Raw genomic sequence first — 180,773 nt, forward strand, 5'->3', positions numbered from 1 at the left:
GCGCGGCTGCAGGCGGGTATCGCTGCCTACAGGACGAAGGACTACCCGCGCGCCATCGAGGAGTTTTCCGGTCTCACCGGCGCCGACGCCCAGTACAACCTCGGCAACGCCCTGGCCCAGGCCGGGCGCTACGACGAAGCGCTGGCGGCCTACGACCGCGCGCTGCGCCAGCGGCCGGACATGGCCGATGCCCGTTACAACCGCGCGCAGGTGGAAGCAGCGCGGCGTCAACAGCAACAGCAGCAGCAACAGCAGCAGAATCAGCAACAGCAACAGCAACAGCAACAGCAACAGGACCAACAGAAACAGCAACAGGACCAACAGAAACAGCAGCAGCCGCAGCAGCCGCAGCAGCAAGATCAAGCGCAGCAGCAGAACGGACAGCAAAGCGCAGAGCAGCCAGCATCGCCCGGCGGACGGCAGGAGCAGCAACCCGGGCAGCAGGACGCGCAGCAATCGGCGGGCGGACAGCCGCCGCCCGATGCGCAGCAGGATGGGCGCGAGCAGGCGCAGGCCGATGCGGCGCAGCGCCAGCGCATGCAGGAGGCGTTGCACAAGCGGCAGGGCCAACGCGGGCAGCCACAGGGCGAAGTCTCCGGATCGGTGCGGGAAACGCCGGAACAGCGCGAGCGTCGGCTGGCCAATGAGGCGTGGCTGCAGCGGGTGCCGGATGATCCCGGCGCGCTGCTGCGCGCGCGCTTCCAGCTGGAAGCGCGGCGCCGGAGAGAAGGCGGCGGGCCATGAGGCGCGTGTTCGCCCGCGTCCTGCTGCTTCTGCTGGTGCTGGTTGCGCTGCCGGTGTCGGCGCAGACGCGGGCGTGGCTGGACCGCGCTGAAATCACCTATGGCGAAACCGTGGCGCTGAACATCAGCACCGACCAATCAGTGGCGGAAATCGACTACGCCCCGCTGCGCGCGCAGTTCGAGATCGGCGGGCAGAGCGTGCGGCGCAGCTACACGTTGGCTAACGGGCAGGCGCGGCGCATGTCGGTGTTCTCGGTCGGCCTGCGTCCGCGCGCGCCCGGCCTGGCCAGCGTGCCGGCACTGCGGGTCGGCAACGCCAGCACCGCGCCGCTGCGGCTGGTGGTACTGGAGCCGGCGGTGCAGCCGGCCAGCGCCGATGCCGATGTGTTCGTGGAAACCAGCGTCGATGCGCTGCAGCCCTATGTGCAGCAGGCGGTGGGCGTGACCGTGCGGCTGAATTACGCGGTCCCGCTGCTGTCCGGCCAGTTGGAGCTGGAGCCGCCGGCGCGCGCCAGCCTGCAGCGGGTGGGCGAGGACATCACCTACGAGCGGTTGCTGGGCGGGCGCCGCTACAGCGTGGTGGAACGGCGCTTCCTGCTGATCCCCGAGCGCAGCGGGCCGCTGCTGCTGGCGGGAGCGCGCCTGAACGGCATTACCGGCGGCGGCTTCAGCGGGCCGATGTTCGATGACGACCGCCGGCCGCTGTCGGCGGCCGCGCCCGACACGCACCTGCAGGTGCGGCCGATTCCCGCCAGTGCGCCGCAGCCGTGGTTGCCGCTGCACCAGCTGACGCTGCGCTATCTGCAGGCGCCGACGCAGGCGTTCGCCGGGCAGGCGGCAGCGATCGAACTGGAGCTGGTGGCCGACGGCGCCAGCGCTGCGCAGATGCCTGCGCTGGAGCTTGGCGCGGTGGCGGATGCGCAGGTGTTCGCGGACCCGCCGCGGGTGGAGGAGCAGTTCGTCGACGGCCGTCCGCGCACCACCGTGCGGCGGCGGTTTTCGCTGGTGTCGTCAACGCCGGGCATGTTGTCGGTGCCAGGGCCACGGATCCGCTGGTGGGATGCTGGCAGCAGCGTCGCGCGCATCGCCACGCTGCCGCCGCTGCAGCTGCGGGTGGCCGCCGGTGCCAACGCTGCCGGAAAGGAAGTGTCTCCCGCGCGTGCGCAGGACGAGGCAACTGCGGATGCGCCGAATGCTGCGGCGCCCCGCTCTGCAGTCGCGTCGCCGGGTTCGCCGGACTGGAAGCGGGCTTTGGCCTGGTTGTTGCCGCTGCTGATGGTGCTGATGGTGTTTGCGGTCATTGCAGTTCGGCGTCGGCATGCGCGCGTCGATGCGGGCACTTCGCATCAACCCGATGCGCCCGCCGCCGCAACGACGCCGTCCCTGGATGCCGCGCTGCGTTCGGGCGACTTCGGCGACATCCGCCGCGCGCTGGCCGCGCAAGCGGGGCTGCGGGTTGATGATTTCGACGCATTGCTGGCGCGGCTGGACGATCCCGCGCAAGTGCAGGCATTGCGGCGGATGCAGGCCGCGCGCTGGGGCGGCGGCCACCTGCAGGACGCATTGCAGGCGTTGCGCGCCGCGTTTGCGGGTGGCGCGCGCTGGCGGCCGACGAAGCAGGGCGCGCCATCCCTGCTTCCGCCGCTGTATCCGGACTGAGCCGGCGCGTTTGCTAAGCTCGCCCCCTCGATGGGGGACGACACGATGGCGAAAGCGGCGACCGGCAAACTGCAGCTGCACTGGAAGATGCTGATCGGCTTCATCGCCGGCCTGTCGCTGGGGCTGGTGGCGCACTACACCTCGGGTGCGGATGCGGGCTGGGTGCAGTGGCTGACCGCCAACATCACCCAGCCGGCCGGCACGCTGTTCCTGCGGCTGATCTTCATGCTGATCATCCCGCTGCTGTTCTCGGCGCTGATCATGGGCGTTGCCGAAATGGGCGACGTGCGCTCGCTGGGGCGGGTGGGCTGGAAGACGCTGGGCTACACCGTGATCGCCTCCGGCCTGGCGGTGGTGCTGGGCCTGGTGCTGGTCAACTGGCTGCAGCCGGGCGCCGGCATCGACCGCGCCGCGGCGGACGCGATGCTGGCGCAGGGCGCCGACCGCGCGCAGGCCATCGTCGGCGGCGTGGGCACGCAGGCGAAGGGCGTGGACCTGTTGCTGGGCATCGTCCCGGACAACGTGGTCAAGGCCGCGGCGGAAAACACCATCCTCGCGGTGATGTTCTTCGCGCTGATGCTGGGCATCGGCCTGGTGCTGACCCGCAGCAAGGCCACCGAGGTGCTGCTGCAGGGCATCCAGGGCCTGTTCGAAGTGTCGATGACGCTGATCGGGCTGGTCATCCGGCTGGCGCCGTACGCGGTGTTCTGCTTCATGTTCAACCTGGCCGCGCTGTTCGGCTGGGACCTGCTGCGCTCGCTCGGCGCCTATGTCGGCGTGGTGGTGTTGGCGCTGACGCTGCACATGGTGGTGGTGTATTCGCTGATGCTGAAGTTCCTCGGCGGCTGGTCGCCGATGAAGTTCTTCAAGGGATCGCAGGAAGCGATGGTGATGGCGTTCTCCACCGCTTCCAGCAACGCCACCCTGCCGGTGGCGCTGCAGGTGGCGGAAGAGAAGCTGCACCTGCCGCGCAAGGTGTCGCGCTTCGTGCTGACCGTGGGCGCCACCGCCAACCAGAACGGAACCGCCCTGTTCGAAGGCGTGACCGTGCTGTTCCTGGCGCAGTTCTTCGGCGTCGACCTCAGCCTGCAGCAGCAGGTGACGGTGATGTTCGTCTGCATCCTCGGCGGCATCGGCACCGCCGGCGTGCCGGCCGGCTCGCTGCCGGTGGTGGCGCTGATCTGCGGGATGGTGGGCGTGCCTCCGGAAGGCATCGGCCTGATCCTCGGTGTGGACCGCTTCCTCGACATGTGCCGCACCACCCTGAACGTCACCGGCGACCTGATGCTGGCGGCGGTGGTATCGAAGGGCGAAGCCGCGGAGAGCCCCGCCAACCCGATGGACTGAAGCGGTCGCGGGGGCGCGATTTCCGTTTCCGGGCGGCGGGATGGGACAATAGGCGTTCCCTCCGCCTCGCCCCACGCCATGACTGCGCCCAGCCGCCGCGACCTTGCCAACGCCATCCGTTTCCTCGCCATCGACGCGGTGCAGGCCGCCAACTCGGGCCATCCGGGCATGCCGATGGGCATGGCCGACATCGCCGAAGTGGTCTGGAACGACTACCTCAAGTGCAACCCGGCCAATCCCGGATGGGCCGACCGCGACCGCTTCGTGCTGTCCAACGGCCATGGCTCGATGCTGCAGTACGCGCTGCTGCACCTGACCGGTTATGACCTGCCGATCGACGAGCTGAAGCGCTTCCGCCAGCTCGGCAGCCGCACCCCCGGACACCCGGAAAACCACGTCACCCCGGGCATCGAGACCACCACCGGCCCGCTGGGGCAGGGGCTGGCCAACGCGGTGGGTTTCGCGCTGGCGGAAAAGCTGCTGGCGCAGCGCTTCAACCGCGACGGCCACGCCATCGTCGACCACCGCACTTGGGTGTTCCTGGGCGACGGCTGCCTGATGGAAGGCATCAGCCACGAGGCCGCCTCGCTGGCCGGCACCTGGGGCCTGGGCAAGCTGGTCGCGTTCTGGGACGACAACCACATCAGCATCGACGGCAATACCGACGGCTGGTTCACCGACGACACGCCGAAGCGGTTCGAGGCCTATGGCTGGAACGTGATCCGCGGCGTCGACGGACATGACGCGGTGGAGATCAAGACCGCGATCGAGACCGCGCTGAAGTCGTCGGACAAGCCGACCCTGATCTGCTGCCGCACCACGATTGGTTTTGGCTCGCCCGCGAAGGCCGGCAAGGAGTCCAGCCACGGCGCACCGCTGGGCAAGGACGAGGTGCAGGCCACCCGCGACGCGCTGGGCTGGCCGCACGCGCCGTTCGAGATTCCGCAGGACATCTACGCCGGCTGGCGCGGGCGCGACCGCGCTGGCGCCGAGGCCGAGTGGAACACCCGTTTCGCCGCCTACAAGGCCGCGCATCCGGAAGCCGCCGCCGAGTTCGAGCGCCGCCTGTCCGGCGTGCTGCCGGCCGGTTTCGAGGCCGCGGCCGATGCCTTCATTGCACGGCTGCAGCAGGACGGCCCGGTGATCGCCAGCCGCAAGGCCTCGCAGAACGCCATCGAAGCGTTTGCGCCGCTGCTGCCGGAACTGGTGGGCGGCTCGGCCGACCTCGCCCATTCCAACCTGACCCTGTGGAAGGGCAGCAAGTCGGTGGCCGGCAATGATCCGGACGCCAACTACGTCTACTACGGCGTGCGCGAGTTCGGCATGACCGCCATCGGCAATGGCCTGGCCCTGCACGGCGGCTTCATTCCCTACGACGCCACCTTCCTGGTGTTCAGCGACTACGCCCGCAACGCGGTGCGCATGAGCGCGCTGATGGACGTGCGCGCGATCCACGTCTACACCCACGACTCCATCGGCCTCGGCGAGGACGGCCCCACCCACCAGCCGGTGGAGCACATGGCCTCGCTGCGCCAGATCCCCAACAACGACGTCTGGCGTCCCTGCGACGCGGTCGAGTCGGCGGTGGCGTGGAAGGCGGCGATCGCCCGCGCCAATGGCCCGTCCTGCCTGGTGTTCAGTCGCCAGAACCTGGCCCACCAGGCGCGCACCGATGCGCAGCTGGCCGACATCGCGCGCGGCGGTTACGTGCTGAAGGACAGCGTGGGCGCGCCGGAGCTCATCCTGATCGCCACCGGCAGCGAGGTCGGGCTGGCCATGCAGGCGGCGGAGAGGCTGGGCGACAAGGTGCGCGTGGTGTCGATGCCGTCGACCGACGTGTTCGACCGCCAGGACGCGGCCTATCGCGAAGCGGTGCTGCCGAAGGCCTGCCGCAAGCGGGTGGCGGTGGAGGCCGGCGTGACCGGCTTCTGGCGCCAGTACGTGGGCCTGGACGGCGCGGTGGTGGGCATCGACAGCTTCGGCGCCAGTGCCCCGGCCGATGCGCTGTTCCCGCACTTCGGGATTACCGTCGAGCGTTTGATCGAAGTCAGCAACGCGCTCTGAAACCGGGCGTAGCCTTGCCCTTGCGATGATCCTGCGTTCCCGCCACTTCCGGCACTGGATGGCCCGCCTTGCACTGGCGGCCATCCTGCTGGTGTCGCTGATGCCGACCGTCAGCCGCTGGCTGGAAAGCAACGCGCAGCGGTTGCCGGACGTGGTGCTGGCGATGTGCACCAGCGACGGCATGGCGTGGGCGAAGCCGAGCCTGCTGGCCGATAGCGGCACCACGCCGGCACCGATGCCGGCCGGCGGCATGCCCGACGCCTACTGCGGCTACTGCCCGCTGCTGTCCGCGCTGGCGCCGGTGTTGCTGGCGCTGGCGCTGTTCCTGCCGCCGCTGCGGCGTCGCCTGCTGCCGGCGTCGCTGTTGCCCACCCCGCATGCGCCACCGCTGCTGCGCGGCCTGGGCGCACGAGGGCCGCCGATCCTGCTCTGAACCACAAGCGTTCCACCGGCGGATTCCGCCATCCCCACTTGTGCTTTGGAGCCAACATGAATCCCCTTCGTTCCGCGACGGCCGCGCCGTCGCACCGCGTGCTTGCCTGCGCGCTTGCGCTCGCCCTGTTCCCCGTCTCCGTCCTCGCCGCCGACGGCGAGGAAGCGGCAAAAACCCTCGACCGCGTGGTGGTCATCGGCATGCAGACCCAGCCGCTGACCTTCGAGACCGACCCGAAGTTGCCGCGCCAGCCGGTGCCGGCCAGCGATGGCGCCGACTACCTCAAGACCATCCCCGGCTTCACCGCGCTGCGCAACGGCGGCACCAACGGCGACCCGGTGCTGCGCGGCATGTTCGGTTCGCGCCTGAACCTGCTGACCAACGCCGGCAGCATGCATGGCGCCTGTCCGTCGCGGATGGACAATGCGATGTCCTACGTCGCCCCCGAAACCTTCGATTCCCTGGTGGTGGTGAAAGGCCCGCAGACCGTGCGGTGGGGGCCGGTGGGCTCGGCCGGCACGGTCCGCTTCGAGCGCGACACGCCGCGCTTCGAGCAGCGCGAGCTGCGCGCGACCGGCAGCCTGCTCGGCGGCAGCTTCGGCCGCAACGACCAGGTGCTGGAGCTGCTGGCCGGCGCCCCGCGCGGCTACGTGCGGCTGGATGCCAACCGTTCGGAAGCGCGCGACTACGACGATGGTGACGGCGCGCGCGTGCCGTCGGCCTGGCACAAGTGGAATGCCGACCTGGCGCTGGGCTGGACGCCCGATGCCGACACCCTGCTGGAGCTCTCCGTCGGCGCCGGTGACGCGTGGGCGCGCTATGCCGGCCGCGGCATGGACGGCTCGCAGTTCCGCCGCGACAGCCTCGGCCTGCGCTTCGAAAAGACCTTCGCCGGCACCCTGCGCAAGGTGGAGGCCAACGCCTACCGCAACGCCGCCGACCACGTGATGGACAACTACAGCCTGCGCACGCCCAACCCGATGGGCAGCATGCCGATGCCGATGGGCTCCAACGTCGAGCGCACCACCGCCGGCGGCCGGGTCGCGCTGGAATGGGGCTGGCAGGCGTTCTCGCTGGTCGCGGGCCTTGATGCCCAGCGCAGCGAACATCGCCGCCGCAACGCCAAGGGGCGCGATGCCTGGCGCGCGCAGCCGTGGAGCAGCGATGCCGACTTCCGCCAGCGGGGGCTGTTCGCGGAAGGCACATGGTCGCTGGCCGACGCGCGGCGGGTGGTGGCGGGTGCGCGCGTGGATCGCGCCGAAGCGACCGACCGCCGTGCCACCGTCGGCACCCCGGCCATGGCCAATCCCAGCTTCGGCCAGACCCGCAGCGAAACCCTGCCGGCCGGCTTCTTCCGCTACGAGCAGGATATCGTCGGCAGCGGTCTGGGCTGGTTCGCGGGCGTGGGCCACACCCAACGCATGCCCGATTACTGGGAACTGTTCTCGCCCAACCGCGGGCCGATGGGCAGCGTCAATGCCTTCGTCGGCGTGCAGCCGGAAAAGATCACCCAGCTCGATGCCGGCCTGCAGTGGCGCGGCGCGCGCGGCAACGCGTGGGTGTCCGGCTACGTCGGCCGGGTCGAGGACTTCATCCTGTTCCGCTACATGAGCGGCGGCATGATGGGCAGCGCCTCGATGGCGACCAATGTCGATGCGCGCATCCACGGTGCCGAAGCCGGCGGCGAGTTCCGCCCGGCCAAGGACTGGACGCTGGGTGCCAGCGTGGCATGGGCCTGGGGCGCGAACGCCGATGCCGGCACCGCGCTGCCGCAGATGACGCCGCTGGAGGGGCGTTTCACCGCGGCCTGGGACAACGGCCGCTGGAACGCCGGCGTGCTCCTGCGCGCGGTCTCGGCGCAGACCCGCGTGGCGGCAAACCAGGGCAATGTCACCGGCCGCGACCTCGGCCCCAGCAAGGGCTTCGCCACGCTCGCGTTCAATGGCGGCTATCGTGTCAGCGAGCGGGTGCAGCTGTCCGCCGGCGTCGACAACCTGTTCGACCGCCGTTACAGCGAGCATCTGAACCTGGCCGGCAACGCCGACTTCGGCTACCCGGCGATGCCGGTGCGGATCAACGAGCCGGGGCGCAACCTCTGGCTGAAACTCAACTTCTCGCTGTGACGCACGGATGATGCCGTTCGTGGTGGACTTGTCCCGCCGCGGGCGGCATCGGATCAAACCGACATCGAGGTGCAGGCAATGAAGCAATGGATGGGATGGGTCGTGGCGCTGTGCCTGCTGGCGGGCGGCGCGATGGCCGGCAAGGCCGATGTGCGCGTGCTGGAGGCGTGGACGCGCGCGGTGCCGGCGGTGGCGCCGGTGGCGGGCGGGTTCCTGACCGTGGTCAACAAGGGCGACGCGGACGATCGCCTGCTGCGGGTGGAAAGCGATATCGCCCAGCGGGTGGAACTCCACCAGATGCGCAACGACGGCGGGGTGATGCGGATGCGCGCGCTGCCCGAAGGCGTGGTCGTGCCCGCGCACGGCAAACTCGTGCTCAAGCCCGGCGGCTACCACCTGATGCTGATCAAGCCGCGGCGTGCGCTGGTGGCGGGTGGCCATTTCGAGGCCACGCTGGTATTCCAGCGCGCCGGGCGGGTGCCGGTCAGGTTCGAAGTGCGGGCGATGGGCGCGGGCGGGAACTGACCGCGGAAGGCGTCCCATTCGGACGCCTTTCCGGCCGCAGGCCCCGTCCGTTCGCGGGTGCGGGCGGTGCCGGCAGACTGGGTGCGCGTGTTTTCGCACCCGCTTGACACGAGCATTTACATCTGTAATCTGCAATAAAGATTACGGATGTAAACGATGCAGATCAGCGAGGCCGAATCGGTGGTGATGGACGTGCTCTGGGCGCGCAGCCCGTTGGGCGCGGACGAGGTGGCGCAGGCGCTGGCCGGCCGGCAGGACTGGCAGGACGCCACCATCAAGACCCTACTCAACCGCCTGCTCAACAAGGGTGCGATTCGGGCCGAGAAAGACGGTCGCCGCTACCTGTACTCGCCGATGGTCAAGCGCGAAGACTGGGTGTTGGCGGAAAGCCGCGGCCTGCTGGAGCGGCTGTTCGATGGCCGGGTGGCGCCGCTGGTGGCGCACTTTTCCGCGCATCGGAAACTGAGCGAGAAAGACGTGGCCGAGCTGCGCAAGCTGCTGGAGGAGATCGACGATGGCAAGCAATGAACTGCTGCAGGGATTGATCGAGGCGACCCTGGCCGGCAGTGCCGCCGCGTTGCTGGTGTTGGCGCTGCGCCGGCCGATGCGTGCCGCGTTCGGGGCGCAGGTCGCCTACGCACTGTGGCTGCTGCCGGCGCTGGCGATGCTGGCAACGCTGCTTCCGGCGGCGACGATCGCGGTTGAACGACTGCCGGCGACGCCGGCGCTGGTGCTGTCGGCGGACATCGCGGTGACAGCTGCTGCCGTGCAGCCCGGCCTCGACATCGCCGCGCTGCTGCTGGTGCTGTGGCTGTGCGGCGCATTGTTGGCGGCCGGCTGGCTGTGGCGTGCGCAGGCCGCCTTCCGCCGCGGGCTGGGTCAGCTGTTGCCGCATGGCGATGCGCTGCGCGCGCAGGCCGCGAGCGCGGGCCTGCCGGCCACGCTGGGCCTGTGGCGTCCGCGGATCGTGCTGCCGTCCGATTTCGAGGAACGTTTCGATCCGGCGCAGCGCGCGCTGGTGCTGGCACACGAGCGCCGCCACGTCGCCCGCCTTGATCCCTGGGCCAATGCCGCCACCGCGCTGCTGCGCTGCCTGTGCTGGTTCAACCCGCTGTTCCACCTGGCCGCCGCGCGCATGCGCCACGACCAGGAACTGGCCTGTGACGCCGACGTGCTCGCGGCCCATCCGCAGCAGCGCCGCCGCTACGGCGACGCCCTGCTCAACGTCCAGCTTGCGCTGCAGACCGCACCGCTGGGCTGTCACTTCGGCTTCGGCCACCCGCTCAAGGAGAGGATCATGCTGCTGAATCGTGAACGGCCCGCGCTGCGGATGCGGCGGGCGGGAATGGCGCTGCTGGGGCTGGCCGCGGGTGCCACCGCATGGAGCGTGTGGGCCGCGCAGCCGCCGCGGACGCAGGTGCTGCCGGCAACGGGGGATTTCACCGCCGAGATCGAATACAGCGCCGATGCGGGCGCGCCTGCACGGTCGGTGCTGAGCAAGCGGTTCGGTGAATCGTTCACCCTGCCCGGCGGTGCGGGTGGCAACGACATGGCGATCACCGCCCGCGTGCAGCCGGTTCGCATGCAGGGCAAGTTGGCTTACGACATCGCGATGCGGGTCGAACAAGACGGCAAGCAGATCGCCTCGCCGCGAATGGTGGTGCGCGATGGCCAGCCGGCCAGCCTGCGCCAGGGCGAGGACGTGGCCGGGCGCTTTCGCGGCATTGACCTGCGCATGCAAGTCGCCGCGCGCGATCCGCAGGCCGCGCTGAAAGGTGCGCGCACGTTGCCGCCGCCTCCGCCGCCCGCCGCGCCGACGGCGCCGCCCGTGCCCCCGGCACCGCCGCGAATGGCCGCGCCGCCGCCACCCGCCGCCCCGGCGCCGCCCCCGCCCAGGCCGGTGATCGCAGCGCTGCAATCCGGCAGCGTGGACCAGGCGTCGCGGGCGCTGCACCCGCCGCGCTATCCGGCGGAGGCGCTGAAGGAAGGCAGCACCGGAGTCACCGTGCTGGTAGTGGACATCGACGCCCACGGCGGCGTCACCGGCACCCGCGTCGAGCGCTCCTCCGGCGATGCGCGGCTGGATCTGGCGGCGCAGGAAGCGGCGGCAAAGTGGCGGTTCACCCCGGCGATGAAGAAAGGCCGGGCGGTGGCGGGCAAGGTGCGGGTGCCGGTGGAGTTCGCGCTGGACAAACCGACGCAGCAGGCGGGATGAGCATGTCTGCCGGTGCGCGGATCGCGGTGTTCGCAAGTGCCGTGGCGCTGTTTTGCGGGGTTGTCGGCTGCGCCTCGCGGCCGCCCGCGTCGCAGCCGCGCGAAGGTTACGCCGCCGACGGCGCGGTCAGCGCCGAGATCGCCGATAGCGCCGACGCGGACGCGCGCTATCAGCCGATGCCGGGCAGCAGCTACCTCGATCCTTTGCCGCTGCGCGATAACGCCAAACCAGAATATCCGCCCGCATTGCTCGCCCAAAAACTGCCGCCGGCGACGGTGGTGGTGCGGCTGATCGTGGATGGTGCCGGCAAGGTGGCCGATGCGCGCATCATCGGAAACGCCGGCGCCGAGCCGGAGTTCGCGGAGGCGGTGCTGGCGGCGGTGCGCGGCTGGACGTTCCATCCGCTGAAGCGGGTGACCGGCAGGATGGTGGAGCCGCTGCCGTTCACCCAGCACTACCGCTTCGTGTTCCGCCAGCTCAACGGCCGCGCGGTGGTCGAGCTGGGCGGCTGAGAAACCGCGCGATCAGTGCGAAGGCGCCTGCGCGCCCAGCGCCTGATTCAGCAGTTGCGCCAGCCGCTTGCCGGCCAGCTGCACCCGCGCTTCCGCCAGCGGGCGGAACTTGTCCAGGTAGACGTGATCCATCTTGTGCTGGTCATCGCCCGGATACACGCCGTGCGCGTCGATCAGCCGGCAGGAGCCCGCGGCCCATTCCAGCAGCACGCCGGCATCGGGGCGCGGGGCGAAGGGCGTGGCCGCGCTGGTGTCCAGCGCATCCGCATAGTCGCCCAGCACCAGCCCGCGGCTGGCGAGGATGTAGTAGTCCCACACCGAATGCAGGTTGGTGGCCATCACCCCGTCGACGTAGCTCTTGCGCGCATACGCCTCGGGCTGCAGCGGCGTGCGCAGGCTGACCTGGAAGCGGTTGCCGCCGCTGTCGGTGCGGTTGCCGGCGTGCATCGGCTGGTGTTCGTCGCCGACCAGGTGGACCACGAACTTCAGCGCGTCGCGGCGGGCTTCGAGCGGCTGCTTGCGGTCGGCGAGGATCGTCAGCTGCCGGTCCAGCGCGCCGGTCACGCAGTCGCCGTCCGGGCAGTCGCGGGCCAAGTCGAAATCGCAGCCGCCACCCTTGGCGTTGACGTAGTGCCAGCGCGAGGTGGCCTTGAAGCGTTCGGGATCGGTATTGCGCAGGTCGTCGGCCCAGGACGCCACCCCGGCCAGGGTGGGCGTGGGTTCGCCGGCCAGCAGAATGGCGACTTCCGCCCGCGCCTTCGAGTCGAGGTGGCGCTGCGCCAGTTCACCAACCAAGGCATGGCCCAGCGGGGCCCAGGCGAGGGCGGCGGAGGTGGCGCCCAGGCAAAGCAGGGCGGCGATCAGGGGCCGGAAACAGGTGCGGATGCTCATGCCGCGAAGGATACCGCGGCATGGTTGCGCGGGCATGACGTCATGCCGCGGCGCAGTGGGCCGGCGTTGACCGTGGTCAACCGCGATGGCCGGGTGCCGCGGGCGGATTGGGTAGAATGGCGGTCTGCCCAATCCCTGTCAGGAGTCTGCTTTCATGGCCATCAAGGTCGGCATCAACGGTTTCGGTCGCATCGGACGCTGCGTGTTTCGCGCGGCGGTGCAGAACTTCGGCGACGACATCGAGATCGTCGGCATCAATGACCTGCTGGAGCCGGACTACCTGGCCTACATGCTCCGCTACGACTCCGTGCACGGCCGCTTCGACGGCGACGTGCAGGTCGAGAACGGCCAGCTGGTGGTGAACGGCAGGACCATCCGCCTGACCGCCGAGCGCGATCCGGCCAACCTGAAGTGGGATGCAGTTGGCGCCGACGTGGTGATCGAGTCCACCGGTCTGTTCCTGACCGACGAAACCGCGCGCAAGCACGTTGCCGCCGGCGCCAAGAAGGTGCTGATGTCGGCGCCATCGAAGGACGCCACGCCGATGTTCGTGTACGGCGTCAACCACGCCAAGTACGCCGACGAACAGATCATCTCGAATGCCTCGTGCACCACCAACTGCCTGGCGCCGGTGGCCAAGGTGCTGAACGACAAGTGGGGCATCAAGCGCGGCCTGATGACCACCGTGCACGCCGCCACCGCTACCCAGAAGACCGTCGATGGCCCGTCCAACAAGGACTGGCGCGGCGGCCGCGGCATCCTCGAGAACATCATCCCGTCGTCCACCGGCGCGGCCAAGGCGGTTGGCGTGGTGATCCCGGAGCTCAACAAGAAGCTCACCGGCATGTCGTTCCGGGTGCCGACCTCCGACGTGTCGGTGGTCGACCTGACCGTGGAGCTGGAGAAGCCGGCGACCTATGCGGAGATTTGCGCGGAGATGAAGGCGCAGTCGGAAGGCCCGCTGAAGGGCATCCTCGGCTACACCGAGGACAAGGTGGTCGCCACCGACTTCCGCGGCGACGCCCGCACCAGCATCTTCGACGCCGAGGCCGGCATCGCCATGGACGACACCTTCGTCAAGCTGGTGAGCTGGTACGACAACGAATGGGGCTACTCGAACAAGTGCCTCGAGATGGTCAAGGTGATGGCCGGCAAGTAAGCCGCCACCGCCTGCGCCGGAGAGCCCCGCCTCGCGCGGGGCTTTTCCTTTTTACTCGCCGGTTGCGGAGCGGATCAGCAGCTTGAGCTTGTCCGGGATGCCGTCCCACTTGTTGGCTTCCGGCAGCGCCGGCTTCTTCACCGCCAGCACCGGCCACTGCGTCGCCAGTTCGGCGTTGATGGCGAGGAAGGGTTCCTGTCCCGCCGGCACGTCGTCCTCGGCGTAGATGGCGCCGACCGGGCATTCGTCCACGCACAGGGTGCAGTCGATGCAGCTTTCCGGGTCGATGACGAGGAAGTTCGGGCCTTCGTGGAAACAGTCGACCGGGCACACTTCGACGCAGTCGGTGTGCTTGCAGTTGATGCAGTTTTCGGTGACGACGTGGGTCATGAGCGCGACGCGGGTCTTCCATTGTGACGCGCGCATCGAAGCGCGGGCCATGACCCTGGTCAAGACGCGGCGGGCAGACGGCACGATAATCGACAATCCCACCCACGAAATATTCCCGCCATGCCGCATTCGGCCGCCGCGCCCGCCCCGGATCAGGCGATCCCCGGTTTCGAGCAGATCGAGGCGCTGGTGGATCGCTTCTACGACCGCATCCGGATCCATCCCGAGCTGGGCCCGGTATTCAACGCCGCGGTCCACGACTGGCCCGAGCACAAACGCCTGCTGACCTCGTTCTGGACTTCGGTGATCCTGCGCGCCGGCACCTATCGCGGCAACCCGATGGCGGCCCACCACGGTCACCCCATCACCACCGCCCACTTCGTGCAATGGCTGGCGCTGTGGCGCGACACCGCGGACGAGCTGCTGGCGCCGGCGCAAGCCGAACTGGTGCACGAATACGCCAATCGCATCGGTCGCAGCCTGCGCTACGGGCTGGGCCTGCCGGAACCCGGCCACGAGCCCGTTGCGCTGGGGCCGCGCGCACCGCTGTTGCGCGGCGGCTGAACGTGGCGAGCGCCTGCCGGCGCTGCATGGCGCGCGCCCGGTCAAGCCTCTGACGCGGCCGCCGCAGCGGCTGTGGTAGAAAGCGGTCGATGAGCGACTCCCCACCGCCAGCGGCCTGGAGCCTGCGCAAGCGTCTGACCAAGGGCCTGGTGCTGACCGCCCTGCTGCCGATGGTGCTGTTCGCGACCAGCCTGTTGCTGGGTGAATGGCAGCGCAGCCGCCACGAGTTGCTGTTGCGGCTGGACGCCAACGCCACGCTCAGCGCCAGCGTGATCGACGATTTCCTCGAAGGCCAGCTGGCCGGCGTGCGCCTGCTGGCCGACCAGATGGGCGACGACCCGGCCCTGCAGGGCGAGGAGTTGGCGCGCCTGCTGCACATTTATCCATCGATGCTGCGCATCCAGCAGGTCAACGCACGCGGCGACGTGGTCGCGGTGCGCGACGCTCGCGATCGCGAGGTGCCGCTGCTGCCGGGCGTGGCCGCGGACGAGGAATGGTTCGTGGCCGCGCGCAGCCAGTATCGCGCCTTCGTGTCCGGCGTCACCCGGCGCCCTGCCTATGGCAACGAAGCGGTGGTCGGCGTGTCCGCCCCGCTGCTGCACGACGGTCGTTTCGCCGGCGCGCTGCAGGCGGACGTGCCGGTGCAGGCGTTCGTCCGCTTGAACGCCGAAAGCCTGGCGCGGCGCAAGCTGGAACTGCTGCTGCTCGATCGCGGCAACAACGTGGTCCACGCCGGCAAGGCGCTGCGCTGGAAGGCGCTGGATGCGGCGGGTGCGCGCGGGCAGGAAATCAGGCGCATCGCCACGCAGGCGGGCCGCGCGACCCGGGTGGTGTCGATGGGCGGCCTGCTGCGCGAAGGCGGCGTCGCCTATGTCGAAGCGGTGGTCATGCGCAACGGCTGGACCCTGGCGCTGGTGACGCCGCACAGCCAGCTGCTGGCACCGCTGCTGCCGCGCCTGCTGCTGCTGGCCGCGCTGTCGGCGGTCAGCCTGATGGGCGTGGCGTGGGCGCTGTGGCTGCAGCGTCGCCTGCTGGAGAAAAGCATCGGCTACCTGCTGGGCAGCCTGCACGGGTATGCGTTGGGCGGCAGGATGGTGCCGGCGCGGACCGATGCGATCCCGGTGGAGCTGCGTCCGCTGGCCGATGGCATCGGCGAGCTGGGCACGCGCATGAATGCCGCCTTCGATGAGGTGCAGGCGGTGCTGGAAGCGCGCGAACACGAGATAGCCGAGCGCACCGCCTCGCTGCGCGAAGCGGTATCCGAACTGGACCGGCTCAGCCGCACCGACGCGATGACCGGCTGCCTGAACTACCGCGGCTTCGCCGAGGCCGGTGAGCGGCTGTTCCGCGAGGCACGTGCCAGCGGCACGCCGCTGTCCGTGCTTGCCCTCGATATCGACCATTTCAAGCGCTACAACGACCTGTACGGCCACGCCGAGGGCGACGGCGCGCTGCGCCGCTTCGCCGGCGCCGTGCGCAGCGCGCTGCTGCATGCCGATGACGTGCTGGCGCGGCCGGGCGGCGAGGAGTTCACCGTGTTCCTGCCGGCCACAGATCACGCGCAGGCGCTGCAGGTGGGCGGGCGCGTCTGCCAGCGGGTGCGCGATGCTGACATCGCGCACATGGGTTCGCCCAAGGGGCGGCTGACGGCCAGCATCGGGGTGGCGACCCTGCAGCCGGGCGACACCGATCCGGAGGACATGCTGCGCCGCGCCGATGCCGCGCTGTACCGGGTCAAGGCGGCGGGCCGCGACGGCGCGGGCGCCTGAGCAAACGGGTAGCGGGGTGATGTGAGGGGCCGACGCTGCCGGTATCCTGCCGGCGGGGCCAGCGGCATTGGCAATGGAATCGGGGACAGGGATGGAAGGTCTGATCGGGTTGCTGGTGCTCGCGATCCTCGCGGTGCCGGTGTTGTTGGTCGTTGCGCTGGTGTCCATCTCCGGGCTGAAGCAGCGGATGGCGGAGCTGGAAACGGAAGTGGCGCAGCTGCGCCGGCGGACTGGGGAGGCTCCGCGGCAGACAGCATCAGTCGAGCCCACGCCGGGCGACTGGATGCAGCAATCCGCGCCGCCGCCGAAAGCGCCATTTGCGCCGCAGGCGCCAGGCGCCGCCGCGCCTGCGGCTTCGGTGTCCGCTACGCCGGCGACGCCACCGGCAGCTGCGTCGACAACGGCGCGCCCGCCCGAAGCCGTGGCGTCGCCGCCATCGCCATCGCCATCGCCGCGCCCGGCGCCGTCGCCGCGCCCGGCTCCGCCCGCGCCGACGCGCCCGGACTTCGTCACCGTCGGCATCCGCGCGGTGAAACGCTGGTTCAGCGTCGGCAACGTACCGGTGAAGATCGGCATGCTGGTGCTGCTGGCGGGCGTGGCGGCATTGCTGAAGTACGCCGCCGACCAGGGCTGGATGGTGATGCCGCCGGAGCTGAAGTTGGCCGGCGTGGCCGCGGCCGCGCTGGCTGCGCTGGTGTTCGCCTGGCGCAAGCGCGAGAGCAACCGCGTGTTTGCGCTCAGCCTGCAGGGCGGCGCCATCGGCGTGCTGCTGCTGGTGGTGTTCGCGGCGTTCAAGGGCTTCGGGTTGCTGCCGGCAGGCGCGGCGTTCGCGCTCAGCGTGGTGCTGGTGGCGGGTGCGGGGGCGCTGGCGGTGCTGCAGGACGCGAAAGCGCTGGCGGTGTTCGCGCTGCTGGCCGGGTTCCTTGCGCCGATCTGGCTGTCCACCGGCAGCGGCAACCACGTCGCGCTGTTCTCCTACTACGCGATCATCAACGCGGCGATCGTCGGGATCGCCTGGTATCGCGCCTGGCGGGTGCTCAACCTGCTGGGCTTCGCGTTCACCTTCGGCATCGGCACCGTCTGGGGCGTGCTGGACTACGCGCCGCACAAATACGCCAGCACCCAGCCGTTCCTGCTGCTGTTCTTCCTGTTCTATCTGGCGATCCCGCTGCTGTTCGTGCGGCGGCGCCCGCCCGGCCGCCGCGACCTGATCGATGGCTGCCTGCTGTTCGGCGTGCCGCTGGTGGCGTTCTCGCTGCAGGCCGGGTTGATGGCGGGCCGGCCGATGGCGCTGGCGTTCTGCGCGCTGGGACTGGGCGCGCTGTACGCGGCGCTGGCGTGGTGGCTGCGGCAGCGGCGTGGCTTCGAGCTGCTGCTGCCGGTCTACGCGATGCTGGCGGTGGGGTTTGCCACCCTGGCGGTGCCGCTTGCGCTGTCGGCGCAGGCCACCGCCAGCGTGTTCGCGCTGGAGGGCGCCGCGCTGGTGTGGCTGGGGCTGCGCCAGCGGCGCCGGCTGCCGCAGTTCGCCGGTGCCGGCCTGCAGCTGGCGGCTGCCGTCGCCTTCGCCGTCGCCCAGAGCAAGGGCGTGGACAGCAGCGTGATGGTGCTCAACGGCAGCTTCATGAGTGCGCTGCTGATCGCGCTGGCCGGGTTCGCCAGTGCCCGCGCCTATCGCGCCGCGGGCAACGACACGCCGGCGCTGGCGTACTACGCGTGGGGCCTGGCCTGGTGGGTGCTCAATGGCATCCACGAAATCGACGTGTACCTGCTGAATCGCAGCGCGCCCGACGCGCTGCTGGCGTTCGCCGCCCTGACCGGCTGGCTGGCGGCGGAAGTGCATCGCCGCCGTCCCGCCGGTGCGCTGGCCGGTACCGCGCTGGCCGCGCTGGTTGCGGCGGCACCGCTGGCGCTGTGGCAAAGCGCGGCGCATTCGCAGCCGTTCGCCGGTCACGGCCTGTGGGCATGGCTGGCGTTCGCGCTGCTAGGCGTGCGCAGCCTGCTGTGCCTGCGCGACAGCGGCCATCGCGCCGCGGCGGTCGCGCAGTTCGCCTGGTGGCTGGTGTGGGCGCTGGTGGCCAGCCTGCTGCTGGATTGGCTGGGCGGCCAGGTCGCCATGCCGGGCGAAGGCTGGCGGCAGGCGCTGGTGGTGCTGCCGTGGCTGGCGCTGGCAACGCTGGCGCTGTATCGCTGGCGCTGGTTGTCGATGCCGCTGGGCGAACGCTTCGACGGCTGGCGCCAGCGCCTGCTGACGGTGGTGTTCGCGGTGCTGGGCCTGTGGTGGGTTGCCGCGCTGTTCCGGGCCGGCGGCGCCGCGCCGTTGCCGTGGTTGCCGCTGCTCAATCCGCTGGAACTGGCGCAGCTGGCCGCGCTGATGCTGGCGCTGCGCTGGCAGCTGGGCGATGCGCGCCGGCTGCCGCCGCCGCTGGGCATCCTGTTCGCGCTGCTGGGGTTTGCCTGGCTGACCGCGCTGGTGCTGCGCGCCGTGCATCACTGGGGCGGCGAGCCGTGGTCGGACGCGCTGCTCTCCACCAGCCTGGCGCAGACCAGCCTGACCGTGGTCTGGAGCGTGCTGGGCATGCTCGGCTGGGTGGCGGGGTCGAAGCGCGGCCTGCGCACGCTGTGGCTGGCGGGCGCGGTGCTGATGGGCGTGGTGCTGGTGAAGCTGGTGCTGGTGGACCGCCAGCATCTGGGCAACCTGCTCGGGATTGGTTCGTTCATCGCCTATGGCCTGCTGTGCACCGCCGTGGGCTACTTTGCGCCAGCGCCGCCGAAGCACGGCGAGCTTGAAACCGTGGAGCAGTCGGCATGAAAAAGTTTGCGTGGTTGCTGGTCCTGCCGCTGGTGGCGGTGGCTGCCGTCGCCGACGACTACGCCGCGCGCTGGCCGCTGGCGCTGGAGCGTCCCGACGGCGGTGCCTACCGGGTGGTGCTGGCGCCGGATGTGTATCGGCAGCTGCAGTCGTCCGATCTGCGCGACCTGGTGGTGACCAACGCCGCGGGACAGCCGGTGGCCACCGCGGTATTCCCGCCCGATGCGCCGCTGGCGCAGGCCGGCGACAGCGTCGCGCTGGCGTGGTTCCCGCTGCCTGGCGATGCTGGCGCGACGGCACTCGATATCGCCGCGATCAGCGAGGTCGCCAGCGACGGCAGCCTGCGCCGGGTCGAACTGCGCGGCGCCAATCCCGATGCGGCCGGCGACAGCGGCTTCGTCATCGACGCCAGCCGCCTGCGCGAGCCGGTGGTGGCGCTGCGCTTCAGCTGGTCGGACTCGCAGGCGTTCGACCGCGGCTACCGCGTCAGCGCCTCCGACGACCTGCGGCAGTGGCGCGAGATCGAACCGGATGGCCGGTTGGTGCAGCTGCGCAACGGCGACCGCCGGGTGATCGAAGACCGCATCGCGCTGCCGGGCGTGCGTGCGAAGTACCTGCGCCTGCAGCCGAACACGCGCCAGCCGGCGTCGCTGGCGCTGACCAGCGTGCGCGCCGAGCTGGCCGGCCAGGTCGCCGCATCGGCGCTGCAATGGGAACAGCTGCAGGGACGCCGGGTCGAAGACCGCGACGGCGTGCATTTCGAATATGCGCTGGCGGGACGTTTTCCGGTCGAGGCCGCCGACGTGGTGGCGGCCGGCAACAGCACCCGCGGCTGGCTGTTGCAGAGCCGCGATGGCGACGATGCTGCGTGGCAGACGGCGGCCGCGCCTTGGGTCGCGTACCGATTGGACAGCAGCGAGGGCTCCACCCGCTCGCCGCCGCAGCCGTTGGATCGGCTGGTGCGCGACCGCCAGTGGCGGCTGCAGGCACGCAGCGACGGCGCGCAGGATGCGCCGGTGCTGCGGCTGGGCTACCGTCCGGAAGTGGTGCTGTTCCTCGCCGAGGGCCAGCCGCCGTTCGCGCTGCTGGCCGGCAGCGCGCGCGCCGCGCGCCCGGCCACGCCGCTGCCGCAGTTGATCGATACCCTGCGCGCGGCGCGCGGCAGGGATTGGCAACCGGCGGTGGCGACCCTGGGTCAACGCGAGGAGCTGGCCGGTGCTGCCGCGTTGCGGCCTGGCACGCCCATCGACTGGAAGCGCTGGCTGCTGTGGGCGCTGCTGCTGGGCGGGGCGCTGCTGGTGGCGGGGTTTGCCGCCAGCCTGCTGCGCAAGCGCCCGCCGGGCGGGTGATGCACCGCGCTGACACCGTGACATGGCTGATTGTTTGCCGCGCCCGCGCGGGGGCTGGACAATAGGCGCAACTCGTCACGGGAACACCGCACCATGTCCATCGTCCGCATGACCGACCTCGACCTTGACGGCAAGCGCGTGCTGATCCGGCAGGATCTCAACGTGCCGATCGACGACGCCGGTCACATCACCTCCGAACAACGCATCCTGGCGTCCCTGCCCACCCTCCGGCTGGCGCTGCAGAAGGGGGCCGCGGTGATGGTGACCTCGCACCTGGGCCGGCCGAAGGAAGGCGCGTGGAGCGCCGCCGATTCGCTGGCGCCGGTGGCCACGAGGCTGTCCGAACTGCTGGGCGTCGAAGTGCCGCTGGTGAAGGACTGGGTGGATGGCGTGAAGGTGGCGCCCGGCCAGCTGTTGCTGCTGGAAAACTGCCGCATGAACGTCGGCGAGAAGGCCGACGACGAGGCGCTGTCGAAGCAGTACGCCGCGCTCTGCGACGTGTTCGTGATGGATGCGTTCGGCACCGCCCATCGTGCGCAGGCCTCCACCCACGGCGCGATCCGTTTCGCCCCGGTGGCCTGCGGCGGCCCGCTGCTGATGGCCGAGCTCGACGCGCTGGACAAGGCGCTGGCCAATCCGGCCCGGCCGCTGCTGGCCATCGTCGCCGGCAGCAAGGTGTCCACCAAACTCGAACTGCTGGGCAGCCTGGTCGGCAAGGTCGACCAGCTGATCGTAGGTGGCGGCATCGCCAACACCTTCATCGCCGCGCTCGGTCACGGCGTCGGCAAGTCGTTGGTGGAAATGGATCTGCTCGACACCGCCAAGAAGATCATGGCCGACGCGCATGCACGCGGTGCAGACATCCCGCTGCCGGTGGACGTGGTGGTGGCACCGGCCTTCGCCGCCGACGCGCCGGCCACGGTCAAGCCGGTGGACGCGGTGGGTGCGGACGACATGATCCTGGACATCGGCCCGGCCACCGCGGCCCGCTATGCCGAGATCATCGCCAAGGCCGGCACCGTGGTCTGGAACGGCCCGGTCGGCGTGTTTGAATTCGACGCCTTCGCCGCCGGCACCGAGGCGGTGGCACGCGCGATCGCATCGTCGAAGGCGTTCTCCATCGCCGGCGGTGGCGACACCCTGGCGGCGGTGGACAAGTTCGGCATCGCCGATCAGGTGTCCTACATCTCCACCGGCGGCGGCGCCTTCCTCGAGTTCCTCGAAGGCAAGACCCTGCCGGCGGTGGCGGCGCTGGAGGCGCGCGCAGGCTGAAGTCGTTTGCAGCGGCCGGCCTCGTTCGCGTGACGAATTGCCGTGATAGCGTGGGGTCAACGCCAGAAGGTCGACCCCGCGCCACCATGACTGCTCCCGTACTGCCCGAACAGCGCCGCCACACCCGCATCGTCGCCACCCTCGGTCCCGCCACCGATCCGCCCGGGGTGCTGGAGGCGATCCTGCGTGCCGGCGTGGACGTGGTGCGGCTGAATTTCTCGCATGGCGACCCGTCGGCGCAGGTAGCGCGCGGCGAAGCGGTGCGCGAGATGGCTTCGAGGATCGGCCGCGAAGTCGGCATCCTTGCCGACCTGCCGGGGCCGAAGATCCGCGTCGAGACCTTCGCCGAGGGCAAGGTGTCGCTGAAGGCCGGCCACCGCTTCGACCTGGTGGCCAGCCTCGATGCGCCGCCCGGCGATGCCAGCCAGGTCGGCGTCAGCTATCTGGAATTGCCCGGCGACGTGGCACCCGGCGACGTGCTGCTGCTGGACGACGGCATCGTGCAGCTGCAGGTGGCCACGGTGGAAGGCGAGCGCATCGTCACCACCGTGCTCAACGACTGCGTGCTGTCCAACCGCAAGGGCCTGAACAAGCAGGGCGGCGGGCTGTCGCTGGGCGCGATCACCGAGCGCGACCGCGAGCTGATCGCCATCGCCGCCGGCATGCAGGTGGACTTCATCGCGGTCTCGTTCTGCCGCAATGCCGATGACATGCAGGAGGCGCGCCGGGTGGCGCGCGCGCACGGCAGCGGCGCCGCGCTGGTGGCCAAGATCGAGCGCACCGAGGCGATCGAGAACCTGGCCGAAATTGTTGATGCCAGCGACGTGGTGATGGTGGCGCGCGGCGATCTTGGCGTGGAGATCGGCGACGCCGAATTGCCCGGCCTGCAGAAGAAGATCATCCGCGAGGCGGTGGCGCGCGAGAAGGTGGTGATCACCGCGACGCAGATGCTGCAGTCGATGGTCGACAGTCCGATGCCGACCCGCGCCGAGGTGCTGGACGTCGCCAATGCGGTGATCGACGGCACCGACGCGGTGATGCTCTCGCAGGAGTCCGCCGCCGGCAGCTGGCCGGTGCGCGCGGTGGAGACGATGGCGCGGATCTGCCTGGGCGCCGAGCGCCAGTTCGCCGTCGATATCGATTTCGAGAAGGCGCGGCGCGGGCTGGAGCGCGCCGACCAGGCCATCGCGATGGCCACGATGTTCCTGTCCGAACACATCGGTGTGCGCGCGGTGGTGGCGATGACCGAATCCGGCGGCACCGCGCGCTACCTGTCCCGGTTCCGTTCATCGGTGCCGATCTACGCGTTCTCCCACCACGCCAACGCGCGCCGGCGGATGGCCTTGATGCGCGACGTGTTCCCGATGGACTACGACAGCCGCGGCCAGACCCCGCGCGAAGCCGCCCGCGGCAGCATCCGCCTGCTGGTGGAAGCCGGCCTGCTGACCTCCGGTGACCGGGTGGTGTTCACCAGCGGCGAGCACATGGAAACCAAGGGCGCCACCAACACCTTGCGCCTGCTGGAAATCGGCGCGGACGGGCACGCTACCGGGTTGGGCGAGCTGTAGCGCCGTTCGCGGATGGCTGGGCCAAGGCGGTGCCTGCCCGACGGCGGTTGGTGCGGGAAAGGCGGTTGGCTGGCCGGCTATAATTGGTGATTCTTCCGCCAGCCGAGCCGCACGCCATGAGTATCGAACAACTCGCCGAAACTGCCCGCGCCATGGTGGCCCCGGGCAAGGGCATCATCGCGATCGACGAATCCTCCGCCACCTGCAAGAAGCGCTTCGACGGCGTCGGCATCGACTGCACCGAGGAAAGCCGCCGCGCCTACCGCGAGCTGCTGCTGACCGCGCCGAATGCCAACCAGTACCTGTCCGGCGCGATCCTGTTCGACGAAACCCTGCGCCAGTCCACCAAGGACGGCGTGCCGTTCGCCAAGTACATGCTCGACAACGGCATGATCCCGGGCATCAAGGTGGACAAGGGTACGGTGCCGCTGGCCGGCTTCCCCGGCGAGCTGGTGACCGAAGGCCTGGACGGCCTGCGCGACCGCCTCAAGGAGTACTACAAGCTTGGCGCCCGTTTCGCCAAGTGGCGCGCGGTCATCACCATCGGCGACGACATTCCTTCCGGCACCTGCATCGAGGCCAACAGCCACGCGCTGGCGCGTTATGCCGCGCTGTGCCAGGAGCAGGGCCTGGTGCCGATGGTCGAGCCGGAAGTGCTGATGGACGGCGACCACGACATCGGCACCTGCTATGAAGTCACCGAGGTGGTGCTGCGCTCGCTGTTCGACGCGCTGTACAACCAGAGCGTGATGCTGGAAGGCACCATCCTGAAGGCCTCGATGGTCGTTCCCGGCAAGGGCTGCGCCGAGCAGGCAACGGTCGAGGAAGTGGCCGAGTCCACCCTGATGTGCCTGAAGTCGGCGGTGCCGGCGATCCTGCCGGGCATCGTGTTCCTGTCCGGCGGCCAGAGCGACGAGGACGCCACCGCGCACCTCGACGCGATGAACAGGATGGGCCCGAACCCGTGGCCGCTGTCGTTCTCTTACGGCCGCGCCATGCAGCAGGCCGCGCTTAAGCTGTGGGCCGCCGACATGACCGGCAACTACGCCAAGGCCCAGCAGACCGTGTTCGAGCGCGCCAAGGCCAATGGTCTGGCGGCGCTGGGGCAGTGGGGTGAGTGACCGCGCCTAGCTGTTGCCATCAGGCAACGGCTGCGGGCACGAACGCCCGTACATGGATGTACGGGCCGGGGTGTGCGAAGGCGGTTGCGTTCCGCCATGGATGGCAAAGCTGAAGCCGCCAAGTGCGTGGTCATCCCAGCCACATGAAAACGCCGGCCCCGTGCCGGCGTTTTCCATTTTGCCTTCCTGCTGCGATTGCGTCGTATGCTTCCGGCATCAACGCGGGGACAATGATGGCGAACGAGGATCTCGCGAAACAGGTGATGCAGGCGTTGGCGGGCGGCGACCGCACGCGCGCGGCTGGCCTGCTGCGGGCGGCGGGGATGCCGGCGATGCGGCAGGCGCTGGACCAGTTCAAGGCCCAGGCCGAGAACGAACGTCGCGCGCTGAAGGCATTGGGCAGTTCTACCCGCGAGGCCGCCGGTAACATCGAGACACAGGGCGCCCGGGTGCATGCACAGACGCAGGCTGCGCTGCAGGCGCTGCGCACGCACAAGCACCCGCCCACCGTGGAAATGGGCGAGAAGCCCGGCAGCCTGCGCTGGGTGATGATCGTGCTGGGGCTGCTGGCGCTGGCCGCCTGGCTGGCATTCGGCGGGCTCTGACGGCCGCTCGGCAACGCACCAGCGGGCGCGGCGTTGACAGCGACGTGCCAAGCCGATGGCACAGGAGTGTTGTCATCGGCAAAGGCTAGAATCGCGAGCCCCCCGCCTGAGCCGCGCCATGCCTTTGATCCGCCGCCATTTCCTGCTGTTCGCCGCGATCGCGGCGTTTGCCCTTTCCGCCTGCGGCAAACAGGACGGCCCCGCCGCAGGTGGCCCCGGCGGCGGTCGTGGCAACCAGCCGGTGCCGGTGGAAGTGGCGGTGGTGCGCGAACAGGACTGGAACGATGCGCTGCGTGCGCTGGGCACGGTCAAGGCGCACGAGGCGGTGACGGTGACCGCCAAGGTCAGCGAAACCGTGCAGCAGGTGCATTTCGAAAGTGGCCAGGAGGTCGCGCGCGGCGCCGCGCTGGTGACTTTGAGCGGCCAGCAGCAGCAGGCGCTGCTGGCCTCGGCGGAAGCACAGGTGCGCGAAGCCGAGCAGCAGTTCCAGCGCCAACAACAACTGGTGGGTCAACAGCTGGTGGCGCGTTCTGCCTTCGATACCGCCCGCGCCGCCCGCGATGCCGCCCGCGCACAGGCCGCGCAGATCCGCGCCAACCTGTCCGACCGGGTGATCCGCGCACCGTTCGCCGGCGTGCTGGGTATCCGCCAGGTCAGCCCCGGTGCGCTGGTCACGCCGGGCACGGCGATCGCCACCCTCGACGCCATCGACCGCGTGTACGTGGATTTCCCGGTGCCGGAAACCGAACTGGCCGGGGTCGCGCCCGGACAGGCGTTGAGCGGCCGAGCCGGCGCTTACCCCGGACGCAGCTTCGACGGCAGCGTCAGCACCGTGTCGGCGCGGCTGGACGCGGGCACCCGCGCCGCCACCGTGCGCGGCGACTTCCCCAATCCCGAACGCCTGCTCAAGCCGGGCATGCTGATCGACGTGGCGCTGGTGCGCGGCACCCGCCCGGCCATCGTGGTGCCGGAACTGGCGGTGCAGCAGATCGGCAGCGAAACCTTCGTCTGGCGGGTCAAGGACGACGGCACGGTGGAAAAGGCCGACGTGGTGGTGGGCGGCCGCATCCCCGGCAGGGTGATGCTGAAGGACGGCATCCGCGCCGGCGAGAAGATCGTGGTAGAGGGCACCGGCAAGCTGCAGCCGGGCGCGAAAGTGGCGCCGGGCGGCGCTGCGCCCGCGGCCGACGGCGCGAAGAAGTAAGCCATGAAGCTGTCCGATCTTTCGATCAAGCGGCCGGTGCTGGCCGTGGTGATGAGCCTGCTGCTGATCGTGCTGGGCACGATGTCGTTCCTGCGCCTGACCCTGCGCGAGCTGCCGGCGATCGACCCGCCCATCGTCTCGGTGCAGGTGAGCTATCCCGGCGCGTCGGCGGGCGTGGTCGAGACCCGCATCACCAAGCCGCTGGAGGACGCGCTGGCCGGCATCGAGGGCATCAACACCATCGATTCCAACAGCCAGAACGGCAGCTCGCGGATCAGCATCGAGTTCTACGCCAGCCGCGATATCGAGGCCGCCGCCAACGACGTGCGCAACGCGGTAAGCCGCGTCGCCGACCGCATGCCGGAAGAGGCCGACGCGCCGGAGATCAGCAAGGTCGAGGCCGATTCCGACGCCATCCTGTGGCTCAACCTGCGGTCCACCACGATGGACCAGATGCAGATGTCGGACTACGCCCAGCGCTATCTGGTCGACCGCTTCTCCAGCCTGCAGGGCGTGGCCCGCGTGTTCCTCGGCGGCAGCCAGCGCTACGCGATGCGGATCTGGCTGGACGGCAACGCACTGGCCGCGCGCGGTCTGACGCCCGCCGACGTGGAAAGCGCGCTGCGGGCCGAGAACGTCGAACTGGGCGCGGGCCGGCTGGAATCCAGCCAGCGCGACTTCATCCTGCGGGTGGCGCGCGACTACACCACCCCGGAGGCGTTCGCGCAGATGCCGCTGGGCAAGGGCAGCGACGGCTACGTGGTGAAGCTGGGCGACGTGGCGCGGGTGGCGCTGGAATCCACCGAGCGGCGCGCCTACTACCACAGCAATGGCGAGCCGGCGATGGGCATCGGCATCGTCAAGACTTCCACCGCCAACAGCCTGGAAGTGGCCGAGGAAGCCAAGGCGCAGGCCGAACGCATCCGCCCGACCCTGCCGAAGGGCACCGACATCTACGTGGCCTACGACAGCACCACCTTCATCTCGGCAGCCGTGGAGCGGGTGTACGAGACGCTGCTGGAAGCCGTGGTGCTGGTGCTGATCGTGATCTGGCTGTTCCTCGGCAGCGCGCGTGCGGCGCTGATCCCGGCGGTGACCGTGCCGGTGTGCGTGATCGCCTCGTTCATCGCGCTGTACGCGTTCGGCTTCTCGATCAACCTGCTGACCCTGCTGGCGCTGGTGCTGTGCATCGGGCTGGTGGTCGACGACGCGATCGTGGTGGTGGAAAACATCCAGCGCCGCGTCGATCTCGGCGAGCCGGCGCTGGTGGCCGCGCGCCGCGGCACCAGGCAGGTGGCGTTCGCGGTGCTGGCCACCACCGCGGTGCTGGTGGCAGTGTTCTTGCCGGTGGGTTTCCTGCAGGGCAATACCGGCCGGCTGTTCCGCGAGCTGTCGGTGGCGCTGGCGGCGGCGGTGGCCATCTCCGCTTTCGTCGCGCTGACCCTGACCCCGATGATGGCCAGCAAGCTGCTGCGTCCGCATTCCGGCCCGCACGCGGTGCACGGCAATCGTGCCAGCGAATGGATCAACGCGCGCTTCCAGCGCCTGGCCGGCGGCTACCGCGGCGTGCTGGACCGGCATATCCACCGGGTCTGGCTGTTCGGCGGGCTGATGGCGGCGGCGGTGGTCGCGCTGGTGCTGCTGTTCAAGCTGCTGCCCAGCGAACTGGCGCCGACCGAGGATCGCGGCTCGTTCCAGCTGATGATGGAGGGCCCGGAGGGCGCCGGTTTCGACTACACCGTGGCGCAGATGAAGAAGGTCGAGGCGATCCTGGCGAAGGAAACCGGCCCCGACCAGCCGATCCTGCGCGCCAACCCGCGCGTGCCCGGCAGCTTCGGTGCCAGCGAGGAGATGCACACCGGCCGCGCGATGATCTTCCTGCAGCCGTGGGACCAGCGCGAGAAGAGCACGGTGGAGCTGGCCAGCGAGCTGGAGAAGAAGTTCTCCGGGCTCACCGGCGTGCGCGTGCGCACGATGGCCGGCGGCGGGCTGGTGCGCACCCGCGGCCAGCCGTTCCAGCTGGTGCTGGGCGGGCCGGACTACAAGGAGCTCGCGCAGTGGCGCGACATCATGCTGGCGAAGATGGCGGACAACCCCGGCTTCGTCGGCCCGGATTCCGATTACAAGGAAACCCGCCCGCAGATGCGGGTGGTGATCGACCGCGCGCGCGCAGCCGACCTCGGCGTGTCGGCCACCGATATCGGCCGCGCGCTGGAAACGATGATGGGCGGCCGCCGCGTCACCACCTTCGTCGACAACGGCGAGGAATATGACGTCAAGATCCAGGCCGACCGCGACGGCCGCGATTCGGTGGCGGCGCTGGATGCGCTGCAGGTGCGCGGACGCGGCGGCATGCTGGTGCCGCTGTCCAACCTGGTCACGCTGCGCGAAGTGGCCGAGCCGGGCACGCTCAACCGCTTCAACCGGTTGCGTTCGATCACCCTGAGCGCGCGCCTGGCGCCCGGCTATCCCCTCGGCGATGCGGTGACGTGGGCGCAGGACACCGCGCGTGCGTCGCTGCCCGACTACGCGCAGATCAGCTGGAAGGGCGAGTCGCGTGAGTTGCAGCAGTCCGGCGGCGAGGTGCTGGTGACCTTCGCGCTGGCGCTGCTGATCGTGTACCTGGCGCTGGCCGCGCAGTTCGAGAGCTTCCTGCACCCGCTGGTGATCATGCTGACGGTGCCGCTGGGCGTGCTCGGCGCGCTGTTGGGCCTGTGGATCACCGGCGGCACGGTCAATCTGTTCTCGCAGATCGGCATCGTGATGCTGGTGGGGCTGGCGGCGAAGAACGGCATCCTGATCGTGGAGTTCGCCAACCAGCTGCGCGACGAGGGCCGTGCCATCCACGACGCCATCGTCGAGGCCGCCGCGGTGCGCCTGCGGCCGATCCTGATGACCTCCATCGCCACCGTGATGGGCGCGGTGCCGCTGGTGATCTTCGGCGGGCCGGGCTCGGCCAGCCGCGCCACCATCGGCGTGGTGGTGATCTTCGGCGTGGCCTTCTCCACCCTGCTGTCGCTGTTCGTGGTGCCGGCGTTCTACGCGGTGCTGGCGAAATACACGCATTCGCCGGAAGAGCTGGCGCAGCGGTTGGAACAACTGGAAGCGGAAACCCCGCAGGTGGGCGGACATGCATGATCGCGACGGTGGTTCCCCGTGGAAACCGCGTGGCCCGCGCCCGCCGCGCGACGGCGCGCCGCGCCGCGAATCCTCGCCGCAGGAAAAGATCCGGCGCGAACCGGCCCGGCACGAGCCTTCTTCGCATGCCGTCGGCGCGGAAGGCGCGCCGCATCCGGCGCGCGAGCGTCGCGATGCGGAGCTGCGCATCCACGGGTTGAACGCGGTGCGGGCGGTGTTCGCGCACCGGCCGCAGGCGATCCGCAAGCTCTACCTGCTGGAAGCGCGCATCCCGCAGCTGCAGCCGCTGCTGAAGTGGTGCGTGGCCAACCGCGTGGGCTACAGGGTGGTGGACGACGCCGACCTGCAGAAGCTCGCGGCCAGCGCCCACCACGAAGGTGTCGTCGCGGAGGTGCTGCGCGAGGAACCGCTGCCGCTGTCGAGCTGGCTGCGCGACCTGCCGGCCGGGCCGCAGTGCGCGCTGTGGCTGGACGGCGTGGGCAATCCGCACAACCTCGGCGCGATCCTGCGCAGCGCCGCGCACTTCGGTGTGTCCGCGATCCTGCTGCCCAAGCACGCCACGCTGGCGCTGTCAGGCGCCGCCGCGCGGGTGGCGGAAGGCGGCGCCGAAGCGGTGCCGCTGGTGCGGCTGGGCCGCGAGGACAACAGCATCGCGCAGCTGCGCAGCGCCGGTTTCGGGCTGGCCGCCACCGTGGTGCGCGGCGGCAGCGACCTGTTCCAGGCAAGCCTGCCGCGCCGGCTGGTCTACGTGCTGGGCGCGGAAGGCGAGGGCATGTCGCCGGCGCTGGCCGCTGCCTGCGACCTGCGCCTGTCGATTCCAGGCAGCGGCGCGGTGGAAAGCCTCAACGTGGCCGCGGCCACCGCCGTGCTGCTGGCGGCCTGGGCGCGCGGCTGACCGGCATCACCAGCCGCTGGCGCCCTGTTCCTCGATGGCGCTGAAATTGGAGCGGGCACCGCTGGAATCATTCGCCACGCCGGTGGCGAAATAGGCCACGCCGGTGCCGGCCTTGCGGTCGATCCACAGCCCCGACAGCAGACCGTAGGCATTGCCGCTATGGCCGATGCGGGCGCGGCCATCGCCGAACAGATCGTCGCGGCAGCGCTTGCCGTCGCCCTGCGCCAGCTGCTGCGTGGCCAGGCCGTAGGCGCAGAAGAAGCCGCCGCGGTTGGGCTCGTCTTCTTCGCCGATCACGCCGTTGCTGCCGTCGAAGCGCCACACCGGCGTGTCCAGCAGTGCCACCGAGGCTGGCGTAAGCAGGCGCACGCCGTCCAGCTCGCCATCGTTGAGCAGCATCCGGCCGATCCGGGCCAGGCCACGCGCCGAGACGCGCAGCCCGCCCTGCGGCGAGAACAGCGTGCCGTTCCGGCCGGGTTGCCAGCGCGACAGATCGCAGCTGCCATCGGCCGCCGCGATCACCATGCAGGCCGGGCGCTGGCCGTGCAGTTCATCCTTCTGCGGCTGGCGCTGGTCGTCGTACAGCACCACCGCGCGGGCCAGCGCGGCCTCGCTGCTGCCGGACCAGTTGAAGCCGGCGTCGATGTCCAGCGGGAACAGCACCAGCCGCCGCATCAGCCGGTCGAAGCGCTCGCCGGTGGCGTGCTCCATCGCCTGCGCCACCAGCGGGAAGTTGAGGTTGGTGTAGCGGAAGAACGTGCCCGGCGCGTGCTGCGTGTCCCAGGCCTGCGGCTTGCCGGTGATGATGCCGATGTCCTGGCCCAGCGGCACGTTCCAGTAGCCGGCGGCGTCGGTCAGGCTGGAGGTATGAGACAGCAGCATGCGCAGGGTGATCGGCACGTCCGGGAAGGCCGGGTTGCGCAGTGGGGAACCCAGCGCGGTGGAAATGTCCGCATCCAGCTCAAGCTTGCCGGCCTCGACCAGCCGCAGCACGCCGATCGTGGTCACCAGCTTGCTCACCGACGCCACCCGCGCCGGGTCGTCGGCGGACAGGGCGCGCGCGCTGCCGATGTCGGCCAGACCCTCGGCGCGAACCGCGGTTTCGCCTGCGCGGTCGAAGGCGACGCGGACGCGGCCCACCGGTTCGCTGGCGCTGGCGCAGGCGGCGGCCAGCAGCAGGGAAAGCGCGGCCAGTCGGCGGATCGGGGTCATGCGGGGCTCCGGTCGGGACCGGCGGACTGCCGGCGCGCCCTGCAGGTTAGCTGAACCGATCCGGTACGGACCGCCATGCATGACTTCCTGCCCATGTGTAATGATGATTCGGTGTATTACATTACCAGCACACCAATTCAGGAGGCCGTCATGTTCACCAACACCACCCGCATCCCCCGCAGCCCCGCTTTCGTCGAGCGCCGCAAGGCCGAACGCAGTGCCAACGATAGCGACTTCCAGCCGCGCAGCCGCGGCGAGCGCGAGTTCGGCATCGGCTATGGCCGCAGCAGTGGCTATGTCCGCAACCGCAGCTACGTGGCCAGCCAGCCGGCCCTGTTCCGCTGCCGTTGAGCCCGACGGACGCTCAGCCAGCGTCCCGCAATGCCCCGGCGGCCGCGATCAGGTCGGGGAAAAACGTTTCGAAGGTGGCCTGCGCCGCACCTTCGTTGGCGTGCAGCACCTCCAGGCAGGCCAGCAGCCGGTCGCCGTTGCGCGAGAGCCGTGTCGAGATGCCGCGCACGGCGGCGTCCACGCTCTCGCGCCGGGCATAGGAGCCCAGCCAGTCATGCGCGGCCATGCGCGGCGCGATCGCCGCCAGCCGCGGCGGCAGGTGGACGCGGCGTTCGTCCAGGATGCGATAGATGCGCGCGGTGAACGCCGCCAGCGGCGCCTCGTTCCAGCGCGCCCAGCCCTGCGCCAGGCAGTGGTCGAAATACACGTCCAGCACGATCCCGGCATAGCGCCGCAGCGGCCCGAACCCGATGCGCATGGCGGTGACCGCGGGATGGTCATCGGTATAGCGGTCGATGCGGCGGTGGCGCACGATCTCCGCGCGCACCGGCTGCGGCCAGTCCGCCAGTGCGCTCTGCCCGAACACGAAATCGCCGAGCAGTGCGCCGAGGATGGCGTCGTCGGAATGCCGCGCCAGCCAGGCGTGGGCGAGATAGTTCATGCGCCGATGGTAGCGGCGCGGCAGCCTTCAGTCGGCGCCGCCGGCAGCGGCCGGATGGCAATCCGCGCCCGGCAGCACATCGTCCAGCCGCACGCAGGGCCGGAACCCGACCATCCCGGTCAGCTGGCGGCTGTCGCCGCTGGCGACGCTGAAGCGCTGCAGCGGCGCCAGCCGGCAGGCGGCATCGCCGCCGCAGGCGTCCGGGTACAGGGTGTAGTGGCAGGCGCCGCTGCTGCTGCGCACGCAATCGAACCGGGCCACGCCGTCCTGCACGCTGGCCTTGCTGTGCAGCGCCACCGGCCCGGCGTCCACCCGGCTGGTCCAGGTGGTGCCGCCCGGCGAGCAGCCGGCCAGGGCCAGCAGGAACTGCAGCAGCGCGACGAGCTTGGTCATGCCGAGGTTGAACATGGGTTGCCTCACATGTGCTTGAACAGGGCCATGAACGGCTGGCTGACCAGCAGCGTTTCCGGGCGGTGCTTGAGCCGCACCGTGCCGCGCCCGCTGTCGTCGCGGACGATGCCGGCGATGGCCTTCAGGTTGACGATGGTGCCGCGGTGGATCTGCTTGAACAGGTTGCCGTCCAGCCGTGGCAGCAGTTCGCGCAGCGAGCTGCGCAGCAGTGCCTCGCCGTCCGCGGTGACCACCGTGGTGTATTTCTGGTCGGCGCGGAAATAAGCCACGTCGTCGACCAGGATCAAGCGTGTTTCGCGGCCGGCGCTGGCGGTCAGCCACGTCAATGGCTCCACCGCGCCGGCCTGCTTGGGCAACGCGCCCAGCCGATCCAGCAGCGCCGCCAGCGCGGCCGAGTCAGGCAGCGCATCGCGCGCCTGCAGGCGTTCGATGGTGGCATCCAGCCGCTCGCGCTTGACCGGCTTGAGCAGGTAATCGACGGCGCCGTGTTCGAAGGCGTCGATGGCGTACTGGTCGTAGGCGGTGACGAACACGATCCGCGTGCGCGGGCTGGCGTCGGTGGCGATCCGCGCCACTTCCAGGCCGGTCAGGCCGGGCATGCGGATGTCGAGGAAGGCGACGTCGGGCTGGTGTTCGGCCAGCGATTCCACCGCGCTGGCGCCGTCCTCGCATTCGGCCACTACCTGCAGGCCGGGCCAGGCGCGCCGGAGTTCGGCCACCAGCGCCTGCCGCAGCAGCGCTTCGTCCTCGGCGACCACGCAGGTCCAGGGCTTGCTCTGGCTGATCTCATTCATGGCCGGCTCCGTTCGAGGGCACGGCCGCCGGAACAGTGATGGTTGCCGCCACGCCGCTGGGGAAGTTGGCGATCACAGACAGGTTGGCGCTGCCGGCGTAGCGCAGTCGCAGCCGCTCGCGCACGTTCTTCAGGCCGATGCCGGTGCCGCTGGTCTTGCTGTTGAAGCCTTCGCCGTCGTCGGCCACCGTCACCGCCACGCCGCCATCGTCCGGGCGCGCGCGGATCCATACGGTGCCGCCGCCGGTGCGCGGCTCCAACCCGTGCTTGATCGCGTTCTCCACCAGCGTCTGCAGCATCATCGCCGGCAGAGTCGTGGCCCGCAGCGCCTGCGGCACGTCCACCTGCACGGCCAGGCGGTCGCCCATGCGGATCTTCAGGATTTCCAGGTACGCCAGTGCGCGCTCCAGCTCCACCCCCAGGGTGGACATGTCGTCCTTGGCGTCGGGCAGCGAGCGGCGCAGGTACTGGATCAGGTGGCCCAGCATCGCTTCGGCGCGGGCCGGGTCGCTGCGGGTCAGCAGCTGCGCGCTGGCCAGCGTGTTGTAGAGGAAATGCGGCTCGACCTGCGCATGCAGCAGGTGCAGCTTGGCTTCGGTGAGTTCCTTCTCGGTGGCGGTCTGCGCGGCGCTGGCGCGCTCACCGCGGCGGCGTTCGCCGATGCGGCGGGTGATCGCGCGGGCGATGGCTTCGGCGTTCTCGAAGTTGGTGCCGTCGTCGACCAGAAACCAGTCGCTCCAGGCCGGGCTTTCCGGCTCGCAGATCAGGGTGACTCGGCCGCTGTCGCCCGCCGGGGTGACCGTGGCCTGCAGCTGGTTGTGGTCGGGTGCGAACCACAGCAGGGGGTTCCAGCGCTGCAGCGGCGGCTCGCCGTACAGGTGCGGGCGGGCGATCTTCGCGCGCACCTGCAGGCTGTCGCGCGCGCTGCGTACGCCTTCGGCGCCGGGCAGCTCGCGGATCGCGGCATCGACGAGGTCGAAGGCCTCGCCGGCTTCCAGCGGGATTTCGATGACGCGCTTCTGGCGGTTGTCCAGCGTCTCGTCCGCCACGCGCCCGGCGATCAGCCGCACCCGGTGCAGATGCGAGAACGCGCCCGCGATCACCAGTCCCATGGTGCCGAAGGCGAACAGGATCGCCGGTGCCTGGAACTGGCCGATCAGCGGCAGTCCGGAATACAGCGCGACCACCAGCATGGTCGCAATCCCCCAGGCGATGCCGATGCGCAGGATGAAGAAAACACTTTTGAACATGGGGATGCGGCAGGCGGGAAGTTGCCGCGAGGATAGCCGTGTGCAGCGCCATTGGAAGCCGGACTGCGACGAAACCACGCCGGGGGCGACGAAGCCGGCGCGGTCCGCCGCGAGCGCCGCGGTCAGTCGCGCGTGCGCACGCGCAGGTAGCGGGCGAAGCGTGGCGTGCCTTTCGCGGTCAGGCCGTTGTAGCGATAGGTGACCCATTGGCCTGGACGCGGCGGCTGCCGGCGCTCGGCGTCGGACAGACCGCTGCCCAGCGCGAAGCGGCGCCCGTGCGCGTCTTCCACCAGCAGCGCGCCGACCTGTCCGGCGTATTTGCCCTGGCCGGGGCGATAGCCGATGACCCGCGCTTCGGCATCGGCGACCGGCTTGTACTTCAACAGGCCGTCGCTGCGCCCGCCCACATATCGGCCATCCGTGCGATGCAGCATCAATCCTTCGCCGCCCGCGGCCACCACCGCGCGCAGCTGCGCATCGAGCGCGGCGCGGTTGGCGACGCGGGTCTGCGCGATGGCGCGCAGCGTTGGCGCATTCGTTGCGGCGACCAGAAGCCGCAGGCGCTGTGCGCGCTGCGCGAATACGCCGGCGTCGCCGGGCAGGTCGAACGCCATGAAGCGCATCTGCCGCCAGCCCGCTTCGTCCGGGCGCAGCGCCCGCACCAGATCGCTGGCGCGCTGGAACCGGCCGCGCGCGATCCACAGTTCCCCCTCGATGGCCTGTGCCGGCCAGCCGGCGGTGAACCAGCCGGGGGCATCGATGGGGTCGCCGTTGCGGGTCAGCAGCCGGCGGCCGTCCCAGCGGGCGCGCACGCCGTCGAGCTTTTCGCTGACCAGCCAGCCGGCGACATCGCCGACCTGGTGGAAGCGCGTCGCCAGCATCGGCGCCGGCAGTGGCGTTGCGGCGAGGGTGGGCGACGGCGACAGCAGGGCGGCCGACAGCAGCAGGGCAAGCAGGGCGGTGCGCGGTTCCATGGCGGCGCTCGATGTGGCGAGGGGCCAGCATCGTGCGCGGGCAGCGGCGGCGCCGTCGGCGCGCGGCGCGGTTTCCGGTCAGGCTTTGCCGCGGTTCAGGCGGAGCCGACGCGCTCGCGCACAGCCTGCATGTCGCGCACCGGGCGCACCTCGATGCTGCCGAAGCGCGCCCACGGGAACTGGCGGGCGATCTCCATGGCCTCGTCCATCGAGCCGGCTTCGATCAGGTTGAAGCCGGCCAGGAACTCGCGGGTTTCGGCGAACGGGCCATCGGTGATTCGCGCCAGGCCTTCGCGCACGCGCAGGGTGCGCGCGGTGTCCGGTTCCAGCAGCTGCTGCGAGCCGTGCAGGTGGCCGGCCTCGCGCAGGGCATCAGCCTTCTCGAAGCAGCCGCGCATCAGCCGGTCGTACTCGTCCTGCGGCAGTTCGGCCAGCAATGCCGGGTCGATGTGGATCAGGGTCAGGTATTGCATCGGGCGATCCGCGGTGGGAGCCGCCCGATGATGCCGAGGTCAGCGACCGCGCACAAACTGAATGCGGCAGCGGATTTTTTTTCACGCGGCGTGTCGATTCCGTCTGCTGCCATCCGTCGTGTTGCATGCAAGCGGGAAATCCCACGCCCGCGCGGAGACCGACATGAAAGTCATTGTGATGGTGAAGGCCACCGCCGATTCCGAAATCGGCGCAATGCCGAGCACGGAGCTGCTGGAGGCGATGGGCAGGTTCAACGAGGAGCTGGTGAACGCCGGCGTGATGCTGGCCGGCGAAGGGCTGCATCCCAGTTCGCGCGGCGTGCGCGTTGCTTTCGAGGGTCCGCAGCGGCGGGTAATCGACGGGCCCTTCGCCGAGACCCGCGAGCTGGTCGCCGGTTTCTGGCTGTGGCAGGTGCGTTCGCTGGACGAGGCGATCGAATGGGCCAAGCGCTGCCCCAACCCGATGCCCGGCCCGTCCGAACTGGAGATCCGCCCGATCTTCGAGGCCGAGGACTTCGGCGCTGAATTCACCGCCGAGCTGCGTGCGCAGGAAGACCGCCTGCGCGAGCGCCTCGGGCACTGATGACAATCGATTCGAGTACAGGAGAGCGCGTCATGAAAATCGTCACCAGCCTGAGCTTCCAGGGCCAATGCCGCGAAGCGTTCGAGTTCTATGCCGAGGTCCTGGGCGGCAGGATCACCGCCGCCATGCCGTATGCCGACGCGCCGCCGGACATGCCGATCACCGACGACAAGTACAAGACCTGGCTGATGCACTGCTGGCTGGAAGTCGGTGACCAGGCGTTGATGGGCGCCGACATGGACACCGCCTGGGCGCCCAACGTGGACAAGCCCAAGAACGGATTCGACGTCACCCTGCACACCGAAGATGCGAGCGAGGCCCGGTGCTGGTTCGATCGCCTGTCCGCGGGCGGCAAGACGGGAATGGCATTCGGCGAGACGTTCTGGTCGCCCGGCTTCGGTTCGCTGGTGGACCGGTTCGGCGTGCCGTGGATGATCAATGTCATTCCCGCCCCCGGCTGGAAGCCCGCGCAGGGCTGACCGCACATCCCGCCACCCACAGGAAAGGACCACCATGCCCCGCAATCTCTACGTCACCCTGCCGGTGAAGGACCTCGATCGCAGCGTCGATTTCTTCGAAGCGCTGGGGTTTTCGTTCAACCCCGACTTCACCAGCGAAAACGGCGCCGCGCTGGTCATCAACGACCGGACCAGCGTGATGCTGGTTGGCGAATCGTTCTTTTCCACCCTGTCCAAGGTGCCGATCACCGACCCGCGCAAAGCCACCGAGGCGCTATTCTCGCTGTCGCTGGACAGCCGCGAGCAGGTCGATGCGCTGGTGCGCAAGGCGATCGCCGCGGGTGCGACCGAAGGCCACGCGCCGGAAGACCTGGGCTTCATGTACTCGTGGGCCTTCGTCGACCTCGACGGCCACCAGTGGGGCGTGTTCCATATGGACATGTCGCAGATGCCGGCCCAGTAAGCGGGTGCTTGCGTGGCGGGGGCTGGCGATGGTGTCATCGGCGGGATGAAAGCCGATGACCTCCATCGCCGCCTCGATGCCCTGTGGCGGATGGAATCGCCGAAGCTGCTGGCGCGGCTGGCGCGCATCACCGGCAACATCGACACCGCCGAGGAGCTGGCGCAGGACGTGCTGCTGGCCGCGCTGGAGCGCTGGCCGCGCGAAGGCGTGCCGGATAATCCGGCCGCCTGGCTGATGACCGCGGCCAAGCACCGCGGGATCGATCACGTCCGCCAGCGCCAGCTGCATGCGCGCAAGCAGGACCAATTCGGCATCGAACTGACGCTGTACGGAGCCGACATGCAGGGCGACGATGCCCAGCGCTTCGCGGACGACGACATCGGCGACGACCTGCTGCGGCTGGTGTTCGCCAGCTGCCATCCGGTGCTGCCGATGGAATCGCGGGTGGCGCTGACCCTGCGCCTGCTGGGCGGGCTGTCGACGCCGGAGATCGCCCGCGCCTTCCTGCAGCAGGAAGCAACGGTGGCGCAGCGCATCGTCCGCGCCAAGCGCGCGCTGGCCTCGGCACGGGTGCCGTTCGAGGTGCCGCGAAAGGCAGAGCTGCCGGAGCGCCTCGATGCGGTGCTGGAGGTGCTGTACCTGGTCTTCAACGAAGGCTACGCCGCGACCAGCGGCGAGGACTGGATGCGCCCGGCGCTGTGCGAGGAGGCGCTGCGGCTGGGGCGGGTGCTGGCCGGGTTGCTGCCCACGGAGCCGGAGGTGTCCGGCCTGCTGGCGCTGATGGAACTGCAGGCCTCGCGCATTCCCGCGCGGACGCGGGCCGACGGCGCGCCGGTGCTGCTGGCCGAGCAGCACCGCGCGCGCTGGGACCGGCTGCAGATCCAGCGCGGCCTGCAGGCGCTGGAACATGCGCGCCAGCTGGGTGGAGCTGATGGCCCCTACGCGCTGCAGGCCGCGCTGGCCGCCTGCCATGCGCGTGCGTCGCGTTTCGAGGACACCGACTGGGCGAGGATCGCGGCGCTGTATGCGCGTTTGATGCGGGTGGCACCGTCGCCAGTGGTCGAACTCAATCGCGCGGTGGCGGTGGGCCGGGCGCAGGGCGCGGCGTCGGCGCTGCCGATCGTGGAGGCGCTGGCCTGCGATCCGAAGCTGCGTGACTACGCGCCGCTGCCGGCGGTGCGCGGCGACCTGTTGCAGCAGCTGGGCCGGCTGGATGAAGCGCGCACCGCCTTCGCACGCGCGGCGACGTTGACCGGCAATGCGCGCGAGCGCGAGGCGCTGCTGGCGCGCGCGGCCGCCTGCAGCGCATCCGCCTGAAACGACGAAGCCGCCCGCAGGCGGCTTCGCGTGCACCGCTGGCGGCGGTCAGCGGCTGGCGACCGGATCGCGGAACTCGCGGCGCAGCCAACTGTCGATCATGCGTTTTTCGTAGCGCAGCGGATCGGTGTCGTTGAACGGCGTGGCGTTGATGAGGAACGCCGGGTCGGTGATCCTGCGCTGCCCCTCCGCGAGCAGCTGGCCGCTGGCATCGAAGTGCTGGAACTGCACGGTCATGCGCGGCGGATAGATGTTGCGGATGATCCGCACGTTCTGCTGGTCCAGCCTGCGCCACGGCTCGTACTCGCCGGCGCGGTCCACGTCGACAATGGTGAACTGCAGGCGCTCGCCCGCCGGCAGCTGCGCCTCGGCGCGCTTGCGCATGTACTTGGCCAGGTCGGTCAGCCAGCTGCCGCGCTCGCTGTCGTAGCGGTTACGGCTGTAGCGCAGCTCGGCGAAGCTGGCGGGGTCGGCCCAGGCCACGGCGACCGGGCCGGTATCCGGCAGGGCCCGCGGCGCGTCGGCGGCCAGCATGCTGTCGCCGGCGGCAGCGCAGCCGGCCAAGGCAAGGGTCAGTGCAACTGCAGTGAGCTTGGCGTGCATGGACGTTCTCCGCTTGGGTCCATTCGCAGTGTGCGCCCGGCGCCACGCCTGCGGGAGGCCCGCGGGGCCGATCAGTCAGCCGGCGTTTCGGCTTCGCCGGCGCTATCCAGGAACCACGCTTCCACGTTGCCCTTGACCTTCATCGTCATCGGCATGCCGCGGCGGTCCAGCGCGCGGCCCGCCTGCACCCGCACCCAGCCCTCGCTGATGCAGTATTCCTCGACGTTGTTGCGCTCCACGCCGTTGAAGCGGATGCCGATGCCGCGCTCCAGCAGATCGGCGCCGTAGAACGGGCTGCGCGGGTCGTTGGAAAGGCGGTCGGGCGGGGTGTCGCGTGCGCTGTCGGTCATGGCGTGCGGTCGGCCTTGAGGGGCCGACAGCATACCGGAGCGGGCTCAGCGCAGCCGGCGCGAGACCGCGAAGAAGGCCAGGTTGCCCAGCCCCAGCGCGCCCACCAGCACCGCGATCACGCCGGGGGTGATGTCCTGCCAGCCGCGCGCCTCGACGATGCCGAAGCCCAGCGCCAGCGCCACCAGGGTGATGCCCCAGCGCAGCGAGGCCAGCCGGCGTGAAGTCTCATCGCCTTCCAGGATGCTGCGCACCAGCGACGGGTCGCCGTTGCTGGCCACCAGCTGCTTGCGCACGCGGGCATCGACCACCGCCTTGATGGAATAGGCGATGCAGGCGAACAGGGAAACCGGGATCAGCAATTCGAAGTTCATGGGTATGTCCTGGGTGGGAAGGTGCGTGATGCACCGCTCGGGCAAAGGGATACGGCCGGGCCATCGGCGGTTGCAGTCGTTTCGTCGCAAAAGACTTGCAACCGATGGGCAGCTACCCGTATCCCATGCGGGATGGATGCCGATCGCGCCCTTGTCGAAGCCGTGCTCGAAAACCGCCCCGGCGCGTTCGAGCAGCTGGTGCGCGACTACCAGGGCCTGTGCTGGCACGTGATCCAGCGCATGGTGCGGCACCCGGAGGACACCCGCGAGCTGTGCCAGGACGCGTTCCTGCGCGTGCACCGATACCTGCATCAGTACCGCTTCGACAGCCCGCTGAAGTCGTGGATCGGGCAAGTGGCCTATTCGGTTGCGAAGCGGCACCTGGAGCGCAAGCGCATCCCGCTGGCGGAGCCGGCGGGCGACGAGGACGGCGTGTCGCTGCTCGACAACGTGGGCGACGGCTTCGACCTGGCCGCCGCGCATGCCGGTGCCGAGGCCGAGCGCGAACTGCACGCCGCCATCGAGCGCCTGCCACCACTGCAGCGAACGATCCTCACGCTCTACCATCTGGAAGAGCTGCCGATCGGCGAGATCGCCGCCATCACCGGACTGGCCGACGGCACGATCAAGAGCCACCTGTTCCGCAGCCGCAACAGATTGCGCGAGCTGCTTGCCCCGCGCATCGGAGTCGCCGCATGAGCATCCAAGACCACGACCACGACCACGGCCGCGAACACGACCGGGCCGAGCCCGGCATCGACGCCCGCCGCTGGCAGGCCCAGGAGCGTGCCCGCCGTGGCGAGCCCGACGCCGACACTGGTGACCTGCGCATCGCCCGCGCCCTGCGTGACGCCCCGCCGGTGGCGCTGCCGCCGGACTTTGCCGCGCAGGTGGCGGCCCTGGCGCGCGCCCGACGCGAGGCCTCCACGCTGCTGGAGCAGCGCCTGCTGCGCGGGCTGGGCGCGGTGTTTGCGCTGTCGGCGGCGGGCGTGGTGGCTTGGTACGGCCGAGGTTGGGCCGCGGATCTGGCGCTGGTGCTGCCCGGCGGCCGCGATGCGCTGGGCTGGTGCGCAGCGGCGGCGCTGTGCCTGCTGGCCAACTGGGGAATGGGTGGGCTGCGACGGCGGGCATCGGCGGTTGGCTGATCCCGGTGCGCCGACCGTTGCCGGATCGCGTTTGCCGTTGATCGCGTCTGCCCCGCAGGCGCCGGAACGCGGCCATCGCGTTGATCGTCTGGCCGGGTCCGGGACGCCTGCGCGGTAGACTTTGCGCATGTCATCCAGCCAGCGCGACAACCCCCTCGAAGCCCTGCTGCACCCCTTTGCCGATGGCCTGCTGCAGCGGCCGGAAGCCGGCAGCGTGCTGTTCCTGCGTGCCCGCGAGGGCGCGGCCCTGCACGCGGCGCGCCCGCCCGGGCTGGCCGCGACCCAGCCGTTCCGGCCGGAGGCCGTGCGCCTGCAGCGCCTCGGCATCGACCTGCTGGACGAGGACGCCTTGCCGGAGGCGACATACCCGCTGGTGCTGGTGCTGCCGCCACGCCAGCGCGAAGAAGCACGCGCGCTGCTGGCGAAGGCCTGCGCGGCGGTCGCGCCGGGCGGCAGGGTGGTGGCGTCGGTGGCCAACGACGAGGGCGCGAAATCGCGCGAGGCTGATCTGAAACAGCTGGCCTGCGGCAGCGTCAGCTCGCTGAGCAAATACCATTGCCGCACGTTCTGGACCCAGCCGGATACCGCCTGCGACAAGGCGCTGCTGGCGCAGTGGCGGCAGCTGGATGCCCCGCGCCGGGTCGCCGCGCAGGATGTGCCCGGTGAAGGTTTCCTGAGCCGGCCCGGCGTGTTCGCCTGGGACCGCGTGGACGCCGCTTCGGCGATGTTGGCCGCCGTGTTGCCGGCTGACCTGCATGGCCGCGTGGCTGACTTCGGCGCCGGCTGGGGCTATCTGTCGATGCAGCTGCTGGCGCGCTGCCCGCGCATTGCCTCGCTGGATCTGTTCGAAGCCGACGCGCGCGCGCTGGCGCTGGCGCGGCGCAACCTCGCCGATGCCAGGGTGCCGGTGAACCTGCATTGGCACGATGTCGAAGCGGGCGTGCCGGGACGTTTCGACGCCATCGTCTGCAACCCGCCATTCCATGCGCTGGGGCGCGGTGATCGCCCCGACATCGGTCGCGCCTTCATCGCCGCCGCCGCGGCTGCGCTGGCACCCGGCGGCAGCCTGTGGCTGGTCGCCAACCGCCATCTTCCCTACGAGGATGCGCTGGGCGCGGGCTTCGCGCAGGTGCGCAGCGTGGCGCAGAACGGCGGCTTCAAGATCGTGCATGCGGTGAAGGCATGAAGCTGCTGAAACACCTCGCCAACCTCGGCTACGGCAGCCGCAAGGACGTGCAGTGGCTGTTCCGCGAAGGCCGCATCAGCAACGCCGCCGGCGAGGTGTTGTACGCGGACGATCCGCTCGATCACGACGCCGTGCGCGTTGACGGCGAGCCGCTGGATCCGCCGCCGGGCATGCTGCTGATGTTGCACAAGCCGGTGGACTACACCTGTTCCACCAAGGATCGCGGGCGGGTGGTGTACGACCTGTTGCCGCCGCGCTACCGCCTGCGCAGCCCGGCGCTTTCGACGGTGGGGCGGCTCGACCGCGATACTTCCGGCCTGCTGCTGCTGACCGACGACGGCCAGCTGCTGCACCGGATCATCGCGCCCAAATCCAAGCTGCCGAAGGTCTACCTGGCGACGCTGGCGGATGACCTGCGCGGCGACGAGGGGGCGGTCTTCGCCAGCGGCACGCTGATGCTCGAAGGCGAGAAGACCCCGCTGCTGCCGGCGAGGCTCGAGGTGCTGGGTCCGCGCAGCGCGCGGCTGACCCTGCACGAGGGGCGCTACCACCAGGTGCGGCGGATGTTCGCCGCGGTCGGCAACCACGTCGCGGCGCTGCATCGCGAGCGGGTGGGTGGGCTTGCGCTGGACGATCTGCCGGCGGGCGAATGGCGGATGTTGGGTGAGGGTGACCGCGAACAGCTGTTCGCGACCTGATCCGCGGCTTCGCCGGTCAATGCGTTGCTTTGTCAGCCAGCAGCGCGCGGAACCCCTCGAATCCTAACTCCCGCACAGTCGCGATGTTGCGTTCGATGATGGCATCGGGCTCCGGATACGCAGCCACCGCACGGTCGATGCTGGCTTCGCGGAGCAGGTGCAGGATCGGCCAGGGGGCGCGGTTGGTGAGGTTGGCCGGGTCGTCCGGCGCGCTGTCTGCGAACTGGTAGTCGGGATGGAAGCTGGCAACCTGCAGCACGCCGTCCAGGTCCATCGCCTCGACCAGGCCGTCGGCGTCGTCGAGGAAGTCGTTGTAGTCCAGGAAGTCGCCCAGCACCTGCGGATGCACCAGCAGGGTGGTGTCGATGGTCTCCGCCGGGGTGTCGCGCAACAGCGCCAGCTCCTCGCCGAGCTGCTCCAGCAGCGCGCGCTCGGTGGTCGCGTCGCTGACCACGATCCGCACCTGCTGCTTTGCATGCACCGCCTTCGCGAACGGGCACAGATTCAGCCCGATCACCGCTCGCTCCAGCCAGCGGCGGACGTCAGCTTCGATGGTTCCGGCGTCTGGTGCGGCGTCCTGGGGGTTGTCAGTCGTCGCGCCTGGTGGATGTCTGCGCGAATCAGTCACGGAAATTGTCGAACTGCAGCGGCAGCTCGAATTCCTGCGCGCGCAGCAGCGCCATCGCCGCCTGCAGGTCATCGCGCTTCTTGCCGGTGACGCGCAGCTTGTCGCCGTTGATCTGGGAGTCGACCTTCAGCTTGGCGTCCTTGAGCGCGCCCTGGATCTTCTTGGCCAGCTCGCGCTCGATGCCCTGCTTGACCGTGACCTTCTGGCGCGCGCCGGCCAGGTTGGTCTCGATGTCGCCGAACTCCAGGCAGCGCACGTCGATCTTCCGCGCGATCAGCCGCGCGCGCAGGATGTCGGTCATCTGCTGCAGCTGGAAATCGCTGGGCGCGGACTGGCTGATGACGTTCCCATCGAGGACGAACTTGGCGTCCACGCCCTTGAAGTCGAACCGGGTGGTCAGCTCGCGGCTGGCCTGGTCCACCGCGTTGGTGAGTTCGTGGGTATCCACTTCGGAGACGATGTCGAAAGAAGGCATGGCATTCGGCACGGTGACGGGGCGGGCAGGTTACCGCATGCTGGGTGGATGCCGATGCCCCCCACGACGCCTGACCCGCACCCACGCCGCGCCATCTGGCTGATGCTGGCCTCGGTGGCGCTGTTCTCGCTGATGGATGCGGGGCTGAAGACGCTGGCTGCGCACTACCCGCCGTTCCAGGTGGCGGCACTGCGCGGCCTGTCCTCGCTGCCGCTGGTGCTGGCTTGGGCGCTGGCCACCGCCGGCCCGCGCGCGCTGCTGCGGGTACGCTGGCCGCTGCACCTGCTGCGCGGCGCGCTGGGCATCGCGATGATGGCGAGCTTCGTGTACGCGCTGAAGACGCTGCCGCTGTCCACGGCCTATTCGATCTTCTTCGTCGCGCCGCTGCTGATCACTGCACTGTCGGTGCCGTTTCTCGGCGAACGGGTGGGGCCGCGGCGCTGGACGGCGATCGGCATCGGCCTGCTCGGCGTGCTGGTGGTGCTGCGGCCGACCGGGCAGGGCATGCTCACGCTGGCCGGTGGCGCGGTGCTGCTGGCCGCCTTCGGCTATGCGGTGTCGGCGATCACCGTGCGGGTGCTGGCGCGTACCGACAGCACGCAGGCGATCACCTTCTGGCTGCTGGCGTTGATGGCGCTGGGCGCGGGCGCGCTGGCCGCGCCAGGTTGGGTGCCGCTAGGCGGCGAGCATCTGTGGATCGTCGCCGCGATCGGCGTGGCCGGTGCGCTGGGCCAGTACGCCATCACCGAGGCGTTCCGGGTGGGCGAAGCCTCGCTGGTCGCGCCGCTGGAATACACCGCGCTGGTCTGGGGCGTGGGCCTGGACCTGCTGGTCTGGGGCGTGTTGCCGGATGCCGTCACCTGGGCCGGTGCCGGCATCATCATTGCCAGCGGGCTGTACCTGTTGCGCCGCGAGCGGGTACACGTGGAGGCCGAGCACCCCTAATTTCGCCGGGGGTGGAATTGGCGGTTTTCGCGGGCGCAGCGACGTTTTTCGTGTGAATACTGGGTGCATCAATAAATTGCCCGGATAAAACATGAGAATTGCTGCGCTGCGATTTGTGGCGGGCGCCGCGATATGTTCCCATGGCGCTTTCCCCACGAGCGGAGTTCCGGCCATGGCCGAGCTGAAGGAAGCGCGCGTCCCCGACATCGGCGGGCACGGTGACGTGCCGGTGATCGAACTGCTGGTCAAGCCCGGCGACACCGTGGCCAAGGATCAGGGCCTGGTCACGCTGGAGTCCGACAAGGCGACGATGGAAGTGCCGTCGCCGTTCGCCGGCGTGATCAAGGAGGTCAAGGTGAAGCTGGGCGACACCGTGTCCGAGGGCGCGGTGGTGGCGGTCATCGAAGCTGCCGATGCCGCGCCAGCCGTCGCCGCGCCGGCCGCGCCGGCTCCCACGCCAGCGCCAGCGGCTGAAGCGCCGAAGCCTGCCCCTGCACCTGCACCTGCCCCGGTGGTGGTCGAAAGCGGCGCGCCGGTACCGGCCTTGGCGCCGGTGGCCGAACCCGGCCAGCCGGGCATCCCGCCGATGCGCTTCGAGGCCGACGCGGTGCTGCCGGCCAAGGTGCCCTACGCCAGCCCGGCGGTGCGGTTGTTCGCGCGCGAGCTGGGCGTGGACCTCGGGCAGGTCAGCGGCAGCGAGCGCGGTGGCCGCATCTCCAGGGAAGACGTGCAGAAATTCGTCAAGGCGGCGCTGGCCGGCGGCATCGCCGCGCCGGTGGCGGCTTCCGGCGCTGGCGGCGGGCTCAACCTCATCCCGTGGCCGAAGGTGGATTTCGCCAAGTTCGGCGCCATCGAAACCAGGCCGCTGTCGCGCATCCAGAAGATTTCCGGCGCCAACCTCGCGCGGAACTGGGCAATGATCCCGCACGTCACCCAGCACGACGATGCCGACATCACCGAGCTGGAAGCGTTGCGCGTTGCGCTCAACGAGGAGAACGCCAAGGCCATCGCCGCGGGCAAGGCCGGCAAGCTGACCATGCTGGCCTTCCTGATCAAGGCCTGCGTGGCGGCGCTGCAGAAATTCCCGACCTTCAATGCTTCGCTGGACGGCGACAACCTCGTCCTCAAGCAGTATTTCCACATCGGTTTCGCCGCCGACACCCCGAACGGGCTGGTGGTGCCGGTGCTGCGCGACGCCGACCAGAAGGGCGTCGCCCAGATCGCGAAGGAAATGGGCGAACTGGCGGCGCTGGCGCGCGACGGCAAGCTCAAGCCCGAGCAGATGCAGGGCGGCTGCTTCACCATCAGCTCGCTGGGCGGTATCGGCGGCACCGCGTTCACGCCGATCATCAATGCGCCGGAAGTGGCCATCCTCGGCGTGTCCAAGTCGGAAATGAAGCCGGTCTGGAACGGCGAGAAGTTCAAGCCGCGGCTGATGCTGCCGCTGTCGCTGAGCTATGACCACCGGGTGATCGACGGCGCCGCTGCCGCGCGTTTCACCGCCTACCTCGCACAACTGCTGGGAGATCTTCGGCGTGCGGTCCTGTAACGGCGATTGCCGCCTTGGCCCGACCCATCGCGAACCGGGCGTCCCCGCGTACACGCATGGGGATGCGACCGGGCGCATCGCTGGTTGTTGCACGGCCCGTCCCGCCGACCCAGGTAGCGGTCGCCGGGGCATGACAACAAGGATTGCTTGATGCTGACCACGCAAGACGATAAGGCGCGCCTGTTGATCCGCCCCCTGGAGCCTGCGGATCTGGCCGGGGTTGTGGCGCTGTCCGTGCGCGTCTATGGCTCCGGATACAGCCAGGACATGGTGCGCGGGCAACTGGGCCACTTTCCGGAAGGCCAGTTCGTCGCGGAGTACGACGGCACCATCGTCGGCCATTGCGCCACCTTCCGCATCGACGAGGCCACCGCGATGGCGCCGCACACGTGGCGTGAAATCACCGCAGGTGGCTATGCGGCCCGCCACGATCCGCATGGCGACTGGCTGTACGGCATGGAAGTCTGCGTGCACCCGGATTATCGCGGACTGCGCATCGGCCGTCGCCTGTATGACCTGCGCAAGAAGCTGTGCCAGTCACTGCAGTTGAAGGGCATCGTGTTCGTGGGCCGCTTGCCGGGGCTCAAGCGCAAGTTGCGCCAGCACGGCAGCGTGGAGGCTTACGTGGCAGCGGTGGAATCCGCGCAGGTGCGCGATGCCACCCTCAGTTTCCAGTTGCGCAACGGGTTCGTGGCGCAGGGCGTGATGCGGGACTACCTGCCCAGCGACGCCGATTCGATGGGCCATGGCGTGCGCCTGATCTGGCGCAACCCCAAGCGGTCGGAGAACGCGGTGGTTCGCCTGCAGCAGGAGCGGGGCGCGCTGCCGGACAGGGTGCGCGTGGCCACGGTGCAATACCAGCAGCGCCGCATCGCGGACTTCGCCGAGTTCGCGCAGCAGGTCGAGTACTTCGTCGACATCGCCGCCGACTACCGCAGCGACTTCGTGGTATTCCCGGAGTTGTTCACCCTGCAATTGCTGTCGGTCGCCAACGCGCCACTGTCGCCAGCGGATTCGCTGCGCACGCTGACGCAGTACACGGAGCAGTTCCGCGAGCTGCTCAAGCGCCTCGCGGTGGCCTACAACATCAACATCATCGGTGGCTCGCACCCGACCTACGTGGAGGACGGCGACATCCACAACGTCTGCTACGTGGCGCTGCGCGACGGCTCCCTGCACACCCAGGAAAAACTGCATCCCACGCCGAACGAGCGTCACTGGTGGAAGATCGCAGGGGGCGAGCGCGCCGCAGCGATCCTTACCGACTGCGGCCCGATCGGGGTGATGATCTGCTACGACTCCGAGTTCCCCGAACTGGCGCGGCACCTCATCGACCAAGGCGCGCTGCTGCTGTTCGTGCCGTTCTGCACCGATATCCGCCAGGGCTACCTGCGGGTGCGCTACTGCTGCCAGGCGCGGGCGGTCGAGAACCAGTGCTACGTCATTACCTCGGGCAACGTCGGCAACCTGCCGGGGGTCAACAATTTCGACATCCAGTACGCGCAGAGCGGGATCTTCACTCCCTGCGACTTTCCGTTCCCGCCGGACGGCATCGCCGCGCTGTGCACCGAGAACACCGAGCAGGTCGCGTTCGCCGACCTGCGGCTGGACACGCTGGTCGAGTTCCGTGCGAATGGCACGGTGCTCAACCTCAAGGATCGCCGCCACGACCTGTACCAGACCACCTGGGCAGTGAAAGACAACCACGAGTGACTGGGAGCTGACATGGGCAATCCAATCGAAGTACGCGTCCCCGACATCGGTGGCCATGCCGAGGTCCCGGTCATCGAGGTCCTGGTCGCGGTCGGCGACACGGTGAAGAAGGACCAGGGCCTGGTCACCCTGGAATCCGACAAGGCGACCATGGAAGTGCCTGCGATCGCCGATGGCGTGGTCAAGGCGCTGAAGGTGAAGCTGGGCGATACGGTGTCGGAAGGCAGCGTGATCGCGCTCATCGAGAGTGCGGCGGGCGAGGGCGCGGGTGGCGAAGCCGCGGCGAAGCCGGCTGCGCCGGCAGCGGCGAAGGTCGATGCACCGGCACCGGCACCGGCAGCGCCGGCGGCGAAGACGGAACCGGTAGCGCCTGCGCCGGAGGCTGTTGCATCGTCCGGCCGCAAGGCCGACATCGAATGCGCGATGGTGGTGATCGGCGCCGGCCCCGGCGGCTATACCGCCGCGTTCCGCAGCGCCGACCTCGGCCTCGACACCGTGCTGATCGAGCGCTACGCCAGCCTTGGCGGTGTCTGCCTCAACGTCGGCTGCATCCCGTCGAAGGCGCTGCTGCATGCCGCCGACGTGATCGAGCAGGCCGCGCACGCCAGCGAATACGGCGTGGACTTCGGCAAGCCCAAGATCAGCATCGACAAGCTGCGCGAGTACAAGGACAAGGTCGTCGGCCAGCTCACCAAGGGGCTGGCCGGCATGGCCAAGCAGCGCAAGGTGCGCACGGTGCAGGGCGTGGCGAAGTTCGTCAGCGCCAACGAGCTGGAAATCATCGATGCCGCAGGCAAGGTCCAGCTGCTGCGCTTCGTCCACTGCATCATCGCCGCGGGCAGCCAGCCGGTGAAGCTGCCGTCGTTCCCGTGGGGCGACGCGCGGATCATGGATTCCACCGACGCGCTCGACCTCGCCGAGGTGCCGAAAAAGCTGCTGGTCGTCGGCGGCGGCATCATCGGGCTGGAAATGGCCACGGTCTATCGCGCGCTGGGCGCCGAGGTCACCGTGGTCGAGTTCATGCCGCAGCTGATCCCCGGCGCCGACGCCGATCTGGTCAAGCCGCTGTCCGAGCGCCTGAAAAAGCAGGGCGTCGCCATCCACCTCAAGACCAAGGTGGTGGAGGCGAAGGCCTCGAAGAACGGGATCACCTGCACGTTCGAGGGCGAGTCCATTCCCGACGGCAAGCTGTTCGACCGCGTGCTGGTGGCGGTGGGTCGCAGCGCCAACGGCGGCAAGCTCGATGCCGACAAAGCCGGTGTGCACGTGGGTGAGCGCGGCTTGATCCCGGTGGATGCGCAGATGCGCACCAGCATGCCGCACATCTTCGCCATCGGCGACCTGGTTGGCCAGCCGATGCTGGCGCACAAGGCCAGCCACGAAGGCAAGCTCGCCGCTGAAGTCGCCGCCGGCCAGAAGAAGGAGTGGGTGGCGCGGGTGATTCCGTCGGTGGCCTATACCGATCCGGAAATCGCATGGGTCGGCGTCACCGAAACCGAGGCGAAAGCCAAGGGGCTGAAGGTCGGCGTCGGCAAGTTCCCGTGGGCGGCCTCGGGCCGCGCGATCGGCCTGTCGCGCACGGAGGGCTTCACCAAGCTGGTGTTCGACGAGGACACCCATCGCGTGATCGGCGGCGGGATAGTGGGGGTGCACGCCGGCGAGCTGATCTCGGAAGTCGCGCTGGCCATCGAGATGGGCTGCGAGGTACACGACATCGGCCATACCATCCACCCGCACCCCACCTTGGGCGAGTCGGTGGGCATGGCGGCCGAGGTCTACGACGGCAGCATCACCGACCTGTACATCCCGAAGAAGAAGTAGGCGGTTCGATCCGCCATGCAGCATCGACAACGGCGCGGGCCCAGGTCCGCGCCGTTTTTTGCTTCAGGCGCTGAAGCCATCATGGTGCGACAGGTCGTTGCCGGCGCGACGGGTCTCGATCCGTCTCCACACTTTTTCATGGAAGTGGAACACCACGGTGTTGCATGCCGGTTCCACCAGCGCCAGCGCGCCGCCGACCAGCCAGCTGCCGGTCATCAGCCAGCCCACCGAGAACGCCACCAGGAAATGCAGGCCCGCAAAGCTCAGGGTCTTGCGCATCGGAATTCCTGCAATTGAGAGTCATTCGCATTATTGCACGTACAAGACGCCCGATCCAGTCACAATCCGTGATCGTGGCGATTGCCGCCACGCATGTCCGGCGGCCGAAAAAAGGAAGCCCCGGCCGGGGATGGGCCGGGGCTTCGGGCGTCCGCAGGGGATCTGACGAGGAATTTGCGGGCGCTGCAGGTTGTGACCGGGCCCACGCTTGGAAGTTCCGGTGCATCCACACGGCTTTTGGCGGTTGCCGCTGAAAAAGAGCGCCTGCTATAATTCGGCGGCTTCGCAGGACGGTTTTCGCAACCGCCCTGCGATTCCGTGCCGATACCGGCTGATCTTGCAGGGAATGTCCGCGTGCTCAATTCCGTCAACGCGGGCTGGCGGCTGGCGCTGCGGGTGGTGGTCTTCCAGATCATCGCCACGCTGGCGACGGCAGCGGCCTGCTACATCAGCGGCCCGCGCGCCGCCCTCGCCGCACTGGCGGGTGGGGGTGCGATGGCGCTGGGCAGCCTGTTGGCGGCCTGGGGCGCCTTCGGTGGCGGGGTTGCCGGTGCCGGCGTGGCGCTGGGGCGCCTGCTGCTGGGCACCGCGGTGAAATGGCTGGTCGTCATCGTCGGGCTGTATCTGGCGATGGCGGTGTGGAAACTGCCGGCGGTGCCGGTATTGGCTGGGGCGGCGATGGCCGCGGCCGCCTTCGTGGTTTCGATGAAATTCGTGGCACAGCGCAGTACGACGAGGACGAACGCGTGATCCTGGAATCAATGGGACTGGCACCTGAAGGCGGCGACACCGGTGGTGGCCTGACTGCCTACATCGTCCACCACCTGACCCACAACACCAAGCAGTTCTCGTTCGGCGCGGTCCACATGGACTCGTGGGTGGTGGCGCTTTCGCTGGGCCTGCTTGCCAGCTTCTGGCTGTGGTGGTACGCCCGCAAGGCGACCGCCGGCGTGCCATCGAAGGGGCAGGCGTTCGTGGAGCTGGTGGTCGAGTTCGTCGACTCCGAGGTGAAGAACACCTTCCACGGCGACCGCCGCTTCATTGCGCCGCTGGCGCTGACCATCTTCGTCTGGGTGGTCTTCATGAACGCGATGGATCTGCTGCCGCTGGATATCCCCAGCGCCGCCGTGCAGGCCATCGCCGGCGAGGACGTCGCGCACCACACCTATTTCCGCTGGGTGCCGACTGCCGACATCAACACCACCTTCGCGATGTCATTCACCGTCCTGCTGCTGATCATCTTCTATTCGATCAAGGCCAAGGGCGGCTGGGGCTTCACCAAGGAGCTGTTCACCGCGCCGTTCCACGCCGAGGGTACCTTTGCCAAGATCGTGCTGGCGCTGCCGAACCTGTTCCTCAACGTGGTCGAGTACCTGTCCAAGCCGGTCAGCCTGGGCATGCGGTTGTTCGGCAACATGTACGCCGGCGAGCTGGTGTTCATGCTGATCGCGGGCCTGTTCGTGTCCTGGTTCACCTTCCTGCCGGGCATCGTGTTCCAGTCGATGTGGGCGATCTTCCACATCCTGATCATCCTGCTGCAGGCCTACATCTTCATGGTGCTGACCGTCGTCTACCTGGCGATGGCGCACGAGCACCACTGATCCATCGCTGTACCCGGTTCCGTTTCACCTTCCGTCGTTCCACCTTCAATTCACCGCAAGCACCGCAACTGGAGATCCACCATGGAATTCATCGCCCAAGTCCAGGCCTACACCGCCATCGCCATCGGCATCATCGTCGGCCTGGGTGCCCTCGCCGCCGCCCTCGGCATCGGCATCATGGGCAGCAAGTTCCTCGAGTCCGCCGCCCGCCAGCCGGAGCTGGTGCCGATGCTGCAGGGCCGCATGTTCCTGCTCGCCGGCCTGATCGACGCGGCGTTCCTGATCGGCGTCGGCGTGGCGATGATGTTCGCGTTCGCCAACCCGCTGCTGGCCGCCGTGCAGGCTGCCGCCGGCGCCTGATCGCGTCGCATGGTGGAGGTGCGCGCCGCCTGCGGGTGGCGCGCGCCGGCAACATCGCGCCGCGGCATGTCGCCGCGGCGCAGCCTTGAAGAACGCCCCGCAGCGCCGGGTCTTCTGAAACGTCAGGTCACGACATGAATCCGAATATCACCCTGCTGGGCCAGATGATCAGCTTCGCGATCCTCATCTGGTTCTCCGTCAAGTTCATCTGGCCGCCCCTGATCAAGGCGATCGAGGAGCGCCAGCAGAAGATCGCCGAAGGCCTGGCCGCCGCCGACAACGCGCAGAAGAACCTCGCGCAGGCCGACGCCAAGGTCGCCGACGAACTGAAGGCTGCCCGCGCCAAGGCCAACGAAATCATCGAGCAGGCCCACCAGCGCGCCAATGCGCTGATCGATGCGGCCAAGGCCGATGCGATCGCCGAAGGCACGCGCCAGAAGGCGCTGGCCGAAGCCGAGATCGAGGCTGCCGCCAACCGTGCCAAGGAAGACCTGCGCAAGCAGGTGTCCCTGCTCGCCGTCACCGGCGCCGAGAAGCTGCTCAAGCGCGAGATCAACGCCAACGACCAGAAGGCGCTGATCGACGAGCTGGCCGCGCAGCTCTGAGGCCCGACCGATGAGCCAGGCCCTCACTCTTGCCCGTCCCTACGCCCGCGCCGCCTTCGCGGTGGCGCGCGAGGCCGGCGCGCTGCCAGGTTGGTCCGCCGCGCTGGCTTTCGCCGCCCGCGTCGCTGCCGAGCCGCAGGTCGCCGTGCTGCTGGACAACCCGAAGCTGACCCGCGCCGACGTGATTGCGCTGCTGTCGCCCGATGGCGCACAGGACGCGTTCCACAACCTGCTTGGGCTGCTGTTCGACAACCGCCGGCTGCCGCTGCTGCCGGAGATCGTCGGCCTGTTCGACGAGTTGCGCTTCGAAGCCGAGCGCGTGGTGCGCGCGAAGGTCACTTCCGCCGCAACGCTGGCGGAAGCGGAGCTTGCGACGATCAAGGCCGCGCTGCGCAAGCGCTTCGGCCGCGAGGTCGAGCTCGAGACGGCGATCGACGAAAGCCTGATCGGCGGTGCGCTGATCGATGCCGGCGACGTCGTCATCGACGGCTCGATCAAGGGCAAGCTGGAGCGCCTGCAGTCGGCGCTGTCGAACTAATTCATTTGCATACGCGGGCGGCAACGCCGGCACCAAGGAAACCAAGATGGCCACCACCACGCTCAACCCGTCCGAAATCAGCGAACTGATCAAGACCCGCATCGAGAAGGTCGCGCTCGCCGCCGAAGCCCGCAACGAAGGCACCGTGACCTCGGTGTCCGACGGCATCGTGCGCATCCACGGCCTGGCCGACGTGATGCAGGGCGAAATGATCGAACTGCCGGGCGGTACCACCGCGCTGGCGCTGAACCTGGAGCGCGACTCGGTGGGCGCGGTGGTGCTGGGCGACTACGAGCACCTGCGCGAAGGCGACGTGGCCAAGACCACCGGCCAGATCCTGTCGGTGCCGACCGGCCCCGAGCTGCTGGGTCGCGTGGTCAACGCGCTGGGCGAGCCGATCGACGGCAAGGGCCCGATCGACGCCAAGACCCATTCGCCGGTGGAAACCATCGCCCCGGGCGTGATCTGGCGCAAGTCGGTCGACCAGCCGGTGCAGACCGGCTACAAGTCGGTCGACAGCATGATCCCGATCGGCCGTGGCCAGCGCGAGCTGATCATCGGTGACCGCCAGACCGGCAAGACCGCGCTGGCGATCGACGCGATCATCAACCAGAAGAACTCCGGCATCCGCTGCGTGTACGTGGCGATCGGCCAGAAGAACAGCACCATCGCCAACATCGTGCGCAAGCTGGAAGAGTTCGGCGCGATGGCCTACACCACCGTGGTCGCCGCCTCGGCCTCCGAATCGGCCGCGATGCAGTACATCAGCGCCTACTCCGGCTGCGCGATGGGCGAGTACTTCCGCGACCGCGGCGAAGACGCGCTGATCGTGTACGACGATCTGTCCAAGCAGGCCGTGGCCTACCGCCAGATCTCGCTGCTGCTGCGCCGCCCGCCGGGCCGCGAAGCGTATCCGGGCGACGTGTTCTACCTCCACTCCCGCCTGCTCGAGCGCGCCGCGCGCGTGTCCGAGGACTACGTCGAGAAGTTCACCAATGGCGCGGTGAAGGGCAAGACCGGTTCGCTGACCGCGCTGCCGATCATCGAGACCCAGGCCGGCGACGTGTCCGCGTTCGTGCCGACCACCGTGATCTCGATCACCGACGGCCAGATCTTCCTCGAGACCGACCTGTTCAACGCCGGCATCCGCCCGGCCGTGAACGCCGGCATCTCGGTGTCGCGCGTGGGTGGCGCGGCGCAGACCAAGATCATGAAGAAGCTGTCCGGCGGCATCCGGATCGCGCTGGCGCAGTACCGCGAGCTTGCCGCGTTCGCGCAGTTCGCCTCGGACCTGGACGACGCCACCCGCAAGCAGCTCGAGCGCGGCCAGCGCGTCACCGAGCTGATGAAGCAGAAGCAGTACGCGCCGATGTCGGTGGCGCAGCAGGCGCTGTCGATCTACGCGGTCGACAAGGCCTATCTGGACGACGTGCCGGTGGGCAAGGTGCTGGCGTTCGAGGAAGGCCTGCAGGCCCACTTCGCCAATACCGCCGGCGAGCTGATTGCGCAGATCGATGCCACCGGCAACTGGAATGACGACATCGAGGCCGCTTTCAAGAAGGGCATCGAAGAGTTCAAGACCACCGGCAGCTGGTAATCCAGGCATCCATGTAGGAGGGGCTTCAGCCCCGACCGGATATGGCAGTCGCGGCTGAAGCCGCTCCTACAGAACAGCAGCAGCGAGAGAAGAGATGGCAGGCGGACGCGAAATCAAAACCAAGATCAAGAGCGTGCAGAACACCCGCAAGGTGACGCGCGCGCTTGAAATGGTCTCGGCCTCCAAGATCCGCAAGGCGCAGGACCGTATGAAGGCTTCGCGCCCCTATGCGCGGGCGATGAAGCAGCTGATCGGCCACCTGGCGCAGGCCAACACCGACTACCGCCATCCGTACCTGGTCCAGCGCGCCGACATCAAGCGCGTCGGCTACGTCGTGGTGTCGTCGGACCGTGGCCTGGCCGGCGGCCTGAACAACAACATGTTCCGCAAGCTGCTGGTCGAGTTCCGTGCGCTGCAGGAGCAGGGCATCGAAGTCGACGTGGTCACCATCGGCCAGAAGGCCTCGGTGTTCTTCCGCCGGATCAAGGTCGGCATGCTGGGCTCGGTGACCCATCTCGGCGACGCGCCGAAGCTGGAGCAGCTGATTGGCGTGATCAAGGTGATGCTGGACGCCTACACCGACGGCAAGGTCGACAAGGTGTTCCTGGCGTACAACGACTTCGTCAACACCATGACCCAGAAGGCCACCTTCGACCAGCTGCTGCCGCTGCCGCCGGCGGAAACGCAGATGGCCAAGCACGAATGGGACTACATCTACGAGCCGGACGCGGAATCCGTGCTGGAGCACGTGCTGACCCGCTACATCGAGTCGCTGGTGTACCAGGCGGTGATGGAGAACGTGGCTTCCGAGCATGCCGCGCGCATGGTCGCGATGAAGGCCGCGAGCGACAACGCCAGCAAGCTGATCGACACCCTGAACCTCGTCTACAACAAGGCGCGCCAGGCGGCGATCACCCAGGAAATTTCCGAGATCGTTGGCGGCGCCGCCGCGGTTTGAAACCAATTCCTGTAGGAGCGGCCTGCGCCGCGACCGGGAAAAGTTCGCGGCGCAGGCCGCTCCTACAAAGCAGCATTAGATAGTCTTGAGGAAACAACCATGAGCAACCAGGGCAAGGTCGTACAGATCATCGGCGCGGTCGTCGACGTCGAATTCCCGCGCGAGAGCGTGCCGAGGGTGTACGACGCGCTGAAGGTGCAGAACACCGCCATCACGCTGGAAGTGCAGCAGCAGCTGGGCGACGGCGTGGTGCGCACGATCGCCCTCGGCTCGACCGACGGCCTGAAGCGCAACCTGATTGCCGAGAACACCGGCCGCGCGATCTCGGTGCCGGTCGGCATCGGCACGCTGGGCCGCATCATGGACGTGCTGGGCAACCCGATCGACGAAGCCGGTCCGGTGCAGGCCGACACCACCTGGGAAATCCACCGTGCGGCGCCGTCGTACGAAGACCAGGCCTCGACCACCGAGCTGCTGGAAACCGGCATCAAGGTGATCGACCTGATGTGCCCGTTCGCCAAGGGCGGCAAGGTCGGCCTGTTCGGCGGCGCCGGCGTGGGCAAGACCGTCAACATGATGGAACTGATCAACAACATCGCGACCGAACACAGCGGCCTGTCGGTGTTCGCCGGCGTGGGCGAGCGCACCCGCGAAGGAAACGACTTCTACCACGAGATGCAGGAGTCGGGCGTCGTCAACGTGCAGGAACACGCCAAGTCCAAGGTGGCGATGGTGTACGGCCAGATGAACGAGCCGCCGGGCAACCGCCTGCGCGTCGCGCTGACCGGCCTGACCATGGCCGAGTACTTCCGCGACGAAGGCCGCGACGTGCTGCTGTTCGTGGACAACATCTACCGCTACACCCTGGCCGGTACCGAAGTGTCGGCGTTGCTGGGCCGCATGCCGTCGGCGGTGGGTTACCAGCCGACCCTGGCCGAGGAAATGGGCGTTCTGCAGGAGCGCATCACCTCGACCAAGAAGGGCTCCATCACCTCGATCCAGGCCGTGTACGTGCCCGCGGACGACCTGACCGACCCGTCGCCGGCGACCACCTTCGCCCACCTCGACGCCACCGTCGTGCTGTCGCGCAACATCGCGTCCCTGGGCATCTACCCGGCGGTCGACCCGCTGGACTCGACCAGCCGCCAGCTGGATCCGAACGTGATCGGCAACGAGCACTACGACACCGCGCGCAAGGTCCAGGCGACGCTGCAGAAGTACAAGGAACTGAAGGACATCATCGCGATCCTGGGCATGGACGAGCTGTCCGAAGAGGACAAGCAGGCCGTGTCGCGCGCGCGCAAGATCGAGCGCTTCTTCAGCCAGCCCTTCCACGTGGCCGAAGTGTTCACCGGCTCGCCCGGCAAGTACGTGCCGCTGAAGGAAACCATCCGCGGCTTCAAGGGCATCGTCGACGGCGACTACGACCACCTGCCGGAACAGGCGTTCTACATGGTCGGCTCGATCGAAGAAGCGGTCGAGAAGGCCAAGAAGATCGCGGCTTAAGGAATCGTCATGGCATCCACCATCCGTTGCGACATCGTCAGCGCCGAAGCCGAGATCTTCCACGGTGAAGCCGAACTGGTCGTCGCCACCGGCGAGCTGGGCGAGCTGGGCATCGCGCCCAAGCACGCCCCGCTGATCACCCGCTTGAAGCCGGGCAAGGTCGTGGTGACCCTGCCGGGCGGCGAGAAGCTGGACTTCGCGATTTCCGGCGGCATGCTGGAAGTGCAGCCGACGGTGGTGACTGTGCTGGCCGACACCGCGATCCGCGCCGACGAGATCGACGAGGCCGCGGTGCGTTCCGCCAAGGAAGAAGCCGAGCGCATCATCGCCCGTCGCGGCGAGGCGATGGAAATCGCCGAAGCGCAGCAGCGCCTGGCCGAGGTTACCGCGCAGCTGCAGGCGCTGGAGCGCCTGCGCAAGAACCTGCGCCACTGATCCAGGCTTGCCGGCGGCTGAATGCAAAACCCCGCTCCTGCGGGGTTTTGCTTTTTTTGTGCATCGGGCGCGCTGTCGTTCATGCGCCATCTCCACGCCGGTGCGATCATCATGGGCCTACGTCCCGTCGGGAGAACCACCATGCGTTCCATCCGAGTTCTTGCCTGCGCCCTGCTGGCCGCCGCCACGCTGGGGCTTTCCGCCTGCGCCACCGGCCCCACGGTGCGCACCGACGGCGATCCGACCGCCAGTTTCGCCCAGTACCGCACCTGGGGCTTCTACAAGCCGGTCGCGATGGAGCAGTCCGGCTACTCCAGCTGGATCTCCGAGCGCATCCGCGCCGACGTGCGCCGCGAAATGGAGGCGCGTGGCTACCGCTATGTCGCCGAAGGCGGCGACTTGCTGGTCAATTTCCAGGGCGTGGTGGAAGACCGCACCGCCGTCTGGAGCATGCCGCGCACCGACGTGCAGTGGTTCTACAGCTATCGCCACCGAAGCTATGTCGCCGTGCCGTTCTGGTACGACGAAACCCAGGTGCGCAACTACCGCGAAGGCACCCTGACCGTCGACCTGGTCGACGGCAAGCGCAACCGCATGGTGTGGACGGGCGCGGCCAGCGCGCCGGCGGCAGGCAGCAAGACGCCGCCGGAAAAGCGCATGGCCGACATCGACCGCGCCATCGCCGCGATCTTCGCCAAGTATCCGCATCGGGCCACGCCGTAAGCGCCTGAGGCAGCGGCGGCATAGCGATGGGAACGGCATCCTGGCGCGCCCGGCGCTGGCGCGTCGTCGCCAGGCGTCACCCGTCCGCGTTCCTGCTGGCGGCGCAGCTGCTGAGCCTGCTGGTCTATCCGCTGATGGACGACGGCAGCGGTGGGCGCCTGCTGTTCGGCGCGGTCGCGTTGGTGGTGGTGCCGCTGGCGTTGTGGGTGGTGATGCGCAGCCCGCTGATGAACTGGATCGGCTGGCTGCTGGCGATCCCCGCGATGGCGTTGACGGTGCTGGGCGTGCTGTTCGGATACGATGCACTGCTGCCGCTTTCGGCCTTGCTGGAAGCGGCCCTGTATTTCTATGCGGCGGGCGGCCTGATCGCCTACATGCTGCGGGACCACAAGGTGACGGCCGACGAACTGTTCGCCGCGGGCGCCACCTTCACCCTGCTGGCCTGGGGTTTCGGATACGCCTATCTGGCCTGCCAGGCCTGGAATCCGGGCAGCTTCACCGGCATCGAGCCGGAGCGGCAGCGGCGCTGGCTCGACCTGCTGTTCTACAGTTTCAGCAACCTGTCCGCGACCGGCCTGGGCGACACCCTGCCGATGACCGCGCCGGCGAAAGTGCTGACCATGCTGGAGCAGTTCGCCGGCGTGGGCTACATCGCCACCGTGGTATCGCGGTTGATCGGCTTGACCATCCTCCGCCACGACCGGCGCGACTGAAGTCGCGCTGGCGAACGGCGCGGCGGTGCCCGCCGTTCCGGGTGGGCAATCAGAACTTCGGCTTGTCTTCGCTGGCCTGGTAGCGCGCCATCGCCTCGACCAGGATCTGCTTGGCTTCAACGGCGCCGCCCCAGCCGTCCAGCTTCACCCACTTGCCGTCTTCGAGATCCTTGTAGTGCTCGAAGAAGTGGCCGATGCGCTGCAGCCAGTGCTTGCTGACCTTTTCGATGTCGTCGATGTGGCTGTAGCCGGCGAACACCTTGTCGATCGGCACCGCGAGGATCTTCTCGTCGCTGCCGGCCTCGTCGCTCATCTTCAGCACGCCGACCGGGCGGCAGCGGATCACCGAGCCCGGCACCAGCGGCAGCGGCAGGATCACCAGCACGTCGGCCGGGTCGCCGTCGCCGCAGACGGTGTAGGGCACGTAGCCGTAGTTGCACGGGTAGCGCATCGGGGTGGACAGGATGCGGTCGACGAAGATCGCGCCCGAGGCCTTGTCCACCTCGTACTTGACCGGCTCGGCGTCCTTGGGGATTTCGATGATGACGTTGATTTCTTCCGGCGGGTTCTTGCCGGTGGGGACGAGGTCCAGGCCCATGTTGGTTGCTCCGACGTGCGTGCCGCACCCGGATGGGCGCAGCGGTGGATAGAGGGGGGAGGCCGGGCATTTTACCCGTTGCGCGCGGTAGCGGTGCGCGGCGGACGGCGCGCCGGGATGGAGCCTGTATCCTTGCAGCGCCCTTCGCCGACGCTTTCGCGGCGTGGCTCGGGCGGATCCGCACCGCTTCAGGATGGTTCCGATGACGCAAAACCTCCGCATCGCGATGGCGCAGTTCGATTTCCCGGTCGGCGACGTCGCCGGGAACGCGGCGCGCATCGCCGAGATGATCACCTTCGCCCGCGACGAATACGCCGCCGATCTGGTGCTGTTCCCCGAGCTGGCGCTGTCCGGCTACCCGCCGGAAGACCTGCTGCTGCGGCCGGCGTTCCTGCGCGCCTGCGAAACCGCGATGATCGGCATCGCGGCGCAGGCGCGCGGCATCGTCGCCGTGGTCGGCTGGCCGCAGGCGGCCGGCAGCGTGGTCTACAACGCCGCCAGCGTGCTGCGCGACGGCGCCATCGAAACGACCTACCGCAAGCGCGAACTGCCGAACTACGCGGTGTTCGACGAGCGCCGCTATTTCGACGTCGACCCGGATCGCGAGGACTGCGTGTTCGAGGTCAACGGTGCCCGGATCGGGCTGGTGATCTGCGAGGACCTGTGGTTCCCCGAACCTGCTGCCTCCACCGTGGCCGCCGGCGCGCAGCTGGTGCTGGTGCCGAACGCCTCGCCCTATGAACACGACAAGCACGCCGAGCGCGACGCCCTGCTGGCGCAGCGCGCCAGCGAAACCGGCGCCGCCTTCGCCTATCTGAACGTGGTGGGCGGGCAGGACGCGCTGGTGTTCGACGGTGCTTCGGTGGTGGCCGACGGCGACGGCAACGTGCATCCGGCGGCGCTGGCGTTCGAGGAACAATGGCTGGTGGTGGACTTCGACCCGGAGTTGCGCCGCTTCGCCCCGCTGCAGTGGACGGTGGATGGCGACGAAAGCCGCGATGCGCTGGCCTGGCGCGCGGTGGTGCGCGGCACTCGCGACTACTGCCGCAAGAACGGTTTCGACAGGGTCTGGCTGGGGCTGTCCGGCGGTATCGATTCGGCGCTGGTGCTGGCGATCGCCGCCGATGCGCTGGGCGCGGAGAACGTCACCGCGGTCAGGATGCCGTCGCGCTACACCGCCGAGATGTCCAACGACCTGGCGCGCGAGCAGTGTGATGCGATGGGGGTGGCGATGGTCACCCTGCCGATCGAAAAGCCCTTCCAGGGCTATCTGGAGGCGCTGGGTCAGGTGTTTGCCGGCCAGCCGGTGGATGTCGCCGAGGAGAACCTGCAGTCGCGGGTGCGCGGCGCGCTGATGATGGCGCTGTCCAACAAATTCGGCGGGCTGCTGCTGACCACCGGCAACAAGAGTGAGTACGCGGTGGGCTACGCGACCATCTACGGCGATATGTGCGGCGGCTATGCACCGCTCAAGGACCTGTACAAGACGGAAGTGTTCGCGCTGGCGCGCTGGCGCAATACGGTGGGCGACCGGGTCGTCCCGCAGGCGGTGATCGACCGGCCGCCATCCGCCGAACTGCGCGAGAACCAGCTCGACCGGGATTCGCTGCCGCCCTATGACGTGCTGGACGCGATCCTGCAGCGGCATGTCGACCAGGAACAGTCGCGCGCGGAAATCGTGGCTGCCGGCTTCGATGCCGCTACCGTGGACAGGGTGCTGCGGCTGGTGCGGATCGGCGAATGGAAGCGCCACCAGGCGGCGCCGGGGCCGAAGGTCAGCCGGCGCGCATTCGGTCGCGAGCGTCGCTATCCGGTCAGCAGCGGCTGGCGCGAGTAAGCGAAAGGGGGTCAGGTTCACTTCCGCATGCGGAAGTGAACCTGACCCCCTTTCGCCGCAACCTGCGTTGCCGCTGGCTCAGCGAGATTCGCCGGTGAACGGGTTCAGGCGCTTGAGCATGCTCGGGTCCTTCGGCCAGTGGCCGGCCAGCCACGGGTGTTGCGGGTCGTTCTGCTCCAGCACGCGCCTGGCGTCCGCGGCCAACACGGCATTGCCCAGCCGCGTATAGGCTTCGCCCAGCAGCGCCACCGCGTCGTTCTGGTATTCGCTTTGCGGATAGGTTTCCAGCAGGTAGGTGGCGCGGTCGGCGGCCGAGACCCAAGCGCCGCGGCGCAGGTAGTACAGGCCGGTGTTCAGCTCGAAGCGCGCGAACTCATTGCGCAGGAACACCATGCGCTGGCGGGCGTCGGCGGTGTACTGGCTGTTGGGGTAGCGGGTGGCGACGATACTGAAGTCGTTGTAGGCCTGCAGCGGCGCGGCCAGGTCGCGGGTGCTGGTGTCGAGGTTGAACGCGCGCGCCATGAACACCGTGTTGCGCGCCATGTTGGACAGGCCGCGCAGGTAGTACAGGTAGGCGATGTTCTTGTGGGTCGGGTAGGTGCGGATGAAGCGATCGATGGTGGAGATCGCGTCTTCGTGCTTGCCGGCCTTGTAGTAGGCGTAGGCCTGCTCCATCAGCGCCTGTTCGGTGAACGGGCCGTAGGGATACTGCGCAATCAGCCGGCCGAAGACTTCGCTGGCGTTGGACCAGCGGCCCTTTTCCATGTTGTCGTGGGCGCGGTCGTAGAGCTCGCCCACCGGCAGCCCCTCGTTCTTGTTCTTGTCCTTGAACATCGTCTTGACGCTGGAGCAGCCGGTGACGGCAACCACGAGCGCGAGTACAAGGGCGGGGCGCAGCAGGACGGAACGCTGGGACATGGGCATCGAACGGGCGCCGGGGGCATGAAGGCTGGATAATACCAGCCCCCGGCGAAGATCAAGGCCGGGCGCTTTCCGCCGGTGCCGGCGGCTTACGGAACCTTCATGCATCAGACCGAACCCCGCATCGCCCTTGTTCCCGACCACTGCGCCGGCCGCCGGCTTGACGCGGTGCTGGCGGAACTGTTCCCCGAATACTCCCGCTCGCGGCTGTCGGCCTGGATCAAGTCCGGCGACGTGGTCGTGGACGGCGCGCCGGCGCGCCCGCGCGATCCGGTCCGCGGCGGCGAAACCATTGCCCTGACCGTGGTCGAGGAGGTGCAGACCCACGCGGTGGCCGAGGACATCCCGCTGACCGTGCTGTACGAAGACGAGCACGTCTTCGTGATCGACAAGCCGGCCGGGCTGGTGGTGCATCCGGGCGCGGGCAATCCCGCCGGCACCATGGTGAACGCGCTGCTGCATCGCGACCCCGATCTGGACAAGCTGCCGCGCGCCGGCATCGTCCATCGCCTGGACAAGGACACCAGCGGCGTGATGGTGGTGGCCCGCACCCTCGTGGCGCATACCTCGCTGGTGGCGCAGCTGTCGGCGCGCGAGGTGCACCGGCAGTACCTGGCGGTGGTGGTGGGCGCGCTGGTGTCGGGCGGCACTGTCAACGCGGCGATCGAGCGCCATCCGCGCGACCGCCTGCGCATGGCCGTGCGCGAGGATGGCAAGGACGCGGTGACCCACTACCGCCTGCGCGAACGCTTCCGCGCCCATACCGCGCTGGAGTGCCGGCTGGAAACCGGCCGTACCCACCAGATCCGCGTGCACATGGCGCATCTGAAGTACCCGATCCTCGGCGATCAGCTGTACGGCGGATCGTTGAAGCTGCCGAAGGGCGCTTCGGAGGAACTGATCGCGGTCCTGCGCGGCTTCAGGCGCCAGGCGCTGCATGCCGAGGTGCTGGAGTTCGCGCATCCGGTCAGCGGTGAGCCGGTGCGCTGCGAGGCGCCGCTGCCGGACGACATCCAGCAGCTCATGCGCGCGCTGCGCGAAGACGCAGCGGCGCACGCCGAGGCCGAGCGCGCGCGGCGATGACCGTATTCCTCCACGCCGACTGGCCAGCGCCGCCCGGCGTGCGCGCGCTGACCACGCTGCGGCATGGATTGGGCGCATCGAAGCCGCCGTTCGATACGTTCAACCTCGGCGCGCGCTGCGGCGATGACGCCGAGGCGGTGGCGGAGAACGGGCGCCAGCTGGAAGCTGCGTTGCTGCTGCCGTCATCGCCGCACTGGCTGAAGCAGGTGCATGGCGTTGAGGTGGTTCGCTTTGCAGCTCCTCCTCCTGCGCAGGCAGGGGGAGGCTGGGAGGGGGTTGGCTCGATTGAAGGGCAACCCCACCCCAACCCTCCCCTGCAAGCAGGGGAGGGGGAACAGCCCGAAGCCGATGCCGCGGTGACCGCCACGCCCGGCGTCGTGCTGGCCATCCTCACCGCCGACTGCCTGCCAGTGGTACTGGCCGCGCGGGATGGCAGCGAAGTCGCCGCCGCCCATGCCGGTTGGCGCGGCCTGTGCGCCGGCGTGCTGGAAGCCACGGTGGCGGCGATGCGCACGCCGCCCGACCAGCTGGTGGCGTGGCTGGGCCCTGCGGCGGGGCCGCAGGCGTATGAGATCGGCGCGGAGGTGTTCGAGGCCTTCACCGCCCGCGACGCGCGCGCGCGGATGGCATTCCTGCCTACCCGTCCCGGCCACTGGAAAGTGGACCTGTACATGCTGGCGCGACAGCGCCTGCTGGATGCCGGGGTGACCGACGTCCACGGCGGCGGCCTGTGCACCATCTCCGATCCGTCCCGTTTCTTCTCGCATCGTCGCGACGGCCGCAGCGGCCGCATCGCCACCCTGGCCTGGATCGCGCCTTGAGCGCGGTACCGGCAGCGACGCTGTTCCAGCAGGCACTGGGCGCGGCCTTCTACACCCTGCCCGAAGCCGTGCGCCGGCTGCACGCGGTGCGCGGTACGGCGCACTATGCCGGCATCGCCAGCATCGAGCGCGGCCGCAACCCGCTGGCGCGGCTGTGCGCGCGCATCGCCGGGTTGCCGAAAGCGATGCGCGAGGCGCCGACCACGGTCGAGTTCATCGCCGACGCGAAGCGCGAGATCTGGCGCCGCGACTTCGGCGGCACGCGCATGCACACGCGGCTGGCGTTCAAGCGCGGTCTGCTGCGCGAACGGCTTGGCCCGCTGCAGTTCCGTTACCACCTGCATCCGGGCAGCGACGCGCTGTGGTGGCAGGTGGCCGGGGTGCGCGTGTTCGGGCTGCTGCCGCTGCCGGCTGGCTGGTTCGATGGCGTGCGCTGCCGCGAACGCGAGCGCGACGGCCGCTACGAGTTCCTGGTCGAGGCGCGGCTGCCGCTGGTCGGACTGGTGGCGCGCTACGAGGGTTGGCTGGCGCCGGCCTGATCCGCGCCGGTGCCGTCCAGCAGCCACGCCAGCTTGCGCTCGCGCGGCAGTTGCTTGATCGCCCATTCCGCACGCAGCGCACTGCCGCGGTCGGGATAGGCGCGGCTGCCGAGCACGCAGTCGGGCGGGTGCGCGCGGGTGTACTTCGCGCCCTTGCCGGCCGCGTGCTGGCGGAACCGGCGTTCGACGTCGGTGGCGATGCCGGCGTACAGGCTGCCGTCGCGGCAGCGCAGCAGGTAGAGGTGCCAGCCCCCGGTCATGGCGGCGTACGTGCCAACCGTCCGATAAGCACCGCGCTGCGTAATGCCTGCCGCTGGATGCTTGCGAGGTCGACCGTCTCGCCCTCGGCGTGCGCGCGCGACCCGGCTGCGCCCATCCCGGCAAGCACGTCGGCGTCGGCGGCCACGAAGCTGGAGTCGGCGGCGCCGCGCTTGGCCGGGTCCCACTCATCCATCACCGGCAGGCCGAGATCGGTGTTGACCTGGTTGAGCAGGGCGAGCAGCGCGCGATTTCCGGCGGTGGGCGCCATCGGCGGATAGGCGTCCGCGAACACCAGCGTCGCGCCCGTCTTCGGCAAGTGCTGCGCCACGATCCCCTGCATCCGCGCCCGTGCGTTTGCTTCCTGCTCCGGCGTCAGCGCCCGCAGGTCGCCCACCGCGACCGCGCGTTCCGCCACGATATTGGTCTTGCCGGCAGCGCTGCCGCGGGCGCCGTCCGGATCGAGCGCCGCCGGGGTGCCGCCGACCATGAGGCCGACATTGAGGGTGAGGTTGGGCTCGGGGAGCTCGCGCCGGAATCCGTCGAGGATGCGCGCCAGTTCGTAGTTCGCCCCGTAGCCGAGCGCGTCGCCGAACACGCCGCTGGAATGGCCGGTCAGGCCGGTGGCGGTGAGCTCCCAGTCGGCCACGCCGCGCCGCGCGATGGTCGCGTGGTCGCGTCCGCCATCGACGATCAGGCCCTCGTATTCCAGCGCCACGTCGGCCCATTTGCCGGCCGCGACGAGATCGGCGCGTGCCGCCTCCAGCGGCGTGCCGGCAGACTCCTCGTCGCCGGTCAGCACCACCTTGATGTCGGCGTCGCGCAGCGTGCCGGCGGCATGCATGGCGCGCAGCGCGGCGACGATGATCACCACGCCGCCCTTGTCGTCGCCGATGCCGGGCCCGGTGGCGGTATCGCCGTTGCGGGCGAAGCGCTGGAACGGCGAGTCCGGCTCGAACACGGTGTCCAGGTGGCCGATCAGCAGGATGCGCTTGCCGCGCCCGTTGCCCGTATGGGTGGCGACGAGGTGGCCCGCGCGCCCGGTCGCGCGCATGTCGATCCATTCCACGTCGAAGCCCAGCGGCTCCAGCTCGGCGCGGACCATGTCACCCACCGCCTTCACGCCGGGCAGGTTGAGCGTGCCCGAATTCTGGTTGACCAGCCGCTCAAGCAGCGCGATCGCATGCGGCTGGTCGGCCTCGATCGAGGCCTGCAGGCGTTGCTCGGCGGCCACAGGTGTTGCTCCGGCACAGGGGCCGACGGACAGCGCGAGCAGCAGGCCGCAGGCCAGGACGCGGGAGCGGAGCATGGGCAGATTCCGGGTGGAAAGCGGCGACCATAACCCAGTCTCAACGAGTGATGCGATTTGACTTGAATCACGGCGCGGCAACCGCATGTGGAGGACATTGGGCCGCGCCGGCCCCGACTCACAGGATCCCGTCATGCGAATGGACAAGCTCACGTCGCGTTTCCAGCAGGCGATCAGCGACGCCCAGTCGCTGGCCGTCGGCCGCGACCACACCATCATCGAACCCGTCCACCTGCTGCTGGCGCTGCTGGACCAGCAGGGCGGCGGCACCCGGCCGCTGCTGGCGCAGGCCGGGGTCAACGTGCCGGTGCTGCGCGAGCGCCTGGCCGAGGCGCTGGACAGGCTGCCCAAGGTGACCGGCCAGGCCGGCAACGTGCAGGCCGGCAACGACCTGGTCCGCCTGCTCAATGTCACCGACAAGCTGGCCCAGCAGCGCGGCGATGCCTACATCGCCAGTGAGCTGTTCCTGCTGGCGGCGCTGGAGGAGTCCGGCGAAGCCGGCAAGGCGTTGAAGGCCGCCGGCGCCAACAAGGCGAAGCTGGAAGCGGCCATCGACAAGCTGCGGGGGGGCGAGAAAGTGACCGACGAGAATGCGGAAGACGCGCGCCAGGCGCTGGAGAAGTACACCATCGACATGACCGCCCGCGCGGAGAGCGGCAAGCTCGATCCGGTGGTGGGGCGCGACGAGGAGATCCGCCGCACCATCCAGGTGCTGCAGCGGCGCACCAAGAACAACCCGGTGCTGATCGGCGAACCCGGCGTGGGCAAGACCGCGATCGTCGAAGGCCTGGCCCAGCGCATCATCAACAACGAAGTGCCGGAAGGCTTGCGCGGCAAGCGCCTGCTGTCGCTGGACATGGGTGCGCTGATCGCCGGCGCCAAGTTCCGCGGCGAGTTCGAGGAGCGGCTGAAGGCGGTGCTGAACGACCTGTCGAAGAACGAAGGCCAGATCATCCTGTTCATCGATGAACTGCACACCATGGTCGGCGCCGGCAAGGCCGAAGGGTCGATGGACGCCGGCAACATGCTCAAGCCCGCGCTGGCGCGCGGCGAGCTGCACTGCATCGGCGCCACCACGCTGGACGAATACCGCAAGTACGTGGAGAAGGATGCCGCGCTGGAGCGCCGCTTCCAGAAGGTGTTCGTCGGCGAGCCGTCGGTGGAAGACACGATCGCCATCCTGCGCGGGCTGAAGGAGCGCTACGCCGTGCACCACGGCGTGGAGATCACCGACCCGGCCATCGTCGCCGCCGCCACGCTGTCCAACCGCTACATCGCCGACCGCCAGCTGCCGGACAAGGCCATCGACCTGATGGACGAGGCCGCCTCGCGCATCCGCATGGAGATCGACTCCAAGCCGGAGGAGATGGACCGCAAGGAGCGCCGGCTGATCCAGCTGAAGATCCAGCGCGAGGCGCTGAAGAAGGAGAAGGACGCGGAGTCGAAGCAGCGGCTGGCTGATCTCGAAAAGGAGATCGACGTGCTGGAGCGCGAGTACAGCGACCTCGAGGAGGTATGGAAGGCCGAGAAGGCGACCCTGCAGGGCGCGACCAGGATCAAGGAGCAGATCGAGGCCGCGCGGCTGGAGCTGGAAGCGGCGCAGCGCAAGCAGGATTTCGCCGCGATGAGCGAGATCCAGTACGGCCGCATTCCCGAATTGGAGAAGCAGCTGGCCGCCGCGCAGGAGGCCGAGACCAAGGGCTTCACCCTCCTGCAGGACAAGGTGACGGCGGAAGAGATCGCGCAGGTGGTGGCGCGCTGGACTGGCATCCCGGTCAGCAAGATGCTGGAAGGCGAGCGCGAGAAGCTGCTGAAGATGGAAGAGGCGCTGCACGCGCGCGTGGTGGGGCAGGAAGAGGCGATCAAGGTGGTGTCCGATGCGGTGCGCCGCTCGCGCGCCGGCTTGTCCGATCCCAACCGGCCCAGCGGCTCGTTCCTGTTCCTCGGCCCCACCGGCGTCGGCAAGACCGAGCTGTGCAAAGCGCTGGCGGAGTTCCTGTTCGACAGCGCGGACGCGATGGTGCGCATCGACATGAGCGAGTTCATGGAGAAGCACGCGGTCAGCCGCCTGATCGGCGCGCCCCCGGGCTATGTCGGCTATGAAGAAGGCGGCTATCTCACCGAAGCCGTGCGTCGCCGGCCGTACAGCGTGATCCTGCTGGACGAGGTGGAGAAGGCGCATCCGGACGTGTTCAACATCCTGCTGCAGGTGCTGGACGATGGCCGCCTGACCGATGGCCAGGGCCGCACCGTGGATTTCCGCAACACGGTGATCGTGATGACCTCCAACCTCGGCTCCCACCAGATCCAGGAGCTGGCCGGGGATGATTCACCCGAAGCCTATGTGCAGATGAAGGCCTCGGTGATGGGCGTGGTGCAGGCGCACTTCCGCCCGGAGTTCATCAACCGGCTGGACGACATCGTGGTGTTCCACCCACTGGACAAGGCGCAGATCAAGCAGATCGCGCGCATCCAGCTGCGCGGGCTGGAAAAGCGGTTGGGCGAGCGCGGCATCCGCATCGAACTGAGCGATGCGGCCTTTGATCTGCTCGGCAATGTCGGTTTCGATCCGGTGTACGGCGCCCGCCCGCTCAAGCGCGCCATCCAGCAGCAGCTGGAGAACCCGCTGGCGCAGGACATCCTGGCCGGCAGGTTCGGCAATGGCGATACGGTCAAGGTGGATGCCGACGGTGGCAGGCTGGTGTTCGTGAAGTAACCGCCAAGTACGCCCCGCGAGGGTGGCTGTTGCCACCCGGCGGGGATGTGTCAAGCCCGCAGGGCGCGATAGGGCGGCGTGGCCATCACCATTTCGGTCAGCGAATAGGCCAGCTCACGCTCGGCCAGTACCGCCGCGTCGGCGCCGTGGCCGAGCAGGTGCTTCACCTGCGCTTCGCTGTGGGCGCGTGCGAGCACGCTGAGGGCTGGATTGATCGCCTTCAGGCGCTCGATCGCCTCGCCGGCCTCCAGTGCCTGTGGCATCGCGAAGATCGCCAGGTTGGCGCGCTCCGGCGCCGCTTCCTGCATCACCCGCCGGTTGGCGACGTTGCCACGGACGGTGGGGAACCCACCGGCGCGCGCCTGCACCACCCGGTCGGCATCGTCCTCGATCACCACCACCGGTACGCCGCGTTCCTTCAGCAGCTGCGCCAGCTGGCTGCCGACGCGGCCGTAGCCGACCACGATGGCGTGGCCGCCGATGTCCAGCGGCACCACGTCCGGCTCCGGCGGCGCATTGGCGAGGACGCGCGCGTCTTCGCGCAGCTGCCAGCGGTCCAGCACCATGAACAGGATCGGGTTGAGCATGATGGTGATCAGCGCGCCCGCCAGCACCAGGTCGTGGCCGTCCTTGGGCAGGATCTTCAGCGACAGGCCAAGGCCGGCGATGATGAAGGCGAATTCGCCGATCTGCGCCAGGCTGGTGGAGATGGTCAGCGCGGTGGCGTTGGGGTGGCCGAACGCGCGCACGATGGCGTAGGCGGCAATGGACTTGCCGAACACGATGATCAGGGTGGTCGCCAGTACCTGCAGCGGATGCTCGATCAAGATGCGCGGGTCGAACAACATGCCCACCGAGACGAAGAACAGCACCGCGAAGGCGTCGCGCATCGGCAGCGAGTCCTGCGCCGCCTGGTGGCTGAACTCGGACTCGTTGAGCAGCATGCCGGCGAAGAACGCGCCCAGCGCGAAGCTCACCCCGAACAGTTCGGCCGAACCGAACGCCACGCCCATCGCGATCGACAGCACAGCCAGCGTGAACAGCTCGCGCGAGCCGGTGCCGGCGATCCGCTCCAGCACCCACGGGATCGCGCGGCGGCCGACGATCAGCATGAACGCGACGAACGCTGCGACCTTGCCGAAGGTGATCGCCAGCGCTTTGATGATGTCGCCGGCGCCGACTTCTTCGCCACCGCCCAGTGCGCCGGCCAGCGCCGGGATCAGCACCAGCGCGATCACGCAGGCCAGGTCTTCCACGATCAGCCAGCCCACCGCGATCTTGCCGCGGCGGGTATCCAGCAGGCGCCGTTCCTCCATCGCCCGCAGCAGCACCACGGTGCTGGCGGTGGCCAGCGAGAAGCCGAAGATCAGTCCCTCGATGTGGCGCCAGCCCATCAGCTCGGCCAGGCCCCAGCCCAGCAACGTGGCGACCGCGATCTGCCCGACCGCACCGGGAATGGCGATGTTCTTCACCGACATCAGGTCGCGCAGCGAGAAATGCAGGCCCACCCCGAACATCAGCAGGATCACGCCGATCTCCGCCAGCTGCGGCGCCAGCTCCGGATCGCCCACGAAACCGGGCGTGAACGGCCCGGCCAACACCCCCGCCAGCAGGTAGCCCACCAGCGGCGATAGCCGCAGGCGGTTGGCCAGTGCGCCCAGCGCGAAGGCGAGCACGAAGCCGAACACGAGGATGGCGATGAGCGAGGTGTGATGCGGCATGGGGGCTCCGACAGGGCGATGCCCCGATGATCGCACGCGTCAGGGACGGGCCGGAAACCGAAACGCCCCGGAAATCCGGGGCGCTCGGGTGGAAATGAACGCGGGGTTCAGCTCACCATTTGTAGGAAACGCGGCCGTACACGTAGCGGCCGTTGAAGCCGAACGGCGAATACAGGCTGTAGGGGAACATGCCGAAGGTGGAGTTGGCGTAGACGTTCTCTTCCGGGTATTCGTCCAGCGCGTTGTCCGCGCCCAGCGTCGCCACCCAGTGCTGGTTCGGGCGGAAATTCACCGACAGATCCAGCGTCCATTTGCCGCCGTAGGTCTGGTCCTGCGCCGGGTTGCTGGCGTGGCGGGCGGTCACCTCGCCGTAGCGGGTCGCGCCGGCGTTGAAGTCCCAGCGCTGCAGGTTCCAGCCTGCGGTCAGCGCGAACTTGTCGCGCGGCGAGCCTTCCTCGATGCGCCCGCGCTCGTCGCGCCCCATGCGCTCCAGGTTGGCGCCCAGCGCCGACAGCGCCGCCGGGTTGGGGGCGATGCGGGTCACCTCGGTCTTGTTGTAGTTGTAGCTGGCGGTCAGGTTGAGGTTGCTGGCGTCCAGCGGCACGTTCCAGCTGCCGACCACGTCGACGCCGCGGGTGCGGGTGTCGATGGCGTTGTTGAAGTAACGTGCACTGGTGACGTTGGTGATGCCGAGCCCGGCCAGCAGCGCCTGCGCCGCGGCGTTGTTGGCGATGTTGAGGTTGGACGAGAGCACGATGCGGTCGTCGATTTCGATCCGGTAGGCGTCGATGGTCAGGTAGAGGCGCTCGACCGGCTGCAGCACCAGGCCCAGGCTGTAGGACAGCGAGGTTTCCGCCTGCAGCGGTTCCGCCCCCAGCGCCTGCGCCGCCGCGCCCGCGGCGGGGAAGGTGCCGGTCTCGTAGGCGACGCCGCTGGTGATGTTGGTTGTGACCGCCTGGTAGTGCTGCTGCGCCAGCGACGGCGCGCGGAAGCCGGTGGCGACGGTGCCGCGCAGCGCGGCCTTCTCGGTGAACGCGTAGCGCGCCGACAGCTTGCCGGAGAACTGGTCACCGAAGTCGGAATAGTCCTCGTAACGCCCGGCCAGGCCGGCCGAGAACTTTTCGGTGAAGTCGCCTTCAAGCCCCGCGTACAGCGCGTAGTTGTGGCGCTCGTAGTTGCCGGCGTTGCGCGGGGTGAACCCGCCGAAGCCCTGTGCGCCGGAGCCGAAGTAGGAACTCGCCTCGCCCGCGCTCTGTTCCCAGGTTTCCTCGCGATGCTCGGCGCCGAGCGAAAGCGTGGCCGGGTATTCCAGGCCGATGTTCACCGCCTTGGAAAAGTCCGCGTTCACCACCTGCTGGGTGTACTGGAGCGCGCCGTCGTAGAAGCTGCGCGGGCTGGCGGTGCCCAGCGCGTAGTTGATGGTGTTCTGGGTGCGGAAGTCCAGCCGGCTGTCGCCGAGGTTGTAGCTGAAGTCCCAGTTCCAGCCGCCCGCGCTGACGCCCTTCAGGCCCACCACCACGCTGCGGTCGCGCGCGTCCTGGTTGATCTCGGGCACGTAGCCGTCCGGGTACACCTGTGCCAGCAGCGCGCCCTGGCCACTGTGGTTCTTCGAGCGGTAGAACGCGAACGAGGTGATGTCGCGTTTGCTCGACATCGCGCTGACATACAGGTTGTTCTCGCCGATGTTCAGATTGGCGTTGAGCGAGAGCGCGGCGTGATCGACGTCGGGGTCGCCCAGCTTGAACGCGGTCTGGCCCACGCCGGGGAAGTTGCCGGTGTTCGGCGCGCTGCCCTGGTAGGGACCGGCGCGGTTGGTCATGTCCTGGTGGCCGGTCTGCGCCGCCACGTGGATGGTGCCGGCGCCGCCGCCCAGGTCCAGGCCGGCATCGCCCGAGAGCTGCCACTGCTTGCCGTCGCCTTCGGAATACTGGCCGCCGCCGAGGGCGATGCTGCCGCCTTCGCCGGAGCCCTTGAGCACGATGTTGACCACGCCGCCGATGGCGTCCGAACCGTATTGCGCGGAGGCGCCGTCGCGCAGCACTTCCACGCGCTCGATGGCGGCGACCGGGATGGTGTTCAGGTCCACCGCGGAGGAGCCGCGGCCGATGGTGCCGTTGACGTTCACCAGCGCCGAGATGTGGCGGCGCTTGCCGTTCACCAGGATCAGCACCTGGTCCGGCGAGAGCCCGCGCAGCTGCGCCGGGCGCACGCCGCTGGTGCCGTCGGCCATGCCGGGGCGCGGGAAGTTGAGCGAGGGCAGGGCACGCGCGAGCGCGGTGGCCAACTCGGTGGTGCCGGTGGCCTCCAGCGTTTCCGGGGTGAGGATGTCGATCGGCGACTGCGATTCGGCCACGGTGCGGTCGGCCACGCGGGTGCCGGTGACGATCAGGGTGTCGAGGGTGCGGGCGTCCTTGTCGGCCTGCTGCTGCGCCAGCGCCGGAGTGGCGGCCAGCAGCGAGGACAGGGCCAAGGCGAGGGGGGTGATGCGGGGCATGATCATCTCCGTTCTGGGATTTCCAGCACTGTTTAACACCCGTTTAACTGCACTGCAAACGCATCTCCTGCATGCCCATATGCGCTAACGTATGTTGTTTGCCGACGCGGATTGCCCGCTGGCTTTCCCGTAAACTCGCCGCCCCATGATTTCCTTCCGCAATTTCGCCCTCCGGCGCGGCGAACGCCTGCTCCTGTCCAACGTCGACCTGACCCTGCATGCGGGCTGGCGCGTGGGCGTGGTCGGCCGCAACGGCGCCGGCAAAACCAGCCTGTTCGCCGCGCTGATGCGCGAGGTCGAGCCCGACAAGGGCGATCTTGACCTGCCCGGCAAGGCCCGCGTGGCCTCGGTGGCGCAGGAAACTCCGCACCTGCCGAACCCGGCCATCGACTTCGTGCTGTCCGGCGACGAGGCGGTGCATGCCGCCATCCAGATGGAAGCCAACGCCTTCGCCGCCGAGGACTGGGAGGCGGTGGCCGAGGCCCATCATCGGCTGGAAGAAGTGAGCGGCTACGACGGCAGCGCCCGCGCCGGCAAGCTGCTGCATGGCCTCGGCTTCCCGGCCGAGGTGCATGAGAAGGCGGTATCGGATTTCTCCGGCGGCTGGCGGGTGCGCCTGAACGTGGCGCGCGCGCTGATGACGCCGTCCGATCTGCTGCTGCTCGACGAACCCACCAACCACCTCGACCTCGACGCCGTGGTCTGGCTGGAGGAATGGCTGAAGCGCTACGACGGCACCCTGCTGGTCATCAGCCACGACCGCGAGTTCCTCGACAACGTCACCACCCACATCCTGCACCTGCACGACGGCACCGCGAAGCTGTACGTCGGCAACTACACCGATTTCGAGCGCCAGCGCGCCGAGCACCTGCGCCAGCAGCAGATCGCGCACGAGAAGGAGCAGGCCGAGCGCGCCCACCTGCAGAGCTTCATCGACCGCTTCAAGGCGAAGGCGAGCAAGGCGAAGCAGGCGCAATCAAGGGTCAAGCGGCTGGCCAAGCTGGCCGGCACCGAGGCGGTGCGCGCCGAGCGCGCGCTGCACATCACCCTGCCCGAACCGCTGAAGCTGCCCAATTCGCTGCTGTCGCTGCACGACGTGGACTGCGGTTACGGTGCGGATGCGCGGATCCTGGCCAACGCCAATTTCGGCCTCGAAGCCGGCGACCGCATCGGCCTGCTCGGCCCCAACGGCGCCGGCAAGTCCACCCTGGTGAAGACCTTGGTGGGCGAGCTGGCGCCTATGTCCGGCGAGCGCAAGGCGCACCCGGACCTGCGCATCGGTTATTTCGCCCAGCACACGGTGGAATCGCTGGCATTCGGGACCAGCCCGCTGGACCACCTGCGCAAGCTGGATGCGGACGCGCCCAACCAGGTGCTGCGCGACTTCCTGGGCCGCTGGAATTTCCCCGGCGACCGCGCCTTCGAAGTGATCGACACCTTCAGTGGCGGCGAGAAGGCGCGGCTGGCGCTGGCGCTTATCGCCTACCGCCGCCCCAACGTGCTGCTGCTCGACGAACCCACCAACCACCTCGACCTCGACATGCGCGAGGCGCTGGCCGAGGCGCTGTCGGATTTCGATGGCGCCATCGTGATGGTCAGCCACGACCGTCACCTGATCGGCCTGGTCTGCGACAGCTACTGGCGCGTGGCGGGCGGCAAGGTGGAGCCGTTCGACGGCGATCTGGACGAATACGCCGCCTGGCTGCGCTCGCGCCCCGGCAGCGACAACCCGAAAACCCCCGCACCCAAGGCAGAACCGGCGCTGCCGGCGCCGCCGCCCGAGCCGAAGAAGCCGGCGGTGAAGGTCAACCCGCACAAGCTGCAGAAGGCCGAGGAGCGGGTGGCGCGGCTGGAAGGAAAGCTGGCCGAATTCGATGCGCAGATGGCCGATCCCGCGGTCTACGCCGATGCCGGCAAGGTGGCCGACATCGGCCGCCAGCAGATGCAGCTGCGGCAGGAGCTTGAAGCCGCCGAGGCGGAGCTGCTGGCGCTGTACGAAGGCTGACGTGCGGCGCATCCTCGAACGCGCGGTTAGGCTGAACGCATGAGCCGCGAACTTGTCTACCTGCTGTTGATCTTCGCCCTGCTGGTGATCCCGCGCGCGCTGCAACGCTTCCGGCTGCCGGCGCCGATTACCTGCCTGGTGTTCGGCATCGGCGCCATGCTGGCGCTCGGCAACGGCGTGCATGACCCGGTGGTGACCCTGCTGTCGACCCTGGGCATCTCTTCGCTGTTCCTGTTCGCCGGACTCGAAGTGGACATGCGCGCGCTGCGCCGGGGGCTTGGGCCGCTGCTGGTGCACCTGGCGATCCGCATCGGCAATCTCTGCCTGTTGGCCTGGCTGGGCTGGCGCTATCTGGATCTCGGTTGGCAGGCCGCTGCGCTGGTGGCGTTGGCCCTGCTCACGCCCTCCACCGGCTTCATCCTCGACACCCTGGAGCGGCTGGGGCTGGATGAAGAGGAGCGCTTCTGGGTGACCAGCAAGGCGATTGCCGGCGAGCTGCTGGCGCTGGCGGCGCTGTTCGTGGTCCTGCAGGCGGGCGATCCGGTGCAGCTGGGGCTGTCCGCGCTGGCGATGGCGGCGCTGATGGTGGGGCTGCCGCTGCTGTACGTTGCGTTCGGGCGCTGGATCGCGCCGCACGCGCCGGGATCGGAATTCTCGCTGCTGGTGATGGCCGGCTTCGTCGCCGCCTTCATCACCTACAAGCTGGGCGTGTACTACCTGGTCGGTGCGTTCATTGCCGGTCTGATCGCGCGCTTGCTGCGCGTGCGCATCCCGCGCATGGCCTCGGACGAGAACATCAACGCACTGCGCCTGTTCGCGTCGTTCTTCGTGCCGTTCTATTTCTTCCATGCCGGCAGCCAGATCGCCCGCGATGCCCTGAGCCTGGAAGCGCTTGGCCTCGGCCTGCTGCTGACCGCGCTGGTGGTGCCGCTGCGGGTGGCGATGGTGTGGCTGCAGCGGCGCGTCCTGTTCCGCGGTGAACACCGGCAGAGCACCTTCCGGGTGTCGATCGCGCTGACGCCCACCCTGGTCTTCACCCTGGTGCTGGCCGAAATCCTGCACAGCCGCTTCGGCCTGTCCGCAACCCTGACCGGTGCGCTGGTGCTCTACACCGTGCTCAACACGCTGCTGCCGTCGCTGCTGCTGCGGGTGCCGTTCGATGTCGACCCGATGCAGGAGAACACCCCCACCGCCCCCGCCGATGCGCCCGCCGCGGTTGATAATGCCGTCGCTGCCCCCACTCCCGGCCAGTAACCTGGCCCATACGACTTCATCGCCATGCCGATCTACGCCTTCGCCTGCGCCGCCTGCGGGCACCATTTCGACAAGCTGCAGAAGCTGTCCGATGCCGATCCCACCGCCTGCCCGTCCTGCGGCGCGGAAGGGCAGGTGCACCGCCAGCTGACCGCCCCGCAGTTCCGCCTGGCCGGCGGCGGCTGGTACGAAACCGACTTCAAGAAAGACGGCGACAAGAAGCGCAACCTGGCCGGCGATGCCGCCAAGCCGGCGGAGAGCAAGCCCGAGGCGAAGCCGGAAACGGCCAAGCCCGCGGCGGAAAGCAAGCCTTAGTCGCTCTCGCTTGGGAAGTTACGTCATTCCCGCAAAGGCGGGAACGAAGGGCAAGCCGCCTGATTCCCTCCAGCGGGACAGGGGCGGCCGCGCAACCAAGCGGATATCGGGCCGCGACTTGCGCGGCCGCCCCTGTCCCGCCGCCGGATGCCCGCCCCCGCCTCGTCCGCGCCATTCCGCCTTGCCGATCCCGCCCATCGGCTAAAATACCCGGCTTCGCGCAGGCCCGACGCCCGCGCGCCCGCGTCCCCGGAGTTCCCATGCGTACCCATTTCTGCGGCCTGATCGACGACGCGTTGATCGGCCAGACCGTCACCCTGTGCGGCTGGGCCGACGTCGCCCGCAACATGGGCCAGATCGTGTTCATCGACCTGCGTGACCACGAGGGCATCGTGCAGGTCGTGGCCGAGCCTGCCGACATCGACGGCAACGCCGACATGCTGGCCGCCGCCGCGGCGGTGGGTTACGAGGACTGCCTGCGCATCACCGGCACCGTGCGCCGTCGCCAGTCGGTCAACGACAGGATCAAGACCGGCCAGGTGGAAGTGGTGGCCACGCGCATCGAGCTGCTGAACAAGGCCGAGCCGCTGCCGTTCCACCACCACGAGAACCCGGGCGAGGACATCCGCCTGAAGTACCGCTACCTCGACCTGCGCAGCCCCGAGATGCAGCGCAAGATGCGCACCCGCACCAGGCTGGTCAGCGCGCTGCGCCATTACCTGGACGCGCGCGGCTTCCAGGACATCGAGACCCCGATCCTGACCAAGGCCACCCCGGAAGGCGCGCGCGACTTCCTGGTGCCGGCGCGCATGCATCCCGGCGAGTTCTACGCGCTGCCGCAGAGCCCGCAGCTGTTCAAGCAGATCCTGATGATGGCGGGCTTCGACCGCTACTACCAGATCGCCCGCTGCTTCCGCGACGAGGCCCTGCGCGCGGACCGCCAGCTGGAATTCACCCAGCTCGACATGGAATTCGCGTGGGTGGCCGAGCGCGACGTGCAGGACCTGACCGAGGACATGGTGCGGCATGTGTTCCGCGAGGTGGTTGGCGTCGAGCTGGCCGCGCAGTTCCCGCGCATGACCTGGGCGGAAGCAATGCGCCGCTACGGCTCCGATAAACCCGATCTGCGCATCGCGCTGGAGCTGGTGGACGTGGCCGAACTGGTGAAGGACTGCGAATTCGCGGTGTTCACCAGCGCCGCCAACGATCCGAACGGCCGCGTCGCCGCGCTGCGCATCCCCGGCGGCGCGGCCCTGTCGCGCAAGCAGATCGACGAATACGCAGCGCATGCCGCCAAGTACGGCGCCAAGGGCCTCGCGTACGCGAAGATCGACGAGGCCGGTGCGGTCAATTCGCCGGTCGCCAAGTTCTTCGCCGAGGGTGCGTTCGAGACCGTGCTCAGGCACGTCGGCGCCGGCAATGGCGACCTCGTGTTCTTCGGCGCGGGCGGCTATAACAAGGTGTCCGACTTCATGGGTGCGGTGCGGCTGAAGGCCGGCAAGGACTTCAACCTCGTCGCCGAGGGCTGGGCGCCGCTGTGGGTCACCGACTTCCCGATGTTCGAATGGGACGAGGAGGAGCAGCGCTTTGTTGCCCTGCATCATCCCTTCACCGCGCCGGCGGTGGATTCGATCGACGACCTGCGCGCCAACGCCCGCACCGCGGTCAGCCGTGGCTACGACATGGTGCTCAACGGCAACGAGATCGGCGGCGGTTCCATCCGCATCCATCGCCCGCAGATGCAGGCGGCGGTGTTCGACCTGCTGGGCATCGGTGCCGACGAGCAGCGCGCCAAGTTCGGCTTCCTGCTGGACGCTCTGAAGTACGGCGCGCCGCCGCACGGCGGCATCGCCTTCGGCATCGACCGCATCGCCGCGCTGATGGCGGGCAGCGACTCGATCCGCGACGTGATCGCGTTCCCGAAGACCACCGGCGCACAGTGCCTGATGACCGATGCGCCGTCGCCGATCGCGGACGCGCAGCTGGCCGAAGTGCACGTGCAGGTCAGAGCGCGAAACGACGCTTGAGATAGCTCCCTCCCCTGCGCGCAGGGGAGGATCGGGGAGGGGTAAGCCGATGCAGCGAAACGACGACAGAGCGAACCCCCTCCCGGCCTCCCCCTGCGCGCAGGGGGAGGGGGAAAGCATGATCCCCATCCGCCGCGCCACACTCCTCGATGCCGCAACGCTGGCGGAGCTGGGCGCGGCGACCTTTGTGGAAACCTTCGGCCATCTGTACACACCCGAAGACCTGCAGGCCTTCCTCGACGAAAGCCATACCGTCGAGGCCTACGCCAAGACGCTGGCGAACCCGGACTACGCGCTGTGGCTGGCCGAGCTGGACGGCCGCGCCATCGGCTATGCGCAGGCCGGTCCCTGCGGCTTGCCGCATGCCGACGTGCGCCCGCAGGATGGCGAACTCAAGCGTCTGTATATCCGCGCCGACGTGCAGAACAGCGGCAGCGGCCGCGCGCTGATGGATGCGGCGATGGCATGGCTGCTGCGCGACGGCCCGCGCACGCTGTGGCTGTCGGTGTGGTCGGAGAACCTCGGCGCGCAGCGCTTCTACGCGCGCTACGGCTTCGCCTTCGCCGGCGAATACGAGTTCATCGTCGGTGCGCAGCGCGACCGCGAGTTCATGTACCGGCGGCCTGCGCAGGCTTGACTTCGCAACCGCCGGCGGGCCATGCGGAGAGGCTCAGTCCTGGTCGCGCGGGACTTCCTGCAGCGCCGGCAGCGCCTCCCGACGGCCATCCAGCAGGCCACGGCTGAGCCGATCGCCCTCGATGAACAGCAGCTGCCCGGTCTTGCCGCGCTTGAGCCCGCCGTCGATGGCGATCACCCTGCCGCCGTGGAAGCTGGCTACCTCGCCGATGGTGGTGTGGCCGACGACGATCCGTGCGACGCCCAGCCTCGCCGCCAGCGCCTGCACCGCCGGCGTATCGAGTTGGCCGTCGAAGTAGCCGCGATACCAGATCGGGCTGGTCTTGTGGTCGTACAGCGGCGCGAGCGCGGGATCGGCTTCGATCTGCTTGCGCGGCGTGCCGAGGCTGTGCTGGTAGGCAGCGTTGGTGGTTGCCATCGCATCGACCAGGCCTGTGTCCTGCGGCGCAATGCCGCCGTGCAGGAACAGCGTATCGCCCAGCCGCAGCAGCACCGGGCGCGTGCGCAGCCACTGCCCCAGTACCGAATCGGCGGCGTACAGCGCGTCATAACTGCGCCCCAGCAGGCGGGCGTTGTCGATCAGCGCCGGGTGCACGTAATGGGTGCTGCCGTACAGCGCCATCGTTTCGTGGTTGCCCAGCAGGAAATGCACGGCGCCGCCGGCAGCACGCGCCTGCTGCTGCAACTGGAACAGCAGCCACAGGATTTCAGTCACATCCTCGCCGCGGTCGAACACGTCGCCGGCCACCACCAGGTGATCGCGTCCGGCGTTCCAGCGGTCGCCTCCGTCGATCACCCGGTGGGCCCGCAGCAGCTGCGCCAACAACGCGTACCGGCCGTGGATGTCGGACACCGCGATGATCCGCGCGCCCGCCGGCAATGGCATCTCGCCCGCGTCGATCCGCGCCGGGATCGCCACTGCGTGCGGATAGCCGCAGCGCGGCTTGACGACGGCGCCGTCGCGCGCCGGCAGGCGGCTGCGCACCACCTTGCCGCCGCACACCCACAGCGCGTCCAGCTGGTTGCCCGCGGCATGGAAGACGTAGGGGCCGTCGCCAGCGATCGCGGCGAACGGCGGCGTCGGCCCGGTGGCGGCGCAGGCACCGATGAGCACCGCCAGCCCGCCCGGCAGCAGGCAGCGGCGCAGGACGGTGAGGAGGGGTTGGAAACGGGCGGCCATGCGGCTGTTCGGCGGGAGCGTGCGGCACGGTACGACGGGACATGTTAAGCGGCGCCTGAGATTAGGGCGCGCAGTTGGATCAGCCGCCGTATAATCCGCGGCTTCGCATTTCCGGCCGGATATTGTCATGGGACGTGGCCCTTCCATCGAAGCCCGCAAGAACGCGCAGGACGCGCAGCGCGGCAAGATCTTCACCAAGGTGATCCGCGAGATTTCGGTGGCGGCGCGCGCCGGCGGGGGCGACCCGCACACCAATCCGCGGCTGCGCTCGGCGATCGACAAGGGCCTGGCGGTCAACATGACCAAGGACGTGATCGAGCGCGCCATCAAGAAGGCCACCGGCGAGCTGGAAGGCGTGGTCTACGAGGAGATCCGCTACGAAGGTTACGGCGCGGGCGGGGTGGCGGTGATCGTCGACTGCCTGACCGACAACCGCGTGCGCACCGTGGCCGACGTCCGCCACGCCTTCGGCAAGTTCGGCGGCAACCTCGGCACCGAGGGCTCGGTGTCCTTCATGTTCCACAAGGTCGGCGTGCTCAGCTACGACGCCGGCGCGAACGAGGACGCGATCACCGAAGCCGCCATCGAGGCTGGCGCTGACGACGTGGTGGTTTATCCGGAAGACGGCGCCATCGACGTGCTGACCTCGCCAGAGGCCTTTGCCGGCGTCAAGGCGGCGATGGCGGCGGCCGGGCTGGCGCCGGGCTTCGCCGAAGTGACCATGCGCGCGGACAACGATTCGCCGGTGGAAGGCGAAACCGCCGAGCAGGTGCAGAAGCTGCTGCGCTGGCTGGAAGACATGGATGACGTCCAGGACGTCTATTCCAACGCGGCCGGCCTTGGCTGAGCCTGCCCGCCGCGGCGCTACCCACATGGTTTCCGATCTGCATTCCGGGGTTACGCGCGCGGCGACGGTCAGGGTGCTGGGGATCGACCCCGGCTCGCAGCGCACCGGCGTGGGCATCATCGATGTCGCCGCCGACGGCAGGATCACCCATGTGCACCACCAGCCGCTGGTGCTGCTGGACGCCGAATCCTTCCCGCTGCGCCTGCGCAAGTTGCTGGACGGACTGTGGGCGCTGATCGAGCAGTACCGGCCGGACGAGGTCGGGGTGGAGCAGGTGTTCCTGTCCAACAACGCGATGAGCGCGCTCAAGCTGGGCCAGGCGCGCGGCGCGGCAATTGCCGCCTGCGTGGCCCGCGACCTGCCGGTAAGCGAATATGCGGCCAAGGAAATCAAGCTGGCGCTGGTCGGCAGCGGCGGCGCCGACAAGCTGCAGGTGCAGCACATGGTTGGCGCGATGCTGGGCCTGACCGGCAAGCTGCAGGCCGATGCCGCCGACGCGCTGGCGGTGGCGATCACCCATGCCCACGTGCGCGCCAGTGCGCAGCGCCTGGGCGTGGCCGCGCGCGAGGCGTGGGGACGCAAGGGCAGGGGGCGGCGATGATCGGACGATTGAAGGGCATCCTGATCCACAAGGCGCCGCCGTGGCTGGTGGTTGACGTGCACGGCGTCGGCTACGAGCTGGAAGCGCCGATGAGCACGTTCTACGACCTGCCGGAGGTGGGCCGCGAGGTGTTCCTGTTCACCCACTACGCTACGAGGGAAGACAGCGTCTCGCTGTACGGCTTCCTGCGCGAATCCGAGCGGCGGCTGTTCCGCGACGTGCAGAAGGTCTCCGGCATCGGCGCGAAAATCGCGCTGGCGGTGCTTTCCGGCGTGTCGGTAAACGACTTCGCGCGACTGGTGCAGACCTCCGACGTGACCGCGCTGACCCGCATCCCCGGCATCGGCAAGAAGACCGCCGAGCGGATGGTGGTGGAACTGCGCGACCGTGCGGCCGACCTTGCCGGCGGCCCGATCACGGCCAGCTCCGGTCTGCCGGGCGATCCGCTGTCCGAGGCCATCACCGCGCTGCAGGCGCTGGGCTACAAGCCGGCCGAAGCGGAACGCATGGCGAAGAAGGCCGCGACCGACGGCGACGCCGCCGAAACCATCATCCGCAAGGCGCTGCAGTCGGCGCTGCGCTGAGCCTGCGCCACCCCCGCCTTTCCCTGCGAGCATCCATGAGCACACCCGCACCGTCGTCGCCTGCGCATGGCGTCCACTCCGGCAAGGCCGCAGGGCTGGCGCTGGTGGTGGGCGCCATCGGCGTCGTCTTCGGCGACATCGGCACCAGCCCGCTGTACACGCTGAAAGAGGCGTTCTCGCCGCACTACGGCCTGCGCAACGACCACGACACCGTGCTGGGCGTGCTGTCGCTGGCGTTCTGGGCGCTGAACATCGTGGTCACGCTGAAGTACGTGACCATCATCATGCGCGCCGACAACGACGGCGAGGGCGGGATCATGGCGCTGATGGCGCTGGCCCAGCGCACCCTGCGCAAGGGCTCGCGCTCGGCCTACGTGGTCGGCATCCTCGGCATCTTCGGTGCGTCGCTGTTCTTCGGCGACGGCGTCATCACTCCCGCCATCACCGTGATGGGCGCGGTGGAAGGGCTGGAAGTGGCGGCGCCCGGGCTGGGGCGCTTCGTGGTGCCGATCGCGCTGGTGGTGCTGGCGGGGCTGTTCGCCGCGCAGCGCTTCGGCACGGAGCGCGTGGGCAAGGTGTTCGGCCCGGTGATGGTGATCTGGTTCGTGGCGCTGGCGGCAATCGGCGTATGGAACGTGGTGGCCGCCCCCGAGGTGCTGAAGGCGTTCAACCCGTGGTGGGGCGCGCGCTTCTTCGTCGAGCATGGCTGGCACGGCGTGTTCATCCTCGGCGCGGTGGTGCTGGCGGTCACCGGCGGCGAGGCGCTGTACGCCGACATGGGCCATTTCGGTGCGCCGCCGATCCGCCACGGCTGGTACTTCTTCGTGCTGCCCTGCCTGATGCTGAACTACCTCGGCCAGGGTGCGGTGGTGCTGCAGCGCCCCGGCGCGGTATCCAACCCGTTCTACGAAGCGGTGCCGGAGTGGGCGCTGTATCCGATGATCGTGCTGGCGACGATGGCGGCGGTGATCGCCTCGCAGTCGGTCATCACCGGCGCGTTCTCGGTGTCGCGGCAGGCGATGCAGCTGGGTTACATCCCGCGCATGCGGATCAAGCACACCTCGCACGACACCATCGGCCAGATCTACATCCCCGGCATCAACTGGGGCCTGGCATTGCTGGTGTTCGGGCTGGTGCTGGCGTTCCGCAGCTCGTCCAATCTGGCGGTGGCCTACGGCATCTCGGTGTCGGCGACGATGCTGATCGACACCCTGCTGCTGGCGCTGGTGGCACGCATGCTGTGGCCGCGCGCGCGCTACTGGATCGTGGCGCTGTGCCTGGGCTTCCTGGTGGTGGACGTGGCCTTCGTGGCCGCCAACGGCGCCAAGCTGCTGCAGGGCGCGTGGTTCCCGGTGGTGCTGGGCATCGTGCTGTTCACCGTGATGCGCACCTGGCGGCGCGGCCGCGAGCTGCTCAACGCCGAGATCCACAAGGAAGGCATCCGCCTGGACACCTTCCTGCCCGGGCTGATGCTGGCGCCGCCGGTGCGGGTGCCGGGCACCGCGGTGTTCCTGACCGCAAGCCCGGACGTGGTGCCGCATGCGCTGCTGCACAACCTCAAGCACAACAAGGTGCTGCACGAGCGTAACGTGTTCCTGACCGTGGAGACGCTGACCGTGCCGTACGCGCCGCAGGAGCGGCGGATGAAGATCGACCCCATCGCCGGCGACGATTTCCACCGGGTGATCATCCGCTACGGTTTCATGGAGACGCCGGACGTGCCGCTGGCGCTGATGCGCAGCTGCGACCAGTGCGATCTGGTCTTCAATCCGATGGACACCACCTATTTCGTCAGCCGCGAGAGCATCGTCGCCGCCCGCCGCCGCGGCATGCCGGTCTGGCGCGACAAGCTGTTCGCGTTCCTGCACCGCAACGCCGCCCCTGCCACCACGTTCTTCCGCATCCCCGGCAACCGGCTGGTGGAGCTGGGCGCGCAGGTGGAAATCTGAGCCGGGCTTGATTCCGGCCGCCTGAGTCGGCATCTGTAGGGGATGAGCCCGCCCATCCCGTACTCCCTGCTCGACCTGGCCCCGGTCTGCGAAGGCGGCACCGCCGCGCAGGCCTTCGCCAACACGCTTGATCTCGCCCGCCACGCCGAAGCGCTGGGCTACACCCGCTTCTGGCTGGCCGAGCACCACAACATGCCCGGCATCGCCAGCGCCGCTACCGCGGTGCTGATCGGCCATGTCGCCGCCGGCACCTCCAGCATCCGGGTCGGTGCGGGCGGGGTGATGCTGCCGAATTCCGCGCCGCTGCAGGTGGCCGAGCAGTTCGGCACGCTGGCCGCGCTGTTCCCCGGGCGCATCGATCTCGGGCTTGGCCGCGCGCCAGGCACCGACCAGGCGACCGCGCGCGCGCTGCGCCGCTACCACGACGGCGCCGAGGCGTTCCCGCAGGACGTGCAGGAGCTGTTGCACTACTTCCAGCCGGTGCAGCCCGGCCAGGCCGTGCAGGCGGTGCCGGGCGCGGGTCTGGAGGTGCCGGTGTGGATCCTCGGTTCCAGCCTGTTCGGCGCGCGGCTGGCGGCGGCGCTGGGCCTGCCCTATGCCTTCGCCTCGCATTTTGCGCCAGCGGCGATGACCGAGGCGCTGGCCATCTACCACCGCGATTTCCGCCCCTCGGCGCAGCTCAGGCAGCCTTACGCGATGCTGGCGCTGAACGTGGTCGGCGCCGACACCCGCGCGGAGGCGCGCCGGTTGTTCACCACCCTGCAGCAGACCTTCGTGCGGCTGCGTCGCGGCGAGGTCGGGCTGGTGCCGCCGCCGATAGATGACATCGAGGCGTTCTGGTCGCCGGCGGAGAAGGCGATGGTCGAGCAGGCACTTGCCTGCAGCGTGGTGGGCGACGCCGCCGACCTGCGCGAGGGCATCGCCGCGTTCATCGACCGCCACCGTCCGGACGAGCTGATGCTGACCGGCAACATCTTCGACCACGCCGCGCGGCTGCATTCGTTCGCGCTGGCCAGCAACGCTTTCGCGGGGGGCGGGCCCGCGTAGGCCGGTACCGCCGCCCGTGCGATCATGGGGCCATGAGTGAAGACCGCATCATCGCCCCCGGCGCCAGCCGCGAAGACGAAGCGCTGGAAGCCAGCATCCGCCCGAAACGACTGGATGAATACCTCGGCCAGCAGCCGGTGCGCGAGCAGATGCAGATCTACATCGAGGCGGCCAAGGGTCGCGGCGAGGCGCTCGACCACGTGCTGATCTTCGGCCCGCCGGGGCTGGGCAAGACCACGCTCAGCCACGTCATCGCCAACGAGCTGGGCGTCAACCTGCGGGTCACTTCCGGGCCGGTGATCGAGAAGGCCGGCGACCTGGCCGCGCTGCTGACCAACCTGCAGCCGTTTGATGTGCTGTTCGTCGATGAAATCCACCGCCTGTCGCCGGTGGTCGAGGAAATCCTCTACCCGGCGATGGAGGACTGCCAGATCGACATCATGATCGGCGAGGGCCCGGCCGCGCGCTCGATCAAGCTCGACCTGCCGCCGTTCACCCTGATCGGCGCCACCACCCGCGCCGGCCTGCTGACCGCGCCGCTGCGCGACCGCTTCGGCATCGTCCAGCGGCTGGAGTTCTACTCGGCCGACGAACTGGCGCGGATCGTGCGCCGCTCCGCGCAGATCCTCGGCATCGCCTGCGACGCCGAAGGCGCCGGCGAGCTGGCACGGCGCTCGCGCGGCACCCCGCGCATCGCCAACCGGCTGCTGCGACGGGTGCGCGACTACGCGCAGGTCAAGGGCGACGGCACGATCGATACAGCCACCGCGCGCGCGGCGATGGACATGCTCAAAGTCGATCCGGAAGGCTTCGACGAGCTCGACCGGCGCATGCTGGGCATCATCATCGACGCCTTCGACGGCGGCCCGGTGGGGGTGGAATCGCTGGCCGCAGCGCTCTCGGAAGAGCGCGGCACGCTGGAAGACGTGATCGAGCCCTACCTGATCCAGCAGGGCTTCCTGGTGCGCACCGCGCGCGGCCGCATGGCCACGCCGAAGGCTTACCGGCACCTCGGCTTCAAGCCGAAGGCAGGAACGCCGGGGCTGTTCGAGGAAAGGGGGTCAGAGTGAGTTTTTCGACGAGGAGTCTGGAATGACCGGAAATTCCGGGCCCAGAACCCACTCTGACCCTCTTTCCTTTTCCTGGCCGGTGCGCGTGTACTGGGAAGATACCGACGCCGGTGGCGTGGTCTACCACGCGCAGTACCTCGCCTTCATGGAGCGCGCGCGCAGCGAATGGCTGCGCGACATCGGCCTGCATCAGCATTCACTCAAGCGCGAGGCCGATGTCGTCTTCGTGGTGCGCGCGATGGACGTGGACTTCCGCGCCCCGGCCCGGCTGGACGATCAGCTGTCGGTCAGCGTGCGCCTGCTGGAATGCCGGGGCGCCAGCTTCGTGATGGTGCAGAGGATCGAACGCGACGGCGCGCTGCTGGTCGAAGCCAAGGTCAAGATCGCCGCGCTGCGCGCATCGAGCTTTCGCCCGTGCCCGCTGCCGGATTTCCTCTCATCGCAACTCAAACTGCTGTTGGAGACCCCTTGATGCCCGCATCGATGATGCTGCAGTCGCTGCCGCAGGCGCTGCCCGATACCGCAGCCGCCGGCACCGTGGAACTGGCCGAGACCGGCGCGCAGGCCGCCGCCGCCCAGGGCAACCAGGGCATCGACATCCTGCAGCTGGTCCTGCACGCCAGCCTGCCGGTGCAGCTGGTGATGCTGTTGCTGCTGCTGGCGTCAGTGGCTTCGTGGGTGATTATCTTGCGCAAGAAGCGGGTGCTGGACCGCGCCGAGCGCGAGGCCGACCGCTTCGAGGAAAGCTTCTGGTCAGGCACCGAGCTGGCCAAGCTCTACGCCTCGGCGACCGAACGCCACCGCAGCGTCGAAGGCCTGGAGGCGATCTTCGAGGCCGGCATGCGCGAGTTCAACCGCATCCGCCAGCGCCGCGGCGTCGATGCGCGGATGCAACTGGAAGGTGCGCAGCGCGGCATGCGCGCGGCCACTTCGCGCGAGCTGGATGGGCTGGAGCGCAACCTCGAGTTCCTTGCCAACGTCGGTTCGATCAGTCCCTACGTCGGCCTGTTCGGCACCGTCTGGGGCATCATGATTTCGTTCCAGGGCCTGGCCAGCATGAAGGAGGCGACGATCGCGACGGTCGCGCCGGGCATCTCCGAGGCGCTGGTCGCCACCGCGATGGGCCTGTTCGCCGCGATCCCGGCGGTGTGGGCCTACAACCGCTTCGCCACCCGCGCCGAGCGCATGGCGGTGCGCTACGAGACCTTCGGCGAGGAGTTCTCCTCGATCCTGCAGCGCCAGACCCACGGCGACGACTGAGGCGCGCATGGCCACATCCACCCGCCGCACGCGCAAGCGCAGGCTAAAGGCCGAGATCAACGTCGTTCCCTATATCGACGTGATGCTGGTGCTGCTGATCATCTTCATGGTCACCGCGCCGCTGCTCAACGTGGGCGTGGACGTCAACCTGCCGCAGGCCGACGCCAAGACGCTGGAGCAGAAGAAAAAGCAGCCGGTGGTGGTGCAGGTGCGCAAGGATGGTTCGCTGACGCTGACCTACGAGGGCGTGGACCAGCCGCAGGCCGTGGATGCGCAACAGCTGGTGGCGAAGGTGCGTGCGTTCGTGGAGGCCGATCCGGAGCTGGCGGTGTACGTGGCCGGCGACCGCGAGGTCAGCTACCAGTCCGTCTACGAAATCCTGTCGCTGCTGCAGCGCGATGCCAAGGTCTCGCGCGCCGGGCTGATGGGCGAACCGAAGCCGTGACGGGTCGCGGGTGAAGCAGACGCGCGCCGACACCTGGACCGCCGTCGCGCAGGCACTGGGCCTGCACGTGCTGCTGTTCGCGCTGATGTTCGCCGGGTTGCGCTGGTCGCAGCACAACGTGGCCGAAGCCGCGCAGGGCGACCCCATCGAAGCCGACCTGGTGGCGGTATCCGATCTCAGCGCCTCCATGCAGCGTGCGCTGCGGCGCGCACCGAAGGCGCTGCCCGCGCCGCCGCCGGCGCCCGACAAGATGGAACCGCTGCCCGAGCCGGTGGCGGAGGAAATGCCGCCACCGCCGCAGCCGAAAGCACTGCCGCCGCCGGTGCCGGAGCCCGCACCGGTGGAACAGGAGAAAGTGCAGCGCGATGCGCCTTCGCCGCAGGTCGCAAAGGTGCCGCGCGAGCAGGAGCAGAAGCGCCGGCAGCCCGATCAGGCCGAGCTGGACGCGAACAAGCAGGCCGAACAGGAACGCGAGAAGCAGCGGCAGCTGGCTGAAATCCGCAGGCTGCGCGAGCAGGCCGCGCGCGAGCGCAGCATGGCCGAACAGCGCGCGCAGCAGCTGGCGGATGCGCGCACGCCCGGCACCTCGACCGCGCCGCCGCCGCCCGGCAACCGCGGCACCGATCCGGGCCTGCAGGCCAAATACGCCGCCGCGCTGCAGCAGGCGATCCTGCGCCAGTGGATCCGTCCGGAAACCGTGGCGCTGGGTCAGCGCTGCCGCATCTCGATCCGCCAGCTGCAGGGCGGCGAGGTGGTCGATGTCGCGATCTCCTCGTCCTGCCCGTACGACGCGGCGGGCCGGCAGTCGGTGGAACGCGCCATCTACAAGGCCTCGCCGCTGCCCTATGCCGGCTTCGAAACGGTGTTCAACCGCAACCTCGACTTGAACTTCGTGGCGGAAGATCGCTGATCCTCACCGCGGCATGCACACCTGGGTGGCAAGCTTCCGCAGTCCGCTGGCGTTCATCCAGCCGTCGCCCGCATCGTCCAACCTATTCCCCTTGTTCCTGCCCGTGAGGCCGCATGAAGCGTATCGCCCGCCGCCTGCTCGTCCCGCTGCTGTTGTTGCCCGTCTGTACGGTGCTGGCGCAATCGCGCAGCCTTGAAATCGACATCGTCGGCGGCAATGCCGCGGCCCTGCCGATCACGGTGGTGCCGTTTGGCGGCAACTGTGGCGATACCGACGTGGGTGGGGTGGTGCGCGCCGATCTGGGCCGTTCCGGCCAGTTCCGCAGCCCCGACCCGGCCAGCCTGCCGGAGCGCCCCACCCAGGGCAGCGAGGTGGCGTATCCCACCTGGCGCATGCTCAAGCAGGACTATCTGCTGATTGGTCGCTGCGTGGCCGGTGGCGACGGTTACCGCACCGAATACGAATTGTTCGACATCGCCAAGCAGGAGCGCCTGCTCGGTTTCGCGTTGAGCGCACCGGCCGGCGCCATGCGCGATGTTGCCCACCAGATCAGCGACGCGGTGTACGAGAAGATCCTCGGCGTGCCGGGCGCGTTCTGGACCCGGATTGCCTACGTCACCGCCAGCGGACTGGGCCGCAGCACCCGCTACGCGCTGGTGGTGGCGGATTCCGACGGCTACAACCCGCGCACCGTGGTCAATTCCACCGAACCGCTGCTGTCGCCGTCGTGGAGCCCGGACGGGCGCAAGCTGGCCTACGTCAGTTTCGAAGGCGGCAATTCCGGCATCTGGGTCCAGGACATCGCCAGCGGCAGCCGCGACAAACTCACCAGCTTCCGCGGCATCAACGGTGCGCCGGCGTTCTCGCCGGACGGCGCGCGCATGGCCATGACCCTGTCCAAGGGCGGCAATCCCGACATTTACGTGATGGATCTGGGCAGCAAGCATCTGACCCAGCTCACCAACCATTTCGGCATCGACACCGAGCCCACTTGGAGCCATGACGGCGCCAGCCTCTACTTCACCTCCGACCGCGGCGGTCGCCCGCAGGTCTACCAGATGCCGGCCAGCGGCGGCAGCGCCAGCCGCGTCAGTTTCGACGGCAGCTACAACGCCAGCCCGTCGCTGTCGTTCGACGGCAAGAAGCTGGCCACCGCGCAGGGTGCCGGCAACACCTACCGCATCGCATTGATGGATCGCAGCACCGGCAGCGCGCGCTGGAGCATGCTTTCGCCGGGCTCGCTGGACGAATCGCCGAGCTTCGCGCCGAACGGGGCGATGCTGCTGTACGCCGCCCGCGAAGGCAGCCGCGGCGTGCTCTACGCGGTGTCCGCCGACGGTCGCGTGCGCCAGCGCCTGAGCCTGGGTGGGGGCGACGTGCGCGAGCCCGCGTGGTCGCCGTACCGCAAGCGCTGACTCACGGCACTGTCACGCCGGAAAGGGCTAGACTGCCTGTTCATCTTCAGCTTCACCGTACCCAAGACGAGGACACTCCGATGACTGTTTCGCTTTCGCACATGGGCCGCCTGCTGACCCTGGCCGTGCTCGCTTCCGCCGTGGCGGTGGGCTGCTCGAAGAAGGTCAAGGAAACCCCGCCGGCGGACACCCCGGTCGATACCGGCGCCACCACCGCCCCGGTCACCAGCACCGCCCCCGGCGCCTACACTCCCGCCGACCTCGACAGTGACGCCTGCCTGCGCCAGCGGGTGGTGTACTTCGATCTCGACCAGGACGCGCTGAAGCCGGAGTTCCAGGCCGCGATGGGCTGCCACGCCAAGTACCTGCGCGACCGCCCGAGCGCGCGCCTGCGCCTGGAAGGCAGCGCCGACGAGCGCGGCAGCCGCGAGTACAACATGGGCCTGGGCGAGCGTCGCGGCAACGCGGTGTCGTCCGCGCTGCAGGCCAACGGTGGCGGCGCCAGCCAGCTCACCGTGATCAGCTACGGCGAAGAGCGCCCGGTCTGCAACGACTCCGGCGAAGACTGCTGGTCGAAGAACCGTCGCGTCGAACTGGTCTACAGCGAGAAGTGATGCGTCCGGCGATCCTGTTGCCGCTGGTGGCGATGCTCTTGGCATCGCCGCTGGCCATGGCCCAGCGTGCCAGCCTGGCCGACCGCGTCGCGGCGCTTGAAGCCCGCGGCGCCGGCGACCAGAACGGCGTCGCGCTGGTCAACCAGGTGTCCGCGCTGCAGGCGGAAGTGCAGGCGCTGCGCGGCCAGCTCGAAGAACTGCAGCAGCAGCTTGAACAGGCCAGGCAGAGCCAGCGCGTGCAGTACCTGGACCTGAGCGGTCGGCTGGACCGGCTGGAGGGCGGCGCCCCGGCGCCGGCCTCGGCGTCACAGCCCGGCGAGCCGGTGGCGGTCGCCAAGCCGCCAGTGGCACTGCCTGCGCCGCCGGTTGCGGTGGCGCAGGACGAGCAGGGCGCCTACGCCCATGCCTTCGAAGCGCTCAAGAACGGCGACTACGTCGAGTCGGCGCGCCGCCTGCGCGACTTCCTCGCCGCCCATCCGGCCGGCCAACTGGCCCCGAACGCGATCTACTGGCTGGGCGAGAGTTATTACGTCACCCAGAACTACGCGCTGGCCGCCGACCAGTTCCGCGCGCTGCTGGACCGCTATCCGGCCAACGACAAGGCGCCGGGCGCGCTGCTCAAACTGGGCCTGGCCCAATCCGGGCTGCGCCAGAACGAGGCCGCGATGGCCACGCTGCGGCAGGTGGCCCAGCGTTATCCGGGCAGCGACGCTGCCCGCATCGCCGACGACCGCCTGCGCTCGATGCAGCTGGCCGGCAACCGCTAAAATGTCCGCATGAACGCCGTTGCCGATGCGGCCGCCGCATCGGCGGCAGGCCAGACCGAGCGCCTCAAGCTCACCGAAATCTTCCTGTCGCTGCAGGGCGAAGCCCGCGATGCCGGCTGGCCCACCGTGTTCGTGCGCCTGACCGGCTGCCCCCTGCGTTGCCAGTACTGCGATACCGCCTACGCCTTCCACGGCGGGCAATGGTGGGAGATCGACGCCATCCTTGCCGAAGTGGCCCGCCTCGGCGCGCGCCATGTCTGCGTCACCGGCGGCGAGCCGCTGGCGCAGAAGCGCTGCCTGCAGCTGTTGGAAAGACTTTGCGACGCGGGATACGTGGTCTCGCTGGAAACATCGGGTGCGCTCGACATCTCCGGCGTCGATCCGCGCGTCTCGCGCGTGCTGGACATCAAGACACCGGGCTCGGGCGAGGTGGCGCGCAACTTGTGGAGCAACCTGCCGCTGCTGACCGCGAACGACCAGGTCAAGTTCGTGATCTGCTCGCGCGAGGACTACGACTGGGCCAAGGGCGTGCTGGCCGACCACCCGCTGCAACAGCGCTGCGACGTGCTGTTCTCACCCAGCGCCGCGCAGGTCGGCGCGCGCGAACTGGCCGACTGGATCGTGGCCGACCGGTTGCCGGTACGCTTCCAGATGCAGCTGCACAAGCTGCTGTGGAACGACGAGCCGGGGAGATAGACATGAGCAAACCCGCAGTCGTGCTGGTCTCCGGCGGCATGGATTCCGCCGTCGTCCTCGCCCTTGCCAAGGAGGCCGGGTTCGCCCCGCACGCCCTGAGCGTGCGCTACGGCCAGCGCCATACCTCCGAGCTGGACGCCTCCGCGCGCGTGGCGCGATCGCTCGGGGCGGTCGTCCACAAGACCGTCAACGTGGACCTGCGCAGCATCGGCGGCTCGGCGCTGACCGACGAGGACATCCAGGTGCCCACCGATGCCGACGGCCACGTGATCGGGCAGGGCATCCCGTCCACCTACGTGCCGGCGCGCAACACCATCATGCTGTCGGTGGCGCTGGGCTGGGCCGAGGTGCTGGGCAGCACCGACCTGTTCTGCGGTGTCAATGCGGTGGACTATTCCGGCTATCCGGACTGCCGACCGGAGTTCATCGCCGGCTTCGAGGCGCTGGCCAACCTGGCCACCAAGGCCGGCGTCGAAGGCAGCCGCTTCCGCGTGCATGCGCCGCTGATGCGGATGAGCAAGGCCGACATCGCCCGCGAGGGCCTGCGCCTGGGCGTGGATTTCGCGCAGACGGTGAGCTGCTACCAGGCCGATGCCGATGGCCGCGCCTGCGGCCACTGCGACGCCTGCCGCCTGCGTGCGCAGGGCTTCGCCGAAGCGGGCCTCGTCGATCCCACCCGCTACGCCGGCGCCGGCATCGGTTAGAATGCGCGCCCCGGTGCAATGCCGGGCGATCCTTTCGTGGGCCGTTAGCTCAGTCGGTAGAGCATCGGACTTTTAATCCGCTGGTCGATGGTTCGAATCCATCACGGCCCACCATTCTCGAAGCTCATCCGACGATCAGACTGTCAGGCGCGGCATCGCCAGCGCTGCGCCTTCCTGTTCGGTCGAGCGCGCGGCGTAGCGGCTGGCGAAGCGGACGTGTTCGATGAAAGCGGAATCCGGTCGCTGCGCCAGCGCGGCGGCCAGCGCGCCGTTGAAGGCATCGCCGGCACCGGTGGTGTCGATCGCCTGCGCGGGCTCGGCGGGGACGCGATAGCAAATAGCGGTGTCGCCGCGCGGCACCGCTTCGGCATGCGAGACGAAGCAGCCGCTGGCACCGAGGGTGACGATGACGCTGCCGTGCGGCAGCAGTTCGCGGCACAGCGCGTGCAGGCGCGGCTGGTCGAGGCTGGCCACCGCATCGGCTTCGATCCGCTCGCCCACGTGACGGCCGACCAGCGCGGCGAATTCGGTTTCGTTCGGGGTCAGGATGTCGGCCCGCACCAGCATGGTTTCGTCGATGGCGACGTTGGCTGGCGCCGGGTTGAGCATCGCAGTGGCGCGGGCGGCACGGCCGGCATCCAACGCCTGCGCGATCGCGCCCAGCGGCGACTCCAGCTGCGCCAGCAGCACATCCGCAGCGGTCACATCGGCGAGTGCGTCGGCAACGTGGCCGGGCGCCAGCGCGGCATTCGCGCCGGCGCCGATCACGATGCAGTTGCGGCCCTGTGCATCGACGTAGATGCCGGCGGTGCCGGTGGGATCGGCCACCACCGCCGCGCGCAGGTCGATGCCGTCATTGCTGCAAAGCGTGCGCGCCAGCTGCGCGCCGAGGTCTTCGCCCAGCGCGCAAACGAAGCGCGTTTCCACGCCGGCGCGGCGGGCGGCGATGGCCTGATTGAAACCCTTGCCGCCGGGGCCGGTGGCGTAGCTGCCGGACAGGGTGGCGCCAGGCGCCGGCAGCGCGGCCACCCGCCAGACGTGGTCGACATTGAACGAACCGACGACGAGGACCCGCCCCATGCTCAGGGATTGCCCACGTCGGCCGGGCCGTGCGCCGGCACCACCTTGTGCGGGTCGTGGCGGTGCTTGAACAGCGGCACGAAGGTGACGGCCATCGCCAGTGCATACAGTGCGAACGCGGTCCAGATGCCCTGCCAGTCCTTGATGCCGTCGGCGCTGGTGAAGAAACGGTCGATCACGAAGCCCGCAACCAGACTGCCCAGCACCGCGCCGATTCCGTTGGTCATCAGCATGTACAGACCCTGCGCGCTGGCGCGGATCTTCGGGTCGGCCTGCTGTTCGACGAACAGCGAGCCGGAGATGTTGAAGAAGTCGAAGGCCATGCCGTAGACGATGCAGCTCAGCACGATCATCCACAGGCCGGGGCCCGGGTCGCCATAGGCGAACAGGCCGAAGCGCAGGAACCACGCCAGCATGCTGATCGTCATCACCGTCTTGATGCCGAAACGCTTGAGGAAGAACGGGATGGTGAGGATGAACAGGGTTTCGCTGATCTGCGAAATCGACATGATGATGGCGGGGTAGCGCACCGCCAGCGTGTCCTTGTAGGCATCGACGTTGGCGAAGTCGTGCAGGAAGGTGTCGCCATAGGCGTTGGTGAGCTGCAGCGCCGCGCCCAACAGCATCGCGAACACGAAGAACACCGCCATGTTGCGGTCGCGGAACAGCCGGAACGAGGACAGCCCCAGCACGTCCACCAGCGAGCGGCTGCTGCTGTCGCGGCCCAGCGTGGGCGGGCAGGGCGGCAGGGTGAAGGCGTACAGGCCCAGCACCAGCGCGGCGGCGGAAGCGATGTAGAACTGGCCGGGCGAGGTCTCCAGCTTCAGCAGGCTGGTGGTCCACAGGGCGGCGATGAAGCCCACCGTGCCCCAGACGCGGATCGGCGGATAGTCGCGCACCACGTCCAGGCCCTCGCGCTTGAGCGCGTTGTAGGCCACCGCGATCGCCAGCGAGATGGTCGGCATGTAGCAGATCATCGTCGCCAGCATCACCCAGAACATGGTGTGCGGGTCGTCGACCTGTGGCACGCAGGCCAGCATTACCGCGCCGGCCAGGTGCAGCGCACCGTAGAGTTTCTGCGCGCTGATCCAGCGGTCGGCCACCACGCCCATCAGCGCCGGCATGAACAGCGCCGAGATGCCCATGGTCGAGAAGATCGCGCCGAAGCTGGTTCCCGACCACTGTTTGTGCTGGAACCAGTACGCGCCGATGGTGATCAGCCACGCCCCCCAGATGAAGAACTGGAGGAAGTTCATGATGGTCAGGCGCAGCTTCAGGCTCACACAGGCTCCCGGGCCAGGCGGCTGGGATGCGCCTGCAGCGCGCAGGTTAGTCATGGCGGGCAGTGCCGGCAAGCGGCGCGGCGCTCAGCGCACCACCACCCGGTTGCGGCCTTCCAGCTTGGCCCGCGACAGCCGCAGGTCGGCGCGCCGCATCATTTGCGACAGGTCGGCGCCGTCCTGCGGCCAGCAGGCAAGGCCGGCACTGAAGGTGATCCGCAGCGGGTCGGCATCGGCATCGGCCACGAACGGACGGGTGGCCAGATCGCGGCGCAGCGCCTCCAGCCGTTCCCATGCGCGGCCGGTGGGCAGCGGCATCAGCAGCACGAACTCCTCGCCGCCCAGCCGCACCAGCAGGTCGCCTGCTTCCAGCCCCTCGCGCAAGACGTCGACGGCATGGCGCAGCGCGCGGTCGCCGGTGGCGTGGCCGGCCTCGTCGTTGATGCGGCGAAAGTAGTCGAGGTTGATCAGGCCCAGCGCGAGCGAGCCGCCGTGTTCGCGCGCACCTTCCAGCAAGGCGGGGAAGTGATGCACCAGCAGGGTGCGGTTGGGCAGGCCGGTCAGGCCGTCGGTGCCGGACAACTCCACCAGCCGCTGCATGCGATAGACCACTGCGGCGGTGATCGCGGTGACGATGGCGATCAGCAGCACGCGCTGCAGCACGTTCGACAGGCGGGCGGTGCCGTAATCGGCCGATGCCAGCTGTTCCGGCGTTTGCGCCAGCGCGAACACCGCCGCCGCCAGCGCCGCGTACTGCAGCATCGCCAGCGCGCCGGTATAGAGCGTCAGGCGGCCATCGTTGCGCAGCGCGGTCATGCATACCGCGACCAGGTAGAACGCCCACACCACCATGCTGTTGAGGCTGGCCGCCAGCGACGACAGCGCCAGCAACGCCAGCACGAAGGTGGTCAGCGTGACGTCGTAGCTGGTGGTCAGCCATGGCAGCCAGCGGAAGCGCCGCTGGTGGCGCGCCAGCAACAGCAGCACCTGCGAGGCGGCCACCGCCAGGATGACTCCGAACATCCCGGCGATGCCTTCGGTGGGCATGTATTCGCCGGTCACGATGTTGACCAGCGGCAGGAGCAGCAGCGCCAGCGACAGCCCGGCGCGCAGCTTCGCCACCAGCAGCTCGCCGCCGGCGCCGAGCTCCAGCATCAGCGCGTCGGGCGGCGCGCGCAGCCGTTGCCAGAACTCCCGCAGTCCCAGTCCGATGATGTTCACGCCTCTCCCCCGTAGGCGGGCAGGATAGGCCGCGCGCGCTGGCGGCTCAAATGCCCCGTGTGGGGCGCACTGCAGCAGCATTGCCGCGGCGCCCATCCGGGGGCGCGGATACCTATACTGGACGCATCATCCAGGGAGGACATCCGATGGCACCTGCACTTGCTTTGATCCTGCTGCTTGCCGGCATCATCCTGCTGTCGAAGACGGTGCGCATGGTGCCGCAGGGCTACCAGTGGACGGTGGAACGGTTCGGTCGCTACACCCACACGATGGAGCCGGGCCTGCACTTCCTGATGCCGGTGGTCTACGGCGTGGGCCGCAAGATCAACATGATGGAGCAGGTGATGGACGTGCCCAGCCAGGACGTCATCACCAAGGACAACGCCGTGGTGAAGGTGGACGGCGTGGTCTATTTCCAGGTACTCGACGCGGCCAAGGCGGCCTATGAAGTGGCGACGCTGGAGATCGCCATCCTCAACCTGGTGATGACCAACATCCGCACCGCGATCGGTTCGATGGACCTCGACGAGTCGCTGTCCAAGCGCGACGAGATCAATACCAAGGTGCTGCACGCGGTCGACCAGGCCACCCATCCGTGGGGGCTGAAGGTCAACCGCATCGAACTGAAGGACATCCAGCCGCCGCGTGATCTGGTCGATTCGATGGCCCGGCAGATGAAGGCCGAGCGCGAGAAGCGCGCCAATATCCTGGAGGCCGAGGGCTTCCGCCAGGCCGAGATCCTCAAGGCCGAGGGCGAGAAGCAGTCGGCGATCCTGTCCGCGGAAGGCCAGAAGGAAGCCGCGTTCCGCCAGGCCGAGGCGCGCGAGCGTCTGGCCGAAGCGGAAGCCAAGGCCACCCAGATGGTGTCCGACGCGATCGCCTCCGGCAACGTGCAGGCGATCAACTACTTCGTGGCGCAGAAGTACATCGAGGCGTTCAAGGAGCTGGCGCAGGCGCCGAACCAGAAGTTCGTGATGATGCCGATGGAGTCGTCGGGGATCATCGGCTCGCTCGGCGGCATTGCCGAGCTGGCGCGCGAGGCGATGGGCAAGCAGGCGTCGGCCGCGGCGAAAGGAAACTGATCATGCGTTGGGACGTGTTCGCCTGGGCGGCGTTCGCGCTGCTGCTGTTCGCGGCCGAGGCGATGGCGCCCGGCGCTTTCATGCTGTGGCTGGGCTTCGCCGCCGCGGCGGTGCTGCTGGGCGTGCTGCTGGTGCCGGACATCCCGCTGCTGGTGCAGGCGGCGGCGTTCGTGGCGCTCAGCTTCGTGTCCATCCAGGTGTACCGGCGCTGGTTCCGCAGCAGCGAGCGCCCCAGCGACCAGCCGGCGCTGAACCGGCGCACGGCGGCGCTGGTCGGGCGGGTGGTGCCGCTGGAGCGCGCCATCGTCGATGGCCGCGGCCGGGTGCAGATTGCCGACGCCTACTGGGAGGTCACCGGCCCCGAACTGCCGGCCGGCACCCATGTCCGCATCACCGGTGGCGATGCCATGACCCTGCAGGTGGAGCCGGCGCCGCATACCGGCGCGTAGGGCGCACCCGTCTGGGATAATGGCCTCCCCCACGCAGCAGGTTTCCCCCATGACCAGCAAGACCATCCTCAACGACACCCATCGCGCGCTCGGCGCCAAGATGGTCGATTTCGGCGGTTGGGACATGCCGATCCACTACGGCTCCCAGCTCGACGAACACCATCTGGTGCGCCGCGACGCCGGCATGTTCGACGTCAGCCACATGACCGTGGTCGATCTGGAAGGCGCGCGCACCCGCGAGTTCCTGCGCCACCTCGTCGCCAATTCGATCGACAAGCTGCAGAAGCCGGGCAAGGCGCTGTATACCGCGATGCTCAACGAACGCGGCGGCGTGATCGACGACCTGATCGTCTATTTCATGTCCGAGGAATGGTTCCGGCTGGTCGTCAATGCCTCCACCCGCGACAAGGATCTGGCGTGGATCGGCGAGCAGGCCAAGGCGTTCGGCGTCGCAGTCAGGGAGCGCCCCGAGTTCGGCATGGTCGCCGTGCAGGGCCCGACCGCCCGTGACAAGGTGATCGGCCTGTTGCGCGAAGACGATCGCGCGTCGGTGTCCAAGCTGGCGCGTTTTTCCGCGCGCGCCGCGCAGACCGTCGATGGCGTCGAGGTGTTCATCGCCCGCACCGGCTACACCGGCGAGGACGGGTTCGAGGTGATCGTGCCGGAAGCGCGGACCGTCGCGTTCTGGAATGCGCTGCTGGCGGCGGGAGTGAAGCCTGCCGGCCTTGGCGCGCGCGACACCCTGCGGCTGGAAGCCGGCATGAACCTGTACGGCCAGGACATGGACGAAGAGGTCAGTCCGTTCGAAGCCGCGCTGGCCTGGACCGTCTCGCTGGACGAAGGCCGGGACTTCATCGGCCGCGCCGCGCTGGAGGCCCAGCAGGCCGCCGGCACCGCGCGCCGGATGATCGGCCTGGTGATGGACGAAAAGGGCGTGCTGCGCCACGGTCAGAAAGTGCTGACCGCGAACGGCGAAGGCGAGATCCTGTCCGGCACTTTCTCGCCGACCATCGGCAAGGCGATCGCCTTCGCCCGCGTTCCCGCCGGCGAGCCGGGCGAGGTGCGCGTGGACATCCGCGGCAAGGAAGTGCCGGTGCGGGTGGTGAAGTTCCCGTTCGTCCGCGACAACACCGTGCAACCCGGCATCTGACCTTTCCGCTTCCGCTTCGCTAGACTTCCCCAACCCCCACGCACTGCGCAACAGGAGCCACCCGATGAGCGACATCCCCGGCGATCTCAAGTTCCTCAAATCCCACGAATGGGTCCGCGTCGAAGGCAACGGCAGGGCCGTCATCGGCATTTCCGACCATGCCCAGGGCCTGCTCGGCGACTTGGTCTACGTGGAGCTGCCGAACGTCGGCGACACCGTCGTGGCCGGCAATGCCTGCGCGGTGGTGGAGTCGGTGAAGGCAGCATCCGACGTCTACGCGCCGGTCGGCGGCAAAGTCCTTGAAGTGAACGAGGCGCTGGCCGACAAGCCCGAAACCATCAATGAAGACGCCTACGGCGACGGCTGGCTGTTCGTGGTCGAACTGGCCGATGCCGACCAGCTCAACGGCCTGTTCGGCCCCGACGAATATGCCGAGCTGCTGGAAAGCGAAGAACACTGATCGCGTTTCCATGCGCATGCCGAAACCCGCGACGGAAACGTCGCGGGTTTTTTCTCGCCGGTTGCCGGTGGCGGGATGTGTGTTGTGCCAGGCCGTGGCCTTCATGCCGTGCGGCCAGCGCGCCTTCGCATTGCACGTCGAGGCGGCCGTGAAGCAAGGCGAAAGGTCGCGAAAAGTTCGCGCAGTTTTCGCGCAAACGCACTTGTGCGGCGCGAAAACCGGCATCGATTTGCAGCCACGTGCGCGATGCCTTCGCAGGTTGCGTGCTTGCCGTTTGCAGTCGTTGCGATGACGGTCGTCGCGTCGCGCGCAGACGCGATCGACTCGCTGCAGACCGCACCAATGCTTGCGTGTGCGGAATTCGTGCGATGTGTATCGATGCGGCGCGCGTGCGCATGCGCTGCGTTCGCGCGGCGCGCGCGGTGCGTGGTGCGCAGCCTTCGCGGACGCAGCGAAGAAAAACTTCGCGAAAGATTGTTGACACTAGAAAAAAGCGTGATTAGGTTTCGCCCAGCAGACATTTCCTGCGGAAGCAAGTGAGCAAGCAGATCGCAAGAGCCGACGGCACGACAACCGACTCCACCCGCAGCTGCGGAATGTGGATGCAGGTTTCCCGTCCCTCACGCGAATGCCGGTTTGCCGGTTCCGGTGGTGTCCACTCCGAAGCCTGCCGCGTGTCGCGCCGCAGGTTTTTTAGTGGCAGGGAAAAGTCGATTTTCGATGGGGCGCCCGGCGCCGGCATCGAAGCAGCATCCGGTCCGGTGCGCCTGGCGCGTCGGCGGTCGATCGCAGGTCCGATACCTGCGGTGTCTTTCGTAACTGGGCTTTACCGATCTACCCAATGACGAGGAGCCATCCCATGGCTGTTAAGAAAGCTGCGAAGAAGGCCGTTGCCAAGAAACCGGCGGCGAAGAAGGTTGCCAAGAAGGCTGTCGCCAAGAAGCCGGCGGCCAAGAAGGTTGCGAAGAAGGCTGTCGCCAAGAAGCCGGCCGCCAAGAAGGCGGTGAAGAAGGCCGTTGCCAAGAAGCCGGCGGCGAAGAAGGTCGCGAAGAAGGCTGTTGCCAAGAAGCCGGCAGCGAAGAAGGCCGCGAAGAAGACTGTCGCCAAGAAGCCGGCAGCGAAGAAGGTTGCCAAGAAGGCTGTCGCCAAGAAGCCGGCAGCGAAGAAGGCTGTTGCCAAGAAGGCCGTCGCCAAGAAGCCGGCAGCGAAGAAAGCTGCCGCCAAGAAGCCGGTTGCCAAGAAGCCGGCAGCGAAGAAGGCTGCTGCCAAGAAGCCGGCTGCGAAGAAGCCTGCTGCCAAGAAGGCCAAGCCTGCTGCTCCCCAGGTGCCGGCTGCTCCGGTGCCGATGCTCTAAGAAAGAAGCGACCGGTGCGGGCGCTGCCCGTGCCGGCGCTGGCACGATCCTGAAGACCCTTCCCGTTGCCCAGGCGGGAGGGGTTTCTTTTTTTGCGCGGTCAGGCGCGGATCAGGGCGGGGATGCTTTCGACGCGGAGGCGCTGGTGCCGGATGGGGTGGCGTTGCGTTCGGCGTAGAGCACGCCTTCGGAGCCGTCGATGGTCTCATCGTCCAGCCATTGGCCGCCGCTCATGCCCAGCGCGTTGTCCAGAATGGTCGGCAGCAGCCCGCCGGGCAGGCCGCTTTCGCTGTTCCACAGGATCACCACGCCCAGGTCCTGCTCCGGCAGCAGCGCCATCGCGCCGCGATAGCCCTGCACGGCACCGCCGTGGAAGACCACCTGGTGGCCCGAATAGTTGTAGGCGCGCCAGCCCAGCGCGTAACCGGCGGTGGTCAGCCGGCTGCGCCGCCAGGAGGCGCCGCGGATCTCGCTGGGCGTTGTCACCAGCGGTGCGTGCAGGGTTGCCAGCAGCGGTGCCGGCAGCACTTCGGGGCGGTGGCCGGTATGCGCCAGCAGCCATTGCGCCATGTCGCTGATGCTGGCGTTGACGCCGGCCGCCGGGGCGACGCGGTAGTAGGTGGGCTTGGGCGTCAGTGACACCCAGCCGCCGCGGCCGCGCACGTGCGGGCGTGCCCAGCGTGCGCTGGCTTCGATGCCTTCCAGACCGTAGCTGGCATCGTTCATGCCCAGCGGCTTGAAGATGCGGCGTGCCACCGCCTCGCTGTAGAACTGGCCGGTGGTGGCGAACACGATGTCGCCGATCAGGCTGAACGCCACGTTCTGGTAGGCATAGCAATCGCCGGGCGCGCAGGTCATCGGCGCGTTGGCCATCCGCAGGGTCAGGTCGTGGTAGTTCGCATTGCCTTCCAGGTCGCGGTCGAAGGCGTTGTGGGTCAGCCCCATGCGGTGGCTGAGGATGTCGGCCACGGTGATCTGCTGGGCGGCGTCCGGCATCGACATGCGGAACGACGGCACGTAGTCGGTGAGGTGGCTGTCCCAGCGCAGCATGCCGTCGTTGACCAGGATCCCGGTCATGGTGCCGGCGAACGACTTCGACAGCGACGCCAGCCGGAACACCGTGTGGGCGTCCACCGGCTGCGGCGCGCGGGTATCGGTGATGCCGTAGCCGCGCGCGCTGAGGATGCGGCCGTCCTTGACGATCGCCATCGCCAGGCCCGGGATGCGGCCGTTGGCGACCAGCGCTTCGGCAATCGCCTCGAAGCGCATGATGTCCAGGTTGCTGTTTGCTGGCGGTAGTGGCAGCGCCGGCGGCAGGTTTGCTGCCATGCTGGCGGTACGGGCGACGGTGCCGCTCGACGGCACGCTGTCCTGGGTGGCGGAACCCGCTGCCAGCGGCAGCAGTGCCGCGATCAGGCCGGTCTTCCAGATGTATCCCCGGGTGCGCTCTTTCATAGGCTTGGCCCCCTGCGTATGCTGCGACGACGGGTCGATTCTAGCGCCTGTTTCCACGAATGCATGAATGAGGGGAGCTTCAATGGGTAGCTTTTTGATTTTCCTGGCGATTGTCGCGGCGGTCGTGGTTGCAGTCCTGCTCTGGGCGGTCGGCATCTACAACGGCCTGGTGACCGCGCGCAACGCGTTCAAGAACGCCTTCGCGCAGATCGACGTGCAGCTGCAGCGGCGCTTCGACCTGATCCCCAATCTGGTCGAAGTGGCGAAGAAATACATGGCGCACGAGCGCGAGACGCTGGAGGCGGTGATCGCCGCACGCTCGGCCGCGCAGTCCGGTCTGGCCGCGGCCAAGGCCAGCCCCGGCGATCCCGCCGCGATGGCGCAGCTGGCCGCCGCGCAGGGCCAGCTCAATGCCGGGTTGGGCCGCCTGCTGGCGGTGGCCGAGGCCTATCCGGACCTCAAGGCCAACCAGAACATGATGCAGCTCACCGAGGAGCTGACCAGCACCGAGAACAAGGTCGCGTTCGCGCGGCAGGCCTTCAACGACATGGTGATGGCCTACAACAACAGGCGCGAGGTGTTCCCCAACAGCGTGTTCGCCGGCATGTTCGGCTTCCAGCCGGCCACCCTGCTGGAGATCCCGGCCGACAAGCAGGCGCAGGTACGGGAAGCGCCGAAGGTGCAGTTCTGATCGCATCCGCCTGTTCTCCCCGCCGCGCGGGGAGAACGCAGTTCCGGGCCGGATGATGGACGCCCTCCCGCCATGAATTTCTTCGAACACCAGGCCGCCGCGCGCCGCGCCTCCGCGCGGCTGGTTTTCCTGTTCGTGCTGGCGGTCATCGGCATTGTCGCCGCCGTCGATTTCGCGGCGTGGCTGGTGGCGCCGTCGTGGCGGATGCTGGCGTTCACCAGCGGGATCACCCTGCTGACGATCCTGTTCGGATCGCTCTACCGCATCGCCAGCCTGGGCGGCGGCGGCGAGGCGGTGGCGCAGCAGATGGGCGGCACGCTGGTGCCGGCGGACACCACCGACCTGTCGCTGCGGCGGCTGCGCAACGTGGTGGAGGAAATCGCGATCGCCTCAGGCGTGCCGGTGCCCAAGCTCTACGTGCTGGAGGAGGAGGCCGGCATCAACGCCTTCGCCGCCGGCTTCAGCCCGTCCGACGCGGTGGTGGCGGTGACCCGCGGCACCCTGGAGCGGCTCAACCGCGACGAGCTGCAGGGCGTGATCGCGCACGAGTTCAGCCACATCCTCAATGGCGACATGCGGCTCAACGTGCGCCTGATCGGGGTGCTGTTCGGGATCCTGATGATCGGCCTGATCGGCCGCAAGGTGCTGGAATACGGCCGCTTCGGCAGCAGCCGCAACAAGAACGCCGGCGCCCTGCTGGTGGCCGCGCTGGTGGCGATGGTGATCGGCTACGTGGGCCTGTTCTTCGGCCGGCTGATCAAGGCCGGCGTCAGCCGTTCGCGCGAGCGGCTGGCCGATGCCAGCGCGGTCCAGTTCACCCGCCAGACCGCGGGCCTGGCCGGGGCACTGAAGAAGATCGCCGGCGTGGGCGAGGGTTCGCGGCTGAGCCACCGCGGCGACGCCGAGGAGGTCAGCCACATGCTGTTCGGCGACGGGGTGGGTTTTTCCAGCCTGTTCGCCACCCATCCGCCGCTGCTGGAACGCATCCGCGCGCTGGAGCCGGGGTTTCGCGACGAACAGCTGGAGCGGCTGCGCGCCGAATGGCGGGCAGTGCCGCCGGACGGCTTGCAGGAAGACCTTGCGTCGGGCCTGGCCGAAGCTGGCGCAAAGCCGCTGCCGGATGCGCGCGAGCAGATGCGGGTATCGCCGCCGCGGGTAGCCGCGCAGGTGGCCACGCCGGCGTCCGACGACTACCGCCGCGCCGATGCCATCGTCGATGCCGTTCCCGAAGCGCTGCGCGATCTGGCCCGCGATCGCGAGGCGGTGATGCCGCTGCTGTTGGCGCTGCTGCTGGCGGAAGCCGACGATGTGCTGGACGCGCAGCGCAAGGTGATCGCCGCGCGGCTGGGCGAGGTGGCTGCCGACCACGCCCTGCGCATCCACCAGCAGCTCACCGCCGACCTGCACCCGGCGCTGCGCCTGCCGCTGGCGGCGCTGGCCTTCCCGGTGCTGAGGCTGCGGCCGCGTCCGCAGCTGGAGCAATTCCTCGACGCCGTGCAGGCGGTGATCGATGCCGACGGCGAAGTGTCGCTGTTCGAGTACTGCCTGGCGCGGCTGCTGAATGTGCAGGTGCGCGAATCGCTGGACCCGGGCCGCTACGCCCGCTTCGGCCGGCGCAAGCCCGGCACCGTGCGCAATGAATTCGCTACCCTGCTGGCGGTGGTGGCGCAGGCCGGCCATGCCGATCCGGCCAGGGCCAGACTGGCCTACCTGACCGGGCTGCAGCGCGTGCTGCCGCGCGACCATCTGGCCTACGCGCCACCCGCGGCAGGCGTGCTGGCGCTGGACGCCGTGTGGGAGCCGCTGGACGCGCTGGATCCGCTGGCCAAGCAGGCGATGGTGGAGGCGGTCACCGATGCGATCAGCAGCGACGGCCGCATCAGCGTGGCCGAAGCCGAACTGCTGCGCACGATCTGCGGCGTGCTGCATTGCCCGCTGCCGCCGATGCTGGGTGAGTGACCGCGATTGGCCGATGGCCTATCGGCATCGGCTGCGGTCGCGAACGCCCGGCCACGGATGGCCGGGCAGGCGGTCGTCGAAGCCGAGCTGCGTCGCCATGGATGGCGGACTGAAGCGGGTGACGCTCAGGCGTCCTTGATCAGGTCGGCGGCCCGCTCCGCAATCATGATCGTCGGGGCGTTGGTGTTGCCGCCCGGCAGATCGGGCATCACCGAGGCGTCGACCACGCGCAGGCCGTCCACGCCGTGCACGCGCAGCTGCGGGTCGACCACCGCGGCGGCGTCGCTGCCCATGCGGCAGGTGCCGATGGGGTGGTAGACGGTTTCGGCGCGGCTGCGCACGAAGTCCAGGAACTCGGCATCGGTGCGCGGGGGGGTGGAGGGGAAGATCGGCGCGCCGCGATAGGGATCGAACGCTTTCTGCGCGAAGATCTCCAGCGACAGCCGCGCGCATTCCACCAGCATGCGGCGGTCGAAACCTTCCGCATCGCCAAGGTAGTTGGGATCGATCAGCGGCTTGTCGGCCGCGCGGTTGCTGGCCAGCCGCACGCTGCCGCGACTGCGCGGGCGCAGGAAGCAGGCGTGCAGGGTGTAGCCGTCGCCGCGCAGGCGGTTGCGGCCGTGGTCGTCGATCATCGCCGGGATGAAGTGCAGCTGGATGTCGGCGCGCCCATCCTGCGCCAGTGGCGAGCGCACGAAGCCCGCGCCTTCGGCCACGTTGCTGGTGCCGGGGCCTTGATGGCCGCCGAGGTAGTACCGCAGCGCGGTCTTCACTTCGCTGACGCGGTCGTAGCTGATCGGCTTGGTGCAGTGCTGCAGGGTGGTGACGTCGAGGTGGTCCTGCAGGTTGGCGCCGACGCCCGGTGCATCGTGCAGCACCTCGATGCCCAGCCGGCGCAGTTCATCGGCCGGGCCGATGCCGGACAGCATCAGCAGCTGCGGTGAATTGATCGCGCCGCCGCTGAGGATCACTTCGCGCGCGGCCTCGAAATGGAAGCCCTGGCCCTTGATCGAACAGACCACGCCGGTGGCGCGGCCGCGTTCGAAGGTGATCCGGTTGACCTCGGCGTGGGTGCGGATGGTCAGGTTCGGGCGCGCCTTCGCCGGGTCGAGGTAGGCCACCGCCGCCGAACAGCGTGCGCCGTCGCGCTGGGTGACCTGGTACAGACCGACGCCTTCCTGCTGCGCGCCGTTGAAGTCGTCGTTGAAACCCAGCCCGGCCTGCTGGCCGGCTTCGATGAAGACACGGCTAAGCGGGTTGACGTGGCGCAGGTCGGACACGCTCAGCGGGCCGTCATCGCCATGGAATTCGTTGCCGCCGCGGGCATTGCCTTCGGACCTGCGGAAGTAGGGCAGCACGTTGTCCCATTCCCAGCCGCTGGCGCCGGCGGCGGCCCACGCGTCGTAGTCGGCGGCGACGCCGCGGATGTAGCACATCGCGTTGATCGAACTGGAACCACCCAGCAGCTTGCCGCGCGGGCACCACAGCACGCGTCCGCCCAGATGCGACTGCGGCACGGTGGCGTAGTCCCAGTTGATCGATTTCAGCGCGGCGATGCGCGCAAGGCCGGCGGGCATGTGCACGAACGGGTGCCAGTCACGGCCGCCGGCTTCCAGCAGCAACACCGTGACCGTGGGGTCTTCGCTCAGGCGGTTGGCCAGCACGCAGCCGGCCGAGCCGGCGCCGATGATGATGTAGTCGTACACGTGCGCCCCCTGCGATGACCAGTCGAACGTATGCGCCGTCGCTAGAGCAAATGCTCTTTGGCGGGGTGGCGCGGATGGGCCTGCAGCGGTTACCGTTGCGCACCGTTCGCCCGTCTCCCGGCAGCCATGTCCCAACGCCCCGCCGTCGCCGGCAGTTTCGGTCGCTTCAAAGCCGCGCTGGGCGATTCGCCGCCGCTGCTGTGGTCGTTCCTGTACTTCTTCTGCCTGCTCACCGGCTATTACGTGCTGCGCCCGGTGCGCGAGGCGATGGGCGCGTCCAGCGACGTGGCCGCACTGTTCCCGCCCTCGATGATCGCGTTCTTCGCCGAGCGCGGGGTGGCGCTGAAGGACCTGCAGCTGCAGGTGCTGTTCACCTGCACGTTCCTGATCATGCTGGCGCTGCAGCCGGTGTACGGCTGGCTGGTCAGCAGCTGGCCGCGGCGGGTGTTCCTGCCTACGGTGTACGGCTTCTTCATCGCCACCCTGCTGCTGTTCTACGTCGCCTTCGACAGCGGCATGCCCGGGCGCGGGATGGCGTTCTTCCTGTGGATCACCGTGTTCAACCTGTTCGCGGTGGCGGTGTTCTGGAGCTTCATGGCCGATGTCTTCAGCGATGCCGAAGCGCGCCGCAGCTACGGCTACATCGGCGCCGCCGGCACCGTGGGCGCGATTCTCGGCCCGACGTTGACCCGTGTGCTGGTGGAGCGGGTGGGCATCGCCAACCTGATGCTGGTGTCGGCGGCGTTCCTGATGCTGTGCGTAGTCTGCCTGCTGCGGCTGCGCCATTACGCGGTGCAGCGCGAGGCCAGCCGCCGGCTGGCCAGTGGCGAGGTGCCGATGGGCGGGGCGGTATGGGCCGGCCTGAAACTGGTGGCCAGCGAGCCGCTGCTGCGCTGGCTGGCGCTGCTGTGCGTGCTGGGGGTGGGGGTGGGGACTCTGCTGTACAACGAGCAGGCGGCGATCGTGCGCCAGTTCTATCCCGACCCGAAGGCGGCGACCGCCTACTACGCCAGCATCGACCTGGCGGTCAACGGGGTGACCCTGCTGGTGCAGTTGTTCGTCACCCGCGCGCTGCTGTCGCGCTTCGGCATCGCTCCGGCGCTGCTGATCCCGGGTTTCGCCATCGTGCTCGGCTACGCCGCACTGGCGGCATCGCCGCTGCCGCTGCTGGTGGCGGTGGTGCAGGTGATGACCCGCAGCGGCGAGTTCGCGCTGGGCAAGCCGGCGCGCGAAACCATCTACACCCGGGTGGCGCGCGAGTGGCGCTACAAGGCCGGCGCGGCGATCGATACGGTGATCTATCGCGGCGGCGACCTGACCTTCGTGTGGACGCACAAGCTGCTGGCGGGATTCGGCTCCACCGCGGTGTTCGGCGTCGGCCTGCTGGTGGCGTGCGGATTCACTTTCAGTGCGTGGCGGGTCTCGGCCGAGGCGAAGAAGCTGCCCGACGCACGCGCACCAGACGGCGGCTGAGCGGGCTCCCGGCTCAACCCTTCGGCGAGATCCACATCGCGATGGTCGCCTTGAACACCGCTTCGCCCGCCGGATTCTCCACCACGACCTCGAACGGCAGTTCGTAGCCCTCGGCGGCTTCGCGCGGCGGGAACGCCGGCGTGGCGGTGGCGCGCATCGTACCCACCGCCTTCTTCAGGTAGGCCACGGTCATGCCCTTGGGAATCCAGCGCATCGACCCCGGGATGCTGGCGTCGCAGGCCAGCCCGCCGGTGAATTCGGCGAGGTTGCACAAGGCGATGGCGTGCACGGTACCGATATGGTTGGTCACCGCGCGCCGGTGCCTGAGGGTGGCGATGCAGCGGCCCGGTTCCAGCACTTCGATCCGGGGCGCGATGCTGGAGAAATAAGGCGCTTTCCAGCACACCAGCCGCGAGAACAGCCAGCGGCCCGCGGGCCAGCGGGCGAGTGAGCGATAGGTCGAGAGGACGGACATGGAAGCGAGATGCCGCAATCCCGGCACGCGGCCGGGACTGCGGCGGAAATCAGGCAACCGCGCGCCTGCCGTCGTCGGCGCGATTGTCGTAATAGCTCGCCGCGCGCAGTTCGTGGGCGTCGAAGTCGTCCACCGTGATCGTGTCCAGGGTGATCGCATGCAGCTCTTCCAGCTGCTTGCGTTCCTCCGCGGTGATCCAGCCCTCGCGCACGCCCTCGTCCAGCTGCGAGGCGAAGTCCAGCGCCTCGATGTCCCTGGTCTTCAGCGCCTTCAGGAACTTGCGCTCCACCGGCTCGGCCAGGATCGCCTTGGCCAGGTAGCTGTTGATGCGCCCGCCCGGGTTGTGCTCGCCCGGGGTCAGGAACACGCCGCTGGCCAGCCGCTCGCGGGCCTCGTTCGGCGCCATCAGCAGCATCGCGACGCGATGGCTCAGGCGGTCGCCCGGGGCAACGGCGCGGCGGCCCAGCGGGAACACCACCGGCCACAGCAGCCAGCCCAGCGGCTTGATCGGGAAGTTGCGCAGCGCCTGCGACAGCGCCAGCTCGATCTCGTAGGCGCTGTTGTGGAAGGCCCAGGCCAGCAGCGGCTTGTCGGCTTCCGGGCAGCCCTCGTCATGATGACGCTTGAGCACCGCGCCCATCATGTACAGGTGGCTGAGCACGTCGCCAAGACGGCCGGACAGCGACTCCTTGAACTTCAGCCGGCCGCCCAGCGCGCCCAGCGACACGTCGGTCAGCAGGGCCAGGTTGGCGGCGTAGCGGTTGAGCTTGCGGAAGAACTTCTTCGTGTACGCATCGCCCGCGGTCGCCTGCAGGCGCGAGCCGGTCAGGCCCAGCCAGAACGAACGCACCGCATTCGAGATCGCGCCGCCGACGTGCGCGTACAGCGCGCCGTCCAGCGCCTCCAGCCCCGCCTTGGCGTCCGGATCCTGCGCCGCGCGCATTTCCTTGAGGATGTACGGATGGCAGAGGATCGAGCCCTGGCCGAAGATCAGCAGGCTGCGGGTCATGATGTTGGCGCCTTCCACGGTGATCGCGATCGGCGCGGCCTGCCACGAACGCCCGGCGAAGTTGCGCGGGCCCAAAATGATTCCCTTGCCGCCGATGACATCCATGATGTCCTTGGCGATGTCGCGACCGGCGTTGGTGCAGTGGTACTTGGCGATCGCCGACGGCACCGACGGCACGTCGCCGCGATCCACCGCGGCCGCGGTGGCCTGCGACAGCGCGCTGATCGCATAGGCCTTGCCGCCGATCCGCGCCAGCGCTTCCTCCACGCCCTCGAAGCGGCCCACCGGCAGGCCGAACTGCTTGCGGATGCGGGCGTAGGCGCCGGTCACCACCGCGCCGGCCTTGGCGCCGCCGCTGGCGGTGGAGGGCAGGGTGATCGAACGGCCCACGGCCAGGCACTCGTTGAGCATGTTCCAGCCCTTGCCGGCCATGTCCACGCCGCCGATCAGCTGGCTGAGCGGGATGAACACTTCCTTGCCGCGCACCGGGCCGTTCTGGAACGGCGAGTTCAGCGGGAAGTGGCGGCGGCCGACGTCGACACCCTCGGTGTCGCGCGGCAGCAGCGCCAGGGTGATGCCGATGTCGCGGGTGTCACCGATCAGGCCTTCCGGGTCATACATGCGGAAGGCCAGGCCGATCAGGGTGGAGACCGGGGCCAGGGTGATGTAGCGCTTGTCGAAGGTCAGGCGCAGGCCCAGCACGTTGGCGCCGTTCCATTCGCCCTTGCAGACGATGCCGAAGTCGGGGATGGAGGTCGCGTCCGAGCCGGCGAACGGGCCGGTCAGGCCGAAGCAGGGCACTTCCTGGCCGATCGCCAGCCGCGGCAGGTAGTAGTCCTTCTGTTGCTGGGTGCCGTAGTGGTTGATCAGCTCGCCGGGGCCCAGCGAGTTGGGCACGCCGACGGTAGCGCTGACCACGCTGGAGATCGAAGCGATCTTCTGGATCACCTTGTGGTGGGCCAGCGCGGAGAAACCCAGGCCGCCGTACTGCTTCGGAATGATCATCCCGAAGAACTTGTTTTGCTTGATGAAATCCCACAGCTCCGGCGGCAGGTCGGCGTGGACGTGGGTGATTTCCCAGTCGTTGATGCGCTTGCACAGCTCTTCCACCGGGCCGTCGAGGAAGGCCTGTTCTTCCGCGCTCAGCTGCGGCTTCGGGTAGGCCAGCAGCTTGTTCCAGTCGGGCTTGCCGGAAAACAGGTCGCCCTCGAAGCCGACCGAGCCGGTTTCCAGCGCGATCTTTTCGGTCTGCGACAGCGGCGGCAGCGCCTTGCGCAGGAAGCCCAGCGCCGGCGCGGTCAGCAGCGGTTTGCGGAGGGCCGGCACCAGCAGCGGCACCGCGACCAGAGCCACCAGTGCCGCGGCAATGGCCGAGGCGACAGGGCTGGCACCCAGCAGCCAGGCGGCCACCAGCAGGGTGATGGCCAGTGCGGCCCAGACTGCAAGCCGCAACCGGTGGTAGGCGGCAAACGCGCCGGCGGCGAAAATGACGAGGAAAGGCAGGGCGAAGCTCATGGTGGGGCTCCCGATGGCACGGCGGTCTTGGGCGGCGGGCATTGCGCGCATGGCGCGGCGTGCCTACCATACGGCCTAGTATGGCTGTTGCGGCGAGACTGTCAACGCGCAAAACCGAGTGAAAACTCAGCATACTGCTTCCCGTCGATACCGTATGGAATGAACTTCGCGATGACCGCAACCGCACCACGCAGCGGGCGCCTGAGCGCCGACGACTGGGCCCGCGAGGCGCTTGACCAGATCGCCGAGCAGGGCGTGGCATCGGTGGCGGTGGAACCGCTGGCGCGCCGGCTGGGCGTCACCAAGGGCAGCTTCTACTGGCATTTCCCTTCCCGCGATGCGCTGCTGCAGGCCGCGCTGGAGCGCTGGGAGCGCGACGAACAGGCTGCCTACGGCGCGCTGGAGGCGATCGGCGATGCCACCGAGCGTCTTCGCACGCTGTTCCGCCTCATTGCCCACCACAACAAGACCCACATCATCTATTCCGAGCTGCTCAAGGCGGCCGGCAACCAGGCGGTGGATGTGGTGCTGGGGCACGTGCTGGAGCGCCGCATCGGCTTCCTGTTCACCTCGTTCCGCCAGGCCGGCCTCAGCCAGAAGGACGCGCTCAACCGCGCGCGCATGACCTACGCGATGTACGTCGGCGTGCTGCAGCTGGAGCTGCCCAAGTTCCAGGCCCGCCAGCCCATCGAGGGCTTCGAAGGCTACGTCGACCACATGATGGCGACCCTGGTGCCACCACATAAGAAGTGATCGCCGCCGTGCGGCGCGACGGGCGTGGCACGGCGTTTTCTGCAAACGATTTCAATGACTGCCCGCGACAGGCGAAGGACTCCCGATTCATGACCAGCAAACTTGACCGATTGAACCAATGGGTTGCCGAGGTGGCGCGCCTGACCCGGCCTGATGCCATCCAGTGGTGCGACGGCAGCGACACCGAGAACGCGGCGCTGATCGACAAGATGCTGGCCGACGGCACCCTGCACCGGCTCAACGACGACACCCATCCCGGCAGCTACCTGCACCGCTCGCACCCGGACGACGTTGCCCGCGTCGAGCACCTGACCTACGTGTGCACCACCCATCACGAGGACGCCGGCCCGAACAACCACTGGATGGCGCCGGACGAAGCCCATGCCGAGATCGACGCCCTGTTCGACGGCTGCATGCAGGGCCGCACGATGTACGTGATCCCGTATTGCATGGGACCCATTGATTCACCGCTGTCGCGCTGCGGCGTGGAAATCACCGACTCGCCCTACGTGGTCGCCAACATGCGGATCATGACCCGCATGGGCGCCGCCGCGCTGGCCCGCATCGAGCGCGACGGCAGCTTCGTCAAGGGCCTGCATTCGATCGGCGAGCTCGATCCCAACCGCCGCTACATCATGCATTTCCCCGAAGAGCTCACGATCAAGTCCTACGGTTCCGGCTACGGCGGCAACGCCTTGCTGGGCAAGAAGTGCCACGCCCTGCGCATCGCCAGCCACCAGGCGCGCAGCGAAGGTTGGCTGGCCGAGCACATGCTGATCCTCGGGATCGAAAACCCGCAGGGCCAGACCCACTACATCGCCGCCGCGTTCCCTTCCGCCTGCGGCAAGACCAACCTCGCCATGCTGATCCCGCCGCAAGGCTATCGCCAGGATGGCTGGAAGATCTGGACCATCGGCGACGACATCTGCTGGATGCGTCCGGGCCCCGATGGCCGCATGTACGCGATCAACCCGGAAGCCGGCTTCTTCGGCGTGGCGCCCGGGACTTCGAACAAGTCCAACCCGAACGCGCTGGCTTCGATCCAGTCCAACACCATCTTCACCAATGTCGGCGTGACCGCCGATAACCAGCCGTGGTGGGAAGGCATCGACAACGGCCAGGCGCCGGTCACCGACTGGCAGGGCCAGCCCTACGACGCCGGCGTGCGCCCGGCCGCGCATCCCAATTCCCGCTTCACCGTCAGCGCGAGGCAGTGCCCCTCGTACTCGGCGATGGCCGAAGACCCGCAGGGCGTGCCGATCAGCGCCATCGTCTTCGGCGGTCGCCGCGCCTCGCTGGTACCGCTGGTGTTCGAAGCCCGCGACTGGACCCACGGCGTGCTGGTCGGCGCCGCGATGGGCTCCGAAACCACCGCCGCCGCCACCGGCGCGGTGGGCGTGATGCGCCGCGACCCGATGGCGATGAAGCCGTTCTGCGGCTACAACTTCGCCGACTACTTCGCCCACTGGCTGAGCTTCGACCAGGACGGCGCGAAGCTGCCCAAGGTCTTCCACGTCAACTGGTTCCGCAAGGGCGACGACGGCAAGTTCCTGTGGCCCGGCTTCGGCGACAACCTGCGCGTGCTGGAGTGGATGATCCGCCGGGTCGAAGGCAGCGGGGCCGCCACCGAGACCCCCATCGGCCACCTGCCGGCGGCAGGCGATCTCAACCTCGATGGCGTCACCCTGTCAGAGGAGGCCCGTGACAAGCTGTTCGGCCTCGACCGCGCCGGCTGGCAGGCCGAGTTCGCCAACCTCGGCGAGTACCTCGCCGAGTACGGCCCGCGCCTGCCGCAGGCGCTGCTGGACGAGCAGCAGCGCATTGCCGACACGCTGGCTTGAGCGGGTAGCTACACGGCTGCATCCGAAGCCCCGCCTCGTGCGGGGCTTCGCTTTTCAGGCGTCTGCGCCGCCTGCGTAAACATGTCGAGACGGTGACCGTTGCCCACGAAACTGAATGCGTGTTCCACAAGATGAATGCGGTCTGAGGGGGTTGTTAAATAAATGTTGACTGCTCTATAGTCGGGAAGTCAGGCCGTCTGAGGTCGGGCGTACTTGATTTCCTTTGTCACTTCGTCCCTATGGGGGTTACAACAAAATGGCTTCTAACTACCTCGCGAAAGGCCTGAAGCGCAGCGCGTTGACCGTTGCTCTGGGTCTGTGCTTCGCTGGCGGCGTTCAGGCGCAGAGCACCAGCGGTGCAATCTCCGGCTCCGTGCCGGCCGGTTCCACCGTGACCATCAGCAACAACAGCGGCCTGACTCGTACCGTCACCGCCGACGCCAATGGCCGCTACAGCGCCAGCAACCTCCCGGTCGGTGCTTACACCGTTGTCTCCGGTGGCAGCAAGCGCGAAATCGTCGTGACCGTGGGTTCGAACACCAACGTCTCGTTCGGTGGCGATACCACCACGCTGGGCACCGTGACGGTGACTGGTGCCACCATCGCATCCATCGATACCTCCGCGGTCGACACCCGCTCCGTGCTCACCGCCCAGCAGATCGAGCGTCTGCCGCTGGCGCGTTCGGCAGAAGCCATTGCGCTGCTTGCTCCTGGTGCGGTTTCCGGCGCCGCGGGCTTCTTCGGCGGCCTGGTCTCCTTCGGTGGCGCTGGCGTGTCGGAAAACGCCTACTACGTCAACGGCTACTTCACCGGCGAGCCGCTGTCCAACCTCGGTGGCTTCACGCTGCCTTACGGTGCGATCGAGCAGCAGGAAACCTTCATCGGTGGCTACAGCGCCAAGTACGGTCGTTCCGATGGCGGCGTGATCAACCAGATCGGCAAGCGCGGCACCAATGAATGGAAGTTCGGTGGTCAGGTGACTTACACCCCGAAGAACCTGCGCGGCAACAACGACGACTTGTATCTGCCGAACATTGACTTCTCGGAGTTCAACAAGAACCTGCCGGCGACCTGCGGCGACGACGGAGCAACGCAGTGTGCGTATGCTTACGAAAACGCTGACAAGGCCGGCGACCTGTATTCGCGCGGCAAGGAGTCCAATTCCTGGAACCACTCCTACAGCATGTACGCGGGTGGTCCGATCATCAAGGATCGCCTGTTCATTTATGGTGCGGCCGAGTGGACCAAGAATGAGTCGACCAATGCGCCGACCTCGCTGAGTTCCACCTTTAACCGCACGGATTGGGAAACCGATACTCCCAAGCTGTACGCGAAACTGGACTGGAGCATCAGCGACAACCACTTCCTCGAAGCCACCTATCTGCGCCAGAAGACCGATCAGAGCGGTGTTTATTATTCGTACGATTTCGACGCCGGCACTTCTGGCGCGCAGAAGACGGATAGCTTCCCTGACAGTCTTGAGCAGAAAAACGAATACGCGATTCTGAAGTACACGGGGTACCTTACCGACTCCCTGACGCTCAATGCCACTTACGGTCAAGGCAAGCTGCAGACGTTGAGCTCGCCGTACCTGATGCCTGGCAAGGCTGTGATCAATAATCCGATCAATCAAAACCCGGCGCTGAACGGCGGGACGCCGATCCGCAGTCCGCAAACCGGTAACAGCGGGCGTAACTCCACCAATGAAACCAGCGGTCTGCGGGCGGATCTGGAATGGGTGGTGGGCGACCATACGCTGACCTTCGGTGTCGACAACATCAAGTTCGAAGCTTCCAACGAAGGCTCCACCCAGTTCATCGACCGTTGGTACTACGCCAAGACCACAGGCAACATCGTTCCGGGACACGTTGGCAATCCTTCGTCGACCGCGAATCCCACCGGTTACTATGTGTACAAGCTGCTGTTCAACACCGCGACCAGCATGTCGCTGGACCAGAAGGCTTGGTACATCGAAGACCGTTGGCAGGTGACTGACAACTTCCTGTTGTCGCTCGGCGTTCGCAATGACCAGTTCACCAACGCCAACAACATCGGCGAGAAGTATCTCGATGCCAAGAACCAGTGGGCGCCGCGTCTGGGCTTCGCGTGGGACGTGAGCGGCGACGCGTCGTTCAAGGTGTTCGGTAATGCCGGCCGCTACTTCCTTGCCATGCCGAACAACGTCGCCATCCGCGGTGCCTCGGCTTCGACCTTCACCCGCGAGTACTTCACCTACACCGGCATCGACGCCAACGGCGTTCCCACCGGGCTGACGGCGGTGCCCCGCACTGACGGCGAAAGCGGTCCGTACTCTGCTAACGGTGAGTACGGTCAGCCGATCGACGTGCTGGCTTTTGCACCGAAGGATCTGAAGAACATGTATCAGGATGAATACCTCCTGGGCATGGAGAAGATGTTGAACGAGAACTGGATGCTGGGTGTCAAGCTGACCAAGCGCGAATTGAAGTCCGCGATGGATGACATCTGCGATCCGGGTCGCATGGAAGCCGCGCTGGTCAAGAAGGGGATCGATCCCGACTCCGTTGAGATCCCGGGCTGCTTCATGTTCAATCCGGGTGGCACCAACACCTTCAGCCTGAAGAACGCCAGCGGCACTGGGCGTACCGAAATCGTGATGTCGGCGGCAGATTGGGGCTTTGTTGACAGCATGAAGCGCGGCTACACCGGTATCGATGTTTACCTGGAGCGTGCGTTCGATGGCAAGTGGGAAGCTCGCCTCGACTACACCTACAGCAAGAGCAAGGGCAACATGGAAGGCCAGGTGAAGTCCGAGTTTGGCCAGGACAACATCTCCAAGACCCAGGACTGGGATGCCGCCGAAATCATGATGTTCGCCAATGGCTATCTGGCAAACGATCGCCGCCACCAGCTGAAGCTGCGCGGCAGCTACATGATTAATGACGAGTGGATGGTCGGCGGAAACATCCGGATCAATTCCGGTAGCCCGTTCAGCTGCCTCGGTTACTTCAACCCGGGCAACATTGACGAGAACTCGCCCGCAGCCGATCCAATTGGCTACGGTTCTTCTTACCATACGTGCTTCGGTGGAGTTGCAACCCCGGGCTCCAAGCGCAACCCCTGGACCCGTACCGTCGATCTGGGTGTGACCTATCGCCCGGCTTTCCTCGACAAGAAACTGTCTCTGGGAATGCAGGTGCGCAACGTGCTTAACGCCAATGGCGTGTTGCAGTCCGATGTCACCTCAGAAGAGTCGCCGTACGTGGTGTCGAACACCTTCATGCTGCCGCAGGGTCGCCAGACCCCGCGGACCGTGGTGTTTACCGCGTCCTACGACTGGTAATGCAAGCTGCCCCCGGATGATCGAGAGATCATCCGGTTTGAAAAAAATTGGCCGGCCTTCGCATGAAGGCCGGCTTTTTTGTTGATGCCTTCTGTGTGTTCGAGCCGGCGTTGCATCAAAATCACCACGCTCATGCATGGTCACGCCACAGCTGCAGGAAACTGAAGTCGATGACGATATTGGACTGTCGCGCTGCGCGGACTTGGTTAACGTATCGGCATTTGAACAGCTCTACCGCCGCCACCACGGGCGCGTGCAGGATGATCGTGCGGCTGGTGGGGGGATTACCGTAGGGCCGCGTCTGCCTCCCGCAGGAAGCCGATGATCTGTTCTTAGGAAAAGCTTCTTCACGCTTTCTTGTCGCTAGGGATTGGACCTCAGATCGCGGTGCTACTCGGAATGTCGTGTAGGTCGCCGGCTTGGCTTGGCGCACCTGCAGCCCGAAGGAGGCTGAACAGCAGTCCGGCAAAATGAATGGGGGTTAAGGGCTTGTTAAGCAAAAGCTGACTGCTCTATAGTCTGGACGTCGGGCCGTGTAAGGTCGGGCTTGCTTTTGACACTTTTTGTCACTTTACCAATGGGGGTTACAGATAAATGGCTTATAACAACCTTGCCAAAGGCTTGAAGCGAAGCGCACTAACGCTGGCGCTTGGGCTCTGCTTTGTTGGCGCTGCAATCGCGGCCAACTCCGGCGGCTTGCGCATCAGCATCAAAGGGGCCGATGGCCAGCCCGTGGCCGGCGCAACCGTCAAGCTGAGCTCTCCCTCCAGTCTGATCTCGAAGAGCGGCTTGACCGACGCAAACGGCAACGTCAACATCGTCGGCCTCGATCCGGCCACCAACTACACGATCCAGGTGCAGGCCTCGGGTTACAGCCCCTTCAGCAGCAGCAACGTCGCGGTAGTCAGCGACAAGAACCTGAGCGTGGGCTACGTGCTGGGGCGCACTGGGGGTGGTGACGCCACCAACCTCGACGCCATCGTGGTGACCGGTACGTCGCTGGCAGCGGTGGACACCACCTCGGCCACGGTCTCCACCGTCCTGACGCTGGAGCAAGTGGAAGCCCTTCCCACCGCGCGCAGCTATCAGAGCTACTTGCAGCTGGTGCCCGGCGTGAAGCCCAGCAGCGGCGGCAACCCGTCTTCCAAGTCGGGCGTCAACTACGCCGACATCGGCGGTGCGGTCGGCCAGTCCACCGACAACCTCTACTATATCGATGGCGTCAACGTCACCGACCCGCTTACCGGTACCTTTGGTTCCAACCTCAACTCCGAGATCATCCAGGAACTGCAGGTGATGACCGGCGGCGTGCCGGCGGAATTTGCCGGCGGCGCCGGCCTGATCTCCAAGGTCATCACCAAGTCGGGCGGCAACGAGTTCCACGGTTCCATCAACTACTACCTGCAGAACTCCAACCTGGTGGCGAAGAACAAGCACCTGGCCGCCAGCGAGTTCTCCACCTACGATGCCGCCGTCACCCTTGGTGGCCCCATCCTCAAGGATCGGATCTGGTTCTTCGGGTCGTTCCAGAAAAAGAACCACGAAGAGGATGTCACCGATCCGGTGTCGCAGCAGTTCATGCGCTCCGTCTCCCGTGAGAGCGATCTGGCGTTCGGCAAGATCACTTGGCAGGTCACTGACAATGATCGAGTGACCGCGACCTTCTTCAATGATCCGACGACGATCAGCGGCTCGCTCAGCCCGAGTGTGGTCAACAGCCGGAGCAACATCACCGAGCAGGGTGGCGACAACTACAAGATCGACTACTCGCACGACTGGGACAGCTTCAGCATCGGCGCCTACGCCTTCCGTCATGAAGGGCAGCTTTCATCGCTCTCATCGACGTCCGATCCGTTCAACAACGTCGCCTACCACACGGATCGCACGACCAAGACAAATGCCGATCTGAGCCTGGGTGGTAGCGGTGCGAACACCCTCACCAACCGCGACAATGAGGAAATCGGCCTCAATTTCGACTGGTACCTGTCCACCAGCTGGGGCGAACACACGATCCGCGGCGGACTGCTGCGGAACGAAGGTTCGTACACCGAGCAGGTGGCCTATCTCGGCGCCGGCGCTGCCGGTGCGCGCTACACCTCGATCAGTTCGGCCGACGCGGGCATCACCCTGGCGGACTACTTCAGCAACACCTACGGCTGGCGAGGCACCCGCCAAGTCCAGCAGTCCGACTTGGCCCGTATCGAGGCCGCAACCGGAATGACCTCTGCCCAGTTGCTGGCAACCACGCTCAGCGATACCACCGGCAACCCCGACGGCATGGTCAACGTCTATCGTATCCTGCAGTCCGCAAACGAGGGCCTCGGTTATACCGTCATCAACAAGCAGACCGCGCTCTACCTCCAGGATCAGTGGACGCGTGGGCAGTGGTCGGCGAATGTCGGGGCGCGCTTCGAGCGCAACGAAATGGTCAACTCGGCCGGCGGCAGCATCCACAAGTTCGATTGGGACATTGCTCCGCGCGTGTCGGTGACCTACGACCTCGATGGGGACGGTCGCAGCAAGATCTGGGGCTTCTACGGCCGCTACTACGACCCGGTGCGCGCCGATATGGCCGACTTCGCGGGCGCGGTGACCGGCCCGACCTACGATGAACAGATCAACATCAACGGCACCTGGTACACCTACCGCCAGCGCGGCCCGGGTGACGCCGCCGTGGCGCCGACCACCAAGACGCCGTACACGGACGAGATCATGCTCGGCTTCGCCACCACGTTCGGCACCGATGTGGGTCTGTCGATCGCGTTGACCAGCCGCAAGACCCGCGACCTGCTGGAAGACTACGACCTGAGCCTGTACTCGGATCCGACCACGCCGTGTGGTAGCTACGGCGCCGCGTGCCCGAGCTCGCCCTTCTACATCCCGTACGAATATTTCGGCTACTCGGGCAACCCGGGCACCAACTACGTGCTGGCCACGCTGGTTGGCGGCAAGCGCAACTACAACGGCTTTGAAGTCACGCTCCAGAAGTTCAAGAGCGACAACTGGCAGGCCGCCGCGAACTACACCTTCAATGGTGCCAAGGGCAACTCCAACTCGGATGGCAACGCCGACTTCCAGGGCGACTGGATCGCGCTGGATCCGCGTGCCCCCAACCAGTACGGCCCGCAGCCGGGCAACATCAAGCACCAGTTCAAGGCCTGGGGCTCGTACGAGTTCGACTTCGGTCTTGAGTTGAGCGGCGTGTTCAACTGGAACAGTGGCGTTCTGTACAGCCGTACCTATTCGCTGTATGGCCGCAATCTGCCGGAGATGGGTCCCGACTACGTGTACGGCGACGTGGAGGACAGCTGGCTGGCCCCGGGTGCTGTGGGCGGCGAGAACGGCCCGGCGTACTACACGCTGGATGTGCGTGCCAAGTACACCCGTCCGCTGCCGGTTGGCAAGATCGAGGTGTTCCTGGACGTGTTCAACATCCTCGACAAGCAGTCTGCGACCTCGGAAATGGACCTGCTTGCGGGTAACGGCGTGTACGCCTTTGGCGAAGCCAACGCCTGGGTTGAGCCGCGGCGTGCCTACCTGGGCCTCCGCTACTCGTTCTGATCCGGGTTCGACAACGGTGAAGTACTGAGGGGCCGGCGCGAAAGCGCCGGCCCCTTTTCATTGGGTCACCGAGCTGGCGCTTGACATGGCGTTGGTGCGGTGTATACGGACTGAGGTAGGCCTTCCGAGGGAGCGCAACTCCGATGCTGGAATGGGTTCTGTCGGCCGCATTGGTCATGCAGCCTGCGCTGCAAAACAAGGTTGGTACGGCTGCTGGCGCGGTGCCGTTGCCAGCAGCAGTGGTGGCCTTGCCAGAAGACCTGCGAAACTCCTTCCGCAGGGAGGTCATCGAGGCAACCCGTTTCCCCGAGGCGCGACTCGAGCGCCTGATAGAGTTCGTGTTCGACAAGAACGGACTTGGCATTGGCTACAAGGCCGATGCGACTCTCACCATTGCTGAGGCTGTCGAGACGCGCACAGCCAATTGCCTGACTTCGACCATGTTGGTTGTTGCGCTCGCGCGCGAAGCGGGACTCACAGCGCATGGGCAGCTGGTTGAGGGTGTTCCTGTGTGGGGTGCGGAAGGCGAGCTGGTGATACAGAGCCGACACGCCAACGCTATCGTGGATGTGGGGGGGCGACGACGCTTCGTGGTCGATGTGGACGCAAGCGGATCCGAAGCGACTCGCGCGGTCCATCCGGTTGAAGACACCCAACTGCTGGCAAGTTTTTACGGGAACCGTGCCGCCGAGCTCATGCTGGAAGGGCGGTACGAGGCCGCCAAAGCATGGTTGGACATCGCGATCAGCCACGGTCCAGAGGATGTTGCGCTCTGGAACAACGCAGGCGTACTCAGCCTGCGAATGGGCAGGCCAGACGAGGCCGAAGCTTGGTTCCTGAAGGTGGTGCAGATCGCTCCGGATCAAGTCAGCGCATTGTCGAACCTGGTGGATTTCTACAGGCGTCAGGGTGACACGGCGCAGATGCTCGAGTGGCGCGCCAAGTCCGAGCGGGTGCTGCGCAAGGCGCCCTACCACCAATATCAGCTGGGATGGCAGAGCGAGATGGCAGGCGAGCCGCAAGTGGCCGCCCGTCATTATCGTCAAGCGATTCGTCTGGCCCGTGGCGAGCATCGGTTTCATTTCGCCTTGGCCCGTACCTATTTTGCGATGGGCCGTCTGGGTAAAGCAGATCGGGAGTTGGCTCAGGCCCACGCCCTCACCCAAGGAACCCTGCGTGCAAGCTACGGGGACAAGCTCGCGACATTGAGGACTCTGCGCAGGGGAGCAGGCAGGTCGCCAGGGGACTAAACCATTGCGCTCTCTTCTGCATCACAGTACCTATGCTGATGCAGACCATACCGCTACCGCAGGCCACTGAAACCGACGACGACGCCGGATTGGCGCGGCGCGCGGCCCGCGCCGATGTGTCCGCCTTCGAGCAGCTCTATCGCCGTCACCACCTCCGCGTGCACGGGGTGATCGTGCGGCTGGTGGGGCAGGCGGGTGCGCAGGCGGAGGATCTGACCCAGGAAGCGTTCCTGCGCGCCTGGCAGGCGTTGCCCAGCTTCCGCTTTGAAAGCGCGGTGTCGACCTGGTTGCACCGGCTGGCGGTCAACACCGCGCTGATGGAGCTGCGTTCCCGGCGCAGCCGGCCGTGGCAGGAAGATGACGACGACGCGCTCGATGCGGTGTCCACGCCGGATACGGTCGGCCGCGCCGTGCTCGGGCGCGACCTGGAGCGCGCGGTCGCCAGTCTGCCGCCGCGTGCGCGTGCGGTGTTGGTACTGCACGACGTGGAAGGCTGGAAGCACGAGGAAATCGCCGGTGAGCTGGGCATGGCGGTGGGCAGTTCGAAGGCGCAGCTGCATCGCGCACGCGGGCTGCTGCGCGCGCGGATCGGAGAGACGGCATGAGTACGGAACACGAAATCGGCGAGGCCGCTTTGCGCATGGCGCTGCAGTCGCTGCGTCGGGACATCGAACCCGGGCACGATCTGTGGCCGGGCATCGCGGCGAAACTGTCGGCGCAACGGATGGCGAAACCGCCTCCGCGCCGCATCTGGCCATTCGCGATGGCGGCATCGATGCTGCTGGCGCTGGGGCTGGCCCGGCAGGGTGCACCGGATCAGGTGCGTCCGGTGGCGGTGTCCGCACCGACCCCTGCGGCGGTCGCGCCGGTGGTCAGCGAGGCGGAGGCCTTGACCCTGCACTACCAGGCCGCGCTGCGCGAGCTGGACGCCGCTGCGACTCCGGCCAGTTGGCAGCCTGGACTGGACGCGCTGGATCACGGTGCCCAGCAAGTGCTCGCTGCCCTGCGCTTGCATCCGCAGTCCCCGCAGCTGTTGGAGCAACTGCGCCAGATCTATGCCCGCCGGCTCGCCCTGTCGCGCCGCGCCCTTTTTGCCTGAGGAATCGATGATGAAAATCCTTGCCGGAATGTTGTGGACTGCGCTGGCCGCCGCGAGCGCGCTGCCGGCCATGGCGGCGACGCCGATCAGCCAGACCCGCCCGCTGGATGCACGCGGCCGGGTCGAAATCGAAAACCTCAAGGGGAAAGTCGAAGTGGTGGCCTGGGATCGGCCGGAAGTGAAGCTGACCGGTACGCTGGGCGATGGTGTGGAAAAGCTGTCGGTCGAGGGCGACGGCCGCGTGCTGCGGATCAAGGTTCGGTATCCGTCGCGCAGCGGCAATGCGCAGCCCACGCACCTGATGGTGCAGATGCCCTTGCTGGCCGACCTGGAGGTGGAAACCGTGTCCGCGGACATCAGCGTCACCGGTATGGCCTCGCGCGAGCTGGAGCTGGAGTCGGTCAGCGGCGACATCGTCGCCAACGGTGCGCCGAGGCGCGGCGGCATCAGCTCTGTGAGCGGTGATATCCGGCTGGCGATGAACAGCAAGGAGCTGCGGGTGGAGACGGTCAGCGGCCAACTGGTCGTTCAGGGGCGACTGGACGGGGCGATCGCGCTGGAAAGCGTGTCGGGAGACATCCGTCTGGACACGCTGGGCGAGCATGCGCGCAAGCTCGCGGCGAGTTCGGTGTCCGGTGACATGGATCTGAATCTGGCGCTGGCCGACGACGGCGAGATCCGGATGGAAAGCGTGAGCGGCGACCTGCGCCTGCGCCTGCCGGCGGACCTGTCGGCGCAGGTGTCCGGCGAAAGCTTCAGCGGCGACCTGGCCGCGCCGGGTGCGAAGATCCGCAAGGAGGAATTCGGCCCCGGCTCCAGCTTCCGCGTGCGTTACGGCGCCGGCAAGGGCGATATCCGCATGCAGACTTTTTCTGGCGACGCGCGGCTGGTCCTGCCCTGATCGCCAGCGCTGTGACAGGTGCTGCGAAAACGAAAAGGCCGCATCGAATGCGGCCTTTTCCTGTTGCGCCTGACGTTGAGCTGCCGCTGCGTGGCGGGCGCGGGCGGCGCCTCAGAGATCCTGCTGGTAGCGCACGTAGGGCACGGTGCCTTCGTCGCTGGGATCGCCCTTGATCTGGAACGGGTTCTTGCCGCGGGTGACGACGTTGTCGGCGCCGACGCTGAGCTGGCCGTTCCACGGGGTACGCCAGGTCAGGCCAAGGCCCAGGCCTTTCCAGACTTCGCTTTCACCCGGGACGTTGACCACCCGGCCGATGATGTTGGCGCCGAATGCGCCATAGCCGCCACCGACGCTGAGGCTGCGGGTGTTCCACTGGTCGGCCAGCTGCGGCACGTCCGCCGCGGGGACCAGGCGGGCGCGGGCGACGGTGCCGCCGACGCTGACGAAGCCTTCGCGGCTGATCGCCTTTTCCGCGAACAGCGAGAAGTCGTTCTGGTTGTAGCGCGCAGGACCGGCCTGGCCGGGAGTCAACCACGCGGGCAGGGTGTCGCGCCCGGTGCCGAAGCTCAACCCCAGTTTGCCGCCATTGCGGGCCAGGCTCACTCCGGCGTTGGCATGGCGACTGCCCGAGCCGGGTTTGTCATCGTCCACCGAGGCCAACACGCAGTTGCTTGCCAGCTGGCCGATGGCGGGTGCAACGCCGTTGCGGCGATCACACAGCAGTGCCAGCGAATCGCCGGTCTGCAGGCCGTAGGTCGCTTCCAGCGTGGTCTTGCCGAAGCGCCAGCGCGAGCCGGCAGTGGCGGGCTCCAACAGCAGCACCGCTTCCAGCTTGCCGCTGTCGCGGTTGAGCACCGGCACGACCCTGGAGTTGCTGCGCTTGTCCTTTTTCGCCTGCGCGTTGACGTTGCCGCTGGCAAACACCAGGGCAAGCACGGCGGCGGCAAGTGGCAGGAATCGCTGGGTCATGCTGATGTGACCGGCTTGTTAAGCCGAAGTTCCCCGGTAAAACGACAGGACTGCCGGAAAATCCTAGCCCGTTTATGTTTATTTAACAATAGCGCCGGGATGCGGGACTGCCCGGCGCGGCAGTCCGTCAGCGGCGCGTCGATGGCGATTCCACGGGATGAGTGCCACTCAGCGCCGGGTGCCTGGTGGCCCCGATCCGATCGAATTACTGCAACCCGGGTGCCGCCGGCTGGATGCCGGCCTCACGGCTGAACAGGGCCGCGATCTGGCTGGCGTCGAAACCGTAGCCCTGGCCGCAGAATTCACACAGGATCGAGGCGGTGCCGTGTCCGGCGTCCACCGCGGCGTCGGCCTCATCGCGGCCCAGCGACACCAGCATGCCCTCCACCCGCTCGCGCGAGCAGGAGCAGGCGAAGCGCAGCGCCTTCTCGCCGACCAGCTGCGGGGCTTCCTCGTGGAACAGGCGGTGGACCACGTCGGCCGGCGCCAGCGCCAGCAATTCCTCGCTGCCGAGGGTGTCGAACAGCGCGCTGGCGCGGCGGAAGCCGTCCTCATCGCCCTCTTCACCCGGCAATTTCTGCAGCAGCAGGCCGGCGGCGCGCTGGCCGTTGCAGGCCAGCAGCAGGCGGGTGGGCAGCTGTTCGGACTGGCGGAAATAATCCTCGAATGCCGCGTCCAGGCGTTCCGCCTCCAGTGCCACCAGGCCCTGGTAGCGCATCGGCTCGCCATTGCCCAGTGGCGGGTTCTCGATGGTGATGGCCAGCAGCGCGTCCGCGCCCAGCGCGCGCAGGTTGCGCGACGGGGCGTCGGCGGACTCGTTCAGGCGGACGATGCCGCGCAGGGTGCCGGCGGCGGTGCATTCGGCGAACAGGGTGCTGATCGCGCCCTTGCTGCGCAGCTGCACCGACAACCGGCCATCGACCTTGGCATGGCCTGTGAACAGCGCGGCGGCGGCAGCGGCTTCGCCCAGCAGCTCGGCGGCGGCTGGCGGGTAATCGGCGCGCGCGGCGATGCTGCGCCAGGTCTCGCCCAGGTGCACGGCCACGCCGCGCACGCCGGCGGCCGGAAGCAGGAAGCGCAGCTGCGCGTCGGGGATGTTGTTCATGTGGGTACCGTGGAAGAGCCCGGATGCGGATAATCCGCGGGCAGCAGGGGATGATGATGAATCGAGATGGGGCGCGCAGGCGCCATTCGCAAGGCGCCGCGGCATGAGCGGCGGAACCCGCAAGCGTCGGTTGCGCGGCTGGTGGTGGAAATTGCCGCTGCTGTTCGTGGCGTTCAGCGTGCTGCAGGTGCTGGCGCTGCGCTTCGTCGATCCGCCGATATCGGCGTTCATGGCGGCGCGCTGGCTGGATGCGGCGCTGGCCGGCAATCCCGGTTTCCGCATCGCCCATGACTGGCGCGACCTGCGGGCGATCTCGCCGAACCTGCCGCTGGCGCTGGTGGCGGCGGAAGACCAGAACTTCGCCCAGCACCACGGCTTCGATTTCGCCGCCATCGAAAAGGCGCAGGCGCACAACGAGAAGATGCGCGCGCGCGCCGAGAAGCGCGGCACGCCGGTCAAGCGCATCCGCGGCGCCAGCACCATCAGCCAGCAGACCGCCAAGAACCTGTTCCTGTGGCAGGGCATCGGGCCGACCCGCTGGCTGCGCAAGGGGCTGGAAGTCTGGTACACGGCGCTGATCGAGGCGCTGTGGCCGAAGCGGCGGATCCTCGAGGTGTACGCCAACATCGCCGAGTTCGGCGATGGCGTGTACGGCGCGCAGGCGGCGTCGCGCAGCTTCTTCGGCAAGGACGCATCGCGCCTCGGCCGGGCGGAGGCGGCGCGGCTGGCGGCGGTGCTGCCCAGCCCGAAGCGCTACAGCGCGGCCAGGCCGGGGCCGTACGTGCAGCGCCGCGCGGCGGCGATCCAGCGGCAGATGGGGGCGATGGGCGGCACCGGCTATCTGCGCACGCTGGATTGAGCGGCGGTGCGCCTGGCCAGGACAATGCGGCTGGCATACTTCGCGGATGGATGGAATCGCGCCGGAACACCGCTGCCTGACCCTCGTCGTTGCCGCCTTCAACGAGGAAGAGGCGCTGCCGCGCCTGCAGCCGCGCATCCGCGCGGCGCTGGACATGGCCGAGGCGGAAGGCCTGGAAGCGCGCGTGCTGTATGTCGATGACGGCAGCCGCGACGGCACCTGGCCGGTGCTGCTGCAGTTCGCACGCGAGGATGCGCGGGTGGCGTTGCTGCGGCTGTCACGCAATTTCGGCAAGGAGGCGGCGCTGACCGCCGGGCTCGACCGCATCGAGCGCGGCGCGGCACTGATCCTGGATGCCGACGGGCAGGATCCGCCGGAACTGTTGCCGCAGTTCGTGGCGAAGTGGCGCGAAGGCCATGACGACGTGCACGGCACCCGCGTCGCCCGCGAGGGCGAGGGCGTGTTCAAGCGTGCCAGCGCGCACGGCTTCTACCGGATCATCGGCGCGCTGTCGAAGACGCCGGTGCCGCGCGACACCGGCGACTTCCGGCTGCTGTCGCCGCGCGCGCTGGCGGCGCTGCGGCAGCTGCGCGAACGCCATCGCTTCATGAAGGGGCTGTTCGGCTGGATCGGCTTCAATGCGGTGTCGGTGCCGTACCAGCGCGATGCGCGGGCGGCCGGGCGCAGCAAGTTCAACGCCTGGAAGCTGTGGAATTTCGCGCTGGAGGGGATCACCAGTTTTTCCACCGCGCCGCTGCGGCTGGCGACTTACGCCGGCCTGGTCACCGCGCTGTTCGCGTTCGGCTACGGCAGCTGGGTCATCCTGAAGGCACTGTTGTGGGGCGACCAGGTGGCGGGCTGGCCGTCGATGATGGCGGTGATCCTGTTCCTGGGCGGCGTGCAGCTGATGGCGCTGGGCCTGATCGGCGAATATCTGGGCCGGCTGTACGAGGAATCCAAGCAGCGCCCGCTGTATCTCATCGACGCCTGGCGGCCGGCGGAGGGAGTATCCTCGGGCCGGCATCCAGATCTTCTTCCCGGAACGAAAGGAGTCCGCCATGCGCACGGTGCGGCAGCTGCTGGAGGCGAAATCGCCTGAGGTCATCGCGATCGGACCGGAAGCGCCGGTCATCGATGCCATCCGCCTGATGGCCGAACGCGGCATCGGTGCGCTGGTGGTGATGGATGGCGCGCGATTGGCCGGGATCCTTTCCGAGCGCGATTACGCGCGCAAGATCGTGCTGCAGGGGCGTTCGTCCCGGGACACGCCGGTGCGCGACATCATGACCGCCGAGGTTGTGACGGTGGCGCCGGGCGACCACATCGACCATTGCATGCAGCTGGTAACCGACCGCCGCATCCGCCACCTGCCGGTGGTCGACGGCGGCGCGGTGGTTGGCGTGCTTTCCATCGGCGATCTGGTCAAGACCGTGATCGAGCTGCAGCGCCGCGACATCGACCAGCTTCAGCGCTACATCGCATCCTGACTATCGCGGGCCGGCCCGCGATCGGGCCTCAGCTCTTGTCGATGACTTCCGACACCAGCTTGATCAGCTTGTCGTAGTTGTCGGCCTGTCCCTTCATCGCCGCCAGGTACGGCGCCAGCGCCGGCTGCAGCGAGACCGGCATCGGCGGCATTCCGGCCATGAGCATCGGCGGGGGAATGTTCAGCATCGCCTTGAAGCCGGCATTGGTGCTGGAAAGTACGCTGAGCTGCGTCTGCAGGATGGTTTTGGTGCTGGCATCCACGGCGGGGTCCTCGGAGTGGGCGGCTGGTTGCCGCAACTCCGGGTACAACGGCGCCATCGGCAGACGCCGGCCACGGCTCAGCGCGCGTAGCGTCCGCCGCAGTCGGAATCCTTGCCGGGGCCGGGCTCGAACGTGGCCAGCAGCGCCGCAGGCGGGGCGATGCTGGACAGCGCCAACGCCAGCGCCGCGCGCAGGCCGACGCGCGCGAGATCGGGCCGGAACGAGGGGTCCTTGAAGGTGCCGCCAACCAGCAGCGGCGCACGGAACACGAACAGGCTGCGGTCCTTGGGACGCGGCCGCAGCTTCAGGTCCAGGGTTTCATCGCGCAGGCTGATCCGCCCCTCGCCGACCAGGATCGTGTCGGTGGTATCGAAGGCCAGGCCGCGGGATGTCATCACCCCGCCGGCGACCGCGAAGTCGCCCCAGGCGCAGCGGATCGGGACGCGCCGATCCTTGGTCAGCAGGAACTTGAGCGCTTCCTGCACGTCCAGCCCCGCCAGTTCCATCACCAGGTTGCTGATCCGGCCGCGGCCCATGCCGATGGCGACCTCGCCGTCGGCGCTGCCCAGCATGCGGGCAACGGAATTGCCGCTGCCGGCCAGTGCCATGTCGCCGCTGATCCGGCCAATGGCGTCCTTGGCCATGTCCGGCGTCGGCAGTAGTTTCTCCAGCGCCAGCCCGCGCACCTTCACTTGCGCACGCGTGCGGATTGGCGTGCGGCGCGCGTCCATGCGGATGGTCGAACGAATGTCGCCGCCGGCCACGCCGAAGTTCAGCGGCTCCAGGCGCAGCATGCCGTCTTCCAGCAGCAGGTGGGCATCCATGTCGTCCAGCGGCAGCGACGGCGCGTTGATGCGATGCGCCTTCAGCCGCACGTCGGCATCCATCGCGCGCAGGCGGTCGAGTTCGTACGGCTTGTCCGGCAGCAGCCGCGCGCTGGCGTTCTGCGTGGCCGCACGTGCGGCCAGTTCCGGGTTGGTCGATTCGCCGGCCTGCGGTGCGCCGCCGAGGAAGCCCGCCAGATCGTCCAGGTCCAGCCGCCGCGACTGCAGGTCGGCCTGCAGCAACGGCCGCGCACCGCCGGTGGTGACGGCCGCGTCGCCGGACAGGTCGCTGTCGCCGACCTTGCCGGTGAAGCCGTCGTAGTGCCAGGTGGTGCGCTTTGCGGCGATGTCGCGGGTCAGCCGTCCATCCAGCGAGAACGGCGGCGTGTCCGGCGTGACCACGCCGATCAGCGGATACAGGTCAGCGAGGTTCTTGCCGCGCAGCGCCAGCTTGAGGTCGAAGTCGCGGAAGCGCAGCGGGTCGAGCAGGGTGCCGCGCGCATGCGCGCGGGTGGCGCCTGCGGCCGCGCGCAGATCGATGCGATAGGGTCGCCGGGTACGGCGCAGTTCCAGCGGCGATTCGGCGCTGCCGGCCACGGTGAAAGCATTCCCGCTCCAGCGGCCGCCGCCTTTGACCGCGATCGGCGGTTCCGCGTCGCCCTTGCGGCGCGGCTGGCTGTCCAGCGCCAGCTGGATGTCGGTCTTGCGGGCTGGATCGTAGAAGCCCAGCTGGCCGCCGGCGATGTGGATGTTGCGGAATTCCGGCAGCCGGGAATCGCCGCGCTTGCCGAATACCCAGTTGCCGCTGCCGCCCGGTTGGCGCTGCAGATGCAGGACCGGGCGCGCCAGCACGATGCGCGGGATCTGCAACTCGCCGCGCAGCAGCGGCCACAGCCGCAGGTCGAACTGCAGCCGCTCCACCCGCGCCATCTGCGGTTCGCGGGCCCAGGGGGCGTTGGCCAGGCGCAGGCCGGCGGCGCTGATGGTCGAGGTGCTGCCCAGATCGACGTCGAGATCGCCCTCGATCCGGAACTCGCGCCCGGTCTGGGCGCTGACGTGGTGCTCGATTGGTCCCTTGAACCAGTTCCAGTCCCACAGCAGGATCAGCACCGCCAGCGCCAGCAGCAATCCGGCAAACGCCATCCACCACGGATGCCGCAGCAGCGGATGGCGACGTTCGGTGCGGGGCGCTTGCTTGGGGGCAGGAGCATTCACGGCCCGAGCTTGGCCGTCGTGCCATCAACCGACGGTGAAAGCCGCGCGCAGGTTCACGCGGCCGTTGCGAATTTCCGCGCCGGCGTTCGGCGCGGGTTCACCTCGCTCAGCCGGCGTCTGCGGTCAGTGCGTGCTCGCGGGTGGCGAGGAATTCCACGCCCGGCGCGCGCTCCTGCGCCAGCTGCAGGTTGACCCGGCTGGGCGCCAGATACACCAGCGCGCCGGACGCGTCGATGGCGAGGTTCAGCGCGTTCTTCTCGCGGAACTCCTCCAGCTTCTTCGCGTCGCTGCAGCGGATCCAGCGCGCGGTGGCCACCTGCACCTGTTCGAAGATCGCCTCGACGCCGTATTCGTCCTTCAACCGGTAGGCCGCCACGTCGAACTGCAGCACGCCGACCGCACCCAGCACCAGGTCGTTGCTCATCAGCGGCTTGAAGAACTGGGTGGCGCCTTCCTCGCTCAGCTGCGCCAGGCCCTTCTGCAGCTGCTTGAGCTTGAGCGGATCGCGCAGGCGGGCGCGGCGGAACAGCTCCGGGGCGAAGCTGGGAATGCCGGTGAACGACAGCTTCTCGCCTTCGGTGAAGGTGTCGCCGATGGAAATGGTGCCGTGGTTGTGGATGCCGATCACGTCGCCCGGGTAGGCGCTTTCGGCGATCTCGCGGTCGCTGGCCATGAAGGTCAGCGCATTGGCCAGCTTCACTTCCTTGCCGCTGCGCACGTGGAACGCCTTCATGCCGGCGCTGAACTTGCCCGAACACACGCGCATGAAGGCGACGCGGTCGCGGTGCATCGGGTCCATGTTGGCCTGGATCTTGAACACGAAGCCGGTGAGCTTGTTTTCCGAAGCGGCCACTTCGCGGCCGGTGGTGGCGCGGGTGCCGGGCGCGGGCGCGTGCTGCACGAAGAAATCCAGCAGCGGCTGCACGCCGAAGTTGTTGACACCGGAGCCGAAGAACACCGGCGACTGCCGGCCGGCCAGGTATTCGGCCTGGTCGAACGACGCCGACGCACCCTGCACCAGCTCCAGCTGCTCGCGCACCTCGGCCAGCATCGGCGCGCCGATGGCGGCCTCCACGCCCGGATCGTCCAGCGACGGGAAGATGGTGGAGTCCTGGCGGGTGAAGTTGCGCCCGGATTCGTACAGATGCACTTCGCCGCTGATCAGGTGCACCACGCCCTTCAGGCGCTTGCCCATGCCGATCGGCCAGGTCACCGGCGCGCACTGGATGCCCAGCACCGATTCGATCTCGTCCAGCAGATCGATCGGGTCCTTGCCCTCGCGGTCGAGCTTGTTGACGAAGGTCATGATCGGCGTGTCGCGCAGGCGGCACACCTCCATCAGCTTGATGGTGCGCTCCTCCACGCCCTTGGCGACGTCGATCACCATCAGCGCGGAATCCACCGCGGTGAGCACGCGGTAGGTGTCCTCGCCGAAGTCGGCGTGGCCGGGCGTGTCCAGCAGGTTGACGATGCGGCCCTCGTAGGGGAACTGCATCACCGAGCTGGTCACGGAGATGCCGCGCTCCTTCTCCAGCGCCATCCAGTCGGATGTCGCGTGGCGGGCGGCCTTGCGGCCCTTGACCGAACCGGCCATCTGGATCGCGCCCCCGAACAGCAACAGCTTTTCGGTGAGCGTGGTCTTGCCGGCGTCGGGGTGGGAGATGATGGCGAAAGTGCGACGGCGCGCAGCTTCGATAGCGACTTCTGACATTGCCAAATTATACCGGCGGGGGCAGCATGGCCGCAGCGGGGCCGGGCCTGCCCGGGTTTCGCGTTTCGTGGATGCATGTCGCCGCAGGCAACGGCGACTCCGCGCGAATCCGCCGCCATGTTCGCGGCGCCCCGGGGAATCCCGTTCAGAAGGTGTCGTAGTGCACATAGTCATTGTCGGTGAGGATGCGGCGCGGGCCGCCGAATTCGAAGGCCTGCTGGCCGATTTCGGGCTGGACTGGGATATCGCCTGGCTACCGGAAGGCGTGCAGGTGGAGGCGGGCATGCCCGCGTTCGACGTGTTCGTGTGCGGGCTGAGCCCCGGCGCCATGAGCGGGCCGGAGATGCTGGCGCGGGTTGCCGCGCTGTATCCGCAGGCGGTCCGCATCCTGCTGCTGGACCAGTCGCCCAACGAGGCCAGCGTGGACATCGCGCAGGGGCTGGAATGCGCACACCGCGTGCTCGGCCGGCCGCTGGATCCGGGCGAGCTGGTAGCGGCGGTGGAAAGCGTCATCGAACTGCGCGAGCTGCTCGACAACGAGGCGCTCAAGAAGACCCTGGGCCGGATCAGTTCGCTGCCGCCGCCGCCGCGGCTGTACCTGCAGCTGACCCGCCTGCTGCGCGACCCGGAAGCCAGCAACCAGGCCATTTCGCAGGCGCTGTCGCAGGACCCGGCGATTGCCGCCAAGGTGCTGCGGCTGTGCAACTCCGCCTATTTCTCCGGTGGCCGCGAGATCAGCGACATGCGCGCGGCGGTGCTGCGGTTGGGGCATCAGGCGCTGCTGCGGATGGTGCTGACCATCGAGGCGTTCGGTGGTGGCGGCTTCGGCAGCGGCAAGCAGCGCGAGGAAGTGCAGGATCGCGCGCTGCGCGCGTCCAATCTGGCCCGGCGGCTGCTGCCCGGTCCCAGCGCAGAACTGGCGGCTACCGCCAGCCTGCTGGCCGAAGTGGGCCGGCTGCTGCCCGGCGTGGCCGCGGGCGAGGAAGAGGAAACCAACGAATTCGGCGAACCCAAGCCGCACTACGCCGAGGCCGGCGCCTACCTGCTGGGTCTGTGGGGCCTGCCCATGCCGATCGTGGAGGCGGTGGCTTACCAGCGCCGGCCGGGGCAGATGCGTTCCGGCGGCTTCTGGGTCACCGGTGCGGTGCACGTGGCCAGCGCGCTGGTGGCCGGCAACGAGCCGGATGAAACCTACCTGCGCTCGGTTGGCATGCTCGACAAGCTGTCGCAGTGGCGCGATCTGGTGGAGCCGTCGGCGCTCGACGAAGAAGTGGCCTGAGCCCCAGCGGGCGCCCCGGCGCCCGTGCCTGCCTGTGCGGCCGGCATGCGGAAGGGGATCGCCTCCAGCTGCATGCCGCGATTGACCTGCACCGCGAAGTGCAGGTGCGGCGCGGTGCTGTAGCCGGTATTGCCGGACAGACCGATGCGCTGGCCGGCTTCGACCCGCTGGCCCACGCCCGCCAGTACCCCCGCTTCGGCCAGATGCGCGTACACCGCCATGCTGCCGTCGTCGTGCAGGATGCGGATGTAATTGGCGCGGCTGGCGTCGCGCGCGCGATCCAGGCCGTGGCCGCGATAGCCATCCTGCAATTGCATCACCACGCCGTCGCGCGCGGCCAGCACCGGCGTGCCCACCGGCACCGCGAAATCCAGCGCATAGCGGTTTTCCGCGTCGTGGTGGCTGTATTCCCCTTCGAAGCCCTGGTCGATGCAGGCCTGCGGCTGCGCCAGCGGCAGCCGGTAGGCCACGTCGCGCGGCCGCGCGTTGGAACTGCCGGGCACCCCGCGCAGGCGCAGCCGCGTCCAGCCTTCGCTGCCGGCGGGCGCCTGCAGCCGCGCCACCAGCGTGCTGCCCGCCGCAGCCACGCCGGCACGCGCCGGCAGCAGCGGCTGACTGGGCGGCGGCGCGCCGCCGGCGACGTCCAGCCGCACTTCGATCGGCCCGGCCAGCAGGTTATCGGCCCAGGCCAGATAGCCGTTGTCGCCCGCTTCGATGCGCAGCCTGGCGACCGCAGCAGGATCGTCCGCCGCAACCGCGGAGACATCGGTGGCGACGCACAGGCATGCCAGCAGCAGGATCGGGAACGGACGCATCGGAGAAGTATGCCGACGGTATGGCGGCTGCGCCCGCCTGCGGCCTCCCCCGATGCAGCAAGCGCGCGCCGTCATGTGACCCCGGTCGCACCCGAGTGGCTGGGCTTTGCCGGCGATTTCGCGGGAGTGCGTTTTCCCTGCCGGCGCGCGTCTGGCCGTCACATGAAATTTCGTTATCAACATCGCTTCATCCGAATGAAGCGATTGACATAACCGCCAGGCATGTCCAGACTGGCCGCATCCATCGAGACCGGCGGAGGGACAGGCCCTTTGATGCCGGGGCAACCAGACGGCGCGCGCAAGCGCGTTGGCGAGGTGCCAAATCCTGCGGGGACCTGAGCGTCTGCCGGAAGATGGTTGCGAAGCCGCAGGCTGCGGTTCGCGACGCCGACGCGTTCGGCCTTCCCGCATCCCCGCGCGACTCCGATGGGCTGTCCATCGCCGGAGTCCGCCGTGAACCTTGCCGAATGCATCGCCCCGTCCCGCCACCCCCTCCCCCGGGCGGCGGAGCCGATGCCCGCGGTTCCGGCGGACACCGCCGATGCCCGCCGCGGCAGCGTGGACGCGGTGTTGGCCAGCCGCCATGCCGGCACCCGCAGGCTGCGCCTGGACTACGAACTGGTGGGTCCCGCCGGTGCGCCGGTGGTGTTCGTGGCCGGCGGCATTTCCGCGCATCGCCACGTCGCCGCCAATGCGCTGGACGCCGCCCCCGGCTGGGCCGAGGGCCTGCTGGGGGCCGGTCGCGCACTGGATCCGTCGCGGCTGCGCATCCTCGCCTTCGACTATGTCGGTGCCGACGGCAGCCTGGACGCGCCCATCGATACCGCCGACCAGGCCGATGCGGTGGCGCTGCTGCTGGACGCGCTGGGCATCGATGCGCTGGCCGGCTACGTCGGCTATTCCTACGGCGCGTTGGTGGGCCTGCAGCTGGCGGTGCGGCATGCCGCGCGGCTGCGCAAGCTGGTGGCGGTCAGTGGCGTGCATCGGCCGCATCCGTATGCCGCGGCATGGCGCGCGCTGCAGCGCAAGGCGGTGGCGCTGGGCCGGCTGCAGTGCGCCGACGAACAGGGCCTGTCGCTGGCCCGCCAGTTCGCGATGCTGAGCTACCGCACGCCGGAGGAATTCGCCGAGCGCTTCGACGCGCTGCCGCGGATCTGCAACGGCCAGGTGCGGGTGGCGGCGGAGGACTACCTCGACGCCGCCGGCGCGAAGTTCGTCGCCCGCGTCTCGCCCACCGCTTGGCTGCGGCTGTCCGAGTCCATCGACCTGCACCGCATCGATCCCGCGCAGGTGGGCGTGCCGGTGTCGGTGATCGCGGTCGAAGGCGACCGCTTGGTGCCGATGGCGGACGCGGTGGAGCTGATCGAAGGCCTCGGCGGCCGCGGCCGCCTGCGCGTGCTGCGCTCGCCCTACGGCCACGACGCCTTCCTCAAGGAAACCGACCGCATCGACGCGCTGCTGGCCAGCGAATTGTTCGGCCCCGCCACCCGCATTCCCCTTCACGCATCCACCGGAGTTTCCGCATGAGCACTGGCATCCCCGCCGCCGACAGCCGCGCCGCCACCCGCGCGGTGCGCGCCGGCATCGACCGCGATACCGCTTTCGGCGCGGTGACGCCGCCGCTGGTGCTGTCGTCGAACTTCAGCTTCGCCGGCTTCAACGACAAGCGCAGCTACGACTACACCCGCAGCGGCAACCCCACCCGCGACCTGCTGGGCGAGGCGCTGGCCGATCTGGAAGGTGGCGCGGGCGGCGTCATCACCGCCACCGGCATGGGCGCGATCACCCTGGTGCTGAACGCGCTGCTGCAGCCCGGCGACGTGCTGGTGGTGCCGCACGACTGCTACGGCGGCAGCTGGCGGCTGTTCAACGCGCTGGCGAAGAAGGGCGCGTTCGAGCTGCTTACCTGCAATCTCACCGACCCGCAGGCGGTGGCCGCGGCTCTGGCGCGCAAGCCCAGGCTGGTGTGGATCGAAACCCCCTCCAACCCGCTGCTTCGGATCACCGACCTGCGCGCGGTGATCGAGGCCGCGCACGCCGCCGGCGCGCTGGCGGTGGCCGACAACACCTTCCTGTCGCCGGCGCTGCAGCGGCCGATCGCCGACTTCGGCGCCGACGCGGTGGTGCATTCCACCACCAAGTACATCAACGGCCACAGCGACGTGGTCGGCGGCGCGGTGGTGGCGAAGCATGCGGCGATCCATGAACAGTTCGCGTGGTGGGCGAACGCGCTGGGCCTGACCGGCTCGCCGTTCGACAGCTTCCTGACCCTGCGCGGCCTGCGCACGCTGGACGCGCGCCTGCGCGTGCACCAGGAGAACACCCGCGCGCTGGTGGCGCTGCTGGATGGCCACCCGGCGGTGCGCGTCGTGCATTACCCGGGACTGGAAAGCCACCCCGGTCACGCCTTGGCGGCGCGGCAGCAGCATGGCTTCGGGGCGATGCTCAGCGTGGAGCTGGACGGCGGCGAGGCCGCCGTGCGCGGCTTCATCGATGGCCTGCGCTACTTCACCCTGGCCGAATCGCTGGGCGGGGTGGAGAGTCTGGTCGCGCACCCGGCCACCATGACCCACGCGGCGATGAGCGCCGAGGCGCGCGCCGCCGCCGGTATCGGTGATGGGCTGCTGCGGCTGTCGGTGGGCATCGAGCACGTCGACGACCTGCTGGCCGACCTGTCCGATGCACTGGTGCGCGCGCAGGCTGCGGGCGCGGACAAACGCCAGGCTGCACGGTGAGCGCGCGCATCGCGGCGCTGCGCACGGCGCAGGTCGCACCGGCGCGGCTGGCACTGCTGGGCACCGGTACTGTCGGCAGCGCGGTGTGGGCGCGGTTGGCCGGCTGGCAGGGCACCCCGCTGGGGCAGCGGTTGTCGCTGGTGCACGCGGCCAATTCGCGCTACGCGCTCGGCAATCCCGCCGGCATTCCCAGCGACGCCGGCGAATTGCTGCTGCAGCATGCGCCGCAGGCCAGTTCGCTGGCCGCGGTGGACGACGCGCTGGCGGGCACCGGCACCCGCATCGTCATCGACGCCACCGCCTCGGAAGCGGTGGCGGCGCAACATGCCCACTGGCTGGCGCGCGGCATCCACGTGGTCACCGCCTGCAAGCTGGGGCAAGGCACTGCGCTGTCGCGCTGGCGGGCGATCCAGGCCGCGCAGCGGGCGGGCGGCAGCCACTACGGCGACAGTGCCACGGTCGGCGCCGGGCTGCCGCTGCTGCGTTCGCTGCGTGCGCTGCAGGCCGGTGGCGACCGCATCCACGCGATCGCCGGGGTGCTGTCCGGTTCGCTGGCGTGGCTGTTCAACCACTACGACGGCAAGCAGCCGTTTTCCGGCTTCGTCCGGCAGGCGCGTGATGCCGGCTATACCGAGCCGGACCCGCGCGAAGACCTGTCCGGCGAGGACGTGCGGCGCAAGCTGCTGATCCTGGCGCGCGCGTCGGGCTTCCCGCTGGAGGCCGAGGCGGTGCGGGTGCAGTCGCTGGTGCCGCCGGCGCTGGCGGCGCTGCCGCGCGAGGCGCTGGATGCCGCGCTGCCGGCGCTGGACGCACCGCTGCGCGAGCGCTACGCCAGTGCCTACAAGGACGGCGCGAAGCTGCGCTTCGTCGCCCGTCTGGATGTCGACGGGCGCGCCACGGTGGGTCTGGAAGCCCTGCCTGCCGAGCACCCGCTGGTGGGTGGCGGCGGCACCGACAACCGGGTGGCGATCTGGTCCGACCGCTATCGCGAACAGCCACTGCTGATCCAGGGGCCCGGCGCCGGCGCGGCGGTGACCGCGGCGGCGCTGCTGGACGATGCGTTGGCGATCCAGGCCAGCACGGCTCAGCCGTTGGGCAGGCCGAAGAAATCGGCGATCGGCACCGGCCGCTGGAACACGTAACCCTGGGCGTAGTCGACCTGCAGCGCCTGCAGGCGGACCAGTTGTGCCTCGGTCTCCACCTGTTCGCCCACCGCGCGCATGTCCAGCAGGTGGGCGATCTCGGTGATCGAACGCACCACCGCTTCCGACAGCCGCGATTCCGCGAGGTCGCGGACGAAGCCGCCGTCGATCTTGAGGTAGTCCACCTGCAGGTCGCGCAGGTAGCCGAACGAACAGAAGCCCGTACCGAAGTCGTCCAGCGCGAACTGGCAGCCCAGCTCGCGCATGCGGGCAATGAACCGGCGGGTGCGGGTGAGGTCGCGGACCACGCTGGTTTCGGTGATTTCAAGACACAGCTGGCCCGGCCCCAGCGGGCTGTGGCGCAGGCGGCCGGCGGCGTAATCCGCGAACTCGTCGTCGGCCAGGGTGGCGGCGCCGAGGTTGATGTTGCATTGGCCGATCTGCGCCGCCGCGGCGCGGTGTGCATCCAGCCAGTCCAGCACCTCATCCAGCACGTGGCGGTCCAGGCGCGGGCCCAGCCGGTAACGCTCGGCCGCGGCGATCATGTCGGCCGGCGCGCGCAACCGGCCCTCGCCGTCGCGCCAGCGCAGCAGCACTTCGAAATGCGTCTGCACCGCACCGGGTGCGTGCAGGTTCACGATCGGCTGGCACCACAGCTCGAAGCGGCGCTGGTCCAGCGCTTCGCGCGCGTCCAGCGCATTGCGCATCATCCGACTGCGGCTGCGCAGGCTTTCGGCGTTCTGGCCGGCCACCAACAGGCGGTTTCCGCCCAGCTCCTTGGCCTCGTGGCAGGCGGTGTCCACTTGCGACAGCAGGTCGTCGAAGCTGGCGTGCGGCGGCAGGCTGGCGGCGATGCCGATGCTGGCGGTGGCGCGCAGGGTGCCGCCTTGCCAGACCACCCGCAGCTCTTCAATCGCGGCCAACAGGCGACGCCCGGCGACGGTGGCGGTGGCCACGTCCTGCGGTGCCAGGATGGTGAATTCGTCGCCGCTGCTGTGCGCCACCAGCGCATCGTTGTCGAAAGCGTCCCGCACCAGCGTTGCCACGTGTCGCAACGCCTCGTCGCCGGCGGCATGGCTGGCGGCATCGTTGACCAGCTTGAAGTTGTCCAGATCCACGTACAGCAGAGTTTGCGCCTCGGTCGAGCGCGCCAGCCGCGTGCGCGCCAGATCTTCGAAGGCGTCGCGGTTGAGCAGGCCGGTCAGCGGGTCCATGGTGGCGCGCACGCGCAGCGCCTCCATGGTGTCGGCACGTTCGTTGTAGGACGCCACCAGCAGGATCGGCACAACCGAGTTCACCACCAGCGTGCCCATCATCAGCGCGGTATCGTGCAGCAGCTCCGGGCGATCGGTGCCGCCCAGGCCCAGACCCAACACCAACGCCAGCAGCAGGGTGACCAGCATGGTCGCACCGGCGGTGAACAGCGGCGGGTAGCGCGCCGCCGACCACAGCAGCAGGGCCAGCGGCAGGGTCGCGATCGACAGCGGATACAGGCTGCCGCGGCGCGCGATGGCAAACCCGACGGCCAGCGTCAGCAGCATCGCCGCGATCCAGGCCAGGCGCTCGCGGTGGCTGGCGCCGCTGGGCGCGGGCAGCCGCACCGGCAGGTTCCTCGCGAAGAACAGCAGCAAGAACGGGACGATGGCGGTGACGCCCAGCAGGTCGCCCAGCGTCCATTGCAGCAGCACCCGCGGCAGGTCCGCAGCCGGGGCCATGCCGGCGACCAGCATGCCGGCAGCGCCCACCAGCGCGCTGGCCGCCGACAGCAGGATGCCGCCGCGCAGCAGCAGGAAGCCGTCGGCGATGCGCAGCTGCAACCGCGACTGCCGGCTTGCCACGTAGGCGCAGGCAGCCACCGTGCCGATGTAGTTGCTGGCCAGCGAGAACGGCAGGAAGGTCGCGGGCACCGGTACCACCAGCAGGTGCACCAGCAGCTGAGCCAGCGGGATCACCAGCGCGTAGCGCAGCCCGTAGCGCAGCACCAGCGCATAGCCGATGCCGGCGGCGGGCCAGAACAGGGTCACGTCGGCGGGGGTGCGCAGGTACAGCACCGCGATCACCGCCCCGACGAAATACAGGCCGGTCAGCAGGGCGCCACGCAGCGATGTCGTGATGAGGTTCTGCATGGGCTCATCCCGGTTGCGGAGGTGGTGCGGCCGGCGCCGCTGCGGCGGTGGTACTCGCGGATGCGCCGAACAGTTCCAGCAGGCCGCTGTCGAGCAGCTGGCGCGGATTGTCGCGATAGCCAGAAACGTCTTCCGGCAGCCGCGCCTGCGGCAGCGGGCGATACCCCATCCAGCCATTGCGCCCGGAATTCTTGACCGCGTACATCGCCCGGTCGGCCAGGGTGACCAGCTGTTCCCAGCCCAGCAGGTCCGGGTGGTCGCGGAACAGCGGGCATTCGACCAAGCCGACGGATACCGTTAGCCGATGCTCGGCGCCGTTGCCAAGGTCGAAGCGGTGCGCGGCAATGCGGGAGCACAGCCGCTCGCCGATGCTGGCCACGCTGCCGCGCGGCAGCGGCCGCAGCACCAGCAGGAATTCCTCGCCGCCCCAGCGCGCCACGTAGTCGCCGCTGCGCTTCAGCTCGCCCAGCAGCTGGCCCAGCTGTTCCAGCACGCGGTCGCCGGCGGCGTGGCCCCAGGTGTCGTTGATGACCTTGAAGTGGTCGACGTCGAGCAGCGCGATCACCAGCGCTTCGCGGCCCTCGCGATAGTCGGGATCGCGCTGGTAGAACGACAGGTCGACGGGGATCTGCTGGGTCAGGTAGCGGCGGTTGTGCAGGCCGGTGAGCGGGTCGGTGAAGCTGATTTCCTTCAGCCTGGCGTTGGCGGCCTGCAGGTCGCGGGTGCGCTCCTGCACCAGCTGCTCCAGCACCATCCGCTGGCGCGCGTAGCGGTGGCGCAGGCCGAGGTAGCCCAGCCAGACCAATCCCACCGCCAGCAATCCCGCCAGCACGCGGAAGGCCAGGGTTTCGTACAGGTGGGGCGGCACGGCCACGTCCAGGCGCGCGCTGCCGGCCAGCGGATCGGCGCGGCTGAAATCGGCCACTTCGAAACGGTACTCGCCCGGCGGCAGGTTGATGTAGCTGGCCGAGCGCAGCGACGGGTTGTCCAGTTCGCGCCAGCGCTGCTCGAAACCGACCAGCCGGTAGCGCAGCCGCGGCAACCGGGTCGGCTGGAATGCCGGCACGGTGAAGTCGAAGCGCAGGTCGCGCGCGTCCATCGGCAGGCGCAGTGCGTCCTGGCCGGCAGCGTAGGCGCGGCCCTGCGTCGCCACCGCTTCGATCCGCACCGGCCGCGGCGTGCCGGCTTCGGCGGTGGCCAGCTGCACCAGCAGCGCGCCGTCGCGGGTAGGCAGCCACAGCTGGCCGTCGCGCAGCAGGCCGCGGCCGTTGCCGGAACCGTTGCAGCATTTGTCCTGCTGGCCGCCGGGGCGGTCGAAGCCGGAGTTGATGACCAGCTGCGGGTCCAGCTGCAGGGCCGGCGACTGCAGCGCACGCTCAAGCTGCGCCAGCGGCAGCCGGTACACGCCCTGCATGCCGGCCACCCACAGGCTGCCGGCGTCCTCGGCGAGGTGGAAGGGGATGTTGATCGGCAGGCCGCGGCTGCTGCCGAAGGCGTGCCAGCGCTTGCCGTCGAACAGGTGCAGGCTGTCGCCGTTGCTGCTGCCCACCAGCCAGTGCCCGTTCGCCAGCTCGAGCAGGGCGGTGACGGCGATCTCGTCATCGAGCCCGGTCTGCCGACCCAGCGCGAGGATCCGGCCGTCGCGCCATTCGTAAAGGCCACGGGTGGAGCCCACCAGCAGGCGGCCGTCGCGGGTTTCGTGGACGATGCGGATGCGGGCGTCGGCCAGTCCTTCGGTCGGGCCGTAGCGGAGCAGCCGATGGTCGCGGCCGAGCATGAACAGCCCGTCGCTGCTGGCGAACCACAGCCGACCGCCGCGATCGCGGACGATGCCGTTGATCTGCAGGTTGCGCAGCGGCGCCAGCACCGCCGGCTGCTCCAGCCGGCCGTCGCGCAGCACGGCCGCACCGGCGCGGGTGCCGATCCAGACCTGGCCGGCTTCCGCCAGCAGGCTGTAGGCCTCCGGATGCGGCAGCCGCGCGCCGGCCACCGCCTGCTGGATGCGGCCGTTTCGCCAGACTTCCACGCCGTTGACGGTGCCCAGCCAGACGCTGCCGTCGGGTGCCCCGGAAATCGCCCACAGCAGCGGGTTGGCGAGGCCAACGGCATGGTCCAGGCGGCGGGTATAGCCATTCCAGACCCGCGCCACGCCCTCGGTCTGGCTGCCCAGCCACAGGTTGCCGTCGTGGTCCTCGTAGATCGCGCGGATGGCGATGCTGCCGCGGCTGTCCTGGATGCGTTCGATCGGTTGGCCGCCGCGCCACCGCTCCAGATACTGCGAGGTCGCGATCCACAGGTTGTCGTCGCGGTCGCTGGCCATCGCCTCGATGGTCGGCGCGTTGCCCGTGCCCGCGCCGAGGAAGACGCCGTGCTGCAAGCGGAACAGGCCGCGGTTGCCGCCCGCCCAGATGCGGCCGTGGTGCCAGGCCAGCGCGGTGACCGGGCTGCCTGCCGCTGCCGGCAGCGGGATGGCCTCGGTCGTGCCCGGACGGATCCGGTAGACCCGCCCGGCGCCGCCGGCCCACAGTCCGTCGGGGCGCACCAGCAGGCTCAAGGCCGGCTCGGGCAGGGCATGCAACAGGCGCAGGCGGCCACCCTCGGGGGTGTAGACGCCCTCCGCACCTGCCACCAGTACGCGGCCGTCGGTCATCGCCAGCGCCCGTACCGGGAAGGCCAGCGCCGGCTTGCCGTCGGCATCCGCCGGCAGCACCCGCCGGAAACGCCCGTCCTCCAGCACCAGCAGGCCCAGCGTGGTGCCGATCCACAGCCGCCGCTGGCGGTCGGCCAGCAGCGCCTGGATGTTGCTGTTCACGCCGAGGGTGTCGCGCGGGTTGTAGCGATGGAAGCGCACCCCGTCGAAGCGCGCCAGCCCGCCCTGGGTGCCGAACCACAGGTAGCCATCGGCGTCCTGGGTCATCGCCAGCACGCTGATCTGCGGCAGGCCCTGTTTCACGTCCCAGCTGTCGACGACGTAATCGCTGAACGGCTTGTCGGCTTCCAGCGCGCCAGCACTCAGCGGCGTGGCCAGCGTGAGCAAAAGCAGCCACGGCCGCAACAGGCGCTGGAAGGCCCGGCGGAGCGCGAAAGCATGACCTTTGGCGGATGGACAGCTGATCGAGATTTCCCCGTGGATCCCGTGCCAACGAGATTACCTTGAAACCGATAGCGGCCCGAGGGCTGAGGTCTTGATCTCCGTCCCAGCTTTCAACACTCGATGACGTTGACCGCGAGGCCTCCGCGGCTGGTTTCCTTGTACTTGTCCTGCATGTCGCGGCCGGTCTCGCGCATGGTCTTGATGACCTTGTCCAGCGACACCTTGTGCTGGCCGTCGCCGCGCAGGGCCATGCGGCTGGCGTTGATCGCCTTGACCGAGCCCATCGCGTTGCGCTCGATGCAGGGAATCTGCACCAGCCCGCCGATCGGGTCGCAGGTCAGGCCGAGGTTGTGTTCCATGCCGATCTCGGCGGCATTCTCGATCTGGCCGGGGCTGCCGCCCAGCGCCGCGGTGAGGCCGGCGGCGGCCATCGAGCAGGCCACGCCCACTTCGCCCTGGCAGCCCACTTCGGCGCCGCTGATCGAGGCGTTTTCCTTGTACAGGATGCCGATCGCGGCGGCGGTGAGCAGGAAGGTGAAGATGCCCTGCTCGCGCGCGGCGGCATCCTTCTCGCTGGCGCAGAAGCGCTCGTAGTAGTGCAGCACCGACGGCAGGATGCCGGCCGCGCCGTTGGTGGGCGCGGTGACCACCCGGCCGCCGGCGGCGTTTTCCTCGTTGACGGCGAGCGCGTAGAGGTTGACCCAGTCGAGCACGGTCAGCGGGTCGCGCATCGCCGCTTCCGGCTTCGAGGCCAGCTCGGCGTGCAGGGCCGGTGCACGGCGCACCACGTGCAGGCCGCCCGGCAGGGTGCCGCCGGCGCGCATGCCGCGCGCCACGCAGCTTTGCATCGCCTGCCAAAGCTCGCGCAGGCCCTCGCGGATTTCGTCCTCGCTGCGCCAGGCCTTTTCGTTCTCGAACATCATCTGGGCGATGCTCAGCCCGCTGCGTTCGCATTCGGCCAGCAGCTCGGCGCCGCTGTTGAACGGATGCGGCAGCGGCGTGGTGTCGGCGACGATGCGGTCCTCCGCGGCCTCGTCCTGGTTGACCACGAAGCCGCCGCCGACCGAGTAGTAGTCGCGGGTGGCCAGCTCGACGCCATCGGCATCGAAGGCGGAAAAACGCATGCCGTTGGTGTGGAAGGGCAGCTTCTGGCGCTTGTTCATCACCAGGTCGCGCTTCTCGTCGAAGGCGATCTCGTGCTGCCCGCCCAGGCGCAGGCGCTTGCTGGCGCGGATGCGCTCCAGCGCCGGCGGGATGATGTCGGGGTCGATCTGGTTCGGCCAGTGGCCTTCCAGCCCCATCAACACCGCCTTGTCGGTGCCGTGGCCGCGGCCGGTCAGTGCCAGCGAACCGAACACTTCGGCGCGGATCCGCGCGGTGCGCGCCAGCACGTCGTTCTCCTGCAGCCAGTGGCTGACGAAGCGCGCGGCGGCGCGCATCGGGCCAACGGTATGGGACGAGCTGGGACCGATGCCGATCTTGTAGAGGTCGAAGGTGGAAACGGCCATGTGCGTGGGGATTGCCGGACGGGGGGAGGTGGCTATTCTAGGCCGGCAATCACCGCACCAAGGACGCGAGCGTATGGCCCTGATCCTCTACCAGCGCGACCGCTGCCACCTGTGCGACCTGGCGCTGGAGGTGCTGGCGGTGGCGCGGATTCCGGAATTCGACACCGTGTTCGTCGACGACGACGAGGCGCTGGAAGCGCGCTACGGGCTGCGCGTGCCGGTGCTGTGCGACGACGACAGCGGCGCCGAGCTGGACTGGCCGTTCGACGCCGAGCGCGTGCGCGGCTTCTGCGCCGGCGCGTAGCGGGCCGGCTGCGCCATCACGGCGCGGGCTTCAGCAGCACCCGCGTACTCACCGCGATGGCGTTGGGGATCAGCCCGGTGTCGGCCCACTGCCCGCCGCCGACGCCGAAATCCAGCCGCTGCACCGCGGCGCGGCCGAACAGCACCGGGTTTTCGCCCTGCGTCCATTCGAAGGTCAGCGTCACCGGCTTGCTGGCGCCGCGCAGGGTGAGGGTGCCGTCGGCGGCGTAGCGGTTGCTGCCCAGCGCGCGGAACTTGGTGGCCACGTAGGTGGCCTGCGGGAACTTCGCCGCATCGAAGAACGAAGCGCCGCGCATCTCGCCGTCGTAATCGGCATTGCGGGTGGTGGCGGTGGCCATCGGGATGGTCACCTCCAGCCGCGATCCTTCCAGCTTGTGCGGGTCGAACGACAGCCTGGTGGAAAAGCCGGGGAAGCGACCGACGAACACCTCGCCCTGGTATTTGCCGGCGAACGCCAGGGTCGAGCCGGGCGCCTGCACGTAGTCGGCGGCGACGGCCGGGATGGACAGGGCCAGCAGCGCCGGCAGCAGCATCTTGTGCATCGGGTTACGCATCTGGATTCTCCGGTTTCGCGTGGGCGCCGGCGCGCAGCCAGCCGCGCGGCAACATGCGGGCAAGGGTGGCATCGCCCAGGAACAGGTGGTGGTGGAGGGCGGCGGCGGCATGCAGCACCACCAGCCCGGCCAGCGCCCAGAACAGCAACTCGTGGGTCTGTTCCGCCAGTTCGTGCAGGGCCTCGTCGCGGCCGGCCAGCGCCGGCAGGTTGAACACGCCGAACCATTGCAGCGGGAAGCCGGCGGCGGAGTTCAGCAGCCAGCCGCTCAGCGGCAATGCCAGCAGCAGCGCGTACAGCGCCAGGTGGGTCAGCGCGGCGATGCGCTCCTGCCAGCGCGGCGTGCCCGCCAGCGTCGCCGGTGCACCGGCGTACAGCCGCCACAGCAGCCGCAGCGCCACCAGCGCGAGGATGCTCAGGCCAATCGACTTGTGCAGCGCATAGGTGGCGATCTTGTCCGGGCCGTTGGGCATCTCGCCCATGGTCAGGCCCAGCCAGGCCATCGCCAGGATCAGGAGCGCGATTAGCCAGTGCAGCACCTTGCTCAGGGCGGGCCAATCGCTGCGCGGGGCGGTCTTGGGCATCGGGTTCTCGCCACGGTGTCGGATGGTGCGGGGATTCTAGGCGGCGGTTGGTCGTGCCGGCGTGCTTGCAAGTGCAACGTAGCGTTGCCAGCATCGGCGTCGGGGAGGGGACATGACGCATCGATTCCGGTTCGTGCTGCTGTTGTGGCTGGCCTGCGCCTGCGCGCTGGCAGGGGTGCCAGAGCGCCCGCGGTTCCGCGTGGCCGGCCCGGCGCAGGGCCTGCCTTCTTCGGAGATCAAGGCGCTGGCGCGCGATGCCGACGGTTATCTGTGGATCGGCACAGTTGACGGCCTGGCCCGCTTCGATGGCGTGGGCATGCGGGTCTGGCGCTACGCCCCGGATGCCGGCGGCGGCCTGCCGGGCAACCACGTGCAGGCGCTGCTGGTGGACGCGGCGGACCGGATCTGGGTGGCGGTGGAAGGCGAAGGCGTCAGCGTGCTCGATGCCAGCCGGCAGCGCTTCACCCATTACCGCAAGGCCACCCATCCGTCGCTGGTCAGCGACGACGTGTGGGCGCTGTCGCGGCAGGGCGACGCGGTCTGGCTGGGCACCTACGACGGCGGCCTGACCCGCATCGATGCCAGCGGGGCGATGCGGCATTTTTCCGCGGCGCGCGACGGGCTGCCGTCGGACACCATCCTGGCCCTGGCCACCGATGCCGACGGCGTGCTGTGGGTGGGCACCACCGCCGGCCTTGCCCGCCGTCGCGGTGACGGCGCGTTCGAGCGGGTGGCGCTGCCCGGCGCCGAAGGCGAGCCGATGGTGTACACGCTGGCCCAGCAGCCGGACGGGCTGTGGGTCGGCACTTCGGCCGGCGTCTGGCGGCATGCGCGCGGCAGTTGGGCGCAGCCGGCCTGGTCGCCGATGTTCCATCGCCCCAATGCGATGATGGCGCTTGCCACCGATCCGCGCGGCGACCGTTGGATCGGCAGCCAGCGCGGTCTGTGGCACCAGCGTGGCGATGCGCCGCCGGTGCCGGTGCCGCTGGGCGGTCCGGACATTCCGCGCGCGGTCAGCACGCTGTCGATCGAGCGCGACGGCGCACTGTGGGTGCCGCTGATGGGCCTGGGCCTGGGCTACCTGCGTTCGGACTGGCGCCAGTTGGCGGAATTCCACGGCGCTGCGGACGGCCTGCAGGGCGGGATCTACCGCGCGCTGGGCAAGGCTGGCGACGGCGGCGCCTGGCTGGGCGGGCTGGGTGGGGTGATCGAGCACATGGATGCCGACGGCGCCGTTGCCGCGCTGGGTGCCGACGCGCTGGAGCGGCTGCGCAACGTCAAGCTGGCGGCGATCGCCGAGGACGCAGCGCGGCGGCTGTGGGTGTCGCACCGCGGCGGGCTGATCCGGATCGGTACGGACGGCGCCATCGACGAGTGGACCGCCAGCGACGCGCAGGCCCCGGCGCCGTCCAGTCTGGTCACCCGGCTGTTGCCGGCCAGAGACGGCAGCCTGTGGCTGGCCGCGCCCGGCGCCGGCGTGCAGCAGCGCGATGCGGCCACCGGCGCGATCCTGCGCGACATGCCCGCAGGATCGGTTGGCGGGCTGGGCGATGCCGATATCGAGGACATGGCGCTGGCCCCGGCCGGCGAACCCTGGCTCGCGACGAGCACCGGCCTGCTGCGTTTCGATGCCGCCGGCAGGCGGTTCCAGCCGCAGCCGGGGTTGGGCAGCGAACGCGCGTTCGCGCTCGCCTTCGATGGAGCCAACAAGCTGTGGGTGCAGCGCCTGAGCGGGCTGGAGCGCTACCGGCTTGGCGCCGCCGGCTGGTCGCGGGTGGAGCGCATCGATGCGCGTTTCGGCATGCCGGCGGTGGCCGCGGCCGCGCTGCTGGTGGATGCCCGCGGCCGGGTCTGGATCACCACTTCGCGCGGGCTGTATCGCTGGGAGCCCACACGTCGCAATCTGCGCCGCATCGGCACCCGCGATGCGGGCGGCAGCGAGGAATACCTGGACCGCGCGGCGCTGCTGCGCGACGACGGCGTGCTGGTCGCGGCCACCGCCGACGGCGGCCTGCGGCTGGTCGAGACTGGCGCTGCCGATGCTGCCGCGCTGCGGCCGGTGTTGCGCTTCGACGGCATCGCGGTGCGCCGCGAGGGCGAGTGGCAGGCGCTGCCGCCGCTGCCCGGCGTGGTGCTGGGCAACGAGGATCGCGAGTTCCGGGTGCGCGCGCGCCTGCTGGCCTTCGATGATCCGGCCGGCAACCGCTACTGGTCGCGGCTGGACGGCTTCGACGGCAGCTGGGTGGCGCTGGGCGCCAGCGGCGAGCGCGTGTTCACCGGCCTGGCGCCCGGTCGCTACGTGCTGCGCATCCGCGGCCAGGACGCCGCCGGCAATGCCGCCGCCGAACAGCAGCTGGCGTTCGTGGTGTCGCCGCCGTGGTGGCGCAGCGGCTGGGCGCTGGCGGCGTGGGCGCTGGCGACACTGTCCTTGCTGGCTTGGCTGGCGCTGGCGTATCGCCAGCGCCTGAAGCGCCGCCACGCCTGGCAGCTGGCCGAGCACAAGCGCACGCTGGCCGAACAGGCGTCGCAGGCGAAGTCGCGCTTTCTCGCCACCCTCGGCCACGAGGTGCGCACGCCGATGACCGGCGTGCTGGGCATGGCCGAGCTGCTGCAGGGCACGCCGCTGGACACGCAGCAGCGCGGCCACGTCGAAGCCATCCGCCGCGCCGGCGAGCACCTGCTGCGGCTGGTCAACGACGCGCTGGACATGGCGCGCATCGAGGCCGGCAGGCTGGAGCTGGTGGACGCGCCATTCGCGCTGAAGCCGCTGCTTGGCGAGGTGGCCGGGCTGATGGCGCCGCTGGCCGAGCGCAAGGGGCTGGTGTTCGCCGAGCACGTCGATGCCGACGCGCCGCGCGCGCTGCAGGGCGACCGCACCCGCGTGCAGCAGATCCTGCTCAACCTGATCGGCAACGCGGTCAAGTTCACCGAAGCCGGGCACGTGTCGCTGGAGGTGTCTGCGCTGCAGCCGCAGGGCGTGCGCTTCGTGGTCGCAGACAGCGGCCCGGGGCTCAATCCGGAGCAGCGCGAGCGATTGTTCCGCCGCTTCGAACAGGCCGACGGCGCGCGCACTGCGGCGCGCTATGGCGGCAGCGGCCTGGGGCTGGCGATCTCGCAGGAACTGGCGGCAGCGATGGGTGGCCGCATCACGGTGGAAAGCGCGCCGGGGCAGGGAACGCGCTTCCTGGTGGAACTGCCGCTGTCGCCTGTGGCCAATGCACCAGGCGCTGCACCTTCGGCAATCCCGCTCGCCGGGGCGGCGTCGGTACCGACGCTGCAGCTGTTGCTGGTGGAGGACGACCCGATCGTGGCGCAGGCCATTGCCGGCCTGCTGCGCGCGCAGGGACACGTGGTGGCCCATGCCGGCCACGGTCTGGGCGCGCTGACGGAGGCGGCCACCCGCCGTTTCGATGCGGCGCTGCTGGATCTGGACCTGCCCGGCATGGACGGCTTGGCGCTGGCGCGCGCGCTGCGCGACCGCGGCTTCGCGGCACCATTGCTGGCGGTGACGGCGCGCTCCGACGGCGAGGCGGAAGCGCAGGCGCGCGCGGCCGGCTTCGATGGCTTCCTGCGCAAGCCGGTGACCGGGGAGATGCTGGGGCAGGCGTTGGAGACGCTGCTGGCGGCAGCGGTTTAGCGGGCTCGAGGTTGGCTTCGTTGTGGCAGCGCACCCGGCGCGACCGCGGCAGCGCAAGTCGCTCCCCGATACTCGCTTGGTTGCGCTGCCGCGGTCGCGCCGGGTGCTTGTCGCAGCTTGTGGTTGCGACGCCCCGGCGGTGCCGGGTGCTAACCGTTGCCTGCGGTAATCAGCGCGCGCTGTAGGCGTGCACTTCGTCCACCAGCGCGGCCACGTGGTCGGGGTTCATGTCCGGCGACATGCCGTGGCCGAGGTTGAACACGTGGCCCTCGCGGCTGCCGCCGTTGCCGTCGCGGTAGCTGTCCAGCACCGCGCGTGCCTGCGCGCGCACCGCGTCGGGGCTGCCATACAGCATCGCCGGATCCATGTTGCCCTGCAGCGCCACCCGGCCGCCGTTGCGGCGCGCGGCGTCTTCCAGCGTCACCGTCCAGTCCACGCCGATGGCGTCCGCGCCGCTGGTGAACAGCGCGTCCAGATGCGGCGCGTTGCCCTTGCCGAACAGGATCACCGGCACCCCGAGCGCCTTCAGCGCGGCGGCAATCCGGGTGAGGTAGGGCAGCGAGAATTCGCGGTACATCGCCGGGCCGAGAGTGCCGCCCCAAGTGTCGAACACCTGCAGCGCCTGCGCGCCCGCCGCGTGTTGCGCCGACAGGTAGGCGATCACCGCATCGGTGACCACCGACAGAAGCTTGTGCATGGCCGCGGGTTCGTTCAGCGCCAGCGCCTTGACCTTGCCCCAGTCCTTGCTGCCGCCGCCTTCCACCATGTAGCAGGCCAGCGTCCACGGGCTGCCGGAAAAACCGATCAGCGGCACCGCGCCGTCCAGTTCGCGGCGGATCAGGCTGACCGCGTCCATCACGTAGCGCAGACTGCTGCCCATGTCCGGCACTGCCAGCTGGTCGATATCGGCAACGCTGCGTAGCGGCCGCTCGAACTTCGGGCCCTCGCCCTCGACGAAGTACAGGCCCAGGCCCATCGCGTCGGGCACGGTCAGGATGTCGGAGAACAGGATCGCCGCGTCCAGCGGGAACCGGCGCAGCGGCTGCAGGGTGACCTCGCAGGCGATCTCGGGGTTCTTGGCCATGCCCAGGAAGCTGCCGGCGGCCTTGCGGGTGGCGCGGTACTCCGGCAGGTAGCGGCCGGCCTGACGCATCAGCCAGACGGGGGTGCAGTCCACCGGTTCACGGCGCAGCGCGCGCAGGAAGCGGTCGTTTTTCAGGGGCGTGGACAAGGGTTTTACTCCATCGAGGATGTGCTTGCCGGTGCGCGATGCGGCGGCGGGAACGGTCATGCGGGCCGGCGCCGGCCGGCCGCGGCGGCGGTCATTTCGGCGCGTCTGCGCCCTGCGCGAACACCAGCTGGAAGCCTTTCTTCAGCTGCGCGTCGCGTTCCTTCTCCAGTGCCGCAAGGGCGCTGGGCTGGTCGCTGTACAAGGTCTTGCGCAGGCTGCTGCGGCCACCGGTCTGGCCGGCCTCGCGCAGCAGCTCCCAACCGCCCAGCAGGTCGGGCTGAAGCTGGAGCTGGACGAAGCGCGGGGCTTCGCGGCCATCGGGACGTTGTTGCAGCAGCAGGCGCATGGGGCGGCATTGTAAGGTGCTGGACCGGCGCTCGCGCGCCCGGCGCGATGGGCCAAGCAGTAGCCAATCAGGGGAGATGACATGCAACGCGTGACCGGTATCGGCGGCATTTTCTTCAAATCCCCCGACCCCAAGCGCCTCGGCGCCTGGTATCGGGAGCACCTGGGCCTGGACGTCACCGACTGGGGCGGGGTGGTGTTCCAGTGGGGAGGCCCGGACAGCGCGCCGGGGATGACGCTGTGGAGTCCGTTCGCCGCCGACACCGACTACATGGCGCCCAGCACCGCGCCGTTCATGGTCAATTTCCGGGTGGCCGATCTGGACGCGCTGTTGGCCGCGCTGCGCGAGGAAGGCTGCGAGGTGCTCGACAAGCGCGAGGACTCCGAACACGGCCGGTTCGGCTGGGTGGTCGATCCGGACGGCAACAAGATCGAGCTGTGGGAGCCGCCGCCGGGGCAGTGAGCCGTGCCGGGGCTCAGCCGGCGTCGCGCAGCACCGCCAGCACGGCGCTCTCATCCACGTCGGCGACGATCCGCGCCGCGCCCGCACCGTCCCACAGGATGAAGCGCAGCCCGCTGGCCTGCACCTTCTTGTCCAGCCGCATCCGCGCCAGCAGCGCTTCCGGTGCCAACCCGGCGGGTACGTCCACCGGCAGGCCGAAGCGCAGCAGCAGCGCACGCAGCGCTTCCGCATCGGTCCATGAGGCCAGCCCCAGCGCGGCCGACAGGCGCGCCGCCAGCAGCATGCCCACCGCCACCGCCTCGCCGTGGTTGAGGCCCTCGGCATAGCCCTGTTCGGCCTCGATGGCGTGGCCGAAGGTGTGGCCGAAGTTGAGCAGCGCGCGCTCGCCGTGTTCCAGCGGATCGCGCGCGGTGATCGCGGCCTTGTGCTGGCAGCTGCAGGCGATCGCCTCGGCCAGCATGGCGTCGTCGCCGGTCAGCAGGGCGGCGTGGTGCGCGTCCAGCCAGTGCAGGAAACCGGCGTCGACAATGGCGCCGTACTTGATGACTTCGGCCAGGCCGGCGCGCAGTTCGCGCGGCGGCAGCGTGCGCAGGGTCGCGGTATCGGCGATCACCGCGCGCGGGATGTGGAAGGCGCCGACCAGGTTCTTGCCCTGCGGGATGTCCACCGCGGTCTTGCCGCCGACCGAGGAGTCCACCATCGACAGCAGCGTGGTCGGCAGCTGCACGATGTCGATCCCGCGCATCCAGCAGGCCGCGGCGAAGCCGGCCAGGTCGCCGACCACGCCGCCACCCAGCGCGTACACGCAGCCGTCGCGGCTGGCGCCCAGCGCCGCCAGTGCATCGATGACGCCGCTGAAATTCGCCAGGGTCTTTTCAGCCTCGCCGGCGCCGATCAAGTGGCGGGCGATGTGCAGTTCCGGCCGCGCGGCGCGCAGCGCGGCTTCCACGCGGTCGGCATACAGCGGTGCGATGTTGGCGTCGCTGACGATCAGGGCATGCCGGCCACGCAGCGGCTGCGCCAGCAGCGCGCCATCGTCGAGCAGGCCGGCGCCGATGTGGATGGGATAGGGCGTGGCGGCGGCGACCGTCAACGTTTGCAGGGGCGTGCTCATGCCGGTGGTGGCTCCGAGGTTGTCCAGTTGCCCGGCCAGCGTCGCGGCGGCGGCTTCCGGCGCAAGGCTGGAAGCATCGAACAGCAGATGCGCCGTGGCGCGGTACAGCGGTTCGCGCTGCGCCTGCAGCCGGGACAACCGCTGTGCGCGGTCGGGTGCCTGCAGCAGCGGGCGGGTGCTGTCGTGCTGCAGGCGCGCCAGCTGGGTGGCGGCATCCACCTGCAGGTAGACGACGATGCCGGCATCGCGCATCGCCGCGCGGTTGGCCTGCGCCAGCACCGCGCCGCCTCCGGTGGCGACCACGGCGGCCGGCTCGGCCAGCACCGCCGCCAGCACGCGCGCCTCGCGGGCGCGGAAACCGGTCTCGCCCTCGGACTCGAACAATGCGGCGATGCTGCAGCCGGCTTCGGCCTCGATGCGTGCGTCCACGTCCACGAACGGCCGCTGCAGCCGCGCGGCCAGCGCCCGGCCCAGCGTGCTCTTGCCGGAGCCCATCGGGCCGACCAGGACGAGGTGATCGCGGTTTTGCATCGCAACATGCTAGCAGCGCGGCACGGGGCGGCCATGACTGCGCGGAATTAACGCATGCGCGGCGAAGCTGCCACACCGGCAACCCGCCGGGTAGCAGGAGATCCGCCATGTCCGTTGCCAAGGTCATCGAACTCAACGCCTCGTCCGCCACCAGCATGGAGGACGCGGTGAAGCACGGGCTGAAGAAGTGCGCCGAATCGGTCAAGAACATCAAGGGCGCCTGGGTCAACGAGATCAAGGTGGTCACCGACGGAAGCGGCAACGTGCAGGAATGGCGGGTCAATCTGCGGGTCAGCTTCGTCGTCGACTGAGGCGTGCGCGCGGCGCGCATGCGCGCGACAATGCGCGCATGCAGACCTTGCCCGACGACATCCTCGCCACCTTCCAGACCCTCTTCGACGAGGCCGCTGCTGCCGGCGAGCCCGACCGCACCGCGATGACCGTGGCCACGGTCGGCGACGGCGGCCGTCCGTCCGCGCGCGTCGTCCTGCTGAAGGCGTTCGATGCCGACGGCTTCGTGTTCTACAGCCATCTCGACGGCCGCAAGGGCCGCGAGCTGCAGGCCAATCCGCAGGCGGCGCTGCTGTTCCACTGGCCGCGCGTGCGCAACGGCGTGCAGGTGCGGATCGAGGGCGACGTCGAACTGGTCACGGACGCCGAGGCCGACGCCTATTTCGCCAGCCGGCCGCGGGTCAGCCAGCTGGGCGCCTGGGCCTCGGAGCAGTCGCGCACGCTGGACGCGCGGGACACCTTCGAGACGCGGCTGGCCAGGTTCGAGGCCGAGTTCGAAGGCCGCGAGGTGCCGCGTCCGCCGCGCTGGACCGGGTTCCGGGTGGTGCCGCGCGCGGTGGAATTCTGGTACGCCGCCACCTTCCGCCTGCACGAGCGCTGGCTGCACGAACGCGACGCGGACGGCGCGTGGTCGAAGCGGATGCTGTATCCGTGAGCCGCGCCGCGGTGGGCCCGCAGCGCATCGTCTGCCTCACCGAGGAGCCCACCGAAGTCCTGTACGCGCTGGGCGAGCAGGACCGCATCGTCGGCATCAGCGGTTTCACCGTGCGGCCAGCGCAGGCGCGCCGCGAGAAGCCCAAGGTCAGCGCCTTCACCAGCGCGAAGATCGGCGAGATCCTCAAGCTGCAGCCGGACTTCGTGGTCGGCTTCTCCGACATCCAGGCCGACATCGCCCGCGAGCTGGTCAAGGCCGGCGTGGAGGTGTGGATTTCCAACCATCGCAGTGTGGACGGCATCCTCGATTACGTCCGCCGGCTGGGCGCGATGGTCGGTGCCGGCGAGCGCGCCAATGACTGGGCGGAGGAACTGCGGCGCGGGCTGGATGCGATCGAAGCGCAGGCCGCGACGCTGCCGCGGCGGCCGAAGGTGTATTTCGAGGAGTGGGACGAACCGCCGATCACCGGCATCCGCTGGGTGGCCGAACTGGTGCGCATCGCCGGCGGCGACGACATCTTCCCCGACCGCGCCATCGAACCCTTGGCCAAAGCCCGCATCCTCGAGGATGCCGCCGAAGTGGTGCGGCGCGCGCCGGACATCATCCTGGGCTCGTGGTGCGGCAAGAAATTCCGCCCCGAGCGGGTGGCCGCGCGCCCGGGCTGGGACGCCATTCCGGCGGTGCGCGACGGCGAGCTGCATGAGGTCAAGTCCCCGATCATCCTGCAGCCGGGGCCGGCCGCGCTGACCGACGGCGTGGCGCGGATCGCCGCCATCGTGCAGGCGTGGGGCGCGCGCCGGGCCGGCTGACGCCGCAGCACCTCAGCGCGGATACAGCTCCGCAGTCGTGTCCATTTCCGCACGCGCGCCGCTGCGGCTGGCGGTGACGTGGAACTGCACGCTGGCCGGCGGCCGGGCCGGGAACACGCCGACGTAATCGATCAGGTTGCCGACTTCGATCCGCTGCAGTTCCAGCGGTTTGGGCGGGTCGGGCAGCACCCTGGCGGTGGCGGTCAGCTGCAGGTCGGCGGGCGGCAGGGCGTCGCCGTTGCCATCGCGCAGGGTGACCAGCAGCAGCGCGCCGTCGTGGCCGGGGTCGAAACCGTAGCGCGCCGCCATCGCAGGATCCAGGTTGGCGATGGCCACCGACGAGGCCTGCAGCGTGGCGCCGCCGACGGTCGCGGTGGCGACGGTGCTGGTTGCCAAGACAGCGGCGGTCGGGGCCGGTTCGCCGCGCCCACACGCGCCCAGCAATGCGGCGACGGGAAACAGCAGGAACAGGACGGCGGATGTCTGGCGCATGCGTGGCCTCAGTCGTTGGCGGCGGACAGCGCTGCGCCGCGAACGCGGGCAGCATGGATGGCAGAGGCGACCAGCGCACGGAAGCCGCCGGCCTCGAAGGTCTCGATGGCGGCCTGGGTGGTGCCGCCGCGGGAGGTCACCCGGCGGCGCAGCTCGGCCGCGTCGACATCGGATTCGGTGAGCATGCGGGCCGCGCCGAGCACCGTCTGCAGCGCCAGCGCGCGCGCCGCCTCGGCGGGCAGGCCTTCCTCCATGCCGGCGGCGATCATCGCTTCGGCGAGCAGGAACACATACGCCGGGCCGCTGCCGGACACCGCGGTCACCGCGTCCATCCGCGCTTCGTCGTCGATCCAGACGGTGGTGCCGGCGGCCGACAGCAGGGTCTCGGCGAAGTGCCGGCTGGTCGCGTCCACCGCGGCATTGGCATACAGCCCGGTGGCGCCGGCGCCGAGCAGGGCCGGGGTGTTCGGCATGGTCCGCACCACCGGCAGTCCGGCATCGCCCAGCCAGCGCGCGATCTGCGTCGTGGTGATGCCGGCAGCAATCGACACCACCAGCGGGCGGACCATCCGCGCCTGCGTGGCCAGCGTTTCGCAGACTTCGCGCAGCACCTGCGGTTTGGTTGCCAGCACCCAGGTGCCGGCGCCCGCGACCGCTTCCGCGCCGCTCTCGAACACCGCCACGCCGAAGTCCGCGCGCAGCGCATCGCGCAGTGCCGGCACCGGCTCGGCCACCCGGATGGCGCTGGCGGCGTGGCCCTGCGCCACCAGCCCGCCAATCAGGCTGCGCGCCATGTTGCCGCCGCCGATGAAGGCGATATCGCCGTTGTTCATGCTTTGACTCCTGTCTGCCGTGGGCCTGCGCCCGGTTGCCGTGTCTGTGGCCGGATGGCCTTGCGTGCTTGCGGTGCGGCGGGCGTCAGCCCGCTTCCCTGGCGGTGCGGGCGCCGAACAGCGCGCTGCCGACGCGCACCATGGTGGCGCCTTCCTCGATCGCCTCGACGCAGTCCTCGCTCATGCCCATCGACAGCGTATCGATGCCGGGGTGGTGCGCCGCGGTGGCGTCGAACAACGCCGACATCGCGCGGAAAGCGGCGCGTCGGCGCGTCATGTCGGGATCGGGCGCGGGGATCGCCATCAGGCCGCGCAGGCGCAGCGTCGGCTGGGCGGCGATGGCTGCAGCCAGCGTGTCCACCTCGTCCGGGCGGCAGCCATGCTTGCCGGCTTCATCGTCGATGTTGACCTGGATGAGCACGTTGAGCGGCGGCAGCGACGGTGGCCGGTGCCTGGCCAGCGCTTCCACCAGCTTGGCGCGGTCCACCGTCTGCACCCAGTCGAAGGCGCGCGCGGCGTCGTCGGCCTTGTTCGACTGCAGATGGCCGATCAGATGCCATTCCAACCCCAGCCCGCGCAGCGCCTCGATCTTGGCCAGCGCCTCCTGCACGTAGTTCTCGCCGAAGGCGCGCTGCCCGGCCGCGGCCATCGCCGCCACGGCATCGGCGTCGCGGGTCTTGGACACCGCCAGCAGCCGCGGCGCTGGCCTGTCGGGCGGCCGGCTCGCGTTCTCCATCAAGGACAGGGCCGCCCGCAACGCGGAAGTGGCGGGGACGGTGGCGGGCAGGGTCGGCTGCGGCACGGTGGTTGTACGCTGGCGTCGGTGGCGCTCATACTGCCTGCGGGGTGCGGCCAGTGCCAACCATCCGGCCGGCGGCAGTGGTTTTCAGTCAAACGATCAGGCGCAAGGGGAACCCATGGATATCGCCGAACTTCTGGCATTCTCGGTCAAGAACAAGGCCTCGGACCTGCATCTGTCCGCGGGGCTGCCACCGATGATCCGCGTCGACGGCGACGTCCGCCGGATCAACATCCCGGCGCTGGACCACAAGCAGGTGCACGCGCTGGTCTACGACATCATGTCGGACAAGCAGCGCCGCGATTTCGAGGAATTCCTCGAGGTCGACTTCAGCTTCGAGATCCCCAGCCTGGCCCGCTTCCGCGTCAACGCGTTCAACCAGAACCGCGGCGCCGGCGCGGTGTTCCGCACCATTCCTTCGGAAGTGCTGACGCTTGAAGACCTGGGCTGCCCGCGCATCTTCAAGGAGCTGATCGAGCAGCCGCAGGGCCTGATCCTGGTCACCGGGCCGACCGGCTCGGGCAAGTCGACCACGCTGGCGGCGATGATCGACCACATCAACAAGAGCGAATACAGCCACATCCTCTCGGTCGAAGACCCGATCGAGTTCGTGCACACCTCGCAGAAGTGCCTGATCAACCAGCGCGAAGTGCACCGCGATACCCACGGCTTCAACGAGGCGCTGCGCAGCGCGCTGCGCGAGGACCCGGACATCATCCTGGTCGGCGAGTTGCGTGACCTGGAAACCATCCGCCTGGCGCTGACCGCCGCGGAAACCGGCCACCTGGTGTTCGCCACCCTGCACACCAGCTCGGCGGCCAAGACCATCGATCGCATCATCGACGTGTTCCCCGCCGGCGAGAAGCCGATGGTGCGCTCGATGCTGTCGGAGTCGCTGCGCGCGGTGATCGCGCAGGCGCTGCTGAAGAAGGTCGGCGGCGGCCGCACCGCGGCGTGGGAAATCATGGTCGGCACCCCGGCCATCCGCAACCTGATCCGCGAGGACAAGGTGGCGCAGATGTATTCCTCCATCCAGACCGGTCAGGGCCTGGGCATGCAGACGCTCGACCAGCACCTGCAGGAGCTGGTCAAGCGCGGCATGGTCAGCCGCCAGCAGGCCCGCGAGTACGCCAAGGACAAGCGTCTGTTCGAATAACCGCCGGTTCGCCGGGATCGGCGTGGCAAGGACATCGGAGCATCCAGGATGAGCAGCATCGACTTCACCTCGTTCCTCAAGCTGATGGCGCACCAGAAGGCGTCGGACCTGTTCATCACCGCCGGCATGCCGCCGTCGATGAAGGTCCACGGCAAGATCAGCCCGATCACCCAGAACCCGCTAACGCCGCAGCAGTCGCGCGATCTGGTGCTGAACGTGATGTCGCCCTCCCAGCGCGAGGAGTTCGAGAAGACCCACGAGTGCAACTTCGCCATCGGTGTGGCCGGCGTGGGCCGCTTCCGCGTCAGCTGTTTCTACCAGCGCAACCAGGTCGGCATGGTGCTGCGCCGCATCGAGACGCGCATCCCGACGGTGGAAGAGCTCAGCCTGCCGCCGATCATCAAGACGCTGGCGATGACCAAGCGCGGCATCATCATCTTCGTCGGCGCCACCGGCACCGGTAAATCGACCTCGTTGGCGGCGATGATCGGCTACCGCAACGCCAATTCGACCGGCCACATCATCACCATCGAGGACCCGATCGAGTTCGTGCACAAGCACGACGGCTGCATCATCACCCAGCGCGAGGTCGGCATCGATACCGACAGCTGGGACAACGCGCTGAAGAACACCCTGCGCCAGGCGCCGGACGTGATCATGATCGGCGAGGTGCGCACCCGCGAAGGCATGGACCACGCCATCGCCTTCGCCGAAACCGGCCACCTGGTGCTGTGCACGCTGCACGCCAACAACGCCAACCAGGCGATGGACCGGATCATCAACTTCTTCCCGGAAGACCGCCGCAACCAGCTGCTGATGGACCTGTCGCTGAACCTCAAGGGCGTGGTCGCGCAGCAGCTGATCCCGACCCCGGACGGCAAGGCGCGGCGGGTAGCGATGGAGATCCTGCTGGGCACCCCGCTGGTGCAGGACTACATTCGCGACGGCGAAGTCCACAAGCTCAAGGAAGTGATGAAGGAATCGGTCCAGCTGGGCATGAAGACCTTCGACCAGAGCCTGTTCGAGCTCTACCAGGCCGGCGAGATCAGCTACGAGGACGCGCTGCGCTATGCCGATTCGTCCAACGAGGTGCGCCTGCGCATCAAGCTGGCGCAGGGCGGCGATGCCCGCACCCTGTCGCAGGGCCTGGACGGGGTGGAGATCGCCGAGGCGCGCTGACCGCCTCGGCCGGCGCGCGCCCGCCACGCTAGAATGCGCGCCATGGATGAGCACGGCCAACGCTTCGGCAACCACCTGCTGATCGCGCTGCCGTCGCTGCGCGATCAATACTTCGAACGCAGCGTCACCCTGGTCTGCCAGCACGACGGCGACGGGGCGATGGGGGTGATGGTCAACCGGCCGTCCGAATACACGCTTGGCGAAGTATTCCGGCAGATGGGCATTGCCAGCGAGGACGCCGCGCTGCAGGCGCAGGTGGTGCTGGCCGGCGGCCCGGTGCATCCCGAACGCGGCTTCGTCCTGCACGACGGCGACCATGCCTTCGACTCCAGTCTGGAAGTCGCAGACGGCCTCTACCTGACCACCTCGCGCGACGTGCTGGAAGCCATGGCGCGCGGCGACGGCCCGAAGCAGGCGCTGGTGGCGCTGGGCTGCGCCGGCTGGGGCGAAGGCCAGCTGGAACAGGAACTGATCGACGACAGCTGGCTGCTGGTACCTAGCCGGCCCGACGTGCTGTTCCAGCTGCCGATCGCGCAGCGCTGGCAGGCGGCAGCCGGCAGCATCGGCATCGACCTGCTCAACCACGCCAGCCACAGCGGCCACGCATGAGCGAAGCAGTCGCCGCGCCGCTGATACGTCTGGACGGCACCGTGCTGGGCTTCGATGTCGGCATGCGCCGGATCGGCGTGGCGGTGGGCAATGCCATGACCGGCGGCGCGCGCGCGGTGGCGGTGGTGGACGTGCGCGACGCCGGCCCCGAATGGGCGCAGGTGGAGCGGCTGCTGCGAGAATGGCGCCCCGACGGGCTGATCGTCGGCGACCCGTTGACCCTGGACGGCGGCGACCAGCCGATCCGCAAGGCCGCGCGCGCGTTCGCCCGCGAACTGCGCCAGCGCACCCGCCTGCCGGTGGCGATGATCGACGAACGCAACAGCTCGCAGGAAGCGGCGCGCCGCTTTGCCGCCGCGCGCGCCGACGGCCGCCGCAAGCGCCGCGACGCCGAAGTGCTGGACGCGGTGGCGGCGGCGGTGATCGTCGAACGCTGGCTGTCCTCGCCGCGCGATGCGCAGCCGGTCGACTGATGTCTCCCCTTCCCCCCCATTTTCCGGATCCACATGAACCCGCATAACGACGCCGACGGCCGCCTCCGCCACCTGCTGGACCTGGAGCGCCTGGTGCCTGCGCAGCTGGACGCGCTGCTGCGGCGCGCGCAGGTCTTCGCCGCTGGTGGCGAGGCGCCGCAAGCGCTGGCCGGGGTGGCCGTGTGCACGCTGTTCTTCGAACCATCCACCCGCACCCGCCTGAGCTTTCAGCTGGCGGCGCAGCGGCTGGGTGCGCACATCCTCAACTTCGACGCCTCCACCTCGTCGGCCACCAAGGGCGAGACCGATCTCGACACCTTCCGCACCATCCAGGCGATGGGCGTGCGCGGCTTCGTGGTGCGGCACAAGGCCGATGGCGCGGTGGCTGCGCTGGCGGCGGCGGCCAAGACCGGCGTGGCCCTGCTCAATGCCGGCGATGGCCGCAGCCACCATCCCACCCAAGGCCTGCTGGACATGCTGACCCTGCGCCAGGCGAAGGGCGAGGACTTCTCGAAGCTGAAGGTGGTGATCGTTGGCGACGTCAAGCATTCGCGCGTCGCCCGCAGCGATCTGCATGCCCTGCGCAAGCTCGGCTGCGGCGAGATCCGCGTGTGCGGCCCGGCGGCGTTGCTGCCCGACGACGGCACGCTGGCCGGCTGCACCGTCACCCACGATTTCGATGCCGCGCTGGACGGCGTGGACGCGGCGATGATGCTGCGCCTGCAGCGCGAGCGCATGACCGAAGGCCTGGTCGACTCGCTGGACGACTACCACCGCGACTACGGCCTGACCGAAGCCCGCCTGCGCCGCGCCGCGCCCGATGCCATCGTCATGCATCCGGGGCCGATGAACCGCGGCGTGGAGATCAGCGACGCGGTCGCCGATGGCCCGCATTCGCGCGTGCTGGCGCAGGTCGGCAACGGCGTGGCGGTGAGGATGGCGGCGCTGGAGGCGCTGCTGGGTTGATGTTCAGAGCAACGGAAAGGTTGGGGGCAGCGTTGTCGCGTTGATGCGCAGCTGCGCATCCAGCCAGATGCCGAATGCGAAAAGATTGATCGTGATCATCAGCAGGAAAGTCCACAGATAGCGTTGCTTGCTGGACTTGTGCCGGAACAACCGTTGCGCCAGCCAGGCGCCGGGCCACCCACCCGTGATTTCCAGCCCGTGCAGAAGGAGTTCCGGGGTACGCTGGCCCAGCCTTGCGGCAGAGCGCTTGTCTCGCCAGTAGGCGCTGATCGTTGTGACGTTGATGACCAGCAGGTACCACTGCGCGGCCGTCGGCAGGAGCTTGTGCAAGCTCGCCCACGTCCAGATCACCGCGAATCCGGCCAACAGGAGAGTCGCAACCCACGTAGGGAGCGGCGCTAGTCGACGTCGGGTTCCGACACGCGGCGCTTCGGCCTTGCGGCGGGCGGCGACGCGGACGGCGCGTGCCCGCCATCTGCCGTCGCGTTGCTGCAGCGGGATGTATTCCAGCGAACTGCCAACCGGGGGACGGGAATCCCGACAATCCCGGATGTGGAAAAACAGGTCAGGAACGGCCGCGCGATCAGGCTTGATGAATCCGTAGCCTCCGGCTTCGTTCCATTTCACCAGAGTGCCGCGCTCGAGCCTGTCCATGCTCAGCGCAGCAACACCACGGTCGCCAGCCCCAGGAAGGTGAAGAACCCCATCACGTCGGTGACGGTGGTGAGGAAGATGCTGCTGGCCAGCGCGGGGTCGTAGCCGGCGCGCTTGAGCGTCACCGGCACCAGCACGCCGGCCACGGCGGCCAACACCAGGTTGCAGGTCAGCGCGACGAAGATCACCAGCGACAGCCCCACGCTGTGGAACCAGGCCAGCACGATCAGCCCCAGCACCGCGCCCAGCACCAGCCCGTTGAGCAGGGCGACGCGGGCTTCCTTCCACAGCAGCGGTTTGATGTTGGACGCGCCCACCTGGCCCAGCGCCAGGCCGCGCACCATCAGCGCCAGCACCTGGGTACCGGCGTTGCCGCCCATGCCGGCAACGATCGGCATCAGCACCGCCAGCGCCACCAGCTTGTCGATGGTGGCCGCGAACTGGCCGACCACGCTGGCAGCCAGGAAAGCGGTGCACAGGTTGATCGACAGCCACACCAGCCGCCGGCGCATCGCGCGCCAGACCGGGCTGAACAGGTCCTCGTCCTCGTCCAGGCCGGCCGCCGACAGCACCTGGTGTTCGGCCTGCTCGCGGATGATGTCGACCACGTCGTCGATGGTGATGCGGCCGAGCAGGATGTTGTTGTCGTCCACCACCGGCGCGGAAATCCAGTCGTGGTCGGAGAACTGCCGCGCCACTTCGCTGGAGCTTTCGTTGACGTCGATGGCCGGCTGCTCGTCGTCCAGCAGCTGGTTGATCGGGGTGCCGGCCTCGTGGGTCAGCAGCGCCTGCAGCGCGATCCGGCCGAGGTACTGGTGGCGCTTGCTGACCACATACAGGTGGTCGGTGTGGTCGGGCAGCTCGCCGCGCAGGCGCAGGTAGCGCAGCACCACGTCGATGGTGGTGTCGGCGCGCACCGTCACCACGTCCGGGTTCATCAGGCGGCCGGCGCTGTCCTCGTCGTAGGACAGCACCTGCTCCAGCCGCTCGCGGTTCTCGCGGTCCATCGACTTCAGGACTTCGTCGATCACGGTGTCCGGCAGGTCTTCGACCAGGTCGGCAAGGTCGTCGATATCGAGATCGGAAGCGGCGGCGACCAGCTCGTCCTGGTCCATGTCCGCGATCAGGCCTTCGCGCACCTCGTCGCCGACGTGCACCAGCACCTCGCCGTCGTCTTCCGGATCGACCAGCCCCCACACCACGGTGCGCTTGCCGGGCGGCAGCGACTCCAGCAGGTTGCCGATCTCGGCCGGCGACAGGGTGTTGACCAGCCGCCGCACCGGGCCCAGCCGGCCGCTGTCCAGCGCGTCGCTGAGCAGGCGCAGCTGGCGCGCGGTCTTGTCGTGGCGGATGGGTTCGGCCATGCGCGGCGTCCGGTGGCGGGGTGGGCCGCGACCGGGGCATCGACGGGATGCCCTGCAAGCCGCAGCGGGTCAGGCGTTCATAGTGCGGGCATTATCGCCCGCCGCGGTGGCGGTGCCCACCCCAAAACCGTAAGCGATGGCGGCGGATGTGCGAATGCGTGCGCGCGAATCCGCGCCAACAGCGTTCAGCCGGCCGGGTTTGCCTGCAGCCAGCGCTCGATGCCGCTGCGGTTGCGCGCGCGCAGCAGCGCCGGCGCGGCGGCGCGCAGCTGGCCAAGGTCGCAGGCGCGGATGGTGCGGCGCACTTCCAGCAGGGTGGCCGGATGCAGGCTCAGCTCGGTCAGGCCCAGTGCCAGCAACATCGGCACGAACGCGGGATCGGCGGCGATCTCGCCGCAGACCGTGACCGGCTTGCCGCGGCGCTGGCCGGTGCGCACCACGTCGCGCAGCACCCGCAGCACCGCCGGGTGCAGCGGCGAGTACAGGCCTTCCAGCGCCTCGTTGGTGCGGTCCGCGGCCAGCAGGTACTGGACCAGGTCATTGGTGCCGATGGAGAGGAAATCGCACAGGCCGATGAAGGTGGGTAGCGCCAGCGCCGCCGATGGAACTTCGATCATCGCGCCCAGCGGGATCTGCGCCGCGATTTCGCGGCCTTCGGCGCGCAGTTCGCGCAGCACTTCATCCAGCGCATTGCGGACCGCACGCACTTCCTCGCCGCCGCTGACCATCGGCACCAGCACCCGCAGCGGGCCGTAGCCGGAGGCGCGGGCGATGGCGCGCAGCTGGGTGTGCAGCAGCCCGCTGCGGGCCAGCGACAGGCGCACGCCACGCAGGCCCAGCGCGGGGTTGGGCTCGTCGCGCAGGGCCAGACCGGTCTTGTCGGCCTTGTCGGCGCCGAGGTCGAGGGTGCGGATGGTGACGGTGCGGCCGGTCATCGCCAGCACCGCGTCGCGGTAGGCGCGGAACTGCGCGTCCTCGTCCGGCAGTTCGCTGCTGCCGAGGAACAGGAATTCGGTGCGGTACAGGCCGACGCCGGCGGCGCCGAGCGCGTGCGCTTCGGTGACGTCGTTGCGCGATTCCGCGTTGGCCCACAGCTTGATGTCCGCGCCGTCCAGGGTGCGGGTGGGCTCGCGGCGCAGGCGGTTGAGCTGGCGGCGCTCGCGCTTGACCTCGGCGGCGCGGCGGTGGTGGCCGCGCAGGTCGGCCGCATCGGGTTCCAGCACCACCAGGCCGCTGCCGCCGTCGATCGCCAGCACGTCGCCGTCGTTGATCTTCTGCAGCGCCTGCGCGGCGCCCACCACCAGCGGCAGGTGCAGGCTGCGCGCCAGGATCGCGCTGTGCGATAGCGGGCTGCCGCCGGCGGTGATCACCCCGACCACGCCCTGCGCCTGCAGTTCGGCCAGCTCCGCCGGGGCCACGCTGTCGGTCACCAGGATTTCGCCGGAAGCGCCCTGCAGCGCCGCGCGCTGGCTGTGCAGGGCGGCGTGCAGGCGGCCGATCACCTGGTCGATGTCGTCGATGCGGCTGCGCAGGTAGGGATCGTCCATGCCCTCGAAGACCGCGGCGATGCGGTTGCGCTGCAGGCGCAGGGCGTAGTCGGCGGTGTACAGGCCGGTGCGGATCAGCGCGTCGATGCCGGACAGCAGTTCGGGGTCGTCCAGCAACAGCGCGTGCAGGTCGAGGAATTCGCCGATCTCCTGCGCCAGTGCGCCGTGCAGGCGTTCGCGCAGGCTGCGCATGTCGGCGCGCACGCTGTCCACGGCTTCGTGGAAGCGCGCCAGTTCGGCCTCGACATCCTCAGCGCCGATCCGCGCTTCGTCGATGTCCAGCGCGTGCGGCAGACGCACGCGGGCCCGTCCAAGCGCGCTGCCGCGGGCGGCGGCGGTGCCGGACAGGAGCTGGCGCATCAGCTGTCCTCGTCGAAGCGGCGCTCGAACAGCGCCGTCACCGCATCGGCTGCGGCCTGCTCGTCCTTGCCATCGACCCGCAGCACGACTTCGGCGCCGGGGCCGGCGGCGAGCAGCATCACGCCCATGATGCTCTTGGCGTTGACCTCGCGGCCGCGCGCTTCCAGCGTGGCCTGGCAGGGGAAGCCCGACAGCAGCTGCACCAGCTTGGCGGTGGCGCGCGCGTGCAGGCCGAGGCGGTTGGTGATGGTCAGTTCGCGGCGGATCACGCGCGTTCTCCGCGGCGGCAGGTGTGGGGGTCAGGCGTCATCGATGATGGCTCCATTGCGCGAACCGGCGGCGGCCACCGACGGCAGATCATCCAGATCCAGCTCCGCGTAGTTCATCACCCGCAGCAGCATCGGCAGGCTCAGTGCCGACACCCGCCGCGCGGGCGTGCCGATCCGCGCCAGCCGTGCGGCGATGTTGGCGGGGGTGGCGCCATACAGATCGGTCAGCAGCAGCACGCCTTGGCCGGCGTCGACCCGGCGCATCGCCGCGCTGGCCAGCGGCAGCATCGCGTCGGGGTCGGCATCGAACGGCACCTCGAACGCCTCGCAGGCCAGCGGCAGATTGCGCAGCAGGCGCGTGGCCACGGCCAGCAACGCACTGCCGACGCCTTCATGGGTGACGAGGAGGATGCCAACGGACATCCCGCAAACTTAACAGACGCGGGTGATGCCGCGAAAGCGCCCCGGCGCGGATTTGTGCGCGTGTCCGAGGCGTGGCGTGTCAATCCAGTTCGCGGTGGTGCACCGCCACTTCCGCCCAGCCGCTGTCGCGGCAGTGGCGGGCCAGCCGTTCGGCCAGGTAGACCGAGCGGTGGCGGCCGCCGCTGCAGCCGAAGGCGATGGTGGCGTAGCTGCGGGTTTCCGAACGCAGCTTGGGCAGCCAGCTGTCGAGGAAGGCCTGCACCTGGCCGGCGTAGGCGATCACGTCGGGCTCGGCGTCGAGGTGTTCGCGCACTTCCGGGTCGCGCCCGGACAACGGCCGCAGGCGCGCATCCCAGTGCGGATTGGGCAGCACCCGCGCGTCGAACACGAAGTCTGCATCGGGCGGCACGCCGCGGCGGTAGGCGAATGACTGGAACAGCAGCGACAGCCCGGTGCCGGACAGGCCGAATTCTTCCAGCACGCGGCGGCGCATCTGGTGGACGTTGAGGCCGCTGGTGTCGATGCGGATGTCGGCGATCTGCCGCAGCGGCTTGAGCGCCTGCCGGTCCAGCGAGATCGCGTCGGCCAGCGCCAGTCCGAGGTGGCTGAGCGGATGCCGGCGACGGGTGTCGGCATAGCGGCGCAGGATCACCTCGTCGCTGGCCTCCAGGTACAGCAGCTGCGGATTGGCGCCGAGCGCACCGACCTGCGACAGCATCGTCGGGACTTCGGCAAGGTCGCCGAGGCTGCGCGCATCGATACTGACCGCGATCTTGGACGGCGCCGACTCGCTGGCCTGCAGCAGTCGCACGAACCCCGGCAGCAACTCCGCCGGCAGGTTGTCCACGCAGTAATAGCCGAGGTCCTCCAGCGTATGCAGCGCGCCGGACTTGCCGGAGCCGGACATGCCGCTGACGATCAGCATGGTGGGCATCTCGCGGGCGTTCATTGCGCGGCGTGTTCGAGGAAATGGCTGTGCCGGGCCATGAACGCAGCGGCCGGGTCGATGCCCTTGCTGCGCAGGATGTGCATGCGGGTGGCGGCCTCGGTGAGCACCGCCAGGTTGCGCCCGGCCATCACCGGGATGGTGATGGCCGGCACGTCGAGGTCGAGCACGCGACGGGTACCGAGGTCGCCGGTCAGGCGTTCCATCCCGCCGCTGCTGGACTCCAGCGACGGCTTGCTGAGGTGCACGATCAGGCGCAGGTACTTGTTCCGCTTGACCGCGGTGTCGCCGAACATCTGCCGGATGTTGAGCACGCCGAGGCCGCGCAACTCCAGCATATCCTGCAGCAGCTCGGGGCAGGCGCCGTCCAGCACGTCGGGGGCGATCTGGGTGAATTCGGGCGCGTCATCGGCGACCAGGCGGTGGCCGCGGGTGACCAGCTCCAGCGCCAGCTCGCTCTTGCCGGAGCCGGACTCGCCGGTGATCAGCACGCCGATGGAGTAGATCTCCATGAACACGCCGTGCAGGGTGACCCGCGGCGCCAAGGTGCGCGCCAGGATGTATTGCAGGTGGTTGAGCAGTTCATGGCCGCGCCGCGGCGATACCCACAGGGGGGTGTCCGATTCCTCCGCCGCGATGCGCAGGTCTTCCGGGCACGACTGGCTCTTGCTGATGACCAGCGCCAGCGGGCGGAAGTCGATGATCTTGTGGATGGTCTCCCAGCGCTGGCGGGCGTCCAGCCCGTCCAGCCATTCCAGTTCCTCGGTGCCGAGGATCTGTACCTTGTTCGGATAGATGGCGTTGAGGTAGCCCGCCAGCGAAGGCCGGCGGGCCACCGTATCCACCGCTTCCAGCACGCGCTGGCCGCCGGTTTCCTGTCCGGCCACCCAGCGCAGCGACAGCCGCTCCTGCTGGTTGGCGAACAGCTCGGCGGCGGTGATGCGGGCGGCGCTCATGCGGTGCGGAGCGAAGGGAGGACAGTCATCGGCGCCGGCTCACTCGTCCGCGCTCATTCGCGCCAGCCCTTCGCTGCGGCGCTGCTCGACCAGCTTCTCCTTGTGCTTGATCAGCAGCCGGTCCAGTTTGTCCACCAGCAGGTCGATCGCCGCGTACATGTCCTGGCCCACGGCGTCGGCGTGCAGCTTGCGGCCGGCCAGGGTGACGTTGGCCTCGGCCTTGTGGTCGGGCTTGTCCAGCCCGAGCTGGACGCGGATCTCGCAGTCGCCCTCGAAGTGCCGGCCCAGCCGCTCGAAGCGGGTTTCCACGTAGCTGCGCAGGGCGGGCGTGACTTCCATCTGCTGGCCGTAGGTTTCGATCTGCATCTTGACCTCCTTCTGCTGTGGCGACGGGCAGGGTGCCCGTGGCCGGGATGGCGCACCGGTTCAGCCGATGCGCATACGCTCGTGCGATGCCGGGATCTGCAGGGCCTCGCGGTATTTCGCCACCGTCCGCCTTGCCACCGGCACGCCTTCCACCTTCAACGTATCGGCAAGCCGTGCATCCGACAAGGGCTTGCGCGGGTTCTCTGCGGCCACCAGCTGGCGGATGCGGTCCTGGATCGCGGTGCTGGACGCGCTGCCGCCATCGCCGGTGCCGATGCCGGAGGCGAAGAAGTCGCGCAGCGCCTGCGTTCCGCGCGGCGTGCGCACGTATTTGCGGGCGATCGCGCGCGACACCGTGGATTCGTGCAGGCCCAGATCCGCGGCCACGCTGCGCAGGGTCAGCGGGCGCAGCGCCTGCGGGCCGAATTCGAGGAACGCGGCCTGTTCGTGCACCAGCCGGCGCACCACCCGCAGCAGGGTGTCGGCGCGCGCTTCCAGACCCTTCAGCAGCCAGCGCGCTTCCTGCAGGTGGCCGCGCAGGTAATCGGCGTCGCCGGCGCTGGCGTGGCGGATCATCTGCTGGTAATCGCGCTGGATTGCCACCCGCGGCAGTGCGCCGGCCGCCAGCGCCACCTGCCACAGGCCCTGCTGGCGCCAGACCACGCAGTCGGGGCGGATGTAGCTGCCGGCGGGCAGGGCGCCGTAGCGGGCGCCGGGGCGCGGATCGAGCGTGCGCAGCAACTGCACGGCGGCTTCCGCCGCGGCGGCCGTGCAGCCGAGCAGGGCCCGCATGCCGTCGATGCCCAGCTTGGGCAACTGCTGCAGCGGACCGGCCGCGATCGCCAGCGCCAGCTCGCGCGCCGGGGTGTCCGCCGGCAACGCCTGCAGCTGCAGGCGCAGGCATTCGCCGAGATCGCGCGCACCGACCCCGACCGGGTCGAACTGCTGGATGCGGTGCAGCACCGGCAGCATTTCCTCGGCGGTGGTGTCGAGGTCCGGGCGCAACCCGGCCGCCAGCGCGGCCAGGTCTTCGCGCAGGTAGCCGTCGTCGTCGATGGCGTCGATCAGGGCGATGCCGATGCGGCTGTCGCGCGGGCTGAAATGGCCCAGATGCAGCTGCCACAGCAGGTGATCCTGCAGGCTGTCCTCGACGTCCGGCTGCTCGATCCCGTCGCCGTCGTCGCGCCCTGCGACCGCGGCGCCGCGCTCCTGCCAAGGCTCGGCATCGCGATCCCACGGCTCGTCCAGCGCCGGTTCGGGCGGCTCGGGCGCGGCCGGTTCCGGTGGCGCTGCGTCTGCTTCGGGCTCGACGGGCGTTGCGTCTTCCTGCCAGTCCAGCAGCGGGTTGCTGGCCACCGCGTCGGCCACCTCCGCTTCCAGCTCCGCCGCGGAAAGCTGCAACAGGCGGATCGCCTGACGAAGCTGCGGGGTCAGGACCAGGTGTTGCTGCGTCGCGGGGGACAGGCGCTGCTTCATCCGCCCCCAGCATATCGCCAGCGGCGCTAAAAAAACGTGGCTGGCGGTAGGCGGCGAGACGCGCCGTCGACGCGGTTACAGGCGGAAGCTGTCGCCCAGGTACACCCGGCGCACGTCGGGGTTGTCCAGCAGTTCGGCTGGCGCGCCCTGCGCCAGCACGGCGCCGTCGGCCAGGATGTAGGCGCGGTCGCAGATGCCCAGCGTTTCGCGCACATTGTGGTCGGTGATCAGCACGCCGATGCCGCGCTGCTTGAGGTGGCGGACGATGCGCTGGATCTCGGTCACCGAGATCGGATCGACGCCCGCAAACGGTTCATCCAGCAGGATCATGCGCGGCTTGCCGGCCAGCGCGCGGGCGATCTCCACCCGCCGCCGCTCGCCGCCGGACAGGCTGGCGCCAAGCTGTTCGGTGACGTGGCCGATCTGCAGTTCATCCAGCAGCGCGTTCAGTTCGTCTTCGCGGCCGTTTTCGTCGAGGTCCGGGCGCAGCTCCAGCACCAGCCGGATGTTGTCGGCCACGCTCAGCTTGCGGAAAACCGACGGCTCCTGCGGCAGGTAGCCCAGGCCCAGCTTGGCGCGCGCGTACATCGGCTGGTCGGTGATGTCCTTGCCGTCCAGCACGATGCGGCCGGCGTCGGCGGGCACCAGGCCCACGATCATGTAGAAGCAGGTGGTCTTGCCGGCGCCGTTGGGGCCAAGCAGGCCGACCACTTCGCCCGGGTTCAGGGTCAGCCCGAAGTCGCGGACCACCTCGCGCGAACGGTAGCGCTTGCGCAGACCTTCCGCCGACAGCATCAGGGCGTGCCCTTGCCACTGGCCTGGGCCGGCTGCGCCTGCTTGGGCAGGATGCGCATCTTGACCCGGCCGCCGCCGCTGCCGCCGCCGCTTTCCAGCTGGCCGGTCTTGAGGTTGTAGACCACCCGCTCGCCGCTCAGGCTGCCGCGCTGCTGGGCGATGCTGACGTTGCCGGTGAACACGATCACCTCGTTGCGCATGTCGTAATCGACGCTGTTCGAGCGCGCATCGATGTGGTCGCCGTCGTCCATGTCCTGCTGCAGGCGCACGCCGCCGCTGAACTGCGCGCGGCTGGGCTTGCCCGCCACCTGGGTGACCACCGCCTTCTCGGAAACGATGCGCAGGCTGCCCTGGGTGATGGTGGCCTGCCCGCTGAAGGTGCAGGTGGCGTTCTCGCCCAGGCCGCAGTCGCTGCGCGCGGCTTCGATGTCCATCGGCTGGTTGCGGTCGGAGCTGCGGGCGATGGCGGTGCCGGTGGCCAGCAGGGCCAGCGCCAGGACGGTGGCGGCGAATTCAGTCGTGCGGGACATAGTGGGTGCGTACCTGCGAGAGAAGCGAGACCTGCTGGCGGTCGAAATCCGCCTCCAGACCGATGCCGCGCATTGTAAGTCCGGGCCGGGTCACGGTGACGGCGGCGGTGGAGCGGGCGCGGTTGCGCTCCAGATCCAGCGCCAGCCAATCGGTTTCGATGCGGGTGGGCGGCGGCGCGTCGGCCGGACTGTCGGCGCGTACCTGCCCGCGCAGCTCCAGCTGGCCGCCGCCGGCCGGGACGAAGCCCTGTTGCGCCACCACGTTCCAGTAGCGGCCCAGCCGGTCCGGCACCAGGAATTGCGGGGTGGCCAGGGTCATGGTGCGGTCGGCCGGGTCGCGCTGCAGGACCGGGCCACGCAGGGTGAACGATTCCTTGCCCTGCTTGTCCAGCGCGGTGATCTCGTAGTCGCGCAGCACGTAGTCCGGGCGCGTGCGCAGCACGCCGTCGTCGGCCGGGTGCGACATCCGCCACACCGACCAGCCGGTGGCGATTGCGCCCAGCAGCAGCACCAGGGTGAGGGGCAGGCGCCAGTTCACGGGTGCTCGCCGTGTTCGAGGATCGCCTCGACTTTGCCCTGCGCATGCAGCAGCAGGTCGCAGGCGTCGCGCGCCGCGCCGTCGCCGCCGCGCTGCGGCGTGACCCAGTGCGTGGCCGGCAGCACCCAGGGATGTGCATTGGCCGGGGCGATGGCCAGGCCCACCGCGCGCATCGTCGCCAGATCGGGCAGGTCGTCGCCCATGAAGGCGGCCTGGTCCATGCCGATGCCCATTTCCGCGGCGATGCCACGCATGCACTCTAGTTTGCCGCGCTCGCCGATGTGCAGGCGCGCCACCTTCAGTTCGCGGCCGCGCGCCAGCGTCACTTCGCTGCGACGCGCGCTGACCAGCGCCACCTCGATGCCGGCCTGGCGCAGCAGCACCAGGCCCAGCCCGTCCTGCACGTGGAAGCGCTTGTGCTCGCGGCCATCGCTGTCGAACTGCAGGCCGCCGTCGGTCAGGGTGCCGTCGACGTCGAAACCGATCAGGCGGATGCGCGCGGCGCGCTCGAGGACGTCGGCGGGATAGGCGGGCATCGTCATCACACCACCCGCGCGCGCAGCAGGTCGTGGATGTTGAGCGCGCCGACCAGGCGGCCATCGCCGCTGGTCACCAGCAGGCCGCTGATCTTGTGCGCTTCCATCAGCTGCGCGGCTTCCACCGCCAATGCGTCGGCGTCGACGGTGCGCGGGGTGCGGGTCATCACCGCGTCGATGCGGGTGGTGCGAAGGTCGATCTGGGCGTCGTCCAGGCTGCGGCGCAGGTCGCCGTCGGTGTACAGGCCGAGCAGACGGTCGTCGGCATCGACCACCGCGGTCATGCCCAGCCGCTTGCGGCTGATTTCCATCAGCGCCTCGCTGATGCTGGCCTCCGGCGCCACCTTCGGCACGTCGTCGCCGACGTGCATCACGTCGGTGATGTGCAGCAGCAGCCGCCGTCCCAGCGCGCCGGCCGGATGCGAGCGGGCGAAGTCGTCGGCGGTGAAGCCGCGTGCTTCCAGCAGCGCCACCGCCAGCGCATCGCCCATCGCCAGCGAGGCGGTGGTGCTGGAGGTGGGGGCCAGCTTGAGCGGGCAGGCTTCCACCGGCACCGCCACGTCGAGGTGGATGTCGGCTTCGCCGGCCAGGGTGGACCCGGCGCGGCCGGTCATCGCGATCACCGTATTGCCCTGGCGCTTGAGCGCCGGCAGCAGCAGCAGCAGTTCGTCGCTTTCGCCGGAATAGGACAGCGCCAGCAGCACGTCGGCATCGGTCACCATGCCCAGGTCGCCGTGTGCGGCTTCGCCCGGATGCATGTAGAACGCCGGGGTGCCGGTGGAGGCGAGGGTGGCGGCGATCTTGCGCGCCACGTGCCCGGACTTGCCCATGCCGGTGCAGACCACCCGCCCGCGGCAGGCCAGCATCGCGCGGCAGGCGGCGCTGAACGCGCCATCGACGCGCGCGGCCACGGCCGCCAGGGCATCGGCCTCCACCGCGAACACGCGGCGGCCGCTGGCGGCGAAATCGAAGCTGTCGGGCTGGGCAGGCATGAAGGGGGCTCGGCGGGTTTCCGCTAAACTGGGCCGTTCAGTTTACGCGAGTCCCCCTGCCAGCCCATGAACGCCGACACCATCCGCCAGCTGATCGAATCCGGCCTGCCCGGCGCCCGCGCCGAGGTCCAGGGCGAAGACGGCGTCCACTTCGAAGCCACCGTGGTCTGCGCCGCCTTTGCCGGCAAGCTGCCGCTGGCCCGCCACCGCATGGTCAACGCCACCCTGGGCGCGCTGATGGGCCGCGAGATCCACGCCCTGCAGCTGAAGACCCTGACTCCCGAAGAGGCGGCCGCCTGATGCAGAAGATCGTGGTTGGCGGTGGCGCCCGCCTGGCGGGTGAAGTCCGCATTTCCGGTGCCAAGAACGCGGTGCTGCCGATCCTGTGTGCCACCCTGCTGGCCGACACGCCGGTGCGGATCACCAACGTGCCGCGCCTGCACGACGTGCTGACCACCGCCAAGCTTCTGGCCGGCCTCGGCGCCGGCGTGGCCCACGAGGGCGACGCGATGACCGTCGACCCGCGCAGCGTCAACAGCCACGTGGCGCCGTACGAGCTGGTCAAGACCATGCGCGCCTCGGTGCTGGTGCTGGGCCCGCTGCTGGCGAAGCACGGCGTGGCCGAAGTCTCGCTGCCGGGCGGCTGCGCGATCGGTTCGCGCCCGGTGGACCTGCACATCAAGGGCCTGCAGGCGCTGGGCGCGAAGATCAGCGTCGACCACGGCTTCATCAAGGCCAGCTGCGACGGCCGCCTGAAGGGCGCGCGCCACGTGTTCGAACTGGTCAGCGTGGGCGCCACCGAAAACGTGCTGATGGCCGCCGCGCTGGCCGATGGCACCACGGTGCTGGAAAACGCGGCGATGGAGCCGGAGATCGTCGATCTGGCCGACTGCCTCAACGCGATGGGCGCGAAGATCAGCGGGCACGGCTCCGCGCGGATCGTGGTCGAGGGCGTGGAGCGATTGCACGGCTGCGAGCACGCGGTGGTCGCCGACCGCATCGAATGCGGCACCTTCCTGGTCGCCGCGGCCATGACCGGTGGCCGCGTCACCGCCACCCATGCGCGCGCCGACACCATGGACGCGGTGCTGGACAAGCTGCGCGAAGCCGGCGCTGAGATCACCCTCGAAACGACGGCCGATGCCGGCGACCGCATCACCATCGACATGCACGGCAAGCGCCCGCGCGCGGTCAACATCACCACCGCGCCGCACCCGGCCTTCCCCACCGACATGCAGGCGCAGTTCATGGCCATGGACTGCGCGGCCGACGGCGTCGGCGTGGTCAACGAAACCATCTTCGAAAACCGCTTCATGCACGTCAACGAGCTGCTGCGCCTGGGCGCGGACATCCGCGTGGACGGCCATACCGCGGTGGTGCGCGGGGTGGAGCGGCTGACCGGCGCGCCGGTGATGGCCACCGATCTGCGCGCTTCGGCTTCGCTGATCCTGGCTGGGCTGGTGGCGGAAGGCGAAACCACCATCGACCGCATCTACCACCTCGACCGCGGCTACGAGAACATCGAAGCCAAGCTGTCGGCGCTGGGTGCCAGCATCCGCCGAATCGACTGAGCCGCGCCCGCGGCCGTCATTCCACCAGTGAGTGTCCGGCGCCGCGCAGCGTGGCCATTGCGCGCGGCAAGGCGGTTGCTTTCACCAGCAGGTAGTCGGTGTCGAAGGTGCTGACCGCGAAGATGCCGATCCCGGCTTCCGCCAGCGGTGCCAGCAGCGCCGCGAGGATGCCCACTTCGTCGAACGCGAACGGGCCGTGCAGCTTGAGCGTGCGCCAGCCGCCATCCAGCTTCGGCGCCGGCGGCGCCACTTCCTGCGGACACACGATCGACAGCTCGTCGGCGGTGCGCGACACCGAGGCGAAGCCCGCCGCCTCCAGCACGCCTGCCGGCACCGGCGCATCCGCCGCCAGCCGGGCGATCACGTAAGTCTGGGGCAGCAGCGAAAGGCGCAGCGGCATGCGGGAGTCCGGTCGGGTTGGTCGGTCGGCTCAGGCGGCGAGGTACGACAGCGCGTAGCCCGCCCACATGGCGGCCAGCACGCCAAAGCCGGCAAGGAAGACGGCGAACCGGTGCATCACCCGGTTGTAGCTGCACTGGATCGCGCTGTGGACGATCCGCAGGCCGACGAACAGCCAGGCGGCTGCGGGCAGCCACGCCGGCAGGTGGGCGGTGGCAAGCGCGACGGCGCACAGCACGTAGAACAGCACCGGCAGTTCGAACAGATGGTTGTAATTGTCCGATGCACGGGAATCATCCAACCGCTTTGCGCGCTCCACCGACAGCGCCACCGTCTGCGGATGGATCCGCCGCGCGCGCATCTCGGTGACGCGCACCACCAGCATGCGCAGGCCGACTGCGAAGGTGAGTGTTGCCAACGCCGCGCAGGCGGCGACCAGATGCTGTTGCGGACCCATCGATTTTCCCCGTTGCTGGAACCGTGATGGCGAAGACCGCGGCCTGCGGTCGCGTCAGCGCGCGGCCCAGGCCAGGCACAGCGTGCCCGTCGCCCACAGTACCACCCAGGCCAGGTGGCGGCCGCGGGTGAACAGCAGCGGCAGCACGCCGCAGGCAAGCAGGCACCAGCCCAGCGTCCGCGCGATCATCGCAGCTGGTGGGCCGTCGCCGAGCTGCCAGAGCACCGCGCTGATGCCCAGCGCCAGCAGCGTGGTCAGGTGCCAGGCGAAGCGCAGCGTATTGCGGGTGAACGCCGGGCCGCCGAACAGCGGCGGCAGCTCGCGGCGGAACAGCCGGATCAGGATGTAGCGTTCGCCCAGCACGGAATGGGCCAGGCCCAGCAGTGCCAGTAACAGCGCGGCGATCTCAAGCATGGAGTTGTTCCTCGGGGCTCGCCCCGAGAGTACTGCGAGGAAACACCGCGAACGACGAGAGTGCATGCATGTCTGCTGCCGCGAGACGCCGCGGGCGCAGCGCGATGCTCAGGTCAGCGCGATCCGGTGAACGATGTTGCCGTCGAGCGCCAGGAACCCAACGGAAGAAACGGTTGGCAGGTTGCGTCTGCGCACCGCTTGGCGCAGCTGCGGAAGCATTGCTTCTAGCGGCTTAACACCTGAGTTAAGCCGCGCCGCGAAGCGGCTTCGGCTTGAATGAATTGTTAGGGCTCATGCCGCGCCCCACAAATGTGTTCCGCTACAGGTTTGGATAGGTGGCGCCCTGTAAACGGTAGCCGTACTGGAACGTGGACGAACCTAGAGAAACGCTGCGAGCGAGTGGCTGTATGCCGTTGAAGCTCCATGACGACGGTTGCGCACACTCCTGCTCACGGTGGCCCGCGAAGGAGATCCGAACGAGCCCAGTTACCGATGATGAGGCAGGTGGAAAGATAACTTGCATCCCAGCCGAGTTTGGTCCGCCTGCGACAGAGCCCGTGGGCGTGCACTCTGCGGAGATCCTCAGACCTTCGACTGCGAGGGCAGCAGACCATCTTCGTCCGCCGTTGCGATGAAGCGTGGCGAGGCCGTACGTGGCGGAATAGCCTTTTTCCTGCATGTAACGGACGTAAGCGCGGTCCGGGAGCCAAAAGTCCAGGGCCAGATATGGCTGACCAGGACCGAGCTGTGTCAGAGGGTCGGAAGGAGCTACCCGTGCGAACCAGAGCGCGGCCGCTCCGTGCGGGGGCCAAGTGGGAGAACGCCCATCGATAGTGAAGGTACCCATACGAACGAATTCGAGGAAGGAGACCCCCCAGTGTCTCTTGCGCGGATGCCTGGCGAGAAAGGCCCTTGCCCACTGGACATTACTGCCGGCAAGTTCCTCGATGGTGAGGAAGCGAAGATGCGAAGGAAGTCTCCGTCGAACCGAGGATGGATCGAAAGCAAGCCAAGTCACTATCTCCTCAGGTTCCGCAACTGACCAATGTGTTTGGGCGCCATCTGGGAGATCTGGTAATGCCCTAGTGGATTCCGTCGCAATCCTTTGACCAGTCTTTACTTGAAGTGCGGTCGAGCAGGCACATCCGAGCAGCGCGGGGCCGAGCATTAACGATGCGATGATATTGGACATGAGTCCTAACGCCTTATGTCTTGAACACTCCCTACTCTAGGCGCCGAGAGCCCGGCGTGCGTGCCCGATAACGCCTCGGTGTCAGCACCACCGTAATTCAGCAGGGGCCGCACGCCGGATCTCGCGCGCGCCCGAACAGTTGATCGAGGTTTCCCTCGAACTGACAAGCGTGGGCCTCGGGCGCGATGCTCTCGGCCACTCAACTGTAGCGGAGAACGGGAATGGCGGCAGTCGGGATCGGTGTGGGCAAGACCAATCTGGACGTTGCGGTGGAAGGTCGCCAAGGCGTCACGCGGTACGCGAACACCCCCAGTGGCATAACGAAGCTCGTGAAATGGTTGGGGGGCCTCGAGGCGCCCCGCATCGTGGTGGAGGCCACTGGCGGTTATGAAGAGCCGGTACTCGAGGCCTGTTGCGATGCGGGCCTGTGGATCTGCCGGGTCAACCCACGGCAGGCGCGCAACTTCGCCAGGGCGACCGGTGAGTTGGCCAAGACGGATGCGATCGACGCCCGCCAGCTGGCACTGATGGCGCGGCTGCGGGTTGACCGGCTTCGACCCCATGTGGCGCCGCAGGCGTGGCAACGGGAGCTGCGCGACTGGCTGCGTCGTCGTGGCCAGATCGTCATGACGCTGCAAGGCCAGAAGCAACAAGCTGCGATGGCCCCGTCCGCAGTGCGAACCCTGACGTTGCGTACCATCGCCGCGCTCGCCCGCGAGCTGAAGGCAGTGGAACAAGCGATCAACAGACTGATCAAACAGCACGCTACCCCGGCCGTATGTTCCAGCAAGGGACTGGGACCGGTCTTCCAAGCGAGCATGCTGGCGTTGCTGCCCGAGCTGGGCGAACTGAGCCGTCGCGAGATCGCGAAGCTGGTGGGTGTGGCGCCGATGAATCGCGATAGTGGCCAAGGACAGGGAAAGCGCCGGATCCACGGCGGGCGGGCGCCGGTGCGGGTGGCCCTGTACATGGCAACCCTGTCGGCCCGACGTCCCCCCGCTTTCAGTAGCAGGTTGATCTAGAGTCCGGGGTTGATAGTAGTGGATACCAGCGTTTGGGCGTA

Annotated in this window: 171 protein-coding genes, 1 tRNA gene, 1 pseudogene and 1 riboswitch (1 of these 174 cut by a window edge); of the genes and pseudogenes, 109 read left to right on the forward strand and 64 right to left on the reverse strand. The window is 68.9% G+C overall.

All coding sequences use genetic code 11. The features are described from left to right. From E5S66_RS03370 to E5S66_RS03415, 10 genes are all read left to right on the forward strand, one after another. On the forward strand, positions 1 to 744 hold the 3' end of the coding sequence (locus E5S66_RS03370; protein ID WP_138347476.1) for a VWA domain-containing protein. Its footprint begins 1,086 nt before the window's first position; 744 of the gene's 1,830 nt are visible here — the last part of the coding sequence; its start codon lies beyond the left edge, outside the window; the stop codon is at positions 742 to 744. Further along, a complete protein-coding gene (locus E5S66_RS03375; RefSeq protein ID WP_138347478.1) occupies positions 741 to 2,402 on the forward strand; it encodes a BatD family protein in 1,662 nt (553 codons plus the stop codon). Before E5S66_RS03370 ends, E5S66_RS03375 begins: the two co-directional genes overlap by 4 nt. A 30-nt stretch (positions 2,403 to 2,432) precedes the next feature. After that, positions 2,433 to 3,749 (forward strand): dicarboxylate/amino acid:cation symporter, encoded by a 1,317-nt coding sequence (locus tag E5S66_RS03380; protein WP_246037115.1) that lies wholly within the window; start codon positions 2,433 to 2,435, stop codon positions 3,747 to 3,749. A 78-nt stretch (positions 3,750 to 3,827) separates the two neighbouring features. Beyond that, a complete protein-coding gene (tkt, locus tag E5S66_RS03385) occupies positions 3,828 to 5,813 on the forward strand; it encodes a transketolase (RefSeq protein ID WP_138347480.1) in 1,986 nt (661 codons plus the stop codon). Between the two features lie 25 nt (positions 5,814 to 5,838). Beyond that, on the forward strand, positions 5,839 to 6,246 hold the full coding sequence (locus E5S66_RS03390) for a DUF2946 family protein (RefSeq protein WP_138347482.1): 408 nt from the start codon (positions 5,839 to 5,841) through the stop codon (positions 6,244 to 6,246). Positions 6,247 to 6,302: 56 nt separating this feature from the next. Then, positions 6,303 to 8,369 (forward strand): TonB-dependent copper receptor, encoded by a 2,067-nt coding sequence (locus tag E5S66_RS03395; RefSeq protein ID WP_138347484.1) that lies wholly within the window; start codon positions 6,303 to 6,305, stop codon positions 8,367 to 8,369. 78 nt (positions 8,370 to 8,447) lie between these two features. Beyond that, positions 8,448 to 8,894 carry a copper chaperone PCu(A)C gene (locus E5S66_RS03400; protein ID WP_138347486.1) on the forward strand — a complete coding sequence of 149 codons (447 nt, stop codon included), beginning with the start codon at positions 8,448 to 8,450 and terminating at the stop codon, positions 8,892 to 8,894. A 156-nt stretch (positions 8,895 to 9,050) separates the two neighbouring features. Further along, entirely contained in the window at positions 9,051 to 9,422 is a 372-nt protein-coding gene (locus E5S66_RS03405) for a BlaI/MecI/CopY family transcriptional regulator (RefSeq protein WP_138347488.1), read from the forward strand. After that, positions 9,409 to 11,109 carry a TonB family protein gene (locus E5S66_RS13620; RefSeq protein ID WP_138347490.1) on the forward strand — a complete coding sequence of 567 codons (1,701 nt, stop codon included), beginning with the start codon at positions 9,409 to 9,411 and terminating at the stop codon, positions 11,107 to 11,109. Before E5S66_RS03405 ends, E5S66_RS13620 begins: the two co-directional genes overlap by 14 nt. Next, the gene (locus E5S66_RS03415) at positions 11,106 to 11,621 is read left to right on the forward strand and encodes a TonB family protein (RefSeq protein WP_138347492.1); all 516 of its coding nucleotides are present in this window, start codon (positions 11,106 to 11,108) and stop codon (positions 11,619 to 11,621) included. The genes E5S66_RS13620 and E5S66_RS03415 overlap by 4 nt, the downstream gene beginning before the upstream one ends. 12 nt (positions 11,622 to 11,633) lie before the next feature. Here the strand turns inward: E5S66_RS03415 and E5S66_RS03420 are convergent, their stop codons facing one another. Further along, positions 11,634 to 12,512: a S1/P1 nuclease gene (locus tag E5S66_RS03420; RefSeq protein WP_138347494.1), complete on the reverse strand. Its 879-nt coding sequence runs from the start codon at positions 12,510 to 12,512 to the stop codon at positions 11,634 to 11,636. A 154-nt stretch (positions 12,513 to 12,666) separates the two neighbouring features. On the opposite strand from E5S66_RS03420, the gene gap reads away from it, so the two are divergent. Then, positions 12,667 to 13,671, forward strand: coding sequence for a type I glyceraldehyde-3-phosphate dehydrogenase (gap, locus tag E5S66_RS03425; protein ID WP_138347496.1), 1,005 nt, complete (start codon positions 12,667 to 12,669; stop codon positions 13,669 to 13,671). 51 nt (positions 13,672 to 13,722) lie between these two features. On the opposite strand, the gene fdxA is transcribed toward gap, so the two are convergent. After that, the gene (gene fdxA, locus E5S66_RS03430) at positions 13,723 to 14,061 is read right to left on the reverse strand and encodes a ferredoxin FdxA (protein WP_138347835.1); all 339 of its coding nucleotides are present in this window, start codon (positions 14,059 to 14,061) and stop codon (positions 13,723 to 13,725) included. Between the two features lie 120 nt (positions 14,062 to 14,181). Between fdxA and E5S66_RS03435 the strand changes: the two genes are divergently transcribed. The 11 genes from E5S66_RS03435 to E5S66_RS03485 all read left to right on the forward strand — a co-directional run bounded on the left by E5S66_RS03435 (position 14,182) and on the right by E5S66_RS03485 (position 30,355). Beyond that, positions 14,182 to 14,625 carry a group III truncated hemoglobin gene (locus E5S66_RS03435; protein ID WP_138347498.1) on the forward strand — a complete coding sequence of 148 codons (444 nt, stop codon included), beginning with the start codon at positions 14,182 to 14,184 and terminating at the stop codon, positions 14,623 to 14,625. Between the two features lie 89 nt (positions 14,626 to 14,714). Further along, positions 14,715 to 16,394: a sensor domain-containing diguanylate cyclase gene (locus E5S66_RS03440; RefSeq protein WP_138347500.1), complete on the forward strand. Its 1,680-nt coding sequence runs from the start codon at positions 14,715 to 14,717 to the stop codon at positions 16,392 to 16,394. A 91-nt stretch (positions 16,395 to 16,485) separates the two neighbouring features. Further along, on the forward strand, positions 16,486 to 19,203 hold the full coding sequence (locus tag E5S66_RS03445) for a DUF2339 domain-containing protein (protein WP_138347502.1): 2,718 nt from the start codon (positions 16,486 to 16,488) through the stop codon (positions 19,201 to 19,203). Then, positions 19,200 to 20,552 (forward strand): DUF3999 domain-containing protein, encoded by a 1,353-nt coding sequence (locus E5S66_RS03450; RefSeq protein WP_138347504.1) that lies wholly within the window; start codon positions 19,200 to 19,202, stop codon positions 20,550 to 20,552. Before E5S66_RS03445 ends, E5S66_RS03450 begins: the two co-directional genes overlap by 4 nt. A gap of 93 nt (positions 20,553 to 20,645) precedes the next feature. Then, positions 20,646 to 21,824 (forward strand): phosphoglycerate kinase, encoded by a 1,179-nt coding sequence (locus E5S66_RS03455; RefSeq protein WP_138347506.1) that lies wholly within the window; start codon positions 20,646 to 20,648, stop codon positions 21,822 to 21,824. 86 nt (positions 21,825 to 21,910) lie between these two features. Further along, positions 21,911 to 23,392: a pyruvate kinase gene (gene pyk, locus E5S66_RS03460; RefSeq protein WP_171033458.1), complete on the forward strand. Its 1,482-nt coding sequence runs from the start codon at positions 21,911 to 21,913 to the stop codon at positions 23,390 to 23,392. A 116-nt stretch (positions 23,393 to 23,508) separates the two neighbouring features. Continuing rightward, positions 23,509 to 24,513, forward strand: a complete 1,005-nt coding sequence (locus tag E5S66_RS03465; RefSeq protein ID WP_028838688.1) for a class I fructose-bisphosphate aldolase — start codon at positions 23,509 to 23,511, stop codon at positions 24,511 to 24,513. A 233-nt stretch (positions 24,514 to 24,746) separates the two neighbouring features. Beyond that, complete coding sequence (locus E5S66_RS03470) at positions 24,747 to 25,118, forward strand: hypothetical protein (RefSeq protein WP_138347508.1); 372 nt, start codon at positions 24,747 to 24,749, stop codon at positions 25,116 to 25,118. Positions 25,119 to 25,236: 118 nt separating this feature from the next. Next, on the forward strand, positions 25,237 to 26,322 hold the full coding sequence (locus tag E5S66_RS03475) for an efflux RND transporter periplasmic adaptor subunit (RefSeq protein ID WP_138347510.1): 1,086 nt from the start codon (positions 25,237 to 25,239) through the stop codon (positions 26,320 to 26,322). A gap of 3 nt (positions 26,323 to 26,325) precedes the next feature. Continuing rightward, complete coding sequence (locus tag E5S66_RS03480) at positions 26,326 to 29,460, forward strand: efflux RND transporter permease subunit (RefSeq protein ID WP_138347512.1); 3,135 nt, start codon at positions 26,326 to 26,328, stop codon at positions 29,458 to 29,460. Then, positions 29,453 to 30,355, forward strand: a complete 903-nt coding sequence (locus E5S66_RS03485; RefSeq protein ID WP_138347514.1) for a TrmH family RNA methyltransferase — start codon at positions 29,453 to 29,455, stop codon at positions 30,353 to 30,355. The genes E5S66_RS03480 and E5S66_RS03485 overlap by 8 nt, the downstream gene beginning before the upstream one ends. 6 nt (positions 30,356 to 30,361) lie before the next feature. Here E5S66_RS03485 and E5S66_RS03490 read toward each other — a convergent pair whose 3' ends face one another. Further along, entirely contained in the window at positions 30,362 to 31,567 is a 1,206-nt protein-coding gene (locus tag E5S66_RS03490; RefSeq protein ID WP_171033459.1) for a serine hydrolase domain-containing protein, read from the reverse strand. A 150-nt stretch (positions 31,568 to 31,717) separates the two neighbouring features. Between E5S66_RS03490 and E5S66_RS03495 the strand changes: the two genes are divergently transcribed. Then, a complete protein-coding gene (locus E5S66_RS03495) occupies positions 31,718 to 31,918 on the forward strand; it encodes a hypothetical protein (RefSeq protein WP_138347516.1) in 201 nt (66 codons plus the stop codon). A 13-nt stretch (positions 31,919 to 31,931) separates the two neighbouring features. On the opposite strand, the gene E5S66_RS03500 is transcribed toward E5S66_RS03495, so the two are convergent. The 6 genes from E5S66_RS03500 to E5S66_RS03525 all read right to left on the reverse strand — a co-directional run bounded on the left by E5S66_RS03500 (position 31,932) and on the right by E5S66_RS03525 (position 36,420). Then, positions 31,932 to 32,519 (reverse strand): acyl carrier protein phosphodiesterase, encoded by a 588-nt coding sequence (locus E5S66_RS03500; protein WP_138347518.1) that lies wholly within the window; start codon positions 32,517 to 32,519, stop codon positions 31,932 to 31,934. Between the two features lie 27 nt (positions 32,520 to 32,546). Continuing rightward, positions 32,547 to 32,912 (reverse strand): hypothetical protein, encoded by a 366-nt coding sequence (locus E5S66_RS03505; RefSeq protein ID WP_138347520.1) that lies wholly within the window; start codon positions 32,910 to 32,912, stop codon positions 32,547 to 32,549. A 23-nt stretch (positions 32,913 to 32,935) separates the two neighbouring features. Next, positions 32,936 to 33,724 (reverse strand): LytR/AlgR family response regulator transcription factor, encoded by a 789-nt coding sequence (locus E5S66_RS03510; RefSeq protein ID WP_138347522.1) that lies wholly within the window; start codon positions 33,722 to 33,724, stop codon positions 32,936 to 32,938. Beyond that, positions 33,717 to 34,973 (reverse strand): sensor histidine kinase, encoded by a 1,257-nt coding sequence (locus tag E5S66_RS03515; RefSeq protein WP_138347524.1) that lies wholly within the window; start codon positions 34,971 to 34,973, stop codon positions 33,717 to 33,719. Before E5S66_RS03515 ends, E5S66_RS03510 begins: the two co-directional genes overlap by 8 nt. A gap of 122 nt (positions 34,974 to 35,095) precedes the next feature. Next, entirely contained in the window at positions 35,096 to 35,947 is an 852-nt protein-coding gene (locus E5S66_RS03520; RefSeq protein ID WP_138347526.1) for a DNA ligase, read from the reverse strand. A gap of 95 nt (positions 35,948 to 36,042) precedes the next feature. Continuing rightward, positions 36,043 to 36,420, reverse strand: coding sequence for a YciI family protein (locus E5S66_RS03525; RefSeq protein ID WP_138347528.1), 378 nt, complete (start codon positions 36,418 to 36,420; stop codon positions 36,043 to 36,045). Positions 36,421 to 36,583: 163 nt separating this feature from the next. On the opposite strand from E5S66_RS03525, the gene E5S66_RS03530 reads away from it, so the two are divergent. The 4 genes from E5S66_RS03530 to E5S66_RS03545 are packed head-to-tail and all read left to right on the forward strand — an operon-like array spanning position 36,584 to position 39,241. Next, positions 36,584 to 37,003, forward strand: coding sequence for a YciI family protein (locus E5S66_RS03530; protein WP_138347530.1), 420 nt, complete (start codon positions 36,584 to 36,586; stop codon positions 37,001 to 37,003). 32 nt (positions 37,004 to 37,035) lie between these two features. Further along, positions 37,036 to 37,482 carry a VOC family protein gene (locus E5S66_RS03535; protein WP_138347532.1) on the forward strand — a complete coding sequence of 149 codons (447 nt, stop codon included), beginning with the start codon at positions 37,036 to 37,038 and terminating at the stop codon, positions 37,480 to 37,482. Between the two features lie 34 nt (positions 37,483 to 37,516). Continuing rightward, complete coding sequence (locus E5S66_RS03540; protein ID WP_138347534.1) at positions 37,517 to 37,924, forward strand: VOC family protein; 408 nt, start codon at positions 37,517 to 37,519, stop codon at positions 37,922 to 37,924. Between the two features lie 45 nt (positions 37,925 to 37,969). Continuing rightward, positions 37,970 to 39,241, forward strand: a complete 1,272-nt coding sequence (locus tag E5S66_RS03545) for an RNA polymerase sigma factor (RefSeq protein WP_138347536.1) — start codon at positions 37,970 to 37,972, stop codon at positions 39,239 to 39,241. Positions 39,242 to 39,289: 48 nt separating this feature from the next. On the opposite strand, the gene E5S66_RS03550 is transcribed toward E5S66_RS03545, so the two are convergent. From E5S66_RS03550 to E5S66_RS03560, 3 genes are all read right to left on the reverse strand, one after another. Continuing rightward, the gene (locus E5S66_RS03550; protein WP_138347538.1) at positions 39,290 to 39,844 is read right to left on the reverse strand and encodes a DUF3016 domain-containing protein; all 555 of its coding nucleotides are present in this window, start codon (positions 39,842 to 39,844) and stop codon (positions 39,290 to 39,292) included. A 71-nt stretch (positions 39,845 to 39,915) separates the two neighbouring features. Further along, a complete protein-coding gene (locus tag E5S66_RS03555) occupies positions 39,916 to 40,194 on the reverse strand; it encodes a DUF3297 family protein (RefSeq protein ID WP_138347540.1) in 279 nt (92 codons plus the stop codon). A 45-nt stretch (positions 40,195 to 40,239) separates the two neighbouring features. Further along, complete coding sequence (locus E5S66_RS03560; protein WP_138347542.1) at positions 40,240 to 40,566, reverse strand: hypothetical protein; 327 nt, start codon at positions 40,564 to 40,566, stop codon at positions 40,240 to 40,242. Between the two features lie 132 nt (positions 40,567 to 40,698). Between E5S66_RS03560 and E5S66_RS03565 the strand changes: the two genes are divergently transcribed. The 4 genes from E5S66_RS03565 (at position 40,699) to E5S66_RS03580 (ending at position 43,595) form a co-directional block, all read left to right on the forward strand. Beyond that, entirely contained in the window at positions 40,699 to 41,265 is a 567-nt protein-coding gene (locus E5S66_RS03565) for an RNA polymerase sigma factor (protein ID WP_138347544.1), read from the forward strand. Next, positions 41,262 to 41,711, forward strand: a complete 450-nt coding sequence (locus E5S66_RS03570) for a hypothetical protein (RefSeq protein ID WP_138347546.1) — start codon at positions 41,262 to 41,264, stop codon at positions 41,709 to 41,711. Before E5S66_RS03565 ends, E5S66_RS03570 begins: the two co-directional genes overlap by 4 nt. A 127-nt stretch (positions 41,712 to 41,838) precedes the next feature. Next, positions 41,839 to 42,897, forward strand: coding sequence for a class I SAM-dependent methyltransferase (locus E5S66_RS03575; RefSeq protein ID WP_138347548.1), 1,059 nt, complete (start codon positions 41,839 to 41,841; stop codon positions 42,895 to 42,897). Continuing rightward, the gene (locus tag E5S66_RS03580) at positions 42,894 to 43,595 is read left to right on the forward strand and encodes a pseudouridine synthase (protein ID WP_138347550.1); all 702 of its coding nucleotides are present in this window, start codon (positions 42,894 to 42,896) and stop codon (positions 43,593 to 43,595) included. Before E5S66_RS03575 ends, E5S66_RS03580 begins: the two co-directional genes overlap by 4 nt. 16 nt (positions 43,596 to 43,611) lie before the next feature. On the opposite strand, the gene E5S66_RS03585 is transcribed toward E5S66_RS03580, so the two are convergent. Together E5S66_RS03585 and E5S66_RS03590 are read right to left on the reverse strand one after the other, a co-directional pair. After that, positions 43,612 to 44,148 carry a DUF1415 domain-containing protein gene (locus E5S66_RS03585; protein ID WP_246037140.1) on the reverse strand — a complete coding sequence of 179 codons (537 nt, stop codon included), beginning with the start codon at positions 44,146 to 44,148 and terminating at the stop codon, positions 43,612 to 43,614. A gap of 67 nt (positions 44,149 to 44,215) precedes the next feature. Next, positions 44,216 to 44,698: a YajQ family cyclic di-GMP-binding protein gene (locus E5S66_RS03590; protein WP_138347554.1), complete on the reverse strand. Its 483-nt coding sequence runs from the start codon at positions 44,696 to 44,698 to the stop codon at positions 44,216 to 44,218. Positions 44,699 to 44,752: 54 nt separating this feature from the next. Between E5S66_RS03590 and E5S66_RS03595 the strand changes: the two genes are divergently transcribed. From E5S66_RS03595 to lpdA, 4 genes are all read left to right on the forward strand, one after another. Beyond that, entirely contained in the window at positions 44,753 to 45,643 is an 891-nt protein-coding gene (locus E5S66_RS03595; RefSeq protein ID WP_246037141.1) for a DMT family transporter, read from the forward strand. 91 nt (positions 45,644 to 45,734) lie between these two features. Next, positions 45,735 to 47,192, forward strand: a complete 1,458-nt coding sequence (aceF, locus tag E5S66_RS03600) for a dihydrolipoyllysine-residue acetyltransferase (RefSeq protein ID WP_138347556.1) — start codon at positions 45,735 to 45,737, stop codon at positions 47,190 to 47,192. A 147-nt stretch (positions 47,193 to 47,339) separates the two neighbouring features. Further along, the gene (locus E5S66_RS03605) at positions 47,340 to 48,905 is read left to right on the forward strand and encodes a GNAT family N-acetyltransferase (protein WP_138347558.1); all 1,566 of its coding nucleotides are present in this window, start codon (positions 47,340 to 47,342) and stop codon (positions 48,903 to 48,905) included. 12 nt (positions 48,906 to 48,917) lie between these two features. Beyond that, positions 48,918 to 50,726, forward strand: coding sequence for a dihydrolipoyl dehydrogenase (gene lpdA / locus E5S66_RS03610; protein WP_138347559.1), 1,809 nt, complete (start codon positions 48,918 to 48,920; stop codon positions 50,724 to 50,726). Positions 50,727 to 50,789: 63 nt separating this feature from the next. Here the strand turns inward: lpdA and E5S66_RS03615 are convergent, their stop codons facing one another. Then, entirely contained in the window at positions 50,790 to 51,005 is a 216-nt protein-coding gene (locus E5S66_RS03615; RefSeq protein ID WP_138347561.1) for a DUF2061 domain-containing protein, read from the reverse strand. 354 nt (positions 51,006 to 51,359) lie between these two features. Here E5S66_RS03615 and E5S66_RS03620 point away from each other — a divergent pair, with 354 nt between their 5' ends. The 11 genes from E5S66_RS03620 to E5S66_RS03670 all read left to right on the forward strand — a co-directional run bounded on the left by E5S66_RS03620 (position 51,360) and on the right by E5S66_RS03670 (position 60,041). Beyond that, positions 51,360 to 51,755, forward strand: coding sequence for an ATP synthase subunit I (locus E5S66_RS03620; protein WP_171033461.1), 396 nt, complete (start codon positions 51,360 to 51,362; stop codon positions 51,753 to 51,755). Between the two features lie 11 nt (positions 51,756 to 51,766). Beyond that, entirely contained in the window at positions 51,767 to 52,606 is an 840-nt protein-coding gene (atpB, locus tag E5S66_RS03625) for a F0F1 ATP synthase subunit A (protein WP_138347841.1), read from the forward strand. 81 nt (positions 52,607 to 52,687) lie between these two features. Further along, on the forward strand, positions 52,688 to 52,966 hold the full coding sequence (gene atpE / locus E5S66_RS03630) for a F0F1 ATP synthase subunit C (protein WP_028838711.1): 279 nt from the start codon (positions 52,688 to 52,690) through the stop codon (positions 52,964 to 52,966). Positions 52,967 to 53,100: 134 nt separating this feature from the next. Next, complete coding sequence (locus E5S66_RS03635; RefSeq protein ID WP_028838712.1) at positions 53,101 to 53,571, forward strand: F0F1 ATP synthase subunit B; 471 nt, start codon at positions 53,101 to 53,103, stop codon at positions 53,569 to 53,571. Between the two features lie 10 nt (positions 53,572 to 53,581). Next, entirely contained in the window at positions 53,582 to 54,109 is a 528-nt protein-coding gene (locus E5S66_RS03640; protein ID WP_138347565.1) for a F0F1 ATP synthase subunit delta, read from the forward strand. Between the two features lie 46 nt (positions 54,110 to 54,155). Continuing rightward, positions 54,156 to 55,706, forward strand: coding sequence for a F0F1 ATP synthase subunit alpha (gene atpA / locus E5S66_RS03645; RefSeq protein ID WP_138347567.1), 1,551 nt, complete (start codon positions 54,156 to 54,158; stop codon positions 55,704 to 55,706). 94 nt (positions 55,707 to 55,800) lie between these two features. Beyond that, entirely contained in the window at positions 55,801 to 56,664 is an 864-nt protein-coding gene (atpG, locus tag E5S66_RS03650; RefSeq protein ID WP_138347569.1) for a F0F1 ATP synthase subunit gamma, read from the forward strand. A gap of 99 nt (positions 56,665 to 56,763) precedes the next feature. Beyond that, positions 56,764 to 58,170: a F0F1 ATP synthase subunit beta gene (gene atpD, locus E5S66_RS03655; protein ID WP_028838716.1), complete on the forward strand. Its 1,407-nt coding sequence runs from the start codon at positions 56,764 to 56,766 to the stop codon at positions 58,168 to 58,170. Positions 58,171 to 58,179: 9 nt separating this feature from the next. Continuing rightward, positions 58,180 to 58,605, forward strand: a complete 426-nt coding sequence (locus tag E5S66_RS03660) for a F0F1 ATP synthase subunit epsilon (RefSeq protein ID WP_028838717.1) — start codon at positions 58,180 to 58,182, stop codon at positions 58,603 to 58,605. A gap of 141 nt (positions 58,606 to 58,746) precedes the next feature. Further along, positions 58,747 to 59,328 carry a DUF4136 domain-containing protein gene (locus E5S66_RS03665; protein WP_138347571.1) on the forward strand — a complete coding sequence of 194 codons (582 nt, stop codon included), beginning with the start codon at positions 58,747 to 58,749 and terminating at the stop codon, positions 59,326 to 59,328. Positions 59,329 to 59,354: 26 nt separating this feature from the next. Next, positions 59,355 to 60,041, forward strand: coding sequence for an ion channel (locus E5S66_RS03670; protein ID WP_138347573.1), 687 nt, complete (start codon positions 59,355 to 59,357; stop codon positions 60,039 to 60,041). 49 nt (positions 60,042 to 60,090) lie between these two features. Here E5S66_RS03670 and ppa read toward each other — a convergent pair whose 3' ends face one another. Next, positions 60,091 to 60,639, reverse strand: coding sequence for an inorganic diphosphatase (gene ppa, locus E5S66_RS03675; protein ID WP_028838720.1), 549 nt, complete (start codon positions 60,637 to 60,639; stop codon positions 60,091 to 60,093). A 202-nt stretch (positions 60,640 to 60,841) separates the two neighbouring features. Here ppa and E5S66_RS03680 point away from each other — a divergent pair, with 202 nt between their 5' ends. Further along, a complete protein-coding gene (locus E5S66_RS03680; RefSeq protein WP_138347575.1) occupies positions 60,842 to 62,476 on the forward strand; it encodes an NAD+ synthase in 1,635 nt (544 codons plus the stop codon). Between the two features lie 78 nt (positions 62,477 to 62,554). Here the strand turns inward: E5S66_RS03680 and E5S66_RS03685 are convergent, their stop codons facing one another. Beyond that, entirely contained in the window at positions 62,555 to 63,394 is an 840-nt protein-coding gene (locus tag E5S66_RS03685; protein WP_138347577.1) for an outer membrane protein assembly factor BamD, read from the reverse strand. 105 nt (positions 63,395 to 63,499) lie between these two features. Here E5S66_RS03685 and rluD point away from each other — a divergent pair, with 105 nt between their 5' ends. The 3 genes from rluD to E5S66_RS03700 are packed head-to-tail and all read left to right on the forward strand — an operon-like array spanning position 63,500 to position 65,840. Further along, the gene (gene rluD, locus E5S66_RS03690) at positions 63,500 to 64,480 is read left to right on the forward strand and encodes a 23S rRNA pseudouridine(1911/1915/1917) synthase RluD (protein WP_138347579.1); all 981 of its coding nucleotides are present in this window, start codon (positions 63,500 to 63,502) and stop codon (positions 64,478 to 64,480) included. Beyond that, a complete protein-coding gene (gene pgeF, locus E5S66_RS03695) occupies positions 64,477 to 65,301 on the forward strand; it encodes a peptidoglycan editing factor PgeF (RefSeq protein WP_138347581.1) in 825 nt (274 codons plus the stop codon). Before rluD ends, pgeF begins: the two co-directional genes overlap by 4 nt. Then, positions 65,298 to 65,840 carry a DUF4166 domain-containing protein gene (locus E5S66_RS03700; RefSeq protein WP_246037117.1) on the forward strand — a complete coding sequence of 181 codons (543 nt, stop codon included), beginning with the start codon at positions 65,298 to 65,300 and terminating at the stop codon, positions 65,838 to 65,840. Before pgeF ends, E5S66_RS03700 begins: the two co-directional genes overlap by 4 nt. Here the strand turns inward: E5S66_RS03700 and E5S66_RS03705 are convergent. Next, on the reverse strand, positions 65,813 to 66,100 hold the full coding sequence (locus E5S66_RS03705; protein WP_138347583.1) for a GIY-YIG nuclease family protein: 288 nt from the start codon (positions 66,098 to 66,100) through the stop codon (positions 65,813 to 65,815). The genes E5S66_RS03700 and E5S66_RS03705 overlap by 28 nt on opposite strands. Beyond that, positions 66,097 to 67,407, reverse strand: coding sequence for a M20/M25/M40 family metallo-hydrolase (locus E5S66_RS03710; RefSeq protein ID WP_138347585.1), 1,311 nt, complete (start codon positions 67,405 to 67,407; stop codon positions 66,097 to 66,099). The genes E5S66_RS03705 and E5S66_RS03710 overlap by 4 nt, the downstream gene beginning before the upstream one ends. A gap of 133 nt (positions 67,408 to 67,540) precedes the next feature. Here E5S66_RS03710 and clpB point away from each other — a divergent pair, with 133 nt between their 5' ends. Further along, the gene (clpB, locus tag E5S66_RS03715; protein ID WP_138347587.1) at positions 67,541 to 70,123 is read left to right on the forward strand and encodes an ATP-dependent chaperone ClpB; all 2,583 of its coding nucleotides are present in this window, start codon (positions 67,541 to 67,543) and stop codon (positions 70,121 to 70,123) included. A 50-nt stretch (positions 70,124 to 70,173) separates the two neighbouring features. Here the strand turns inward: clpB and ybaL are convergent, their stop codons facing one another. Both ybaL and E5S66_RS03725 read right to left on the reverse strand, forming a co-directional pair. Further along, positions 70,174 to 71,844 carry a YbaL family putative K(+) efflux transporter gene (ybaL, locus tag E5S66_RS03720; protein ID WP_028838728.1) on the reverse strand — a complete coding sequence of 557 codons (1,671 nt, stop codon included), beginning with the start codon at positions 71,842 to 71,844 and terminating at the stop codon, positions 70,174 to 70,176. A 112-nt stretch (positions 71,845 to 71,956) separates the two neighbouring features. After that, complete coding sequence (locus tag E5S66_RS03725; protein WP_425472153.1) at positions 71,957 to 74,344, reverse strand: TonB-dependent receptor plug domain-containing protein; 2,388 nt, start codon at positions 74,342 to 74,344, stop codon at positions 71,957 to 71,959. Between the two features lie 139 nt (positions 74,345 to 74,483). Here E5S66_RS03725 and E5S66_RS03730 point away from each other — a divergent pair, with 139 nt between their 5' ends. From E5S66_RS03730 to E5S66_RS03750, 5 genes are all read left to right on the forward strand, one after another. Continuing rightward, complete coding sequence (locus E5S66_RS03730; RefSeq protein WP_138347591.1) at positions 74,484 to 76,343, forward strand: ABC-F family ATP-binding cassette domain-containing protein; 1,860 nt, start codon at positions 74,484 to 74,486, stop codon at positions 76,341 to 76,343. 39 nt (positions 76,344 to 76,382) lie between these two features. Then, the gene (locus tag E5S66_RS03735; protein WP_138347593.1) at positions 76,383 to 77,597 is read left to right on the forward strand and encodes a cation:proton antiporter; all 1,215 of its coding nucleotides are present in this window, start codon (positions 76,383 to 76,385) and stop codon (positions 77,595 to 77,597) included. A gap of 24 nt (positions 77,598 to 77,621) precedes the next feature. After that, positions 77,622 to 77,912, forward strand: coding sequence for an FmdB family zinc ribbon protein (locus E5S66_RS03740; RefSeq protein WP_138347595.1), 291 nt, complete (start codon positions 77,622 to 77,624; stop codon positions 77,910 to 77,912). Between the two features lie 260 nt (positions 77,913 to 78,172). Continuing rightward, the gene (gene aspS, locus E5S66_RS03745; RefSeq protein WP_138347597.1) at positions 78,173 to 79,939 is read left to right on the forward strand and encodes an aspartate--tRNA ligase; all 1,767 of its coding nucleotides are present in this window, start codon (positions 78,173 to 78,175) and stop codon (positions 79,937 to 79,939) included. 118 nt (positions 79,940 to 80,057) lie between these two features. After that, positions 80,058 to 80,576, forward strand: a complete 519-nt coding sequence (locus E5S66_RS03750; protein ID WP_138347599.1) for a GNAT family N-acetyltransferase — start codon at positions 80,058 to 80,060, stop codon at positions 80,574 to 80,576. A gap of 33 nt (positions 80,577 to 80,609) precedes the next feature. On the opposite strand, the gene E5S66_RS03755 is transcribed toward E5S66_RS03750, so the two are convergent. Further along, a complete protein-coding gene (locus E5S66_RS03755; RefSeq protein ID WP_425472159.1) occupies positions 80,610 to 81,722 on the reverse strand; it encodes a metallophosphoesterase in 1,113 nt (370 codons plus the stop codon). A 160-nt stretch (positions 81,723 to 81,882) separates the two neighbouring features. Between E5S66_RS03755 and E5S66_RS03760 the strand changes: the two genes are divergently transcribed. The 16 genes from E5S66_RS03760 to E5S66_RS03835 all read left to right on the forward strand — a co-directional run bounded on the left by E5S66_RS03760 (position 81,883) and on the right by E5S66_RS03835 (position 94,778). Further along, positions 81,883 to 82,602, forward strand: a complete 720-nt coding sequence (locus E5S66_RS03760) for a YebC/PmpR family DNA-binding transcriptional regulator (RefSeq protein WP_138347603.1) — start codon at positions 81,883 to 81,885, stop codon at positions 82,600 to 82,602. A 25-nt stretch (positions 82,603 to 82,627) separates the two neighbouring features. Further along, a complete protein-coding gene (ruvC, locus tag E5S66_RS03765) occupies positions 82,628 to 83,203 on the forward strand; it encodes a crossover junction endodeoxyribonuclease RuvC (protein WP_138347604.1) in 576 nt (191 codons plus the stop codon). Beyond that, positions 83,200 to 83,787 (forward strand): Holliday junction branch migration protein RuvA, encoded by a 588-nt coding sequence (gene ruvA, locus E5S66_RS03770; protein ID WP_138347606.1) that lies wholly within the window; start codon positions 83,200 to 83,202, stop codon positions 83,785 to 83,787. Before ruvC ends, ruvA begins: the two co-directional genes overlap by 4 nt. Positions 83,788 to 83,822: 35 nt before the next feature. After that, positions 83,823 to 85,736 (forward strand): potassium transporter Kup, encoded by a 1,914-nt coding sequence (locus E5S66_RS03775; RefSeq protein ID WP_138347608.1) that lies wholly within the window; start codon positions 83,823 to 83,825, stop codon positions 85,734 to 85,736. 42 nt (positions 85,737 to 85,778) lie between these two features. After that, on the forward strand, positions 85,779 to 86,783 hold the full coding sequence (locus E5S66_RS03780; RefSeq protein WP_138347610.1) for an LLM class flavin-dependent oxidoreductase: 1,005 nt from the start codon (positions 85,779 to 85,781) through the stop codon (positions 86,781 to 86,783). Between the two features lie 32 nt (positions 86,784 to 86,815). Then, complete coding sequence (ruvB, locus tag E5S66_RS03785; protein WP_138347611.1) at positions 86,816 to 87,853, forward strand: Holliday junction branch migration DNA helicase RuvB; 1,038 nt, start codon at positions 86,816 to 86,818, stop codon at positions 87,851 to 87,853. A 22-nt stretch (positions 87,854 to 87,875) separates the two neighbouring features. Continuing rightward, complete coding sequence (gene ybgC / locus E5S66_RS03790; RefSeq protein WP_138347613.1) at positions 87,876 to 88,325, forward strand: tol-pal system-associated acyl-CoA thioesterase; 450 nt, start codon at positions 87,876 to 87,878, stop codon at positions 88,323 to 88,325. A gap of 14 nt (positions 88,326 to 88,339) precedes the next feature. Then, on the forward strand, positions 88,340 to 89,113 hold the full coding sequence (tolQ, locus tag E5S66_RS03795; protein ID WP_138347845.1) for a protein TolQ: 774 nt from the start codon (positions 88,340 to 88,342) through the stop codon (positions 89,111 to 89,113). Between the two features lie 7 nt (positions 89,114 to 89,120). Then, the gene (tolR, locus tag E5S66_RS03800) at positions 89,121 to 89,558 is read left to right on the forward strand and encodes a protein TolR (RefSeq protein ID WP_138347615.1); all 438 of its coding nucleotides are present in this window, start codon (positions 89,121 to 89,123) and stop codon (positions 89,556 to 89,558) included. Positions 89,559 to 89,568: 10 nt separating this feature from the next. Next, entirely contained in the window at positions 89,569 to 90,468 is a 900-nt protein-coding gene (gene tolA / locus E5S66_RS03805; RefSeq protein ID WP_246037118.1) for a cell envelope integrity protein TolA, read from the forward strand. 113 nt (positions 90,469 to 90,581) lie between these two features. Further along, on the forward strand, positions 90,582 to 91,883 hold the full coding sequence (tolB, locus tag E5S66_RS03810; protein ID WP_138347617.1) for a Tol-Pal system beta propeller repeat protein TolB: 1,302 nt from the start codon (positions 90,582 to 90,584) through the stop codon (positions 91,881 to 91,883). A gap of 101 nt (positions 91,884 to 91,984) precedes the next feature. Then, positions 91,985 to 92,497 carry a peptidoglycan-associated lipoprotein Pal gene (pal, locus tag E5S66_RS03815; protein WP_083960935.1) on the forward strand — a complete coding sequence of 171 codons (513 nt, stop codon included), beginning with the start codon at positions 91,985 to 91,987 and terminating at the stop codon, positions 92,495 to 92,497. After that, on the forward strand, positions 92,497 to 93,264 hold the full coding sequence (gene ybgF, locus E5S66_RS03820) for a tol-pal system protein YbgF (RefSeq protein ID WP_138347619.1): 768 nt from the start codon (positions 92,497 to 92,499) through the stop codon (positions 93,262 to 93,264). The genes pal and ybgF overlap by 1 nt, the downstream gene beginning before the upstream one ends. 9 nt (positions 93,265 to 93,273) lie before the next feature. Further along, the gene (gene queE, locus E5S66_RS03825; protein WP_138347621.1) at positions 93,274 to 93,960 is read left to right on the forward strand and encodes a 7-carboxy-7-deazaguanine synthase QueE; all 687 of its coding nucleotides are present in this window, start codon (positions 93,274 to 93,276) and stop codon (positions 93,958 to 93,960) included. A gap of 2 nt (positions 93,961 to 93,962) precedes the next feature. Beyond that, positions 93,963 to 94,664: a 7-cyano-7-deazaguanine synthase QueC gene (queC, locus tag E5S66_RS03830; RefSeq protein WP_138347623.1), complete on the forward strand. Its 702-nt coding sequence runs from the start codon at positions 93,963 to 93,965 to the stop codon at positions 94,662 to 94,664. 38 nt (positions 94,665 to 94,702) lie between these two features. Next, positions 94,703 to 94,778, forward strand: a tRNA-Lys gene (locus E5S66_RS03835). Between the two features lie 21 nt (positions 94,779 to 94,799). On the opposite strand, the gene E5S66_RS03840 is transcribed toward E5S66_RS03835, so the two are convergent. From E5S66_RS03840 to E5S66_RS03850, 3 genes are all read right to left on the reverse strand, one after another. Further along, on the reverse strand, positions 94,800 to 95,744 hold the full coding sequence (locus E5S66_RS03840) for a ribokinase (RefSeq protein ID WP_138347625.1): 945 nt from the start codon (positions 95,742 to 95,744) through the stop codon (positions 94,800 to 94,802). 2 nt (positions 95,745 to 95,746) lie between these two features. Continuing rightward, positions 95,747 to 97,027, reverse strand: a complete 1,281-nt coding sequence (locus E5S66_RS03845) for a nucleoside permease (RefSeq protein ID WP_138347627.1) — start codon at positions 97,025 to 97,027, stop codon at positions 95,747 to 95,749. 84 nt (positions 97,028 to 97,111) lie between these two features. Beyond that, entirely contained in the window at positions 97,112 to 98,245 is a 1,134-nt protein-coding gene (locus E5S66_RS03850) for a GGDEF domain-containing protein (protein WP_171033462.1), read from the reverse strand. Positions 98,246 to 98,391: 146 nt separating this feature from the next. Between E5S66_RS03850 and E5S66_RS03855 the strand changes: the two genes are divergently transcribed. The 5 genes from E5S66_RS03855 to E5S66_RS13695 all read left to right on the forward strand — a co-directional run bounded on the left by E5S66_RS03855 (position 98,392) and on the right by E5S66_RS13695 (position 102,740). Continuing rightward, positions 98,392 to 99,327: an SPFH domain-containing protein gene (locus E5S66_RS03855; protein WP_028838751.1), complete on the forward strand. Its 936-nt coding sequence runs from the start codon at positions 98,392 to 98,394 to the stop codon at positions 99,325 to 99,327. Between the two features lie 2 nt (positions 99,328 to 99,329). Continuing rightward, positions 99,330 to 99,776, forward strand: a complete 447-nt coding sequence (locus tag E5S66_RS03860; RefSeq protein ID WP_028838752.1) for an NfeD family protein — start codon at positions 99,330 to 99,332, stop codon at positions 99,774 to 99,776. Between the two features lie 49 nt (positions 99,777 to 99,825). Then, the gene (gcvT, locus tag E5S66_RS03865; protein WP_138347631.1) at positions 99,826 to 100,926 is read left to right on the forward strand and encodes a glycine cleavage system aminomethyltransferase GcvT; all 1,101 of its coding nucleotides are present in this window, start codon (positions 99,826 to 99,828) and stop codon (positions 100,924 to 100,926) included. A 64-nt stretch (positions 100,927 to 100,990) separates the two neighbouring features. Further along, the gene (gcvH, locus tag E5S66_RS03870; protein WP_138347633.1) at positions 100,991 to 101,386 is read left to right on the forward strand and encodes a glycine cleavage system protein GcvH; all 396 of its coding nucleotides are present in this window, start codon (positions 100,991 to 100,993) and stop codon (positions 101,384 to 101,386) included. Between the two features lie 841 nt (positions 101,387 to 102,227). After that, positions 102,228 to 102,740, forward strand: a complete 513-nt coding sequence (locus E5S66_RS13695) for a histone H1-like repetitive region-containing protein (protein ID WP_425472154.1) — start codon at positions 102,228 to 102,230, stop codon at positions 102,738 to 102,740. Between the two features lie 111 nt (positions 102,741 to 102,851). Here the strand turns inward: E5S66_RS13695 and E5S66_RS03880 are convergent, their stop codons facing one another. Continuing rightward, complete coding sequence (locus tag E5S66_RS03880; protein WP_138347635.1) at positions 102,852 to 104,195, reverse strand: serine hydrolase domain-containing protein; 1,344 nt, start codon at positions 104,193 to 104,195, stop codon at positions 102,852 to 102,854. 82 nt (positions 104,196 to 104,277) lie between these two features. Here E5S66_RS03880 and E5S66_RS03885 point away from each other — a divergent pair, with 82 nt between their 5' ends. After that, complete coding sequence (locus tag E5S66_RS03885; RefSeq protein WP_138347637.1) at positions 104,278 to 104,886, forward strand: LemA family protein; 609 nt, start codon at positions 104,278 to 104,280, stop codon at positions 104,884 to 104,886. A 72-nt stretch (positions 104,887 to 104,958) separates the two neighbouring features. Further along, positions 104,959 to 106,845 carry a M48 family metallopeptidase gene (locus E5S66_RS03890; RefSeq protein WP_138347639.1) on the forward strand — a complete coding sequence of 629 codons (1,887 nt, stop codon included), beginning with the start codon at positions 104,959 to 104,961 and terminating at the stop codon, positions 106,843 to 106,845. Between the two features lie 125 nt (positions 106,846 to 106,970). Here E5S66_RS03890 and E5S66_RS03895 read toward each other — a convergent pair whose 3' ends face one another. Next, complete coding sequence (locus E5S66_RS03895; protein ID WP_138347641.1) at positions 106,971 to 108,551, reverse strand: GMC family oxidoreductase; 1,581 nt, start codon at positions 108,549 to 108,551, stop codon at positions 106,971 to 106,973. Between the two features lie 126 nt (positions 108,552 to 108,677). Between E5S66_RS03895 and E5S66_RS03900 the strand changes: the two genes are divergently transcribed. Next, the gene (locus E5S66_RS03900; protein ID WP_138347643.1) at positions 108,678 to 110,024 is read left to right on the forward strand and encodes an NTP/NDP exchange transporter; all 1,347 of its coding nucleotides are present in this window, start codon (positions 108,678 to 108,680) and stop codon (positions 110,022 to 110,024) included. 13 nt (positions 110,025 to 110,037) lie between these two features. On the opposite strand, the gene E5S66_RS03905 is transcribed toward E5S66_RS03900, so the two are convergent. Together E5S66_RS03905 and E5S66_RS03910 are read right to left on the reverse strand one after the other, a co-directional pair. Further along, positions 110,038 to 110,499, reverse strand: a complete 462-nt coding sequence (locus E5S66_RS03905; RefSeq protein ID WP_138347645.1) for a hotdog fold domain-containing protein — start codon at positions 110,497 to 110,499, stop codon at positions 110,038 to 110,040. Positions 110,500 to 110,548: 49 nt separating this feature from the next. After that, complete coding sequence (locus E5S66_RS03910; protein WP_138347647.1) at positions 110,549 to 113,023, reverse strand: acyl-CoA dehydrogenase; 2,475 nt, start codon at positions 113,021 to 113,023, stop codon at positions 110,549 to 110,551. Between the two features lie 171 nt (positions 113,024 to 113,194). Between E5S66_RS03910 and E5S66_RS03915 the strand changes: the two genes are divergently transcribed. From E5S66_RS03915 to E5S66_RS03950, 8 genes are all read left to right on the forward strand, one after another. Then, complete coding sequence (locus E5S66_RS03915; protein ID WP_246037119.1) at positions 113,195 to 113,776, forward strand: TetR/AcrR family transcriptional regulator; 582 nt, start codon at positions 113,195 to 113,197, stop codon at positions 113,774 to 113,776. Between the two features lie 89 nt (positions 113,777 to 113,865). Further along, positions 113,866 to 115,617 carry a phosphoenolpyruvate carboxykinase (GTP) gene (locus E5S66_RS03920; RefSeq protein WP_138347651.1) on the forward strand — a complete coding sequence of 584 codons (1,752 nt, stop codon included), beginning with the start codon at positions 113,866 to 113,868 and terminating at the stop codon, positions 115,615 to 115,617. Positions 115,618 to 115,873: 256 nt separating this feature from the next. After that, positions 115,874 to 118,939, forward strand: coding sequence for a TonB-dependent receptor (locus tag E5S66_RS03925; protein WP_138347653.1), 3,066 nt, complete (start codon positions 115,874 to 115,876; stop codon positions 118,937 to 118,939). A 594-nt stretch (positions 118,940 to 119,533) separates the two neighbouring features. Further along, positions 119,534 to 122,500, forward strand: coding sequence for a TonB-dependent receptor (locus tag E5S66_RS03930; protein WP_138347655.1), 2,967 nt, complete (start codon positions 119,534 to 119,536; stop codon positions 122,498 to 122,500). 143 nt (positions 122,501 to 122,643) lie between these two features. Then, positions 122,644 to 123,750 (forward strand): tetratricopeptide repeat protein, encoded by a 1,107-nt coding sequence (locus tag E5S66_RS03935; RefSeq protein ID WP_138347657.1) that lies wholly within the window; start codon positions 122,644 to 122,646, stop codon positions 123,748 to 123,750. Between the two features lie 32 nt (positions 123,751 to 123,782). Beyond that, entirely contained in the window at positions 123,783 to 124,355 is a 573-nt protein-coding gene (locus E5S66_RS03940) for an RNA polymerase sigma factor (RefSeq protein ID WP_138347659.1), read from the forward strand. Further along, positions 124,352 to 124,849, forward strand: coding sequence for a hypothetical protein (locus E5S66_RS03945; protein WP_138347661.1), 498 nt, complete (start codon positions 124,352 to 124,354; stop codon positions 124,847 to 124,849). Before E5S66_RS03940 ends, E5S66_RS03945 begins: the two co-directional genes overlap by 4 nt. A gap of 10 nt (positions 124,850 to 124,859) precedes the next feature. Further along, complete coding sequence (locus E5S66_RS03950) at positions 124,860 to 125,750, forward strand: DUF4097 family beta strand repeat-containing protein (protein WP_171033463.1); 891 nt, start codon at positions 124,860 to 124,862, stop codon at positions 125,748 to 125,750. 111 nt (positions 125,751 to 125,861) lie between these two features. On the opposite strand, the gene E5S66_RS03955 is transcribed toward E5S66_RS03950, so the two are convergent. Further along, the gene (locus E5S66_RS03955) at positions 125,862 to 126,686 is read right to left on the reverse strand and encodes an XOO1806 family protein (protein ID WP_028839847.1); all 825 of its coding nucleotides are present in this window, start codon (positions 126,684 to 126,686) and stop codon (positions 125,862 to 125,864) included. Between the two features lie 238 nt (positions 126,687 to 126,924). After that, complete coding sequence (gene hslO, locus E5S66_RS03960) at positions 126,925 to 127,824, reverse strand: Hsp33 family molecular chaperone HslO (protein WP_138347665.1); 900 nt, start codon at positions 127,822 to 127,824, stop codon at positions 126,925 to 126,927. Between the two features lie 103 nt (positions 127,825 to 127,927). Here hslO and mtgA point away from each other — a divergent pair, with 103 nt between their 5' ends. From mtgA to E5S66_RS03975, 3 genes are read left to right on the forward strand one after another with little or no spacing between them, the layout of a single operon-like run. Next, positions 127,928 to 128,683 (forward strand): monofunctional biosynthetic peptidoglycan transglycosylase, encoded by a 756-nt coding sequence (gene mtgA, locus E5S66_RS03965; protein WP_138347667.1) that lies wholly within the window; start codon positions 127,928 to 127,930, stop codon positions 128,681 to 128,683. 46 nt (positions 128,684 to 128,729) lie between these two features. Further along, positions 128,730 to 129,782, forward strand: coding sequence for a glycosyltransferase family 2 protein (locus E5S66_RS03970; protein ID WP_138347669.1), 1,053 nt, complete (start codon positions 128,730 to 128,732; stop codon positions 129,780 to 129,782). Then, the gene (locus E5S66_RS03975; protein ID WP_138347671.1) at positions 129,742 to 130,170 is read left to right on the forward strand and encodes a CBS domain-containing protein; all 429 of its coding nucleotides are present in this window, start codon (positions 129,742 to 129,744) and stop codon (positions 130,168 to 130,170) included. Before E5S66_RS03970 ends, E5S66_RS03975 begins: the two co-directional genes overlap by 41 nt. A gap of 28 nt (positions 130,171 to 130,198) precedes the next feature. Here E5S66_RS03975 and E5S66_RS03980 read toward each other — a convergent pair whose 3' ends face one another. The 3 genes from E5S66_RS03980 to E5S66_RS03990 all read right to left on the reverse strand — a co-directional run bounded on the left by E5S66_RS03980 (position 130,199) and on the right by E5S66_RS03990 (position 134,182). After that, a complete protein-coding gene (locus E5S66_RS03980; protein ID WP_138347673.1) occupies positions 130,199 to 130,432 on the reverse strand; it encodes a hypothetical protein in 234 nt (77 codons plus the stop codon). A gap of 77 nt (positions 130,433 to 130,509) precedes the next feature. Beyond that, positions 130,510 to 132,399 carry an AsmA family protein gene (locus E5S66_RS03985; protein ID WP_138347851.1) on the reverse strand — a complete coding sequence of 630 codons (1,890 nt, stop codon included), beginning with the start codon at positions 132,397 to 132,399 and terminating at the stop codon, positions 130,510 to 130,512. A gap of 178 nt (positions 132,400 to 132,577) precedes the next feature. After that, on the reverse strand, positions 132,578 to 134,182 hold the full coding sequence (locus E5S66_RS03990; protein ID WP_138347675.1) for a peptide chain release factor 3: 1,605 nt from the start codon (positions 134,180 to 134,182) through the stop codon (positions 132,578 to 132,580). Between the two features lie 160 nt (positions 134,183 to 134,342). Here E5S66_RS03990 and E5S66_RS03995 point away from each other — a divergent pair, with 160 nt between their 5' ends. Beyond that, positions 134,343 to 135,461, forward strand: a complete 1,119-nt coding sequence (locus E5S66_RS03995) for an HDOD domain-containing protein (protein ID WP_028839841.1) — start codon at positions 134,343 to 134,345, stop codon at positions 135,459 to 135,461. On the opposite strand, the gene E5S66_RS04000 is transcribed toward E5S66_RS03995, so the two are convergent. Further along, entirely contained in the window at positions 135,374 to 136,276 is a 903-nt protein-coding gene (locus tag E5S66_RS04000; protein WP_246037120.1) for a M23 family metallopeptidase, read from the reverse strand. The genes E5S66_RS03995 and E5S66_RS04000 overlap by 88 nt on opposite strands. 238 nt (positions 136,277 to 136,514) lie before the next feature. After that, positions 136,515 to 136,636, forward strand: a riboswitch (SAM riboswitch). 111 nt (positions 136,637 to 136,747) lie between these two features. On the opposite strand from E5S66_RS04000, the gene metX reads away from it, so the two are divergent. Genes metX through E5S66_RS04015 form a run of 3 tightly spaced genes read left to right on the forward strand, consistent with a single transcriptional unit; the run spans position 136,748 to position 140,153 of the window. Beyond that, positions 136,748 to 137,803 carry a homoserine O-succinyltransferase MetX gene (metX, locus tag E5S66_RS04005; RefSeq protein WP_425472160.1) on the forward strand — a complete coding sequence of 352 codons (1,056 nt, stop codon included), beginning with the start codon at positions 136,748 to 136,750 and terminating at the stop codon, positions 137,801 to 137,803. Further along, positions 137,800 to 139,011, forward strand: coding sequence for an O-succinylhomoserine (thiol)-lyase (locus tag E5S66_RS04010; protein WP_138347680.1), 1,212 nt, complete (start codon positions 137,800 to 137,802; stop codon positions 139,009 to 139,011). The genes metX and E5S66_RS04010 overlap by 4 nt, the downstream gene beginning before the upstream one ends. Further along, positions 139,008 to 140,153 (forward strand): homoserine dehydrogenase family protein, encoded by a 1,146-nt coding sequence (locus E5S66_RS04015; protein WP_246037122.1) that lies wholly within the window; start codon positions 139,008 to 139,010, stop codon positions 140,151 to 140,153. The genes E5S66_RS04010 and E5S66_RS04015 overlap by 4 nt, the downstream gene beginning before the upstream one ends. Here the strand turns inward: E5S66_RS04015 and E5S66_RS04020 are convergent. The 3 genes from E5S66_RS04020 to E5S66_RS04030 all read right to left on the reverse strand — a co-directional run bounded on the left by E5S66_RS04020 (position 140,096) and on the right by E5S66_RS04030 (position 146,881). Continuing rightward, entirely contained in the window at positions 140,096 to 142,279 is a 2,184-nt protein-coding gene (locus E5S66_RS04020; RefSeq protein WP_171033464.1) for a putative bifunctional diguanylate cyclase/phosphodiesterase, read from the reverse strand. The two genes, E5S66_RS04015 and E5S66_RS04020, sit on opposite strands and share 58 nt — an antisense overlap. Positions 142,280 to 142,283: 4 nt before the next feature. Continuing rightward, positions 142,284 to 145,334 (reverse strand): ligand-binding sensor domain-containing diguanylate cyclase, encoded by a 3,051-nt coding sequence (locus E5S66_RS04025; protein WP_138347684.1) that lies wholly within the window; start codon positions 145,332 to 145,334, stop codon positions 142,284 to 142,286. A 149-nt stretch (positions 145,335 to 145,483) separates the two neighbouring features. Beyond that, positions 145,484 to 146,881, reverse strand: a complete 1,398-nt coding sequence (locus E5S66_RS04030; RefSeq protein ID WP_138347686.1) for an L-serine ammonia-lyase — start codon at positions 146,879 to 146,881, stop codon at positions 145,484 to 145,486. A 73-nt stretch (positions 146,882 to 146,954) separates the two neighbouring features. On the opposite strand from E5S66_RS04030, the gene E5S66_RS04035 reads away from it, so the two are divergent. Continuing rightward, on the forward strand, positions 146,955 to 147,185 hold the full coding sequence (locus E5S66_RS04035; RefSeq protein WP_028839838.1) for a glutaredoxin family protein: 231 nt from the start codon (positions 146,955 to 146,957) through the stop codon (positions 147,183 to 147,185). A gap of 16 nt (positions 147,186 to 147,201) precedes the next feature. Here the strand turns inward: E5S66_RS04035 and E5S66_RS04040 are convergent, their stop codons facing one another. Then, the gene (locus E5S66_RS04040; RefSeq protein WP_138347857.1) at positions 147,202 to 147,738 is read right to left on the reverse strand and encodes a YceI family protein; all 537 of its coding nucleotides are present in this window, start codon (positions 147,736 to 147,738) and stop codon (positions 147,202 to 147,204) included. A gap of 13 nt (positions 147,739 to 147,751) precedes the next feature. After that, entirely contained in the window at positions 147,752 to 148,342 is a 591-nt protein-coding gene (locus tag E5S66_RS04045; RefSeq protein ID WP_138347688.1) for a cytochrome b, read from the reverse strand. A gap of 112 nt (positions 148,343 to 148,454) precedes the next feature. On the opposite strand from E5S66_RS04045, the gene E5S66_RS04050 reads away from it, so the two are divergent. Further along, the gene (locus tag E5S66_RS04050) at positions 148,455 to 151,979 is read left to right on the forward strand and encodes a hybrid sensor histidine kinase/response regulator (RefSeq protein WP_138347690.1); all 3,525 of its coding nucleotides are present in this window, start codon (positions 148,455 to 148,457) and stop codon (positions 151,977 to 151,979) included. Positions 151,980 to 152,148: 169 nt separating this feature from the next. Here E5S66_RS04050 and hemE read toward each other — a convergent pair whose 3' ends face one another. Together hemE and E5S66_RS04060 are read right to left on the reverse strand one after the other, a co-directional pair. Continuing rightward, the gene (gene hemE / locus E5S66_RS04055) at positions 152,149 to 153,210 is read right to left on the reverse strand and encodes a uroporphyrinogen decarboxylase (protein ID WP_246037142.1); all 1,062 of its coding nucleotides are present in this window, start codon (positions 153,208 to 153,210) and stop codon (positions 152,149 to 152,151) included. Between the two features lie 91 nt (positions 153,211 to 153,301). Further along, complete coding sequence (locus E5S66_RS04060; RefSeq protein WP_138347694.1) at positions 153,302 to 153,556, reverse strand: WGR domain-containing protein; 255 nt, start codon at positions 153,554 to 153,556, stop codon at positions 153,302 to 153,304. An 81-nt stretch (positions 153,557 to 153,637) separates the two neighbouring features. On the opposite strand from E5S66_RS04060, the gene E5S66_RS04065 reads away from it, so the two are divergent. Next, positions 153,638 to 154,018, forward strand: a complete 381-nt coding sequence (locus E5S66_RS04065) for a VOC family protein (protein WP_138347695.1) — start codon at positions 153,638 to 153,640, stop codon at positions 154,016 to 154,018. Positions 154,019 to 154,031: 13 nt separating this feature from the next. Here E5S66_RS04065 and aroB read toward each other — a convergent pair whose 3' ends face one another. Then, positions 154,032 to 155,132 (reverse strand): 3-dehydroquinate synthase, encoded by a 1,101-nt coding sequence (gene aroB, locus E5S66_RS04070; protein ID WP_246037143.1) that lies wholly within the window; start codon positions 155,130 to 155,132, stop codon positions 154,032 to 154,034. Positions 155,133 to 155,180: 48 nt separating this feature from the next. Beyond that, a pseudogene (locus E5S66_RS13700) lies at positions 155,181 to 155,663 on the reverse strand (shikimate kinase); the annotation flags it as partial. A gap of 107 nt (positions 155,664 to 155,770) precedes the next feature. On the opposite strand from E5S66_RS13700, the gene E5S66_RS04075 reads away from it, so the two are divergent. Genes E5S66_RS04075 through E5S66_RS04085 form a run of 3 tightly spaced genes read left to right on the forward strand, consistent with a single transcriptional unit; the run spans position 155,771 to position 157,418 of the window. After that, positions 155,771 to 155,974: a dodecin family protein gene (locus tag E5S66_RS04075; protein ID WP_028839830.1), complete on the forward strand. Its 204-nt coding sequence runs from the start codon at positions 155,771 to 155,773 to the stop codon at positions 155,972 to 155,974. A 38-nt stretch (positions 155,975 to 156,012) separates the two neighbouring features. Next, positions 156,013 to 156,609, forward strand: coding sequence for a pyridoxamine 5'-phosphate oxidase (pdxH, locus tag E5S66_RS04080; protein ID WP_028839829.1), 597 nt, complete (start codon positions 156,013 to 156,015; stop codon positions 156,607 to 156,609). 11 nt (positions 156,610 to 156,620) lie between these two features. After that, positions 156,621 to 157,418 carry a cobalamin-binding protein gene (locus E5S66_RS04085; protein WP_138347858.1) on the forward strand — a complete coding sequence of 266 codons (798 nt, stop codon included), beginning with the start codon at positions 156,621 to 156,623 and terminating at the stop codon, positions 157,416 to 157,418. A gap of 12 nt (positions 157,419 to 157,430) precedes the next feature. On the opposite strand, the gene E5S66_RS04090 is transcribed toward E5S66_RS04085, so the two are convergent. The 3 genes from E5S66_RS04090 to E5S66_RS04100 form a co-directional block, all read right to left on the reverse strand. Beyond that, entirely contained in the window at positions 157,431 to 157,910 is a 480-nt protein-coding gene (locus E5S66_RS04090; protein WP_138347701.1) for a DUF4426 domain-containing protein, read from the reverse strand. An 8-nt stretch (positions 157,911 to 157,918) separates the two neighbouring features. Further along, entirely contained in the window at positions 157,919 to 158,743 is an 825-nt protein-coding gene (proC, locus tag E5S66_RS04095) for a pyrroline-5-carboxylate reductase (protein WP_138347702.1), read from the reverse strand. Positions 158,744 to 158,828: 85 nt separating this feature from the next. Further along, entirely contained in the window at positions 158,829 to 159,500 is a 672-nt protein-coding gene (locus tag E5S66_RS04100; RefSeq protein ID WP_425472161.1) for a YggS family pyridoxal phosphate-dependent enzyme, read from the reverse strand. A gap of 160 nt (positions 159,501 to 159,660) precedes the next feature. On the opposite strand from E5S66_RS04100, the gene E5S66_RS04105 reads away from it, so the two are divergent. The 5 genes from E5S66_RS04105 to E5S66_RS04125 are packed head-to-tail and all read left to right on the forward strand — an operon-like array spanning position 159,661 to position 163,925. Then, complete coding sequence (locus E5S66_RS04105) at positions 159,661 to 160,698, forward strand: type IV pilus twitching motility protein PilT (RefSeq protein WP_028839977.1); 1,038 nt, start codon at positions 159,661 to 159,663, stop codon at positions 160,696 to 160,698. Positions 160,699 to 160,746: 48 nt separating this feature from the next. Then, positions 160,747 to 161,877: a PilT/PilU family type 4a pilus ATPase gene (locus tag E5S66_RS04110; protein ID WP_138347704.1), complete on the forward strand. Its 1,131-nt coding sequence runs from the start codon at positions 160,747 to 160,749 to the stop codon at positions 161,875 to 161,877. Between the two features lie 42 nt (positions 161,878 to 161,919). Next, on the forward strand, positions 161,920 to 162,486 hold the full coding sequence (locus E5S66_RS04115; protein ID WP_138347706.1) for a YqgE/AlgH family protein: 567 nt from the start codon (positions 161,920 to 161,922) through the stop codon (positions 162,484 to 162,486). Continuing rightward, positions 162,483 to 162,959 (forward strand): Holliday junction resolvase RuvX, encoded by a 477-nt coding sequence (ruvX, locus tag E5S66_RS04120; protein ID WP_138347708.1) that lies wholly within the window; start codon positions 162,483 to 162,485, stop codon positions 162,957 to 162,959. The genes E5S66_RS04115 and ruvX overlap by 4 nt, the downstream gene beginning before the upstream one ends. 33 nt (positions 162,960 to 162,992) lie before the next feature. Then, the gene (locus E5S66_RS04125; RefSeq protein ID WP_138347710.1) at positions 162,993 to 163,925 is read left to right on the forward strand and encodes an aspartate carbamoyltransferase catalytic subunit; all 933 of its coding nucleotides are present in this window, start codon (positions 162,993 to 162,995) and stop codon (positions 163,923 to 163,925) included. Between the two features lie 3 nt (positions 163,926 to 163,928). Here the strand turns inward: E5S66_RS04125 and E5S66_RS04130 are convergent, their stop codons facing one another. The 14 genes from E5S66_RS04130 to E5S66_RS04195 all read right to left on the reverse strand — a co-directional run bounded on the left by E5S66_RS04130 (position 163,929) and on the right by E5S66_RS04195 (position 175,677). Further along, positions 163,929 to 164,579: a DUF1294 domain-containing protein gene (locus E5S66_RS04130; protein ID WP_138347712.1), complete on the reverse strand. Its 651-nt coding sequence runs from the start codon at positions 164,577 to 164,579 to the stop codon at positions 163,929 to 163,931. A 2-nt stretch (positions 164,580 to 164,581) separates the two neighbouring features. After that, entirely contained in the window at positions 164,582 to 165,943 is a 1,362-nt protein-coding gene (mgtE, locus tag E5S66_RS04135) for a magnesium transporter (protein WP_138347714.1), read from the reverse strand. A 185-nt stretch (positions 165,944 to 166,128) separates the two neighbouring features. Beyond that, on the reverse strand, positions 166,129 to 167,850 hold the full coding sequence (gene ptsP, locus E5S66_RS04140) for a phosphoenolpyruvate--protein phosphotransferase (RefSeq protein ID WP_138347716.1): 1,722 nt from the start codon (positions 167,848 to 167,850) through the stop codon (positions 166,129 to 166,131). After that, positions 167,850 to 168,119 carry an HPr family phosphocarrier protein gene (locus E5S66_RS04145; RefSeq protein WP_028839970.1) on the reverse strand — a complete coding sequence of 90 codons (270 nt, stop codon included), beginning with the start codon at positions 168,117 to 168,119 and terminating at the stop codon, positions 167,850 to 167,852. The genes ptsP and E5S66_RS04145 overlap by 1 nt, the downstream gene beginning before the upstream one ends. A 30-nt stretch (positions 168,120 to 168,149) precedes the next feature. After that, entirely contained in the window at positions 168,150 to 168,542 is a 393-nt protein-coding gene (locus E5S66_RS04150) for a PTS sugar transporter subunit IIA (protein ID WP_138347718.1), read from the reverse strand. Positions 168,543 to 168,621: 79 nt separating this feature from the next. Next, entirely contained in the window at positions 168,622 to 169,491 is an 870-nt protein-coding gene (rapZ, locus tag E5S66_RS04155) for an RNase adapter RapZ (RefSeq protein ID WP_138347720.1), read from the reverse strand. Beyond that, complete coding sequence (gene hprK / locus E5S66_RS04160) at positions 169,488 to 170,444, reverse strand: HPr(Ser) kinase/phosphatase (protein WP_138347722.1); 957 nt, start codon at positions 170,442 to 170,444, stop codon at positions 169,488 to 169,490. Before hprK ends, rapZ begins: the two co-directional genes overlap by 4 nt. A gap of 39 nt (positions 170,445 to 170,483) precedes the next feature. Next, the gene (gene hpf, locus E5S66_RS04165) at positions 170,484 to 170,810 is read right to left on the reverse strand and encodes a ribosome hibernation-promoting factor, HPF/YfiA family (RefSeq protein ID WP_138347724.1); all 327 of its coding nucleotides are present in this window, start codon (positions 170,808 to 170,810) and stop codon (positions 170,484 to 170,486) included. Positions 170,811 to 170,870: 60 nt separating this feature from the next. After that, positions 170,871 to 172,286, reverse strand: a complete 1,416-nt coding sequence (locus E5S66_RS04170; protein ID WP_138347726.1) for an RNA polymerase factor sigma-54 — start codon at positions 172,284 to 172,286, stop codon at positions 170,871 to 170,873. Between the two features lie 75 nt (positions 172,287 to 172,361). Next, positions 172,362 to 173,081, reverse strand: a complete 720-nt coding sequence (gene lptB / locus E5S66_RS04175; RefSeq protein WP_138347728.1) for an LPS export ABC transporter ATP-binding protein — start codon at positions 173,079 to 173,081, stop codon at positions 172,362 to 172,364. Next, positions 173,081 to 173,611: a lipopolysaccharide transport periplasmic protein LptA gene (lptA, locus tag E5S66_RS04180; protein WP_138347730.1), complete on the reverse strand. Its 531-nt coding sequence runs from the start codon at positions 173,609 to 173,611 to the stop codon at positions 173,081 to 173,083. The genes lptB and lptA overlap by 1 nt, the downstream gene beginning before the upstream one ends. Continuing rightward, complete coding sequence (gene lptC, locus E5S66_RS04185; protein ID WP_028839962.1) at positions 173,595 to 174,149, reverse strand: LPS export ABC transporter periplasmic protein LptC; 555 nt, start codon at positions 174,147 to 174,149, stop codon at positions 173,595 to 173,597. The genes lptA and lptC overlap by 17 nt, the downstream gene beginning before the upstream one ends. After that, a complete protein-coding gene (locus tag E5S66_RS04190) occupies positions 174,146 to 174,691 on the reverse strand; it encodes a KdsC family phosphatase (protein WP_246037124.1) in 546 nt (181 codons plus the stop codon). Before E5S66_RS04190 ends, lptC begins: the two co-directional genes overlap by 4 nt. Further along, positions 174,691 to 175,677, reverse strand: a complete 987-nt coding sequence (locus E5S66_RS04195) for a KpsF/GutQ family sugar-phosphate isomerase (RefSeq protein WP_138347734.1) — start codon at positions 175,675 to 175,677, stop codon at positions 174,691 to 174,693. Before E5S66_RS04195 ends, E5S66_RS04190 begins: the two co-directional genes overlap by 1 nt. Before the next feature lie 66 nt (positions 175,678 to 175,743). On the opposite strand from E5S66_RS04195, the gene E5S66_RS04200 reads away from it, so the two are divergent. Both E5S66_RS04200 and murA read left to right on the forward strand, forming a co-directional pair. After that, positions 175,744 to 175,977 (forward strand): BolA family protein, encoded by a 234-nt coding sequence (locus E5S66_RS04200; protein ID WP_138347735.1) that lies wholly within the window; start codon positions 175,744 to 175,746, stop codon positions 175,975 to 175,977. After that, the gene (gene murA, locus E5S66_RS04205) at positions 175,977 to 177,248 is read left to right on the forward strand and encodes a UDP-N-acetylglucosamine 1-carboxyvinyltransferase (protein WP_138347737.1); all 1,272 of its coding nucleotides are present in this window, start codon (positions 175,977 to 175,979) and stop codon (positions 177,246 to 177,248) included. The genes E5S66_RS04200 and murA overlap by 1 nt, the downstream gene beginning before the upstream one ends. 16 nt (positions 177,249 to 177,264) lie before the next feature. On the opposite strand, the gene E5S66_RS04210 is transcribed toward murA, so the two are convergent. Genes E5S66_RS04210 through E5S66_RS04220 form a run of 3 tightly spaced genes read right to left on the reverse strand, consistent with a single transcriptional unit; the run spans position 177,265 to position 178,518 of the window. Further along, complete coding sequence (locus tag E5S66_RS04210) at positions 177,265 to 177,648, reverse strand: ACT domain-containing protein (protein ID WP_138347739.1); 384 nt, start codon at positions 177,646 to 177,648, stop codon at positions 177,265 to 177,267. 30 nt (positions 177,649 to 177,678) lie between these two features. Then, positions 177,679 to 178,104, reverse strand: coding sequence for an MAPEG family protein (locus E5S66_RS04215; protein WP_138347740.1), 426 nt, complete (start codon positions 178,102 to 178,104; stop codon positions 177,679 to 177,681). Positions 178,105 to 178,158: 54 nt separating this feature from the next. Then, positions 178,159 to 178,518, reverse strand: a complete 360-nt coding sequence (locus tag E5S66_RS04220; protein WP_138347742.1) for a hypothetical protein — start codon at positions 178,516 to 178,518, stop codon at positions 178,159 to 178,161. A 1,413-nt stretch (positions 178,519 to 179,931) separates the two neighbouring features. Between E5S66_RS04220 and E5S66_RS04225 the strand changes: the two genes are divergently transcribed. After that, positions 179,932 to 180,732 (forward strand): IS110 family transposase, encoded by an 801-nt coding sequence (locus E5S66_RS04225; RefSeq protein WP_138347744.1) that lies wholly within the window; start codon positions 179,932 to 179,934, stop codon positions 180,730 to 180,732. The last annotated feature ends 41 nt before the right edge of the window (positions 180,733 to 180,773 follow it).

The sequence above is a fragment of the Thermomonas fusca genome (genome assembly GCF_005862345.1).
GTDB classification, from domain to species: Bacteria; Pseudomonadota; Gammaproteobacteria; order Xanthomonadales; family Xanthomonadaceae; genus Thermomonas; species Thermomonas fusca.

Coding starts and splice junctions, on each gene's coding strand:
- E5S66_RS03375 (WP_138347478.1), top strand. CDS start 741: ATGAGGCGCGTGTTCGCCCGCGTCCTGCTGCTTCTGCTGGTGCTGGTT.
- E5S66_RS03380 (WP_246037115.1), top strand. CDS start 2,433: ATGGGGGACGACACGATGGCGAAAGCGGCGACCGGCAAACTGCAGCTG.
- tkt (WP_138347480.1), top strand. CDS start 3,828: ATGACTGCGCCCAGCCGCCGCGACCTTGCCAACGCCATCCGTTTCCTC.
- E5S66_RS03390 (WP_138347482.1), top strand. CDS start 5,839: ATGATCCTGCGTTCCCGCCACTTCCGGCACTGGATGGCCCGCCTTGCA.
- E5S66_RS03395 (WP_138347484.1), top strand. CDS start 6,303: ATGAATCCCCTTCGTTCCGCGACGGCCGCGCCGTCGCACCGCGTGCTT.
- E5S66_RS03400 (WP_138347486.1), top strand. CDS start 8,448: ATGAAGCAATGGATGGGATGGGTCGTGGCGCTGTGCCTGCTGGCGGGC.
- E5S66_RS03405 (WP_138347488.1), top strand. CDS start 9,051: ATGCAGATCAGCGAGGCCGAATCGGTGGTGATGGACGTGCTCTGGGCG.
- E5S66_RS13620 (WP_138347490.1), top strand. CDS start 9,409: ATGGCAAGCAATGAACTGCTGCAGGGATTGATCGAGGCGACCCTGGCC.
- E5S66_RS03415 (WP_138347492.1), top strand. CDS start 11,106: ATGAGCATGTCTGCCGGTGCGCGGATCGCGGTGTTCGCAAGTGCCGTG.
- E5S66_RS03420 (WP_138347494.1), bottom strand. CDS start 12,512: ATGAGCATCCGCACCTGTTTCCGGCCCCTGATCGCCGCCCTGCTTTGC.
- gap (WP_138347496.1), top strand. CDS start 12,667: ATGGCCATCAAGGTCGGCATCAACGGTTTCGGTCGCATCGGACGCTGC.
- fdxA (WP_138347835.1), bottom strand. CDS start 14,061: ATGACCCACGTCGTCACCGAAAACTGCATCAACTGCAAGCACACCGAC.
- E5S66_RS03435 (WP_138347498.1), top strand. CDS start 14,182: ATGCCGCATTCGGCCGCCGCGCCCGCCCCGGATCAGGCGATCCCCGGT.
- E5S66_RS03440 (WP_138347500.1), top strand. CDS start 14,715: ATGAGCGACTCCCCACCGCCAGCGGCCTGGAGCCTGCGCAAGCGTCTG.
- E5S66_RS03445 (WP_138347502.1), top strand. CDS start 16,486: ATGGAAGGTCTGATCGGGTTGCTGGTGCTCGCGATCCTCGCGGTGCCG.
- E5S66_RS03450 (WP_138347504.1), top strand. CDS start 19,200: ATGAAAAAGTTTGCGTGGTTGCTGGTCCTGCCGCTGGTGGCGGTGGCT.
- E5S66_RS03455 (WP_138347506.1), top strand. CDS start 20,646: ATGTCCATCGTCCGCATGACCGACCTCGACCTTGACGGCAAGCGCGTG.
- pyk (WP_171033458.1), top strand. CDS start 21,911: ATGACTGCTCCCGTACTGCCCGAACAGCGCCGCCACACCCGCATCGTC.
- E5S66_RS03465 (WP_028838688.1), top strand. CDS start 23,509: ATGAGTATCGAACAACTCGCCGAAACTGCCCGCGCCATGGTGGCCCCG.
- E5S66_RS03470 (WP_138347508.1), top strand. CDS start 24,747: ATGGCGAACGAGGATCTCGCGAAACAGGTGATGCAGGCGTTGGCGGGC.
- E5S66_RS03475 (WP_138347510.1), top strand. CDS start 25,237: ATGCCTTTGATCCGCCGCCATTTCCTGCTGTTCGCCGCGATCGCGGCG.
- E5S66_RS03480 (WP_138347512.1), top strand. CDS start 26,326: ATGAAGCTGTCCGATCTTTCGATCAAGCGGCCGGTGCTGGCCGTGGTG.
- E5S66_RS03485 (WP_138347514.1), top strand. CDS start 29,453: ATGCATGATCGCGACGGTGGTTCCCCGTGGAAACCGCGTGGCCCGCGC.
- E5S66_RS03490 (WP_171033459.1), bottom strand. CDS start 31,567: ATGACCCCGATCCGCCGACTGGCCGCGCTTTCCCTGCTGCTGGCCGCC.
- E5S66_RS03495 (WP_138347516.1), top strand. CDS start 31,718: ATGTTCACCAACACCACCCGCATCCCCCGCAGCCCCGCTTTCGTCGAG.
- E5S66_RS03500 (WP_138347518.1), bottom strand. CDS start 32,519: ATGAACTATCTCGCCCACGCCTGGCTGGCGCGGCATTCCGACGACGCC.
- E5S66_RS03505 (WP_138347520.1), bottom strand. CDS start 32,912: ATGACCAAGCTCGTCGCGCTGCTGCAGTTCCTGCTGGCCCTGGCCGGC.
- E5S66_RS03510 (WP_138347522.1), bottom strand. CDS start 33,724: ATGAATGAGATCAGCCAGAGCAAGCCCTGGACCTGCGTGGTCGCCGAG.
- E5S66_RS03515 (WP_138347524.1), bottom strand. CDS start 34,973: ATGTTCAAAAGTGTTTTCTTCATCCTGCGCATCGGCATCGCCTGGGGG.
- E5S66_RS03520 (WP_138347526.1), bottom strand. CDS start 35,947: ATGGAACCGCGCACCGCCCTGCTTGCCCTGCTGCTGTCGGCCGCCCTG.
- E5S66_RS03525 (WP_138347528.1), bottom strand. CDS start 36,420: ATGCAATACCTGACCCTGATCCACATCGACCCGGCATTGCTGGCCGAA.
- E5S66_RS03530 (WP_138347530.1), top strand. CDS start 36,584: ATGAAAGTCATTGTGATGGTGAAGGCCACCGCCGATTCCGAAATCGGC.
- E5S66_RS03535 (WP_138347532.1), top strand. CDS start 37,036: ATGAAAATCGTCACCAGCCTGAGCTTCCAGGGCCAATGCCGCGAAGCG.
- E5S66_RS03540 (WP_138347534.1), top strand. CDS start 37,517: ATGCCCCGCAATCTCTACGTCACCCTGCCGGTGAAGGACCTCGATCGC.
- E5S66_RS03545 (WP_138347536.1), top strand. CDS start 37,970: ATGAAAGCCGATGACCTCCATCGCCGCCTCGATGCCCTGTGGCGGATG.
- E5S66_RS03550 (WP_138347538.1), bottom strand. CDS start 39,844: ATGCACGCCAAGCTCACTGCAGTTGCACTGACCCTTGCCTTGGCCGGC.
- E5S66_RS03555 (WP_138347540.1), bottom strand. CDS start 40,194: ATGACCGACAGCGCACGCGACACCCCGCCCGACCGCCTTTCCAACGAC.
- E5S66_RS03560 (WP_138347542.1), bottom strand. CDS start 40,566: ATGAACTTCGAATTGCTGATCCCGGTTTCCCTGTTCGCCTGCATCGCC.
- E5S66_RS03565 (WP_138347544.1), top strand. CDS start 40,699: ATGGATGCCGATCGCGCCCTTGTCGAAGCCGTGCTCGAAAACCGCCCC.
- E5S66_RS03570 (WP_138347546.1), top strand. CDS start 41,262: ATGAGCATCCAAGACCACGACCACGACCACGGCCGCGAACACGACCGG.
- E5S66_RS03575 (WP_138347548.1), top strand. CDS start 41,839: ATGTCATCCAGCCAGCGCGACAACCCCCTCGAAGCCCTGCTGCACCCC.
- E5S66_RS03580 (WP_138347550.1), top strand. CDS start 42,894: ATGAAGCTGCTGAAACACCTCGCCAACCTCGGCTACGGCAGCCGCAAG.
- E5S66_RS03590 (WP_138347554.1), bottom strand. CDS start 44,698: ATGCCTTCTTTCGACATCGTCTCCGAAGTGGATACCCACGAACTCACC.
- E5S66_RS03595 (WP_246037141.1), top strand. CDS start 44,753: ATGCCCCCCACGACGCCTGACCCGCACCCACGCCGCGCCATCTGGCTG.
- aceF (WP_138347556.1), top strand. CDS start 45,735: ATGAGAATTGCTGCGCTGCGATTTGTGGCGGGCGCCGCGATATGTTCC.
- lpdA (WP_138347559.1), top strand. CDS start 48,918: ATGGGCAATCCAATCGAAGTACGCGTCCCCGACATCGGTGGCCATGCC.
- E5S66_RS03615 (WP_138347561.1), bottom strand. CDS start 51,005: ATGCGCAAGACCCTGAGCTTTGCGGGCCTGCATTTCCTGGTGGCGTTC.
- atpB (WP_138347841.1), top strand. CDS start 51,767: ATGGGACTGGCACCTGAAGGCGGCGACACCGGTGGTGGCCTGACTGCC.
- atpE (WP_028838711.1), top strand. CDS start 52,688: ATGGAATTCATCGCCCAAGTCCAGGCCTACACCGCCATCGCCATCGGC.
- E5S66_RS03635 (WP_028838712.1), top strand. CDS start 53,101: ATGAATCCGAATATCACCCTGCTGGGCCAGATGATCAGCTTCGCGATC.
- E5S66_RS03640 (WP_138347565.1), top strand. CDS start 53,582: ATGAGCCAGGCCCTCACTCTTGCCCGTCCCTACGCCCGCGCCGCCTTC.
- atpA (WP_138347567.1), top strand. CDS start 54,156: ATGGCCACCACCACGCTCAACCCGTCCGAAATCAGCGAACTGATCAAG.
- atpG (WP_138347569.1), top strand. CDS start 55,801: ATGGCAGGCGGACGCGAAATCAAAACCAAGATCAAGAGCGTGCAGAAC.
- atpD (WP_028838716.1), top strand. CDS start 56,764: ATGAGCAACCAGGGCAAGGTCGTACAGATCATCGGCGCGGTCGTCGAC.
- E5S66_RS03660 (WP_028838717.1), top strand. CDS start 58,180: ATGGCATCCACCATCCGTTGCGACATCGTCAGCGCCGAAGCCGAGATC.
- E5S66_RS03665 (WP_138347571.1), top strand. CDS start 58,747: ATGCGTTCCATCCGAGTTCTTGCCTGCGCCCTGCTGGCCGCCGCCACG.
- E5S66_RS03670 (WP_138347573.1), top strand. CDS start 59,355: ATGGGAACGGCATCCTGGCGCGCCCGGCGCTGGCGCGTCGTCGCCAGG.
- ppa (WP_028838720.1), bottom strand. CDS start 60,639: ATGGGCCTGGACCTCGTCCCCACCGGCAAGAACCCGCCGGAAGAAATC.
- E5S66_RS03680 (WP_138347575.1), top strand. CDS start 60,842: ATGACGCAAAACCTCCGCATCGCGATGGCGCAGTTCGATTTCCCGGTC.
- E5S66_RS03685 (WP_138347577.1), bottom strand. CDS start 63,394: ATGTCCCAGCGTTCCGTCCTGCTGCGCCCCGCCCTTGTACTCGCGCTC.
- rluD (WP_138347579.1), top strand. CDS start 63,500: ATGCATCAGACCGAACCCCGCATCGCCCTTGTTCCCGACCACTGCGCC.
- pgeF (WP_138347581.1), top strand. CDS start 64,477: ATGACCGTATTCCTCCACGCCGACTGGCCAGCGCCGCCCGGCGTGCGC.
- E5S66_RS03705 (WP_138347583.1), bottom strand. CDS start 66,100: ATGACCGGGGGCTGGCACCTCTACCTGCTGCGCTGCCGCGACGGCAGC.
- E5S66_RS03710 (WP_138347585.1), bottom strand. CDS start 67,407: ATGCTCCGCTCCCGCGTCCTGGCCTGCGGCCTGCTGCTCGCGCTGTCC.
- clpB (WP_138347587.1), top strand. CDS start 67,541: ATGCGAATGGACAAGCTCACGTCGCGTTTCCAGCAGGCGATCAGCGAC.
- ybaL (WP_028838728.1), bottom strand. CDS start 71,844: ATGCCGCATCACACCTCGCTCATCGCCATCCTCGTGTTCGGCTTCGTG.
- E5S66_RS03725 (WP_425472153.1), bottom strand. CDS start 74,344: ATGATCATGCCCCGCATCACCCCCCTCGCCTTGGCCCTGTCCTCGCTG.
- E5S66_RS03730 (WP_138347591.1), top strand. CDS start 74,484: ATGATTTCCTTCCGCAATTTCGCCCTCCGGCGCGGCGAACGCCTGCTC.
- E5S66_RS03735 (WP_138347593.1), top strand. CDS start 76,383: ATGAGCCGCGAACTTGTCTACCTGCTGTTGATCTTCGCCCTGCTGGTG.
- E5S66_RS03740 (WP_138347595.1), top strand. CDS start 77,622: ATGCCGATCTACGCCTTCGCCTGCGCCGCCTGCGGGCACCATTTCGAC.
- aspS (WP_138347597.1), top strand. CDS start 78,173: ATGCGTACCCATTTCTGCGGCCTGATCGACGACGCGTTGATCGGCCAG.
- E5S66_RS03750 (WP_138347599.1), top strand. CDS start 80,058: ATGATCCCCATCCGCCGCGCCACACTCCTCGATGCCGCAACGCTGGCG.
- E5S66_RS03760 (WP_138347603.1), top strand. CDS start 81,883: ATGGGACGTGGCCCTTCCATCGAAGCCCGCAAGAACGCGCAGGACGCG.
- ruvC (WP_138347604.1), top strand. CDS start 82,628: ATGGTTTCCGATCTGCATTCCGGGGTTACGCGCGCGGCGACGGTCAGG.
- ruvA (WP_138347606.1), top strand. CDS start 83,200: ATGATCGGACGATTGAAGGGCATCCTGATCCACAAGGCGCCGCCGTGG.
- E5S66_RS03775 (WP_138347608.1), top strand. CDS start 83,823: ATGAGCACACCCGCACCGTCGTCGCCTGCGCATGGCGTCCACTCCGGC.
- E5S66_RS03780 (WP_138347610.1), top strand. CDS start 85,779: ATGAGCCCGCCCATCCCGTACTCCCTGCTCGACCTGGCCCCGGTCTGC.
- ruvB (WP_138347611.1), top strand. CDS start 86,816: ATGAGTGAAGACCGCATCATCGCCCCCGGCGCCAGCCGCGAAGACGAA.
- ybgC (WP_138347613.1), top strand. CDS start 87,876: ATGACCGGAAATTCCGGGCCCAGAACCCACTCTGACCCTCTTTCCTTT.
- tolQ (WP_138347845.1), top strand. CDS start 88,340: ATGCTGCAGTCGCTGCCGCAGGCGCTGCCCGATACCGCAGCCGCCGGC.
- tolR (WP_138347615.1), top strand. CDS start 89,121: ATGGCCACATCCACCCGCCGCACGCGCAAGCGCAGGCTAAAGGCCGAG.
- tolB (WP_138347617.1), top strand. CDS start 90,582: ATGAAGCGTATCGCCCGCCGCCTGCTCGTCCCGCTGCTGTTGTTGCCC.
- pal (WP_083960935.1), top strand. CDS start 91,985: ATGGGCCGCCTGCTGACCCTGGCCGTGCTCGCTTCCGCCGTGGCGGTG.
- ybgF (WP_138347619.1), top strand. CDS start 92,497: ATGCGTCCGGCGATCCTGTTGCCGCTGGTGGCGATGCTCTTGGCATCG.
- queE (WP_138347621.1), top strand. CDS start 93,274: ATGAACGCCGTTGCCGATGCGGCCGCCGCATCGGCGGCAGGCCAGACC.
- queC (WP_138347623.1), top strand. CDS start 93,963: ATGAGCAAACCCGCAGTCGTGCTGGTCTCCGGCGGCATGGATTCCGCC.
- E5S66_RS03840 (WP_138347625.1), bottom strand. CDS start 95,744: ATGGGGCGGGTCCTCGTCGTCGGTTCGTTCAATGTCGACCACGTCTGG.
- E5S66_RS03855 (WP_028838751.1), top strand. CDS start 98,392: ATGGCACCTGCACTTGCTTTGATCCTGCTGCTTGCCGGCATCATCCTG.
- E5S66_RS03860 (WP_028838752.1), top strand. CDS start 99,330: ATGCGTTGGGACGTGTTCGCCTGGGCGGCGTTCGCGCTGCTGCTGTTC.
- gcvT (WP_138347631.1), top strand. CDS start 99,826: ATGACCAGCAAGACCATCCTCAACGACACCCATCGCGCGCTCGGCGCC.
- gcvH (WP_138347633.1), top strand. CDS start 100,991: ATGAGCGACATCCCCGGCGATCTCAAGTTCCTCAAATCCCACGAATGG.
- E5S66_RS13695 (WP_425472154.1), top strand. CDS start 102,228: ATGACGAGGAGCCATCCCATGGCTGTTAAGAAAGCTGCGAAGAAGGCC.
- E5S66_RS03880 (WP_138347635.1), bottom strand. CDS start 104,195: ATGAAAGAGCGCACCCGGGGATACATCTGGAAGACCGGCCTGATCGCG.
- E5S66_RS03885 (WP_138347637.1), top strand. CDS start 104,278: ATGGGTAGCTTTTTGATTTTCCTGGCGATTGTCGCGGCGGTCGTGGTT.
- E5S66_RS03890 (WP_138347639.1), top strand. CDS start 104,959: ATGAATTTCTTCGAACACCAGGCCGCCGCGCGCCGCGCCTCCGCGCGG.
- E5S66_RS03900 (WP_138347643.1), top strand. CDS start 108,678: ATGTCCCAACGCCCCGCCGTCGCCGGCAGTTTCGGTCGCTTCAAAGCC.
- E5S66_RS03905 (WP_138347645.1), bottom strand. CDS start 110,499: ATGTCCGTCCTCTCGACCTATCGCTCACTCGCCCGCTGGCCCGCGGGC.
- E5S66_RS03910 (WP_138347647.1), bottom strand. CDS start 113,023: ATGAGCTTCGCCCTGCCTTTCCTCGTCATTTTCGCCGCCGGCGCGTTT.
- E5S66_RS03915 (WP_246037119.1), top strand. CDS start 113,195: ATGACCGCAACCGCACCACGCAGCGGGCGCCTGAGCGCCGACGACTGG.
- E5S66_RS03920 (WP_138347651.1), top strand. CDS start 113,866: ATGACCAGCAAACTTGACCGATTGAACCAATGGGTTGCCGAGGTGGCG.
- E5S66_RS03925 (WP_138347653.1), top strand. CDS start 115,874: ATGGCTTCTAACTACCTCGCGAAAGGCCTGAAGCGCAGCGCGTTGACC.
- E5S66_RS03930 (WP_138347655.1), top strand. CDS start 119,534: ATGGCTTATAACAACCTTGCCAAAGGCTTGAAGCGAAGCGCACTAACG.
- E5S66_RS03935 (WP_138347657.1), top strand. CDS start 122,644: ATGCTGGAATGGGTTCTGTCGGCCGCATTGGTCATGCAGCCTGCGCTG.
- E5S66_RS03940 (WP_138347659.1), top strand. CDS start 123,783: ATGCTGATGCAGACCATACCGCTACCGCAGGCCACTGAAACCGACGAC.
- E5S66_RS03945 (WP_138347661.1), top strand. CDS start 124,352: ATGAGTACGGAACACGAAATCGGCGAGGCCGCTTTGCGCATGGCGCTG.
- E5S66_RS03950 (WP_171033463.1), top strand. CDS start 124,860: ATGAAAATCCTTGCCGGAATGTTGTGGACTGCGCTGGCCGCCGCGAGC.
- hslO (WP_138347665.1), bottom strand. CDS start 127,824: ATGAACAACATCCCCGACGCGCAGCTGCGCTTCCTGCTTCCGGCCGCC.
- mtgA (WP_138347667.1), top strand. CDS start 127,928: ATGAGCGGCGGAACCCGCAAGCGTCGGTTGCGCGGCTGGTGGTGGAAA.
- E5S66_RS03970 (WP_138347669.1), top strand. CDS start 128,730: ATGGATGGAATCGCGCCGGAACACCGCTGCCTGACCCTCGTCGTTGCC.
- E5S66_RS03975 (WP_138347671.1), top strand. CDS start 129,742: ATGCGCACGGTGCGGCAGCTGCTGGAGGCGAAATCGCCTGAGGTCATC.
- E5S66_RS03985 (WP_138347851.1), bottom strand. CDS start 132,399: ATGGCGTTTGCCGGATTGCTGCTGGCGCTGGCGGTGCTGATCCTGCTG.
- E5S66_RS03990 (WP_138347675.1), bottom strand. CDS start 134,182: ATGTCAGAAGTCGCTATCGAAGCTGCGCGCCGTCGCACTTTCGCCATC.
- E5S66_RS04000 (WP_246037120.1), bottom strand. CDS start 136,276: ATGCGTCCGTTCCCGATCCTGCTGCTGGCATGCCTGTGCGTCGCCACC.
- E5S66_RS04010 (WP_138347680.1), top strand. CDS start 137,800: ATGAGCACTGGCATCCCCGCCGCCGACAGCCGCGCCGCCACCCGCGCG.
- E5S66_RS04020 (WP_171033464.1), bottom strand. CDS start 142,279: ATGCAGAACCTCATCACGACATCGCTGCGTGGCGCCCTGCTGACCGGC.
- E5S66_RS04030 (WP_138347686.1), bottom strand. CDS start 146,881: ATGGCCGTTTCCACCTTCGACCTCTACAAGATCGGCATCGGTCCCAGC.
- E5S66_RS04035 (WP_028839838.1), top strand. CDS start 146,955: ATGGCCCTGATCCTCTACCAGCGCGACCGCTGCCACCTGTGCGACCTG.
- E5S66_RS04040 (WP_138347857.1), bottom strand. CDS start 147,738: ATGCTGCTGCCGGCGCTGCTGGCCCTGTCCATCCCGGCCGTCGCCGCC.
- E5S66_RS04045 (WP_138347688.1), bottom strand. CDS start 148,342: ATGCCCAAGACCGCCCCGCGCAGCGATTGGCCCGCCCTGAGCAAGGTG.
- E5S66_RS04050 (WP_138347690.1), top strand. CDS start 148,455: ATGACGCATCGATTCCGGTTCGTGCTGCTGTTGTGGCTGGCCTGCGCC.
- E5S66_RS04060 (WP_138347694.1), bottom strand. CDS start 153,556: ATGCGCCTGCTGCTGCAACAACGTCCCGATGGCCGCGAAGCCCCGCGC.
- E5S66_RS04065 (WP_138347695.1), top strand. CDS start 153,638: ATGCAACGCGTGACCGGTATCGGCGGCATTTTCTTCAAATCCCCCGAC.
- aroB (WP_246037143.1), bottom strand. CDS start 155,132: ATGAGCACGCCCCTGCAAACGTTGACGGTCGCCGCCGCCACGCCCTAT.
- E5S66_RS04075 (WP_028839830.1), top strand. CDS start 155,771: ATGTCCGTTGCCAAGGTCATCGAACTCAACGCCTCGTCCGCCACCAGC.
- pdxH (WP_028839829.1), top strand. CDS start 156,013: ATGCAGACCTTGCCCGACGACATCCTCGCCACCTTCCAGACCCTCTTC.
- E5S66_RS04090 (WP_138347701.1), bottom strand. CDS start 157,910: ATGCGCCAGACATCCGCCGTCCTGTTCCTGCTGTTTCCCGTCGCCGCA.
- proC (WP_138347702.1), bottom strand. CDS start 158,743: ATGAACAACGGCGATATCGCCTTCATCGGCGGCGGCAACATGGCGCGC.
- E5S66_RS04105 (WP_028839977.1), top strand. CDS start 159,661: ATGGATATCGCCGAACTTCTGGCATTCTCGGTCAAGAACAAGGCCTCG.
- E5S66_RS04110 (WP_138347704.1), top strand. CDS start 160,747: ATGAGCAGCATCGACTTCACCTCGTTCCTCAAGCTGATGGCGCACCAG.
- E5S66_RS04115 (WP_138347706.1), top strand. CDS start 161,920: ATGGATGAGCACGGCCAACGCTTCGGCAACCACCTGCTGATCGCGCTG.
- ruvX (WP_138347708.1), top strand. CDS start 162,483: ATGAGCGAAGCAGTCGCCGCGCCGCTGATACGTCTGGACGGCACCGTG.
- E5S66_RS04125 (WP_138347710.1), top strand. CDS start 162,993: ATGAACCCGCATAACGACGCCGACGGCCGCCTCCGCCACCTGCTGGAC.
- E5S66_RS04130 (WP_138347712.1), bottom strand. CDS start 164,579: ATGGACAGGCTCGAGCGCGGCACTCTGGTGAAATGGAACGAAGCCGGA.
- mgtE (WP_138347714.1), bottom strand. CDS start 165,943: ATGGCCGAACCCATCCGCCACGACAAGACCGCGCGCCAGCTGCGCCTG.
- ptsP (WP_138347716.1), bottom strand. CDS start 167,850: ATGCGCCAGCTCCTGTCCGGCACCGCCGCCGCCCGCGGCAGCGCGCTT.
- E5S66_RS04150 (WP_138347718.1), bottom strand. CDS start 168,542: ATGTCCGTTGGCATCCTCCTCGTCACCCATGAAGGCGTCGGCAGTGCG.
- rapZ (WP_138347720.1), bottom strand. CDS start 169,491: ATGAACGCCCGCGAGATGCCCACCATGCTGATCGTCAGCGGCATGTCC.
- hprK (WP_138347722.1), bottom strand. CDS start 170,444: ATGAGCGCCGCCCGCATCACCGCCGCCGAGCTGTTCGCCAACCAGCAG.
- hpf (WP_138347724.1), bottom strand. CDS start 170,810: ATGCAGATCGAAACCTACGGCCAGCAGATGGAAGTCACGCCCGCCCTG.
- E5S66_RS04170 (WP_138347726.1), bottom strand. CDS start 172,286: ATGAAGCAGCGCCTGTCCCCCGCGACGCAGCAACACCTGGTCCTGACC.
- lptB (WP_138347728.1), bottom strand. CDS start 173,081: ATGCTGTCGGCGGAAGGTCTGCGCAAGCGCTACCGTTCGCGCGAGGTG.
- lptA (WP_138347730.1), bottom strand. CDS start 173,611: ATGTCCCGCACGACTGAATTCGCCGCCACCGTCCTGGCGCTGGCCCTG.
- E5S66_RS04190 (WP_246037124.1), bottom strand. CDS start 174,691: ATGACGATGCCCGCCTATCCCGCCGACGTCCTCGAGCGCGCCGCGCGC.
- E5S66_RS04195 (WP_138347734.1), bottom strand. CDS start 175,677: ATGCCTGCCCAGCCCGACAGCTTCGATTTCGCCGCCAGCGGCCGCCGC.
- E5S66_RS04200 (WP_138347735.1), top strand. CDS start 175,744: ATGAACGCCGACACCATCCGCCAGCTGATCGAATCCGGCCTGCCCGGC.
- murA (WP_138347737.1), top strand. CDS start 175,977: ATGCAGAAGATCGTGGTTGGCGGTGGCGCCCGCCTGGCGGGTGAAGTC.
- E5S66_RS04210 (WP_138347739.1), bottom strand. CDS start 177,648: ATGCCGCTGCGCCTTTCGCTGCTGCCCCAGACTTACGTGATCGCCCGG.
- E5S66_RS04215 (WP_138347740.1), bottom strand. CDS start 178,104: ATGGGTCCGCAACAGCATCTGGTCGCCGCCTGCGCGGCGTTGGCAACA.
- E5S66_RS04220 (WP_138347742.1), bottom strand. CDS start 178,518: ATGCTTGAGATCGCCGCGCTGTTACTGGCACTGCTGGGCCTGGCCCAT.
- E5S66_RS04225 (WP_138347744.1), top strand. CDS start 179,932: ATGGCGGCAGTCGGGATCGGTGTGGGCAAGACCAATCTGGACGTTGCG.